At 70.8% G+C, this 229,451-nt stretch carries 208 protein-coding genes, 2 tRNA genes and 4 pseudogenes (2 of these 214 cut by a window edge); 106 read left to right on the top strand and 108 right to left on the bottom strand.

Annotation, left to right across the window (positions count from 1 at the left end):
- The 4 genes from ACGFNV_RS23990 to ACGFNV_RS23975 form a co-directional block, all read left to right on the top strand.
- Positions 1-177, top strand: the final stretch of a protein-coding gene (locus tag ACGFNV_RS23990; protein ID WP_393625017.1) for a PIN domain-containing protein. 234 nt of this gene lie to the left of the window's left edge; the window shows 177 of its 411 coding nt (coding positions 235-411); its start codon lies beyond the left edge, outside the window; it ends in the stop codon at positions 175-177.
- Between the two features lie 471 nt (positions 178-648).
- Entirely contained in the window at positions 649-1,293 is a 645-nt protein-coding gene (locus ACGFNV_RS23985; protein ID WP_123990613.1) for an RNA polymerase sigma factor, read from the top strand.
- Positions 1,290-2,369: a CU044_5270 family protein gene (locus ACGFNV_RS23980; protein ID WP_393625016.1), complete on the top strand. Its 1,080-nt coding sequence runs from the start codon at positions 1,290-1,292 to the stop codon at positions 2,367-2,369. The genes ACGFNV_RS23985 and ACGFNV_RS23980 overlap by 4 nt, the downstream gene beginning before the upstream one ends.
- Positions 2,370-5,759, top strand: coding sequence for a S8 family peptidase (locus ACGFNV_RS23975; RefSeq protein ID WP_393625015.1), 3,390 nt, complete (start codon positions 2,370-2,372; stop codon positions 5,757-5,759).
- 762 nt (positions 5,760-6,521) lie between these two features.
- On the opposite strand, the gene ACGFNV_RS23970 is transcribed toward ACGFNV_RS23975, so the two are convergent.
- Positions 6,522-6,592: transfer RNA gene (locus ACGFNV_RS23970), tRNA-Gly, on the bottom strand.
- Between the two features lie 532 nt (positions 6,593-7,124).
- Here ACGFNV_RS23970 and dcd point away from each other — a divergent pair.
- The 3 genes from dcd (at position 7,125) to ACGFNV_RS23955 (ending at position 9,842) form a co-directional block, all read left to right on the top strand.
- Positions 7,125-7,700 (top strand): dCTP deaminase, encoded by a 576-nt coding sequence (gene dcd / locus ACGFNV_RS23965; RefSeq protein ID WP_393625014.1) that lies wholly within the window; start codon positions 7,125-7,127, stop codon positions 7,698-7,700.
- Positions 7,701-7,702: 2 nt separating this feature from the next.
- On the top strand, positions 7,703-8,212 hold the full coding sequence (locus ACGFNV_RS23960) for a phosphoribosyltransferase (RefSeq protein ID WP_393625189.1): 510 nt from the start codon (positions 7,703-7,705) through the stop codon (positions 8,210-8,212).
- Between the two features lie 139 nt (positions 8,213-8,351).
- On the top strand, positions 8,352-9,842 hold the full coding sequence (locus ACGFNV_RS23955; RefSeq protein ID WP_393625013.1) for a helix-turn-helix domain-containing protein: 1,491 nt from the start codon (positions 8,352-8,354) through the stop codon (positions 9,840-9,842).
- A gap of 52 nt (positions 9,843-9,894) precedes the next feature.
- Here ACGFNV_RS23955 and ACGFNV_RS23950 read toward each other — a convergent pair whose 3' ends face one another.
- The 4 genes from ACGFNV_RS23950 to ACGFNV_RS23935 all read right to left on the bottom strand — a co-directional run bounded on the left by ACGFNV_RS23950 (position 9,895) and on the right by ACGFNV_RS23935 (position 14,673).
- Entirely contained in the window at positions 9,895-10,272 is a 378-nt protein-coding gene (locus tag ACGFNV_RS23950) for a hypothetical protein (protein ID WP_393625012.1), read from the bottom strand.
- Between the two features lie 68 nt (positions 10,273-10,340).
- Positions 10,341-10,892 (bottom strand): DUF4232 domain-containing protein, encoded by a 552-nt coding sequence (locus tag ACGFNV_RS23945; protein ID WP_393625011.1) that lies wholly within the window; start codon positions 10,890-10,892, stop codon positions 10,341-10,343.
- 314 nt (positions 10,893-11,206) lie between these two features.
- Positions 11,207-12,196, bottom strand: a complete 990-nt coding sequence (locus ACGFNV_RS23940) for a Yip1 family protein (RefSeq protein WP_393625010.1) — start codon at positions 12,194-12,196, stop codon at positions 11,207-11,209.
- A 179-nt stretch (positions 12,197-12,375) separates the two neighbouring features.
- On the bottom strand, positions 12,376-14,673 hold the full coding sequence (locus ACGFNV_RS23935; protein ID WP_393625009.1) for a (Fe-S)-binding protein: 2,298 nt from the start codon (positions 14,671-14,673) through the stop codon (positions 12,376-12,378).
- Between the two features lie 216 nt (positions 14,674-14,889).
- Between ACGFNV_RS23935 and ACGFNV_RS23930 the strand changes: the two genes are divergently transcribed.
- The 5 genes from ACGFNV_RS23930 (at position 14,890) to ACGFNV_RS23910 (ending at position 20,328) form a co-directional block, all read left to right on the top strand.
- Positions 14,890-16,032 carry an MraY family glycosyltransferase gene (locus tag ACGFNV_RS23930; protein ID WP_393625008.1) on the top strand — a complete coding sequence of 381 codons (1,143 nt, stop codon included), beginning with the start codon at positions 14,890-14,892 and terminating at the stop codon, positions 16,030-16,032.
- Positions 16,033-16,127: 95 nt separating this feature from the next.
- Positions 16,128-17,990: a molecular chaperone DnaK gene (dnaK, locus tag ACGFNV_RS23925; RefSeq protein WP_393625007.1), complete on the top strand. Its 1,863-nt coding sequence runs from the start codon at positions 16,128-16,130 to the stop codon at positions 17,988-17,990.
- A complete protein-coding gene (gene grpE / locus ACGFNV_RS23920) occupies positions 17,987-18,643 on the top strand; it encodes a nucleotide exchange factor GrpE (protein ID WP_393625006.1) in 657 nt (218 codons plus the stop codon). The genes dnaK and grpE overlap by 4 nt, the downstream gene beginning before the upstream one ends.
- A gap of 45 nt (positions 18,644-18,688) precedes the next feature.
- Positions 18,689-19,873: a molecular chaperone DnaJ gene (gene dnaJ / locus ACGFNV_RS23915; RefSeq protein WP_393625005.1), complete on the top strand. Its 1,185-nt coding sequence runs from the start codon at positions 18,689-18,691 to the stop codon at positions 19,871-19,873.
- A gap of 5 nt (positions 19,874-19,878) precedes the next feature.
- On the top strand, positions 19,879-20,328 hold the full coding sequence (locus ACGFNV_RS23910; RefSeq protein ID WP_393625004.1) for a heat shock protein transcriptional repressor HspR: 450 nt from the start codon (positions 19,879-19,881) through the stop codon (positions 20,326-20,328).
- A 73-nt stretch (positions 20,329-20,401) separates the two neighbouring features.
- Here ACGFNV_RS23910 and ACGFNV_RS23905 read toward each other — a convergent pair whose 3' ends face one another.
- From ACGFNV_RS23905 to ACGFNV_RS23895, 3 genes are read right to left on the bottom strand one after another with little or no spacing between them, the layout of a single operon-like run.
- Positions 20,402-22,126, bottom strand: a complete 1,725-nt coding sequence (locus tag ACGFNV_RS23905) for a fibronectin type III domain-containing protein (RefSeq protein ID WP_393625003.1) — start codon at positions 22,124-22,126, stop codon at positions 20,402-20,404.
- A gap of 48 nt (positions 22,127-22,174) precedes the next feature.
- Complete coding sequence (locus tag ACGFNV_RS23900; RefSeq protein ID WP_393625002.1) at positions 22,175-22,387, bottom strand: DUF397 domain-containing protein; 213 nt, start codon at positions 22,385-22,387, stop codon at positions 22,175-22,177.
- 10 nt (positions 22,388-22,397) lie between these two features.
- The gene (locus ACGFNV_RS23895) at positions 22,398-23,279 is read right to left on the bottom strand and encodes a helix-turn-helix domain-containing protein (protein ID WP_393625001.1); all 882 of its coding nucleotides are present in this window, start codon (positions 23,277-23,279) and stop codon (positions 22,398-22,400) included.
- A gap of 217 nt (positions 23,280-23,496) precedes the next feature.
- Here ACGFNV_RS23895 and ACGFNV_RS23890 point away from each other — a divergent pair, with 217 nt between their 5' ends.
- Positions 23,497-23,937 carry an ATP-binding protein gene (locus tag ACGFNV_RS23890; protein ID WP_393625000.1) on the top strand — a complete coding sequence of 147 codons (441 nt, stop codon included), beginning with the start codon at positions 23,497-23,499 and terminating at the stop codon, positions 23,935-23,937.
- Between the two features lie 103 nt (positions 23,938-24,040).
- Positions 24,041-24,688 carry a Uma2 family endonuclease gene (locus ACGFNV_RS23885; protein ID WP_393624999.1) on the top strand — a complete coding sequence of 216 codons (648 nt, stop codon included), beginning with the start codon at positions 24,041-24,043 and terminating at the stop codon, positions 24,686-24,688.
- A 12-nt stretch (positions 24,689-24,700) separates the two neighbouring features.
- On the opposite strand, the gene ACGFNV_RS23880 is transcribed toward ACGFNV_RS23885, so the two are convergent.
- From ACGFNV_RS23880 to ACGFNV_RS23825, 12 genes are all read right to left on the bottom strand, one after another.
- A complete protein-coding gene (locus ACGFNV_RS23880; protein ID WP_393624998.1) occupies positions 24,701-24,967 on the bottom strand; it encodes a hypothetical protein in 267 nt (88 codons plus the stop codon).
- Between the two features lie 16 nt (positions 24,968-24,983).
- Positions 24,984-26,399, bottom strand: a complete 1,416-nt coding sequence (locus ACGFNV_RS23875) for a WhiB family transcriptional regulator (protein ID WP_393624997.1) — start codon at positions 26,397-26,399, stop codon at positions 24,984-24,986.
- A 127-nt stretch (positions 26,400-26,526) separates the two neighbouring features.
- Positions 26,527-27,183, bottom strand: a complete 657-nt coding sequence (locus ACGFNV_RS23870; RefSeq protein ID WP_393624996.1) for a hypothetical protein — start codon at positions 27,181-27,183, stop codon at positions 26,527-26,529.
- A 7-nt stretch (positions 27,184-27,190) separates the two neighbouring features.
- On the bottom strand, positions 27,191-28,387 hold the full coding sequence (locus ACGFNV_RS23865; RefSeq protein WP_393624995.1) for a hypothetical protein: 1,197 nt from the start codon (positions 28,385-28,387) through the stop codon (positions 27,191-27,193).
- On the bottom strand, positions 28,384-28,995 hold the full coding sequence (locus tag ACGFNV_RS23860) for a hypothetical protein (RefSeq protein ID WP_393624994.1): 612 nt from the start codon (positions 28,993-28,995) through the stop codon (positions 28,384-28,386). Before ACGFNV_RS23860 ends, ACGFNV_RS23865 begins: the two co-directional genes overlap by 4 nt.
- Positions 28,996-29,029: 34 nt before the next feature.
- Complete coding sequence (locus ACGFNV_RS23855) at positions 29,030-29,653, bottom strand: hypothetical protein (protein WP_393624993.1); 624 nt, start codon at positions 29,651-29,653, stop codon at positions 29,030-29,032.
- Positions 29,654-29,692: 39 nt separating this feature from the next.
- Positions 29,693-31,855: a hypothetical protein gene (locus ACGFNV_RS23850; protein WP_393624992.1), complete on the bottom strand. Its 2,163-nt coding sequence runs from the start codon at positions 31,853-31,855 to the stop codon at positions 29,693-29,695.
- A gap of 18 nt (positions 31,856-31,873) precedes the next feature.
- Complete coding sequence (locus tag ACGFNV_RS23845; RefSeq protein ID WP_393624991.1) at positions 31,874-32,512, bottom strand: hypothetical protein; 639 nt, start codon at positions 32,510-32,512, stop codon at positions 31,874-31,876.
- The gene (locus tag ACGFNV_RS23840) at positions 32,509-35,487 is read right to left on the bottom strand and encodes an ATP-binding protein (RefSeq protein ID WP_393624990.1); all 2,979 of its coding nucleotides are present in this window, start codon (positions 35,485-35,487) and stop codon (positions 32,509-32,511) included. Before ACGFNV_RS23840 ends, ACGFNV_RS23845 begins: the two co-directional genes overlap by 4 nt.
- A 60-nt stretch (positions 35,488-35,547) precedes the next feature.
- The gene (locus ACGFNV_RS23835) at positions 35,548-36,030 is read right to left on the bottom strand and encodes a hypothetical protein (RefSeq protein ID WP_393624989.1); all 483 of its coding nucleotides are present in this window, start codon (positions 36,028-36,030) and stop codon (positions 35,548-35,550) included.
- Between the two features lie 53 nt (positions 36,031-36,083).
- Positions 36,084-36,347 (bottom strand): hypothetical protein, encoded by a 264-nt coding sequence (locus ACGFNV_RS23830; protein WP_133928284.1) that lies wholly within the window; start codon positions 36,345-36,347, stop codon positions 36,084-36,086.
- A 69-nt stretch (positions 36,348-36,416) separates the two neighbouring features.
- Positions 36,417-38,045 (bottom strand): conjugal transfer protein, encoded by a 1,629-nt coding sequence (locus ACGFNV_RS23825; RefSeq protein WP_393624988.1) that lies wholly within the window; start codon positions 38,043-38,045, stop codon positions 36,417-36,419.
- Between the two features lie 324 nt (positions 38,046-38,369).
- Between ACGFNV_RS23825 and ACGFNV_RS23820 the strand changes: the two genes are divergently transcribed.
- The 9 genes from ACGFNV_RS23820 to ACGFNV_RS23780 all read left to right on the top strand — a co-directional run bounded on the left by ACGFNV_RS23820 (position 38,370) and on the right by ACGFNV_RS23780 (position 48,540).
- On the top strand, positions 38,370-38,873 hold the full coding sequence (locus ACGFNV_RS23820) for a hypothetical protein (protein ID WP_393624987.1): 504 nt from the start codon (positions 38,370-38,372) through the stop codon (positions 38,871-38,873).
- 10 nt (positions 38,874-38,883) lie between these two features.
- Positions 38,884-39,249 (top strand): DUF4913 domain-containing protein, encoded by a 366-nt coding sequence (locus ACGFNV_RS23815; RefSeq protein WP_393624986.1) that lies wholly within the window; start codon positions 38,884-38,886, stop codon positions 39,247-39,249.
- 37 nt (positions 39,250-39,286) lie between these two features.
- Positions 39,287-39,589: a hypothetical protein gene (locus tag ACGFNV_RS23810; protein ID WP_393624985.1), complete on the top strand. Its 303-nt coding sequence runs from the start codon at positions 39,287-39,289 to the stop codon at positions 39,587-39,589.
- 178 nt (positions 39,590-39,767) lie between these two features.
- Positions 39,768-40,451 (top strand): hypothetical protein, encoded by a 684-nt coding sequence (locus ACGFNV_RS23805; RefSeq protein WP_393624984.1) that lies wholly within the window; start codon positions 39,768-39,770, stop codon positions 40,449-40,451.
- Between the two features lie 6 nt (positions 40,452-40,457).
- Entirely contained in the window at positions 40,458-42,596 is a 2,139-nt protein-coding gene (locus ACGFNV_RS23800) for a peptidoglycan DD-metalloendopeptidase family protein (protein WP_393624983.1), read from the top strand.
- Positions 42,597-42,652: 56 nt separating this feature from the next.
- On the top strand, positions 42,653-44,053 hold the full coding sequence (locus tag ACGFNV_RS23795) for a PQQ-binding-like beta-propeller repeat protein (RefSeq protein WP_393624982.1): 1,401 nt from the start codon (positions 42,653-42,655) through the stop codon (positions 44,051-44,053).
- 29 nt (positions 44,054-44,082) lie between these two features.
- A complete protein-coding gene (locus ACGFNV_RS23790) occupies positions 44,083-45,813 on the top strand; it encodes a type IV secretory system conjugative DNA transfer family protein (protein WP_393624981.1) in 1,731 nt (576 codons plus the stop codon).
- Positions 45,814-46,093: 280 nt separating this feature from the next.
- Complete coding sequence (locus ACGFNV_RS23785) at positions 46,094-47,197, top strand: sugar ABC transporter substrate-binding protein (protein ID WP_393624980.1); 1,104 nt, start codon at positions 46,094-46,096, stop codon at positions 47,195-47,197.
- Between the two features lie 317 nt (positions 47,198-47,514).
- The gene (locus tag ACGFNV_RS23780; RefSeq protein ID WP_393624979.1) at positions 47,515-48,540 is read left to right on the top strand and encodes a LuxR C-terminal-related transcriptional regulator; all 1,026 of its coding nucleotides are present in this window, start codon (positions 47,515-47,517) and stop codon (positions 48,538-48,540) included.
- On the opposite strand, the gene ACGFNV_RS23775 is transcribed toward ACGFNV_RS23780, so the two are convergent.
- Both ACGFNV_RS23775 and ACGFNV_RS23770 read right to left on the bottom strand, forming a co-directional pair.
- Positions 48,503-49,471 (bottom strand): LuxR C-terminal-related transcriptional regulator, encoded by a 969-nt coding sequence (locus ACGFNV_RS23775; protein WP_393625188.1) that lies wholly within the window; start codon positions 49,469-49,471, stop codon positions 48,503-48,505. The two genes, ACGFNV_RS23780 and ACGFNV_RS23775, sit on opposite strands and share 38 nt — an antisense overlap.
- 67 nt (positions 49,472-49,538) lie before the next feature.
- On the bottom strand, positions 49,539-50,522 hold the full coding sequence (locus ACGFNV_RS23770) for a helix-turn-helix transcriptional regulator (RefSeq protein WP_393624978.1): 984 nt from the start codon (positions 50,520-50,522) through the stop codon (positions 49,539-49,541).
- 112 nt (positions 50,523-50,634) lie between these two features.
- On the opposite strand from ACGFNV_RS23770, the gene ACGFNV_RS23765 reads away from it, so the two are divergent.
- Both ACGFNV_RS23765 and ACGFNV_RS23760 read left to right on the top strand, forming a co-directional pair.
- Positions 50,635-50,865 (top strand): hypothetical protein, encoded by a 231-nt coding sequence (locus ACGFNV_RS23765; protein WP_393624977.1) that lies wholly within the window; start codon positions 50,635-50,637, stop codon positions 50,863-50,865.
- Complete coding sequence (locus ACGFNV_RS23760) at positions 50,862-51,200, top strand: hypothetical protein (RefSeq protein ID WP_393624976.1); 339 nt, start codon at positions 50,862-50,864, stop codon at positions 51,198-51,200. Before ACGFNV_RS23765 ends, ACGFNV_RS23760 begins: the two co-directional genes overlap by 4 nt.
- A 164-nt stretch (positions 51,201-51,364) precedes the next feature.
- Here ACGFNV_RS23760 and ACGFNV_RS23755 read toward each other — a convergent pair whose 3' ends face one another.
- Entirely contained in the window at positions 51,365-51,778 is a 414-nt protein-coding gene (locus ACGFNV_RS23755) for a pyridoxamine 5'-phosphate oxidase family protein (RefSeq protein ID WP_393624975.1), read from the bottom strand.
- Between the two features lie 154 nt (positions 51,779-51,932).
- Here ACGFNV_RS23755 and clpB point away from each other — a divergent pair, with 154 nt between their 5' ends.
- The gene (gene clpB / locus ACGFNV_RS23750) at positions 51,933-54,530 is read left to right on the top strand and encodes an ATP-dependent chaperone ClpB (RefSeq protein ID WP_393624974.1); all 2,598 of its coding nucleotides are present in this window, start codon (positions 51,933-51,935) and stop codon (positions 54,528-54,530) included.
- Positions 54,531-54,667: 137 nt separating this feature from the next.
- Complete coding sequence (locus tag ACGFNV_RS23745; RefSeq protein WP_393624973.1) at positions 54,668-55,198, top strand: YbjN domain-containing protein; 531 nt, start codon at positions 54,668-54,670, stop codon at positions 55,196-55,198.
- A 42-nt stretch (positions 55,199-55,240) separates the two neighbouring features.
- Here ACGFNV_RS23745 and ACGFNV_RS23740 read toward each other — a convergent pair whose 3' ends face one another.
- The 5 genes from ACGFNV_RS23740 to ACGFNV_RS23720 all read right to left on the bottom strand — a co-directional run bounded on the left by ACGFNV_RS23740 (position 55,241) and on the right by ACGFNV_RS23720 (position 60,202).
- Positions 55,241-56,413: a hypothetical protein gene (locus tag ACGFNV_RS23740; RefSeq protein WP_393624972.1), complete on the bottom strand. Its 1,173-nt coding sequence runs from the start codon at positions 56,411-56,413 to the stop codon at positions 55,241-55,243.
- Between the two features lie 214 nt (positions 56,414-56,627).
- A complete protein-coding gene (locus ACGFNV_RS23735) occupies positions 56,628-58,160 on the bottom strand; it encodes a polyamine aminopropyltransferase (protein ID WP_393624971.1) in 1,533 nt (510 codons plus the stop codon).
- 122 nt (positions 58,161-58,282) lie between these two features.
- On the bottom strand, positions 58,283-58,819 hold the full coding sequence (locus ACGFNV_RS23730; protein WP_393624970.1) for a DUF2617 family protein: 537 nt from the start codon (positions 58,817-58,819) through the stop codon (positions 58,283-58,285).
- 368 nt (positions 58,820-59,187) lie between these two features.
- Positions 59,188-59,511 (bottom strand): hypothetical protein, encoded by a 324-nt coding sequence (locus ACGFNV_RS23725; RefSeq protein ID WP_393624969.1) that lies wholly within the window; start codon positions 59,509-59,511, stop codon positions 59,188-59,190.
- Between the two features lie 181 nt (positions 59,512-59,692).
- Positions 59,693-60,202 (bottom strand): hypothetical protein, encoded by a 510-nt coding sequence (locus tag ACGFNV_RS23720; protein ID WP_393624968.1) that lies wholly within the window; start codon positions 60,200-60,202, stop codon positions 59,693-59,695.
- 244 nt (positions 60,203-60,446) lie between these two features.
- Here ACGFNV_RS23720 and ACGFNV_RS23715 point away from each other — a divergent pair, with 244 nt between their 5' ends.
- Positions 60,447-61,097 carry a TetR family transcriptional regulator gene (locus tag ACGFNV_RS23715; RefSeq protein ID WP_393624967.1) on the top strand — a complete coding sequence of 217 codons (651 nt, stop codon included), beginning with the start codon at positions 60,447-60,449 and terminating at the stop codon, positions 61,095-61,097.
- 131 nt (positions 61,098-61,228) lie between these two features.
- Complete coding sequence (locus ACGFNV_RS23710; protein WP_393624966.1) at positions 61,229-62,419, top strand: pyridoxal phosphate-dependent aminotransferase; 1,191 nt, start codon at positions 61,229-61,231, stop codon at positions 62,417-62,419.
- Positions 62,420-62,501: 82 nt separating this feature from the next.
- On the opposite strand, the gene ACGFNV_RS23705 is transcribed toward ACGFNV_RS23710, so the two are convergent.
- From ACGFNV_RS23705 to ACGFNV_RS23680, 6 genes are all read right to left on the bottom strand, one after another.
- Positions 62,502-63,848: a UDP-glucose dehydrogenase family protein gene (locus ACGFNV_RS23705; RefSeq protein WP_393624965.1), complete on the bottom strand. Its 1,347-nt coding sequence runs from the start codon at positions 63,846-63,848 to the stop codon at positions 62,502-62,504.
- 82 nt (positions 63,849-63,930) lie between these two features.
- Positions 63,931-65,121 (bottom strand): hypothetical protein, encoded by a 1,191-nt coding sequence (locus ACGFNV_RS23700; protein WP_393624964.1) that lies wholly within the window; start codon positions 65,119-65,121, stop codon positions 63,931-63,933.
- 33 nt (positions 65,122-65,154) lie between these two features.
- Positions 65,155-67,041 carry a right-handed parallel beta-helix repeat-containing protein gene (locus tag ACGFNV_RS23695; RefSeq protein WP_393624963.1) on the bottom strand — a complete coding sequence of 629 codons (1,887 nt, stop codon included), beginning with the start codon at positions 67,039-67,041 and terminating at the stop codon, positions 65,155-65,157.
- Positions 67,042-67,088: 47 nt separating this feature from the next.
- Positions 67,089-68,339, bottom strand: a complete 1,251-nt coding sequence (locus ACGFNV_RS23690) for a glycosyltransferase family 2 protein (RefSeq protein WP_393624962.1) — start codon at positions 68,337-68,339, stop codon at positions 67,089-67,091.
- A 544-nt stretch (positions 68,340-68,883) separates the two neighbouring features.
- Positions 68,884-69,756: a universal stress protein gene (locus ACGFNV_RS23685; RefSeq protein WP_393624961.1), complete on the bottom strand. Its 873-nt coding sequence runs from the start codon at positions 69,754-69,756 to the stop codon at positions 68,884-68,886.
- A 174-nt stretch (positions 69,757-69,930) separates the two neighbouring features.
- Positions 69,931-70,809, bottom strand: a complete 879-nt coding sequence (locus tag ACGFNV_RS23680; protein ID WP_393624960.1) for an NAD(P)H-binding protein — start codon at positions 70,807-70,809, stop codon at positions 69,931-69,933.
- 113 nt (positions 70,810-70,922) lie between these two features.
- Here ACGFNV_RS23680 and ACGFNV_RS23675 point away from each other — a divergent pair, with 113 nt between their 5' ends.
- Positions 70,923-71,645: a TetR/AcrR family transcriptional regulator gene (locus ACGFNV_RS23675; protein ID WP_393624959.1), complete on the top strand. Its 723-nt coding sequence runs from the start codon at positions 70,923-70,925 to the stop codon at positions 71,643-71,645.
- Between the two features lie 96 nt (positions 71,646-71,741).
- Here the strand turns inward: ACGFNV_RS23675 and ACGFNV_RS23670 are convergent, their stop codons facing one another.
- The 5 genes from ACGFNV_RS23670 to ACGFNV_RS23650 form a co-directional block, all read right to left on the bottom strand.
- Entirely contained in the window at positions 71,742-72,131 is a 390-nt protein-coding gene (locus tag ACGFNV_RS23670; protein WP_393624958.1) for a toxin-antitoxin system, toxin component, PIN family protein, read from the bottom strand.
- A complete protein-coding gene (locus ACGFNV_RS23665; RefSeq protein WP_393624957.1) occupies positions 72,121-72,777 on the bottom strand; it encodes a DUF433 domain-containing protein in 657 nt (218 codons plus the stop codon). The genes ACGFNV_RS23670 and ACGFNV_RS23665 overlap by 11 nt, the downstream gene beginning before the upstream one ends.
- Positions 72,778-72,874: 97 nt before the next feature.
- Positions 72,875-73,732, bottom strand: coding sequence for a hypothetical protein (locus ACGFNV_RS23660; RefSeq protein WP_393624956.1), 858 nt, complete (start codon positions 73,730-73,732; stop codon positions 72,875-72,877).
- Between the two features lie 276 nt (positions 73,733-74,008).
- Complete coding sequence (locus tag ACGFNV_RS23655; protein ID WP_393625187.1) at positions 74,009-74,125, bottom strand: DUF397 domain-containing protein; 117 nt, start codon at positions 74,123-74,125, stop codon at positions 74,009-74,011.
- The gene (locus ACGFNV_RS23650; protein WP_393625186.1) at positions 74,088-75,002 is read right to left on the bottom strand and encodes a Scr1 family TA system antitoxin-like transcriptional regulator; all 915 of its coding nucleotides are present in this window, start codon (positions 75,000-75,002) and stop codon (positions 74,088-74,090) included. Before ACGFNV_RS23650 ends, ACGFNV_RS23655 begins: the two co-directional genes overlap by 38 nt.
- 160 nt (positions 75,003-75,162) lie before the next feature.
- Here ACGFNV_RS23650 and ACGFNV_RS23645 point away from each other — a divergent pair, with 160 nt between their 5' ends.
- The 6 genes from ACGFNV_RS23645 to ACGFNV_RS23620 all read left to right on the top strand — a co-directional run bounded on the left by ACGFNV_RS23645 (position 75,163) and on the right by ACGFNV_RS23620 (position 80,634).
- Positions 75,163-75,615, top strand: coding sequence for an ATP-binding protein (locus tag ACGFNV_RS23645; protein ID WP_393624955.1), 453 nt, complete (start codon positions 75,163-75,165; stop codon positions 75,613-75,615).
- Between the two features lie 64 nt (positions 75,616-75,679).
- Positions 75,680-76,522 (top strand): SRPBCC family protein, encoded by an 843-nt coding sequence (locus tag ACGFNV_RS23640; RefSeq protein WP_393624954.1) that lies wholly within the window; start codon positions 75,680-75,682, stop codon positions 76,520-76,522.
- A gap of 55 nt (positions 76,523-76,577) precedes the next feature.
- Positions 76,578-77,366, top strand: a complete 789-nt coding sequence (locus ACGFNV_RS23635; RefSeq protein WP_393624953.1) for an aldose 1-epimerase — start codon at positions 76,578-76,580, stop codon at positions 77,364-77,366.
- Between the two features lie 10 nt (positions 77,367-77,376).
- The gene (gene pyrE / locus ACGFNV_RS23630) at positions 77,377-77,925 is read left to right on the top strand and encodes an orotate phosphoribosyltransferase (protein ID WP_393624952.1); all 549 of its coding nucleotides are present in this window, start codon (positions 77,377-77,379) and stop codon (positions 77,923-77,925) included.
- Positions 77,926-78,058: 133 nt separating this feature from the next.
- The gene (gene fbaA, locus ACGFNV_RS23625) at positions 78,059-79,090 is read left to right on the top strand and encodes a class II fructose-bisphosphate aldolase (RefSeq protein ID WP_393624951.1); all 1,032 of its coding nucleotides are present in this window, start codon (positions 78,059-78,061) and stop codon (positions 79,088-79,090) included.
- A 77-nt stretch (positions 79,091-79,167) separates the two neighbouring features.
- Entirely contained in the window at positions 79,168-80,634 is a 1,467-nt protein-coding gene (locus ACGFNV_RS23620; protein ID WP_393624950.1) for an MFS transporter, read from the top strand.
- A 153-nt stretch (positions 80,635-80,787) separates the two neighbouring features.
- Here ACGFNV_RS23620 and ACGFNV_RS23615 read toward each other — a convergent pair whose 3' ends face one another.
- Genes ACGFNV_RS23615 through ACGFNV_RS23585 form a run of 7 tightly spaced genes read right to left on the bottom strand, consistent with a single transcriptional unit; the run spans position 80,788 to position 88,250 of the window.
- On the bottom strand, positions 80,788-81,207 hold the full coding sequence (locus ACGFNV_RS23615; protein ID WP_393624949.1) for a DUF3151 domain-containing protein: 420 nt from the start codon (positions 81,205-81,207) through the stop codon (positions 80,788-80,790).
- Positions 81,204-82,436, bottom strand: coding sequence for an MFS transporter (locus tag ACGFNV_RS23610; protein ID WP_393624948.1), 1,233 nt, complete (start codon positions 82,434-82,436; stop codon positions 81,204-81,206). Before ACGFNV_RS23610 ends, ACGFNV_RS23615 begins: the two co-directional genes overlap by 4 nt.
- Positions 82,433-83,662 carry an ATP-grasp domain-containing protein gene (locus tag ACGFNV_RS23605; RefSeq protein ID WP_393624947.1) on the bottom strand — a complete coding sequence of 410 codons (1,230 nt, stop codon included), beginning with the start codon at positions 83,660-83,662 and terminating at the stop codon, positions 82,433-82,435. The genes ACGFNV_RS23610 and ACGFNV_RS23605 overlap by 4 nt, the downstream gene beginning before the upstream one ends.
- 25 nt (positions 83,663-83,687) lie before the next feature.
- Positions 83,688-84,782: a peptidogalycan biosysnthesis protein gene (locus ACGFNV_RS23600; protein WP_393624946.1), complete on the bottom strand. Its 1,095-nt coding sequence runs from the start codon at positions 84,780-84,782 to the stop codon at positions 83,688-83,690.
- Positions 84,779-86,602 carry a B12-binding domain-containing radical SAM protein gene (locus ACGFNV_RS23595; protein ID WP_393624945.1) on the bottom strand — a complete coding sequence of 608 codons (1,824 nt, stop codon included), beginning with the start codon at positions 86,600-86,602 and terminating at the stop codon, positions 84,779-84,781. The genes ACGFNV_RS23600 and ACGFNV_RS23595 overlap by 4 nt, the downstream gene beginning before the upstream one ends.
- Positions 86,599-87,495, bottom strand: a complete 897-nt coding sequence (locus ACGFNV_RS23590) for a homocysteine S-methyltransferase family protein (RefSeq protein WP_393624944.1) — start codon at positions 87,493-87,495, stop codon at positions 86,599-86,601. Before ACGFNV_RS23590 ends, ACGFNV_RS23595 begins: the two co-directional genes overlap by 4 nt.
- Positions 87,492-88,250, bottom strand: coding sequence for a hypothetical protein (locus ACGFNV_RS23585; protein ID WP_393624943.1), 759 nt, complete (start codon positions 88,248-88,250; stop codon positions 87,492-87,494). The genes ACGFNV_RS23590 and ACGFNV_RS23585 overlap by 4 nt, the downstream gene beginning before the upstream one ends.
- Before the next feature lie 129 nt (positions 88,251-88,379).
- Here ACGFNV_RS23585 and ACGFNV_RS23580 point away from each other — a divergent pair, with 129 nt between their 5' ends.
- Together ACGFNV_RS23580 and ACGFNV_RS23575 are read left to right on the top strand one after the other, a co-directional pair.
- Entirely contained in the window at positions 88,380-88,892 is a 513-nt protein-coding gene (locus ACGFNV_RS23580) for a response regulator transcription factor (protein ID WP_393624942.1), read from the top strand.
- Positions 88,893-89,029: 137 nt separating this feature from the next.
- Positions 89,030-92,107 (top strand): BTAD domain-containing putative transcriptional regulator, encoded by a 3,078-nt coding sequence (locus ACGFNV_RS23575; RefSeq protein WP_393624941.1) that lies wholly within the window; start codon positions 89,030-89,032, stop codon positions 92,105-92,107.
- Here ACGFNV_RS23575 and ACGFNV_RS23570 read toward each other — a convergent pair.
- The 12 genes from ACGFNV_RS23570 to ACGFNV_RS23515 form a co-directional block, all read right to left on the bottom strand.
- Positions 92,097-92,249 carry a hypothetical protein gene (locus tag ACGFNV_RS23570; protein ID WP_393624940.1) on the bottom strand — a complete coding sequence of 51 codons (153 nt, stop codon included), beginning with the start codon at positions 92,247-92,249 and terminating at the stop codon, positions 92,097-92,099. The two genes, ACGFNV_RS23575 and ACGFNV_RS23570, sit on opposite strands and share 11 nt — an antisense overlap.
- 78 nt (positions 92,250-92,327) lie before the next feature.
- Positions 92,328-93,506, bottom strand: coding sequence for an acetyl-CoA carboxylase biotin carboxylase subunit family protein (locus tag ACGFNV_RS23565; RefSeq protein ID WP_393624939.1), 1,179 nt, complete (start codon positions 93,504-93,506; stop codon positions 92,328-92,330).
- Positions 93,507-93,514: 8 nt separating this feature from the next.
- A complete protein-coding gene (locus ACGFNV_RS23560; protein ID WP_393624938.1) occupies positions 93,515-94,000 on the bottom strand; it encodes an SAM-dependent methyltransferase in 486 nt (161 codons plus the stop codon).
- A gap of 30 nt (positions 94,001-94,030) precedes the next feature.
- Entirely contained in the window at positions 94,031-95,317 is a 1,287-nt protein-coding gene (locus tag ACGFNV_RS23555) for an acetyl-CoA carboxylase biotin carboxylase subunit family protein (protein WP_393624937.1), read from the bottom strand.
- 233 nt (positions 95,318-95,550) lie between these two features.
- Entirely contained in the window at positions 95,551-96,300 is a 750-nt protein-coding gene (locus ACGFNV_RS23550) for a class I SAM-dependent methyltransferase (RefSeq protein ID WP_393624936.1), read from the bottom strand.
- A gap of 4 nt (positions 96,301-96,304) precedes the next feature.
- A complete protein-coding gene (locus tag ACGFNV_RS23545) occupies positions 96,305-97,342 on the bottom strand; it encodes an OsmC family protein (protein WP_393624935.1) in 1,038 nt (345 codons plus the stop codon).
- Positions 97,336-98,412: a PLP-dependent transferase gene (locus ACGFNV_RS23540; protein ID WP_393624934.1), complete on the bottom strand. Its 1,077-nt coding sequence runs from the start codon at positions 98,410-98,412 to the stop codon at positions 97,336-97,338. The genes ACGFNV_RS23545 and ACGFNV_RS23540 overlap by 7 nt, the downstream gene beginning before the upstream one ends.
- Complete coding sequence (locus ACGFNV_RS23535) at positions 98,409-99,881, bottom strand: radical SAM protein (protein WP_393624933.1); 1,473 nt, start codon at positions 99,879-99,881, stop codon at positions 98,409-98,411. Before ACGFNV_RS23535 ends, ACGFNV_RS23540 begins: the two co-directional genes overlap by 4 nt.
- A gap of 74 nt (positions 99,882-99,955) precedes the next feature.
- Positions 99,956-100,450 (bottom strand): SAM-dependent methyltransferase, encoded by a 495-nt coding sequence (locus ACGFNV_RS23530; protein WP_393624932.1) that lies wholly within the window; start codon positions 100,448-100,450, stop codon positions 99,956-99,958.
- Positions 100,447-101,526 carry a thioesterase domain-containing protein gene (locus ACGFNV_RS23525; RefSeq protein ID WP_393624931.1) on the bottom strand — a complete coding sequence of 360 codons (1,080 nt, stop codon included), beginning with the start codon at positions 101,524-101,526 and terminating at the stop codon, positions 100,447-100,449. The genes ACGFNV_RS23530 and ACGFNV_RS23525 overlap by 4 nt, the downstream gene beginning before the upstream one ends.
- A 64-nt stretch (positions 101,527-101,590) precedes the next feature.
- Positions 101,591-102,829 carry an MFS transporter gene (locus tag ACGFNV_RS23520; protein ID WP_393624930.1) on the bottom strand — a complete coding sequence of 413 codons (1,239 nt, stop codon included), beginning with the start codon at positions 102,827-102,829 and terminating at the stop codon, positions 101,591-101,593.
- Positions 102,826-103,581 (bottom strand): alpha/beta fold hydrolase, encoded by a 756-nt coding sequence (locus ACGFNV_RS23515; RefSeq protein WP_393624929.1) that lies wholly within the window; start codon positions 103,579-103,581, stop codon positions 102,826-102,828. Before ACGFNV_RS23515 ends, ACGFNV_RS23520 begins: the two co-directional genes overlap by 4 nt.
- A gap of 208 nt (positions 103,582-103,789) precedes the next feature.
- Here ACGFNV_RS23515 and ACGFNV_RS23510 point away from each other — a divergent pair, with 208 nt between their 5' ends.
- From ACGFNV_RS23510 to ACGFNV_RS23455, 12 genes are all read left to right on the top strand, one after another.
- The gene (locus tag ACGFNV_RS23510; protein WP_393624928.1) at positions 103,790-105,304 is read left to right on the top strand and encodes an amino acid adenylation domain-containing protein; all 1,515 of its coding nucleotides are present in this window, start codon (positions 103,790-103,792) and stop codon (positions 105,302-105,304) included.
- Positions 105,305-105,355: 51 nt separating this feature from the next.
- Positions 105,356-105,721, top strand: coding sequence for a hypothetical protein (locus ACGFNV_RS23505; protein WP_393624927.1), 366 nt, complete (start codon positions 105,356-105,358; stop codon positions 105,719-105,721).
- Positions 105,722-105,776: 55 nt separating this feature from the next.
- On the top strand, positions 105,777-106,991 hold the full coding sequence (gene metK, locus ACGFNV_RS23500; RefSeq protein WP_393624926.1) for a methionine adenosyltransferase: 1,215 nt from the start codon (positions 105,777-105,779) through the stop codon (positions 106,989-106,991).
- Positions 106,992-107,143: 152 nt separating this feature from the next.
- Positions 107,144-107,983, top strand: a complete 840-nt coding sequence (locus ACGFNV_RS23495) for a tryptophan 2,3-dioxygenase family protein (protein WP_393624925.1) — start codon at positions 107,144-107,146, stop codon at positions 107,981-107,983.
- Entirely contained in the window at positions 107,976-109,163 is a 1,188-nt protein-coding gene (gene kynU / locus ACGFNV_RS23490) for a kynureninase (protein ID WP_393624924.1), read from the top strand. The genes ACGFNV_RS23495 and kynU overlap by 8 nt, the downstream gene beginning before the upstream one ends.
- A gap of 281 nt (positions 109,164-109,444) precedes the next feature.
- Entirely contained in the window at positions 109,445-110,326 is an 882-nt protein-coding gene (locus tag ACGFNV_RS23485) for an alpha/beta hydrolase (RefSeq protein ID WP_393624923.1), read from the top strand.
- 286 nt (positions 110,327-110,612) lie between these two features.
- Complete coding sequence (locus tag ACGFNV_RS23480) at positions 110,613-111,698, top strand: alpha/beta hydrolase (protein WP_393624922.1); 1,086 nt, start codon at positions 110,613-110,615, stop codon at positions 111,696-111,698.
- Entirely contained in the window at positions 111,691-112,902 is a 1,212-nt protein-coding gene (locus ACGFNV_RS23475; RefSeq protein WP_393624921.1) for an acyltransferase, read from the top strand. Before ACGFNV_RS23480 ends, ACGFNV_RS23475 begins: the two co-directional genes overlap by 8 nt.
- 20 nt (positions 112,903-112,922) lie before the next feature.
- Complete coding sequence (locus ACGFNV_RS23470) at positions 112,923-114,311, top strand: sensor histidine kinase (protein ID WP_393625185.1); 1,389 nt, start codon at positions 112,923-112,925, stop codon at positions 114,309-114,311.
- Entirely contained in the window at positions 114,308-114,982 is a 675-nt protein-coding gene (locus tag ACGFNV_RS23465; protein WP_393624920.1) for a response regulator, read from the top strand. The genes ACGFNV_RS23470 and ACGFNV_RS23465 overlap by 4 nt, the downstream gene beginning before the upstream one ends.
- 116 nt (positions 114,983-115,098) lie before the next feature.
- Complete coding sequence (locus tag ACGFNV_RS23460; protein WP_393624919.1) at positions 115,099-116,457, top strand: sensor histidine kinase; 1,359 nt, start codon at positions 115,099-115,101, stop codon at positions 116,455-116,457.
- Positions 116,454-117,119 carry a response regulator gene (locus ACGFNV_RS23455; RefSeq protein ID WP_393624918.1) on the top strand — a complete coding sequence of 222 codons (666 nt, stop codon included), beginning with the start codon at positions 116,454-116,456 and terminating at the stop codon, positions 117,117-117,119. Before ACGFNV_RS23460 ends, ACGFNV_RS23455 begins: the two co-directional genes overlap by 4 nt.
- A gap of 26 nt (positions 117,120-117,145) precedes the next feature.
- On the opposite strand, the gene ACGFNV_RS23450 is transcribed toward ACGFNV_RS23455, so the two are convergent.
- Positions 117,146-117,625 (bottom strand): DUF6194 family protein, encoded by a 480-nt coding sequence (locus tag ACGFNV_RS23450; RefSeq protein ID WP_393624917.1) that lies wholly within the window; start codon positions 117,623-117,625, stop codon positions 117,146-117,148.
- 47 nt (positions 117,626-117,672) lie between these two features.
- Here ACGFNV_RS23450 and ACGFNV_RS23445 point away from each other — a divergent pair, with 47 nt between their 5' ends.
- Positions 117,673-118,437: a MerR family transcriptional regulator gene (locus ACGFNV_RS23445; protein ID WP_393624916.1), complete on the top strand. Its 765-nt coding sequence runs from the start codon at positions 117,673-117,675 to the stop codon at positions 118,435-118,437.
- A gap of 19 nt (positions 118,438-118,456) precedes the next feature.
- Positions 118,457-119,659 carry a cytochrome P450 gene (locus tag ACGFNV_RS23440; RefSeq protein ID WP_393624915.1) on the top strand — a complete coding sequence of 401 codons (1,203 nt, stop codon included), beginning with the start codon at positions 118,457-118,459 and terminating at the stop codon, positions 119,657-119,659.
- Between the two features lie 90 nt (positions 119,660-119,749).
- Here the strand turns inward: ACGFNV_RS23440 and ACGFNV_RS23435 are convergent, their stop codons facing one another.
- Together ACGFNV_RS23435 and ACGFNV_RS23430 are read right to left on the bottom strand one after the other, a co-directional pair.
- Positions 119,750-121,330 carry an ABC transporter permease gene (locus ACGFNV_RS23435; protein WP_393624914.1) on the bottom strand — a complete coding sequence of 527 codons (1,581 nt, stop codon included), beginning with the start codon at positions 121,328-121,330 and terminating at the stop codon, positions 119,750-119,752.
- Positions 121,327-122,223, bottom strand: coding sequence for an ATP-binding cassette domain-containing protein (locus ACGFNV_RS23430; RefSeq protein ID WP_393624913.1), 897 nt, complete (start codon positions 122,221-122,223; stop codon positions 121,327-121,329). The genes ACGFNV_RS23435 and ACGFNV_RS23430 overlap by 4 nt, the downstream gene beginning before the upstream one ends.
- A gap of 74 nt (positions 122,224-122,297) precedes the next feature.
- Between ACGFNV_RS23430 and ACGFNV_RS23425 the strand changes: the two genes are divergently transcribed.
- A complete protein-coding gene (locus ACGFNV_RS23425; protein WP_393624912.1) occupies positions 122,298-122,798 on the top strand; it encodes a GbsR/MarR family transcriptional regulator in 501 nt (166 codons plus the stop codon).
- A gap of 115 nt (positions 122,799-122,913) precedes the next feature.
- A complete protein-coding gene (locus ACGFNV_RS23420; RefSeq protein ID WP_393624911.1) occupies positions 122,914-123,723 on the top strand; it encodes a PRC and DUF2382 domain-containing protein in 810 nt (269 codons plus the stop codon).
- 156 nt (positions 123,724-123,879) lie between these two features.
- On the opposite strand, the gene ACGFNV_RS23415 is transcribed toward ACGFNV_RS23420, so the two are convergent.
- Positions 123,880-124,770, bottom strand: a complete 891-nt coding sequence (locus ACGFNV_RS23415; protein WP_393624910.1) for a diacylglycerol kinase — start codon at positions 124,768-124,770, stop codon at positions 123,880-123,882.
- Between the two features lie 186 nt (positions 124,771-124,956).
- Here ACGFNV_RS23415 and ACGFNV_RS23410 point away from each other — a divergent pair, with 186 nt between their 5' ends.
- Complete coding sequence (locus ACGFNV_RS23410) at positions 124,957-126,240, top strand: adenylosuccinate synthase (RefSeq protein ID WP_393624909.1); 1,284 nt, start codon at positions 124,957-124,959, stop codon at positions 126,238-126,240.
- A gap of 77 nt (positions 126,241-126,317) precedes the next feature.
- Here the strand turns inward: ACGFNV_RS23410 and ACGFNV_RS23405 are convergent, their stop codons facing one another.
- The 5 genes from ACGFNV_RS23405 to ACGFNV_RS23385 all read right to left on the bottom strand — a co-directional run bounded on the left by ACGFNV_RS23405 (position 126,318) and on the right by ACGFNV_RS23385 (position 133,164).
- Complete coding sequence (locus ACGFNV_RS23405; RefSeq protein ID WP_393624908.1) at positions 126,318-128,057, bottom strand: RICIN domain-containing protein; 1,740 nt, start codon at positions 128,055-128,057, stop codon at positions 126,318-126,320.
- 52 nt (positions 128,058-128,109) lie between these two features.
- Positions 128,110-128,931, bottom strand: a complete 822-nt coding sequence (locus ACGFNV_RS23400; RefSeq protein ID WP_393624907.1) for a carbohydrate ABC transporter permease — start codon at positions 128,929-128,931, stop codon at positions 128,110-128,112.
- Positions 128,928-129,896: a carbohydrate ABC transporter permease gene (locus ACGFNV_RS23395; protein WP_393624906.1), complete on the bottom strand. Its 969-nt coding sequence runs from the start codon at positions 129,894-129,896 to the stop codon at positions 128,928-128,930. The genes ACGFNV_RS23400 and ACGFNV_RS23395 overlap by 4 nt, the downstream gene beginning before the upstream one ends.
- An 11-nt stretch (positions 129,897-129,907) precedes the next feature.
- Complete coding sequence (locus ACGFNV_RS23390) at positions 129,908-131,152, bottom strand: extracellular solute-binding protein (RefSeq protein WP_393624905.1); 1,245 nt, start codon at positions 131,150-131,152, stop codon at positions 129,908-129,910.
- 86 nt (positions 131,153-131,238) lie between these two features.
- Entirely contained in the window at positions 131,239-133,164 is a 1,926-nt protein-coding gene (locus ACGFNV_RS23385) for a glycoside hydrolase family 127 protein (RefSeq protein ID WP_393624904.1), read from the bottom strand.
- A 182-nt stretch (positions 133,165-133,346) separates the two neighbouring features.
- On the opposite strand from ACGFNV_RS23385, the gene ACGFNV_RS23380 reads away from it, so the two are divergent.
- On the top strand, positions 133,347-134,387 hold the full coding sequence (locus tag ACGFNV_RS23380) for a LacI family DNA-binding transcriptional regulator (RefSeq protein WP_393624903.1): 1,041 nt from the start codon (positions 133,347-133,349) through the stop codon (positions 134,385-134,387).
- A gap of 3 nt (positions 134,388-134,390) precedes the next feature.
- Here ACGFNV_RS23380 and ACGFNV_RS23375 read toward each other — a convergent pair whose 3' ends face one another.
- The 3 genes and pseudogenes from ACGFNV_RS23375 to ACGFNV_RS23365 all read right to left on the bottom strand — a co-directional run.
- A complete protein-coding gene (locus ACGFNV_RS23375) occupies positions 134,391-134,981 on the bottom strand; it encodes a Uma2 family endonuclease (protein ID WP_393624902.1) in 591 nt (196 codons plus the stop codon).
- Positions 134,982-136,126: 1,145 nt separating this feature from the next.
- Positions 136,127-136,318 (bottom strand): DUF397 domain-containing protein, encoded by a 192-nt coding sequence (locus ACGFNV_RS23370; RefSeq protein WP_393624901.1) that lies wholly within the window; start codon positions 136,316-136,318, stop codon positions 136,127-136,129.
- Positions 136,315-136,623: pseudogene (locus tag ACGFNV_RS23365) on the bottom strand (Scr1 family TA system antitoxin-like transcriptional regulator); the annotation flags it as partial. The gene ACGFNV_RS23370 and the pseudogene ACGFNV_RS23365, both read right to left, overlap by 4 nt.
- Here ACGFNV_RS23365 and ACGFNV_RS23360 point away from each other — a divergent pair.
- The 3 genes from ACGFNV_RS23360 to ACGFNV_RS23350 all read left to right on the top strand — a co-directional run bounded on the left by ACGFNV_RS23360 (position 136,616) and on the right by ACGFNV_RS23350 (position 137,592).
- On the top strand, positions 136,616-136,738 hold the full coding sequence (locus ACGFNV_RS23360; protein ID WP_393625198.1) for a hypothetical protein: 123 nt from the start codon (positions 136,616-136,618) through the stop codon (positions 136,736-136,738). The pseudogene ACGFNV_RS23365 and the gene ACGFNV_RS23360 overlap by 8 nt on opposite strands.
- Complete coding sequence (locus ACGFNV_RS23355; RefSeq protein ID WP_393624900.1) at positions 136,735-137,148, top strand: hypothetical protein; 414 nt, start codon at positions 136,735-136,737, stop codon at positions 137,146-137,148. Before ACGFNV_RS23360 ends, ACGFNV_RS23355 begins: the two co-directional genes overlap by 4 nt.
- Before the next feature lie 153 nt (positions 137,149-137,301).
- Complete coding sequence (locus tag ACGFNV_RS23350; RefSeq protein ID WP_393624899.1) at positions 137,302-137,592, top strand: DUF3303 family protein; 291 nt, start codon at positions 137,302-137,304, stop codon at positions 137,590-137,592.
- A gap of 14 nt (positions 137,593-137,606) precedes the next feature.
- On the opposite strand, the gene ACGFNV_RS23345 is transcribed toward ACGFNV_RS23350, so the two are convergent.
- The 4 genes from ACGFNV_RS23345 to ACGFNV_RS23330 form a co-directional block, all read right to left on the bottom strand.
- On the bottom strand, positions 137,607-138,257 hold the full coding sequence (locus ACGFNV_RS23345) for a hypothetical protein (RefSeq protein ID WP_393624898.1): 651 nt from the start codon (positions 138,255-138,257) through the stop codon (positions 137,607-137,609).
- Positions 138,258-138,330: 73 nt separating this feature from the next.
- The gene (locus tag ACGFNV_RS23340; protein ID WP_393624897.1) at positions 138,331-140,724 is read right to left on the bottom strand and encodes a dolichyl-phosphate beta-glucosyltransferase; all 2,394 of its coding nucleotides are present in this window, start codon (positions 140,722-140,724) and stop codon (positions 138,331-138,333) included.
- 299 nt (positions 140,725-141,023) lie between these two features.
- Entirely contained in the window at positions 141,024-141,725 is a 702-nt protein-coding gene (locus ACGFNV_RS23335) for a GntR family transcriptional regulator (RefSeq protein ID WP_393625184.1), read from the bottom strand.
- Between the two features lie 93 nt (positions 141,726-141,818).
- Positions 141,819-143,174, bottom strand: a complete 1,356-nt coding sequence (locus ACGFNV_RS23330; protein WP_393624896.1) for an aspartate aminotransferase family protein — start codon at positions 143,172-143,174, stop codon at positions 141,819-141,821.
- Between the two features lie 167 nt (positions 143,175-143,341).
- On the opposite strand from ACGFNV_RS23330, the gene ACGFNV_RS23325 reads away from it, so the two are divergent.
- From ACGFNV_RS23325 to ACGFNV_RS23315, 3 genes are all read left to right on the top strand, one after another.
- Positions 143,342-143,947, top strand: coding sequence for a type 1 glutamine amidotransferase family protein (locus tag ACGFNV_RS23325; RefSeq protein ID WP_393624895.1), 606 nt, complete (start codon positions 143,342-143,344; stop codon positions 143,945-143,947).
- Positions 143,944-144,474, top strand: coding sequence for a MarR family winged helix-turn-helix transcriptional regulator (locus ACGFNV_RS23320; protein WP_393624894.1), 531 nt, complete (start codon positions 143,944-143,946; stop codon positions 144,472-144,474). The genes ACGFNV_RS23325 and ACGFNV_RS23320 overlap by 4 nt, the downstream gene beginning before the upstream one ends.
- 95 nt (positions 144,475-144,569) lie before the next feature.
- Positions 144,570-146,408: a protein kinase gene (locus tag ACGFNV_RS23315; RefSeq protein ID WP_393625183.1), complete on the top strand. Its 1,839-nt coding sequence runs from the start codon at positions 144,570-144,572 to the stop codon at positions 146,406-146,408.
- Between the two features lie 50 nt (positions 146,409-146,458).
- Here ACGFNV_RS23315 and ACGFNV_RS23310 read toward each other — a convergent pair whose 3' ends face one another.
- Entirely contained in the window at positions 146,459-147,208 is a 750-nt protein-coding gene (locus ACGFNV_RS23310) for an SLATT domain-containing protein (protein ID WP_393624893.1), read from the bottom strand.
- 303 nt (positions 147,209-147,511) lie between these two features.
- On the opposite strand from ACGFNV_RS23310, the gene ACGFNV_RS23305 reads away from it, so the two are divergent.
- Genes ACGFNV_RS23305 through ACGFNV_RS23290 form a run of 4 tightly spaced genes read left to right on the top strand, consistent with a single transcriptional unit; the run spans position 147,512 to position 149,668 of the window.
- On the top strand, positions 147,512-147,850 hold the full coding sequence (locus ACGFNV_RS23305) for a YbaB/EbfC family nucleoid-associated protein (RefSeq protein ID WP_133928355.1): 339 nt from the start codon (positions 147,512-147,514) through the stop codon (positions 147,848-147,850).
- Between the two features lie 59 nt (positions 147,851-147,909).
- Positions 147,910-148,509, top strand: coding sequence for a recombination mediator RecR (gene recR / locus ACGFNV_RS23300; protein WP_099930378.1), 600 nt, complete (start codon positions 147,910-147,912; stop codon positions 148,507-148,509).
- Entirely contained in the window at positions 148,502-149,155 is a 654-nt protein-coding gene (locus ACGFNV_RS23295) for a DUF5063 domain-containing protein (RefSeq protein ID WP_393624892.1), read from the top strand. Before recR ends, ACGFNV_RS23295 begins: the two co-directional genes overlap by 8 nt.
- A gap of 18 nt (positions 149,156-149,173) precedes the next feature.
- Positions 149,174-149,668, top strand: a complete 495-nt coding sequence (locus ACGFNV_RS23290) for a RidA family protein (protein WP_393624891.1) — start codon at positions 149,174-149,176, stop codon at positions 149,666-149,668.
- Between the two features lie 186 nt (positions 149,669-149,854).
- On the opposite strand, the gene ACGFNV_RS23285 is transcribed toward ACGFNV_RS23290, so the two are convergent.
- The 8 genes and pseudogenes from ACGFNV_RS23285 to ACGFNV_RS23250 form a co-directional block, all read right to left on the bottom strand.
- A complete protein-coding gene (locus ACGFNV_RS23285; protein WP_393624890.1) occupies positions 149,855-150,691 on the bottom strand; it encodes a PhzF family phenazine biosynthesis protein in 837 nt (278 codons plus the stop codon).
- Between the two features lie 29 nt (positions 150,692-150,720).
- Positions 150,721-151,548, bottom strand: a complete 828-nt coding sequence (locus ACGFNV_RS23280) for a proline hydroxylase (protein ID WP_393624889.1) — start codon at positions 151,546-151,548, stop codon at positions 150,721-150,723.
- A 46-nt stretch (positions 151,549-151,594) separates the two neighbouring features.
- Positions 151,595-151,804 carry a hypothetical protein gene (locus tag ACGFNV_RS23275; protein ID WP_393624888.1) on the bottom strand — a complete coding sequence of 70 codons (210 nt, stop codon included), beginning with the start codon at positions 151,802-151,804 and terminating at the stop codon, positions 151,595-151,597.
- A 261-nt stretch (positions 151,805-152,065) separates the two neighbouring features.
- The gene (locus tag ACGFNV_RS23270) at positions 152,066-152,506 is read right to left on the bottom strand and encodes a pyridoxamine 5'-phosphate oxidase family protein (protein ID WP_393624887.1); all 441 of its coding nucleotides are present in this window, start codon (positions 152,504-152,506) and stop codon (positions 152,066-152,068) included.
- Between the two features lie 50 nt (positions 152,507-152,556).
- On the bottom strand, positions 152,557-154,041 hold the full coding sequence (locus ACGFNV_RS23265; protein ID WP_393624886.1) for a DHA2 family efflux MFS transporter permease subunit: 1,485 nt from the start codon (positions 154,039-154,041) through the stop codon (positions 152,557-152,559).
- Positions 154,042-154,157: 116 nt separating this feature from the next.
- Positions 154,158-154,643, bottom strand: coding sequence for a MarR family winged helix-turn-helix transcriptional regulator (locus ACGFNV_RS23260; RefSeq protein ID WP_393624885.1), 486 nt, complete (start codon positions 154,641-154,643; stop codon positions 154,158-154,160).
- Between the two features lie 85 nt (positions 154,644-154,728).
- On the bottom strand, positions 154,729-157,671 hold the full coding sequence (locus tag ACGFNV_RS23255; RefSeq protein WP_393624884.1) for an alpha/beta fold hydrolase: 2,943 nt from the start codon (positions 157,669-157,671) through the stop codon (positions 154,729-154,731).
- Between the two features lie 178 nt (positions 157,672-157,849).
- Positions 157,850-157,966, bottom strand: a pseudogene (locus ACGFNV_RS23250) (sulfite exporter TauE/SafE family protein); the annotation flags it as partial.
- Positions 157,967-158,094: 128 nt separating this feature from the next.
- On the opposite strand from ACGFNV_RS23250, the gene ACGFNV_RS23245 reads away from it, so the two are divergent.
- Complete coding sequence (locus ACGFNV_RS23245) at positions 158,095-158,271, top strand: hypothetical protein (RefSeq protein WP_393624883.1); 177 nt, start codon at positions 158,095-158,097, stop codon at positions 158,269-158,271.
- 129 nt (positions 158,272-158,400) lie between these two features.
- Positions 158,401-158,913: an SgcJ/EcaC family oxidoreductase gene (locus ACGFNV_RS23240; protein ID WP_393624882.1), complete on the top strand. Its 513-nt coding sequence runs from the start codon at positions 158,401-158,403 to the stop codon at positions 158,911-158,913.
- A 3-nt stretch (positions 158,914-158,916) separates the two neighbouring features.
- On the opposite strand, the gene ACGFNV_RS23235 is transcribed toward ACGFNV_RS23240, so the two are convergent.
- Both ACGFNV_RS23235 and ACGFNV_RS23230 read right to left on the bottom strand, forming a co-directional pair.
- A complete protein-coding gene (locus ACGFNV_RS23235) occupies positions 158,917-160,281 on the bottom strand; it encodes an ATP-binding protein (protein ID WP_393624881.1) in 1,365 nt (454 codons plus the stop codon).
- On the bottom strand, positions 160,278-161,012 hold the full coding sequence (locus tag ACGFNV_RS23230; RefSeq protein ID WP_393624880.1) for a response regulator transcription factor: 735 nt from the start codon (positions 161,010-161,012) through the stop codon (positions 160,278-160,280). The genes ACGFNV_RS23235 and ACGFNV_RS23230 overlap by 4 nt, the downstream gene beginning before the upstream one ends.
- 266 nt (positions 161,013-161,278) lie before the next feature.
- On the opposite strand from ACGFNV_RS23230, the gene ACGFNV_RS23225 reads away from it, so the two are divergent.
- From ACGFNV_RS23225 to ACGFNV_RS23210, 4 genes are all read left to right on the top strand, one after another.
- Positions 161,279-162,556 carry an aspartate kinase gene (locus tag ACGFNV_RS23225; protein ID WP_393624879.1) on the top strand — a complete coding sequence of 426 codons (1,278 nt, stop codon included), beginning with the start codon at positions 161,279-161,281 and terminating at the stop codon, positions 162,554-162,556.
- Entirely contained in the window at positions 162,556-163,614 is a 1,059-nt protein-coding gene (locus ACGFNV_RS23220) for an aspartate-semialdehyde dehydrogenase (protein WP_393624878.1), read from the top strand. The genes ACGFNV_RS23225 and ACGFNV_RS23220 overlap by 1 nt, the downstream gene beginning before the upstream one ends.
- Positions 163,615-164,057: 443 nt before the next feature.
- Positions 164,058-164,744: a SigE family RNA polymerase sigma factor gene (locus tag ACGFNV_RS23215; RefSeq protein ID WP_393624877.1), complete on the top strand. Its 687-nt coding sequence runs from the start codon at positions 164,058-164,060 to the stop codon at positions 164,742-164,744.
- Between the two features lie 146 nt (positions 164,745-164,890).
- The gene (locus ACGFNV_RS23210) at positions 164,891-165,937 is read left to right on the top strand and encodes a hypothetical protein (RefSeq protein ID WP_393624876.1); all 1,047 of its coding nucleotides are present in this window, start codon (positions 164,891-164,893) and stop codon (positions 165,935-165,937) included.
- 80 nt (positions 165,938-166,017) lie between these two features.
- On the opposite strand, the gene ACGFNV_RS23205 is transcribed toward ACGFNV_RS23210, so the two are convergent.
- Positions 166,018-166,839: an SURF1 family protein gene (locus ACGFNV_RS23205; RefSeq protein WP_393625182.1), complete on the bottom strand. Its 822-nt coding sequence runs from the start codon at positions 166,837-166,839 to the stop codon at positions 166,018-166,020.
- A 130-nt stretch (positions 166,840-166,969) separates the two neighbouring features.
- Here ACGFNV_RS23205 and ACGFNV_RS23200 point away from each other — a divergent pair, with 130 nt between their 5' ends.
- A complete protein-coding gene (locus tag ACGFNV_RS23200; protein WP_393624875.1) occupies positions 166,970-168,799 on the top strand; it encodes a prolyl oligopeptidase family serine peptidase in 1,830 nt (609 codons plus the stop codon).
- Positions 168,800-168,870: 71 nt separating this feature from the next.
- Here the strand turns inward: ACGFNV_RS23200 and ACGFNV_RS23195 are convergent, their stop codons facing one another.
- Positions 168,871-170,790, bottom strand: coding sequence for an NAD-binding protein (locus ACGFNV_RS23195; RefSeq protein WP_393625181.1), 1,920 nt, complete (start codon positions 170,788-170,790; stop codon positions 168,871-168,873).
- A 218-nt stretch (positions 170,791-171,008) separates the two neighbouring features.
- Between ACGFNV_RS23195 and ACGFNV_RS23190 the strand changes: the two genes are divergently transcribed.
- From ACGFNV_RS23190 to ACGFNV_RS23170, 5 genes are all read left to right on the top strand, one after another.
- Positions 171,009-172,043, top strand: a complete 1,035-nt coding sequence (locus ACGFNV_RS23190; RefSeq protein WP_393624874.1) for a permease — start codon at positions 171,009-171,011, stop codon at positions 172,041-172,043.
- On the top strand, positions 172,040-172,795 hold the full coding sequence (locus ACGFNV_RS23185; RefSeq protein ID WP_393624873.1) for a TIGR03943 family putative permease subunit: 756 nt from the start codon (positions 172,040-172,042) through the stop codon (positions 172,793-172,795). Before ACGFNV_RS23190 ends, ACGFNV_RS23185 begins: the two co-directional genes overlap by 4 nt.
- A 40-nt stretch (positions 172,796-172,835) precedes the next feature.
- A complete protein-coding gene (locus ACGFNV_RS23180) occupies positions 172,836-173,903 on the top strand; it encodes a trypsin-like peptidase domain-containing protein (protein WP_393624872.1) in 1,068 nt (355 codons plus the stop codon).
- 127 nt (positions 173,904-174,030) lie between these two features.
- A complete protein-coding gene (locus tag ACGFNV_RS23175) occupies positions 174,031-174,195 on the top strand; it encodes a hypothetical protein (protein WP_393624871.1) in 165 nt (54 codons plus the stop codon).
- Between the two features lie 38 nt (positions 174,196-174,233).
- Complete coding sequence (locus ACGFNV_RS23170) at positions 174,234-176,099, top strand: HEXXH motif domain-containing protein (RefSeq protein ID WP_393624870.1); 1,866 nt, start codon at positions 174,234-174,236, stop codon at positions 176,097-176,099.
- Between the two features lie 49 nt (positions 176,100-176,148).
- Here the strand turns inward: ACGFNV_RS23170 and fxsT are convergent, their stop codons facing one another.
- The 3 genes from fxsT to ACGFNV_RS23155 form a co-directional block, all read right to left on the bottom strand.
- Positions 176,149-180,189, bottom strand: coding sequence for an FxSxx-COOH system tetratricopeptide repeat protein (fxsT, locus tag ACGFNV_RS23165; RefSeq protein ID WP_393624869.1), 4,041 nt, complete (start codon positions 180,187-180,189; stop codon positions 176,149-176,151).
- Between the two features lie 273 nt (positions 180,190-180,462).
- Complete coding sequence (locus ACGFNV_RS23160) at positions 180,463-181,980, bottom strand: hypothetical protein (protein ID WP_393624868.1); 1,518 nt, start codon at positions 181,978-181,980, stop codon at positions 180,463-180,465.
- 96 nt (positions 181,981-182,076) lie between these two features.
- Positions 182,077-182,385, bottom strand: coding sequence for a trypco2 family protein (locus tag ACGFNV_RS23155; protein WP_393624867.1), 309 nt, complete (start codon positions 182,383-182,385; stop codon positions 182,077-182,079).
- A gap of 601 nt (positions 182,386-182,986) precedes the next feature.
- Between ACGFNV_RS23155 and ACGFNV_RS23150 the strand changes: the two genes are divergently transcribed.
- On the top strand, positions 182,987-184,615 hold the full coding sequence (locus ACGFNV_RS23150) for an IS200/IS605 family accessory protein TnpB-related protein (RefSeq protein WP_393624866.1): 1,629 nt from the start codon (positions 182,987-182,989) through the stop codon (positions 184,613-184,615).
- 4 nt (positions 184,616-184,619) lie between these two features.
- Here ACGFNV_RS23150 and ACGFNV_RS23145 read toward each other — a convergent pair.
- The 4 genes and pseudogenes from ACGFNV_RS23145 to ACGFNV_RS23130 all read right to left on the bottom strand — a co-directional run.
- A pseudogene (locus ACGFNV_RS23145) lies at positions 184,620-184,712 on the bottom strand (NAD(P)-binding domain-containing protein); the annotation flags it as partial.
- Positions 184,713-185,054: 342 nt separating this feature from the next.
- Entirely contained in the window at positions 185,055-186,413 is a 1,359-nt protein-coding gene (locus tag ACGFNV_RS23140) for a sugar ABC transporter permease (protein WP_393624865.1), read from the bottom strand.
- Positions 186,404-187,180, bottom strand: coding sequence for an ATP-binding cassette domain-containing protein (locus tag ACGFNV_RS23135; RefSeq protein ID WP_393624864.1), 777 nt, complete (start codon positions 187,178-187,180; stop codon positions 186,404-186,406). Before ACGFNV_RS23135 ends, ACGFNV_RS23140 begins: the two co-directional genes overlap by 10 nt.
- A gap of 34 nt (positions 187,181-187,214) precedes the next feature.
- Positions 187,215-188,342: a sugar ABC transporter substrate-binding protein gene (locus tag ACGFNV_RS23130; RefSeq protein WP_393624863.1), complete on the bottom strand. Its 1,128-nt coding sequence runs from the start codon at positions 188,340-188,342 to the stop codon at positions 187,215-187,217.
- 125 nt (positions 188,343-188,467) lie between these two features.
- Between ACGFNV_RS23130 and ACGFNV_RS23125 the strand changes: the two genes are divergently transcribed.
- The gene (locus ACGFNV_RS23125; RefSeq protein ID WP_393624862.1) at positions 188,468-189,640 is read left to right on the top strand and encodes a hypothetical protein; all 1,173 of its coding nucleotides are present in this window, start codon (positions 188,468-188,470) and stop codon (positions 189,638-189,640) included.
- A 69-nt stretch (positions 189,641-189,709) separates the two neighbouring features.
- Here ACGFNV_RS23125 and ACGFNV_RS23120 read toward each other — a convergent pair whose 3' ends face one another.
- From ACGFNV_RS23120 to modA, 3 genes are read right to left on the bottom strand one after another with little or no spacing between them, the layout of a single operon-like run.
- A complete protein-coding gene (locus ACGFNV_RS23120; protein ID WP_393624861.1) occupies positions 189,710-190,798 on the bottom strand; it encodes an ABC transporter ATP-binding protein in 1,089 nt (362 codons plus the stop codon).
- Positions 190,795-191,643 carry a molybdate ABC transporter permease subunit gene (gene modB, locus ACGFNV_RS23115; protein WP_393624860.1) on the bottom strand — a complete coding sequence of 283 codons (849 nt, stop codon included), beginning with the start codon at positions 191,641-191,643 and terminating at the stop codon, positions 190,795-190,797. The genes ACGFNV_RS23120 and modB overlap by 4 nt, the downstream gene beginning before the upstream one ends.
- Positions 191,640-192,467, bottom strand: coding sequence for a molybdate ABC transporter substrate-binding protein (gene modA, locus ACGFNV_RS23110; RefSeq protein ID WP_393624859.1), 828 nt, complete (start codon positions 192,465-192,467; stop codon positions 191,640-191,642). Before modA ends, modB begins: the two co-directional genes overlap by 4 nt.
- 168 nt (positions 192,468-192,635) lie before the next feature.
- Between modA and ACGFNV_RS23105 the strand changes: the two genes are divergently transcribed.
- Together ACGFNV_RS23105 and ACGFNV_RS23100 are read left to right on the top strand one after the other, a co-directional pair.
- The gene (locus ACGFNV_RS23105; protein ID WP_393624858.1) at positions 192,636-193,607 is read left to right on the top strand and encodes an ATP-binding cassette domain-containing protein; all 972 of its coding nucleotides are present in this window, start codon (positions 192,636-192,638) and stop codon (positions 193,605-193,607) included.
- Positions 193,604-194,401 (top strand): ABC transporter permease, encoded by a 798-nt coding sequence (locus tag ACGFNV_RS23100; protein ID WP_393624857.1) that lies wholly within the window; start codon positions 193,604-193,606, stop codon positions 194,399-194,401. The genes ACGFNV_RS23105 and ACGFNV_RS23100 overlap by 4 nt, the downstream gene beginning before the upstream one ends.
- Here ACGFNV_RS23100 and ACGFNV_RS23095 read toward each other — a convergent pair.
- Both ACGFNV_RS23095 and ACGFNV_RS23090 read right to left on the bottom strand, forming a co-directional pair.
- Complete coding sequence (locus ACGFNV_RS23095; RefSeq protein ID WP_393624856.1) at positions 194,379-197,534, bottom strand: ATP-binding protein; 3,156 nt, start codon at positions 197,532-197,534, stop codon at positions 194,379-194,381. The genes ACGFNV_RS23100 and ACGFNV_RS23095 overlap by 23 nt on opposite strands.
- A 193-nt stretch (positions 197,535-197,727) precedes the next feature.
- Positions 197,728-197,894 (bottom strand): annotated as a pseudogene (locus ACGFNV_RS23090) (NAD-dependent epimerase/dehydratase family protein); the annotation flags it as partial.
- A gap of 122 nt (positions 197,895-198,016) precedes the next feature.
- Between ACGFNV_RS23090 and ACGFNV_RS23085 the strand changes: the two are divergent.
- The 5 genes from ACGFNV_RS23085 (at position 198,017) to ACGFNV_RS23065 (ending at position 202,848) form a co-directional block, all read left to right on the top strand.
- Positions 198,017-198,748 carry a flavodoxin family protein gene (locus tag ACGFNV_RS23085; protein WP_393624855.1) on the top strand — a complete coding sequence of 244 codons (732 nt, stop codon included), beginning with the start codon at positions 198,017-198,019 and terminating at the stop codon, positions 198,746-198,748.
- Positions 198,749-198,870: 122 nt separating this feature from the next.
- Complete coding sequence (locus ACGFNV_RS23080) at positions 198,871-200,103, top strand: PP2C family protein-serine/threonine phosphatase (protein ID WP_393624854.1); 1,233 nt, start codon at positions 198,871-198,873, stop codon at positions 200,101-200,103.
- Between the two features lie 135 nt (positions 200,104-200,238).
- On the top strand, positions 200,239-200,820 hold the full coding sequence (locus ACGFNV_RS23075; RefSeq protein WP_393624853.1) for a hypothetical protein: 582 nt from the start codon (positions 200,239-200,241) through the stop codon (positions 200,818-200,820).
- A 365-nt stretch (positions 200,821-201,185) separates the two neighbouring features.
- A complete protein-coding gene (locus ACGFNV_RS23070) occupies positions 201,186-201,827 on the top strand; it encodes a restriction endonuclease (protein WP_393624852.1) in 642 nt (213 codons plus the stop codon).
- 451 nt (positions 201,828-202,278) lie between these two features.
- Positions 202,279-202,848: a DUF4232 domain-containing protein gene (locus tag ACGFNV_RS23065; RefSeq protein WP_393624851.1), complete on the top strand. Its 570-nt coding sequence runs from the start codon at positions 202,279-202,281 to the stop codon at positions 202,846-202,848.
- Between the two features lie 70 nt (positions 202,849-202,918).
- On the opposite strand, the gene ACGFNV_RS23060 is transcribed toward ACGFNV_RS23065, so the two are convergent.
- Entirely contained in the window at positions 202,919-203,293 is a 375-nt protein-coding gene (locus ACGFNV_RS23060; protein WP_393624850.1) for a transposase, read from the bottom strand.
- 131 nt (positions 203,294-203,424) lie between these two features.
- Here ACGFNV_RS23060 and ACGFNV_RS23055 point away from each other — a divergent pair, with 131 nt between their 5' ends.
- The 4 genes from ACGFNV_RS23055 (at position 203,425) to ACGFNV_RS23040 (ending at position 207,296) form a co-directional block, all read left to right on the top strand.
- Positions 203,425-203,988 carry a hypothetical protein gene (locus ACGFNV_RS23055; protein WP_393624849.1) on the top strand — a complete coding sequence of 188 codons (564 nt, stop codon included), beginning with the start codon at positions 203,425-203,427 and terminating at the stop codon, positions 203,986-203,988.
- A 468-nt stretch (positions 203,989-204,456) separates the two neighbouring features.
- Positions 204,457-206,154, top strand: coding sequence for a pentapeptide repeat-containing protein (locus tag ACGFNV_RS23050; protein ID WP_393624848.1), 1,698 nt, complete (start codon positions 204,457-204,459; stop codon positions 206,152-206,154).
- A 112-nt stretch (positions 206,155-206,266) separates the two neighbouring features.
- Positions 206,267-206,728, top strand: a complete 462-nt coding sequence (locus ACGFNV_RS23045) for a GntR family transcriptional regulator (protein ID WP_393624847.1) — start codon at positions 206,267-206,269, stop codon at positions 206,726-206,728.
- A gap of 1 nt (position 206,729) precedes the next feature.
- Entirely contained in the window at positions 206,730-207,296 is a 567-nt protein-coding gene (locus tag ACGFNV_RS23040) for an HD domain-containing protein (protein ID WP_393624846.1), read from the top strand.
- Here ACGFNV_RS23040 and ACGFNV_RS23035 read toward each other — a convergent pair.
- Complete coding sequence (locus tag ACGFNV_RS23035; protein ID WP_393624845.1) at positions 207,284-207,757, bottom strand: NUDIX domain-containing protein; 474 nt, start codon at positions 207,755-207,757, stop codon at positions 207,284-207,286. The genes ACGFNV_RS23040 and ACGFNV_RS23035 overlap by 13 nt on opposite strands.
- A gap of 3 nt (positions 207,758-207,760) precedes the next feature.
- Entirely contained in the window at positions 207,761-208,486 is a 726-nt protein-coding gene (locus ACGFNV_RS23030; protein WP_393624844.1) for an XRE family transcriptional regulator, read from the bottom strand.
- A gap of 754 nt (positions 208,487-209,240) precedes the next feature.
- Between ACGFNV_RS23030 and ACGFNV_RS23025 the strand changes: the two genes are divergently transcribed.
- The 13 genes from ACGFNV_RS23025 to ACGFNV_RS22965 all read left to right on the top strand — a co-directional run bounded on the left by ACGFNV_RS23025 (position 209,241) and on the right by ACGFNV_RS22965 (position 221,493).
- The gene (locus tag ACGFNV_RS23025; protein ID WP_393624843.1) at positions 209,241-209,498 is read left to right on the top strand and encodes a DUF6284 family protein; all 258 of its coding nucleotides are present in this window, start codon (positions 209,241-209,243) and stop codon (positions 209,496-209,498) included.
- A complete protein-coding gene (locus ACGFNV_RS23020) occupies positions 209,495-210,013 on the top strand; it encodes a hypothetical protein (protein ID WP_393624842.1) in 519 nt (172 codons plus the stop codon). The genes ACGFNV_RS23025 and ACGFNV_RS23020 overlap by 4 nt, the downstream gene beginning before the upstream one ends.
- Complete coding sequence (locus ACGFNV_RS23015; protein ID WP_393624841.1) at positions 210,013-210,300, top strand: DUF6303 family protein; 288 nt, start codon at positions 210,013-210,015, stop codon at positions 210,298-210,300. Before ACGFNV_RS23020 ends, ACGFNV_RS23015 begins: the two co-directional genes overlap by 1 nt.
- The gene (locus tag ACGFNV_RS23010) at positions 210,297-211,304 is read left to right on the top strand and encodes a DUF2637 domain-containing protein (protein ID WP_393624840.1); all 1,008 of its coding nucleotides are present in this window, start codon (positions 210,297-210,299) and stop codon (positions 211,302-211,304) included. Before ACGFNV_RS23015 ends, ACGFNV_RS23010 begins: the two co-directional genes overlap by 4 nt.
- Entirely contained in the window at positions 211,304-211,642 is a 339-nt protein-coding gene (locus tag ACGFNV_RS23005) for an RRQRL motif-containing zinc-binding protein (RefSeq protein ID WP_393624839.1), read from the top strand. Before ACGFNV_RS23010 ends, ACGFNV_RS23005 begins: the two co-directional genes overlap by 1 nt.
- Positions 211,643-211,820: 178 nt before the next feature.
- Positions 211,821-213,314 (top strand): hypothetical protein, encoded by a 1,494-nt coding sequence (locus tag ACGFNV_RS23000; RefSeq protein WP_393624838.1) that lies wholly within the window; start codon positions 211,821-211,823, stop codon positions 213,312-213,314.
- A 1-nt stretch (position 213,315) separates the two neighbouring features.
- Positions 213,316-215,445 (top strand): hypothetical protein, encoded by a 2,130-nt coding sequence (locus ACGFNV_RS22995; RefSeq protein WP_393624837.1) that lies wholly within the window; start codon positions 213,316-213,318, stop codon positions 215,443-215,445.
- 232 nt (positions 215,446-215,677) lie between these two features.
- Positions 215,678-215,989 (top strand): hypothetical protein, encoded by a 312-nt coding sequence (locus ACGFNV_RS22990; RefSeq protein WP_393624836.1) that lies wholly within the window; start codon positions 215,678-215,680, stop codon positions 215,987-215,989.
- A gap of 92 nt (positions 215,990-216,081) precedes the next feature.
- A complete protein-coding gene (locus tag ACGFNV_RS22985) occupies positions 216,082-216,828 on the top strand; it encodes a DNA methylase (RefSeq protein ID WP_393624835.1) in 747 nt (248 codons plus the stop codon).
- A complete protein-coding gene (locus tag ACGFNV_RS22980) occupies positions 216,825-217,664 on the top strand; it encodes a DNA primase (RefSeq protein ID WP_393624834.1) in 840 nt (279 codons plus the stop codon). Before ACGFNV_RS22985 ends, ACGFNV_RS22980 begins: the two co-directional genes overlap by 4 nt.
- A gap of 2 nt (positions 217,665-217,666) precedes the next feature.
- The gene (locus ACGFNV_RS22975; protein ID WP_393624833.1) at positions 217,667-219,142 is read left to right on the top strand and encodes an ATP-binding protein; all 1,476 of its coding nucleotides are present in this window, start codon (positions 217,667-217,669) and stop codon (positions 219,140-219,142) included.
- Between the two features lie 448 nt (positions 219,143-219,590).
- Positions 219,591-219,926: a helix-turn-helix domain-containing protein gene (locus tag ACGFNV_RS22970; RefSeq protein ID WP_393624832.1), complete on the top strand. Its 336-nt coding sequence runs from the start codon at positions 219,591-219,593 to the stop codon at positions 219,924-219,926.
- Between the two features lie 58 nt (positions 219,927-219,984).
- Positions 219,985-221,493 (top strand): LacI family DNA-binding transcriptional regulator, encoded by a 1,509-nt coding sequence (locus ACGFNV_RS22965; protein ID WP_393624831.1) that lies wholly within the window; start codon positions 219,985-219,987, stop codon positions 221,491-221,493.
- A gap of 119 nt (positions 221,494-221,612) precedes the next feature.
- On the opposite strand, the gene ACGFNV_RS22960 is transcribed toward ACGFNV_RS22965, so the two are convergent.
- The 3 genes from ACGFNV_RS22960 to ACGFNV_RS22950 form a co-directional block, all read right to left on the bottom strand.
- A tRNA-Pro gene (locus ACGFNV_RS22960) sits at positions 221,613-221,686 on the bottom strand.
- Positions 221,687-221,728: 42 nt separating this feature from the next.
- Positions 221,729-222,520, bottom strand: a complete 792-nt coding sequence (locus ACGFNV_RS22955) for a Pr6Pr family membrane protein (RefSeq protein ID WP_393624830.1) — start codon at positions 222,518-222,520, stop codon at positions 221,729-221,731.
- 77 nt (positions 222,521-222,597) lie between these two features.
- Complete coding sequence (locus tag ACGFNV_RS22950) at positions 222,598-223,542, bottom strand: metallophosphoesterase (protein ID WP_393624829.1); 945 nt, start codon at positions 223,540-223,542, stop codon at positions 222,598-222,600.
- Between the two features lie 211 nt (positions 223,543-223,753).
- Between ACGFNV_RS22950 and ACGFNV_RS22945 the strand changes: the two genes are divergently transcribed.
- Positions 223,754-224,218, top strand: coding sequence for a GatB/YqeY domain-containing protein (locus ACGFNV_RS22945; protein ID WP_393624828.1), 465 nt, complete (start codon positions 223,754-223,756; stop codon positions 224,216-224,218).
- A gap of 100 nt (positions 224,219-224,318) precedes the next feature.
- Here the strand turns inward: ACGFNV_RS22945 and ACGFNV_RS22940 are convergent, their stop codons facing one another.
- Positions 224,319-226,595, bottom strand: coding sequence for a transglycosylase domain-containing protein (locus ACGFNV_RS22940; RefSeq protein ID WP_393624827.1), 2,277 nt, complete (start codon positions 226,593-226,595; stop codon positions 224,319-224,321).
- 408 nt (positions 226,596-227,003) lie between these two features.
- Here ACGFNV_RS22940 and wblA point away from each other — a divergent pair, with 408 nt between their 5' ends.
- Positions 227,004-227,342, top strand: coding sequence for a transcriptional regulator WblA (wblA, locus tag ACGFNV_RS22935; protein ID WP_037676918.1), 339 nt, complete (start codon positions 227,004-227,006; stop codon positions 227,340-227,342).
- A 164-nt stretch (positions 227,343-227,506) separates the two neighbouring features.
- On the opposite strand, the gene ACGFNV_RS22930 is transcribed toward wblA, so the two are convergent.
- Together ACGFNV_RS22930 and ACGFNV_RS22925 are read right to left on the bottom strand one after the other, a co-directional pair.
- Positions 227,507-228,874, bottom strand: a complete 1,368-nt coding sequence (locus tag ACGFNV_RS22930; RefSeq protein WP_393624826.1) for an ArsA family ATPase — start codon at positions 228,872-228,874, stop codon at positions 227,507-227,509.
- On the bottom strand, positions 228,871-229,451 hold the 3' portion of the coding sequence (locus ACGFNV_RS22925) for an ArsA-related P-loop ATPase (protein WP_393624825.1). 397 nt of this gene lie beyond the right edge of the window; 581 of the gene's 978 nt are visible here — the last part of the coding sequence; its start codon lies beyond the right edge, outside the window — the gene reads right to left on this strand; it ends in the stop codon at positions 228,871-228,873. The genes ACGFNV_RS22930 and ACGFNV_RS22925 overlap by 4 nt, the downstream gene beginning before the upstream one ends.

Raw genomic sequence — 229,451 nt, 5'->3', positions numbered from 1 at the left:
GTGCAGCACCGTATGGCCCAGGCGGGGGAGCATCGCAGCGCCTCGGCGGTGGACCTCGTCATCGCCGCCACCGCAGCCCACCACGGCCTCGCTGTCCTCCACGACGATGCCGACTACCGGGCCATTGCCCGGCACGCATCCGACCTGCTCGAGCACAACGTCCACGACATCGCCTGAGGTGCTGTTCCCCACAGGTTGTGGAGGGGAACTCGCGTAGGCCGCCCACAGGGACCCCTGAAGTGTCACTTGACGTGCATGGCGCGCCTGGCAATGGCCTGCCGTCATCGGTACGCCGGAGTTCGTCCGCGTAGACGCCGCTGATGACGGTGCCCCTGTCCATGACGTCCAAGCCCTTGGACCGGACGCGGACCTCGTCACCCGGACCTTCCGACGCGACGACGTTTGTCGTGTGATGAGCTCGCGCGTGCCCGTCCGGCAGCTCAGGACGGAGACGATCGCGTCCAGCTCTACGACCGGACCGAAGCCGAAGGCACTTCCGTCCCGTACCGCGTCCTCGGTGAGCACCTCACCCGAGGCGGCCCAGCTCGCGCGAGTCCGCGTCTTCTCCCGGTCGCCGCCCCGGTGACCTGTGCGACGGCTGTGACGTGTCTCACCGGAACTCGCCCGCACCGACCGTCAGTTCAAGACGTGACCACAGATATGCGAACCCGGGTGCGAAACGGAGATCCGGACGCCTTCGCGGAACTCTTCGACGCGTGCGCCCGCGCGGTGTACAACCACGCCTTCCGGCTGACCGCCGACTGGTCGCTGGCCGAGGACGTGATGTCGACGACCTTCATGGAGGCGTGGCGGCGCCGGGCCTCGGTCGAGGCCGAAGGTGGCTCGCTGCGGCCGTGGCTGCTGGGCATCGCCACCAACGTCGCCCGCTCCCACCACCGCAGCAACCGCCGCTACCGCAACGCGGCGAGCGCCGCGGCCGCCGCGCACGCCGCCGAGGAACGGGTCGAGGACCACGCCGAGGAGACCGCCGGACGCCTGGACGACCGGCGCCGTATCAACGCCACGCTCGCCGCCCTCAGCCTGCTCAAGCGCCCCGAGCGCGAGGTTCTGACGCTGTGTCTGTGGGAGGGGATGGAGTACGCCGAGGCGGCTCGTGCCCTGGGTATCCCGGTCGGCACCGTCCGCTCCCGCCTCTCCCGCGCCCGCGCCAAGCTGCGCAAGCTCGCCGACGCGCAACTGCTCGGAGAAAAACGGGAACCCACCCGCACGAACCGGCAGATAACAGGTGATCGCGGATACGCGGTCCGGTCCGCACAGGAAGGAAACCGATGAACGCCAGCCCCTCCCACCGGCCCCACCCGGCCGAGTGGACGGAGACGCAGAGTCTGCTGCCCTCCGCCGAGCGGGATCTGCCGGCGGGCCGCCACCAGTTCCACAAGGAGCAGATGATGGCCCGGATCCACGAAGACCTCCGCACCCCCTCCCGCACGTCCGGTACTTCTCCGGTCGCGCCCGTGAAGCGCTCCAACCCGTTCCTGCGCCGTACGATCCTCCTGCCCGCCGCGGCCTTCGCCCTGGCCGGCGCGGTCGTGGGCGGCCTCGCCCTCACCGGCGGCGGAACCGACGGCGGCAAGACCGCCCTGGCCACCGGCCCCGCACTGACCACCAGCATCGGCGTCGCCGACCCCAAGGGCGCCCCCCAGCTCCTCGAACGCATCTCCCTGGCCGCCGCCGACACCTCCGCCCCCACCCCGCACAAGGGCCAGTACATCTACATCGCCTCGAAGGTGGCCGGCACCCACATCAAGACCGTCGGCGACAAGAGCGAGGTGGTCAGCGACGAGCTGCACTCCCGCCAGGTCTGGAACTCCCTCGACGGCAAGGACGGCTGGCTGATCGAGGCCGGTGAGACCAGCGACAAGGGCATCACCCTGAAGAGCGACGTCCCGTTCAGCGGCGCCTACAACGCCCTGGCCGCGCTGCCGACCGACCCCGACGCGCTGCTGCAGCGGATCTACCGTGCCTCGGACGCCAACCGGGATCCCGAAGTCCCGCGCGACCAGGCCGCCTTCGTCGCGATCGGCGATCTGCTGTTCGAGAGCTACCCGCCTGCCGAGGTCGGCGCCGCCCTCTACAAGGCCGCGGCCAAGATCCCCGGAGTCGTCTCGGTGGACGACGCGGTCGACGCCACGGGTCGGCACGGGGTCGCGATCGCGCGGGAGAACGACGGCGAGCGCACCGAGTGGATCTTCGACAAGAAGACGCTGCGGTTCCTCGGTGAGCGCATCGTGGTGGTCAAGGCCAGGGCGGGCGATCCCCTCAAGGTCGGTACCGTCACGGGCACCAGCGCGATCACCGAGCGCGCGGTCGTCGACGCCGCCAAGCAGGTCCCCGGGCAGGTGAGCTGAATGCGCGACAGAACCACGAGCGCCTCGCTGGCCGCCCTGCTGGTGGCGGGGCTGATGACGGGAGTCTCCGTGGCGGCCACGGGCTCCGGCCTCGGCTTACGGACGCAGGACACCGCCACCGCCGCGGCGCCCGGCGGCTCCGCCCTCGGCGCGCGGACCGCCGGCTCCGCCTCCGCGACCGGCCGGTACGCCACCCTCCTCACCGGCGACCGGGTCCTGCTGGACGCCCGGGGCCGGGTTACGGGCGTACGGCGGGCACCGGGCCGTGAGCACGTCCCGGTGTCCGTGCGCGGCGTCGGGGGCGATCAGTACGTCGTTCCCGCCGACGCCGCCGCCCTGATCGGCCAAGGCGTCCTGGACATGCGGCTGTTCGACGTCAGCGGCCTGATACGCGCCGGCTACGACGACACCCGGCGCGGCACGCTCCCGCTGATCGTGTCGTACGAGGGCAAGTCCGCCCAGCGCAGGAGCACACAGAAGTCGCTGGTCGCGGACGCGGACGCCACCGTGCGCCGGGAGCTGCGCAGCGTCGCGGGCGCCGCGATCACCGTGCCCAAGGCCGGGGCCGACGACATGTGGCAGGCCCTCACCGAGGAGCAGGGAGTCGCGCGGGTCTGGCTGGACGGCCGGTTCAAGGCGCCGGCGGACGAAGACGGCGCGAAGGCCGGGGAGGCGGGCGGCGGCGTCGCGCAGATCGGCGCCCCGGCCGCCTGGGCGGCCGGATACGACGGCAAGGGCGTCAAGGTCGCCGTCCTGGACACCGGCGTCGACACCACACACCCGGACCTCGCCTCGGCGGTGAAGGCCTCGAAGAACTTCACCGGCACCGGCAGCACTGACGACATGGCGGGCCACGGCACCCATGTGGCCGCGACGCTGGCGGGCTCCGGCGCACGGTCCGGCGGCCGGTACAAGGGCGTCGCGCCCGGTGCCGGGATCCTCAACGCCAAGGTGCTGGACGACAGCGGCGAGGGCAGCGACTCCAGCGTCATCGCCGGCCTGGAGTGGGCCGCCGGGCAGGGTGCCAAGGTGGCCAACCTCAGCCTGGGCCAGGACGACACCCCGGGGGAGGACCCGGTCGAGGCGGCGGTGAACGCCCTCTCGAAGAGCACCGGCATGCTCACCGTCGCCGCGGCCGGCAACGAGGGCCCCGACGCGGGAACCGTCGGCTCCCCGGGGTCCGCGGAGTCGGCGCTCACCGTGGGCGCCGTCGACGGCGAGGACCGGCTGGCCGACTTCTCCAGCACCGGCCCGACCGCCGACAGCGCGCTGAAACCGGACCTCACGGCGCCGGGCGTGGACATCGTCTCGGCGAGGGCGGCGCACGGCCACATGGGCGACCCGGCCGCCGACGGCTATGTCTCCATGTCCGGTACGTCGATGGCGACGCCGCATGTCGCGGGGGCGGCCGCGATCCTCGCCCAGCGGCACCCCGACTGGACCGGCGCACGGATCAAGCAGGCGCTCACCGCGTCCACCACCCCGACCACCGGCGCGACCGGCTACCAGCAGGGGACGGGCCGGCTCGACGTGTCCCGGGCACTGGAGGGGGCGGTGGCGAGCGAACAGACGTCCGTGTCCTTCGGCAAGCAGCGGTGGCCCCACACCGACGATCGGCCGGTCACCCAGCACATCACCTACCGCAACGACGGCGACCACCCCGTCACCCTGGACCTGACGGCCACGGCGACCGGCCCAGGAGGCAGCGCGTCCCCCGAGGGCATGTTCACGCTGAGCACCACTCAGCTCACCGTCCCGGCGGGCGGCACCGCCGACGTCGATCTCACCGCGGACACCCGCGTCGAGGCGGCGGACGGCGCCTACTCGGGCACGCTGGTCGCCACCGCGCGGAACGGCGCCGACCCCGCGGCCGCCGACCCCGCTGCCGTACGGACCGCCTTCGGCGTCGTACGCGAGGCCGAGGCATACGACCTCACCCTGAAGTTCCTCGACCGCGGCGGCAAGCCCGTGAGCGCTCCGCTGACCGAGATCCTCGGGTACTCGGGCACGTACTGGACCACGAACCTCGCGGACTACGAGCAGACCTCCAAGGGCGTGTACCGGGTGCGGGTCCCGCGCGGCGACTACGTCGTGGACACCGTGTTGGACGACGCCGGGGGCACCTCCGCGCTGGTCCGGCCGCGGCTCTCGCTGATCGGGGACACCACGGTCGTCTTCGACGCGCGCAAGGCGAAGCCGGTCCGGATCACCGCGCCGCAGGGCGCGAAGATGTCCGACGGCCAGCTCAACCTCGCCGTGGGCACCGGAGACACCGGGAGCGAACCGCACAACAGCACCCTGTTCTGGGGAACGTTCAAGAACCTGCGCACCGCGACCCTGGGACCGACCGCCCCTCCCGGGAGGCTCAGCACGCAGCTCGGCGGCCTGTGGCAGAAGGGCAGCACCACCTACCACCTGCTCCACAACCTGCCCGACCGCTTCCCCACCGGCTATCGGCACACCACGCGCATGAACGAACTGGCCCTGCTGAAGCGGAACTTCGGCTCGTCCGTCGCGCACCGCAAGGGCATCGTCAACGTCCTGTGGAGCGGCCCCACCCTGTCGCTGGGCACGGTGAGCGACCCCTTCCCGCTGCCGACGACCGCGAAGATCTACGTCACCACGCCCAAGGGCTTCAAGTGGACGGCCAACCTGGGCCAGCGAAACGCCTCCGGAGACGACGAGGACGTCTTCTACGGCACGGAGGGCGCGAAGTCGTACCGGGCGGGCCGGACCTACACGGACACGTACAACGTCGGCGTCTTCAGTCCGACGACCGGCGGCCGGTACGGCGCGCGGCGCGACGGCGACACCCTCGACCTGTGCGTCCCCGATCTCGCCGACGGGGCTGGGCATCCCGCCTCCTCCGTCGCCGAACGGCACACGACGGTCACCGCGGACGGCAGCACCCTGCTCGACAACGACGGCGACCTCTGCCAGACCGTGGAGAAGCTCCCGTCCGCCCCTGCCCGCTACACGATCCGAACGAACCTGACCCGCCCGACGAGCGTGGCCACGACCACGAGCCGCCTGACGGCGGCCTGGACCCTCACGTCCGGACCGTCCGACTCCGGCTCCCTCCCCCTCTCCACGGTCCGCTTCCACCCGAAGCTGACCCCGGCCGGCACGGCCCCCGCAGGCCGCCGTACCACGATCCCGCTCTCCCTCCAGGGCCCGGCGGCCACCCACCTGAAGTCCCTGACGGTGAAGGTCTCTTACGACGCCGGCAAGACCTGGTCCCCCACCCGGGTGACCACCGCCAACGGCACGAGGACCCTCACCCTGACCCACCCGGCAAACGCCCGCTCGGTCTCCCTCGAATCCACCTTGACCGACACGACCGGCAGCACATACGCGGTGACGATTCTGAAGGCATACCTCCTGAGCTGACGCGGGGTGGCCGAGGCGTTGCGGAGTGCGCGGCGCGCGCCTGAGGGGGCTCCGCCGCCCGGTGGGGAAGTTTTCCGAACAGGTAGCCGGATGTTCCCGCGCGATGTGACCCAGCTCGGCCGCCAACGGCACCGGCCCCAGCCACTTGCTTGCGGGGGGCGGCGGACAGTGGTGGCGGCCTGGAGAGCCGCTGTCCCGTCTGCGTACGACAAACGCCCCCGTCAGCGCCGCGATGTACACGAGGCCGAACGCTGAATTGGCGGCGCCCGGTGGACGCGATCGTACTGCTGTGGACCGGGGTTTCCCGGCCTGCAGCGCGCACTGTGAGGACCCCGCCAGGCTGGAACGGCTGGGGCTGGGGGCACCCCTTGATCACCGAAGCTCGGGCGCCATGGGCCGCCGGCCGTGGTGCGGGGGGACCAGGCGGGGTGGCCACTGCGGCTCCGTTCATCACCAAGGCGCACTGGGACACCAGGCGCGACGGGCTTTGGGAGGATTTCGCAAGGGGCTTGTGCACCGCTCACGACGAAGCCGCGCAGGACGGGCATCCACCGTCGTCAAGGAACAGCGGGCTGAGGGCTCGCCTCCGGCTCGTCTACGTGAAAGTGCAGGTCAGCGTCATGCTGCGATGCGATGGAGGCGCCTTCGAAAGGCGCGCGTGCCCTCTGCGTGCCCCATCTCGGGGTGCAGGAGCACGCGCAAACGCAGCAACGGCTCCCCAACGAAACAAGCCCCAGGCCGCTGACCTGGGGCTTCGATAAGAGCGGGTGACGAGAATCGAACTCGCGCTCTCAGCTTGGGAAGCTGATGTTCTACCATTAAACTACACCCGCGTAAGACGCTGGCCGGAGCCGGTGCCTGATCGCTCGGTCACTGTACCTCATGGCAGACCCCCGGTGCTGGAACCCGTGGGGTCTGAGTGCGTTTGAGGGGTGGGATCCGGGTACACGGGGCCGGAGTTGGGGCGTACCGTGGAGGCGCTGGGGAGGGTCCGGAGTGGACGGAGTGCCGCCTGGAGGGTCGTCCTGATCGTCCCGTAATGTGGCGCTTCGTCGTCAGGGCATCCCAGCCAGACGCGGCTCTTTGGGGAAGGGACTCTAGGACTTGATGGAGCGCACCGTCGTCCGCTGTGCCGATGGGCACGTGTTCAGCACCGCTTCGTTCCCGATGCAGCAGGCCGAGCGACTCGGTCCCGGACGGCTCGTCCGGTGTCCTCGCTGTGCCCGGCTTCGCAGTGCGGTGCCGGTGACCCTGCAGAAGCGGTAGGAATACCCGCAGGAGCGGTAGGAATACGCAGAGAAACGGCCTGGCGCGCGAAGTCGTCCTGATTGTGGCGGCTCCGCGCGCCTTGCGTATCCTCGGGGCGTGCTTCTCTCAGACAAGGACATCCGGGCCGAGATCGACTCCGGGCGGGTACGGATCGATCCCTACGACGAATCGATGGTGCAGCCGTCGAGCATCGATGTGCGGCTCGACCGCTACTTCCGGGTGTTCGAGAATCACCGCTACCCCCACATCGACCCCTCCGTCGAGCAGGTCGATCTGACGCGGCTCGTGGAGCCCGAGGGCGATGAGCCGTTCATTCTCCATCCCGGGGAGTTCGTCCTCGCCTCCACCTACGAGGTCATCACCCTCCCCGACGACCTCGCCTCGCGGCTCGAGGGCAAGTCCTCCCTCGGCCGGCTCGGGCTCGTCACCCACTCCACCGCCGGGTTCATCGACCCGGGGTTCTCGGGGCACGTCACCCTCGAGCTGTCCAATCTCGCGACGCTCCCCATCAAGCTCTGGCCGGGGATGAAGATCGGCCAGCTGTGCATGTTCCGCCTGAGCTCGCCGGCCGAGCACCCCTACGGCAGTGAGCGCTACGGCTCCCGCTACCAGGGCCAGCGCGGGCCGACCGCCTCCCGTTCCTACCTGAACTTCCACCGGACCCAGGTGTGAGCGTGGGCCCGGGCCGGGAGAACCTCAGCTACGAGCAGTTCGGCACCGCCGTGCGGGAGCTCGCGCAGACCATCGCCGACGACGGGTACGAGCCCGACGTCGTGCTCAGCATCGCCCGCGGCGGCGTCTTCGTCGCGGGCGGTCTGGCGTACGCCCTGGACTGCAAGAACATCCATCTCGTGAACGTGCAGTTCTACACCGGCGTCGGTACGACCCTCGAGATGCCCGTCATGCTTGCGCCGGTCCCCGACGTCATCGACTTCTCCGACAAGAAGGTCCTGATCACCGACGACGTCGCCGACACCGGCAAGACGCTCAAGCTGGTGCGCGACTTCTGCCTCGACACGGTCGCCGAGGTGCGCAGCGCGGTCATCTATGAGAAGTCCCACTCGCTCGTGAAGTGCGAGTACGTCTGGAAGCGCACCGACGAGTGGATCAACTTCCCGTGGAGCGTCCTGCCCGTGGTACGGAAGTCGGGGGAGCCGATCACGCCGTCCGGCGAGGCACTCTGACCGCCGGCCTCACGCGCTCGTCCTGAGCGGGTGGAACCATCCCAGCCGTATTGACGTGCAGGTATGGGGAGTCCCCGGGATGCCGTCCCGAAACGGGACGGGCCGCACAGGCCGACGGATGGATGCGGGTACGGACCACATGGCTGCAATGCACGATGACGTGGCGGAGTTCGCGTTACTGCTGACGCGTCTGAAGGAGCGCACAGACCGCAGCTACGCGGCGCTGGGCCGCCGTCTGAGCATGAATGCCTCCACGCTGCACCGCTACTGCGCCGGTGACGCGGTTCCCCTGAACTTCACCGACATCGAGCGGTTCGCCGCGCTCTGCGGAGCCTCCCCCGAGGACCGCGTGGAGCTGCACCGCCGATGGGTCCTGGCAGTCGCGGCACGGCAACGATCACGCCCCTCCCCTGCCCGGCGGGCACCGACGCCCCACGGCAGGACGAGCACCGCGGCACCGACCGCAGCCGCGAGCCACAGCAGTTCTTCGGACGGGGCATCCAAGAGCCCTTCGGACGAGGCACCCGAGAGCCCGTCGGACGCACCTGAGCCGACCTCGCCGACCGACCCGCGTCCGGCGCAGACTTCGCCGACCGACCCGCGTCCGGCGCTGCCCTCGCTGCCCTCGCCGGCCGACCGGCGTCCCCACGCCACGCGCCCCCGAAGACGGCCCCTGAGATGGACAGCGCTGGCCGCCTCGCTCGCCGTAGCGCTCGCCGGTCTCACCGCGTCCGCTGCCGGACGCCAGTCCGGTGGTGTCGAGTCGTCGGCCTCCCCCCGCACCACTCCGAAAACCTCAGCGCCGGCCACGCACAGCGGCGGCAGCCCGCGATCCGCTGCCGGGCCCCGGTCCGGTGGCGGTGAGACCTCGGACTCCGCCCGCCCCACACCGACACCCTCAGCGCCGGCCCCACACAGCGGGGACAGCCCGCTCCGGAAGGACCGGTCGGATGCCGGCACGGCCCCGCCGTCGTCCCCGCTCACCTGGACGGCCGACTCCCAGCTCTGGCAGAGCGAATGCGCTCATGACTACGTCATAGCCAAGCCGCCGGAGCAGGTCCCGCCGCCCCCGACCCCGGCGGACGCCGCGGTGTGGGCCGCGTCGCAGCAGGCGGTGCACGGGGGCACCACCGACCTGCGGATCTCGGTGCAGGGACGCGGCTCGGCCGCCGTCGTTCTGCAGGCACTGCATGTGCGCCTGGTCAACCGCACCACGCCCGCGGTCCGCCGGGGCATCGCGTACTCCATGTACGAAGGCTGCGGCGCCATCCTCGTCCCCCGCCACTTCTCCGTGAACCTCGACGCGCGCCGGCCCCTGGCCCGTTCGAAGCCCGGCGACGACGCGGGCAAACCGATCGCCGCGGTCGACTTCCCCTACCAGGTGTCCCTGCGGGAGCCGGAGGTCCTGCTGGTCACCGCGCACACCGAGTCCTGCACCTGCGACTGGTACCTCGACCTCGACTGGTCCTCGGAGGGCCGGAGCGGAACGGTCCGCGTCGACGATCACGGTCGCCCGTTCCGCACCACCAGCATCAAGGGGCTACCGCACTACTGGTACCGCCACCCCGCCGGCTGGGTCCCCATGACCACCGTCTACGACGAGGAAGGAACCGAGCAAGGAACCGAGTAAGAAAGCGGCGAAACCGGCGGCTGACGAGGCAACAGGCCGCAGGCGCAGCGGTTCAGCACTTGGAACTGCTGGAGATCCTGATTCCGTTGACCTTGTAGGAGTTGGCGAACACGGTCTGGGTGTTCGGTCCGAGGCAGATCGAACCCCCGCCCTGGAGCCGCAGGTACACCACGTCGTCGTTCCGGGTGTTCAGGACCCCGTAGTGCGGCCGGGGCGTGACCGCCTGATAGTCGCTGGTGACGTCCCGGTACTTCGAGAGCGGAGTGCCCGCGATCAAGGCGTCGCCGTCCACGTAGAAGCAGACGTAGGGGTAGGGGCAGCCTTGCGTGGGGGCCTCCGCGTGAGCCGCGGATGCGCCGGTCATGGACATGGCCGCAACGGCCACGCCCACCCCCGCGAAGCGTGCGGCCTTCTGGATGACGGACTTCATCGAATCTCCCATGGTTGGTCAGGTGTTGTGGTGGTCGGCCGCCGGGGAGCGGCCTCGCCCGGAGTCCGTCACTTGGACATGATGAAGTCCAGGGCCAAACCGGAGGCAGTCGTCCAGTAGGTGACGAGCTGACCGTCGTCCGCGTACAACGTGTCGGCCGGCATGGGGACATCGATCGGCTTGCCCGCGGTGCTGCCGGGCTTTCGACCCTGCAGGCCGAGGGTGATGCTCTTCGCCTCGTACTCGTCCCGGGCGCCGCCGCTGACGAGCAGAGCGGCGTATGCCTCCCTGCCCGGTGCGAGGGTGACGGGCACCCCCGGGTCCGGGTCGCTCTCCTTGATCACGGGGACCGTGGTCCGGGCGTCGGCACCGAGCCGCACGAGGGGGTAGCGGTAGAGGATGCACGCCTTTTCGCCGGCGTTCTGGACGGTGAGGAGAAGGTGCCTGGCGTCCCTGCTGTTCACGGGCTCCTTCACGGCGGACACCTCGAGGACCTTCTGGGAGCAGGCCTCCGTCTTCGGCACGGTGGCGGAGGCCTGCACCGACACCCCGCACCCGAGAGCCAGGACGAGACCCGCGGCCACGGCCACACGGCGGCCCGCGAGGGACTTCATCTTCATCTGCGTGTTTCCTTCTCTGATCGTTGAGCGCCCGCACCCACATGGCGCACCCACATGGCCCGCACACTTGGCGTTGCCGGTAGTCCGCACCCGCCGACTGCTCCGGCCGGTGCGACAGCCACAGCTTTGGATGCCTCGTGGGCCTGGGACAACAGCCGCCGCCCAACCTGCGACGGTGGAACGTCCCACCCCTGACGACCTGCGGAAACAAGGAAGCCTGAGATGCCTGTCGGGATGACGGAAGGGCTCCCGGTTCGCACCGGGAGCCCTTCTCGTCGTACTCGGCGATCAGTCGGAGATCAGTCGGCGACGCGCTAGAACGTCCCCAGCTTCACGATCGACAGCAGTGCGATCAGCTGGATCGCCGACGCGCCCAGGGCCTTCGGCCAGGGGAGGTCGTGGGAGCGGGTGATCATGATGGTGAGGAGGGTGCCGGCGGCCACCCAGGTGGCCCAGCCGAGGGCCTGGACGAAGGTCGCGTCGCCGCCGAAGAACATGGCGAAGACGAGGCGGGGCGCGTCCGTCAGGGACATGATCAGCATGGAGAGGCCGACCGTCGGCTGCCAGGCGCCGTCGCCGCCGAGCTGACGGGCCAGGGTGTGGGTCACCACGCCCAGGACGAACGCCGAGACGACCATGGCCACGGCCGTCGTCAGAACGATCGGGACCGCGTTGGAGAGCGTGGCGTTGATCGCGTCCGCGCGGGCGCCGTCGAAGCCGAAGACCGCGAGCAGGCCGTAGAGGAACGTCACGATCAGGGCCGGGCCCCACATCGTGTAGTCGCGCATCTGGAGGAACGTCTGGTTGGGGGCCGTGACGATGCCCCTCAGCAGGTCCTTCCAGTGCAGGCGCGGGCCGACCGGGCCCGACGGAGCCGCCGCCGCGCCCGCCTGGTACGTCCCGCCCTGGCTGTAGCCCTGCGGGTCCGCGTACTGGGCGTGGTCGTCGACCGAGAACGCCTGGGTGTGGCCCGGGTTGTTGGCCGCGTACGGGTCCGGGGCGCCGGGGCCGGGGCCGTACGGGTCGTCGCCGCCGAAGTACTCCGGCTCGCCGCCCTGACCGCCGTAACCGCCGCCCTGCGCCTGCGGCGCCTGGGGCCACGGAGTGCCGCCGCCTCCACCGCCGTACGGCGGCTGCTGGCCGCCCTGGTGGGGCCGCTGACGGCCGTACGACGGCTGCGGCGGCGCCGGCGGGTAGCCGTACGACGGGCCCTGGGGCGCCTGCTGTCCGTACGGAGGTTGTTGGGGTCGCGTCTGCGGGGCACGGCCGTCCCGGCCGCCGCGTCCGATCCTGAATCCAGCCACGCTTCGAACGTACCTGGTCCCGCCAAGTGACGTGGGGGACGCACCCTCCTGGCGGGGGGTTTGCGGCCGAGCTGTGACATCCCCTAAGGGACGTCACGGAGTTGCCCCGGATGCGTACCAACAGCACGGCGCCCCCCGCCCATAGGGGCAGGGGGCGACGCGACGCCGTGGGCGCGCCGTCACTTCACCGGCGTCGGCTCCGGCTCGCTCTCCGACTCCGACGAACCCGCCGGGGGCTCGTCCTCGTCCACGACCGGCGTCTTCACGGACTCCAGCAGCAGCTGGGCCACGTCGACGACCTGGATGGACTCCTTGGCCTTGCCGTCGTTCTTCTTGCCGTTCACGGAGTCCGTGAGCATCACGAGGCAGAAGGGGCAGGCCGTCGAGACGATGTCGGGGTTCAACGAAAGAGCCTCGTCGACGCGCTCGTTGTTGATGCGCTTGCCGATCCGCTCCTCCATCCACATCCGGGCGCCACCGGCGCCACAGCAGAAGCCGCGCTCCTTGTGGCGGTGCATCTCCTCGTTGCGGATGCCCGGGACGCTGGCGATGATCTCGCGCGGGGGCGTGTAGATCTTGTTGTGGCGGCCCAGGTAGCAGGGGTCGTGGTACGTGATGATGCCCTCGACCGGCGTGACCGGGATCAGCTTGCCCTCGTCCACCAGGTGCTGGAGCAGCTGGGTGTGGTGGATGACCTCGTATTCGCCGCCGAGCTGGGGGTACTCGTTGCCGATCGTGTTGAGGCAGTGCGGGCAGGTCGCGACGATCTTCTTCGCCGACTTGGGCTTCTTCGACTCGGGCGTGACCTTGCCCTCGTCGTCCATCTCCTCGCCGAACGCCATGTTCAGCGCCATGACGTTCTCCATGCCGAGCTCCTGGAACAGGGGCTCGTTGCCGAGCCTCCGCGCCGAGTCGCCCGTGCACTTCTCGTCGCCGCCCATGATCGCGAACTTGACGCCCGCGATGTGCAGCAGCTCGGCGAAGGCCTTGGTGGTCTTCTTGGCGCGGTCCTCCAGGGCGCCGGCGCAGCCGACCCAGTACAGGTACTCGACCTCGGACAGGTCCTCGATGTCCCGGCCGACGACCGGGATCTCGAAGTCGACCTCCTTGGTCCACTCCAGGCGCTGCTTCTTGGCCAGGCCCCAGGGGTTGCCCTTCTTCTCCAGGTTCTTGAGCATCGTGCCCGCCTCGGACGGGAAGGAGCTCTCGATCATGACCTGGTAGCGGCGCATGTCGACGATGTGGTCGACGTGCTCGATGTCGACCGGGCACTGCTCGACGCAGGCGCCGCAGGTGGTGCAGGACCACAGGACGTCCGGGTCGATGACGCCGTTCTCCTCGGCCGTGCCGATCAGCGGGCGCTCGGCCTCGGCGAGAGCCGCCGCGGGGACGTCCTTCAGGGCCTCCTCGGACGCCTTCTCCTCGCCCTCCATCGTCTTGCCGCCGCCGGCCAGCAGGTACGGCGCCTTGGCGTGCGCGTGGTCGCGCAGCGACATGATCAGGAGCTTGGGGGAGAGGGGCTTGCCCGTGTTCCAGGCCGGGCACTGCGACTGGCAGCGGCCGCACTCGGTGCAGGTGGAGAAGTCGAGCAGGCCCTTCCAGGAGAACTGCTCGACCTGGGAGACGCCGAAGACGTCGTCGTCGCCCGGGTCGGTGAAGTCGATCGGCTTGCCGCCGGACGTCATCGGCTGGAGGCCGCCGAGGGCGGTCCCGCCGGTCGCCTCGCGCTTGAACCAGATGTTCGGGAAGGCCAGGAAGCGGTGCCAGGCCACGCCCATGTTGGTGTTGAGCGAGACCACGATCATCCAGATGAACGAGGTGCCGATCTTGATCGTCGCGACCAGGTAGACCAGGTTCTGCAGCGTGGAGACGCTCAGTCCCTTGAAGGCCAGGACCAGCGGGTACGAGGCGAAGTACCCGGCCTCGTAGTGCTCCACGTGGTGGAGCGCGCCCTCGAGGCCGCGCAGCACGTAGATGGCGAGGCCGATGGTGAGGATGACGTACTCGACGAAGTACGCCTGACCGGCCTTGGAGCCCGCGAAGCGGGACTTGCGGCCGGCGCGCGAGGGCAGGCTGAGCAGCCGGATCGCCATGAGCACGGCGATGCCCAGGACCGTCATCACGCCGATGAACTCGATGTACAGCTCGAACGGCAGGAAGTCACCGATCAGCGGCAGCGTCCAGTCGGCCTGGAAGAGCTGGCCGAACGCCTGAGCCAGGGTCGGCGGCAGCGTCAGGAAGCCGATCGCGACGAACCAGTGGGCGACACCGACGATGCCCCAGCGGTTCATCCGCGTGTGGCCGAGGAACTCCCGCACCAGCGTCACGCTGCGCTGGTAGGGGTTGTCGGTGCGGGTGCCGGCGGGGACGGGCTGGCCGAGCTTGAAATACCTGACGAACTGGCCGATGGCGCGTGCGAGCAGCGCGACGCCGACCACGGTCAGGACCAGCGACACGATGATCGCGGCGAGTTGCATTTAGGGGCTCCTCGGGCCTGCGAGGCGTTCTACGAGCGAGATTACTAAGCGGTAACTTATGCAGTCCCTTGAGACTACCCACATTCTGCGCCGCACTGTAGTCAGCGGCGCGGTGATCTGTGCTACTGAGGCAGCCCTCACCGGCGGCGGGACGCGGCGCGCCGAGTCGGTCGTGTTATTCACCGCATATCGTTACATCCGTCTTAATTTGGTGACGTGCTCTACGGGATCGCTGCCGCCACCACCGCCCTCCTTCTCGCCGCGGTGCTCGCCGCGCTGTTCCGCGTCCCGGCCCTGCGTCTCGGGCTGGTGGACCGGCGCCGGCAGCGCCCGGTGCCGCTGTCCGGGGGAGTGGCCGTCGTGCTCGTCACCTGTCTGGTCGTGTTCGCCGGGGACTGGCTGGACACTGCCCCGCTCGACGACGAGGTCCGGGACCTGCTGATCGCGGGTGCCGCGATCGCCGTACTCGGGCTGGCCGCGGACGTGTGGCGGCTGAAGGCGCGCTTCCTTGTCGTCTGTACGGCGGTGGCGGCGGCCTGGGTGGTGCCGTACGCCGATCTCGGTGTACCGGGCGGGGTGCTGGCCGCCGGCTGGGTCACCTTCGTGGCCCTCGCCTTCCGGTCCCTGGACCACGCCGACGGGCTCGCGGGCACCGTGGGGGTCCTCACCGCGTTCGGGGTGGCGGCCTGTGCCGCCGCCGAGGTGATGGACGGGCTCGCGGGGCTGCTCAGTGTGCTGGCCGCCGCCCTCACCGGGTTCCTGCTGCACAACTGGCCTCCCGCGCGGGTGGCGTTCGGGGGCTGCGGGTCGCTCTTCGCGGGGTTCCTGCTCGCGGTGGTGGCGGTGACCGTCCGCGCGGGGCACGGGCTGGGTGTGAACCTCGGGGTGCTGTTCGCGCTCACCGCCGTCGCCGGGGCCGACGTCGCCCTGGTCGTGCTGTCCCGGCGGCTGGCCGGGCGGCCGCTGCCGCGCCGGGCGCCGGACCATCTCGCGCACCGGCTGCGGCGGCTCGGGCTCAGCGGGCAGGGGGCGGCGGTGTTGCTCGGGATGCTGGCCTTCGCGGGGGTACTCGTCGGGGTCCTCGTGCATCTGGGGTGGTGGGGCGCGCAGGCGCTGTGGTGGGTGGCGGGCGTGACCCCGGCGGTCGTCCTGGGGTTGACGAGGGTGCCGGTGGGGCACGCGCGTGTGCGGCGGCCGGTCGGGCCGAAGCAGATGTCGACGCGGATGTCTGCGCAGGCGTCGGCGCAGGCGTCGAGGCAGGCGTCGGTGCAGACGTCGACGCGGATGCCGGTGCGGATTTCCTCGCAGGCACAGGCGTCGCCGCAGGTCAGGCCGCAGTTGCGTGTAAGGAACGGATAAGACTTGAGTCGGTACGACTCAGGTCTGTTGACCGCACGGGGACGGTCATGCACACTTGAGTCCGTTCCACTCAAGTCAGCTGGAGGAAGATCACCATGGCACGTGCGGTCGGCATCGACCTGGGCACGACTAACTCCGTCGTCAGCGTTCTGGAGGGCGGCGAGCCCACCGTCATCACCAACGCCGAGGGTGCCAGGACCACGCCGTCCGTCGTCGCCTTCGCCAAGAACGGCGAGGTGCTGGTCGGCGAGGTGGCCAAGCGCCAGGCGGTCACCAACGTGGACCGGACCATCCGCTCCGTGAAGCGCCACATGGGCACCGACTGGAAGATCGAGCTCGACGGGAAGCCCTTCAACCCGCAGCAGATCTCCGCCTTCATCCTGCAGAAGCTGAAGCGGGACGCCGAGTCCTACCTGGGCGAGAAGGTGACCGACGCGGTCATCACCGTCCCGGCGTACTTCAACGACTCCGAGCGTCAGGCGACGAAGGAAGCCGGTGAGATCGCCGGTCTCAACGTCCTGCGCATCGTCAACGAGCCCACCGCGGCCGCGCTCGCGTACGGCCTCGACAAGGACGACCAGACGATCCTCGTCTTCGACCTCGGTGGCGGCACCTTCGACGTGTCCCTCCTGGAGATCGGCGACGGCGTCGTCGAGGTGAAGGCCACCAACGGCGACAACCACCTCGGTGGTGACGACTGGGACCAGCGTGTCGTCGACTACCTGGTCAAGCAGTTCGCCAGCGGCCACGGCGTGGACCTCGGCAAGGACAAGATGGCCCTCCAGCGCCTCCGTGAGGCCGCCGAGAAGGCCAAGATCGAGCTGTCCTCCTCCACCGAGACCTCGATCAACCTGCCGTACATCACCGCGTCCGCCGAGGGCCCGCTGCACCTGGACGAGAAGCTCACGCGCGCCCAGTTCCAGCAGCTGACGGCCGACCTGCTGGAGCGCTGCAAGACGCCGTTCCACAACGTCATCAAGGACGCCGGCATCTCCATCAACGAGATCGACCACGTCGTCCTCGTCGGTGGCTCCACCCGTATGCCCGCCGTCGCCGAGCTCGTCAAGGAGCTGACCGGCGGCAAGGAGGCCAACAAGGGTGTGAACCCGGACGAGGTCGTCGCCATCGGCGCCTCGCTCCAGGCCGGTGTCCTCAAGGGTGAGGTCAAGGACGTCCTGCTGCTCGACGTCACCCCGCTGTCCCTCGGCATCGAGACCAAGGGCGGCATCATGACCAAGCTGATCGAGCGCAACACCACGATCCCGACGAAGCGCTCCGAGATCTTCACCACGGCCGAGGACAACCAGCCGTCCGTGCAGATCCAGGTCTACCAGGGCGAGCGCGAGATCGCGGCCTACAACAAGAAGCTCGGCATGTTCGAGCTGACCGGTCTGCCGCCGGCGCCCCGTGGCGTCCCGCAGATCGAGGTGTCCTTCGACATCGACGCCAACGGCATCATGCACGTCACGGCGAAGGACCTCGGCACCGGCAAGGAGCAGAAGATGACCGTCACCGGCGGCTCCTCGCTGCCGAAGGACGAGGTCAACCGGATGCGCGAAGAGGCCGAGAAGTACGCGGAGGAGGACCACGCCCGCCGCGAGGCCGCCGAGGCGCGCAACCAGGGCGAGCAGCTCGTCTACCAGACCGAGAAGTTCCTCAAGGACAACGAGGACAAGGTCCCGGCCGACATCAAGACCGAGGTCGAGGAGGCCGTCGCCGAGCTGAAGGAGAAGCTCAAGGGCGAGTCCGCCGAGGGCGACAACACAGCTGAGATCCGCACCGCCACGGAGAAGGTCGCGGCCGTCTCCCAGAAGCTGGGCCAGGCCATGTACGCCGACGCCCAGGCCTCGCAGGCCGCGGGTGGTCCGGAAGGCGCCACCGCCGGTGGTGCCAAGGCCGACGACGACGTCGTCGACGCCGAGATCGTGGACGACGAGCGCAAGGACGGTGCCGCGTGACGGAGGAGACCCCGGGCTTCGAGGAGAAGCCCGACGTCCCCTCCGGCGCCACCCCTGAAGACGCCGAGCCGAAGGCCGCCGCTTCCGACGAGGGGGCGGCCCCGGCCGGGGACGCGAACCAGACAGCCGGGCTGGTGGCCCAGCTGGACCAGGTGCGCACCGCGCTCGGTGAGCGCACCGCGGACCTCCAGCGCCTCCAGGCCGAGTACCAGAACTACCGCCGCCGGGTCGAGCGCGACCGGATCGCGGTCAAGGAGATCGCCATCGCGAACCTCCTGACCGAGCTCCTGCCCGTGCTCGACGACATCGGCCGCGCGCGGGAGCACGGCGAACTCGTCGGCGGCTTCAAGTCCGTCGGTGAGTCGCTCGAGACCGTCGCGGCGAAGCTGGGCCTGCAGCAGTTCGGCAAGGAGGGCGAGCCCTTCGACCCGACGATCCACGAGGCGCTGATGCACAGCTACGCGCCGGACGTCACCGAGACGACGTGCGTGGCGATTCTGCAGCCCGGGTATCGGATCGGCGAGCGCACCATCCGCCCCGCGCGGGTGGCCGTGGCCGAGCCGCAGCCGGGGGCGCAGACGGTCAAGGCCGAGGGGTCCGACGAGAAGGCGGACGGCGACGACAAGGAGAACGGTGGCCCGGACGAGGGCTGACGTTGAACTGACGAGACACTCGATCAGGAAGGAGGGGCGTCGAGGATGAGCACCAAGGACTTCATCGAGAAGGACTACTACAAGGTCCTCGGCGTCCCCAAGGACGCCACCGAGGCCGAGATCAAGAAGGCGTACCGCAAGCTCGCCCGCGAGTACCACCCGGACGCCAACAAGGGAAACGTCAAAGCTGAGGAGCGCTTCAAGGAGATCTCCGAGGCGAACGACATCCTCGGTGACCCCAAGAAGCGCAAGGAGTACGACGAGGCGCGCGCCCTCTTCGGCAACGGCGGGTTCCGCCCGGGGCCGGGCGCGGGCGGCGGCTCCTTCAACTTCGACCTGGGCGACCTCTTCGGAGGCGGCGCCCAGGGCGGCGGGGGTTCCGGAGGCTTCGGCGGCGGAATCGGTGACGTCTTCGGGGGCCTGTTCAACCGTGGCGGCACCACGGGCACCGGCACGCGGACCCAGCCGCGGCGCGGCCAGGACATCGAGTCCGAGGTCACCCTCAGCTTCACCGAGGCGATCGAGGGCGCGACGGTCCCGCTGCGGATGTCCTCGCAGTCACCGTGCAAGGCCTGTTCGGGCACCGGCGACAAGAACGGCACACCGCGCGTGTGCCCGACCTGCGTCGGCACCGGTCAGGTGGCGCGCGGCAGCGGCGGTGGCTTCTCGCTCACCGACCCGTGCCCCGACTGCAAGGGCCGCGGCCTGATCGCCGAGCACCCCTGCCCCGACTGCAAGGGCAGCGGCCGCGCCAAGTCGTCCCGCACGATGCAGGTCCGCATCCCCGCGGGCGTCACGGACGGCCAGCGCATCCGCCTGCGCGGCAAGGGCGCACCGGGCGAGCGCGGCGGCCCGGCCGGCGACCTGTACGTCGTCGTCCACGTCAGTGCCCACCCGGTGTTCGGCCGCCGGGACGACAACCTCACGGTGACCGTCCCGGTGACGTTCACGGAGGCGGCGCTGGGCGGCGAGGTCCGTGTCCCCACCCTGGGCGGGCCTCCGGTCACCCTGAAGCTGCCGCCGGGCACGCCCAACGGCCGCACCATGCGCGCCCGGGGCAAGGGCGCGGTCCGCAAGGACGGCACCCGCGGCGACCTCCTGGTCACCGTCGAGGTGAGTGTCCCGAAGGACCTGGCGGGGAAGGCTCGTGACGCACTCGAGGCGTATCGCGAGGCGACCGCGGACGAGGATCCGCGGGCGGAGTTGTTCGAGGCCGCGAAGGGAGCTTGATGGAGATGGACGGTCGTCGACGCAACCCGTATGAACTGACCGAGGAGACCCCGGTCTACGTCATCTCGGTGGCGGCCCAGCTCTCCGGCCTGCACCCGCAGACCCTGCGCCAGTACGACCGCCTGGGCCTGGTCTCCCCGGACCGCACCCCGGGCCGGGGCCGCCGCTACTCGGCCCGCGACATCGAACTGCTGCGTACTGTCCAGCAGTTGTCGCAGGACGAGGGCATCAACTTGGCCGGCATCAAGCGCATCATCGAACTGGAGAACCAGGTCGCGGCGCTGCAGTCCCGCGTCGCGGAGATGCAGGCCGCCCTGGACGGCGCCGCCGCGGCAATGCAGCAGCGGGAGGCGGCGGTGCACGCGTCCTACCGCCGGGACCTGGTGCCGTACCAGGAGGTCCAGCAGACCAGTGCGCTGGTGGTCTGGCGGCCCAAGCGGCAGCAGGCCGACTGACCGCTGTACCGGTCAGCGATGTGAGGGGCCCGGAGGTTCGGTCGAACCTCCGGGCCCCTCTTTCGCGTGCGCGTCAGTCGGAGGGCGCCGTTGCCGCCCAGCCGTCCGCCGGCAGGGACTCGGTGCCGTCCCCGGCCACGGCCGTCACCCAGTAGTAGGAGGTCGTGCCGCGCTTCGCGCCGGTGTCGTAGTACTCGAAGGCCCCGCTGCCGCGTTCGGCGATCTTCTCGTAGGTGGCGGTGGCGGGGTTCCAGCGGTAGACGCGGTAGCCGCCCGCCTGCTCGGGCGCGTCCTCGGCGAGCCCGCTCCACGAGAGGTGGTTGCCCTCGTCGCCCTCCGCCTCCAGCACGCTGAGGTGCAGCGGCGACCCCTCGGGCGTCCGCACGCTCGGTGTCGTGTCGAGCTCGGTCGCGGTGACGGTGCGCGCGGTGCCGGTCCACTTGAAGGAGGAGTTTCCGGCGGCGTCGACGGCGTCGACGAAGAAGCAGACCTCGTCGCCGTCGGGGTGGGTGGTGTACGCGTACGAGGTGGTGTCGGCGAACAGGTACTTCGTCGCGCTGCCGGCGCAGACCTGTTCGTCGCCCTCGTCGCCCCAGAGTTCGCCCTTGTAGACGACGTACCTGCTGAGGTCGGCCGCCGGGTTGGCGTCCCAGTTCAGTTTGAAGCCGTACTGGGTCGGGGTGACGGTCAGGCCCGTGACGGCGGGCGGCGGGGTGAGGTCCCTGCGCGTGCCGCTGACGGCGACGGACCGGGCGGACTCGTTGCCCGCCGCGTCGACAGCCGTCACGCGGTAGTAGTAGGTCGTGGCCCCCGCGGCCGAGGTGTCGAGGTACGAGAGTCGGCTGGTGCTGCCGACCCTGGTGTACGTGCCGTCCGCGCTCGCCGCCCGGTAGACGCGGTACGTCGCCGCGCCCGTGCTCCCGCTCCAGGTGATCCGCAGGCCGTCCGCCTCGGAGGTGGTGGTCGGACCCGCGGGCGTGGCGGGCGGTGTCCTGTCGACGGTGGTGACGAGTTGGTCGGCGGTGCCGCCGGACTCGTTGCCCGCCTTGTCGTAGGCGCGGACCTCGTAGTAGTACGTCTCTCCCGTCCGCGGCAGGGCCGTGTCGGTGTACGACGTGGCGGCGGTCCTGGCGAGGGGAGTGCCGTCGAAGGAGGCGCCCTTGAGCCGCCGGTAGATCCGGTACCCCGCGAGGTCCATCTCCTGGTTCTTGGCCCAGGTGAGTCCGGCCCTGCCGCTGGTGGCGTCGTACGTCACGGCGGTGCCCGTGGGGACGAGCGGCTTGATCTTGTCGACGGTCGCCGTAGTGCGGGGCGTGTAGGCGAACTTGACGTTCGCGTTGCCCGTCCAGTTGACGTAGTCGACGCGGAGGGTGTGCTTGCCCTTGGGGATGGTGAGGTTGACGGTCTTCGACGTCGTGGTGGAGGTGTTCTTCCAGACGTCGATCTTGCGCACGCCGTCGAGGTACACGCGGATGCCGTCCTGCGCCGACACCGCCCACGCGAACGGCCCGCCGGAGCCGAAGTCCCGCTCCACGGTCCAGCGGACGCCGAAGTTGTTCGTCGGAAGACCGGAGGCGGGGGCCCTCGCGCCCCAGTCCTCACTGACGGCGCTGTCGCAGTCCGTTTTCCTCGGGGTCCCCGAGAAGCTGGTGTTCGCGTAGAACTGCCGCTTGAAAGTGGGGGACGTGCAGTTCGGGGCCGCGCTCGCCGCGGTGGCCGTGGCGGTCAGCAGGCCACCCGCGATGGTCAGTACGACGGCGCCGGCGGTCGCGGTGGTCTTGGGTCTGGCGGGGGTCATGGGCTCCTGGTCCTGATCAGCGACGGCCCGGGGAAGGGCCGTTGACGATCAGGACCTGTGGAGGGGCTGGTTGGTTGTACGGGCGTGCGTCTTGAGGTGGTGCAGGAGGGCGGCGAGGCCGTCGCGGGCGGTGGTCAGGATGACGTCCGGGGCGTCGCTCTCGCGGAGGCGGATCGTTCCGTCGGGGGTGGGGGCGAGGTAGAGGCAGTTGCCTTCGGGGGCGCCGCTGTACGACGACTTCTGCCAGTGCAGTTCGGGCATCCGGGCCTCCTCAGAGCGTGTAGAGCAGGTGCTGGATCAGGGCCAACGAGTCCTTCACCGAGCGTGCTTCGGGGGCCAACGATACGTCGATTGGGGCGAGGGCGTATTTCGCGATGCGCGCGAAGAGGGAGTCGTATTCCGCGAGTTGCTGCCGGTGCACCAAGTAGTGGGATCCCAGGATCTGTTCGACCACCACAGTGCCCAGCTTCGGGTTGGCGGGGACGATGTGAGCGAAGTTACCGGTGAGCGCGGCCTGGGCCTGGGCGCTGAATGGGTATACCTGGATGGTCACGTTGGGCAGGCGTGCAAGCTCGATCAGACGCAGCAACTGCTCCCGCATGACATCGTCCCCACCGAACCGCATGTGCAGTGCCGACTCGTGGATGACGGCATGCACGGCCGGCGGGTTGTCGCGCGTCAGGATGTGCTGCCGCTCCATGCGGAACCTCAGCCCCGCCTCAGCGTTGGCGAAGCCCAGCTCCGGGCTGGTGAAGATGGCGCGCGTGTAGTCGGCGGTTTGGAACAGGCCAGGAACGAGCAGGGGCTCGTGGGTCCTGATGGTCACGGCCTCTGATTCGAGTTCCGCCAGATTCAGGGCGTCCGGCCCCATGTGCTTGCGGTACGTGCGCCACCAACCTCTGCCGGTCGACTCGGACAAGGCAACCAGGGATTCAATGTACGCCTTATCTGTACAACCGTAGAGGTCGCAGAGTTCACGCAGCCGCGGTGTCAGGATGCTCGTCTTGGCGGTCTCGATCTGGCTCAGCTGAACCCGGCCCATACGGATCCGTTCGGCCGCCTCACCAGCCGTCAATCCAGCCTGCTCGCGCAGGTGTTTGAGTTCGAAGCCGAGCCGCCGCTGACGCTCGCTGATGGTCGTGCGCAGTCCCACGTGTCTCTCCTTGTCGGCGTGCCTGAAGTCTGCCCGGTTTGGGGGCGGTTGGTCCATCAATAGGGGTGGATGGGTTGTTCATGAAAGCCCTATTGCTCTACTGTGAGTGCGGGGTCGGTCACGCACCGAAACCGTTTCACCTCCCCTGCCCATAAGCCGACAGAGCACCCACGCCCCGTGGGCGACGCCATCGCCGGGCATACGCAGGAGCCACCCCATGAACCCCGCCCGCCTCGCCGCCCACCGCCCCACTCAATTCATTCACGAGTACAGCCTGTTCGCCCCGGCCGACATCACCTCGCCCCGGGTCTGCCGGGACTTCGTACGCGCCGTCCTCCTCACCCACGACCGGGAGCCCTTCGTCATGCCCGCAGCCCTCTGCACCTCGGAACTCGTCACCAACGTGCACCTGCACACCAAGGGCACCGCGATGCTCCGCATCCGGCTCACCCCGGCCGGCCTCCGGGTCAGCGTCTTCGACGAGAGTCCCGATCCGCCGGTCGTCGCGTACCCCGCCGCGGGGGCAGTGGCCTGCTGGGGGAGGGGGCTCGCGCTGGTCGAGGAGATGGCGGACGGGTGGGGGGTGGCCGATGAGAGGGCGGGGCGGTATGCGAAGGGTGTGTGGTTCGAGCTGTTGCGCTCTCGCTCGAACGGGTGAACTGGAGGGGTTTCCCCTGGTCAGCCCAATTGCCGTACCTACCGTGATCGCGTTGCTTGTGCCTTGCGCACACCCAGCCCACACTTGAGGAGGAGGTGCCACCTTGACCGCTCTCGCACACGAGAGGCCCGAGACCATGTCCGAGGCGCAGGCTGACTTCTTGAACGTTTCCGACCCGGACGAGGGCCTGTGGCAGGTATGGAAGGCCATGGAACTCCCCGAGGGCTACCGCGCTGAGCTCATTGAGGGAGCCATCGAGGTGTCGCCCACCGGCCGCTTTGCACATGCCCAGGTCGTCAACCGCTTCCGGGACGCTCTGGCGATCTTTTTGAAGGACAGCGAGTGCGGTGCCTGGAACGACACGAACGTGATCCACGCACGTAGGGCATGGATTCCGGACATGCTCGTGGCTGCTCGGGACGCGGAGCTTATCGAGGAAGAGGATGGGCTCGGGATCAAGGCTTCCGCTGTCTCAACAGTCGTCGAAGTCGTCTCCCCCGGCAAGAGCAACCAGGACCGCGACCGCATCCGCAAGCGTCGCGAATACGCCCGTGCCGGTATCCCCGTCTACATCCTCATCGACGACTACGACGGCCAGGGCGCCGTGACCCTCTTCACTGGGCCCCGCCCCGAGAAGGCCGACTGGGAGGACATCCACCGTGTCCCCTACGGCACAGAGGTGACCATTCCCGAAGGCCCCGCCAAGGGATTCGTCATCGGTGAGGCGATCACCGGGCCCAAGCGGAGCTGAACCGCCCAGGCCTCAGTCCAGCTGTTCCGTCCTGCCGTCCGGGTGGATCAGGAGGCGGATCGCGCCGCCGTAGCGGTTGTCGTTGATCGTCGCGGGGGTGGGGCCACCGAGTTGCTGGGCGCGCTGCTGGAGGATCGAGAGGATGACGTCCTGGATGTCCCCGTACGGCGGGGCGGTGACCGGGACGCCGTCGATGAGGCCGGCGTTGGGGGAGAAGACGTGGACCTGGGCGTCGAGTTCGGCGCCGGGTGCCGTGGGGGACGGGGTCGCTTCGGTCATCGGGGTTCCTTCCGGCTCAGGCGCTCTTCGCGTGGTCGGGGGCGTCGACGGTGCGGGCGTACGTTCCGCGGGCCAGGCGTTGCAGGCGGCCCGACTTGACCAGAGTGGACAGGACGTTGCTGATCGTCTTCGAGGGGTCGCCGTAGACGCCGGGCGGGAGTGCCCGTAGGACGTCTCGGGCGGAGAAGGGGCCGGGGAAGGTCGCCACGGCCGCCTCCACGGCGGCGCGGATGCTGGGCGCGGTGGCGGGACGGCGGGCGGGGGCGGCGGCTGAGCCGGTGGCGGTGGTCGTCCTGCCGGCGGGCGCCGGGTGCGGCAGGTGGGCGCGGATGCCGTGCAGGGCGGTGCGGATGGCCTCCAGGTGGGCCTCGTCGTTGTCGCAGGACGTCGCGGCCAGCATGGTCGCCACCTTCTCGATGTTGCCGAGGGACGCGGCCAGTTCGCGCAGCAGGGGCTCCACGAAGTCGCGGCGCAGTGCGGTGACCGGGTCGGTGGTGGCGAGTTCGAGGGAGACGGAGCCGGTGAGGGTACGCGAGGAGGGCTCGGCTTCCTCAGGGCTCACCGTGCCCTCCGGGAGCAGTGACTCCACGGCCGTGCGCACCGCGTGCACCTCGTGCACCGTGTCGGGGGTGACCTCGCCGCCGGGCACGCTCATCAGCATCGTGACGAGCTGTTCCAGGCTGGTGAGCGCGGGCAGCGCGGAGCGGACCAGTGGGCCGAGCAGGGCCTGTCGTACGGCCTGGGCGGGATCCTCGTAGGAGAAGGCGATCCGTTGCCCGGACTCGGCCGCTGCCATGTCCTCGCTCCTGCTTTCCGTCGGCCCGTGGGTGGGGGACTGTCTGTGGGTCGGCTGTGTGCCGGTGTGCTCGTGCAACTGCTCCGGTGTGTCGGGCTGTGTTTGCTGCAACGCCCTGTGCTGCTGGGCGAGTTGGTCCTGGCGCAGATCGAACGCGTCGAGGATCCGGTCCAGTTCGGGCAGGCCCTGTTCGCCCGGGTGGCGCAGGACCGTTTCTCCGGTGCGTGAGCGCAGGCGGGTCAGTCGGCGGGAGGTGGAGCCGAAACCGTCAGCCGTGCGGGTGGGCAGGCCGCCGTCGGCGTCGCCGATGCCGAGGGTGCGGCGGATCCAGCGCCGGTCCTCCCGCGTGGTCGCGGCCGCGTAGCCCGAGGGATCCGCGTGGGTCACGGCGTCCTGGAGGCACTCCGCCCAGAACGGGCAGGAAGCGCACAGGTCGCGGGCGGTGCGTTGCAGCACCAGGTGTTGACGGCGATTTTCGGGTGAGGTGAGCGTCGTGGTGTCCGCGCTCTCCAGCAGCGGGTGCTGGAAGACGTCCGGTCGGCGCCGGCAGGGCAGGGCGGCGTCGGGTATGTGCGCCCCCCGTACCGGCCCGCGCGACGAGCGCGCGAGCAGCGCCGTATGGCTTGCCATACGCATGTGTGATGTCCCCCGTGGTGATCCTTGATCGCGGGGGACTTTAAAGCAATTCGTCAACCCCGTGCAACGCATCTGCAAAGGGCGTGCAGTTCTGACACAGTGACGCGACCAAACATTCACATCGGCCTCAGCTGTCCACCGGGCCCGGGCTCTTGCGTCGGATCAGGCGACTGAGGGGCGTCGAAATCCGGCCGGCCATGGCCTTCACGGCTCCGCCGCGCACCGCCAACACCCCGATCACTCCCACGAATCCGACCGGCACACCCGCCTCCGGGACGAACATCCCCACGGCGGAGGCAATGACGAGGATCACATCCGCGAGGACGACGGTGACGCCGCGCCGGCCCGGGTGGTCCTTCACCATCCAAGCGCCGAGGAGGGCCATGCCGACGAGGGCCCAGTAGCCGAAGGCGGCCGTGCCGCTCACCGCCGCGCCCGTGTTCCAGCGGGCCGCGTCACCCACCGCCGAGAAGTAGCCGGCGAACGCGGCGGCGAGGATGCTCGACCCGAGGGCCAGCAGCAGCTGGACCCTGCGCCGCAGCAGCCAGACGACTGCGCCGAGGACGAGCAGGGCGCAGACGGTCAGGAAGGACGAGCCGCTCTGGGAGGCGAGGGTGACGAGCGTGTAGGCGGCGGCGAGACCGAAGACGACGCGGGGGAGGAGACGGACGGCCCAGGGGTCGTCCTCGTCCTGGTGGATGAGGCGGAGGAGGCGGCGCAGAGGGGTGCCGGCGGGGGGCCGCGAGTCCTGGCCGGGTGAGGTGGTGCGACGGGTGCGGCTCATGGGCAGGTCACACTCCCAGGCCTGCGTCGTTGGACTTCTCGGGGGCCGGTGGGGCCTGCGTGGGGGCCGCCGGAGCGTTCTCGGGGCTCGGCGTCACGACGCTCTTCGCCTCGACCTTGACGCCGGGCAGATAGACACCGTGGGTGCTGATCGCGCTGGCCGCGGTCTTCACCGGGGACTCGGCCTGCCGCGACTCCGCCCCGGTGTTGACGGTGACGCCGGGCAGGAAGACGCCGTGCGTGCTGACAGGGGGAGCGGTGATCTCGGACGGCTGCCGCTCCTCGGCGCCCGGCGCGGCGACCTCCTGCTCCGAGCCCATGGCCACGCCCGCTTCAGCCTGCCGCTGTGCCTCGGCTTCGGCCTCGGTCTGCTGGGTGTCCAGCAGGGCCACCCGCTCGCACGCCTCGAGGATGGCGGCGCGCTGGGCCTCGGGGGTGGGGAGGGAGCGCAGCTGCTCCAAGTCCAGGTAGCCGGCCTCCCAGTACTTCTGGGTCGGCGGATTGTCCGGATCGGGAGCCTTGAAGTGCACGTGCGACCGTACGGCCCCCTCGGACAGCAACTCCCGGCTCTCGGGCGGGAGCCCCTTCAATACGGACTCGGGCAGGTCGTACATGAAGTGGATGTTCTCGGGCCCGGTGCCCCGGCGAAGCTGGGGCATCTCCGTCTCGTAGGCGACGCTCCACGGGACGAGTTCGCCGCCGAAGACGATCGCCTCACCGTCGGTGGCCTTGGCGTAGTTCTCCGACAGGGCGCTCCAGGCCTCGCGGGCCAGGGCGTTGCCCTGCTGCTCGTTGAGACCGAGCGCCTTGTAGACGTCGGGGTTCCACAAGTGAAGCTGGTCCAGAACCTGCCCGCCCGGTGTGCCCTCCAGATAGCGCGCGCTGTCCGGGTCGTTCTCGTTCTCCACGTCGGTCCAGACGGCGGCGAGGAACTGGCTGCTCAGCACCTTGTCCGCCGGCAGGTCGGGGTGGGGTATCCCGTACGACCAGAAGGCCGACTTCATGCCCTCGCGGGGAGCGGCGACATCGAGTCCCTTGGCGTACTCGACGACGTACTCCTCGACCGTCTTCCCTGCCGCCGTGGCCGCGTCGATGATCTCGTAGGCGATGCGCTCGCCTTCGCCCTCCTCGAGAGCGGCACCGTGCGCGGTCTGGAGGGCGAGGGCCCGTTGTACGGGTGTCTGGACGAGGGTGGCCTCGGTCACTCGGTCTCCTGCGGGTAGCAGTTCACGTTGATGGTGACGCCCCGCAGGCCGGCTCCCGAGGGGGTGACTCCTCCGCTGAACACTTCGAGCGCGATCACCGGTTCTTCGGCACTCGCGCCCCGCCAGACGGCGAGCCGGTAAGGGTTGCGGTTGCGCAGGCGCCGCTCGCGGGAGGGCAGCCAGTGGCCGCGGCCGTGGGGTTCGGGGAAGTCGGGGGAGTCCCAGGAGCCGGAAAACTCCGGTGTGCCGAGGACCTCCCGGGCGGCCGCCTCGTACCGGGGCCAGGCCTCGGCGGCCGTCTGCAGCACCTGGTCGTTCTCGTCGGAGCTGTCGGCCCGCAGGTGCCAGGTGGTCCACCCGAGCGACCTGACCGGGCTCCAGCCGCCCTCGACGACGGGGGTGAGGGTCAGCCGGCCGTCCGTCGAGGTGCGCACGCTCAGAACACGGTCCTCGGCGATCGGCTTCCAGCCGAACAGCGCGCACCAGTCGTCGAGGGCCTGGCCTGGGTTGGGCGGCCCGGCCCAGATCGCGGGCCAGTCCACGTACTCGAGGCCGGCCAGTTCCCTGCCCAGCTTCTGCGGTGACTCGTCGATCGCGAATGTCGGCATGTGCGCTCCCGCTACTGTCTTCTGTACGTCGGTGTCAGTCGGCCGGCCCGTTGCTCCCCGGGGTCCCCGGGCCGTGGCAACTGAGTGCGATCCTTGCATCGGCGGGCGCCGGCTCCGCCTCGGAACCCGCCCCGAGCGTCATCTGCAACTCGATCACGGGCGCCTCGGGCGTACGGAACGACCACACGGCGACCCGGTACGGATCCCGGTGCCGAAGGCGCCACTCGGGGCTGTACCAGGGGCCGCGGCCGGGCAGTTCCGGGAAGTCCGGCGCGTCCCACGTGCCGTCCCACTGAGGCGCGCCCATGAAGCCCCGCAGCGCGTCCAGGTACGCCGTCCAGCGGGCCTGCGCCAGTTCGGTGACCCGCTGGTTCTCGTCCGTGCCCCGAGCCCGGGCCGACCACGCCGTGTGCTCGATCCGGGTGACGGGGCGACCGGGGGCGGCCGAGGCGAGGAGCAGGCGGGCGCCCTGGGGCGTACGGACCCGTAGTCCGCCCTCGAACCACAGCGGGCGCCAGCCGAAGCCCGCGCACCAGTACGTGCGCTTGCCCTCGTCCTCCGGGACCCCGGCCCACACCGTGGGCCAGTCCACGCCGATGAGCCGCTCGAGTTCCGCGACCAGTTGGTCGGGGGTGCGGTCGGCGGTCAGGGCTGGCATGGGGTGGCTCCTCGGGGTTGCAGGGGTCGGGGGACGGGGTCAGACGCGGCCGTTGGGGTTGCGCGGGTCCCGTGGGGGTGGGGGTGTCGTGGGCGCCGGCTGCTGGGGCGCCGGCGCCGGGCGGGGGACGGACGGCTGCTGCACCGGTGGCTGGGCCGCCTGGGGGGCCTGCGGCCGGGGCTGGGGGGCCGCCGGCCTTGCCTGGGGCTGCGGATGCGGCTGGGGCTGCTGGCCGGGCTGGGGGGCCGCCGACGGGTCGGCGCCCGTCTTCGGCGTGGCCGAGCTGACCCGGCCGGTGCGCCGAGCGCGCCTGTCCTCGTCCGCCTGCTCACGCTCCTGCTGGTTGTCCGCGACCATCTTCCGGTAGTTCTTGTGCGCGCCCCGGGTGTTCTCGTAGGCGGCCTGCCGCTGTTCGCGCTGGCCCACCGGGAGGAGTCCGGAACGCTGGAACTTCGCCCGCAGCAGTCGCCGGTCGATGTTGCGGGCCGCAGTGCCGGCCACACGTCCGGCGACCCGGCCCATCGTGCCGTCCTTGGGCTTGATCACACCGGCTGTCTTGTCGGCCAGGTTGCCGCTGGCCGCGCCGGCCGCGTCGGCGACACCGAGGGCGTCGTCGGCGCCCGCGACCTGCGGGGAGAACTTCCCGGACAGCAGGTTCTTCAGCAGCATGATCACGGCGATGGTGACCAGCAGGAGCATCAGCAGCTGCATGCCCAGCGGGATCTGGAGCGGCAGGATCATCTGGTAGAAGAGCAGCAGGATCGTGAGGATCACACCGAAGCCTGCGCGTAGCACGAAGCTGTGGACGAAGGTCTGCCACCAGCCTCTGAGCAGCTTCTGCTGCGTGGGGTGGATCGAGATGATCGCCACCAGGGGCAGCAGGATCACCATGATGAGCGTGACCGCGTGCCACAGCAGGGTCAGCGCGCTGAGCACGATCACCATGATGCCGACGATCAGCGAGGCGACCAGGGCGTAGATCGCGATGCTGATGCGGGTGGCCGGCTTGCGGCCGCTCCACTGCTCGTAGAAGCGGGAACTCTCGTTCTCGGCGATGTACTTGCGCAGCTCGCCGTACTTGTTCTCCTTGGACTTGATGATGTCCTTGTCGCCGTTGTAGTAGTCGAAGTTCGTCACCGACTGCACGACGACCTGCTTGACCCGCAGGTCGGTGCAGCGGTCGCCCTTGCCGAAGTCGCAGTCCTCGGTCTTCTTGTACTCGATCCGCTGCTTGCCGACGTCGCCGAACTGGCCGATGGACCAGGGGCGGAAGGCGAGCGTGTCGTACATGGCGCAGCTGGAGATCCGCATGCCGCGCTGCGGCTCGTTGTCGTCCAGGTCGCAGGGCGGGGCGACGCCGTCGACCGCGCTGTCGAGCACGGCCTCGGTGAGGGCCGCGTTGCCCTGGGCGATACCGGAGTCGGCCGTCTGGACCACGGCCACGTAGTTGCCGTTGACCAGGAACGCCGAGACGGCGACGACCACGAACGCGGCCCAGCCGACGCCGGCCCAGACCTCGCGCATGTCGCCCTTGCGCCACTTGCCGAACACCCACAGGCCGGTGAGCAGGATCATGGTGGGTACGGCGAGCTTGAACACACCGTTGTTCAGGCGGTCGACGACGCTGTCGTCACCCTCGACGGTGCCTTCGTAGAGCGCGGCGAGCGGGCTCGGGTTGGAGGAGATCTCCTTGATGCTGATCGCGGCGCGGCTGAGGATCTTGCTGAGGTCGAACACCATCTGGGCGATGGTGTTGTTGATCTCGTTCTGGATGCTGCAGTCGTCGTCGTCCGCGGAGTCGCCGTCCTTGGCCTGGCCCTGACTCACCTGGGTGGACGCCCAGTTGAGGCCGCGCATGGCGTCGATCTCGTAGAGCGTGTAGTCGCCCGCGCTGCCCGGCATCTTCACCGCGCCGGAGACGAGCTGGCGCTTGCCGTCCCACTGCTGCACGGACGGGAAGATGTTCTCCGCGTTGGCGCCGGGCATGTCGGCCATCTGGTTGATGCTCTGCGACGTCCAGTCACAGGTGTCGAAGAGGGCCTTGGCGGACTGCGGGGTGGACAGCGAGAGCGCGATCACCCCGAACACCACGAACAGGGCGGCGCGGGCGGCGACGCCCGTGCTGATCAGTTTCTCGCGGAGGGAGCGCCTCGTCCGGGGCGCCGCCGGACGGTCGGCGCGTGGCCGGCTGCGGGTCAGCATGGGGAGTCCTTCGGCGGATCAGTAGTCGGACGGGAAGTAGTCGCTCAGCACGCACCCGTCGACCTCCGCGGCCTGCTTCTCGAAGCCGCTGGGGATCTCGGCGTCCGGATCGCACGTCAGGTACTTCAGGCCGGACGCCTTCAGCTCCTCGATCGTGCGGTCGTCGACCGGGACGACCGCGAAGTCCTTGCCGACCAGGAAGCTCGCGTGACCGTCCTTCTTGGCGGCCGTCTGGAGCTTCTTCATGTCCGGGACGGTGAGCAGGGCGATGGCGTCGCTGTACTTGTCCGTGCAGACGGCCCGCTCGGTGATGCCCCAGGAAGGGTCCTCGGCCTCGGTGTCACCCCAGGCGGGGTTCTTGTCGGCGTCCTCGGAGTCGTCGTACTCGGCGCCCGGCGTCAGGTCCAGGCAGGAGGCGTACTTGTTGAGGTAGTAGGCGATGGACGCCATGTCCTTGGCCTCGGGCAGACCGGAGGCGGCCGGCTGCGAGCTGCCTCCGCTCTTCCCGTCGCCGTCGCTGCCGCTGTTCCTGCTCTCGTCGTCCCCGCTCCCGCACGCCGCCACCGACGTCGACATGACGAGGAGGGCGCAGGTGGCGAGTGCTCGCTTGAATCGCATGGTGTCCTTGCCTTGCTGGGCGGTTTCCGTGGGGGTCATGCGGCGGCCGTCGCCGTGGCCGGCGACGCCGTGCGGGCCGGGTCCTCCTCGGCCTCCTGGAGGAAGGTCCAGTCCCAGACGCTGACCGGCGGGTCGATGCCCTGGCGGGCGGGGCGGGTGGTGCCGTTGGTGTCGGTGGCGGCGAGGATCTCCTGGAAGACGAGGTCGACGGCGACCGTGCCGACGCGCTTGTCGGCGTCGCGCTGGAGGCAGACACCGGTGCGGAGTTCCTGGAGGGCGGCGATGACCTTCGGGTCGTTCTCGGGGCGGCCGAGCAACGGTGCGACCAGGGACGCCTCCTGGGCCGACTTCTGCTTGAAGGCGAAGACCGTGTGGATCTGGTTGGCGCCGCCGCTGCGGGCCTCGGAGTCCTCGATCTGGACGAGGTCGATGGCCTGCTGGGTGATCAGTACCGTGACGGCGAGGTAGGAGCGGCCCTGCTTGAGGGCGCGGCGCATCAGGTCGCGGCCGGACTCGGTCGCGGTGACCACGTACGCCTCGTCGACGAAGAGCGCCTTCGGGCGCAGGCCGACCTCACCGGTCACCGGGTTCTTCTCGTAGCCGACGTCGAGCATCTGGCTGCCCAGCTCCACGACCGCCATCAGCGCCGTCGCCGCGAGGCGTTCCGCCGGGTTCCAGTTGCGCGGGTCGGAGGCCGCGGGGGACTGGAAGCCGCGCAGGGTGATGACCGTACGGCGCTTGCGCATGCTGGACAGCGGCTGCGGGCGCTCCGCGAAGGACAGGCGGGCGTACGGGAGCGTGCGCAGCTCCGTGAGGAGCATCTGGGCGAGCTTGAGGTCCTTCTGCGCCTCGCGGTCGCCGGACGCGACCGCGTGGTCGTACGCCGCCACGACCTCGTCGACCACCTGCCACAACGTCGGCCGGGGAACGGTGAGTTCGGCGTCGCGGGCCGTCAGGCCCTGCTCGACCGCCTGGCGGATCGCGGAGTTGTAGCGTCCGATGACCGTGGCCATCCCCTCGATGACGGGGAGGCGCACGCGCTGGTAGTCCTCGTCGCCGAGGAAGCCTCGCAGCATCGACTCGGCGAGGAGTCGGCCGGCCGGGACGTCGCGAGCGATGACCCAGGGGTCCAGGACGCCCGCCTGGCCCTTGAGGAGGTCGACGACCTCCGTCTCCGCCCAGAACTCCGGGTTCACCGGCTGGAATCGGCTCGCCGGGGTGCCGAGGATGCCCGACTCCGCGTCGGACGCGAAGGCCGGGTCGTTCACCTGGGAGCCGAAGGCGAGGTAGTAGCAGAGCTGGGCGAAGTCGGTCTTGGGGTCGATGACCAGGCAGCGCACGCCCGACTCCGACTCCTCGTAGAACTTCTGCAGGGCGAGGGAGGACTTGCCACCGCCGGACGCGCCGACGATCGCCAGGCCACCGCCGTCGTTGCGGGCCGGGCCCACGTGCAGCGAGTAGTGGACCGGCATCTTGCCCGCCCAGCCGACCAGGTTGCCGACCCAGCCCAGGCGCTTGCCGGAGCGCTGCTCGGGGTTGTCGCCCAGCTCGGTGCCCGCGGTGGGCAGCCCTGCGCCGAGCTGCTCGACCTCCTGGAGGCGCAGGTAGGGCGCGATGGGCAGCTTCGGGGCGTCTCCCGGGAGCTGGGACTGGAGCAGGCGCCACTGCTGACGGGTCGGGCGCAGCAGGGTGACCTTCAGGTCCTGCTTGAACTGCATCTCCAGGATCCGGCGGCGGCGCTCCAGCTCCTTCACGTCCGGCGCGGAGATCGTGAAGCGGATCTGCGCCTCCATGCCCGGCATCTTGTGCTCCTCGATGTCGTCGACGAGCTCCTGGGCACGGGTGACCTGGCTGCCAAGTTTGGTGTCGGGGGTGCGGCCGGAGTTGGCCATGTCGTTCATCTCGTCGACGAGGTTGCCGCGGATCTTGTCGGCACGGTCCTTGAACCTCAGGTACGGGATGAGCGTGAACCGCATGTCGATCTCGACGGGGAATTCCACGTGCTGGGCGGCGTAGCGCGCCCACGCGGTCGACTGGCGGAAGCGGGTCTCGGCGGGCCAGTTGGCGGCGACCAGGGTGGTGGTGTAGCTGGTCTGCTGCTCGCCCGTGACCTCGTCGTACTGGTGCAGCACGATGTGGGTCTTGCGGTTCTCGCCGGAGAAGTCGACGACCAGGTCGAACTGGTTGGGGCCCCAGGCGCGCGAGCCGAGCACCGGCTCCGGCGGTACCGGGAGGTCGCCGTGCAGCGGCTTGCGGATCAGCCAGACCAGTTCCTCGCGGGTGAGCGGGGCGCCCTTGAGGCCCTCCAGGCTCTCGTGGACCTCGCTGGCGACCTGCGCCCACTCCGCGATGACGTGCGGGGACAGGTGCTCGTCGGCGACACCGGTCGCGGTGGCGGCGGCCTGGTCGGCGGCGCCGCGCACGCCCTGGAGCAGGCCGGGCTCGTCGTAGGGCTCGTCGTCCTGGGAGACCACGCCGGTCCCGCCGCTGGTGCGCTTCAGCGAACCCAGCTTCACCAGCAGGATGTTGCGCTCCCGCTTGGCGCCGATGCGCTCCTGGTAGTCCGCCTTGCGCAGGTTGTACGCCTTGTAGTTCTCGGTGGGGTCCCAGGCGACCGCGTTCAGCTCCTCCGCCCAGGTCAGCGCGGTGATCGGCTGGTACACCTTGCGGTAGTGGCACTCGACGTTGCGGTCACCGCGCGCGAGGTTGAGCAGGCCGCGGGCCGGGCCCTCGGCCATCGCCTGGAGCTCGCCGGCGTTCAGGTACTCGTCGATCGCGTTGGGCAGCACCAGGCCCGTCCACACCGAGTCGCCGTGCACGAAGATCATGTCGTCGGCGTAGCGGTAGGGGAGGCGCAGGTCCTCGCGGCGGGCGGAGGAGTTCGACGACTTGGCACGCGACGAGGACGACTGCTTCTGGCCGCCCTGGCCCTGCTTCTTGCTCGACGAGGCGGCCATGATCATGGCGACCACGAAGAAGGCGGCCGCCCCGCCCAGAAGGATCAGCATGAACATGGAGGAGTCACCCTGCGGTAATCGAGAACGGTTTGCGGTGGGTCAGCGGAGGCGGTGTTTTCAGCGGGAGGCGGCGAACGCGCTGCCGCGCTCGGCGGCCGCCCGGCGCGCGGCCTCGTAACGCGCCTGCCAGCGCGGGGAGCCGGGCGTGAAGAGGATGACCTGCCAGTGCAGTTCCTCGGGCTCCTGGTCGGCGGCGAGACCCTGCAGCCGCTTGGGCTGGAACCACCAGTCGGTCCACACCACCAGCTGCTGGCTCAGCGTGAGCGCGGAGGGCAGGGGCCGGCCCCAGACGAAGTAGACGGCGAACGGCGGTCCGAAGTAGAGGACCGACGTCCACATCGACATGCCGAGGAAGGGGAGGAACGCCGACAGTGAGAACAGCGCGATCAGCCAGAGCAGCCCGAAGCCGAAGGCCGCGCCCAGCGCGGGCAGCAGCAGACCGGGCAGCGGGATGTTGCCCCAGTTCCAGATCCGCTTCGGCCTGTTGACCAGGTCGGTGTGGTCGTACGCGACCAACGGCTCCGGAGCGTCAGCACTCATGTCGGCGAACTCCCCCCTTATGGATGGTCAGGACGGTCGGTCTGAACGGCCGGTCAGCCGTTGCCGCCGCCGATCTGGCCGCCGAGGTCGATGAGCACACCGGCGAGGCCGGTGGCGCCGCCGATGATCAGGGCGGCGAGCGCGATCATGCCGAAGCCCTGGAAGGCCTCGCGCATGCCGTCACCGCGCTTCATCGACAGGAGCATGCGGATGCCGAGGATGAGGAGGGCGATGACGGCGACCATCGTGCCGGCGTTGCGGAGGATCGTCTCGATCTCTCCGAACATGTCCTCCATGGTGGTGGCTGCCAGGTACACGGTGATTCCTCTCGGGTGGTGAATGAAGAAGCGGTGGGGGGCGGCGCCCATCGGCGGGCGCCGGCCCGGTCAGGACTTGCCGGGCTTCCGGCCCTTGGACGACTGGGTGGTCGTGGAGGCGGAAGCGGACGGGGAGGCAGGGCCCGAGGCGTTCGGGTCGGCCGGGTCGGTCGGGGCGCTCGACGGGGCGCCGGTGCCCGTGCCGGGCGCGGTGTCCGTGTCGTCGCTGTCGGCCCGGCCGCCGTCCGGGTCGAGCACACCGCCGCGGATGTCCTTGATGAACCAGCCCTGGGCCGTGTTCACCACCGTCATCCGGTACGAGCGGCGCACGGTCTCGCCCTTCGGGTCGCCCCAGTCGACGATCACGCGCACCTGGACGGACTGGCCCTCCTTGTAGGCGTACGGGTCGGTGTCCTTGACGCTCGCCGGGACGAGCGCGACCACGTCGTTGACGGTGGGTTCGGACAGTCGGCCCGCCAGGCCCGACGTGGCCGCCTGGGACGCGTCGGTGGTGGTGAAGCGGGACATGGCGGTCGCGTCGGAGGCGCCCCAGGCCGTGAAGTAGCCGGGCAGCACCTTCTCCTGGAGCTGCTGCGACAGGGCGTCGTCCACGACGTCGTTGTCCTGGTCGACCTCCGGCACGTCCGCACGGGCCGGCATGGGCATCTGCCCGACGTCACCGGCGACGCGCATGCCCTCGCCGGTCTTGAGGTCCTTCACGTACACGGGGACGGTGAGCGTGGTGAGCGCGCCGTCGGTGGTGCGGACCTGCACTCCGATGTAGCGGCCGTTGTCGCCGTACTCGGGAAGCTTCTCGGCGGTGCCGTCCCAGGTGGCGGAGAGGGCGGTGCTCTTGCCCTCGCCGCTCCAGCCGCACTCCGGGTCGACGCCCGCGGAGGCGTAGCGGGCGAGGTTCTCGCGGCGCGTGGACGCCCTCTCGGGGGAGTACGTCATGCACAGCAGCGCGTACTGCTCCGCGAACGACGCCGCCTGCTGCGTCGGGAAGTCCGTGAGCCGGTACCTGGCGGCGTCGGCCGCGTCCAGGCCGGCGGTCGAGGGGCCGGAGGACTTGCCGACCATCAGGCCCATCACACCGCACGAGCCCAGCGCGAAGACGCAGGTGGTGATGAGGAGGGTGGCGCGGAGGGCGACGTGGGTACGGCGGCCTCCGGGGGCGATGCGGCCACCGGGCTTGGGGACGTCGAAGTCGCGGGAGGGACGGGCCGGGGGCGCGGTGGTGGCAGGGGACGCGGTGCCGGAGGGAGCGGAGGCGGCCGATGCGGAGGAGGTGGCAGCGGCCGTCGGGGCGGGCGCCGTCGCCGTGCCGCCCTTCTTGCGCTGCTCCTTCGCCGCCTTCTTCCGCTCGTACGCCGCCTTGCGCGCCGCGCGTTCCCGCTCGCGCTTCTCCTTCTTCGACTCGCCCTGCGGACGCGCCGTCTCACGCGGCGGCAGCGTCGGTACGGCGGCCTGGCCGGGCGCGTTGCGCACCCAGGCGGCGGCGACCTGCGCGCGGGCCGCGTCCGAGGGGAGCTGCTGGGGCTGGGCGTAGGACGGCTGCGGGGTGGCGGGCTGCTGCTGCGCCTGGGCCTGCTGGGCCTGCTGTCCCCCCTGCCCCTGTGCCTGCCACGCCTGCTGCTGCGGCTGTTGCGGCTGCTGGGGAGGACCGAAGGACCCGGGCTGCCCGTTGTGGTCTGTCATCGAGTCGGCTACTCCAGCGAGTCGGTTCCCCGTCCGCCTGGGCGGGTCCGAACCGCACCGCACGACGGGCCCTGGCTCGGCCAGGTGCGCTGGCAGTGTGACAAAGACCGGTCACGGGACCGGGGTCGCTTTTCCCGGCGGGAGTCGGGGGATTCCCGGCGGGGTCGTCCAGGGGAATCCGGCCGGGAAAAGTGGCGGGGACATGGCGGGACAGGGGGAAGGTGCGCGGAACGGGCCTCGGCCCACAATGCGCGGGGCACGTCTGTCCGACGTACCCGTAGTTGGAGACCCGACGGACCCGACGGACCCTGCGAAGGACGAGAGTTGAGCGACGAGAACGGGCATCCGCAGCAGCCCGACCCGCGCACCTGGGGGGTACCCCAGCAGGCGCCGCCTGCGGTCCAGCGGGTACCCCAAGCCCCCCAGGCGCCCCAGGTCTTCCAGGCCGAGCACGCCTGGGTCGACGGCTACGAGCCCGGCAACCCCTGGCAGGCCCGCTTGTGCGTGCAGACGCCGTACGGGACGTACGCCTATCCCCTCACGCCGAACACGATTCCCGAACTCCTAGAGCAGATGGTGCTGGTGGCGCAGGAGCAGCAGGGGCTGCCGGTCGGCTTGGACGCCGAACCCGAGCCGTCCGGGCCCGGCGCCGAGGAGCAGGACGAGGACGAGCAGGGCGTCGGCAACCGTCTCCAGGGCGGGCGTGCGGCGCGGATGACGGGGTGGGCCGTCGTCCATGACCTGTGGGAGCGCGAGGATCCGACGGCGCGGATCGTGATGGGCGCGGTGGTGGTGGGGCTCCTGCTGCTCGGTGTCTTCCTGACCTAGGAGCGGAACGATGAGCGCCACCACCGAAACCGCCGCGGAGGAGCCGGAGTTCTACTTCGCCGACGTGTACGTCTTCGTCTCCGACTACCTCGCCCAGATGATCCGCCGCCGCGTCAACGGCACGTCGGCCACTTGGTGCCCCAAGTGGTGGGAGCACCCCGAGGCCGGTGCCCGCCTCTCCGCGCTCTGGCTGGCCTGGGAACACCTGCGGCACGACCCCGCCCTCGGCATGTCGACGTGGTGGCTGCACCACGCCGACCCGCACCTGCGCCTCCTGATGGACGCGGACACGGGCCCCTTCGCGGCCTGCTCCCCGCGTGACGGCCACACGGCGTACCCGTTCGACCCGCTGCCGGTGGACGCACGGCCGGAGTGACCGGTGCGGGGCACGGGGCGTGGGAGACGATGGGGCGGTGAGCCGTGAACAGAGGAAACGCGAGAAGCAGGTCCAGGACGCCTTCGACCGCAGCACCGGTTTCTACACCGCGACCGTCGACGCGCCCCCCTACCCCCACACCGTTCTCGGCGTGGTGGTGGGACAGGAGCGGTCGAGTCCGGTCGAGGCGCTGGTGAGCATGCAGGAGGGGGCGCGGGCTCTCGGCGCCGACGGCGTCCTGGGCACCGTGATCACCGGTGCGCCCCCGACGAGCGTTCCCAACAACCCCCGTTACTTCGCCTACGGCACCGCCGTGCGGTGGGCCGCGACGGAGGACTGATCCCGGGCGCCGGCTGACCTCACCCGCGAAGCGCCCGCGCTTTCCTCCCTTTTCCCGCCCCCGCCCGGCCCTTTCCCCGCCGGGAATTCCCGCAGCTCCGGCCACCCCGCCTCCCCCTACCGTGTCCCGGTCACCCCCGTAACGCCGGACCGGCTCAGCACAAGGGAGGCGCGGGAACGTGGAGTTGCCTGCCGAGAACAAGCGCACGGCACTGCTGGCGCTGGCGGTGCTCGGTGCCCTCTTGATCGCCGTACTCACCGTCTTCACCGTGTTCAACGGCGACGACGGGAGCGAGAAGAGCGACGAAGGCGGCGCCTCCGCGGCGCCCACAGCCACCGCCGGGAAGGGCGGCTCGGGCGCCGAGGACGACCAGGACACCGGCGCCGACGACGCGAAGGGCGGCGCGGCCCAGCCGATCGTCTCCTCCGCCGAGGCCGCCGAGGCCCACGAGGTCATGGCGCGGTACATGGCGGGTCTCACCACGTACGACCACACGAGCAGGCCCGCGGCCTGGACCGCCCCCCTTCTCCGGCTCACCACGAACGACCCGCGGATGAAGCAGGTCACCGCCCTGCCCACGGGCAAGGAGTGGGCGACCTGCCAGGTCGACCGGTGCTCCTCCAAGGGTGCCGCCGTCGTCGTACGCGACGCCCTGGTCTCCGACGACCTGGTGCGCGACAGCGGCCGTTCGATGTCCAGCCTGGTCAAGGTGACCGCCCAGCACACCGCGGGCGGCGAGAGCACCACCGAGTCCAACCAGTGGCTGGTGACCGTCAAGGAGGAGGACGGCCAGTGGCTCGTCTCCGGGTTCGACGTCTTCGGCCTCGGTGACGTGGGCGCCTCCGACGACTCGGGGGTGTGAGCCCGCATGGTTGCTCCGGCGGTACTGGCCGCCGCCAGCAAGGCGGCGAAGGTCGCCAAGGCGGCCAAGGCGGCGAAGCAGGCGGCCCAGCGCGGTGGCGGCGACGGCAAGGACGGCGGCAAGAAGAAGAACCGCAAGTGGATGTGGATCGCCGGCGGCGCCGGCTTCCTGCCCCTCGCCGGCATCGGCACCCTCCTCCTGGTCCTCCTGGGTTCCCTCCTCGGCGGCATGGGCGCCGGTATGGCACAGGCCGCCTGTGACGACTACGCCGACAACGCCAACGCGGGCAACACCGGTGACGCGGCGGCGACCAACCCGGTCATGCCGGCCGGCAAGATGTACATGCCGAGCGAGACGGCCCGCAACGAGATCCCGCCGAAGATGATCCTCGCCGCGATGCGCGCCGCCGCCCGCTACGAAGGCCTCGACTGGACGCTCATCGTCGGGCAGATGTACCAGGAGACCAAGTACGGCCAGGACAAGTCGGCCGCACCCGGTGGCAAGAACTCCCTCGGCTACATGGGCATCCTGCAGTTCGGCACCCCGGCCTGGACGGACTACGGCGCCGACGGCAACGGCGACGGCAAGAAGGACCTGTACAACATCGACGACGCCGCCTGGGCGGCCGCGAACTTCCTGCACGCCAAGAAGGCCGAGACCAACGCCTGGCAGGCGCTGCTGACCTACTCCGGCTCCACGGCCTCCAACACGATCTACCCGCGGGTGGTCCTCACCCAGGCCGCCCGCTACCGCGGTGTCCTCACCGGTGACCAGGAGCTCATCAAGCGCTGGTACGCCCATCTGAAGGCCACCATCGAGAAGAACCCGGACTTCCCCACCCTCGGGCAGCAGTCGGACATCCCGGAGCCGGTCGGCAACAACGCGCAGCCCGGCTCGGCGCTGAGCATCGCCGCGACCGCGCCCCGCTCCTGGTCGACGCCGGCGCTGGACGACGGCGGGAACGGCACCACCACCGCCATGGCCCCGGCCGCGTACACGACCGGCCTCACCGGCACGGGGAGCACCGCCGGCACGGGGAGCACCACCGGCACCACTCTCGCGGCTCCCGCCGCCTTCCCGCGCGCTCCCAAGGAGCCCGCCGCCGGTGGCAGGAACTGGCAGTGGCCGATGAAGCAGGGCACCTACACCATCGGCACCAAGTACCACCAGACCGGCAACATGTGGAGCCTCGGCTACCACACCGGCCTCGACCTGGTCGCGCCCTCCGGCACCCCGATCTACGCCCCCGCCGACGGCAAGATCGTCCACGCGGGCCCGGGCGGCTCGTACGGCAACATGACCGAGATCCAGCACGCGGACGGCACCATCACGCTCTACGCCCACCAGACCTCGATCAAGGTGTCCGTCGGTCAGCAGGTCAAGCGTGGTCAGCAGATCGGCACCGTCGGCGCGACCGGCAACGTCACCGGCCCGCACCTGCACTGGGAGGTCCGCGTCCCCGGCGTCGACAACCCGTTCGTCGCCGGCCAGGACCAGGGCCCGGGCATGGTCGACCCCGAGGACTGGATGAAGGGCCGGATCACCGCCAACCCCGACTACGGCACGACTCCGGGCTCCGACTCGGGCGGCCGGGACGCGCAGTACGCCGAGTGCGCCGAGGACAACGGCGGCGCGAACGTGGCCCCCGACGGCGCGGGTGCCTCCGGTGTGATCCCCGACGCCGACGACCCGGTCATCCGGGCGGTGCTCGGCTGGGCCCAGCGCGGCATCGGCGTCCCGTACGTGTTCGGCGCGCCGCGTCTTCAGGGCGAGAACCCGACCAGCTTCGACTGCTCCAGCTTCACGCAGTGGGCGTACTACATGGCCAGCGGCGGGAAGATCGACATCGGGTCGACGACGTACACGCAGGAGCCGTACCTCAAGGCGCACGAGGTGCCGTTGTCGCAGGCCCAGCCCGGAGACGTGATCTTCTTCCGGCCGGAGGGCAGCGGCCGCTCCGGTCACGTCGGCCTGGTCTGGGACCCCAAGGGCCACAAGATCATCCATGCCCCGCGTCCCGGCAAGACGGTCTCCTTCAGCACCTGGGACGTCCAGGACGAGATCACCGGCGTCTACCGCGTCCCGATCCCCCAGGGCACCAACGCCGTCGAGGGCGACGGCAAGTCCGGCGCGAAGGGCGCCTGAAGGGCTGCCGCCGGTCAGTCTCGGCGGCACCACAACCATCCGATGGAGCAAGGAAGTTGAAGAAGACACGCACCGCCCTGATCACCGGCACCGTCCTGACGCTGGGGCTCGTCGCCGGCTGCGGCGGGGGCGAGGACCAGGAGCCCGCGCACGGGGACGGGAAGAGCGACCCGTCGGCCACGGCGTCCGCAGGGGCGGGCGGCCCCGTCTACGGCGGTGAGCGCGTCCCCGGACTCGCCGCGAAGCCCGCGTGGAGCATGGCGCAGGACGGCGACGCCCCGTACAACTGCGGTGGCGACGCCGCCGTCGCGCACGATCAGCAGGACGAGCAAGGCGTCTGCGTGGTGGGCGACGCCTTCCTGCTGGTCCAGGACCTGTCCGCGCCGGTCGCGGAGGGGGAGACCGAGCCGCAGACGGCGCGCTTCGTCGCCCACCTCTACGACGCGGCGACCGGCAAGGAGCGCACCTCCTTCACCGTGAAGTGCGGTTACGACCCCACCGGCGACTACACGCCCGCGCGTGACACCCAGGTCCAGGTGGGCGAGTGGAAGGACGGCAGCCCGGCCGTACTGATCCGCGACTGCCGGAACACCGAGGCGGGCGGCCTGAAGAAGGCCACCGTCAAGACCGCCTACACCATGTACGCGCCCAGCGGAGCGAAGCTCGGCAGCTCGGCCTACACCGGCGAGGAGAACGCCGAACTCCCGGTCGTCCGGGGGCATGTACTGCTGCCGGAGGCGTCGTCGTACACCGACACCCGGACCTTCGCCCCGATCGGAGGCGGCAAGAACCTGGAACTGCCCGCGGAGACCGTGGAGACCGCGCCCGTCGGCACCGGCCAGGGCTACGCGGTCGACGCCGAAGTGGCGACCGGGTCCCTGGCGGTGATCGACCGGAGCACGGGCAGGACTGCCTGGAGCAGCGCGGACGCCACCCCGCCCGCCGACGTCGCACGGCAGTTGAAGGGCGGTGACGAGGCGGACGCCAGTCTGTACCCCCTCGCCGGGGACCGGGCGATCGTCATCTGGTCGGCCAGTGGCTCGGACGAGGGGGTCGTCACCACGGCCGACTTGGCGACCGGACGGATCCTCGCCACCGGACCGCATGTCACGCTCGACATGCTCCCGCAGCAGAGCCCGCCCGTTGTCTCGCCCGACGGGAAGACGGCCGTCCTCCAGTACGCCGGGGGAGCGGTGGCGTGGGACCCGCAGACCGGTGACGAACTCTGGCGGCAGAAGGCCGACGAGAAGGACATCGAGCCTCGGTCCATCACACCCGGCGGGATCCTGTACGCCGCTCTCGACGGCACGGAGAACGCCGTCCTGGACGCGCGGACGAAGAAGCTGCTGTCGACCGGGTCCGCGGCGGCGGACGTCCCGGGCGAGTTCACCTCCGACGGCCACACCCTCGTCCACGCCGACAACGGCCTCTTCGCCTTCGCGGCGCAGAAGGCCTGACGCGCATTCCAGAAAGGACGGACCCGCGGGTGACCGCAGACCAGAAGAAGAAGCCCCGCGCCGAGGACGACTGGACCTTCGAGATCGCCATCGCCGTCGCGGTCGTCCTGCTGTGCGGGGCCGGTGCCTGGCTGGCGGCGAAGGTGGGGGCCTCCTTCGCGGACGTGCCCGCGCCGCCGTCGAACCCGCTGTCGTTCCTCGTGGCCGTGGTGAAGGGGGACTACAGCTGGCCCGGTTCAGCGGCCAGTGCCGTGGCCGCGGGGGAGGCCCTGGTGCTCGGGATTCTCGGGCTCGCCGTCTACCGCGTACGGCAGCGGATCCGGAACAAGCCCAAGGTGGACGGGGCGGCCCAGCACCTCGCCAAGGGTGAGGAGCTCGGGAAGCTCACCATGAAGGGCGCGGCGGCCACCGCCGAGCGGCTCGGGGTGCGGGCGCGGACGCCCGGTGTGTTCATCGGACGGTCCGTCAAGGGCAGGCAGCCGCTGTTCGGGTCGTACGAGGACATGCACGTCGACATCTGGGGGCCGCGGACGGGCAAGACCACCCGGCGGGCGATACCCGCCATCCTCGACGGGCCCGGGGCCGTCCTCGTCACCTCCAACAAGCGGGACATCGTCGACGCCACGCGCGGGCCGCGGTCGGCGCGCGGGCCCGTGTGGGTGTTCGACCCGCAGCAGGTCGCCGCCGAGGCGCCCACCTGGTGGTGGAACCCGTTGTCGTACGTCACGGACGTGGCCAAGGCCCGCAAGATGGCCGACCACTTCGCGTCCGGCTCGCGGGACGCGAACGCCTCCACCGACGCCTTCTTCGACCCGGCCGGACAGGACCTGCTGGCCAACCTGCTGCTCGCCGCGGCCTGCGCGAAGGCGCCGATCACCCAGATCTACTCCTGGCTGTCCAACCCCAAGGACGACACCCCGGAGCGGATCCTGCGCGGCGCCGGGCACACCATGGCCGCCGACGGTCTCGCCGGTGTCATCAACGCGCCGGAGAAGCAGCGCAGCGGCATCTACGGCGTGGCCCAGCAGATGGCGTCCTGCCTGATCAACCCCGAGGTCAACCGCTGGGTGACGCCGCCCGCCGACCCGCACGCCCCCGAGTTCGACCCGCACGCGTTCGTGCGGACGGGCGGCACGCTGTACTCGCTGTCGCGGGAAGGCCGGGACAGCGCGGGTCCGCTGGTCACCGCGCTCACCGTCGCCGTCGTGGAGGCGGCGGAGGAGTACGCCACCACCCAGCGCGGCGGGCGGCTCCCGCTGCCCCTCGTCGGAGTCCTCGACGAGGCCGCCAACGTCTGCCGCTGGCGCTCCCTGCCCGACCTGTACTCCCACTACGGGTCGCGCGGCATCATCCTGATGACGATCCTCCAGTCCTGGGCGCAGGGCATCGAGGTGTGGGGCGAGCGCGGCATGGAGAAGCTGTGGTCGGCCGCGAACGTCCGCGTCTACGGCGGTGGCGTCTCCGACACCCGCTTCCTCGGCGATCTGAGCGAGCTGGCGGGCGAGTTCGAGCTCCGCGAGTTCCAGACGAGCCGCGAGTCGGAGTTCGGCGGCTGGTCCGGCGCCCGCACGGTGAGTGAGTCCACGCGCCGCGAGCGCGTGCTCCAGGTGTCCGACCTCGGCGCGATGCCCCCGGGCCGGGCCCTGGTCCTGGCCTCCGGCACCAAGCCGGTGCTGGTCGAGACGATCCCGTGGTGGGAGGGGCCGTACGCCGGTGAGGTGCAGGCGTCACTGAAGAAGTACGACCCCGGGGCGCGCTGAGCGGGGTTGTCGGGAACGTGAGTGGGGCCGGGGGTGATCCCCGGCCCCACTCACGTCGAACGGCCGGTGTACGGCTCCTCCCCGATGTCTCCCCGACTTCTCCTCGGCTCTTTTTCTCCACAAGCGGAGGGTGATGTTGTCATCTCGTTAAGTGGGACAGCTTGACTCCGACGGTCACCGCCGCGTTGTCTTTTCAGACACTGGGTCAACATGCCGCACCCGATCTCCACAACATGCACCTGAACACGCACCTGAACACGCACCTGATAGTGAGCCCCGCATGCGTCGTATCGCCATATCCGTGGCAGCGTCCACGTTGACTCTCTCGCTTGCCGGCTGCGGCATGCTCAACGCGACGGGGGACAGCGCCGCGGCCAGCCCGACCAGGGGCAACGACATCACGGTGGGCGTGCTGATGCCGGAGAAGACGAACACGCGGTACGAGGAGTTCGACTACCCGATCATCCAGAAGAAGGTCGCCGCCCTCACCAGGAACCAGGGCAAGACGGTCTACGCGAACGCCGCCGCCAAGGCGTCGACGCAGGTGAAGCAGATGCAGAAGATGATCGACGACAAGGTCGACGTCATCCTGCTGGACGCCGTCGACGCGCACACCATCGCGGACATGGTCAAGAAGGCCAAGGACGCGGGCATCCCCGTCATCGCCTACGACCGGCTGGCCGAGGGCCCGATCGACGCGTACGTCTCCTTCGACAACGAGCTCGTCGGCGAGGTGCAGGGCCGCTCCCTGATCGAGGCGCTCGGTACCGCCGACGCCTCCGACAAGGTCGTCATGGTGAACGGCTCGCCCACCGACCCGAACGCGGGGCAGTTCAAGCAGGGCGCGATGTCCGAGCTCAACGGCAAGGTGACGATCGCCGAGTCGTTCGACACCGCGGACTGGAGCCCGGAGATCGCCCAGGCCAACATGACCAAGGCGATCGACAAGCTCGGCAAGGACAACATCGCCGCCGTCTACTCCGCCAACGACGCCATGGCCGGCGGCATCATCAAGGCCTTCGAGAAGGCGGGCGTGAGCGAGCTGCCCCCGATCACCGGGCAGGACGCGGAACTGTCGGCGGTGCAGCGGATCGTCAGCGGCGAGCAGTACATGAGCGTCTACAAGCCCTACCCCGGTGAGGCCGAGGCCGCCGCGGAGATGGCCGTCGCCAAGATCCAGGGCAAGGACATCCAGTTCGACGCCCTCACCCGCAAGAAGGTCGACAGCCCCACCGAGAAGGACATCCCGGCGCAGCTGGTTCCCGTGGTCTCGCTGACGAAGAGCAACATCAAGTCCACGGTGGTCGCGGACGGCATCTACAAGGTGTCCGACATCTGCACCTCGAAGTACAAGTCCGCCTGCGCGGCGATCGGCCTGAAGTAGGCAAGCCCGCGGCAGCGCGATGAAGTAGGCAGGCCCGCAGCAGCGCGAAGAGGGGTTCACCCCGGTTCCACGTCCGACACGTGGGGCCCGGGGTGGACCCTTCTTCCGTCGGGGGGAAGGCGCCGGTTCCGGGGGCCTCCCGGCGGGTACGGTCCCCCTCCATCAGCTTGTTGCAACGTGCCGGACGGAGGCCGGGAGGAAGCGGGACGTACGGGTGGTTTTCTCCGCTCGTCGGGACGGGAGCCGTGTTGCGGAGCAGGTCCGGGCCGCGCATAGTGGCGCTGCGGAAGAGGCGGAAACCGGGGGTGGGACGGTCGATGGCCGGGCACGGCACGGGGGGTCATCCCCACGGTGCTGACCGACTGTGCGAGGCCGGGGAGCGCGTGTACTCCCGGGCGGTACGGCGGGGCAGGGTGCCGCGGGGCGACGCCGTAGCGGTGCCGTGTCTGCTGGAACTCGCGATGCTCCACCCGGACCCGGACGACATGGACTGGCTGGTGCCGACGTCCCCGCAGGAGGTCATGACCCGGCTGCTGCGCGCGGTGCACGACGAGGTCAGCGCGAGTCAGCGGCGGGTGGGGTCTGCGGTGGAGGCCGTGGAGCGGTACGCCGGTCTGGGCGTCCGGCCCCCGGCGGCCGGTGTCTGGGAGGGCACGGCGATCCGGGTCCTGGACGGGCTGACCCGCATCCAGGCGGCGATGGACGAGGCGACCCAGGCGTGCACCACCGAGGTGCTGACGGTGCAGCCGGGCGGGATCCGCCGTGAGCACGAACTCTCCGAGGGGCTGCACCGGGCGCTGGCGCTGCGCGGCCGGGGCGTGCGGATGCGCGACCTGTACAACCACGTGGCCCGGCACGGGCAGGGCCTGCTCAACTACCTGGAGCTGATGGGGGACGCGGTCGAGGCCCGCACCCTCGACGAGGTCATCGACCGCCTCATCCTCTTCGACCGCACGGTCGCCTTCGTCCCCGCCAACACCGAGCACACCGTGGCGTTGGAGCTGCGCCACCCGGCCCTGATCGCCTACCTGGTGACCGTCTTCGAACGCCTCTGGCGGCTCGCCGTCCCCCTGACGGCACCACTCCCCGCCACCGGCATCGACGGCATCTCCCACCGCGAGCAGTCCATCGCCGCGCTCCTCGCCGAGGGCCACCAGGACGCGGTCATCGCCGAACGCCTCGGCATCAGCGTCCGTACCTGCCGCGCCCACATCGCCCGCCTCTCCGAGACCCTCGGCGCCGCCAGCCGCACCCAACTCGGCGTGCGCATAGCCCAGGCCGGCCTGGACGGCCCGCCCCGAACGTTCATCCCTCAGGTTCCAGAATCCCCGAGCGCCCGATGAGGTACCCGAGCTGGGCCCGGCTCTCGCTGCCCAGCGTTGCCGCCAGTTTGGCGATGTGGACGCGGGCGGTGCGGACGTTCATGCCGAGGCGTTCGGCGATGACCGTGTCGGTGTGACCCTCGACGAGGAGGGCGGCGATGGCCCGTTGGCGGGGGGTGACGCCGTTCAGGGTGGGCTGCCGGACGGCCTCGGGGTACATGGGGGTGGCGAGCCGCCACAGCCGCTCGAAGGTGGTGACGAAGTAGTCGACGAGGGCGGGGTGGCGGACCTCCAGCGCGAGGCTGCGGTCCTTGTTCGCGGGGATGAACGCCACGGTCCGGTCGATGACCAGCAGCCGCTCGGTGACCTCGTCGAGGCCGCGCGCCTCCACGTCCCCGCGCAGCCACTCGTAGCGCGCCAGCACGGTGGGCGCGTACCGCATCGTGTGCTGGTAGAGCGTACGGATACGGCCGCCCCGGTCGAGCAGGTCCTGGTCGCGGGCCATGGCGTCGGTGAGGACCACGGCGGGCCTGCCGGCGTGGCTGATGTGGGGCTGGATGGCGAGGAGTTCGTGGGAGGCGTCCGCCATCGCCTCGGTGATGGCCAGGTTGATCGGACCCCGGCCGCTGAGGAGGCTGATCGCGGGCGTGCCCCCGGCCGGGGTGCGGTCGCCGCCGAGCCGCATCAGCGGTTCGAACACGTCGACGAGCTGCGCCTCGCGCCGCCGTTCCCGCGCGATCCGGTCCTCCGAGGTCCGCAGATGGCGGTGGAGGGCCACGGCGGGCGCGAGGGGCTCCAGCCGGTCCGGGTCGTCCACGGCGGGGTGCAGCAGGCCGAAGGTGACCACACAGGGCGCCTCCTGGGCGTCCGCGGCGGGGATCCGGCCCTCGCGCAGGGCCCGTTCGTACAAGCGGCTCCCGGCGGCGCACAGCTCCTCCACGCCGTGCTCCACGTGCGCCGCGCCCCCCGGCCCGCCCTCTCCCGCGGGTTTCTCCCCGTTCCGGTGTTCGGCGGTCACGTCAGTGGTCCCGGTCCAGCATCCCCGACTGCGCGATGAGGAAGCCCAGTTGGGCCCGGCTGCCGCTGCCCAGGGCCGACGCCAGCTTGGCTATGTGGGCGCGGCAGGTGCGTACGTTCATGCCCAGCCGCCGCGCGATGGCCTCGTCCACATGACCCTCGATCAGCAGCTTCGCTATCGACTTCTGCACACCGGTGATGCCCTCGGGCGTGGACTCGTAGGGGACCTCCTCCAGGAGCGGGGTGGCCCGCTGCCAGAGCTGCTCGAAGACCCTGATGAGGTACTGGACGAGCCCGGGGTGCCGTAGCTCCAGCGCCACTTGCCGGTCGTCCTGCGCGGGGATGAAGGCGACCGTCGTGTCACAGATGATGAGCCGCTCGATCAGCTCCTCCAGGGTCCGTATCTCGACCTTGGCGCCCGCCATGCCGTCCACGTAGGCGAAGGTGCTCTGACTGTGGCGGACCGTGTGCTGGTAGAGGGTGCGCACGGAGATGCCGCGCTCGATGAGGGGTTTGCTGCGCGTCAGGGCCTGGCTCAGGATGTGTTCCGGTCGGCTGCCGCCGGGCTGCACGGTGAGGACCTCGCTGCGCGCCTCGGCGATCGCCACGTCCAGCGCGGCGTGGATGCGGTCGATACCCTCCAGCACGGTGATCGCGTGCGTGGTGGCCGGTTTCTGGGCACTGATGGCCAGGAAGGGTTCGAAGGTGTCCGTGAGATCCACGCTGAGCCGGCGGCGGTCCTGGATCTCCCGTTCCAAGGGCTGCAATTGCTGGGCGAGCGCGATGGAGGGCGGAACCGGACGCAGCCAGTTCGCATCATCCGGGTCGGGGTGGAGCAGTGCGAACTCCAGCAGACAGGGAGCGGGCTCGACCTCGTCGCGGGAGATGCGTCCGGAGCCGAGCGCACTCGCGTAGAGACGCGTTCCCTCGGCACACAACTCGGTGATGCTGTGAGGATGTGTCGGCTTTGTGTGATTTGTTGGCAAATCTCCACCCCCCAGGGTCCTGAACGTGCAGGAACATGATGCATCTCCTGTGTGGCATTGACGTGCCTGAATGAGCCATCGTCTTGTTTCGCGGGGGAGAGGAAGCCATCAAGTGAGGACGAAGCCGACCATGAATAAGAGAATGCTTCGCTCGGTGCTTGCCACTGCCGTCGTTGCTCTGGCGCTGGCCTTCGGTGGGGCCGGTTCTCTCGACGTTGGCTGGCTGACCCCTTCCGACGCGGCGAGCACGTCGGCGAACACCAACGGCACGCAGGACGACGTCGGCTGGGTGATCAAGGCTCAGGACGTCGGCTGGTCGACGCCGGCGGGCAAGAGCGCATGACCACCCCACCCGACGACCGCTCGTTCCGACGCGAGATGGCGACCGCCTATCGCTCCGGCTGGCACTTCATCGACCTGGTCACCGCCATCCCCCACAGTGGTGACTCGTTGATGGTGACCGTGTTCGGAGAGCCGGTGGTCGTCACCCGCGACGAGGACGGTGACCTTCGGGCGTACCGGTGCCTGCGACGGCCTCGGGGGGCGCCGCAGCCAGTGCGGTGCGCCATCCGGTACGGAATGATCTTCGTGAACCTCGACCAGCGCGACCACCAGCTCGCGGAGTCGGCCCCCCAAGCCGCCCCCAGCACCATCTCAGCCACCCCCCGCAGTGCCTGACGCGATTCCCCCGTCGTAACAGATCGCTCAGGCGCTTCCCCCCGCAGCGGCGTCACCGTGACCTGAACACGGTGACGCCGCTGCAGTTTTCGGGGGATTCATGCTGTTCTCGACGTGTTTCCGCCACGTTCTCAACTGGCCGGAAACCGTCTTGGCCGGACGGGTCAGCCCCGCCCCATCGCCCGCGTCAGCTCGATCTCGATCACCACACGGGCCGGGTTCGGAGCGGGCGTGCGCCCGTAGCGCTCCGCGTAGCGCCGCTCCGCCTCCGCGACCCGCTCCGGCTCGGTGCGGACGAAGGCCCGGCCCTCCAGCGTGGCCCAGCGGCGCCCCTCCACCTGGCATACGGCGACCCTGGCGCCCTCCGTGCCCGCCGCCCGCACGAAGCCCGCCTTCGCGCTCGCCTTGTTCGTGATCACCCGCGCGAGCCGGGCCTCGGGGTCGTAGGTCACCCCCACCGGGACGACATGCGGGCTGCCGTCCGGGCGCAGGGTCGTCAGCGTGCAGAGGTGGCGTTCACGCCAGAAGGCGAGATACGGCGCGTCGGGTGCGCCGGGATCCTGAGGGTATGCGGACATGGCCCGGAATTTAGCCGACCCCGGGATCTCCGGGCGTTCCCGGATACCCGCTCCCCACTTGGATCCCTACCTTGGATCCCTACCTTGAGTGGAATAGACTCAACTTTACGTATGTTGATTGAGTCACGGCTGACGCAAGGAGGAGACAGGCAACGTGGACGCCGAGCTGACCAACCGGAGCCGGGACGCGATCAACGCGGCCAGCAACCGCGCCGTGTCCGAGGGACACGCCGACCTCACCCCCGCCCACCTGCTGCTCGCGCTGCTGGAGGGCAAGGACAACGAGAACATCATCGACCTGCTGGTCGCGGTCGACGCGGACCAGGCATCCGTACGGGCGGGCGCCGACCGTGCCCTCGCCGCGCTGCCCAGCGTGACCGGGTCGACGGTCGCGCCGCCGCAGCCCAACCGCGAGCTGCTCACCGTCATCGCGGACGCGCAGGCCAGGGCGAAGGACCTCGGGGACGAGTACCTCTCCACCGAGCACCTGCTCATCGGGATCGCCGCCAAGGGGGGCGCCGCCGGTGAGGTGCTCTCCCGGCAGGGCGCGACCGCGAAGAAGCTGCTGGAGGCGTTCCAGAAGTCGCGCGGCGGGCGCCGGGTCACCAGCGCCGACCCCGAGGGCCAGTACAAGGCCCTGGAGAAGTTCGGCACCGACTTCACCGCCGCCGCCCGCGAGGGCAAGCTCGACCCGGTCATCGGCCGGGACCAGGAGATCCGCCGCGTCGTGCAGGTCCTGTCCCGCCGTACGAAGAACAACCCCGTCCTCATCGGCGAGCCCGGCGTCGGCAAGACCGCCGTCGTCGAGGGGCTCGCCCAGCGGATCATCAAGGGCGACGTGCCCGAGTCCCTGAAGGACAAGCGGCTGGTCGCCCTCGACCTGGGCGCGATGGTCGCCGGGGCGAAGTATCGCGGCGAGTTCGAGGAGCGCCTGAAGACCGTGCTCGCGGAGATCAGGGACTCCGAGGGGCAGATCATCACCTTCATCGACGAGCTGCACACGGTCGTCGGCGCGGGCGCCGGCGGCGACTCCGCCATGGACGCCGGCAACATGCTGAAGCCGATGCTGGCCCGCGGCGAGCTGCGCATGGTCGGCGCGACCACCCTCGACGAGTACCGCGAGCGGATCGAGAAGGACCCGGCGCTGGAGCGGCGCTTCCAGCAGGTGCTGGTCTCCGAGCCGACCGTCGAGGACACCATCGCCATCCTGCGTGGCCTCAAGGGCCGCTACGAGGCCCACCACAAGGTCCAGATCGCCGACGCCGCGCTGGTCGCCGCGTCCACCCTCTCCGACCGGTACATCACCTCCCGTTTCCTGCCCGACAAGGCCATCGACCTCGTCGACGAGGCGGCCTCCCGGCTCCGTATGGAGATCGACTCCTCGCCCGTCGAGATCGACGAACTCCAGCGCGCCGTGGACCGGTTGAAGATGGAGGAGCTGGCCCTCGACAAGGAGACCGATCCGGCCTCCCGCGAACGCCTGGAGAAGCTGCGCCGCGACCTCGCCGACAAGGAGGAGGAGCTGCGCGGCCTGACCGCCCGCTGGGAGAAGGAGAAGCAGTCCCTCAACCGCGTCGGCGAGCTGAAGGAACGCCTCGACGACCTGCGCGGACAGGCCGAACGTGCCCAGCGAGACGGCGACTTCGACACCGCGTCCAAGCTGCTGTACGGCGAGATCCCGGCCCTGGAACGCGACCTGGAGGCCGCCTCCGAGGCCGAGGAGGAGGCCTCCAAGGACACCATGGTCAAGGAGGAGGTCGGCTCCGACGACATCGCCGACGTCGTCGCCTCCTGGACCGGCATCCCCGCGGGCCGCCTCCTGGAGGGCGAGACGCAGAAGCTGCTGCGCATGGAGGACGAGCTCGGCAAGCGGCTCATCGGCCAGAGCGAGGCCGTACGGGCCGTCAGCGACGCCGTACGGCGCTCCCGCGCCGGTATCGCCGACCCCGACCGCCCCACCGGCTCGTTCCTCTTCCTAGGCCCGACCGGTGTCGGCAAGACCGAACTCGCCAAGGCGCTCGCGGACTTCCTCTTCGACGACGAGCGGGCCATGGTCCGCATCGACATGTCGGAGTACAGCGAGAAGCACAGCGTGGCCCGGCTGGTCGGCGCGCCCCCCGGGTACGTCGGCTACGAGGAGGGCGGCCAGCTCACGGAGGCGGTGCGCAGGCGGCCGTACAGCGTGGTGCTGCTCGACGAGGTGGAGAAGGCGCACCCCGAGGTCTTCGACATCCTCCTCCAGGTGCTCGACGACGGGCGGCTGACCGACGGTCAGGGCCGCACGGTCGACTTCCGCAACACGATCCTGGTCCTCACCTCCAACCTGGGCAGCCAGTACCTGGTCGACCCGGTGTCGACCGAGGCGGAGAAGAAGGAGCAGGTGCTGGAGGTCGTACGGGCCTCGTTCAAGCCGGAGTTCCTCAACCGGCTCGACGACCTGGTGGTCTTCTCGGCACTGAACAAGGACGAGCTGAGCCGGATCGCCCGGCTCCAGATCGACCGGCTGGCCAAGCGTCTCGCCGACCGCCGCCTCACCCTGGAGATCACCGACGCGGCCCTGGCCTGGCTCGCCGACGAGGGGATGGACCCGGCGTACGGTGCCCGTCCGCTGCGCCGTCTCGTCCAGACCGCCATCGGCGACCGCCTCGCCAAGGAGATCCTCTCCGGCGAGGTCAAGGACGGCGACATGGTCCGCGTCGACGCCTTCGGTGACGGGCTGATCGTGGGCCCGGCCACGGGCAAGGCGCTGTGACCCCGATCCGGCCTGCTGCCCCACGGTGTGCGGCAGGCCGGATCATGTCAGCCCTGGGCTGACACGTCCCGTCGGGGTTGCCACCCCCCTCCCCGGATGGGGGAGGATGGCAGGATCCGTACGAAGGGAAAATCACGGTGACCATCGACCCGTCCTCGATTCCGAATTTCGGGGGCCAGCCCGAGCCGCAGCCCCAAGGACCGGCGGGCCCCGTCGTCCCGGATCAGGACCTCGTGAAGCAGCTCCTCGACCAGATGGAGCTGAAGTACGTCGTCGACGAGGAGGGCGACCTCGCGGCGCCCTGGGAACAGTTCCGTACGTACTTCATGTTCCGTGGCGAGGAGGACCAGGCGGTCTTCTCGGTTCGGACCTTCTACGACCGCCCCCACAAGATCGACGAGAAGCCGCAGCTGCTGGAGTCGATCGACGACTGGAACCGCCGCACCCTGTGGCCCAAGGTCTACACCCACACCCACGACGACGGCACCGTCCGCCTCATCGGCGAGGCGCAGATGCTGATCGGCGCCGGTGTCAACATCGAGTTCTTCGTCTCCTCGACGGTCAGCTGGGTACGCGCCGCCATCGAGTTCGACAAGTGGCTCGTCGAGCAGCTCGGCCTCGAGCAGGAGGTCAACGACGCGGAGAAGCCCGAGGACGACGAGGAGTAGTCCTCGGGACCCGGACGGGCCGTATCCACCGGTCCGCCGGAGCTACAGCGGCGTGTTCGCCAGGACGACCAGGTACGCGCCGTAAGCGAACGAGAGCCCGGCCAGGGCGGCGACCACCACGGTCGCGTGCCAGGGCCGGGCTCTCGCCGTCCGCACCAGCGCCCGCGCCAGCGGCAGCAACAGCGGGAACGCGGGCAGCAGGAACCGCGGCTTGGACTCGAAGAAGCCGGAGCCGCCGAGCGTGATCAGCAGCAGGACCCCGCTGTAGACGACCAGCGGCAGCGGCGCGCGGTCCACGAGCAGCAGCGCGTACAGCAGCACGGCCGCCGCGACGATCACCAGCGTCATGGGGAAGACCAGCCGGTGCGCGTGCAGCAGCAGATGGCGGACGAAGTGCAGCGAGCCGTGGCCGAGGTCGAAGCGCGAGCCCCACAGCCGCTGCACGGCGAAGTACCCGCCGAGCAGGTCGTCCCTGCGGTGACCGACCCACAGGACGTACGCGGTCCAGCCGAGCGGCGCGAGTGCCGCGCCCGTCCACAGCCTGTGGGAAACCCGGCCGCGCGCCCGCCACACCTCCTGCCCCGCCGCCACCAGCACCGCAGCCGCCACCGCGACCCCGTTGGGCCGCGCGAGCCCCGCCAGCGCGGCCAGGGTGCCCGCCCACAGCCAGTTCCGGTTCAGCACCGCGTACAACGACCAGGCGGCGAACGCGGTGAGCACCGGCTCCGTGTACGCCATCGACAGCACCACGGAGTGCGGCAGCAGCGCCCAGAGCAGGACGAGCGCGGTGGCGACGGCCCGGCCGTGCAGAGCGGCGCCGAGGGCGTGGATCCCCCAGGCGGCCACCGCGGCCGCCGTCCACGACACGAGGAGTCCCGCGGTGCCCCCCTTCAGCGGGCCGAGCTCGGCCACCGCGCGGACCAGTGCGGGGTAGAGCGGGAAGAACGCCAGATCGCTGTGGACGATGCCAGGGCCGAAGGTGAGGGTGTGGCCGTAGCCGTGGGCGGCGATTCCCAGGTACCACAGGGAGTCCCAGGACCGGCCGAGCAGTGCCAGGGGCTGCCTGCCCGTGGCCCAGGCGGTCAGCGCGAGGACGGCCGCGCCGGTGAGGCGGGCGGCGGCGAAGAGGCCCAGGGCGGTGGGTGCCGCCGCGAGGGGGCGCCGCCGGGACAGGGCGACGGTGGGGCGGGGGGTGAGGGTGCTGGCGTGGCTCACACTCCCGCACCTTGCAGGTCCACGGCGTGGGGCGCGAGCCGGGGGAGCCGTTTAGGTGGGGCTGGGCTGTTCGGGCGCGATGCGCTGGTGCCGGGCCTGCGGGGAGCTGCCGCTCTCGAGCCCCCGCTTCGGCCCTGAACGGGCCTCGTCCTCAAGCGCCGGACGGGCTGGGATGCCTGGACCGGCGCTGATCAGTGTCACCACCTCCGTCGTGTCAGTACCGCGGATGCACCAGCGTCGACGACGGCAGCCCCCCGAACTCCTCGTCCCTCTGCTCTCTCATGTCCGCCGTGTCCAGCCGTGGCCGGGTGTCCGGCGACGCCAGGACGAAGCCGGCGTCGTGGCCGGTGGCGGCGTAGGGGACGGTGTGGAGGCCCGCGGAGCGGATCGTGGTCTCGACGGTCCAGAAGACGCGGGGGCGGGCGGTGAGGGGGCCGGCGTGGACGGTGAGGCGGCCGTCGGGGGCCAGGGCGCGGCGGGTGAGGCCGTAGAACTCCTGGGAGTAGAGCTTGGTGCCGGCCGTCGTCGTGGGGTCGGGGAGGTCGGCGATGACGACGTCGTAGGACGCCGCCGGAACCTCGCGCAGACGGCTGAAGGCGTCCCCGGTGGTGATGTGGACGCGGGGATCGTCGTAGGCGTGGGCGTTGAGGGCGGACAGGGCCGGGTCGGTGCGGGCCAGGTCGACCACGGCCGGGTCGAGCTCGACGACGTCGACCCGGCGGACCCCGGGGTTCCGCAGCACCTCGCGGACGGCCAGTCCGTCGCCGCCGCCGAGGACGAGCACATGGGCGTGGGGGCCGTGCATCGCGGGGCGGACGAGTGCCTCGTGATAGGGGCGCTCGTCGTGGCCGTCGACGCTCAGTCGGCCGTCCAGGTAGAGGTCGAGGTTGCGGCCGTCCGTGCCGCCGGTGACGACGACCTCCTGGACGTCGGTGTGCACGGCCACGCGCACGTCGTCGCCGTACACCGCGTGCCGGGCGGCCCGCTCGAAGTCGTCGGCGAGGACGGCGGCCGTCGCGAGGACGGCGAGCACGGCGATGTTGGTGACCACGAGGAGACGGCGGGCCCGGCCGGTCAGGTCGCGGCGGAACAGGCCGAGGACGAGGGCGCCGCCCGCGATGATGTTCACCGCGCCGGTGAGCAGCGAACTCGTCAACTGGCCCAGGAACGGCAGGAGCAGGAAGGGGAAGGCGAGGCCGCCGACGAGCGCGCCGACGTAGTCCGCCGCGAACAGGTCGGCGACGGCGCCGCCCGCGTCCTGGCGGCGGATGCGCTGGATCAGCTCCATCAGCAGGGGGACCTCGGCGCCGATGAGCAGGCCGATGGCGAGGGAGAAGACGACCAGGAGGCAGCGCGGGCCGTCCAGCCACAGGCCGCCCCAGTCGCCGGTCCAGGCGAACACCGCGTACAGCGCGGGCGCGCTGCACCCGCCGACGAGCGCGAGCGTCGCCTCGATCGAGCCGAACGCGGCCGCGGCGAGCCGGCGCAGCCGCTTGGCGACGAGGGAACCGACGCCCATCGCGAAGACCATGACGGACAGCACGACGGACGTCTGGGTGACCGAGTCGCCGATCAAGTACGAGGCGAGGGCGACGAGTTCGAGTTCGTACACCAGTCCGCAGGCCGCGCACACGAACACGCCCGCGAGCACCAGGAACCGTCCGGTGTCCGGCCGGACGGGGAGCCGCGCGGGGCCGCGCCAGGGCGGTGGGGTACCCGGCGGGGCCGGCGCGTGCGGTTCGATCACGACTGCGACGTTACGTCACGGGTGCGGCACGCTTCGTCACCCACATGAGTGGAACTCGGGGTCGATGGGAGCACCATGCGTTTGTGCGGGCGTCTTCGGGGCAGCCGCAGACGCCCGTCGAGTCAGGCACAGGACGGGCTCAACCGCTGCACCGGTACCCGCGTCCCCACACGGGTCCTGGTCGCCACCAACTGCCCGTCCTGCGGGTACGCGTGCCAGGTCCGCCAGTGCACATGCCCGTCGTGGCGCTGGGCGAGCAGCGCGGTGAAGGCGTGCGGGCTGCCGGGGAAGACGCCGGCGAGTCCGTGCGGGTGGTCGGCGACGAGGGCGAGCAACTCCTGGGCGCGGGCCGCGAAGGAGCCCGGCGAGAGGATCTCGACATGGGCCGCGAACTCGTACTCCCAGTCGCCCACCCGCTTGGCGACGCCCAGCGGGAGCGGGGTGCTGCTGCCCGGAATGCACGCCACCGTCTCCGAACAACGGCCGCGCTCCTCCTCGAGGAGCACTTGGTGGGACGCGCCGAGCAGTCTCAACTGAAGTCTCGTGTCGGCCATTTCGAGATCCAGGCTGGCCAGGGCGGGGAGCGGCTCGCGCCCCAGGGCCCAGGCGAGGTCGGCCGCGCGCGTGTCGGTGTACGCGGTGTTCAGGGTCGTGAGCATGCATCGGCTCCACAAGCACACAAAGATGAGGATGGGGAGGGGGTGTGGGTCCCGCGCACCCCGGTCGTCTCCGGGAGATCGGCCCCGCTCAGCCCGGTCGGAAGGGCGTCCCGCTGTCCCGCTGGACGTCCGAGGGCTGCGTTGGTGATGGAGAGGGAATCATGAACGGTGGCGCCGTCACAGCGCTTTTACCCAACTTATCGGGATTTCCACCCCTCAGTGGGCTCCCCAGCTCAACTGTTCAACCATGGCGTACGCCGGGGCGCACCAGGCATACGCGCAGGGCATACGCGAAGCGGGGCCCGTGGTCGATACGGGCCCCGCGTTGCGGATGCGTTCCCCCCTTGCCGGAGCTCGGCTGCCCCGTGTCAGCTGCCTCCGCCGCATCCGCCGCCCCCGCCGCAGGAAGAACCGCCGCCTCCGCAGGAGGAGGAGCCGCCTCCACAGGACGAGGAGCCTCCGCCGCAGGAGTGGTGGCCGCCCGAGGACGAGCCGCACGACGAGGCGGCGGCGCCTCCCCCGGCGACCCACCAGCTGCTGCCGCTGTCGCTGCTGGAGCTGGAACTGCTTCCCCCGCTGTAGGACCGCCGGGAGCCGCGGTACCGCTTGGCCCGCCGGTCCTTGCGCGCCGCGGTGATCACCGCCGCCAGGACGAACAGCACGAACACCGCAAGGATGATGCCGAAACCCATGGCGTCACCCTCCTTCCGTTTCCCCCGAAGCGGCCCCCCGTGGGCGCCTCGCTTGTTGCGTGAACGGGGGATGCCCGGCCGCGATCGCGGCCAAAGCAGAGTTGAGGAAGTCCTGAGGAACCAAAAATGGGATGACGCCTGGAGGTCAGGACATGGGGGTGAAGCCTGAAGGGCAGGTGGGTCAGACGCTGGGGGAGCCGGTGAACCCGTAGTTCCGGTAGTCCTTGCCGTCGTTGTCCCAGTTGAGCCGGAGGGTGGTGTCGGCGTAGACGCGCTTGCTGGTCTTGAACTTGATCGTCGGCGTCGTCCAGGAGCCGTTCCCGGAGGAGTTGGAGTGCTCCAGCTTGTACTCGATGTCGTACGCGGCGGTCTTCACCGTGGCGCCGCTGTCGGGCCGGACGAGAACGAGGCGAAGCTGCGCGGCGTCGAAGGTGGTGGTGACTCCGGAATAGGACGGCGGGGCGTCCCAGCTGATGGTCGCCTTGCCGTAGCCGTAGCCGCCGGATCGCGCGGCGCAGACCTTGATCTTGAAGTCCCAGTTGTCCGGCCAGGGGCCGCTGTAGCCGGCGTCGTCGATCGACTTGCTGCTCGTCTTGCAGCTCCAGGACAGCGCTGATGCTGGTGTGGCCAGCGCGACGGTCGCGCCGAGGACGGACACCGCCACGGCGGAGGCGGCCAGGGTCTTGCGCATGCTCACGTGGATTCCGATCTGTGCGTTCGTGCTGGTGACAGGTGACCCGGGCCCATGAATATGAGGTGCGCATGACAGCTCTCGGTCGGGCCGCTGAGGACGACCTCGTGATTTTGAGCCTATCAGTTCCAGACACGGTGTCTGGAAGAGCTTTTGTGGGGGTCTTGCGTACGATTTACCTGCTGCGACCCTCGGAGCGTGGACCGGGCGGCATGCCCGGCGGACAACAGGAGGCATAAGGGTGGTGCTGCGGCAACCGGTCCAGCAGCGCGGCAAGGACACAAGGGACAAGATCCTCGACGTCGCGGCGCGCCTCTTCGCGGAGAACGGTTACGGACTCACCGATGTCATGGACATCGTGAAGGCGGGGGAGGTGAGCCGGGGCGCCATCTACCACTACTTCAAGGGCGGCAAGCAGGACGTGGCCCATGCCGTGGCCACCGAGTCGTTCGTCATGGACGACCTCCCGTCGACCGACGGGCCTCGTGTGCAGAACGTGGTCGATGCCGCGATCCTGCTCGCGGTGGCCGCACCGCGGGTGACCGTGGTCCGGGCGGCGATGCGGATCGCCCTGGAGCAGGGGCATCCGCTCTACGGTTTCCTGTGGGACACGTACATTCCGCTGGTGGAGGGGTGGTTGACGGAGGCCCGTGACCGGGGCGAGCTCATGCCGGGGGTGGTCCCGCACCAGGCGGCCACCGGTTGGGTCGACGGGTACACCGGCCGCGACGCGCGGTACCGGCACCGGTACGACGAGCTGCCGGAGGCAGTCGCTCAGCTGAACATGCTGATGGTCCGGGCGATCGCCACGCCGGAGACGATGATGCGACTGGATCTCTCCGTCGAGCACGGGCGCCGGCTCTTCACGCACTCCCGGTGGGCCTCGCAGGCCTAGTGGGCGTTTTGTCATTCCCGCACAGCATTCACGGCGGTAATCACCGATCTGTACCCGGCCAAAAACAAACACGACGCATGGTTTGATTGAGCTCGTGGTGTCGGTTGAGGAGTCCGTGGCTTCGGCGCAGGATGACCGGCATGACCTCCAGCGCGCGCCCGATCCTCAATCGCCGTCTCGCCGAGTTCGGGACGACGATCTTCGCCGAGATGTCCGCCCTCGCCCTGACGACCGGGTCCATCAACCTCGGGCAGGGTTTCCCCGACACGGACGGCCCCGAGGAGATCCGCGAGGCCGCCGTGCGCGCCCTGCGCGACGGCCGGGGCAACCAGTACCCGCCGGGCCCGGGCGTCCCCGAGCTGCGCACCGCGATCGCCGAGCACCAGCGCCGCCGCTACGACCTGTCGTACGACCCCGACACGGAGGTGCTGGTCACGGCCGGTGCGACGGAGGCGATCGCGGCCGCGCTGCTGGCCCTGGTGGAGCCCGGTGACGAGGTCGTCGCCCTGGAGCCGTACTACGACTCGTACGCGGCCTGCATCGCGATGGCGGGCGGGAGGCGGGTGCCGGTGACGCTGCGGCCGAACGAGAGCAGCTTCCGGCTGGACCTGGACGAGCTGCGGGACGCGGTGACCGACCGCACCCGGCTGCTGCTGATCAACACCCCGCACAACCCGACCGGTACGGTCCTCACCCGCGCGGAGCTGACCGCGATCGCCGAGCTGGCCGTCGAGCGGGACCTGCTCGTGGTGACGGACGAGGTGTACGAGCACCTGGTCTTCGACGGGGCGGAGCACGTGCCGCTGGCGACGTTCCCCGGCATGCGCGACCGCACGGTGACCATCGGCTCGGCCGGCAAGACGTTCTCGTTCACCGGCTGGAAGGTCGGGTGGGTCACGGCGGCGCCGGAGCTGGTGACGGCGGTGCGGTCGGCGAAGCAGTACCTGACGTACGTCGCCTCCGGCCCGTTCCAGCACGCCGTCGCCGAGGCGCTCGCCCTTCCCGACAGCTACTTCTCCGCCTTCCGCGAGGACATGCGGGCGAAGCGGGACCTGCTGGCCACGGGGTTGGCGGAGGCCGGCTTCGGGGTCTTCCGCCCCGCCGGCACGTACTTCATCACCACCGACATCCGCCCCCTCGGCCACACCGACGGCTTCGCCTTCTGCCGGTCCCTGCCGGAGCGCGCGGGCGTCGTCGCCATCCCCAACGCGGTCTTCTACGACCACCGGGAGGAGGGCGCGCCGTTCGTGCGGTTCGCGTTCTGCAAGCAGGTGAGCGTGCTGGAGGAAGCGGTGACACGGCTGAAGGCGCTGGCGGGCTGAAACACGCCGGGTGCTGCTCAGCCTCCGGCTGCGCCCGCGATTCAGCGCGACAACGACTGTGCAGCGCGCGCCGGATGTGCGATCAGGGCCGGCCCAGCGCGCGGTAGTCCCACCCTGCGGCGCGCCACTGTGCGGGGTCGAGGGCGTGTCGCCCGTCGACGATCCGGCGCTGGGCCACGACCGTGCCCATGGCATGCGGGTCGATCTCCCGGAACTCGCTCCATTCCGTGAGCAGCACCACCACGTCGGCCCCGGCGGCCGCGGTGAGGGCGTCCGTGCCGTAGTGCAGGTCCGGGTAGGCGCGGCGGGCGTTCTCGGTGGCCGCGGGGTCGATGACGGTCACCTGGGCTCCGGCTTGGTGCAGGGTTCTGGCCACGTCCAGGGCGGGAGCGTCACGGATGTCGTCGGAGTTGGGCTTGAACGCTGCCCCCAGTGCGGTCACCCGGGCGCCGGCCAGTTCTCCGCCGGCCAGTTCGCGGACCAGGTCCACCGTGCGGGCCCGGCGCCGCTGGTTGATGGCGTCGACCTCGCGCAGGAAGGAGACGGCCTGGCCGACGCCCAGTTCCTCGGCGCGGTGGCTGAAGGCCCTGATGTCCTTGGGCAGGCAGCCGCCGCCGAAACCGAGACCGGGCTTGAGGAACCGGCCGCCGATCCGGTCGTCGTAGGCCAGCGCCTGGGCGAGACCGGTGACGTCGGCGCCGGTCGCCTCGCAGACCTCCGCCATGGCGTTGATGTAGGAGATCTTGGTGGCGAGGAAGGAGTTGGCGGCGACCTTGACCAGTTCGGCGGTGGGCAGGTCGGTGACGACCACGGGGGTGCCCTGGGCGATCACAGGTGCGAACGCGGCGCGCAGCTGTTCCTCGGCCCAGTCCGACGCGGTGCCGAAGACCAGGCGGTCGGGCCGCAGGGTGTCGTCCACGGCGTAGCCCTCGCGCAGGAACTCCGGGTTCCAGGCGAGTTCGACGTCCGCCCCGGCGGGTGCCGTCCGCTGGACGATGTCCGTCAGCCGGGCAGCGGTGCCCACCGGGACGGTGGACTTGCCGACCACCAGGGTGCGCCTGCGCAGGTGCTGGGCGAGTTCTCCCACCGCGCTGTCGACGTAGCGCAGGTCCGCCGCGTACGAGCCCCGCTGTTGGGGCGTCCCCACGCAGACGAAGTGAATGTCACCGAACTCGCCGGCCTCGGCGAAGCTCGTGGTGAACCGCAGCCGGCCGCTGTCGAGGGCCTTCGCGAGCAGTTCGGGAAGGCCGGGCTCGAAGAAGGGCACCTCGCCCGAGTCCAGCCGCGCGATCTTGACCGGGTCGACGTCCACGCCCAGGACGTCGTAGCCCAGGACGGCCATGCAGATGGCGTGGGTGGCGCCGAGGTAGCCGGTGCCTATGACGGTGAGGCGGGGCGCGCTTCTGTCGGTGTCGTCCGAAGAGGTCATGGTGGTCTCCAGGGGTGTGTCGGGGCATGTCGGCCCGCCGCACGAGCCGGCGGTGGCCTGCGGAACCAATGGGGACGGGGTGTCAGGAGGTGCAGTCGACGTTGGCGAGGCCCTCGGCCGCGCCGGTTGCCTTGTTGTCGCAGGTGACTTCGTTGCCGTCGGACGTGAGGTGGAAGCCGTATCCGGGTCCGTCCACGTTCGCGGTGTTGTCCTTGAACGTGTTGCCGGTACCCCAGCCGCTGACGAGCTGGTGGGTCTGGAAGCCGTCCTCGGGGGAGTGGCTCCCGGTGTTGCCCTGGAGCAGCCAGCCGTTGCCCTTCACGTCGACCCAGGAGTCGTTGTTGTGGGAGCCGCTCAGCTTCGATCCGTCGAATGTGTTGTCGATGACCTTGCCGTCGCTGGTGCCTTCCTTGATGTCGATGGACTCGGCGGTCGTGCCGCTGATGTGGTTGCCGAGCACCACGTTGCGGTCGCTGGTGTCCGTCTTGCAGTCGCTGACCGTGCACCAGTTGGACTTGGCGGTGCCGATGTAGATGCCTTCGCCGTACTTTTCGCTGCGCAGCCCGGTGTTGCGGACGGTGTTGTCCCGGACCATGTTGTCCGAGCTGAAGTTGCGCAGGTGGATGGCCTCGTCACCGATCTGCTCGACGGTGAGACCCTGGATGACGGTGCCCACCACGCCGTCCGCCATGACACCCTTCTGAGCGTCTCGGACGGTGAACCCCATGAGCCGCCAGTAGCTGACGCGGTCCAGGTGGAAGGCATAGCCGTCCGCCGTGTCGCCCCCGTCGATGACCGCTCCGGCACCACCGCACAGGAAGATCGGCTTCGCTGCGGTACCGGAGATCTCGGCGGTGAAGTTGCCCGCGTAGGTGCCGTCGGCCAGGGAGATGCTGTCTCCGGGTTGCGCCTGGGCGAGGGCCTGTTCGAGCGTGGCGGTGTCGCTCACCTTGACGGACGCGGCCGGGCAGGTGACCGCGGAGTCGGGCACCGAGCCGCTGGTCGCCTGTGCGGTCGGGGCCGCTTCGGTGACCGACCGGCTCGGCAGGGGCGACGGGGGCTCTGTGGTCGGTGACAACGCGGATGTTCTGGGCCCGGCGGTGGTGGCCCCGGCCGTCACCTTCGGTTCCGATCCCCCGCCGCCCGCGACCGCCACGACGAGCGCCGTCAGAGCGAGCAGGAACGCACCCGCGGCCAGCCAGACGGTCGGCTGCCGGAAGGAACCGCGCCGAGGGGTGGGCGGTGGGGACGACTTGGTCTGTGCGGAAGACATGGGCGGCAACTCCGGTTCGGCGGCAACGCGTCGTCATCGGGGCGGAAGGGCGGCTGGGGAGGACTGGGGAGCGAGGACGCGCAGGCTGGCGGTCTCCTGGTCGTCCGCGGCGAACCAATCGCGCTCGGGCGCCTGACGGACGGGGACCTCGATCACGGACGCGCTGTTGGCCAGCGGCTTCTTGTCCTCGTACGGGTGTGTGCCCGGGCGTCGTCCGCCACGACGGCGACCCTTGCGGTACTGGCGTCGGCCCAGAGCGGCCGAGAACAGGATGAGCAGCAGCATGAACGCCCAGAGCAGCGTCATCGGGCTGGCGTAGTGCCGGAACTTGATCCAGAAGGAGCTGGTGTCGCGCCAGGCGAACGTCTGGTTCTGCCTGACGGTGATGTCGCCGTGGGCGCGGGTGGTGTCCACGGCGCTCGGGCCGACCCCGGAGATGACGTTGTAGGTGATGACCGACTTGGCGACTCCGCCGACGAGGGAGATCCCGTGGTTGGTGCCGTCCTGGATGGTGTTGCCGCGGATTTCGCCCACAGAGTCCCGTACGTAGATGCCGGTTTCGGTGCTCTCGACGATGTTGCCGGTGATCGTCGCGGCGGTCACTCCGTCGCGCACCGAGATGCCCTGCCGCGACTGGCCGCTGAGCCGGTTTCCGGTGATGGCGACCTTGGTGGCGTCCTTGCGGGCCACGATGCCCATGTCGCCGCCCTCGACCCGGTTGTTCTGCACGCCGACGTCCGTGCCACCGAAGATCTCGATGCCGTAGTGGCCGTTGTCCGTGGCGACGCTGTCGGACACGGAGTTGGAGCCGTAACTGCTGATGGACTCGCCGGACGCCGAGGGGCCGTCGGCGAGCGGCCGGCCACTGAGTGTGAACCCGTTGCCGCCGTTGCCCTCGGCGGTGGAACCGCTGACCCGGACCTGCTCGGTGGCACGGGCCAGCACGAAGCCGTCTCCGCCGTTGTCCCTGGAGACGGTCCGCTCGACCACGGCGTTGGTGACGAACCGGTGCAGCACCACACCGTGTTCCAGGCTCCCCTGCACCGTGCTGTCGCTGATGCTGACGCCGTTGGCGCCGGAGAGGAACAGCCCGTAGGCGTTGCCCGTGAGGGTGGAGTGTCCGATCTCCGCCGAGACGTACGAGAGGCTGGGCACCGAGAACCGGGTGTCGGGCGTGGCCAGCGAGCCGGAGGGCTGGGCCACCACGCCGCCACTGCCGCCCTTCGCGCCCGGCGACACCGTCGAGTCCTCGATGTTGCCGGTGTCGGGGCGGTCGGTTCCGGTGAGGCTCAGACCGCCCGTGCGGCCGCTCCAGAACCCGAGATCGTTGACCTTGGCGTACGTCATGGCGTACTGGCCGCCGATGGCGCGTATGTAGGCCCGGCCGTCCCGCACGTCCGTATCCGGTCTGTTCTTCTTGTTGTCCCAGCTGGTGATGCGCAGGGGCGCCTGCGGGGTGCCCTCCAGGGTGAGCCGGCCGCCGAAGGAGACGATGCTGACGAAGCCCTTGTTGCTGCTGGCCATCCGCAGCGTCAGTCCGCCCGGGTTGGACAGCTTCAGCTTGGCCCCCGCGTTGAGATAGATGTTCTCGGTCAGCAGGTAGGCGCCGTCGTGCTGGCGGACGAACGTCTGCGGAGCCAGTTCGAGCAGGTCCGACACGGTGTAGGCGTTACTGCGCTGAGTGAGGACCAGCGTGTAGCCACTCCCGGTGTCCAGTCGGTACGGCGCCTTCCACTCCCCGCCCTTCAGGGGAGCGACGGCGGCGACCGCGCGGACCTGGTCCAGACGATGGTCCTCAGCGGCCACCAGCGCGGTCTCGTTCTCCGCATCAGTGGCATTGACCTGCTGCTTGTCGTCTCCGTCGGCGGCCGGGGCGGTGGCCGCGGAAGCGAAGAGCAGGCCGGCGGCAAGTGGCAGCACGACTGCGCCCCGGAGTGTCCGCCGGACGGACGAAAGGTGATGACGCGTCATGACTGCTGCACCTCCGGCCACGAGGCCGCGGCGACCCGCGTCGCGCCCCCCAGGGAGGAGGAGTCCTGTCCCTCTCCACCGATGCGGTTGCTGGTGCGGGTCAGCCAGCCCTGCTTGTTCATGGTGACGAAGGCGAACAGCTTGATCGGCAGCGAGATCATGATGACGACGAGGGCGAGCAGCGGCAGCAGCAACACCTCCTGCGGATGCCTGCGCAGATGGGAGTACCCGCGGATGCCGCGTCCCACGAGCAGCCAGATCAGCACGAGGACCACGCCCCGGCCGGTCAGTTCCAGGCGGCTGAACACCAGATACCCGAGCGCCATGCCCATCGTCACCGGCGTCAGCAGGATCTGCAGCACAGTGATCTTGGTGACCAGGGGCACCCGCCAGAGCCAGCCCTTGTACAGGGCGGTCAGATAGCAGCGGTAGGAGTTCCTGCTCCAGCGCACCCGCTGCTTGACGAAGGCGCGGAACGAGGACGGGAACATCGACATCGCCCGCGCGGAGGACTGGTGCACGGTCTTGTATCCGGAGGCCAGCACCAGCCAGGTCAGCCGTCCGTCGTCGCCGGCGACGCAGCGCCGGCCCAGGAAGAACTCGTTCTCCAGGTTCTCCAGCACGGGCTCGATCGCGGCCCTGCGATAGGCCGCCGTACGACCGGACAGGCAGGCCACGGCGCCCGCGCGGCCCATGGCCGGGACGTAGTCGTAGTAGCGAAGGTTGACCAGCCAGTCGGCGATGCGCCGCCAGACGCTGGTGCGCCGCTGGTAGACGTTCTGCTGGGTGCCGACACCGCCGACCGTGGGATCGACGAAGGGCATCTGGACGGCGGCCAGCAGCCCCGGCTCCCAGCGGGTGTCCGAGTCCACCAACACGACGAGTTCGCTCGTCGCGGCGCGGATGCCCACGCCGAGCGCCGACCGCTTGCCCCGGTGCTCGAACGCCAGCACCCGAACCCGGGAGTCCTGTACCTGTGCCAGTCGGCGCAGGACCTCGGTGTCCTCCACGTCCGGGACGATGATGACCTCGGTGGGATCCTGCGCCAGCCATGTGTCCAGGCAGTCCAGCAGGATGCTCGCGTCCTCCCGGTATGCCGGGACCACCACGGAGACCGTGGTCCGGAAGTCGTTCACCACGGGCTTGGCGAACCGGGAGAGCACTGCCCGATAGAGCCACAGGCCCCAGACGAAGGCGCCGGCGATGCCCAGCGGCATCAGCTCGCGCCATGACGTCTCGGCGGTCACCGTGACTATCCATGACCAGAAATCGTCGAAGAAATCCGACACGAACCCAGACCCCCCAGCCGGAGCGCTACCCATGAACATGGGCGAAATGTGCGGCGTGCGCCGTCTACTCGGGGAAATCTAGGGCCGAATCAAGCCTCTTCGGCACATCGGCAACGCAGAATTCACCTGGAACGTTCACGAAATCTCCACTGTCACCATCACTTTCCAGCGAAGAGCGCACCCCCCGGAGCGTGCATGTTCAGCCATTGAGTGGTTGATCTGATGTCACGTCACATGTGGTTTGTGAAAGACAGTTGGACTCACGCGGAGTGCGGGGCGACTCTCGGCGGCACCTGGCACGCCCGAGCCCTCCGAGTTCTTCGCTTGGGCAAAGTGGATGTGACGCAGGTCACCATCACGTGGGGTCGCCTTGGTGAACGCGTGTTACACACGGCTCACCAGACCGTTACCCCCGGAGGCCAAGAACTCCATCCTTGGCGCCCGCCGGTCCTGCCGAGCAGACCCACAAGTAGTTCCAGGGCATGAGGCGTTCGTGGCTGGATCAGTCATGGGGGACGACGGCTACGGGGCAGCGTCCGTGGTGGAGGGCGGCGTGGGCGACGTGGCTCAGCAGCGGCCCCGTGTGCCCGTGCCGGTGCACGCGCCGGCCGACGACCAGCAGCCCGGCGTCCGCGGTGGCCTCCACGACGGCCTTGGCGGGGCTCGTGAGACGGACACTGTCGGACACGTCCACCCCCGGGTACTTCTCCTGCCAGGGGCGGAGCGCCTTGCCCAGTTCCTTCTGGCCGTTCCTCGTCATCTCCTCGGTGGCGTCGTGGTCCACACCCCAGGGGGTGCGCGCGTGGAGCGGCACGCTGCGGCCGAGGACGGCCAGCAGGGGAGCGCCCCGCGCAGCGGCGGTGTGGAAGGCGAAGTCGAGCAACTCGTCGCTGGACCCGCGCGGTTCCACCGCCACGACCACGCGGCTCCCGGTTGCCGGAGGCGGGTGCTCCTTTCCCGGGGCCGTGCGGACTACGACGACGGGCCGGTCGGCGCGTGCCACGACCGGGAGGCTGACGTCGCCCAGGAAGTAACTGGAGAAGGTCTCCAGCCTCCGGGAGCCGAGCACGAGCATCTCGGAATCCGATGCCGCCCGCAGCAGGGCATCCCGGGCGTCCTCGGCGACCAGGCTGCCCACGACCGTCAGGCCCGGATGGCGTGTCTGCAGCTCCGACTGCGCGGTGTGGACCAGACGCTTCGCCCAGTAGTTCTGGTCGACTTCCAAGGGCCCGCGGGCCGGTTCCGGCACCAGCATCGGCCACGCGTGCAGCAGCCGAAGGGTGAGCTTGCGCATCTCGGCCTCGTCGGCGGCCCAGCGGGCGGCGGTGAGACTCTCTGGTGAGCCGTCGAGGCCCACGGTGACGATTGGCTGCATGGCGGCGGCCTCCGTCTCGTACGAGGCTGGACATGACGGTGAACGAGTCCGGGGCGAGCCGTCCGGACGCCGCCGGCGGGCCGAGCGTGGTGCGTTTCCCTCCCTTCGAGAAGTACACCAATCCCCTGCGGCGCGCATGTGGACCTAGGGAGGACAGGACACGACGGGAGACCGCTAACAGCGCAGGACAGCGGGCTTGAGCACCTCCTGGCACCACTGGCGGAAGCCGGTGGGGGCGGCCGATGTCAGGGCCTGCTGTTCGGCGTCGTAGATGCCGTCGTTCTGGGCGGCGGCCATGTCGACGAGGCCCTGCGCCCAGGCGTCACTCATGCCGTACCGCGTCGTCGTCGTCTTGTACGCCTGTTCGTCGACCTGCTGGAAGCGGATCGGGTGCTCCAGCACCTCGGACAGGACCTGCGCCATGTCATGGGGGGACAACGTGTCGCCGATCAGCCGGACGGTGTCCTGTCCGCTCCAGGCGCTGTCGGTCAGTAGGGCGGCAGCGGTCGCGGCTATGTCGCGGGTGGCGACGGTCGCCAGTGGGCGGTCGGCGGTGTTGGCCAGGAAGAACGCCCTCCGGGTCTTGATCGACTCGACCTGGTTGAGGAGGTTCTCCATGAAGAACGGCATGGCCAGGGCTCGGTAGTTCACCCCGGCTCGCTCGATCATGTCGTCCATGGCGAACGCGGGCGACAGCAGTCCAGCGTGCTTGCCGTGGGCGCGGCCCAGGCTGGTGACGCCGACGACGCGCTGGACGCCCTGGGTCTTGAAGGCTTCGCAGGCCGGGCGGGTGAAGCCGAGGTAGTGCTCCTGGATGTCGTCGGCGCGGGGGTTCGGGGGAACCAGCCACAGGACGCCGGTGGCGCCCTCGAACGCTTCAGCGAGGGCCACGGGGTCACGGTGCGAGCCCTGCACGACCTCGGCGTGCTCGCGCGTCCGCGGAGCCAGCCGGGAGGGGTCCCGGGCGATCACCCGGACTGGCTGACCGCTGTCGAGCAGGGCGTTGAGTACCTGGTGGCCGATCTGGCCGGTGGGAGCGGTGACGACGATCACGGAAGCCTCCTGAGGTGGTGCGTTTGCATTGCCCGCTGTTTCCGTTGCTAACTGCCGTACGTTTCCGATGATAACCAAAGAGTGCTAACAGTGAGTCGTTATCATCGGAAACCATGGACGTCGACCGCTCCGCCCCGCCGGAGAGCAATCGTGAACGGATCATCACCGCCGCCCTCCGGCTTCTCGCGGAAGGCGGACGCGAAGCGGTGTCCACCCGCGCGGTCAGCGCCGCGGCAGGCGTTCAGGCGCCGACCATCTACCGGCTCTTCGGCGACAAACAGGGCTTGCTCGACGCGGTCGCCGCGCACGGCTTCGCGGCACATCTCGGCGCGAAGGCCGACCTCGAGCCGACGGATGATCCGGTCGAGGACCTGCGCACCGGCTGGAACCTCAACCGGGAATTCGGTCTGGCCAACCCGGCCCTGTACACCCTCATGTACGCGGAGCCCCGCTCCGGCGCCATGTCACCCGCCGCCTTGGCCGCGCTGGAAGTCCTCGGCGCCCATATCCATCGGATCGCCGAGGCCGGCCGACTGCGGGTCGACGAAGCACGCGCCACCCAGCTGGTCCACGCCGTCGGCGGCGGCACCACCCTCGCTCTCATCGCCACCCCCGAGGACCGCCGGGACCTCACGGTGTCCCATCTGGCGAGGGAAGCGGTCATCGCCGCGATCACCACCGACGCTCCCGCCCCGGCGCCCCCCGGCCCCGCCGGTGCGGCACTCACCCTGCGCGCTCTCCTCCCGCAGACCAGCACGCTGACACCGGGCGAGCACGCCCTCCTCGCCGAGTTGCTCGACCGCATCGCCCGAAGCGGTACAACGCCAGAGCGGTGACATGCGTCGGCTACCAGTCCGGCACTTGGACGAGTCGCGTGGCCTTGTGATCCTGACGGCCCTGACGGCCCTGACGGAACTCGGGCCGTCTGCCGGTCATGGCGGCCAGGTGCGCTCGATGCGGTCGCGTCGTACCGCATAAGCTGCGGGACCGCCTTTTACCACCGCCCGGTGGATCGCTTCGCGGTGTGCGTCGAGCCGTTCGACCATCTCGACACTGCGTAGCTGCTGGTTGTCGAGGTAGAACAGCACCGCCTCGCGTTCAAGGACCGGCCGGATCTCCAGGTCCCGGCTCTTGATTCGGCCGTCTTTTGAGAGCGGAACCCATGACTGGTCGAGACCGTGCGCGATCCACTCCGCGTCGGCCACGTCCTGTCCGTCGTCGGGAAAGACGTCCCCGATCCGGTGAACGGTCCAGCCGCACGCCCTCAGCCCTTCCGCGACTCGGCGCCCGAGGTTGCGGTCGAGGAAGAACTCAGGCGGCAAGGCGCACCACTGCCCGGCACAACGCGTCGACCTGCTCGGGCGTCATGTCGAAGTCGTACGCGATGTCCTCGACGCTCTCCCCGGCTTCCCACAGGTCGGTGATGGCGTTGACCGCGACGCGATTGGCGGCCACGATCGGCCTGCCGTGCCCGAATCTCGGGTCGATCACAACGGGGACGGAGTCCGGGTACTGCCTGAGCCGCAGGCTGGAGGGGAAGTCGTCGTCGGACTCCCAGTTCAGGTAGCGGAGGTAGCCGGAGACCACCTCGTGGATGGGAGCCTGACCGTCCCGGGCTCTGCGGAGATCTCCGAGACCGTGCTCGACGAAGATGTCCACCCCGTCCGTCGCGATCCGCCTCGACACAAGGCCGTAGGGCGTGGCGAAGGCGTCCCGTACCGCGGCGGCTGCCTCCCTGATCTCGCTCATACGGAGCCCCAGGGCGCGCAGGGAACGAAGGACGTGCGCCTCGGCCACCGCGATGAACGGCACCGAGGGCTGCCCCTTACGCAGCGGATCCACCTGGTGGACCAGAGGCGCCCCGGCGGCCCTGCCCTTCAGCCACGAGGTGAGCGTCGACTGCGGAATCTCCAGGTAGGAGGCTGTTTCTGTGGGAGTCAGTAGTCCGTCCTTGAACCTGTCGACCATGCCCCACCTCCTCCTGCTGACGTGCCCGGTACCGGGTTCCGCATCGTCGCACATCCAGACTCCCACCCGAGGTCCGCCCGCACACCCGCCCACCGGTTCAGCCGGCCGCGCAGAGTCGGTCCTGGGAGCGGCAGTCGCGGCAACGGCCGGGGTGTGCCGCGCGGAAGCCCCGGTCGCAGCCGTCGCAGTTGCGCATGGGGGCGACTGCCGGACGGGCTGGGGGTTCTGTGCTTCTGGTCGGTGTGGGGAGGGGCGTCTCCTTGAGCCGGTAAGCGAGGACGGCTGCGGGGCGGGCGAGGAACTGGGCGGGGAGCCGGGCGGTCAAGTACTCGGTGATCTGATGGGCCCCGACGCCCGCCGCGAGCCACTCGGTGACGGCTGGTGCCAGCCGGGCGGCCTCCTGGCCGGAGAGGATCAGCCGCGGATCCACCCTGCGCAGCGCTGTGAGTACGGCGATCGCTTGGGGGTCGGCTTTTGAGAGGGGAGCCGGGGTCTGCGCCCCCGCCTTCGCCTGGGTCTCCGCCTGCGTGGGTACCGTGGCGGCGCGCTGCTTCCGGGGGCGGCGTGGCTTTGGTGGGCCCGCAGGGCCGTCCGGGTTCGGGGCGCCGCCGGGGACGTTGTAGAAGTACGTCCGGGTGCGGACCTGCCCGGTGGGCGTCCGCTCGCGGCGGCGTTCCAGGTATCCGGCGACTTCGAGTTCCCTGAGTGCTCGCGAGATCAGGATCTCGCCCTCGCTGAAGTGCTCGCACAGGGCGGTGATCGTGACGGGGGAGCCGTCCGGCAGGGAGGAGATGTACGCCGCGACACCGACCGTGACCGCGCTGCCGCGTCGCTGGGCGAGGGCGTTGGAGAGCACGGTGAAGTCGGCCGTGAGGCGGGTGCGTACGTGGATCACGCCGGAGGTCGGAGCTCCGGCGTCGGCGCGCAGGCGCGCGTTAGACTGCGGGTCAGCCATCGGGAAGGGTTCGCTTCCTGATCGGTCAGGCCCTCGTTCGGGATTGCCGTCCCGGCCGGGGGCCGTATCTGTTTGCGCTTGTCGCGGCGAACGTAACCGCCCGTATCCCTCACCTGCAAGCCGGTCACTCGGACGGGTGACGCAGGCCTCGCGGCCGGGGAGGGTGGGTGGGCGGGTAGTTCTTTCCCTCGGTTCTTTAGGGAGGTCAGCGGCCCGCCGGGCCCTCGCGGGCAAGGGCCCGGTGAGCCCGGAAGACCTGGGAACCGGGGGGTGGCGTCAGGCCTTCAACCCGCCTATGAAGGCGGCCCAGGAGGCGGCCTCGAAGCACAGCGCAGGACCGTGCGGGGCCTTGCTGTCACGGACGGGGACGACGGCCCGGAACCCGTCGGCCACCTCCACGCAGTCGCCCCCCTCCTGATTGCTGTAGCTGCTCTTGCGCCAGGCGACGCCGGTCAGATCGGGACGGGACGTTCGCTCCACGGTGGTTGTCCTCCATCACGGATCGGATCATGTCGAGTGACATGAGCGGGGGCAGAGCTGCCGCCCTCAGCCGATCGTAGGTCAGCGCGAAACTCCTGACCTCGTCCGGATCCTCGATGAGTTGGCCGTGGTGCGCGCCCTCCGTGTAGGCGATCTCCGAGCCGTCCGGCATGGTCAGAACCGTGAGCGAGCCGCCCATGACATCGTGCTCGCCCTGGTCGAACGGCATTACCTGCACGGTGATGTGAGGTTCCGTCGTGGTCCCGAGCAGACGAGCCAGCTGCTCGCGCATCACCGAGTGACCTCCCACGGGGCGCCTGAGCACCGACTCGTCGAGGACCACCCACAACTCGGGCCGATTGGGCGTGCCGAGACGCTCCTGTCGTCCCATACGAAGGGCGACCCGCTCCTCCAACTGCTCCTTGCTGCCGAGCGTTCGACCGACTCGCAGCACCGCCCGCGCGTAGTCCTCCGTCTGCAACAGACCCGGCACCACGTGAGCCGCGTACTGCCTGATGGCCACCGCCCGCTCCGAGTACTCCATGAACCTCCGTGACCAGTCAGGAAACGCCTCCCGGTACACGTACGGCCACAGCTCCACCAGCAGGTTGTCCGCCCCCAGCACCGCGTCCAGCGCACGCGCCAGCTCCAGCGTCGGCTTCGCTCCGGACGCCCGCTCGATCTGCGTGATCCGTGTGCTCACCACGTGTGTTCTGGCGCCGAGTTCGGCCTGGGTCAGTCCGGCGGCCGTACGGAGCCTGCGTACCCGGGAGCCGAACAGCGCCGCCATCGACGTGCTGGGGTCAATTCCGTTGGCCAAAGCGTCACTTCCGTTCCTTACCGACCGATATGTAAGGCTGTTGCACCTGTCGAGCGTAGGGCGACCGGACGATGCTTGAGCACGGAACGTGACGATTCGTGTGCGTACAGAAGGCAAGGACGGACAAGCCGTGCTGACAGGAACGACCACCCCGGGAGACGAACTCCACTCCTTCGCGGAGCAGTTCGTCTCCTCACCCCGAGGTGCGCGGCTCGCCCGGCGGCTCGCCGTCCGGCGCATGGAGGAGTGGGGCCACCCACCGGCGTCGGACGCCTCGTGCGCCGTCGCGCTGGTCGTCGGCGAACTCGCCGCGAACGCCGTACAGCACGGCCGGGTGGCCGGACGCGAGTTCGGTCTCCGGCTCGCGCTCGATGCGGCCGTGGGCCTGGTGCGGATCGAGGTCGCGGACGCCGCCACCGCGAAGCGGCCGCCGACGGCCCCGCCCTCGTCGTACCCCGAGGGCGAGTCGGGTCGCGGGCTGCTCCTGGTGGACGCCCTCGCCGTGCGCTGGGGGGCGGCGCCCCGGCGCCCCGTGGGCAAGACGGTGTGGGCGGAGGTGTCCGTCAACGCGCCGTCGGGGTGAGAGCGGGGGTCCGGGCGTCCGATGGGAGGGTATTCGCGCCGCCCCCTGGGTAGGCTCCGCTGACATGGAGCATGAGGTGTTCGTTCCGGTTGCGGCCGAGCGGTTGCGGGTGGCGCTCGCCGACCCCGCGCAGGTGGCCCGGGCGCTCCCCGGGCTCCAGCAGGATGCCGGGAGCGAGCCTGTCGCCGGGCGACTGAAGCTGCGTGTCGGCGGCCACACCATCACCTACCGCGGCGCGGTCCGCGTCTCCGCGCGGGACGACGACACGTACGCCGTCGAGGCCGAGGGCACGGAGGTCCGGGGCCATGGCACGGTGAAGCTCACGCTGACCCTGCGCCTGGCGGAAGCGGAAGACGGTTCCACCCTCACCTTCACCGGTACGGCCTCCGCGGACGGGCGTATCACCGAGCAGTCGGCTGACGCGGTCGACTCGGCGGTCACTCGTCTGCTGAGCCGCTTCGCGGAGAACCTGGGGGCGGGGCAGGACCCGGGCCCGGAGCCCGAGGCGGACGGGACCGCCCAGGCGGAGCAGGAAACCGCCCAGGCCGCCGGTTCCGAGGCCGTCGAGGGTCAGGCCGGCGAGGATTTCGAGCCCGCCGCCACCGGTGACGTCGAGGCCGCGCCGGACGCGGAGGACGCCGCTGTTCCCGAGCCCACCGAGGCCGAGCCCGCCGACGACCTCGAGGAAGTCGGTGAACCGCCGGCCGAGGCGGCGCACGCGCGGCGGACGATGATCGGGCGGAGCGCGGAGGAAGTGGATCACGCGCCGCCGCGGGGGCGGTACGCACCGGTGCCCGCGCCGCAGACCGTCTCCCCGAGCCCGGTGCTCCGCTGGGCGGTACCCGCGGCCGCGTTCGCCGTGGCGTCGGCGATCGTCGTGGGCCGGGCCCTGCGCAAGCGCCGCTGACCTCTTGGTGCCGGTGCCCCCTTGATCGGTTGATCGGGCCAGTAGGGTCGCTCTCGTGAGTAGTGAAGACATCACGCTGACCGCGGGTGACGCGGAGGTGACCGTGGCGCCGGGCAACGGCGGGCGGGTCGGTGGAGTGCGGGTCGGTGGGGTCGAACTGCTGCGGCAGGGGGAGCGGTTCGGGTGCTTCCCGATGGTTCCCTGGTGCGGGCGGACCAGGGAGGGGCGGTTCCGGGACGGAGCCGTCGTGCACCAGATGCCGCTGAACTCGCCGCCGCACGCCATCCACGGCACGGTCCGCGACGGCGCCTGGAAGGTCGCCCGCGTCACGGCCGACGAGGCGGTCCTCACGTACGACCTGGTGGAGCCCTGGCCCTACGCGGGACGGGTCACGCAGGTGGTGGCCCTCACCGGGGACGCGCTGACGCTCACCATGTCCGTGGAGACGTACGACTCCTCCTTCCCGGCGCAGATCGGCTGGCATCCGTGGTTCCGGCGGAATGTGGGGGGCGACGACGTGCGCGTCGATTTCCAACCGGCCTGGCAGGAGGAGCGCGGGGACGATCATCTGCCGACGGGACACCGGATCGAGCCGAAGCCGGGGCCGTGGGACGACTGCTTCGGGATGCCGGGCGGCGTCGACGTCACCCTCACCTGGCCGGGGCAGCTGGAGCTGAAGGTGACCAGCCCCGAGGAGTGGGTCGTCGTGTACGACGAGCAGGAGGCCGCGGTGTGCGTGGAACCGCAGACCGGTCCGCCCAACGGGCTCAACACCCTCCCTCGCCTGGTCACACCGCTCGAACCGCTGGAGGCCAGCACCACCTGGAGCTGGCGCCGCCTCTAAGCTGTTCGGCATGACGGACGCACGTAGCGCGCTGCTGCAGCAGATCAAGGACAAGGCCGTGGTGCACGGCAAGGTGACCCTGTCGTCGGGTCTCGAGGCCGACTACTACGTCGACCTGCGGCGCATCACCCTCGACGGCGAGGCCGCCCCGCTCGTCGGGCAGGTGCTCCTGGACCTGACCGCCGACCTCGACTTCGACGCGGTGGGCGGTCTGACCATGGGCGCCGACCCGGTCGCCGCCGCCATGCTGCACGCGGCCGCCGCGCGCGGGCGGAAGCTGGACGCCTTCGTCGTACGCAAGGCGGCCAAGGCGCACGGCCTGCAGCGGCGGGTGGAGGGGCCGGAGATCGCCGGCCGCCGGGTCCTCGTCGTCGAGGACACCTCCACCACCGGCGGCTCCCCGCTCACCGCCGTCGAGGCCGTGCGCGAGGCGGGCGCCGAGGTCGTCGGCGTCGCCACGATCGTCGACCGGGCGACCGGGGCCGCCGAGAAGATCGAGGCGGGGGCCGGGGTGCCGTACCTGTACGCGTACTCCAAGGACGAGCTGGGACTCGACTGACCACTGGCTGAGCGGCGCATTGATCGTCGCCCCATGTCTGGAAAGATGGGGACGACGATGACGTCGCCCCCAAGGTCTAGGTCAGGGCCGTAAAAACGCACAACGCCAACCCGCACACTCAAGGAGCGGACGTATGCCCATCGCAACCCCCGAGGTCTACAACGAGATGCTCGACCGGGCGAAGGCAGGCAAGTTCGCCTACCCGGCCATCAACGTCACCTCGACCCAGACCCTGCACGCGGCTCTGCGCGGCTTCGCGGAGGCGGAGAGCGACGGCATCGTCCAGATCTCCACGGGCGGCGCCGAGTTCCTGGGCGGCCAGTACAGCAAGGACATGGTGACCGGCTCCGTCGCCCTGGCGGAGTTCGCGCACATCGTCGCCGAGAAGTACCCGGTCAACATCGCCCTGCACACGGACCACTGCCCCAAGGACAAGCTCGACGGGTACGTACGTCCGCTGCTCGCGGTCTCCGAGGAGCGCGTCAAGGCCGGCCGCAACCCGCTGTTCCAGTCCCACATGTGGGACGGCTCCGCGGAGACCCTCGCGGACAACCTGTCCATCGCGCAGGAGCTCCTGGAGCGCGCCCGCGCCGCGAAGATCATCCTCGAGGTCGAGATCACCCCGACCGGTGGCGAGGAGGACGGTGTCTCCCACGAGATCAACGACTCCCTCTACACCACGGCCGACGACGCGATCCGTACGGCCGAGGCGCTCGGCCTCGGTGACAAGGGCCGCTACCTGCTGGCCGCGTCCTTCGGCAACGTGCACGGTGTGTACAAGCCGGGCAACGTCGTCCTGCGCCCCGACCTGCTGAAGGAGCTGAACGACGGCGTCGCCGCCAAGTTCGGCCTGCCGGCCGGCAGCCAGCCGTTCGACTTCGTCTTCCACGGCGGCTCCGGCTCCACGGAGGAGGAGATCCGCACCGCGCTGGAGAACGGCGTCGTGAAGATGAACATCGACACGGACACGCAGTACGCCTTCACGCGTCCCGTCGCCGACCACATGTTCCGCAACTACGACGGCGTCCTGAAGGTCGACGGCGAGGTCGGCTCCAAGAAGACCTACGACCCGCGCACCTGGGGCAAGCTGGCCGAGGGCTCGATGGCCGCCCGGGTCGTCGAGGCCACGCAGAACCTGCGCTCGGCGGGCACGAAGATCAAGTAATTACTCGGGGAACCCTTTCGGGAAACTCGTGAGCCCGGCGCCTGCCCTTGGCGCCGGGCTCGCTGTATACCTGGGGGATGCCCGATGTCAGGCTGGCCTCGCCCCAGGGCAAGTGGATCCTGTTCACCACGATCCTCGGCTCCAGCATGGCCCTGCTGGACTCGACCGTCGTCAACGTCGCCCTGCCCCGGATGGGCCGCGACCTCGGCGCCGACCTCGCTTCCCTCCAGTGGACCGTCAACGCCTACATGGTCACGCTGGCAGGGCTGATCCTCCTCGGCGGCTCCCTCGGCGACCGGTACGGCCGGCGCCGGGTCTTCGTCATCGGGGTGGTGTGGTTCGCCGTCGCCTCCCTGCTGTGCGGACTCGCCCCGAACGCCGGGGTGCTCATCGCGGCCCGGGCCCTGCAAGGAGTCGGGGGCGCGCTGCTCACACCGGGCTCCCTCGCCCTCATCCAGGCCACCTTCCACGCCGACGACCGGGGGCGCGCCGTCGGCCTGTGGTCCGGGTTCGGCGGGGTCGGGGCGGCCGTCGGACCGTTCCTGGGCGGCTGGCTGGTGGACGGGCCGGGCTGGCGCTGGGTGTTCCTGATCAACGTGCCGCTGGCGCTGGTGTGCGCCCCGGTCGCCGTACGCCATGTGCCCGAGTCCCGGGACGAGCGGGCGCACGGGCACTTCGACGTGCTCGGGGCCGCGCTGGGCGCGCTGGCCCTCGCGCTTCTCACGTACGCCCTGATCGAGGCCCGCGGGGGCACGGTCGTCGTGGCCGTCAGCGCCGTTCTGGGGCTGGCCGCCGCCGTCGCCTTCGTGGTGGTCGAGCGGCGCAGCCCCGATCCGATGATGCCGCTCGGCATCTTCGCGTCCCGGCAGTTCAGCGCGGTCAACCTGGTCACGCTGTGCGTGTACGCGGCGTTCGGGGGCTTCTTCTTCCTCGCCGCGCTGCAGCTCCAGGTCGTGGCCGGTTACTCGGCGCTGGGTGCCGGTACCGCGCTGCTGCCGATCACCGTGCTGATGCTGCTGCTCTCCGCCCGCTCCGGGGCGCTCGGCGAGCGGATCGGGCCGCGGGTGCAGCTCACGGTGGGGCCACTGGTGTGCGCGGTGGGGGTGCTGCTGATGCTGCGGGTCGGGCCCGGTGCCTCGTACGTCACCGATGTGCTGCCCGCGCTGCTGGTCCTCGGCCTCGGCATGGTCACGCTGGTCGCGCCGCTGACCGCGACGGTGCTGGCGTCCGTGGACGTCTCCCGGGCCGGGCTGGCGAGCGGGATCAACAACGCGGCGGCGCGGGCGGCGGGGCTGGTCGCCGTGGCGGCGCTGCCGTTGCTGGCGGGGATGGGGGAGGAGGCGTACCGGTCGCCGGGGGCGTTCGACGATGCGTTCGGGCGGGCGATGGTGTGGTGTGCGGGGGTGCTGGTGGTGGGGTCGGGGGTCGCCTTCGCGACGGTACAGCGGCCTCCGGCGGGTTGTCGGCGGCCTGAGTGTCGGACCCATGGCTCTGTGACGGCGCCGCCGCTGGAGGGGCGGGCCACTCGGGGGCGCCTTGAGTGAGCGGTGGGCGCGTTGTCGGCTGCCTGGCTGGTGAGCGTCGGCGGCTGCGGGCTTGTCGGTGGCTGTTCGCGCAGTTCCCCGCGCCCCCAGGGGGTTGCACTTGCCCTGCGCCGAGCGCGCGGCCGGGGCGGGCCCGGCCGCGCGGGATGGGTGCTACTGCTTCAGCTCCGTGTAGGCCTCCGCGCTGCTGTCCTGGAGGAACTGCCAGCAGCGGTCGGCCTCGGGCTTTTCGTTGATGGTGTCGGCGGCGCGGGCGAGGGCGGCGAGGCAGCGGAGGAAGCCTCGGTTGGGGCGGTGGTCCCAGGGGATGGGGCCGTGGCCCTTCCAGCCGGCGCGGCGGAGCTGGTCGAGGCCGCGGTGGTAGCCGGTGCGGGCGTAGGCGTACGACTCGACCACGCGCCCCGCCTCGAAGGCGTCGTCGGCGAGCATCGCCCAGGCGAGGGAGAACTCGGGGTGGTCCGCCGCGACCTGGGCCGGGGGCAGGGACTCCTCGCCCAGCTGCCGATAGGCGTCCTCGTTCTCCGGCAGGTGCGTCGGGTCGGGGCCGCCGAGCAGGTTCTTGTGCGTCGTCATGAGTGCAGTCTGCCACTCTCCTCCACCCGGTCACGGCCGAGCGCGGCGCTGAGCAGCGCGCCCAGGACGGCCACCGCGGCGAAGACGGTCCAGAGGGCGGAAGGCGACGCGAGCAGCAACCCGGCCCCCGCGACCGGCACGGCCACCGAGGCGATGGACCAGGACGCCTGGTACACCGCCATGCAGGGGGCCTCCATGCCGGGTGCGGCGAGTTCGGCGGCGTAGGCGTCGCTGGTCGGGGCGATCACGATCTCGCCGAGGGTGTAGACGGTCATCGCGACGAGCGACACGGCGACGGCGACCGCCGGGAGCTCCCGCAGGGGGGAGATCAGCGCGAATCCCAGCCCGGCGGACGCGTACAGCGCGCCGCCCGCGGCCAGCATCCGCGGGGCGGAACGATCCGCCGTGCGTCTCACCAGCGACTGCTGGAACAGCACGACCAGCGCGCCGTTCAGGGCCAGTACGGTGCCGGCGGCCCAGCCGGGCAGCCGGGCGTCGTCCACCAGGTAGAGACCGGTGAACGTGGACACGACGGTGGCGCAGACCGTGAAGCACGTCTTGGCGGCGGTGAGCAGCGCGAAGCCGGGCAGGCGCAGCACCTGCCACGTACCGGCCGAGTCGGACTCCCGTGCCCCGGAGGTCCCGGCGGAGGCCTCCGGGGCCGCCTGCCCCCGCAGCCGTAGCAGGACGACCGTGGTGACGGCGAAGCTCGCCGCGTTGACCAGCGCGATCGTCCGCAGGCCCGCCGAGCTGTGCGCCGAGGCCAGCACGCCGCCGACGAGCGAGCCGAGGCACAGGCCGACGTTGCGGGCCCAGCCCACGGTGCTGAACGCGCGCCGGGAGGCGGGCCCGCGGGCCAGGCGGGCGATGGTGGCGCCGAGCGACACCCACACCACCTTGTCGAGTACGGCGGACAGGACCAGCGCGCCCACGGCCAGGGGAGCGGGCAGCGTCACCGCGTACAGCACGAACAGCGGGGCGCGTACGGCGTTGCCGATGATGAGGGAACGCAGGTGGCCCACGGACTGCACGAGACGTCCGAGGGCCGCGCTCGACACGATCAGCGCCAGGTTCACCACGGTGAGCGTGGTGCCGACGGACGCGACGCCGAGGTCCTGCACCCGCACGAAGTACAGCAGCGCGAAGGGCATGAACATCCCCGAGCCGACCGCGTCGACGATCATCGCCGACACGAACAGCCGGGGCAGCGGCCCGTCCGTCCGGCTCACGCGTCGGGAACCCTGGTCAGTCCCAGGAGGTCGAGCAGCCGGGCGTTGGCCTCGCCCAGCTGGGCCAGGGTCTCGGCGCGGTCCGGGCCGCTGCCCAGGACGTAGCCGGCCCGCCACCAGTTGGCGTCCACGCTCGCGAGGGTCGAGCCGGGCGGCAGCAGGCGCTCGGCGTGCGAGACGAGTGGCAGGCCCTCGCGGACCCCGGCCATCGTGGGGGCGTCGGCGACGGTTCCGGTGCCCGCGACGAACTCCACCGCCGCGACGTGCGGGGTGACGTCGGGCCGGGTGCGGGCGGGGTCCTCGTCGCCGAGCGCGACGGAGAGCGCGGCGTCGTACAGGTCGAGTCCGGTGGCGCGCAGCAGGACGTCGCTGATGAGTCCGCCGGCGGGGCGGAAGGCGATCTCGATGAGGTGCCAGCGGTCGCCGTCGCGCTTGGCCTCCAGGTGGAGCACCGCGCTGTCGATGCCGAGCGCCTCGACCACGCTGTCGACGAAGCGGGTGGCCGACGGGCCCAGCTCGCGCTGCACCGCGGGGTCGATCACGTGCCGGGTCTCCACGAAGGAGGGCGGCGCGGTGCAGGTCTTCTCGGTGACCCCGACGAACAGGGTGCGCCCGGCCCTGACCACGGCCTCCAGGGACAGCTCGGGCCCCGGCACGAAGTGCTCGACCAGCGCCCGCGGCTGGCCGGTGGTGGACATCACGGCCGACAGGGCGCCCGGCAGGTCGGCGGGGTCGGACACGCGCCGGATGCCGAGGCTCGCCGCGCCGTCGACGGGCTTGACGATGACCTCGCCGGACGGTGCCGAGCGCAGGAGCGCCTCGGCCTCGGCCGGGTCGGAGGTGAGGACGAAGGGCAGGTCGGCACCGGTACCGGCGAGCCGGCGCCGTACGTCGGCCTTGTGGGAGAGATCGTCGGCGACGGCCGCTCCGGCGCCGGGCAGGCCCCACTCCTTCGCGAGGCGGGCCGCGATACGGGTGCCCCAGTCGTTGAAGGCGAGGATGCCGTCGACCTTGCCCTCGAAGGCCTTGAGGCGGTCCAGGTCGGGGCCCGGGTCCTGGTGGTCCGTCAGCCGCCAGGCGTGGTTCTCGGTGGCCAGCCGGTCGTAGCGGGAGTACGCGGTCTCGTCGACGAGGATCGTGTCGACACCTCTGCGCTCCGCCGCCGCGAAGAAGCGTTCACGCAGGGGGCCGATGCCGATGATCAGGACGGTGGGGCGTGCGGTCATCGCACTCTGCTCCTTCATGGGTGGTTCAGGCGGTGAGCGCGGCGAACGCCGCGTCCGTGCGGCGCAGCAGCGCGGTGTGGGCGGGCGCGCCGGGCGGTACGGCGCTCAGCAGCGGCCGTGCCGTGGCGCCCCTGCGCAGCTTGGGTGTCGCGGTTCCGGTGCTCAGCAGCACCCTGCGGGCCCCGGTGTCGCGGGCCAGACGTACCGGCTGGTGGTAGGCGACGTGGAAGTACGCGCCGATCTCCTCGCTTCCTGGGCCCAGCCCGACCATGCGCAGCAGCACGTCACGGGTGCCGAGGACCGAGGTGGAGCTGGCGACGGCCGTCCCGTGCCGGTCCCGGACGAGCGTGACGCGGTAGCGCGCGCCGAAGGCGAGCCGCAGGCGCTCGTTCACGCGCAGCAGCCGGGCCGGGTCGCCGGGGATGCCGTGCTTCTCGTCGGAGCACGCCTCCAGCCGGGCGACCTCCCGCTGGATCTCCTCGGTCACCTCGTCGCCCCGGTGGATCTCGGCGCTCGCACCGGCCTCGTCCAGCGACGCCAGCTCCCGGCGCAGCCTGCGCCTCCGGTGCGCCGACAGACCCGCGAGGTAGGCGTCCTGGTCCTCGCCGACGTCGGCGATGCGGAAGTAGTGGTCGGTGACGCCCACGCTCCAGCCGCGGTCCCGCAGGCACGGCAGCACGGGGTCGTCCTCGTCGAGGTGCAGGAAGGTGAGCAGCCGCCCCTGGGTGCGGGCGTACTCCTCCAGCGCGGTCACCAGTGCGTCCGCGTCGAACTCCGCGCCGGCCGCGGGGAAGACGGACTGTCCGTAGCCGAGGGCGCAGACGTTCAGCTGGCGCCGCCCCTCCGCCCTGGCCTCCTCGAGGTCGCCCTCGGGCTGGGCCACGTCACGGCCCGCGCCCGCGGTCACCTCGGTGCAGTTCATCCGGGGGAAGCCGGAGTGGTCGTCCTGGGCGCGCACCGCGCAGGCGGCCCCGGCGCCGGGTATCTCAAGGAACCGGACGCCGTCCTCGGGCCAGCGGTTCGCGGTGAGCCAGGCCCGCGAGGACCTGGGGTCCGGCGGGTCGGCGTTCCAGTACTCGCCGGGCAGGCCCTCCGCCGTCGCGTACTCCGTGACCGTCACATCGTCACCGCTTCCACTCCGTTGCGCACCTGCCCCCACCGCACCCTCGACTCCCGGTGGATCCGCCAGATGTTGTCCTCCGTCAGCAGACGGGAGACGACACCGGGATACGCCTCCTCGAAGAAGGAGTACGGAGGGGGCACCTCGATTCCCTCGGAACCGTAGTCGAGCCGGTCCTCCATGCCGTGCCGTCGGGTGATCTCCGTACCGGGGTGGTACGTAAGGATGTTGGGGCTGGCGAGCATGAGGTAGCCGTCGTCGATGAGGCGGCCCACCTCCTCGATGGTCTCGGCGATGCTGTCGTCGTCCTCGCCGTCGAGCCCGAAGAGGACCGAACTGCCCACCCGTATCCCGGCCTCGCGCAACAGGCCCAGCGCCAGGCGCACCCGCTCCTTCCAGGGGGTTCCGCGCCGGACGTTCTTGTGGACGTGCCGCATCACCTGCTCGGACATGCTCTCGATGCCCACGTAGACGTAGGTGCAGCCCGCCTCCCGCATCGCGGCCAGGCCCGCGCGCACGAGTTCGGGCTTCGGGCCGGTGAGCACGTCGACGGTGAGCTGGGCGCCCCAGCGCAGGACGGCCAGGCCGCGGTCGATCTGCCGTGCCTCGGCCAGCTCGGCGCAGAACTGCCGGATGCGGGGCCAGGATCCGGACCAGAAGATCGAGTCGTCGAAGAAGGCGGCCTCGGCGCCGTACTCGACGTACTCCCGCAGCCGCTCCACCATCATCGTGGTGTCGCCGGGCGTCGGGCGCCGCACCTGGCCCAGCAGGGCCGACTCCGAGCAGAACGTGCACCGCATCGGGCAGGTGCCCGAGACGAGGACATGCGCGCACCGGGCCACCGTGCCGTCGTCCCGGGTGAAGATCGGGAACCGGGAACGGATCAGGAACGGGGCGTACGGCGACGGGGACTGCTCCTCCGGGACGGGCGGGCCCTCCACACGGAACGCGGTCCAGCCGGCGCCGGTGCCGTCGCGGACGAGGATGCTGCCGCGCCCGTACTCCTGGCCCCCCTCGCCCGCCATCCGCTCCAGCTCGGCGGCGACCGCCCCGGCGGTGGCCCTGCGCGTCGACAGGTCCATGGCGCGGGCGACGGCCCGCAGGGTGAGGTCGAGGAGGGGGCCGCCGTCGCCGCTCACCAGGACGTCGACGGGACGCGCGGCCGCCGTGGCGGTGGAGCTGGGCGCGAGATACACCTCGGCCGCCTGCTCGTGGCGCACCGTCTCGTCCGCGTGCCGCCCGCCCATCACCACCAGGGCGCCGGGGCACTCCTCCTTGACCAGCGCGGCGATCTCCAGGGCGTAGCGGTGTGCCGGCGAGACCGCGCTGATCAGGACGACGGAGGGGGCGCGCCGGCGCAGCAGGCCGACGAGGTCGGCGCGGGTGCGCGGGGTCCACGTCCGGGGGTCGAAGATCGTGTCGTCGGTGGTCCGCACCTCCGTCTCCAGGCGGCGCGAGACGTCCGGCCGTTCCTTCTTGCCGGGCAGGCGCGGCCAGAGCGGGCACAGGTCGTTGTACACGTCGGTGGGCCCGAAGGGGTCGGTGAACGAGGCCGTCGCCCGGGACATGGGGTAACTGAGCGCCGAGTAGAGGGCCATGGGGTCGCCCGGGTAGGCGACGTCGTTGTCCTCGTCGGTGATCACCGGTGCGAGGATCCCCAGCACGCCGAACGCGCGCACCGTGCCCACGGCTTCGAATCCGGCCGCGTCCAACTCCGCCCGCAGCCGCCCGCGTCGGGTCCGTAGGGCCGGGTCGGTGTCGCGGCCGCCGATGTGCAGGAGGGCGGACCCGAACGTGGCCCGTACCTGAAGCTTCGTCACGATGCCGCCTCTTCCTTCCACTGGTCCGCCAGGGCGCCGATGTGCGCGGGAGTCGTGCCGCAGCAGCCGCCGACGAAGGCCGGTCCGAACGCGGCGGCCCATCCGTGCGCCAGGTCGGCGAACGCCGACGGCGACAGGGCCGGGGGGAGCGTGTGCGCGCTGTGCTCCCACTGGTCGAGCGCCGTACGGTCCTCGAGGTTCGGGTAGACCCCGACGGGCACCCCGAGGCCGGTCAGCCGCTCCAGCGCGCGCGGTACGGCGGCCAGGGGCAGGCAGTTGACGGCCACCGCGGCCGCGCCGGCGTCGACGCAGGCCCGGGCCGCCTCGTCGAGCGCGTCACCGTCGGGCAGTGTGGCCTCGTCCGTGACGACGAAGCTCACCCAGGCGCGCAGCCCGTGCCGCACCGCCGCCTGCACCGCGATCACCGCCTCCCGGCGCGTGCACTGTGTCTCCACGAGGACGAGGTCGGGCGCCGCGTCCCCGAGGACACCGGCCATCCAGGCGTGCTCGCGGCGCAGCGTGTCGTCGTCCGGGGTGAGCGCCGGGGTGTAGCAGTCCTCGACGGGGGCGACCGAGGCCGCCACCAGGGCGTGCGGTGTTCCGGCGGCCGTACGGGCGCGCTCGGCGCACGTCACGGCCCGGCGCACATAGGCGGCCCGCTCCGCCTCGGGGACGCCCATACGGGTCAGGGCCCGGGCGTTGGCGCGGAAGGTGTTGGCGGTGACGATGTCGCTGCCGCTCTCCAGGAACTCCGCGTGCACCTTCACCAGCGCGTCCGTCCCGGCCGCGTCCCGCAGCGGCGCGCTGGTGAGCCACGGTTCGAGCATGGGGATCCCGGCCGCCTGGAGACCGGTGGCGGTGCCGCCGTCGAGGATCCGGGGACGGCGGCTCATACGGCTTCCCCGCTGCCCCACGCCAGGAACTCCTCGACCCACGCGGCGGGCATCAGGTTGATCTTCTGGTCGGCGAAGGGCCGTTGCTCGGGGGCGATCCAGTCGTCGTCGCCGCGCAGGGGGACCGAGCCGTCGGGTCTGACGATGTGCGGGCCGTAGTAGAACCAGGCGATCTGCCCGACGAACTCGTTCAGTACCGCCCGGTGGATGCCGGGCGAGAACATCCGCAGATGCGCGTACGCCACGGACAGTTCACCGAGGAGGTCGAAGGGGGCGCGCATGAGGTAGTGCCCGAAGTAGTCGTGCGTGGCACGCAGTACGTCGTTGTGGAGGGCCGGCGCCCCGTCGATGTCGATGCCCGACGGCGACAGGAGCGGGTTGTCCGGGTCCTCGTAGCCCTCCGGCCCGTGTCCGTGCTCCGTGGGGAACACATACAGGTCCTCGCCCGCGTCCATGGCCCGGCACAGCTCGCGGGAGGCGGTGTAGGGCTGCCCGGAACCGCGGAAGAAGCGCACCTTCAGGCCCATGTCGGTCATGCAGGCGAGCTGGTCCTGTGCCTCCAGGGCCATGCGCAGGTACTGGCCGCGGGCGTCGGGATCGTTGGGAAGGTGCTGTTGCTCGTGAAAACGCCGGGCGATCTTCCGCACCAGGCGTTCCGGAACGGCGGACGCCCGGAAGGGAGAACGGAGCCAGTCCTCTTCCGGATCGGCGCGGCGAAGATACAGCCGAGAGACCTCGCGTACATCAACGACCATGGCGTCCATGGTTGTTGGGGCCGGGCGCGAGGGCATGCCGCAGGATCCGGTGACACCGTTTCCGGGGACGTGACGGGGGCGGGAGCGCACCGGTATCGATTCGGGAAGGCCAGGGTGGATGGTCCCTGCATGCGAACAGCGATATGCGAGCGGCGGCCGTTGGTGCTCATGGGCCTGGCACACCTGCTGAGCACCCAGTCGTCCCACGAGGTGGTGTTCACGTCGACCGACGCGCTCCCCGAGCCGGGGGACCACGTGGACGTCCTGGTCATGGGGGAGAGCCTCGCGGGCGAGGTTCCGGGGTCCTGGAGACGGCCCGGTGACGCGGGCGAGGGGCCGTGCACGGTGGTCGTACGGGCGGACGCGACGGCCGAGGAGGTGTTGCGGTCCGTGAACGAGGCCGTGGCGCACCCCTCGGCCGCCTCCGGGACGGAGCGCTCGGTGGCCGCCGCCGCGCTCTCCCCGCGCGAACAGGAGGTGCTGCGTTTCATCGCGCTGGGTATGACCCACGGGCAGGTGGCACGCCGGATCGGCATCAGCCACCACACCGTCGACACCTACGTCAAGCGGGTCCGGTCGAAGTTCAGCGTGGGCAACAAGGCGGAGCTGACACGTATCGCACTGGGCTTGATGCCCATGTGAACGACCCGCACAACCCTGTGAATTTCGCCGTACCGTTTGCCCCGCAAACCTCCTATGATCGCGAGGCGAGGCCCCTACCCGGGCCTTCTGCAAGGCCCCTACCTGGGCCTTCTGAATGACGGGGGGACAGGGCATCCATGTCCGAACAGGGAGACGGAGCACTACGGTTCAACATCCTCGGGCCGCTCGAAGGCTGGTCCGGGTCGACGCGACTGCGCCTGGGCGGAGCGATCCAGGAACGGGTTCTGACGACCCTGCTGCTCGAACCGGGCAGGGTGGTGCCGGTGGCGCGCCTGGTGCAGGCGGCATGGGACGACGATCCCCCGGCCACCGCGACGCACCAGGTCCGCAAGGCCGTCGCCGACCTGCGACGGCGGATCCCGGGCGGCGGCGGAGTGATCCTGACCGACGGGCCGGGCTACCGGGCGGTGGTGGCCGCCCGCGAACTGGACCTGACGGAGTTCGCCGACCACATCCGTGACGCGGGCCGGGCCGTGTCCGACAACGCACCCCGCGAGGCGGTGCGGGCACTGCACCGGGCGCTCGCGCTGTGGCGCGGGCCCGTCATGGCGGACACCGGGACCGCCGTGATCCAGGCCGCCGGCACCGCGCTCGACGAACGCCGGCTCGCGGCCGCCGAGCAGCTCTTCGAGCTGCGCCTCGGTCTCGGCGAGGCCGGTGAACTCATCGGCGACCTGCGCGACCTCATCGCCCAGAAACCCCTGCGCGAGACCCTGCGCGGCCACCTCATGCTGGCGCTGTACCGCACGGGCCGCCAGGCGGAGGCCCTGGAGGAGTACCAGAAGGTGCGCGGGCTGCTCCTGGAGGAGCTCGGCATCGACCCCGGCCCCCGGCTGGGCGAGCTGTACGCCGCGATCCTGCGCGAGGCCCCCGAACTGGCCGCCCCCAAGCTCCGGTTGCCGGCCCTCCCCGAGCCGGCCCCATCGCCCGCCCCGCGGGCCCCGGCTCCGGCCGCCGACCGGGACGGGCCGCCCTGCACCCTGCCGTACGACCTCTCCGACTTCACCGGCCGCAAGAGGGAGCTGGACGCGCTCGTCGAGTGCATCAGAGGCGGGGGCGGGCCGGGGCAGCGGCACAGCAGGATCGTGGCGATCGACGGGATGGGAGGCAGCGGCAAGACCTCGCTCGCCGTCCGCGCGGCCCACCAGGTGGCCGCGGACTTCCCCGACGGCCAACTCCAGCTCGACCTGCGCGGCTTCACCCCCGGGGAGTCGCCGGTCTCCCCGGCCACCGCACTCGACGCCCTGCTCAGGGCGCTCGGCACCCCGGGCGACCGCATCCCCGACGACATCCAGGGCCGTACCGCGCTGTGGCGCTCCACCCTGGCGCACCGCCGGCTGCTGCTGCTGATCGACAACGCCATGGACGTCGGCCAGGTCCTGCCGCTGCTGCCCGCCTCGCAGGGCTGTCTGGTGCTGATCACCAGCCGGGCGCGGCTCGTCGACCTCGACGGGGCCGAATGGTTCTCGATCGGGCCGATGTCCCACGAGGACAGCATGCTGCTGATCGAGGAGGTGCTGGGCTCTACGCGCGTGGCGTCGGAGCCCGCGGCGACGGCCGAACTGGTCCACCTGTGCGGCCGGCTGCCCCTCGCGCTGCGCATCGTGGCCGCCAGGCTGCGCAACCGGCCGCGCTGGACCGTGGAGTACCTGGTCGACCGGTTGCGGGACGAGACCCGCCGGCTCGAGGAGCTCAGCGCGGGGGAACGCAGCGTCGCCGCGTCGCTGCGGCTGTCGTACCAGATCATGGACGAGGAACACCGGGTCGCCTTCCGTATCCTGGGCCTGCACCCCGGTGCCGAGATCGACGTGTACGCGGCGGCCGCCCTCCTCGGCACCGACCGGCACGACGCGGAGCAGATCCTGGAACGGCTGCTGGACGTGCACCTGTTGCAGCAGCCCGCCATCGGCCTGTACCGGTTCCACGACCTGGTGCGCAACTTCGCGCAGAGCCAGTGCGGACCCGACACCGCCGCGGACGACGCCGAGGCCGTACGACGCCTGCTGGACTACTACGTCACCACCACCGAGGCGGCCTGCGAGCTGCTCTTCCGCGGACGCAAACGCCGTTCCACGGGGCTGCCCGCCTACCGGGGGGAGCAGCCGGTGTTCGTGGACGCGGCGCGCACCGCGCACTGGTTCGACCGGGAGCACAGCAACCTGGTCGCCGCCATCTCGCTCGCCTACCGCAGCGGCCTGGACCGGCACACGGTGTGCCTCACCCGCAACATCGTCTTCCGGCTCAACGCCCGCGGCCAGTTCAAGGAGTTCAGGGACGTCGGCCGGATCGCCGTCGAGGCCGCGCGGCGGCTCCAGGACGTGGAGCTGCTGGGCGTCAGCCTGTCCAACCTGGGCGTCGCCTGCTGGAAGCTCGGGCACTTCGACGAGGGCCTCGCGGTGGCCACGGAGGCACGTGACGTCGCCGTCCGCCTGCGCGACCAGCACACCGAGGCACACGGCGAGTCCACGATCGGGCTGCTGCTGACCGTCCTCGGGCGGCACACGGAGGCGCTGCTGCATCTGGAGCGCGCGATCAGCCTGGAGCGGGAGCTGAACATCCCGCGCGCCGAGGCCGAGACGCTCACCAACCTCAGCACGCTGTACGCGCAGTGGGGCCGCTGCGAGGAGGCCGCCACGGCGGCGCGGCAGGCCCTGGAACTGCACCGCAGCTTCGACTACCGCGACAACCACGTGATGGCGCTGACCGATCTGGCCTTCGCGCACATCGGCCTCGGCCAGTACGAGGACGCCCACCAGGCTCTGGAGGAGGCCCGTGCCATGTGCGACTCCTCCAGCCCGCCGGGCGACGTGGCGCTGGCGCTGGCCCTGTCCGCCGAGGTCGCCGAGTGTCTGGGCCGGCGGTCGGAGGCGGCGGGCTTCGCCGTTCGGGCGCTGGAACTCGCGCGGGTCAGCGGCAGCCCGACGCGGCAGGCGAAGGTCGAGAACCTCGTCGGCGAGTTCTGCCGGCGAAGGAACGAGCACGAGCGGGCGCTGTCGCTCCACGCGCACGCCCATGAGCTGGCCACCGCGATCGAGTACCGCGCGGAGAAGGCGCGGGCCCTGAGCGGGATGGCCTACGCGGCGGAGGCGCTCGGGGACACCGACCTGGCCGTCGAGCACCGCGCTCAGGCGACGGCGCTGCTCGACTCCATGGGCTGTCCCGTCCCTCTGGTCGACGGCCGCCTCAATGTGTGACGACGGTCGGGCCCTGGTTGTCGGCGACGACGTGACGGGCGCTGTGCGTGTGGCCGCCGGACGAGCCGGCCGTGGCGCCCACGCCGAGGACCAGGGCCGTCGTACAGAGCGCGCCGATGAGGGTGGCCAGCATGCTGCGCATGTCTCTCCTTGGTGACCGGTGCTGCCTGGGGTGTGACGCCATACTGGGCGTGGCGCTTCCCGTACCGGTCCCGTCTCGTTACCGCGTCCCCGGTCCCGATCCCGCGCCGTGCGGAGAACGGCCCTCCCAGCGGCGCCGTACGGCGGCCAGTCCCTCGTCGACCTCCTGGTGGGAGCCGCCGTGGACGATGACCTCGACGTGCTCGGGCACGGCGGCGTCGGCGTCCACCACCCGGATCTCGTCGACGTGACGCATCCCGCCGATGTCGTTCAGGACCGCCGCCAGGTCCCCTCCGGCGCGGCGCAGCGTCAGCCGGGCGAGGGCCGCCGAGCGCCCGGGCACCGGACGGCACCGCGGGGACCCGGCCAGCGCCGACAGGACGTCCTCCTCCGGGGCCCGGCCGGTCGCCGCCCGCGCCAGGCGCCGGATCGGCCGCGCCCCCAGCCGTGCCCTGGAGGCGGCGATGCGGGGGCCGTTCGCGGTGACGACCACCTCGGTGTGGGCGGGTCCGGACTGGAGGCCCGCCAGATCCAGCAGCGCCCGTACCGCCGCGCGGATCTCGACGCGGTCCGCCTCGGCCAGGGCTCCCGGGTGCAGCAGCACGGCGTCGGTGGCGCGCCGTGTGGTCATGCCGGTGACCTCGTGCATGCCGTCGCAGGTGAGCGTGTCCACGCTGACCCGGGGTCCGGTCAGGAACTCCTCGACCAGATGGGGCCCGGCGGGGGCGTCGGCGAGCCATCGGTCGAGGTCGCCCCTGCTGCGGATGACGGTGGTCCCGGAGGCGCGCCCGGCCTTGACGGCCACGGGCAGGGAGAAGTCCTCGACCAGCTCGCGGACGGCCTCGGCGGTCGTGGCGGGCCGGGCCCTGACCTCGGACACCCGGCCCTGGTTGAGGATCCGCCGCATGAGCGCGGGATCGCGCAGCCTGCGCAGCGGCTCGGCCCGCCGCGGCGCCAGTTCCCGCAGGGCCCGTTCCGCGGCGAGGTGCAGCGCCTCCGCCTCACCGAGGTACACGATGTGCGGGATCCCGTGCGTACGGGCGGTCCCCACCAGGGTGGTGTGCAGGGCGCCCGGGTCGGCGAGGTCCACGGCCACCCGCCGTGCGGTGGAGCGCCCGGTGTCCGCGGGGCCCTCGACCGACCAGGTGTCGAACCCCGCGGCCGTCGCCGCCTCCCGTGCGACAGCGTCCGGACACAGCAGGAGGACCCGGTGGGGGTTCTCGCTCACCGGCTCCGGAGTGCACTGCCGACGGGACACGGGTCTCCTCAGTAGTAGTGGCGCATGATTTCGGTGGCCCAGCCCGGCTGGGTGGTGTCGCCGCCCTGGGGGCCGAACTCGCTCATGTACGGCTTGATGTCGAGGACGGGCGTGCCGTCGACGGCGTCGAGGCCCTGGACGTGGAGGTCGAGCCCGTCGGTGCGCAGGAGGCGGCAGCGGGAGACGCCGATGCGGTTGGGGCGGTTCTTGCCGCGCTGGGCGAAGATGCCGACCAACGGCCAGTCGGTGTTGCCGCGCGGGTGGCGGGCACCGGTCTCGATCTTCGCCACGGGGACGCGGTCGAAGTGGTAGACGATCTCCAGGTGGGAGAAGGAGTCCAGGCCGGCCAGCGCGTCCGCGTCGAACTGGTCGGCGTCCAGGCGGATCACGGCCTCGACCTTGCCCCAGTCGTCGTCCTTGACCTCCTCGCGTCCGCCGACCACCCGGCCCACCGGAATCGAGACCACCTCGGCCGAGGCGCTGTTGTCAGACATCTGCCGTGCCTTTCGTCAAAAGATCAATTGTCACGCGGCGCCCGAGCGTACTTCAGGGGCGGCCGTGGCGCCGTACCAGAAGAATTCCATGCGTTCCTGCAACAACCGCAGGATTTCCTGTAGTTGGGCGTGGTCCGCGGCGCTCCCGTACACCACGCCGAGCTGACCGAGGGTGCCCCTGCGCCAGTCGCCGGCCCGGTCGTCGGGCGCGGAGACGTCGACCAGATCGACCCCCGGGATCTCCTCCAGCGTCTCCAGGAGCGAGAGCGGGCCCGGGGACAGCGGGCCGGCGGGCGGGATCGGCATGTACTGGAAGACCACCGTGTCCGGCCCACGGCCCGGCATCGACGGCTCCGGCACGGTGACCGGCAGCCCCAGCGCCATGCGCAGCGCCGCCGCCACCATGTCGTAGCCCGTACGGCGTTGCACGATCTCGGCGACGAACCCGCCGAGCCGCCCGTTGACCTCGATGATCCGCGGCCCGTCGGCGGTGAGCTTGATCTCGGTGTGGGTGACGCCGTGGCGGATGCCGAGGGCGCGCAGCGCCGCCTGTTCGAGGCGTACGACGTCCGCGGCGAGGCCGGCCGGGACCGGCGCGGGCAGGATGTGCCCGGTCTCCCGGAACGGCGGGACGAGCGGCGGCTTCCCGGTGACGGCGACGGTGTGGGGCTCACCCTCGACGACCAGGGACTCCACGGACACGTAGTCGCCCCACCCCGAGCCGGCGAGCCCGGGGTCGCCCCGCAGGTACTCCTCCAGCACGAAGTCCCTGGGCACCGCCCCCTCCGTGAACTCCGCCAGCCGGTCCCGGCACTCCTCGACGGAACCGACCAGGCACGTGTCGACACTGCCCGCGCCGTGGCGCGGCTTGAGCACCGCGGGTGTGCCGGTGACGGCGAGCGCGGCGGCGCATTCGTCGGGGTGCCGCAGCAGGACGCACCTGGTGTCCTGCACGGCGGAAAGCGCCTGTCGCTGGCGGAACTTGTCGGTCAGGGTGTCCACCACCTCGGGGGAGTGGAACCGCAGTCCGCACCGGGCGGCCACCGCCGCGGTGAGCCGCAGCCGGTGCTCGCTGAAGGTGACGACACCGGCCGGGGACAGCCCTGCCGCCAGCCGGCCCACCTCCTCGGCATCGAGCCCCGTGATGTCCACGACCTCGGCGTGCCCCGCGACCTGGCGCAACTCGGCCGCCACCGAAGGGTGTTCCGGCTCGCAGAGGAACACGACCCGGCACAGCCCCCTGGCCGACGACAGGATGCGCAGGGGGCCCGCGGAACCCTGGTCGTGCAGGACCAGGAGCGTGGGAAGCGTGGCCATGGCTGCTGGGGCCTTTCGTTTGGATCAGGTCGCAGGGCAGCGACGGTGCTGTTCGACGCCGGTGAGCGGGGTCTGGTGCGTGCCTCTGCAAGGCGGAGGAGGGAGTCGACGCGATGGGGGTCCGGTCCCTCCCGCGCGAGCGAAGCCGAGCGTGGGGGAGTCGGCGACTGACGACAACGCGGCAGCGGTGCGTGCCAGGCCCCGCGTCTACGGCGTGATCCAGACGACAGGCCCTAGGCGCGTCGGGCGGTGATGTTCAGTCGGACGTAGTCGACGACCGGCTCGGGCAGGCGGGCGGCGACCGAGTGGACGAAGTCCTCGTGGTCGGCCTCCGGGAGGCGGTCCAGGTGGGAGCCGAGGACCACGGTGGCGAGGTAGCTCCACAGCTGCTCACCGGGCTCCAGGCGGGCCGGGTCGGGCAGCAGGTTGACCTCGATGTCGGTGAACCCGGCGTTCCGCAGCCGCTCGGTGGTCTCCTCGACGCCGGCGAAGTACCAGACCTTCTTCTTCTCGTCGGTGGCGCCCAGCACCTCCTCCACGGCCGCGTTGATCAGCGCCACGTTGCCCTGGCCACCGCACTCGGCGACGAACTGGCCGCCCGGCCGCAGGTACTGGGCCAGGTTGTCGAAGAGGGCGGCGTGGTCGGTGATCCAGTGGAACGTGGCCACGCTGGTGATGGCGTCGACCTGGCCGGTGATCGGCAGCGGCTTGGTGAGGTCGGCGTTCACCACCTCGACCCGGTCGAGACGGTCGGCCAGCTTCACCCGGAGCTGGTCGAGCATCCGGCTGGACCCGTCGATCCCGATGACCCGCCCGTCCGGCACCAGGTCCAGCAGCGCGGCCGTGTCACGCCCCGTGCCGCAGCCGGCGTCGAGGACGGTCTCACCGCCCTTGAGGTTCAGCCGGCCGAGGGTGCGCTTGCCCCACTGCTGGTGCGGCAGGGGAAGCGAGTCGTACGTCTTGGCGTCCCATTCACGGGGCATGGTGTTACTCCTTGCTGTCGCTGAGGTCGTTCATGCGTTCACCGTCGAGCACCAGGGTGACGTCGATGCTGTGGGCGTCCCTGACCAGCCGCAGGGCGTCGCCCTCGGCGAGCCACCGGCGCATCGCCGCCACGGGGTCGGCCGCTCCCTCGCCGCCGACCGCCGACGGATCCGCGGGCAGCAGCTGGACCAGGATGTTGCGCAGTCCGGCCGGGGCGTCCTGCGCGGAGTAGGGCCCGCGCAGATCCATGCGCCCCGAGCTGTGCACGGAGACGGGCGGACCGTCCGGGGTGGGCGCGGCCGCGGCCGCGGCCGTGTACCCGAGGGCCTCCGCCGCCAGCGCGGCCAGTACGTACTCCTGGGCGCTGGGCGCGAGATCGGCGCCGAAGAGCTGCTTGGGCTGGTCGGACTCGGCGTGCACCCCGTCCACCTCGGCGAGCACATGGGTGCCCACCTCCCACATCACCCGGGCCGCCCGCCGCCGGTCCGCGGTGAACGGCTCCGTGCCGGCCGGCACGGGACTCCCGGTGAGGTGGACGTCCCGCGCGGTCTGCACGACGGCCCTGATCTCGTTGGGCTCGGCGAGCGTGCGATGGGCGCTGCCCCGCTCACCCGCCGCCGCGACCGCCCGCCGGGCCTGCTCGACGGACACGTCCCCCTCGACACGCACCTCGTACGACAGCCGGGCCGGGCCGCCCGCCGCGAACTCCACGCACGGCTCCACCTCGACCAGGGCCGGGCCGCACCCCTCGCCGGTCAGCCGGGTGACGACGCTGTCCGCGACGGACGCGCCGAGCGCCACCAGCAGGGAGCCGACCGGGTCGAGGCAGTCGTCGCCGGCCGACGAAGTGCAGCGCTGCTCGATGCCGAAGGCCCGCGCGACCCGGGTGGACCCCAGCCGCATCGGCTCGGTGCGCACCCGGCACCGGTCGGGCGAGGTGGGCTGCGCCGCCACGCCGATGTTGAGCTGCGCCTCCCACGAGTCCTCACGGATCTGCTCGGCCAGGGCCTGTCTGGCGCGCAGATCGACGCCGTTCAGCATCGCGCTCCTCCGTTACGGTCGTTCTCCGCGAGGCCGTTCTCCGCGAGGCACGCGTCCAGGGCGCGCCTCAGCCCGCGCAGCAGCGCGTCACAGTCCTCCACGCCCACCGCGAGCCGCACCAACCGCCGTGACACGCCCGCCTCCCGGCGCACCCGTTCGCTCAGGTGGGCGTGGGTGGTGCGGGCGGGCAGCCGGGCCGCCGTGGCGAGGGGTGTGCCGTCGCCGCGGCAGGCGTCCAGCACCGCCGACAGGTCGCGGATCTCGGGCCCGACCTCGAAGGACAGCAGTCCGCCGAAGCCCTCGTGGGTCTCCAGGGCCCAGGGGGACTCGTCGAACGACGGCCGGTGCACGGCCGACACGGCGGGGTGGGCGCGCAGTGCCTCGGCGACGCGTTCGGCGCCGGCGCGCTGCGCTGCGAGGCGCAGGTGCAGGGTGGACAGGGAGCGTTCCAGCAGGTGGGCCGCCCAGCTGTCGACCTCGCCGCCGAAGCGCGCGCACTGCTCCTGGATCCGCGGCAGATACCGGCCGAGGCCCGTCACCAGGGCGGCCCCGACCTCGCCCCAGCCGTCCAGGTAGGGCGAGGTGTCCTCGACGACGACCACGGCACCGGCCTCCAGCGGCCGCAGCTGGGCCGGCGACAGGTTGGTGTTGTCGACGACCAGGAGCAGGTCGTTCATCTGGGCGTGGATGGCGATGTCGTTGAGCGGATACAGCCGCATCAGCGGATCGCTCAGGGACTGGGTGTACACGACCTGCGTCGCGGGCTCCACGGCCGCCGTCACGGCGTCCATGTCGGCGCAGTCGACGAAGGTGACCGTGCGGCCGAGGCCGGTGAGCTCCTCGGTCAGGACGGCACGCAGCGGGTCGCAGGTCTGGTCGGAGGCGACGATGTGGCCGCCCGGGTTGGTCAGGGCGAGCAGGACGGCCGTGGTGGCGGCCACGGGGCCGGGCACCAGCAGCGCCGCCTCGGCCCCGTGCAGGGCCGCGAACGTGTCCTCGACCCTGCGCGCGGCTCCACCGGTGGGGGAGTCGGTGGTGGTCGTCGATGTCGTCGTCTGTCGCACGGTCACCGCCGGCACACGGGCGCGTCGGACAGGCCGATGCGCTGGTGGAAGTAGTGGAAGATGATCTCCTCGTGCAGCGCCTCGCCGTCCAGGGTCGGCTTCAGCGCGGCTCCGTCGTCGACCTTCTCGACCAGTCCGCGCTCCAGCAGCTCGGCGAAGGCGGACGCGAAGGGCTCCATGGTGAGCAGGTCGGCGCCGAAGCGCTGCTTGTAGCGGTCGAGGACGATCGGCTGGTTGGCCTTGAAGTTGAAGCCGAGCGCGGTGCCGATGGCCTTGTGCCCGGACAGGCGCCGGCCGAAGTTGAGCGGCAGTCCCTCGTCGCTCTGCATGAAGGAGACGTACTTGCTGATGTCGGTGATGTTGTGCGTCTGGAGGAACTCCTCCTGGTCGCCGGTCAGCCAGCCGTAGGCGCCGGGACCGTACGCGATCATCGTGTTGTAGTGCTCCCACTTGTTCTTCGACGTCTGCGGGATGTTCCCGCCCTCGTACGTGTCGGGGCGGCTCCACCAGCCGCACGGGCTCGGGTAGTAGCCCTGCTCGAGGAGGACCTCCACGGCCTCCTGGCGCATCGCGTACGTCGAATCCAGGTCGGGGAAGCGGCCCTCGTTGATGAGGCGCTGGCGCACGGCCGGGTTGTTCCAGACCGCCCGGTTGCCGATGCCCATCTCCTCGCGGTCGGCGTTGCGCAGCCGGTAGATGGTGATCGTCGGGACGCCGAGGCCGGTGAGGATCTCCATGTCGCGGCGCACCGACTCGGGGGTCTGGTACGGCAGGCCGAACATCATGTCGACGTTGAACGGGCAGCCGGTCGCGAGGAGGTTCTTCACGGCCTCCAGGGACTGCGCCGAGGAGTGGCGGCGCTTGGTGAAGTCGTTCACCTCGTCCTGCAGCGACTGCACACCGAGGCTGAACCGGTTGAAGCCCAACTCCCGTGCGGTCTCCAGGTGGTGGTGCTGGAAGTTCTCCGGGTTGCCCTCGATGTTGAACTCGATGTTCTCCGACAGCTCGTAGTTCTCCCGCACGTGCCGCACCAGCGGCTCGATGAACTCGGGGCTGTTGAGCAGCAGGGCCGCGGTGCCGCCGCCTATGTAGAACGACTCGATGCGGGCCCGCGGTATCCAGTCGAAGCGGTCGAGGTAGCGGCGGGACTCCTCGATCAGCAGGTCGGACCACAGGCGCAGCGCGGAGTCCTCCTTGCCGCGCGGCACCAGCCGTTTCACGTAGTTGCAGAAGTGACAGATGTAGTTGCACAGCGGGAGGTGGAAGTACAGGTGCGCCGGGTGGCCCGCGCCCGGGAAGGAGCCGTACTCGGCGGCGAGTTCGTCGCTGCTGAGCCGGTCGCCCTCGTTCGACGTGACGTTGATGTTGTACTCGTCGCGCGGGATCTGGAGCTGGGGGTTGCGGTCGAGGAGGCGGCCGAGGTTGAGCTCGAGGTCGACCGGGGTGGCGCCGTTGCCGGTGGTGAGGATGGACATGGTGGGTCTCCTTGGCTGTGGACGGTGCCCCCGTGCCGGCTTGTGGCCGGATGGCGGGGAGGAGGTCGGAAGCGTCAGAAGTAGTAGGCGGACATCGCCTCGTGGAGCCATCCCGGCTCGCGTACGGTCTCCGGGTCCGGCTGGAAGAGCCGCTGGTACGGCTTGACGTCGAGGACCGGGGTGCCCTCCAGCGCGTCGAGGGCACGCACGTGCAGCGTGAGCCCGTCGACGCGGACCAGTTCGCAGCGGGAGACGCCCAGCCGGTTGGGGCGCTCCTTGAGCCGCTGGGCGAGGATGCCCAGGCTCGGGAGGTCGGTGCGGCCCCGGGGGTGGACGGCGCCGGTGACCGTGTCGGACTCGGGGACGAGATGGAAGTGGAAGACCACTTCGAGGTGCGAGAACTCCTCCAGACCGGTCACGGCCTCGGGCTCCAGCACGGCGGGGTCCAGCTCGATGAGCGAGGTGACCTGTCCCCAGTGGTCGTGCTGGGGGACGGTGCGCGGGGAGCGTACGACCCCGATCGGCCGGAAGCCGTAGGTGGCGGGGGTGTTCGCGTCGCCCGTGCTCACGAGGCCACGCTGTTCACCAGGTCGAGCTGCTCCCGCAGCCGACGGCCCAGGACCTCGACCTGGCCGGGCTCGACCATCGTGAAGTGGTCGCCCGGTACGTCGCAGACCACCGCGCGGGCGGCGACCTCGCCCCAGCCCAGGTCCTCGGGGAGCGTGCCGTCCTCCATGGAGCGGTCCATCACCCGGAAGACGGTGACCGTGCCGTCGTAGGGCTTGATCCGGTACGCGGCGAGGGCGTCGAGGTTGAACCCGTACATGTCGATCATGCGGCGCAGCCGGTCGGCGTCGAAGTCGGCCGGCATCGTGCCCGCGGCGACGGCGCGCCGCACCAACTCCGCCGCCCGGGTCTCCGGGTCGAGGCCGCGCAGCCAGTCGATGTCCACCTCCAGCTTGAGTCCTCGCCACAGCAGGGCCCGCAGGGCGAAGTCCGGGTCGCCGCTGGGCTCGACGGTGATGCGGGTGTCGAGCAGCCCGACCAGTCCGACGCGCTCACCGCGTTCCCTGAGCCGGCGGGCGGTCTCGTAGGCGAGGAGGCCGCCCATGGAGTAGCCGATCAGGTTCCACTCGGCGCCCTCCGGGTGGACCGCGGTCATCTGCTCGATGAAGGCCTCGGAGATCTCCTCGATCGAGGCGAGCGGCTCCTCGCCCGGCAGCAGCCCGACCGACTGCACGGCCCAGAACGGCTGGTCGAGGCCCATGGCACGGGCGATGGGCGGGTACAGCAGCACCGTGCCGGACACCGGCGGCAGCGCGTAGACCGGGCTGCCGCCCGAGCCGGCCTGGATCCGCACCAACTGGCCCGAACGGTCTGCCGTCCCGCGGCGGACGATCTCGGCGAGCTCCGCGACGGTCGCCGCGGACAGCAGGTCGGCGGCGGTGAGATCGACCTGGAAGAGCCTGCGCACCTCCACGGTCAGCTTGATGGCGAGCAGCGAGTGACCGCCCAGCGAGAAGAAGTCGTCGTGAATGCCGACGTCACTGCGGTTGAGCAACTTGCGCCACACATCGCACAGTTGGAGTTCCACCCCGTCGCGGCCGACGCCGCTCGACGGCACGGTGGATTCCCGGTTGACCATCGTCTTCCCCCATCAGGTGGTGTCGTACGGACCCTGGTGTCGGTCCGGGATCGTCGAACCGCCCTCAGCCGGCGGTGAGCGGGGCCGGATCGGCCTCGGCCACGCCTGCCTGCCGGCTCCGCGCCCAGCGCACGGCCGGTGCCATCGCCAGCCCGCCCGCGAGGAACACCGCGCCGAGCACCAGCCAGCCGGGCGTGCCCCAGTCGATGAGCAGCAGGGTCAGCGAGACCGGTCCGAACATCTGGACCGCGGCGATCCCGGTGTTGAACAGGCCCTGGTACTGGCCCTGTTTGTCGGCGGGCGCGAGTTCGTAGCCGATCAGCCAGGAGCCCGCCGACTGCACCATCTCGCCGTAGACGTGCAGCGCCGCGGCCACCACCAGCACCGCCGTCGCCGTCACCGCGCCGCGGCCGGCCGACAGGGCGAAGGCCGCGCAGGAGGCCAGCAGGACCACGCCCGCCACCCGGAAGGCACGGACGGCCGGTTCCAGGGCGTCGATCTTCTTGGTGACCGGCACCTGCAACGCGACGACCGCGAGGGTGTTGAACAGCAGCAGCGCGGCGGTCAGCGAGTGCGGGGCGTCGGTGTGCAGCGAGATCCAGAGCGGGAGGATCACCTCCAGGATCGGGATGTGCAGCAGCATCACCATGTTGATCAGGGCGAGGACCGCGTACGGGGTGTCGCGCAGCACCGCGAGCCGCGGCTCACCCGGAGCACGGTCCGGCGACGGCGGCACGGCGGGCAGCCGCAGGAACAGCAGGCCGCACACCACGAAGCTCAACGCGTTTCCGGCGAACGTCAGTTGATAGGCCGTCCTGGAGTCCCACAGCAGGGCCAGACCGCCCAGCGCGGCTCCCGCCGACACACCCACGTTGGTGACCACGCGGATCTTGGCCCGGACCCGCACCAGGCTCTCCCCGCTCAGCACGGCCGGGATCAGCGCCTGCCGCGCCGCGTGCGCGCCCCGCTCGAACAGCGCGTACAGGAAGGCGATGACGACGAACAGGGCGTACGAGTCGGTCGTGAGGTACGCGGCGGTGGCGAGGCCGGCCAGCGCCAGCAGCGCCGCCGAGGTGCCGCGCGGGCCCTTGCGGTCGGCGAGGTGACCGAGGGGGACTCCGGCGAAGAGGCCCGCGATTCCGGCGATGCTGAGGCCGAGGCCGAGCTGGGCCGGTGAGAAACCCACGATCCGGACGAAGTAGAGCGCGGAACACGTCAGGAAGACGCCGTTTCCGAGGGCGTTGGCGAGCTGCCCCAGCACGAGGGTGCGCGCCGGCCCCTGCTCGATGAAGGAGGCTTTCATGAGGTTTCTTTCTCCTCGCGGACCGTGTCCCGATAGAAATCGCGCATCGCTGAAGTGATCTCGTCGGTATTGCCGAGGCAGTCGGCGTGGGAGCCCTTGATGAATTCCATGCGGAAGGACGCGCTGTTTCTGCGTGAGAGGCGTTCCCGTTCGTCGGCCAGGATGTTCCGGCTGTCGGCCGCCGCCAGGACCAGGACGGGAATTCCCAGCCGCTCCAGCAGATCGGGAAGGTGTCCGAAGTCGTAGGTCCAGCGCAGCAGACTCCCCTCGGCCCACTCGTCCGCCACGTGCAGGTCGGGATGCGCGTCGAAGGACTGGTCGATCACCACCAGGCTGCGTACCCGGGAGGCGGCCCAGGTGACCGCCGAGACGGCCGCCACCAGCCCGCCGTACGAGTAGCCGACCAGGTGCAGGTCGCCGGGCAGCGCGTCGCCGAAGCGGTGCAGGTCGGCGGCGAAGTCCAGCACCGAATAGCCCCAGTCGGGCTTGTGGCTGTCGCCGTGGGCGCGCAGGGAGGGGTGGACGGCCACCGAGCCCTCGGGGCACAGCGCGTCGCCGACCGGCCGCAACTGCCCCTTGTCGCCGCCGAAGCCGTGCAGCAGCAGCATGCTTCCCGGCGCCCCGCCGGCGCCGGGCAGGCCGGGGACGACGTCGTGGTCCAGCAGTTCGATGCTGCTGTCGTGTCCCTCGAGAAGTGGTCGGGGAAGAAGTGGTCCGGGAAGAATTCTTGCTTCCTGTGGGAAGGCCCTCATCGGAAAACCCCTTCGAGATACGGCGACCGCGGCCCCAGTAAGATTCACGACCGATTGGCCGGAAAGTCAACGTCGGCCCCCGTCCCCGGAACCGGGTACGTGACACCACGTATGAGGGGCCCGTATATCTGGGTTGAGGGCTGCCGCGCTTTCCGTCGCCCGGTCTTCTTCCGCACCTTCTTCCACCGGCAGAACTGGAGGGCCTTCCATGGGGGACGAGCTCATACACCAGGCCGTCGCGCACCGGGCCCGTACGGCGCCCGACGCGCTCGCGGTGGTGGACGGCGACCTCCGCCTCGACTACGCCACGCTCGACGCCACGGCGGACGACTGGGCCCGCCTGCTAGCGGCGTCCGGCGCCGGACCGGGCACGCTGATCCCCGTCCTCCTGCCGCGATCCGCCCGCCTGTACGTCGCGCTGCTCGCGGTGCTCAAGTGCGGCGCCGGTTACGCGGCCCTCGACCCCAGGTGGCCGCGGGAGCGGATCGACGGCGTGCTGGAGCAGTTGGACGCTCCCGTGCTGGTGACGGACGGGGAAGAGCCGCTCTGGGGGCAGCCGTTGTGGCGGCCCCCGGCGGACCTCACACCGCGAAGCGACCCGGGCGACGAGGACGACGAGGAGTTCGGGGCGTACGAGGGCCCGGCGGACGCGCCCGCCGCGGTCTTCTTCACCTCCGGCACCAGCGGCACCCCCAAGGGCGTGGTGTCACCGCACGCGGCCACCACCCGCCTGTTCACCCCGGACGGGCCCCTCGCCTTCGGCCCGGGCACCGTCATGCTCCAGGCCGCACCCGCCGCCTGGGACGCCTTCTCCCTCGAACTGTGGGGCATGCTCACCACCGGCGGCACCTGCGTCACCGCCCGGGAGGACTACCTCCTCCCCGACACCCTGCGCCACCTGATCGACGCCCACGGGGTGAACACCGCCTGGCTGACCGCCTCCCTCTTCAACCTGTTCACCGAGATCGACCCGGACTGCTTCCAGGGCCTGCGCCGCCTCTGCATCGGCGGCGAGAAACTCTCGACCACGCACGTCGGCGAGTTCCTCGGCCGCCACCCCGGCATCCGGCTGCTCAACGGGTACGGGCCGGTGGAGAGCTGCGTGTTCGCCACGGTCCATCCCATCACCGCCCGGGACTGCGAGGGGCGGTACGGCGTACCCATCGGCCGCGAGGTCCCCGGCACGGAGGTGCACGTCCTGGACGACGACGGCCGGACCTGCCCACCGGGCGTGGTGGGCGAGCTGTGCGTCAGCGGGGCCGGTCTGGCACGGGGATACCTCGGCGACCCGGCGCTGACGGCCGCCCGCTTCCCGGAGGGCGTGTCCGGGGGACCGGGCGTGCGCCTCTACCGGACCGGCGACCGCGGCCTCCGCGACACCGACGGCGTCCTCCACTTCACCGGACGCACCGACCGCCAGGTGAAGATCCGCGGCTACCGCATCGAGCCCGAGGAGATCGAGGCCCACGCGACGGGCCTGCCCGGGATCACCCACTGCGTGGCCGTCCCCGTGCCCGGAGAACTCGGCAACTACGACCGGCTCGCGCTGTTCTACACCTCCGCCGACGACGACACCGAGGACCCCTCGGTGCTGCGCCGCTCCCTCGGCCGGCTGCTGCCCGCCCACGCCGTGCCGGACGTCGTCCGACGGGTGGACCGGCTCCCGGTCACCGCCAACGGCAAGGTCGACCGCGCCGAGCTGCTGGCGCTGCTCCCGGCCTGAACCCTTTCGCGTCGGTCGGCAAGAACCCGTACCCCAGAGAGGCGCTGCCCCATGCCCGTCATCACCCTCATGTCGCCCGACCCGAGCCCCGGCGCCCCCGTACTGGCCCAGCTCGCCAAGGCGGTCACCGGACTGCTCGGCATCCAGCCCGAGCACTGCTGGGTGACCTGGCAGCGGCTCGACCCCGACGCGGCGCACCGCGCCGAGTGGCGGCGCCCGTCCGGCCCGTACGCCCCGATCGGCTTCGTCACCTGCAAGGAGAGCTATCCGCGGGAGACCGTGGGCAGCCTGCTGCGGCTGCTGCGCGACGAGCTGAGCGCCCTGCTGAACGTGCCGGCCGCGGAGGTCTACCTCGCGGTGCGGCGGGCGGTGGCGGGCGAGCTGCTGGTGCGGGGAGACGTCTGGGCGGGGGACTGACAGAGGCCGTACAGAGGCCGTACATCATTTCGCGCCGCTACCACTGAGGAGATTCGTGTCCCGTCGCCTGTTCACTTCGGAGTCCGTGACCGAAGGCCACCCCGACAAGATCGCCGACCAGATCAGCGACACCATTCTCGACGCCCTGCTCAAGGAGGACCCGTCGTCCCGGGTCGCCGTGGAGACCCTCGTCACCACCGGTCTGGTGCACGTCGCGGGCGAGGTGACGACGACCGCGTACGCCCCCATCGCCGCCCTGGTGCGCGGCAAGATCCTCGAGATCGGCTACGACAGCTCCCTCAAGGGCTTCGACGGCACCTCGTGCGGGGTCTCCGTGTCCATCGGCGCGCAGTCGCCGGACATCGCACAGGGTGTGGACAGCGCGTACGAGGCACGGACGGCTCAGGCCGCCGACGGGCAGGCGGAGACCGACGAGCTGGACCGGCAGGGCGCCGGCGACCAGGGGCTGATGTTCGGCTACGCCTGCGACGAGACACCCGAGCTGATGCCGCTGCCGATCACCCTGGCCCACCGGCTGGCCCGCCGGCTCGCCGAGGTGCGCAGGGACGGCACGCTTCCCTACCTGCGGCCCGACGGGAAGACGCAGGTCACCATCGAGTACGACGGCGACCGCCCGGTCCGCCTGGACACCGTCGTCGTCTCCACCCAGCACGCCGCCGACACCGACACCGACTCGACCCTCGTACCGGACATCCACGAGTGCGTGGTGGAGCCCGAACTGGCCCACCTCGACATCGACACCGAGGGCTACCGGCTGCTCGTCAACCCCACCGGACGCTTCGAGATCGGCGGCCCGATGGGCGACGCGGGCCTGACCGGCCGGAAGATCATCATCGACACGTACGGCGGCATGGCCCGCCACGGCGGCGGCGCCTTCTCCGGCAAGGACCCGTCCAAGGTGGACCGCAGCGCCGCGTACGCCATGCGCTGGGTCGCGAAGAACATCGTCGCGGCCGGGCTCGCCCGCCGCGCCGAGGTCCAGGTCGCCTACGCCATCGGCAAGGCCGAGCCGGTCGGCCTCTTCGTCGAGACCTTCGGCACGGAGACCGTGCCCGTCGCGCGCATCCAGGACGCGGTGACCAAGGTCTTCGACCTCCGCCCGGCCGCCATCATCCGCGACCTGGACCTGCTGCGCCCGATCTACGCCCAGACCGCCGCGTACGGCCACTTCGGACGTGAGCTGCCCGACTTCACCTGGGAGCGCACGGACCGCGCGGAACTGCTGCGGGCGGCGGCCGGAGCCGCCTGAGGACCTTCGCGCTGGGGGCCCGTCTGCTGATCGGAGCAGACGGGCCTTGCGCTGAGGGGGCCCGATGCGCAAGATGCGGGTGGGGACCGGGGCCCCCGTGTCGGTAACGGCAGGGGCGGACCGCTACCCGGAGTACACAACAGGAGACAGCGATGTCCCACGAGGCTCAGCACACCCAGGAGCCCGAGACCCCGCATCTCGACTTCCAAGGCACCACGCCGTACGAGGACTACGTCAAGGCGGACGTGCTCACCCACCTCCAGCACACCCTCTCCGACGACCCCGGAGAGATGGTCTTCCTGGTCACGACCCAGGTGATGGAGCTGTGGTTCACGGTCATCGTCCACGAGTGGGAGACCGCGGCGAGCGCCCTGCGCTCCGACGACGTGCCGGTCGCGATCGACGCGCTGAAGCGTTCCGTACGGGAGCTGGAGGCCCTCAACGCCTCCTGGAAGCCGCTCGGCCAGCTCACCCCCGCCCAGTTCAACGCGTACCGCAACGCGCTGGGGGAGGGCTCCGGCTTCCAGTCGGCGATGTACCGCCGCATGGAGTTCCTCCTCGGCGACAAGTCCGCGTCCATGCTCGTCCCGCACCGGGGCGCCCCCCGCGTCCACGCGGAACTGGAGAAGGCGCTGCACGAGCCGAGCCTGTACGACGAGGTGCTGCGGTTCCTCGCCCGGCGCGGGCACGCCGTCCCGGCCTCGGCCCTGGAGCGCGACCTCTCACAGCGCTACGAGCCCTCCGCCGAGGTCGAGGCGGTGTGGACGCAGATCTACTCGGGCGACGGCGCCGACGAGGTCGCCCGCCTCGGCGAGGCGTTGACCGATGTCGCCGAGCTGGTGTGGCGCTGGCGCAACGACCACCTTGTCGCCACCCGCCGCGCGATGGGCGCGAAGCCCGGCACGGGTGGCTCGGCCGGGGTGGCCTGGCTGGAGCGGCGCGCCCAGAAGAACGTGTTCCCCGAGCTGTGGACGGCGCGGTCCTATGTCTGAACTCGCGTCGACAGCAGAGAAGTTGGACGCGGCGGACGAGCTCGCCGCCAAGCGCGCCGAGTTCGTCCTCGACGACGTGGTCTACCTCGACGGCAACTCGCTGGGCGCCCTGCCCGCGAGTGTGCCGGGGCGGATGGCGGACGTCGTCCACCGCCAGTGGGGCGGGCTGCGCATCCGCTCCTGGGACGAGAGCGGCTGGTGGACCGCGCCCGAGCGGATCGGCGACCGCATCGCGCCGCTGGTCGGCGCGGCGGCAGGCCAGATCGTGGTGGGCGACTCGACCAGTGTGAACGTGTTCAAGGCACTTGTGGCGGCCGTACGGCTGGCCGGGGACGACCGGGACGAAATCCTGGTCGACGCGACGACCTTCCCCACGGACGGGTACATGGCCGAGTCGGCGGCCCGGATGACGGGCCGCACACTGCGCCCGGTGACGCCGGGGGAGGTGCCGGGCGCCCTCTCGTCGCGTACGGCCGCGGTACTCCTCAACCACGTGGACTACCGCACCGGCCGCCTGCACGACCTGCCGTCCCTCACGGCCGCGATGCACGAGGCGGGCGCCGTCGCGGTCTGGGACCTGTGCCACAGCGCGGGCGCGCTGCCGGTCGGGCTCGACGAACACGGGGTGGACCTGGCGGTCGGCTGCACCTACAAGTACCTCAACGGAGGCCCCGGTTCACCGGCGTACCTCTACGTCCGACAGGACCTCCAGGACCGCTTCGACTCCCCCCTGCCGGGCTGGACCTCCCACGCCGAGCCCTTCGGCATGCGCCCCGCCTACGAGCCGGCTTCCGGTGCGTCGCGTGGCCGCGTCGGCACGCCCGACATCCTCTCCATGCTCGCCCTGGAAGCGGCCCTGGAGGTGTGGGACGACGTCACGATCGAGTCGGTCCGCACGAAGTCCCTCGCCCTGACGGACTTCTTCCTCCGCGCCGTGACGGAGTACGCCCCCACGGGCCGCGTCGAGTCACTGACTCCGGTGCGTCACGAGGAGCGGGGCAGCCAGGTCGCCCTGCGCTGCGACGACGCGGGCGACGTCATGAAGCGGCTCATCGAGCGGGGAGTGGTGGGGGACTTCCGCCACCCGGATGTACTGCGGTTCGGCTTCACGCCGCTGTACGTGGGGTTCACGGATGTGGAAAGGGCGGCGAGGGTGCTGGGGGAGGTGCTGGGCTCCTAGCCTGCGGGCAGTCGAGCCGCAGGGCGATGGGGGTCCCCCCGCTCGAGCGAAGCCGAGAGTGGGGGAGGGTGGGCGCAGGCGGCACCCCGCGAGCGCGGGCAAGCGCCCCGCCGCCTGTGCCGCCCAGCCGTGCCGCTCCACGTGCCGCCCTCACCGAGCGTCACATCCGAGTGCCCGCGCACGTCACCCGCCTGGTACCGTCCCCGCCAACGGCCGAATCCCCTCCCTCGTCCGCCACACCCGTACCATCGAAGTCCGTTTCACCGCTGAGAGGTTGGAGCATGCCGGACGACGTCGCAGCTGCCAGGGCCGCCGCCGAAGAGGAGTCGGCCTTCTCGCACCCGGCGGTCGACCCCGACACCACCGCCCCTTACGGCGACCACCCCGACCAGGTGATCGACTTCTACGCCCCCCGCACCGAGGCCGGTCCGGGCGGCCCCGCCCCCCTGGTCGTCGTCCTGCACGGCGGCGCCTGGCGGGCCCCGTACGACCGCCGCCACATCACCCCGTTCGCGGACTTCCTGGCCCGCCACGGCTTCGCCGTGGCCAACGTGGAGTACCGGCGCGGGGGCGATTCAGCGGGGGCGTCGGAGCCGGTCGCCGGTCGCTGGCCGGACACCTTCGACGACGTGGCGGCCGCCCTGGACGCGCTGCCCGGCCTCGTCCGGCAGGCTCTCCCGCAGGCCGACCCGCGCCGCACCGTCCTCACCGGCCACTCGGCCGGCGGCCACCTCGCCCTGTGGGCCGCGGCCCGCCATGTCCTGCCCGCCGACGCCCCCTGGCGCACCGGGGGTCCGGCCCTGCTGCGGGGCGTGGTCGCACTCGCCCCGATCGCCGACCTCGCGGTCGCCGACAAGCTGGACGTCTGCGGAGGGGCGGCCCGCCAGTTGCTGGGCGGCGACGAGACCGTGTTCGCGGAGCGCCGCGCGTACGCCGACCCGGCGCTGCTGCTGCCGACCGGCATCGCGACGACCCTGGTCCAGGGCCGCGCGGACGTGGACGTACCGTTCGCCGTCGCCGACGCGTACGCGGAGGCGGCGGCGAAGGCCGGCGAAGTGGTGGGCCTGACGCTGCTGGAGGACGTCGGCCACTTCCCCCTGATCGACCCGGCGGCCGACGCGTGCGCGGTGGTGGTGGAGGAGATCGCACAGCTGGCCTGGTGAGACGCGACCTCGTCATCGCCCCCCGGTCGTACCCGTAGTACCTGAGAGCTACTTCGCAGTTGAGTTCCCTGGCGTGACGCGGACGACACCCACGTCTCCGTAACTTCCCCTCCAGACGCACCCGATGAACGGGCGGACGGATGGGGAGGGCGGGGCTGTGGGGGTTGGGAAAGGTAACAACTGGTTTAGCCGCGGGCAGTCGTGCCGCTGGGGCGATGGGGGTCCCCCCGCTCGAGCGAAGCCGAGAGTGGGGGAGGGTGGGCGCAGCGGCACTCGGCAAGCGCCGGTGAGCGACACCCCCACGAACCGCCACCGCAAGTGGCGCCGAGCCACCCTCGCCGCCCTCATCACCGCCGCCCTGGTACTCCCCCTCTCCGCCGCCGCGCACCCAGAGATCCCCGCCCCGCCCCCCGCCGACCTCGCTCCGCCGACGGCGGCCACGCTCGAAGAGGCGTACGCGGCCAACCGGGCCAACGCCGCCGAGGCGTCCCGTATGGCGGCCGCCCACGGCGACCACGACCGTGCCGAGGCGGACCGGGCCATGGCGGCCCCCTCCCGCGACTTCCTCACCTTCGACGGCCGAGGCCCCGGCCTGGCCACGGAGGTGCTGGGCGACCTCGTCCACGCCGACCGGGTGGCCGTCCTCGTCCCCGGCTCCGACACCTCGCTCGACACCTACGGCCGCTTCCGCGCGACGGCGACCGCCCTGCGCGCGCGACTGACCCGACAGGCCCCCGCGGGCACCGGCATCGCGGTCGTCGCCTGGCTCGGCTACCGGACACCGGGCACGATCAGCGCGACGGTCACGACCACCGACCGGGCCGAACAAGCCGCCCCACACCTGCGGGAGTTCATCCACACCCTGCGCGGCATCGTCGGCGACAAGGCGAGCATCTCCCTCCTCTGCCACTCCTACGGCTCGGTCGTCTGCGGCAGAGCAGCCGAGGACGCCGGAGTCGCCGAAGCCACCCAAGCCGCCAGAGCCACCCAAGCCGCCGGAGACGCCAAAGCCGCCGGAGACGCCCAAGCCGCCGAAGCGGCGGAAGCCCCCGAGAACCTCGACGTCGACGACATCGCCCTCATCGGCAGCCCCGGCACCGGCGCCGACTCCGCCGCGGCCCTGCGCACCCGCGCCCGCGTCTGGGCGGCCCGCGGCGCCGACGACTGGGTGCGGGAGGTCCCGCATGTGAAGGCCGACCTGTTCGGCACGACCGTCGGCTTCGGCACCGACCCGGTCTCCCCGGCGTTCGGCGCCCGCGTCTTCGCCGCCGGCGACGGCGGCCACAGCGACTACTTCAGACCGGGCTCGGTCTCCCTGGCCAACCTCGCCCGGATCGTCCTCGGCGACACCTCGGAGGTGACCCGTGCCTGAGACCACCCTGCGCCGCTTCCACACCGGCATACGACAGGGCGCCGACCGGGTCGCCACCGCCACCCCCGCCGACCGGGACCGCGCGGTCGACGCCCTGCGCGCCTTCGCGATCCTCGGTGTCGTCCTCGGCCACTGGCTGGTGACCGCCCTGGTCGCGGACGGCGGCACGCTGCACACCGCGAGCCCGCTGCGGCACATGCCCTGGCTGGCCCCGATCTCCTGGGTCTTCCAGACGCTCGCCGTGTTCTTCCTGGTGGGCGGTCATGTGGCCACCAAGGGCTACACCTCGGCCCGCGCCCGCGGCACGACGTACGGCGTGTGGCTGACCGCCCGCCTGTCCCGGCTGTTCAGACCGGTGGCGGCCGTCCTCACCCTGTGGACGGTGGCCGCGCTCGCACTCCTCGTCGACGGCGTCGAGTTCGAAACGGTCCGCGCCCTGGTCAAGTTGGCGCTGTCGCCCCTGTGGTTCCTGCTGGTCTTCGCCGCGCTGACGGCCGCGACCCCGCTGCTGACCAAGCTCAACCCGCTCTGGCCGCTGGCCGTCGTCGTCCACGTGGACCTGCTGCGTTTCGGCCTCGGCGGCCCGTCCTGGCTCGGCTGGGTGAACCTGGCCGCGGGCTGGCTGGTGCCCTACACCCTGGGCGCCGCCTGGACACGGGGCGAACTGGACCGCCGTCGCGCCGCCTGGCTGCTGCTCGCAGGCGGTACGGCGATGACGACGGCGCTCGTCGTAGGCGCGGGCTACCCCGCGTCTATGGTCGGGGTCCCGGGCGCCGGGACCTCCAACCTCAACCCGCCGACGCTGGCCGCCGTCACGTTCGGCCTGGCCCAGTGCGGCCTCGCCCTGCTGCTGCGCGACCGACTGGGCCGAGCCCTGCGCCGACCGGTGGCCTGGGCGGCGGTGGCACTCGTCAACCTCTCGGCGATGACCGTCTTCCTCTGGCACCAGACCGCCCTCATGGCCACCACGGCCACGGGACTCCTCGCCGGCCGGCTCCCCGGTCTGCACACCGTCCCCGACAACCTGGCCTGGGTGTGGGCCCGCCTCGCGTGGCTGCCGGTCTTCGCCCTGGTCCTCGCGGTGTGCTGGGCGGCGTTCCGCCATCACGAGCAGGGCGGGCGCGGGCGCACCGAGCGTCCACGCCGCTCGCGGGTGGTCCGTGTGCACCGGACGTCGGAACGGGCGGGCGCGCGACATGTGTGAGGAGTTCTAAGGTGAGCCGTGTGACGGAATCGGGGGTGGCGCGGGTGCTCCGGCGGTACGTGCTGCGCTGGTCGCGGGTGCTGCGCGACGATCTGCTCACGTTCAGGGCGGACCCGCTGCCGCCCTTCGTGTGGCTGCGCTGGCTGCCGCACGGCCTGCTGTGCGTCGTCGGGTTCGGGGTCACGTTCGGAGCCGTGGGGCAGCTCGGGAGCGACGGAGGGGTGAACCCACAGATCGCGTTCCTGATCGGGCTCGCGCAGGGCGGCGCGGTGGTGGTCGCGCTGTGGCGTCCCGTCCCCGCCTGGTCGCTCGGGACGGTGGCCATGCTGGTGGGCGCCGTCGAGGTGCGCCGCCAACTGATGGCCGGGGGCGCCCACGACTTCACCTGGCCTTGGACGGCGGCCGGGATCATCGGGCAGATGGCCGTCCTGCTGCTGCTCGCCCTGCGGGTGCCCACCCGTGTCGCCGCCGAGGCGTTCGCCGTGACCGCGCTGCTGACGTGGCTCGTCGAGGGGCAGTGGGGCGCGGCGGACCACACCCCCACCGGGATCACCGCCGTCACCCTGTTCCTGGTCGTCGTGGTGCTCGGCACCGCCCTGCGCGGTCGGCGCGAGGCCCGCGCCCAACTGGTCGAGCAGACCACGCTCACCGCCGAGGAGCGCGCCCGCCGCACCCTGCTGGAGGAGCGCAGCCGGATAGCGCGCGAGCTGCACGACGTGGTGGCCCACCACATGTCGGTCATCTCCATCCAGGCCCAGGTCGCCCCCCACCTCGTCGAGGACCCGTCCGAGGAGCTGAAGGAGAACCTCGCCGGCATCCGGCAGAACGCGCTGGAGGCGCTGACCGAACTGCGCCGTGTCCTGGGCGTCCTGCGCTCGGAGCAGCTCGACGTGCCGAGGGCGCCGGCCGCGGCCGGGTCCGAGGACGACGCGACCCCGCACGCCCCGCAGCCCACCCTCGACCGACTGGACGCGCTCGTGGAGAACACCCGCGGCGCTGGCCTCAGAGTGACCCTCGAAGTGACCGGTGACCGGCGGCCGTTGCCGCCCGGAGTGGAGCTGTCGGCGTACCGGATCGTGCAGGAGGCGCTGAGCAACGTCCTGCGGCACGCGCCCGGCGCGACCGCCCGCGTCATGGTCGAGCACCACACCTTCGGGTTGAGCATGATGGTCGTCAACTCACGCCCGACCAGCCCCGCGCCCCCGTCGGCGGGCGCCGGGCACGGACTGCTGGGCATGCGGGAACGGGCCGCGATGCTCGGCGGCGGCCTGTGGGCGGGCCCGGAACCGGACGGCGGCTACCAGGTGTCCGCCTTCCTCCCGGCGCAGGTCCCCACCGACGGCCTCGACCATGTGTTTGCGGCGCCCGCGGCCGCCCCGGCCTCCCACCCGAAGGACTCCACCGCATGACGAGCAGCCCCATCCGCGTCCTCATCGCCGACGACCAGCAGATGGTCCGGCAGGGCTTCACCGTGCTGCTCAACACCCAGCCCGACATCGAGGTGGTCGGGCAGGCGGTCCACGGCCTCGACGCCGTCGCCAAGGTGGCCGAACTCGCCCCGGACGTCGTCCTCATGGACATCCGCATGCCCGAGCTCGGCGGTATCGAGGCCACCCGTCGCATCACCGGCGAGCGCCCCGACATCAAGGTGATGGTGCTGACCACCTTCGACCTCGACGAGTACGTGTACGAAGCGCTGCGCGCCGGCGCGTCCGGGTTCCTGCTGAAGGACGCCTCCGCCGACCAACTCGCCGAGGCGGTACGGGTGGTGGCCGCCGGGGACGCCCTGCTCGCGCCCGGTGTCACCCGACGGCTGATCGCCGAGTTCTCCCGCCTGGACCACCGCCCCCGCGCCCCGCTCAAGGAACGCGTCGGCGGTCTGACCGAGCGGGAGACGGAGGTGCTCGCCCTGATCGCGCAGGGCCTGTCGAACGCGGAGATCGCCGAGCGCCTCGTCGTCGCCGAACAGACCGTGAAGACCCACGTGGGCCGCATCCTGGTCAAGCTGGGCCTCAGGGACCGCACCCAGGCGGCGGTCTTCGCGTACGAGTCGGGACTGGTGAGACCGTCCGGGTACTGACGGGGAACGGGGACCTCCGGGCCCCCTTTTCCACCCCGTAGTACCTGAGACGGACCCGGGAGGACCCCCCTCACTGGTGACGACCGCGACGCCGGTCGCGGCCTACCGTTCTGTACGTGACCGAGACGACACAGACGCACCTCAGCTCCCCGGACGGCGGGAGCAGGCCGCGCAGCCCGGAGTTCCGGGTGGCGGTGGAAGCCCTGCGCGGCCTGCGACAGGACCTGTTCCACGACCCCTTCGCCTACGACCCGTTCCCGCGTATGCGGGCCGACGGCCCCCTGATCAGGCTGCTGTCCCCGCGCCTTCGGCAGTACGCGGTGTGGACGCCGCACGCCGTCGTCGTGTGCATGGGCCTCATGGCGATGATGATCGGCGCCTCGTCGACGGGCTACGGAGGCTACGGGGGTGACTACGACACGCTGCTGATCGGTTTCCTCTCGCTGGCCCCGGTGCTGCTGACGCTGGTGCGACCGGTCGGCGCCTTCTGGTTCTCCCTTTCGGCCGCCCCGGTCACCGCCGTGCTCGGCGACAGCTGGGACAACTGGCCGTGGCAGGCGGGCAGCTTCGCCTGCCACCTCGCGGTGCTGGCGGTGGTGGCGCTGCGGACCAGACCCCGCGCCGCCGCGTGGATGTGGGCCCTGACCGCGACGTACAGCATCGTCGTGGAGATGGTCCTCGGCGCCGGCCACTACGCGTCGAACACCGCCCCCCTGCTGGTCATATCCGCACTCGTGCTGCTCGGCGTCACCGTCTGGCACACCCATCGGCAGGCCCGGCGGGAGGTGACCGCCCAGCAGACGGTGACCGCGCACGAGCGGTCCCGGCGCACGCTGCTGGAGGAGCGCACCACGATCGCCCGCGAGCTGCACGACGTGGTCGCCCACCACATGTCGGTCGTCGCCATCCAGGCGGAGGCCGCGCCCTACCGGGTGGAGAACCCGCCGCCGGAGCTGGAGCGCGCCTTCCTCACCATCCGGGAGAACGCGGTGGCCGCCCTGACCGAACTGCGCCGCGTCCTCGGTGTGGTCCGCGCCGAGGACTACGAGGCCCCGGACGCCCCGCAGCCCACCCTCGCCGACCTGGAGGCACTCCTCGACAACGTCCGCGACGCCGGCCTGAGCGTCGACAAGGTGGTCACCGGCGCGGTCCGCGAACTCCCGCAGGGCGTCGAACTGTCGGCGTACCGCATCGTCCAGGAGGCGCTCAGCAACACCCTGCGGCACGCCCCCGGCGCGAGCGCCCGCGTGGAGATCGGCTACGTCCTCGGCGGCCTCGGCCTGCGCGTCGTCAACGGTGCGCCCCCCGAGCTCTCCCTGCTCAAGCCGTCGCCCGGCGCGGGACACGGCATCACCGGCATGCGGGAGCGGGTGTCGATGCTGAACGGCGAGATGACGGCGGGCCGCACGGACGACGGGGGGTACGAGGTGACGGTGTTCCTGCCCGTCGCCATGGTGAGCGAGGACGCGGCATGACCATCCGTGTACTGATCGCCGACGATCAGATGATGGTCCGCGAGGGCTTCTCCGTCCTCCTGAACGCGATGCCGGACATCGAGGTCGTGGGCGAGGCGGTCAACGGCCGTGAGGCGGTCGACCGGGTCCGCGAGCTCGCCCCCGACGTCGTCCTGATGGACATCCGCATGCCGGAGCTGAACGGCATCGAGGCGACCCGCGAGATAGTCGCCGCCGACGGCACGGCGAAGGTCCTGGTCCTGACCACCTTCGACCTCGACGAATACGTCTACCAGGCGCTGCGCGCCGGCGCCTCCGGCTTCCTCCTGAAGGACGCCTCGGCCCGCCAACTCGCGGACGGCGTAAGGGTGGTGGCCGCCGGCGAGGCACTCCTGGCCCCCTCCGTCACCAGACGCCTGATCACGGAGTTCTCCAAACTCTCCGACACCCCCCGCCTCCCCGCCGCCGCCCACGCGGCCTACGGCGACCTCACCGAACGCGAGACGGAAGTCCTCGTCCTCATCGCCCAAGGCCTCTCCAACGCCGAGATAGCCGAACGCCTGGTAGTGGCCGAGTCCACCATCAAAACCCACGTGAGCCGCGTCCTGGTCAAGCTCGGCCTGAGGGACCGCACCCAGGCAGCGGTCTTCGCCTATGAGGCCCGCCTGGTGACGCCGGGGTAGAGGAGCCTGGCCGCCAGGACGGCGCGTCAGTCGTTCTCCGGTGGCTGTCCCGGTTCGTATCGCCGCGCGAACCGGACGCCGGCGGCGTCGTGGGCGCCGCGCAGGAGCCGCACAACCGTCTCCGTCGTCCTCTCGCCGGGATTGACGACCGCGACCCAGCCGAGCGATCCGTAGACCGGATGCGGCATCACGTGGTCAGCGGCCGCGTAGTCGTGGGGGAGGCCGACGTCGCGAGGCTCCCTCCCGGTGAGTTTCCGGAACGTCGCACGGTCGACATGGATGTTGACACGCCAGCGGTCCGGAGGATCGAGGTCGGAAGCGGCGTCGTCGGGGTAGTTCTTGGTCACGATCGTTCCGTACGGCTGGACGTTGTGAGGCATCCGGCCGTCGGGGGCGTAGTAGAAGAACGCGTCCCCCCACGCGAGCTCCGGGAATTCGCTTCCCGGTTCCGTGACGACCACGAGTGCGCCGTCGAAGCCTCGCACGGTCGCGATGATCTGTTCCATACTCATGGTTCAAGCATCACCTTCAAGTGCTGATGTGGGGTTGGCCGATGGGCGAGCCGGTGAGTGGTGCGCGAGGAGTGCCGCTGAGAACCGTCGATGTGGCCAGGGAGTCCGGGTACTCGGTGCAACAGGTCCGCGACCTCGAGCGGCTGGGCGTCATTCCCCCGGCGGCTCGCTCGAGCAACGGCTACCGCGCCTACACCCGGGTTCATGTGCACGCTCTTCGCGCCTATCGCGGGCTCGCGGGCGCCGTCGGTCCGGTGGCGGCCCGGCACATGCTCGCCGAGCTGCGAACGGAGACCATCGAGGCGGCAGCCGCCGCGATCAACGCGGTGCACGTTCGGCTCGCACGGGAACGGGACGAGGCTCTGCGTGCCCAACAGGCGCTGCGCGCGATCCAGGCGGAAACGAACACACCCGGGTTCGAGCAGGAGAGTGACGCGATGACGATCACGGAGCTCGCCGGAGCACTCGACGTACGTTCCTCCACCCTGCGGTTCTGGGAACAGGAAGGGCTCGTCCTCCCCGAGCGAGTGACGTCACTGCGAGCACGCCGCTACGGGCTTTCAGCGATCAGAGCGGCCCGCATCGTCGCGGCCCTCCGCGGCACCGGTTACGGCATTCCCGCCGTGCGCGAGATCATGGGCTCCCTCCACCGGCTCGACGGCCTGGGGGAGACCCAGCGCATCCTGCGACGACGCCTCGACCAGATCGCCGCGCGGACTGTGGCGCTGCTCCGGGCGGGCGCGGACCTGGCAGCCGTCGTCATGGCCACCCAGGAAGCTCGACATCCCCTGGTCAGCGAGGGCTGACCCGGGCTAGCGTCCGTTCATGGCAGCCTTCGATCCCTGGGACCCGGCGTTTCTCGCCGACCCGTACCCCGCTTATGCCGAGCTGCGTGCCCGAGGGCGCGTGATCCGTTTCGAGCCGACCGACCAGTGGCTCGTGCCGCGCCACGCGGACGTGTCGGCGTTGCTGCGGGACAGGCGGCTGGGGCGGACGTATCAGCACCGGTTCACGCACGAGGACTTCGGGCGGACGGCGCCGCCGGCGGAGCACGAGCCGTTCCACACGCTGAACGACCACGGGATGCTCGACCTGGAGCCGCCGGACCACACCCGCATCCGGCGCCTGGTGTCGAAGGCGTTCACCCCGCGCACGGTGGAGCGGCTCAAGCCGTATGTGCACGGGCTGGCGAACGAACTGGTGGGCGCCCTCGTCGAGGCGGGCGGGGGTGACCTGCTCACCGACGTGGCGGAGCCCCTGCCCGTCGCGGTGATCGCCGAGATGCTGGGCATCCCCGAAGCCGACCGCGCGCCCCTGCGCCCCTGGTCCGCGGACATCTGCGGGATGTACGAGCTGAACCCGTCGGAGGAGACCGCGGCGAAGGCGGTCCGGGCGTCCGTGGAGTTCTCGGAGTACCTCACCGAACTGATCGCCGTCCGCCGCAAGGAGCCCGGCGACGACCTCATCTCCGGGCTGATCGAGGCGCACGACGAGGGCGACCGGCTCACCGAACAGGAGATGATCTCCACCGCCGTCCTGCTCCTGAACGCCGGCCACGAGGCCACCGTCAACGCCACGGTGAACGGCTGGTGGGCCCTGTTCCGCAACCCCGACCAGCTCGCCGCCCTCCGCGCCGACCACACCCTCGTCCCCTCCGCCGTCGAGGAGCTGATGCGCTACGACACCCCGCTCCAGCTCTTCGAGCGCTGGGTCCTGGACGACATCGAGATCGACGGCACGGTCATCCCCCGTGGCGCGGAGATCGCCATGCTCTTCGGCTCCGCCAACCACGACCCCGAGGTCTTCGCCCACCCGGAGCGCCTGGACCTCTCCCGTACGGACAACCCCCACATCTCCTTCAGCGCCGGCATCCACTACTGCATCGGCGCACCCCTGGCCCGTATCGAGCTGGCCGCCTCCATGACGGCGCTGCTGGAGAAGGCCCCGACCCTGAGCCTGGCGGCGGAGCCCCAACGGAAGCCGAACTTCGTGATCCGAGGCTTGGAGGGGCTCAGCGTCACGCTCTGACGACGGCCGGGACGACGGCCGGGACGAGGGTCAGGGCCGGGTCCGGCCCGGGCCCGGACGCATGCCCGGACGTCGGCCCGGGCCGCCCGCTCACGTCGTCATGTCCCGCCGCCGCAACCCGGCCATCCCCGCCGCCACCAGCACCACGGCCACCCCCGCCAGCCCCAGCACCGGCCCCCAGGCCATCTCCCCACCCGGCAGTTTCGGCAGATGCCCGAACGGTGACAGATCCAGCACCGCCTGCGGAGCGTCCAGCGCGGGCCCGACCCAGCCGATCAGGAGGACCGCGCCCGCCACGCCCCACGCCGCCATCGCCGCCCGAGGGGCCGCCCCGTACAGCAGTACCGCCAGCCCCCCGACCACCCAGATCGCCGGCAGCTGCACCAGACACGCGCCCAGGATCGGCCCGGCCTTCTCGCCGTAGCCGACCGCGAAGCCGAGGCCGGCGAGGAGCATGATCAGAGCGGCGCCGGCGAAGGCGATCACCAGATGGCCGGCCGCCCAGCGCAGTCGGCCCACCGCGTTCGCCAGTACCGGTTCCGCCCGGCCGGAGGTCTCCTCGCCGTGCAGGCGCAGCACGGACGCCACCACGTACAGCGAGGCGACCAGCCCGAGCATCCCGATCATTGAGGCGAGGAACGCGTCCGTGAGGGCGCCCTGGCCGCCCATGCGGGCGAAGATCTCCCGGGCCCGCTCGTTGTCGCCGACCAGGTCGGCCGCGCCGTCTGTCATCCCGCCGTAGACGACCCCGGCGAGGAGGAAGCCGAGGCTCCAGCCGAGCACGCCGCCCCGCTGAAGCCGCCAGGCCAGCGCGCCCGCCGAGCCGAGGCGGCCCGTCGCGGGGCCGGGCCGGGTGGGCAGGAAGCTCATGCCGACGTCCCGGCGCCCGGCCAGCGCATAGGCCACGGCCGCCTGGGTCGCCACCGCCGCGGCGAACAGCGCCAGCACCCCCCAGCGTTCGCCCGCGTACGGCCGCAGGTTCTCCAGCCAGCCGAGCGGCGACAGCCACGTCAGTAGGGACGAGCCGTCGTCCGTAGCCGAGTCGCCCGCCGCGCGCAGGACGAAGGCCGCGCCCAGGACCGCCGAGGTGAGGCCCCGGGCGAGACGCGCGCTCTCGGTCAGCTGCGCGGCGATCGCCGCCATCGTGGCGAAGAGCATCCCGACGGCCGCGAGCCCGAGCCCGAGGGCCAGGGCGCCGGCGGCACCCTGCCCGGCCAGCCCCGCCGTGACCAGCACCGCGATCAGGGCGTTGGCGACGCCCGCCGCCAGCAGGGCCGACGTGAGGGAGGCCCGGCGGCCCACCATGCCGGAGGCGATGAGCTCCTGTCGGCCGCTCTCCTCCTCGTCGCGGGTGTGTCGTACGACGATCAGGAGGCTCGTCACCGCCGCGAGCGTGCCCGCGTAGACGCCGATGCGCCAGGCGGTGAGGGCGCCGAGGGAGTCGTCGAAGACCGGGCCGACCAGGGCGCGCAGGGAGGAGTTGGTGGCCATCTGCGCCCGGAGGTCGGCGCGTTCGGCGGCCGTGCCGTACAGGCCCTTCAGCGTGTTCGGCATGGAGAGGACCATCAGGGCGTTCACCCCGACCCAGACCGGGATCATCACCCGGTCGCGGCGCAGAGCGAAACGCAACAGTGGTCCGGTACCGGTGAGTTGAGGGGCGAGTGTGGTCATCGCGCTCCCACCTCGTCCTGGTAGTGCCGCAGGAACAACTCCTCCAGCGTGGGCGGCGTCGAGGTCAGCGACCGTACGCCCGACTCGCTCAACGACCGCAGTACACCGTTCAGTTGGTCCGTGTCGACCTGGAGCCGGACGCGTCGTCCCTGGACGTCGACGTCGTGCACCCCCGGCATCCCGGCCAACCCGTTCGGCGGGCCGGCGAGTTCCGCCGTCACGCTGGTACGTGTCAGATGGCGCAGGTCGGCGAGCGAGCCGCTCTCCACCGTCCGGCCCTTGCGGATGATGCTGACCCGGTCGCAGAGCTCCTCGACCTCGCTCAGGATGTGCGAGGACAGCAGGACGGTCCGCCCGCGCTCCCGCTCCTCACGCACGCAGCGCTGGAAGACCTCCTCCATCAGCGGGTCCAGGCCCGAGGTCGGCTCGTCCAGGATGAGCAGGTCCACGTCCGAGGCGAACGCGGCGACGAGGGCGACCTTCTGCCGGTTGCCCTTCGAGTAGGTGCGGCCCTTCTTCGTGGGGTCCAGCTCGAAGCGTTCGACCAGCTCGGCACGGCGCCGTGCGTCCAGACCTCCACGCAGTCTGCCGTACAGGTCGATGACCTCACCGCCGGAGAGGTTGCGCCACAGCGTCACGTCGCCGGGGACGTACGCGATCCTGCGGTGGACCTCCACCGCGTCCTTCCACGGATCGCGGCCGAGGATCTGTGCGGCGCCCGAGTCGGCGCGCAGCAGGCCGAGCAGGACGCGGATGGCGGTGGACTTGCCGGCGCCGTTGGGGCCGAGGAAGCCGTGCACCTCGCCCGTGTCGACCTCCAGGTCGAGCCCGTCGAGTGCGTGCGTACGGCCGAAGGACTTGTGCAGCCCGGACACCGTGATGGCCTTGGTCATGCTTCAGAACGTACGCTTCGTTCAGAAATTTGTGAAGTTAAGGAACTCAGTGAACCGACGTTAGGATGGACGTCATGAGCGAGGGCATGAGCGAGCGCGGGCGGGATCCAGAGGCCGTGTCGAAGTTCGTCGAGTCCTTCGCGGCGCAGCTCGTCGAAGCCGGGATGCAGCGCATGCCCGCCCGGGTCTTCGCCGCGCTCCTCTCCTCCGACGAGGGCGCCCTGACCTCCGCCGAGCTCGGCGAACAGCTTCGCATCAGCCCCGCCGCGGTCTCCGGCGCGGTCCGCTACCTCGCCCAGCAGCACATGGTCTCCCGCGAGCGCGAGCCCGGTTCACGGCGCGAGCGCTACCGCGTGCACAGCAACCAGTGGTACGAGGCCCTGACCAACCGCGAGGGCGTCCTCAAGCGCTGGGAGGTCGCCCTGCGCGAGGGCGTCACCAGCCTCGGCGACGACACCCCCGCGGGCCGCCGCATGGCCGAGACCCTCGCCTTCTTCGAGTTCGTCGAGGGTGAGATCGCGGCCATGATGGAGCGCTGGCGGATCCATCGTGAGCAGGTCTTCGGCACCCGCTGACGCCACCCAGCTTTCACGAAAATTTCTGTTATATCCGATTTGTTCGATTACCTTCCCCTTTCGGTGGTTAGACAGGTGGCTCATACGCTCAAAACCGAAGGCTAAGGAGGGTGACGTGATCACCCGCGAGCAGATACCCACCGTCCTCGACCATCCCGTCTACGACGACCACGGCAACAAGATCGGCGAAGCCAAGCACGTCTTCCTGGACGACACCACCGGCCAACCTGAGTGGATCAGCGTCAGGACCGGCCTGTTCGGTACCAAGGAGTCGTTCGTCCCGATGCACGACGCCACCATGGCGGGGGATCACCTCGAGGTGCCGTACGCCAAGGACCGTGTGAAGGACGCCCCGAACGTCGACATCGAAGCCGGTAATCACCTCTCGGAGGACGAGGAGCACCGTCTTTACGAGCACTACGGCGTCGACTGGGACGCCGCCTGGCAGCAGCAGGCACCCGCCGAGGGCCGCCGACCCGACCTCGGCGCCGACACGGCCATGCAGACCGGGACCGCCGGCGGCGACGACGCGATGACCCGTTCCGAGGAGCGGATGCACGTCGGAGTCGAGCGACAGGCCACCGGCCGGGCCAGGCTGCGCAAGTACGTGGTCACCGAGGAGGTCCAGCAGACCGTCCCCGTTCGCCACGAGGAGGTGGTGGTCGAGCGTGAGCCGATCACCGAGGCCAACGTGGACGCGGCGCTGTCCGGGCCGGAGATCACCGAGGCGGAGCACGAGGTGATCCTGCACGAGGAGCGCCCCGTGACGCGGACCGAGACCGTCCCCGTCGAACGGGTCCGGCTGGGTACCGAGGAGCACGTCGAGGAAGAGACGGTCGAGGGCGAGATCCGCAAGGAGCGCATCGAGACCAGCATCACCGACGAGACCGAGGAGACCGGCGGAACCGGCGAACGGGACCGTTGACCGGCCCTGGGCCGTGCTCGAACGCCCATCACCTCGTTCTGCAGGACCTGCTGCAGAACACGGAGACCGTGCACTACGACGTAGGCCGCCGGACCCTGATGTTCGGCGTCACCTCCGTCGGCAGCTGAAGGTGACCGGACGCGCGCGAGCGCGTGATCACGGCTGACGGTGTCCACGCCCGCCCGGCGTCGGCACCGTCAGCCCCCAAGCCCCCTCCCACACCGTCCACGTCCGCCTGCGCACCGGCCCCGACACCACCGCGTCCGCCCGGTACCGGAAGTCCGCCCCCGACACGGTGATGGTCCGGCCCGCCGCCCGCAGCGGCGACGCCTCCGCGCCCACGGACGCCGGCCGCACCTCGACGGCGGCTGCCCCGGCGCCCTCCGCGGACACCGAGACGGCCGCGACCGGCTGGTCCAGGTCGACCAGCATCACCCCGTCGACCTCCACCCGCAGCCGGGACGGCCCGGGCACGGGTACGGAGGGCTCCCGCGCGGGACGCGCCGGGACCAGCGACCGTACGAGGAACTGGCACGTACGCAGCCAGGGACGCCCCGGCGCCCCGTGCTCCTCCTCCGCCACCGCCGCGTGCACGGGCGGTATCCGCAACACGTCCAGCACCACCCCGTCGCTGTCGTCGACGAGCAGGTCCATCCGCCGCTCGACCCCGTCGAGCACCGCCCGCGCCGCCGCCACCGTCCCCGTCGGCACACCCAGCGCCCCCGCCAGCGACAGCCCGCCGCCCATCGGCACTCCCACCGGCACCATCGACAGCACACATCCGGCCAGCTCCCGGCGCCGGTGCAAGAGCGACACCGCGCGCAGCAGCGCCCGGTCGTCGCCGACGACCACCGGCCGCCGCGAGCCGCGCCGCACCAGCGCCCGGGCGAATTCCTCCGGGCCCTCCGGGAGGCAGACCTTCGTGGTCGCACCCGCGCTGAGCACGTCTTTCGCGATCCGTACGGCCTCCGCGTCCGCCCTGCGGGCGGTCGGATCGATGACCAGCAGCAGCTGATCGGAAGTCGCGGAAGTCGCCACCTCGGCCATGCCTCGCTTCCTCGGGTAGCATCTTTGTGCAAGAGCCCCTTGCGCTATTGCGCCAGGGGCTTCGTCTATTCCGGGGCATCCGGTCCGACGGGTTGCGGCCAACGAAGGTCGCCGGTGTACCAGGCATGTTCGTGCCATGTCCACCTCTGACCTTGGACATGCCCCGCCCGGAAGGGGTGTACGCGCGTGCCCGCACTTGTGCTGCTCGGTGCTCAGTGGGGTGACGAAGGCAAGGGAAAGGCGACCGACCTGCTCGGTGGCTCGGTGGACTATGTAGTGCGGTACCAGGGCGGCAACAACGCCGGCCACACGGTCGTCGTTGGCGACCAGAAGTACGCTCTCCACCTCCTCCCTTCCGGAATCCTGTCCCCCGGCTGCACGCCGGTCATCGGCAACGGTGTCGTCGTCGACCCGTCGGTACTGCTCTCCGAGCTGAGCGGACTGAACGACCGCGGCGTCGACACGTCCAAGCTCCTGATCAGCGGTAACGCTCACATCATCACGCCGTACAACGTCACCGTCGACAAGGTGACGGAACGCTTCCTCGGCAAGCGGAAGATCGGGACCACCGGACGCGGCATCGGGCCGACGTACGCGGACAAGATCAACCGTGTGGGCATCCGCGTGCAGGACCTCTACGACGAGTCGATCCTGACGCAGAAGGTCGAGGCGGCCCTAGACGCCAAGAACCAGATCCTCACCAAGCTCTACAACCGGCGCGCGATCGCCGTCGACCAGGTGGTCGAGGAGCTGCTGACCTACGCCGACAAGCTCGCGCCGTACGTCGCCGACACCGTCCTGGTCCTCAACCAGGCGCTCGAGGACGACAAGGTCGTCCTGTTCGAGGGCGGCCAGGGCACGCTCCTCGACATCGACCACGGCACGTACCCCTTCGTCACCTCGTCGAACCCGACCGCGGGCGGCGCCTGCACCGGCGCCGGCGTCGGCCCGACGAAGATCAGCCGGGTCATCGGCATCCTCAAGGCGTACACGACCCGCGTCGGCGCCGGCCCGTTCCCGACCGAGCTCTTCGACGAGGACGGCGAGGCGCTGCGCCGCATCGGCGGCGAGAAGGGCGTGACCACCGGCCGTGACCGCCGCTGCGGCTGGTTCGACGCGGTGATCGCCCGCTACGCCACCCGCGTGAACGGCCTGACGGACTTCTTCCTCACCAAGCTGGACGTCCTGACCGGCTGGGAGCAGATCCCCGTCTGCGTCGCCTACGAGATCGACGGCAAGCGCGTCGAGGAGCTCCCCTACTCCCAGACCGACTTCCACCACGCGAAGCCCGTCTACGAGTCCCTCCCCGGCTGGTCCGAGGACATCACCAAGGCCAAGTCCTTCTCCGACCTCCCGAAGAACGCCCAGAACTACGTCAAGGCGCTGGAGGACATGTCCGGCGCCCCGATCTCCGCGATCGGCGTGGGCCCGGGCCGGGACGAGACGATCGAGATCAACTCGTTCATCTAGGCCCGGGACGTAGTCTCGGTGCATGCCTGTGCCCCTGGCGGCCGACATCCGCCAGGGGCACAGGTGCCTTTACGGGATCAGCGCGCCGTCAGCTTCCACAGGTGGTCGGCGGTGCCGTTGTCCGTCCACTGGAGGACCTGGGCGCCGGAGGCGGTGCTCATCTGGTCCACGCCGAGCAGCTTTCCGCTGTTGTAGTTGGCGATCTTGTAGAAGCCGTCGCGGGCCGGGATGACCTGCCAGAGGTGGTCGGCGGTGCCGTTGTCGCCCCAGATGAGGGCGGTGCCGCCGTCGGCGGTGCTCATGTTGTTGATGCCGAGCAGCAGGCCGCTCTTCTGGTTGACGATCTTGTAGAGGCCGGAGCCGGCCGCGACCAGCGTCCAGTTCTGATCCGTGCCCGTGGTGGGCGTGGCCTGGACGACCGAGGTGCCCTGGGCGGTGCCCGCGTTGAGGGTGTCGAGGGCGAGGCCGCTGTTCTTGTTGGTGATCTGGTAGCGCCCGGCCAGCGAGGTGTTGGTGCCGCTGGGGGTCACGACCAGGTGGTAGCCGTCGCTGGCGTTCATTGTCACCGGGACGGTGATCGAGCCGTTCGAGACGGTGTAGTCGGCGTCGGAGATGGTGATCGGGCCGGGGGAGGCGGTCGTACGACCGGTGTCCGGGCTGTACTCCAGCTTCACGTGGACCGTGGAGCCGAAGGCCGACAGGGACGACAGGCCGTTCACCGTCACCGCGCAGGAGCCGGAGCAGCCACCCGCGACGACGCTGATCTGGTTGCCGGAGCCGTTGAGGGAGGCGAGACCGTCGATGCCGGTCTGGGCGGGAGGCGTGGTGACGAGCATGTTGCCGGACATGTCGCCGTACCACTTGTACGTCCAGTAGGAACCGTTCGGCGAGGCGCCGGTGTCGGTCAGGGTGTCGCCGAGGGTGCCGTAGTGGTTCCAGAAGGCGAGTTCCGCGTCCCGGATGCCCGCCCGCTCGAACTTGGCGGCGTAACCGATGAGGGCACCGGAGTTGCCCATCTCGGAGGGCGTGCCGTACTCCTCGATGTCGATCGGGCGGGGGCTGATGCCGAGGCTCGACTCCAGCGCGCGGTACGCGGAGACGTGCGCGGCGATGTCCTTGCTGCCCTGGAGCTCGTGCCAGGCGATGACGTCCGGCACCGTGCCGGAGGCCTTCGCGTCGGTGAGGAAGGTGCTCATCCAGGACTGGTTCCAGACCGAGTAGCTCGGGCCCTGGATCGGGGTGGTGGCGTCCTTGGAGCGGACCTCCTTGAAGGTGCGCGCCCACCCCGCGTCGAAGGCGCCCGCGTTGGTGGTGTCCCACGTCCAGTCGGGCTCGTTCCACAGCGCGTACGCGCTGATGTTGGTGGCACCGGAGGACTTCACCGAGGCGACCTGCTTGTCGACCGCCGACAGCCAGTCGCTCCAGCTGACCCACTTGTAGGGGAAGTTCGGGTACCAGTCCGGCATCCGTACGACCACCTTGGCACCGGCGCGGGCCGCCTTCGGCGCCACGACGAGCGCGTCACCGGCGGGGGCGGGCTCACCGTTGGGCAGCTGGGATCCGCCCGGGGCCATCTGTATGAAGGTGTTCGGCTTCAGCGGCGTGACCAGGCTGTCGGCGGGCGTGCTGTTGTCGGCGAGGCCGTAGAGGCTGCCCGTACCGACATGGGTGACCGAGCGCAGGGTCTGGTTGGCGTTGACGACCAGGGTGGTGGAGGAGGTGGGCACCGCCTCGGCCGGGGCTCCGGCGGCGAGGGCGGCGGTGGCGGCCAGGGCGACGACGCCCAGGACGGCGGTCGACGATCTTGTGCGGCTCATGACAGGGAGTTCTCCTCGGAGGGAGGCAATGGAGAGGGGAGGGGCGGGGCTGTCAGTCCTTGACCGCGCCCGCGGTCACACCCGCGGCCACGTAACGCTGGGCGAGGACCAGCAGGACTGCCGCCGGGACGGAGGCGACGACGGCGGTGGCCATGATCGCGTTCCACTCCTGGTTGTTGTTGCCGATGTACTTGTAGATGCCGAGGGTGATCGGCCTCAGGTCGCCGCCGCCGTCCAGGGTGTTGGCGAAGACGAAGTCGGACCAGGCCCACAGGAAACTGAAGAGCGAGACGGTCACCAGCGCGTTGCGGCTCACCGGCAGGACGACCGACCAGAAGGTGCGGAACGTGCCCGCGCCGTCGATGCGGGAGGCGGCGATCAGCTCGCCGGGGATGCCCGACATGAACGCCGTGAAGATCATGACGCCGAACGGCACGGCGATCGTGGAGTCGGCGACGATCAGGCCCCACCAGGAGTTCAGCAGGCCCAGGTCGAGGAAGATGCCGTAGAACCCCATCGCCATGACGATGCCGGGGATCATCTGGGCGATCAGCAGCACCAGGCCGAGGGCACCGCCGCCGCGCGGGCGCAGCTTCGCCAGCGAATAGCCGGCGGGGGCGGCGAGCAGCAGGGTGAGCGCGACCGTGCCTAGACCGATGAGCAGACTCGTCCCCAGATAGGGCAGCTGGTCGTCCAGGACGGCCCGGTAGCCCTCGAAGGTCGGGTGCAGCGGCAGCAGGTCGGGCGGGTTCTTGCGCATGTCCTGCTGCGGGGTGAGGGACACGTTGATCATCCAGTACACCGGGAACAGCATCAGCGCGGTGAGGAGGAGACCGATGACGGTGTAGCGGCGGGAACCGGTGGGCGACTTCACGCTTCCTGCCTCCTCTGGACGCGGATGTACAGCAGGCCGAAGACGAGGGCGATGAGGATGAGCAGATTGCCGACGGCGGCGCCCGGGCCGAACTTCGGCAGCAGCGTGCCGAACCCGAGCTGGTACGACCAGGTCGCCAGGGTCGAGGAGGCGTCCCCCGGCCCGCCCTTGGTCATGATCCAGATCAGGTCGAACACCTTGAGCGTGTAGACGAGCCCGAGCAGCAGCGTGATCGCCGACACCGGCCGCAGCAACGGGAAGGTGATCCGCCGGAATACCTGCCAGGCGCTCGCCCCGTCCAGGGACGCCGCCTCGTACAGCTCCGCCGGGATGTTCTGCAGCCCGCTGTAGAGGATGACCAGGTTGAACGGGATCCCGATCCAGATGTTGGCCACGATCACCGAGGTCAGCGCCCAGTCCGGCGAGGTGAGCCAGCCGACCGCGTCCACCCCGAAGAAGTGCAGGAAGTAGTTCACCACCCCCGACTCGCTGTTGAACATCCACGACCACGTCGACGCCGACACGATCAGCGGCAACAGCCACGGGATCAGGAACAGCGCCCGCAGCGTCGGGGCGAGCCGGAAGTGCCGGTTGAAGAAGACCGCGAGGGCGAGACCGATGACGTACTGGAAGGCGATCGACACGAAGGTGAAGACCATCGTGTGGCGAAGCGCCGGACCGAACGTCGGGTCGTCGAGGACCTTCTGGAAGTTGTCCCAGCCGGAGAAGGGCGCGTCCCCCGCCACGAAGGAGCGGACGGTGTAGTCGCGCAGGCTCAGGTCGAGGTTGCGGTAGAGGGGATAGAGGTAGAAGGCGGCGAGGTAGGCGATCAGCGGGGCGACGAAGGCGAGCGCGGTCAGCCGGCTCCGACGCCGCTGCCTGCGGTGCGGCGACAGGGCGTCGGGGCCACTCGCCTTCGCCACCGCGTGCGCCCTCCGCGGACGGTCGACGCGGGCGATGGTCATCTGTGTCGGCCTCAGTTCTTCTGCGCGCTCGCCTGCGCCGTGTCCATCGCGGCCTGCGGGCTCTTGCTGCCGGAGAGCGCCGCCTGCACGGCCGTCCACATCGGCTGGGAGATCGTCGGGTACTTGGTGCCGAGCCCGCCGCTGGTACGGCCACGGGCCGCGGCCACCGCGTCCACCCACGGCTTCAGCTTCGGGTTCTGCTTGACCTGCTCGGCCTGGACGGCGGCGGTGGGCGCGACGTACGTCAGCGTGGTGTCGCTGGCCAGGAGGTTGGCGTCGTTGGTCAGACAGGTCACGATCTTCTTGCTGACGTCGTAGCGCGCGGTGTCCTTCTGCACGGGCACGGTGACGAACTCGCCGCCCGTCGGCACCGGCGCCGAACCGCCGTTCTGTCCCGGGACGTTGATGATGCCGTAGTCGAAGCCGGTCTTGTCGGCGTTGCCGAGCTGCCAGGTGCCGTTCTCGCCGAACGCGTAGTCGCCGGTGGCGAACTCCTGCCAGCTGGTGGTCTGCGTGTTCTGCAGGACGTCCTTGGGCGCCAGCCCCTCGTCGACCCACCCCTTCCACAGCGACAGCGCGGCCACGCCCTTGGCGGAGTTCAGCTTGGTGAGGTCACCGCCCGCGCCCCAGAACCAGGGCAGGAACTGGAAGCTGCCCTCCTCCGTGTTGATCGCGGAGAAGGTGATGCCCTTCTTCCCGGCCGCCTTGACCTTCTTCAGCGCCGCCGTGAGCGAGTTCCAGTCCTTGATGGACGCCGGGTCGACGCCCGCCGCCGACAGCACCTTCTTGTTGTAGTAGAGGGCGAGCGTGTTGGCGCCGATCGGCACCCCGTACGCGGAGCCGTCGATCTCGCCCGCGCCGATGATGTTCTTCTGGATCGACTTCGTGTCCAGGCCCAGGTCGCTCGTCTTGTTGAGGATCCCCGCCTCCACCAGCGTCGAGACGACCGGGTTGTCGACCATCATCACGTCGGGCGCGTTGCCCTGCTGGGCGGCCAGCAGCGCCTTGTTGCCCAGGTCGGTGGTGTCGTAGGCGGTGCGCTTGACCGTCACCCCGGCCTTCGTCCCGCACTCGGCGACACGCTTGCCCCACGGGGAGGAGGCGTCGAACTGCGGATACGGGTCCCAGAAGGTGTACGTCCCTCCGGACGCGTCGGTGGATCCCGAGGAGTCGGAGCCGCCTCCACAGGCGGTGAGGGAGGTGAGCGCGCCGACGACGGTGAGCGCGGCGATGACTGTGCGGCGGGTGGGTATCACGGGGCTGACCTCGATGTTCGTAGGGCGAGGGTGTGAGGAGGGTCAGGAGTGAGGGGCAGGAGGGTCAGGAGGGAGGGTCAGGAGGGTCAGGACGTGGGCAGCCAGACGCGCATGCTGCCGTCTTCGCGGTTGGCCCAGGCGTAGTAGGGGATGGCGGTCAACTCGACGGGCTCGCCGTGTTGTTGGACCGAGGTGCCGGAAGAGCTCTCGGAGGAGGGGCCGACGGGGCTGTACGGCCACCACCCGCGGTCCGGGATGTGACGCCGGCGGCCGGCGGCCACGACGGTGGTCACACCACCGAGCAGGTCGGGCCGGTGCTTCACGGCGAGCGGGCGCGTGGTGTCGACGACGATGTCGTCCAGGCCGCCACCCGGGTGGTCGACCTGCTCAAGGCAGTACACGAGCGGCCCGCGCTCGATCGCCACGCAACCGCGTACGGCGTCCACGCGCGGGTCGGCGGCGGTCAGGCGCGGCTCCATCCCGAGCTCCAGGACGACCCGGTCACCGGGCGTCCAGGTCCGCTCCAGCCGCAGCCAGCCGTCCTCCACGGGACCGTCGTACGACTCCTCCCCGCACCGCACCCGCACGTCCCGGCACCACTGCGGGACGCGCAGGGAGAGGGTCCAGGGCTGCTCGGCCGGGGTCTCCTCGACGGTGAGGGCGATGGTGCCGTGCCAGGGGTAGTCGGTCTCGCAGCGGACGGTCACCCCCGGGGCGCCGGTGTAGCGGGCGTTGACGTACTGGTGGATCTGGAGGCCGCCGTCGGCGTCGGTGCTCGCCAGGTAGTGCTCCAGCGAGGCCAGCAGCCGCATGACGTTGGGCGGGCAGCAGGCGCAGCGGAACCAGCGGGTGCGGCGGGCCGACTGGTCGCCGCCGGGGTCGGTGTGGCCGTCGCGGACCTGGAGCGGGTTGACGTACAGCCAGCGCTCGCCGTCGAGGGAGACGCCGGCGAGGAAGCCGTTGTACAGGGTCCGCTCGATCAGGTCGGAGTAGCGGGCCTCGCCGGAGAGCAGGGCCATGCGCCAGCTCCACTGGACGGAGGCGATGGCGGCGCAGGTCTCGCAGTACGCGCGCTCGTTGGGCAGCTCGTACGGATCCCCGAAGTCCTCCTCGTCGTGATGGGCGCCGAGGCCGCCGGTGAGGTGGGTCTTGGTGGTGGTCATGGCGTGCCACAACCGCTCGGAGGCGGTGCGGAGTTCTTCCTCCCCGGTCTCGGTGGCGAGGTCGGCGGCAGCGGCCAGCAGGTACAACTGCCGTACGGCGTGCCCCTCCACGTCGGTCGCCTCGCGCACCGGGACGCGGTCCTGGCAGTAGGCCTCGCCGCCGAGCAGGCCGTGGCCGTGCCGGTCGACGAAGTAGGCGGCGAGGTCGAGGTAGCGGCGCTCGCCGGTCTCCCGGTAGAGCTCGACCAGGGCGGTCTCGACCTCCGGGTGGCCGTCGATGCCGTCGAGGGGCTTGCCGCTGCCGGGGAGACCGAAGACGGAGTCGACCTGGTCGGCGAACTTGCGGGCCACGTCGAGGAGTTCGTCCCGCCCGGTGGCCCGGTGGTGCGCGACGGCGGCCTGGATCAGATGCCCCGCGCAGTACAACTCGTGCCCCCAGCGCAGGTCCTGGTACTGCTCACCGCCCTTGACCAGCTGGAACCAGGTGTTGAGGTAGCCGTCGGGCTGCTGGGCGCCGGCGACGAGGCCGATGATCCGGTCGACGTGGGCTTCGAGGTCCGGGTCGGCCTCCTGCGCGAGCTGCCAGGCCGCGGCCTCCAGCCACTTGTAGACGTCCGTGTCCACGAAGGGGTACGCGCCCTGGAACTCACCCTCAGTCGTGCCCGCGGCGAGCCGCAGGTTGTGCAAGTTGCCCGCGGACTCCAGCAGTTCGGGGCCCTGGGGGATGGAGGTGCGGGCGTTGACCTCACGCCGGTCGAGCCAGAAGCCCGCGTCGATACCGACGACGGCGGGACGCAGGGCGGCGCGGGCGCCGGGGCCGAGGCGGACGGGGCCGATGGTGTGGGACATGGTTCTCCGAGGGAGGGGAGCGTGTTTGAGCAACCGTTTTCCTGAGCGAGAAGTAGAGGGCAGCGGCGCATTGCGGTCAAGAGTCGCGGCAAGGAATTTTTCGACTTTCCCAGGGACTGGCGCACCGTTGCGGTGCCTGTCACGATGAGCCGCACCATTGCCGAAGAGGAAAAGGTTTGCTCGTGACCCCTGCCGCAGGTGCTCCAGGCTCTCCCCCCACCGGCCGGGCCAAGCTCGCCGACGTCGCCGCGCTCGCGGGCGTCAGTGTGGGCACGGCCTCGAAGGCGCTGAGCGGCGCCGGCCGGATGCGCCCGGAAACCCGGCAGCGAGTGCTGGACGCGGTGGCCACCCTCGGCTTCCGCCCCAACCAGCACGCCCAGAGCCTGCACACCGGCCGCAGTTGGACGGTCGGCTTGATGACCACCGACGGCATCGGCCGCTTCAGCACCCCGGTCCTCCTCGGCGCCGAGGACGCGCTCGGCGCCGGCAAGATCTCGGTCCTGCTGTGCGACACCCGCGGCGACGCCATCCGCGAACAGCACCACCTGCGCAACCTCATGGACCGGCGCGTCGACGGCATCATCGTCACCGGCCGCCGCACGGACGCCCGCCCGCCACTGACCGGCATCACGGGCCTTGAATCCATCCCGGTCGTCTACGCGCTGTCCCCGTCGACCGACCCCACCGACACCTCGGTCGTCTCCGACGACAGGGGCGGCGCCCAACTCGCCATGGACCACCTCCTGTCCACCGGCCGCACCCGCATCGCCCACGTCACCGGCCCCGAACACCACGCCGCCGCCCGCGACCGCGCCCGCCACGCGGTGGACCACCTGAAGGCGTCCGGCCTCGGCCTGTCCACCGGCCGCGTCCACTACGGCGAGTGGAGCGAGGCATGGGGCCGCCGCGCCGCCGACGCTGTCCTGCGCACGGCCCCCGACACCGACGCGTTCTTCTGCGGCAACGACCAGATAGCCCGCGGGGTCGCCGACGTGTTGCGCGAACGCGGCGTGGGCGTACCCGGTGACATCGCGATCGTCGGCTACGACAACTGGGACACGATGGCACTGGCGAGCCGGCCTCCGCTCACCACGATCGACATGAACCTCGCGGAGATCGGCCGCATCGCGGCACTGCGCCTGCTGGAGGCGATAGAGGACGTCGACGCGACCCCTGGGGTGCGGTCGGTGCCGTGCCGGTTGGTGGTGCGGGAGTCGACCTGAGGGTCAGCTTTTGGCGGGGGCCTGGAAGCCGGTGGTGTCGAGGGTGCAGCTGAAGGGGGCGGGCATGTCGAGTTTCTCGCCGAAGGGCTTGCTGCAGCGGGCCTTGTACCCCTCGGCGGACGGCTCCCAGAGCACCGTGGCCTTCTCCTCCTGCATGTCGAGGATCAGGTAGACGGGGACGCCGGCCTTGGCGTAGGTCTCGACCTTGTCGCTGAGGTCCTCGTCGCGAGTGGCGGAGGAGGTCAGCTCGGCGACGAAGGTGAGGGCTTCGCCGTCCAGGCGGTTGCTTGTGGTCCGGCTGGCTTGTCGGTCCACGACCTGGATGTCAGGGCCATAAGCGCGCTCTGCACCTGGGAAGACGTAGAAGCACGGACCATAGGTGATCCGTTGCCCCTCGGGCAGATGGGGTCGCAACTGATCGCAGACCAGATCCATGACGTCGAGGTAGTACCCCTGCGACCACGGCGATATGACGATGTTCCCCCTGATGATCTCGGCCTTGTAGCCGTCCAGCACGTCCAGCCTGTCGAGGTCGTTCAGCAGGTCCTCGAAGCTGGGGGGTTCGGTGCTGCTCATCGTCGGTCGCTGAGCCATCAACGTCATGATGCGCCCTCTCCCCCAAGGCTGGCCAGTCGCCACTCAGCGTATCCGCGCGCTCACGGCAGGTCAGGCCCTGTTGATGTTCTAAGGGCGCCGCGCCGGGGTGATGGCCCACTGGTGAGGTGGCCGTGGGGACCGCCCGCTTCTCTGCCAGTGTCGTGCTTCCACGCCCCGCCTCAAGGGCGCTTCGCGTCGGCTGTCGCCGATCGGCCTCCGGCCGCCCCTTGACCCGGGCCGCTCCAGCACGGGTGAGAAGCGAGCGAGCGGCCCGGAAAGACGGGTGGCCGAGCGGCGCCGTCCCCTTGAGTTGGTTGGGTCGCGGACCGGGACTGGGGAGCGCGCTCGCGCCTCGCCTGCACGCCGGGTCGGCTCAGCGGCGAGCGGTGGGTGGGTGGTGCGCACTCGCGCAGTCTGGACGCCGAGTGGGTTTTGCGTCTGCGGCTGGCGGGAGTGAGGCGCACCGTGCGAGTGGCGGCACGCCGGGTCCGGCTCAGCGGCTCACGCTCAGCGGGCGGTGCGGGCCGGCAGGGTGGCAGCACACCGGCCGACTCGGCGGCTCCCGGCAACGTGCTTTGGCACAAACCCTCCGACGCCGACCACTTGAGGCGTCCCACCGCCCCAACACGCCTGTCCGGCTCACCGATTGGCAGACCTGTGCCACCCTAGGCAGGCAAACCCGCTAGCCCCCGGCCCCGGCCCCACACCAGCGCCCGCTGGCGGCGCACCGCTGAACTCACCCGGCGCCTCACCACCCGCCCGTGCGTACGACCCCCACGGGCCGAAAGCCGCTGAGCCGACCCGGCGTCCATGCGAGGTGCGAGCGCGCTCCCCTGTTCCGGCCCACAACCCAACCGACCCAGGGGGGCGGCACCGCTGGACCACCCGTTTTTCCGGGCCGCTCGCTCGCTTCTCACCCGTGCTGGAGCGGCCCGGGTCAAGGGTGGCCCGGAGGGCCATCGGCGACAGCCGACGCGTAGCGCCCTTGAGGCGGGGCGTGGAAGCACGACACTTGCAGAGAAGCGGGCGGCCCCCACGGTCACTGGGAAGCGTAGGGGAGTGGAGACACCGCCCATACGGCCACTCTTCGGGGACGGGACATCGGCACCCTGAACATCGGCATGTAGGCGCGGGCCGGGAACTCAACAGCGCGTAGACCCAGACCCGCTGAGAAACGCGGACCAGGCTTCGCCGGAGACGGTGAGGGTGGGACCGTCGGGGGTTTTGGAGTCGCGGAGGTGGATGGTGTCGGTGGTGTCGTGGGCGGCTTCCAGGCATTCGCCGCCGGCGCTGCTGCTGTAGCTGGACTTGAACCAGCGCAGGTTGCTGTTCACTGGTGTCCTCCTGCCAACTGTTCAATAAGGCCCAGCGATTCGCGCGGGCCAAGGGCCTGTGAGCGGATCTGCGCATACCGCTGTGCGTATGTCGTCACCTTTGCGGGGTCCCCCACCAGCATGCTCTCGTCCTGGGCTTCCAGATGGACGAGGCGTTCATGTTCTGGGGTTTCCACCAGTGCCATGTCGCCACGGTCCCCGAAGTGCACCCCGCTCAGCCCGCAGTCCAAGGGCAGTACCTGAAGGGTGACGTTGCGGCGCCGTGCGCACTCGGCGAGGTGCAGCAACTGCTGACGCATGATCTCGACGAAGGCGTACTGCGAGACGCACTTCGGGGTGACGCTCACGGACGAGGATCACGACCGGGTGGAGAAGGTCTGGCAGGACCTTGAGGCCGGTCGGCCCGTGGACAGCCTGTGAGCGCCGGGAAGGCCGGCTCGACCGGTGTCGTCTTCGACGAGTCGGCGCTGCTGGCGCTGGGCTCGGGCAACTCGCTCGCCTCGCAGTTCGTCGCGAACACCGAGCACGGGCCGACCCGGCACGTGTACGTCCCCGCGCTCTGCCTGGCCGCAGCCGACGGCATGCGCAAGGGGCTCACGGAGCATGTCGGCGCCCTGCCGGCCGTTGAGATCGTCGAGCTGGACTTCGCCGGTGCGTCCACCGTGGGTGCGCTGCTGCGGGGCGGGGTGGAGTGGCGGCTCGGCCATGCGGTCCACCTGTCCCGTCCGACCGTCGACTGGCCGGACGGGCGGCATGTGGTGACCGTCGACCCCGAGCTGTACGCCGACATGCCTCTCGTGCGCACGATCAGGCTGCCGCACCAGCGCTGAACCGAAGGAGGTGAGGGGCGCCCGGCCGGCGAGCGCCCCTCACCTTCCCCTCACGGGGATAATCGCGACAAACAGGCATATTCTGAAGCCCTAGAAGGCCATGGCCCTGCCCTGCCATGAGCCTGCCGCCTCGGTTCGAGGAGGGTGGATGCGATGCGCGTGATGATGAAGGCCGAGCTCGACACGGAGAAGACGAACGACCTGATCCGCAATGGGAAGATGCCGCAGATCGTCCAGGAGGCGATGGAGCACATCCATCCGGAGTCTTCCTACTTCACCGTCGACGAGGGACAGCGCACGATGTTCTTCGTCTTCGACATGCAGGACACCTCCACCATGCCGGCGATCGCCGAGCCCTTCTTCATGCAGATGGGGGCGAAGATCGACTACACGCCGGTCATGAACCTCGACGACCTCCAGAGGGGACTCGCCGAACTCCGCTGACCGGACGGCAGCCCTCAGCTGAAGATGATCATCGACCCCTGCGCCAGACTCCGCGTCGCCGCCGCGTGCAGTCCCAGCCACACGTGGCGTTCGCGGGCGAAGGGGCTGGGGTCGTACGGGGCGGGGACGGCCGGCTCCTCCAACTCCGTGGGGGCCGACGGGGGGTTCGGAGGGGCCGGGGGGTTCGCGGGGTCGATGCCGATCGACTGGGCCACGTACTCCAGTTCCCGGAGCAGGGCCTGGGACGAGCCCAGTGGGCCGCCGCCCGCGAGGAGTTCGTCGTTGGAGAGGGGCTGCGGGAAGTCGACGGGGACGTACGCGCCCGCGTGGTCGTAGTGCCAGACCAGGTGGGACTGCTGGGCCGTCGACTCGAACATCTCCAGGAGCTGTTCGTAGTCCCCGCCCAGCTCGTCCACCGGCGTCACCGGCAGCCCGCACACCTGGAGCAGATAGGCGCGGCGCAGGAAGTGCAGGGCGTCGTAGTCGAAGCCGGCCACCGGGGCGACGTCGCCGGAGAGGCCCGGCATGTACTGGTACACCGGCACGGGCGGGAGTCCCGCCTCGGCCAGCACCTTGTTGTACTGCGCGAGTTCCTCGGCGAACGGGTTGTCCGGGGTGTGGCACAACACGTCGACGAGCGGTACCAGCCACAGGTCACAGGCCAAAAGAGGCTCCTCACTCAGCGCGCGGCACGGTCCTGGAAACGGGTGGAAAGAGCCTAGTCGGTGCGGCCCGGGATCAGCTCCCCTCGTGCAGATCCCATACCCACACACCGTCCACCCATTTACCTGGACGGCCCACCAGCTTTCGTACGACTTCCCGCAGGGGCCCGTCGTTGGGCTGCGGGGCCAGCACCAGCACGCCCGCCTTCCAGTGCGCGAGGTCACGGGCCGCCTCCTCCCGCGCGCTCGCGGTGATCGCCGGGACGTCGCCCGTGTAGCGCACGGTCCGCAGCAGGTCGGCGGTGTAGCGCAGGGGCGCGCCGTAGACGCCGGTGCGGTCGTCGCCGAAGGGGCCGTTGAAGTAGCCGCCGGGCATACGGAAGCCGAGGCCGGCCGCCGTCTGCCAGTGCAGGGCCTCCGCGGCGCCCGGATCGGGCAGCGGCACCGGCACGAGCGCCTCGCCCTCCCGGACGTACCCCTTCCAGGTCCCCTCGGCGTAGAAGGCGGGCACCTCGGCGCGGTCCACGGCCTTGAGCGGGGCGGGGACCAGGGGGAGCAGGGCGAGACAGACGGCCAGCAGACCGATGTACTGCGTGCTCAGCTTCCGGGTCGCCGCCAGCCGGCCGACCGCGACGGCGAGCAGCATGCCCAGCACGGGCGCGCAGATCATCGCGACCCGGCTCTCGATGACCGACTCGAACAGGGGGCGGTCGGCGAGCAGGGCCCAGGGGCCCGGCAGCACGGTGTCCGTGAGGGGGACCGGGATCCGGGGGCCGAGCGACAGGACCGCCGCGCCGACCGCCGTGAACGCCAGCGCCCTCACCAGGGTGCGCTCCCACAGTCGTACGGTGATAGCGAAGGCGAGGAGGGCCAGCGGCCAGCCGTAGAAGGCGTTCTGCTCGGTGGGGTTGATGGAGAGGGCGTCCGCTCGGTGCGCGTCGCCCGCGAGCAACGAGCGTTCGGCGAAGGAGAGCAGGGCCATCGGGCTGTTGGCCGCGTTGTCGCCGTGCAGGATCGCGTCGTAGCTCTGCGGGCCGCGGAACTGCCACAGGAGGGGGTAGCAGATCAGGGGGAGGCAGACCGCCGCCGCGACGGTCAGGCCGCGTAGCAGGGGGCGCCATGTCGCTCGTACCACTTCGGGGCGTACGACCGCGTAGGCGACGGCGAAGAGGAGCATCCCCAGCGCCGCCAGCAGCAGGGTCTCCTCGCCCAGGAACACCTGGTAGGCCGCCATCAGGCCGAGGATCACCGCGTCCCGGGTCACCCGGGTGCCCTCGCACAGGCGCAGGGCGCGGTCGATGATCAGCGGGACCATGAAGAGGATCACGAAGTTGGGGTGCGCGTTGGCGTGGCTGACCATCGGCGGGGCGAAGGTGGCCAGCGTGGCGCCGAGGAAGGCGGCGGCGCGCTGTCGTACGACCCGTCTCACGATCAGCCAGTACCAGGCGGCCGCGGTGGCGGCGAGGCCCAGCGTCATGCAGAGGCTCAGTGACACCGCCGGGCCGAAGAGCTGCGTGATCGGGGTGAACGGCACGGACAGGCCCAGCATGACCGTGTTGGCCATGAGGTTCACGCCCTCCGGGAAGCCCTGGAGGTCGGTGAAGAAGGGGTTGCGCAGGTGGGCGACGTTGTCGGCCGTCACCGCGAAGAACCACTCCCACTGGTTCTGGTCCTGGAGGGAGTCGGGCAGGTAGCGGTGGTCCGGGTCGAGGACGCGGCCGGAGTACAGCGCCACGGACATCAGCAGGAAGAGCACGGCGGCGACGAGGTCCGCCGGGCCGAGGGGGCGGATGCGGATGCGGGCGAGGTCGGCGAGGACGCGGAGGTAGTCCCAGGGGCGCACCTTGGAGCCGGGCTGGTGGGACCAGTGCACCGGGACCTCGGCGACCGGCCAGTCGGCGCGGTGGAAGTGGTGCAGCACCTCGACGTCTATGCCCCAGCGGTTGAGGCGGGAGGCGGCGAACGCCTCGCGGGCCTTGTCGCCGTCGAACAGCTTGAAGCCGCACTGGGTGTCGCGTAACCCGGGGACCACCGTCCGGCGTATCAGGAGGTTGCCGGCCCGGCCGAGCAGCTCGCGCATCCGGTGCTGACGGTTGTCCTGGGTCGCGCCCGGCATCGCGCGGGAGCCGATCGCCGCCGCGTGCCCGTCGGCGAGCGTCCGGTCGAGCTGGTCCAACTCCTCGATGGGGGCGGCCAGATCGGCGTCCGTGACCAGCAGGAGGCGGCCCCGCGTCACGGCGGCGCCCCGGCGCAGGGCGCTGCCCTTGCCCCGGTTGCGGGGGCTCACGACCAGCTGGACGCGGGGGTCGCGGCGGGCCACGACGACCTCGCGGGTGGCGTCGGTGGAGCCGTCGTCGGCGACGACGATCTCCCAGGTGGACCAGCGGTCCGCGTGGTCGTTCAGGTACGCGGTGACCGCGTCGAGGGTGCGGACGAGCCGCTGCTCCTCGTTGTAGGCGGGGATGAGCACGGAGAGGTCGACGGCGGGCCGCCCACCGGAGAGGTTCGGCCACGAATCGCGGGACCGACTCGTCCGAAGCGCGTCGGACGGGCGCGGGCGCGGGAGCGGCGCGCCGGACGCGCTCGTCCGCGATGTGCCGGACCCGTTCGTCTGCGTCGTGCCGCATCCGTTCGTCTGCGTCGTGCCGGATCCGTTCGCCTGTGTCGTGCCGGACCCGCTCCTCCGCGATACGCCGGACACGCTCACGCTCGGTGTCCCGGGCATGTTCCTCCCGCCGGCCGCCTTCTCGGCCGGCGACTGCGTCCCGCTCACTCCGCCGCCAGCCGCTCGATCAGCGCCAGCGATTCCGCGCTGTACGCGGAGATGATCGCGCGGGCGGCGGGGATGTCGCGGCCCGCCAGGGCGTCGACCAGTTCGGTGTGGCCGGACCACAGGTGGCCGCGCAGATCGGTCAGGCGGCACAGGTGCTGCACCGCGCAGGCCCAGCACTGCAGGCGCAGCCGGTGCAGGAAGTCGGCGAGGTAGGGGTTGCCGAAGAGGGCGGCGAGCTCGCGCCAGAACCGCAGGTCGTAGCCGATGAGGACGGTCAGGTCGCCGGCCGCCGCGGCCCGCTGGGCCTCGTCGCCGCGTCGGCGCACGCCCGCGACGGCGGCGGCGATCCGGGGGTCGTCCGGGTCCCGGAACCGCTCGGGCCCCGCCGCCAGGGCGTGGAACATGCCCTCGATGATCAGGTCGCGGGCCTCCAGCATGCCTTGGTAGTCCTCGACCGAGTACTCGTGCACGTGGAAGCCGCGGTGCTGGTCGGCCTCCAGGAGGCCCTGGGCGGAGAGATCCACCAGGGCCTCGCGGACGGGGGTCGCGGAGACGCCGTACTGCTCGGCGATCTCCTTCACCGTGAACTCCTGGCCCGGCTTCAGTCGCCCCGCCAGCACCTCGTCACGGAGCGCGTCGGCGATCTGCTGCCGCAGGGTGCTGCGGGTCACGGCGCCGTTGCCGCTGGAGCCGGGCATGGTCGGGGCGTCTCCCGTCGCGTAGGGGGTGGCGTACATCCATATGTACGAGCACGCCACCTTACGCGTTCGACTGCGCCCCGAACCCGCCAACTACACCGTGTGCTCGTCGGCCACCGACAACGCCGTGTCGAGCGCCGCGAGGCCCTCCTTCAGCTCCGCCTCGCTCACGTTGAGCGGCGGTACGACGTGGGTGCGGTTCATGTTCACGAACGGCCAGATGCCGTGCTTCTTGGCGGCGGCGCCGAAGGCGGCCATCGGTGCGTTCGCCTCACCGGCCGCGTTGTACGGCACCAGCGGCTCGCGTGTCTCCCGGTTCCGCACCAGGTCGAGCGCCCAGAACATGCCGACCCCGCGCACCTCGCCCACGCTCGGGTGCCGCTCCGCCAGCGCCCGCAGCGCGGGCTCGACGACGGACGCGCCGAGCCTCGCCGCGTTCTCGACGATGCCCTCCTCGGCCATCACATTGATCGTCGCCACGGCCGCCGCGCAGGCCAGCGGATGCCCGGAGTACGTCAGCCCGCCGGGGTACGGCCGCGTGGCGAAGGTCTCGGCGATCGCCGCGGAGATGGCGACACCGCCGAGCGGCACGTAGCCGGAGTTCACGCCCTTCGCGAAGGTCATCAGGTCCGGTACGACGTCGAACAGGTCGGCCGCGAACCACTCACCGGTCCGCCCGAAGCCGGCCATGACCTCGTCAAGGATGAAGACGATGCCGTACTTGTCGCAGATCTCGCGGACCCCGGCGAGATAGCCCGGCGGCGGCACCATGATCCCGGCCGTGCCCGGGATGGTCTCCAGGATGATCGCTGCGATCGTGCCCGGCCCCTCGAAGGCGATCGTCGTCTCCAGGTGCTCGAGCGCCCGCGCGCACTCCTGCTCCTCGGTCTCCGCGTAGAAGCGGGAGCGGTAGAGGAAGGGCGCCCAGAAGTGCACGACACCGGCGGAGGCGCTGTCGGAGGCCCAGCGGCGCGGGTCGCCGGTCATGTTCACGGCCTGCTGCGTACCGCCGTGGTAGGAGCGGTACGTCGAGAGCACCTTGGCCCGCCCGGTGTGCAGCCGCGCCATGCGCACGGCGTGCTCCACGGCGTCGGCGCCGCCGTTGGTGAAGAAGATCTTGTCGAGGTCGCCGGGTGTCCGCTCGGCGATCAGCCGGGCCGCCTCGGAGCGCGCCTCGATGGCGAAGGCGGGCGCGAACGTCGTCATCGTCGCGGCCTGTTCCTGGATCGCGGCGACGACCTTCGGGTGCTGGTAGCCGATGTTCGTGTAGACGAGCCCGCTGCTGAAGTCGAGGTAGCGCTTGCCGTCGTAGTCCCAGAAGTACGACCCCTCGGCGCCGGCGACGGCGAGCGGGTCGATGAGCTCCTGGGCGGACCAGGAGTGGAAGACGTGCGCACGGTCCGCGGCCTTCACGGCGGCGCCGGCCTGGGGATTGGGCTGAGGGGTCATGCGGGTGAGCGTAAATGTCCGCGATGCGGAAACGGAATCGGCGTCCTGTCTGTGGGTGGGGGGTTTCCGCGACAGGTTGTCGAAGAAGCTGTGCCATTGACAGCTTACTGTCGAAATGACAGCGTGTTGTCATAATGGAAGAGGGTTGAAGGTTCGAGGAGGCAGTCATGATCCGCAAGCCCGTCCATCACGCCGTCTACGACACCTACGCCGACTGGGAGACCGGCCACGCCACCGCCCACCTCGCCCGCGCCGGGTACGAGGTGCGCACCGTCGGCCCGTCCACCGAGCCCGTCCGCAGCATCGGCGGCCTGCGCGTCCAGCCCGACCTCGCCCTGGACGCCGTACGACCGCAGGACAGCGCACTGCTGATCCTGCCGGGCGCCGATCTGTGGGACGCGGGGCAGGAGTTGGCGCCCTTCGCGCGCACGGCGCGGGAGTTCCTCGACGCCGGTGTCCCGGTCGCCGCGATCTGCGGGGCCACCGCCGGGCTCGCCCGCGAGGGCCTGCTCGACGACCGGGACCACACCAGCGCGGTCTCCTTCTACCTGGCCGCGAACGGCTACGGCGGCGGCGAGCGGTACGTCGACGCGGACGCCGTGAGCGACCGGGGCCTGATCACCGCCGGGCCCACCGAGCCCGTCGCGTTCGCCCGGGAGATCCTGCACCTCCTCGGGGTGTACGACGGTGAGGTCCTGGACGCCTGGTACCGGCTGTTCCACGACTCCGACGCGGAGGCCTGCGCCGTACTGGAAAAGGTGGCCGGGCGGTGAGCCGTGAGCGTCAGGACCTGTTCAGCCGTAGCGCGCTCGGTGTCTTCCGACTGAACGGCCAGTTCCTCGCCGTCGCCGAGGAACTGGCCCGGCCGGCCGGGCTCACCGCCGCGTGGTGGCAGGTGCTCGGCGCGGTGCTGCGCGAGCCGCTGTCCGTTGCCGGGATCGCGCGGGTCATGGGCATCACCCGGCAGAGCGTGCAGCGCATCGCCGATCTGCTCGTGGACCGCGGCCTGGCCGAGTACCGCCCCAACCCCGCCCACCGCCGCGCCAAGCTGCTCGCGCCGACCGAGGAGGGCCGGGCCGCCGTCGCCCGCATCGGCCCCGGGCACGCGGCCTTCGCCGACCGGCTCGCGGAGGCGTACGGGAAGGCGTGCGGGGAGAAGTCGGGGGAGGAGGGCGGGGACGAGTCCGACAAGGCGGCCTGGAATGCGCTCGGCGACGCCGAGCTCGCGGCGGCGGTGCGGGTGCTGGAGCGGCTGTCGGCGGTGCTGGAGGAGCTCGGGCCCCCCGTTACCGAACCGTAGGAAGACCGGCGTCCACCTGCGAGGATCCCCGCATTATTCTCGGTCCGTCCAGGCCCGGGAGGGCGGGGGGAGAGGGCGGGGCGATGGGGATGGCCATGGGGGCGCTGGGGCCGGGGGACCCGCAGCGCGTCGGGGCGTACCGGCTGCTCGCGCGGCTCGGGGCGGGCGGGATGGGGCAGGTGTACCTCGCCCGGTCGGAGCGGGGCCGGACCGTCGCCGTGAAGCTGGTGCGCCCGGAACTGGCCGAGCGGGAGGAGTTCCGGGCCAGGTTCCGCCGGGAGGTGCGGGCCGCCCGACGGGTCGGCGGGCACTGGACGGCGCCGGTGCTGGACGCGGACACCGAGGCCGTCGTGCCGTGGGTCGTCACCGGGTACGTCGCCGGGCCCAGCCTCCAGCAGGTCGTCGGCCAGGACCACGGCCCGCTGCCCGAGCGGACGGTACGGATCCTCGCCACCGGACTCGCCCACGCGCTCACCGACATCCACGCCGCCGGGATCGTCCACCGCGACCTCAAGCCGTCCAACGTGCTGATGACCATTGACGGGCCGCGCGTCATCGACTTCGGCATCGTGCGGGCGCTGGAGACGGTGACGGACGGGGTCGTGGAGACCCTGATGGACGGCGGCCTCACGCACACCGGCGCCATGATCGGCTCGCCCGGCTTCATGGCGCCCGAGCAGGTGCGCGGGGAGCCCCTCACACCCGCGTGCGACGTCTTCTGCCTCGGCTCGGTCCTCGCGTACGCCGCCACCGGCAGGCTTCCCTTCGGCTCCCCCGACAGCGGGGCCCACGCCCTGATGTTCGGCATCGTGCAGAAGGAACCCGACCTGACCGGTGTGCCCGAGGGCATCGCCGACCTCGTCCGCGCCTGCCTGCGCAAGGATCCCGCCGCCCGCCCCTCGCTCGCCCGCGTCCTGGACGTCACCGGCGCCCAGGACACGGCCACCGACGGCCGCTTCCGTGAGCCGTGGCTGCCGAGCGCGCTGGTCGCCCAACTGGGGCGGCACGCGGTGCGGTTGCTGGAGACGGAGGGGCCGGAGGGGCCGGAGCGGCGGGAGGGGGTGGAGGAGGCGGTGCGGGCGCGGGGAGAGTCGGGCGCCGCCGTGCAGGGCGCGGGGCACGATCCGGCCCCCGAGGCCACCCCGGAACACGCCCCCGCCTCCGACGACATCACCATCCCCGGCCGCGCGAGCGCCCCGGGTGAGCCGAGTGGCAACGGCCACCCCCAGCAACCCGCCATCGGGTCCTGGAACGACCAGCCCGGCCCGGCCGACGCCTGGAACCCGCCGCCGTATCCGCCGTACGTCCTGACCACCCCCTACCCCGCCACGGACTACGGCCCCGCGGAAACCCTGGAACCCCAGCGCCGCAGCGGCCGTTCCACCGCGTTCCTCGTGACCGCCGCCGTGATCGTCGCGCTCGCCGCCGGCGGCTCGGTGTACGCGCTGATGGACGGCGACGCCACCCACGCGCCGGGCCCGAGCGCGCCCCGCACGGCCACCGCTCCCACGCCGCACACGGACCCGTCCGCCTCAACCGGCCCCACGACCTCCGAACCGGCCCCCACGCCCACACCCACCGATGTCACGATCCCCGCCGCCTACCTCGGCACCTGGACCGCGACCTTCGACAACGGCGGCGGCAGCAACACCCGCCAACTGACCATCAGGCAGGGGAAGGTGGGCGAGACCGTCCTCACCCTGGTGGCCGACGGCTCGGCCGAAAGCGGCGCCTACCACTGCGAGTTCACGGCCACTCTGGCCGAACAACCGTCCGCCGACGGCCCGTTGTTCATCGGCGCGTCCACCGTCACCTCCGGCCACCCCCGCTCCTCCTGCAACCCGGGCGCCCCCACCGAAATCACCCTGCTGCCCGACGGCAGGCTCCAGCGCGCCAACCCCGGCACCGGGAAGCTGACGTACACCAGGCGGTGAACGCACGGGGAACTTCGGGCGGGTCGCCCGGGCCCCGGCTCGGGCGTCGCTCAGCGCGGCTCCGGCGGTCGCTGCCGGGGCATGTTCGGCCGGGCCCCGTTGGCCGGTGGAATGGAGAACCGTCCGTGTCCGCCCGCGGTGTCCTGCCGTACGCCGGAGGACAGCGCGCCCTGGATGCCCATGGGCGCGCACCCCGTGCGGAACTCCACCATCCAGTCGGCGGTCTCCACCCGCACCAGCTCCGTCACGTCCTCGGAGAACCGGCGCAACACCCCGAGACACCGCTCCGTCGCCTCGCTGGCGGTGCCCTCCGCCGGTCCCAGCACCTCCCGCACGCTCTCCGACGCCCAGTCGAACTGGAGGACCTGAAGCCGCCGCTGCACGGCCTGCGCCGTGGCGACGTCCCTTATCCATCCGGACGTGACCCCGAAGAACCGGTCGACGGCCATGCAGGCGACGGCGGTCATCAGCGCGAGGTACCCCCAGGGCGCGACCCCGCCCACCACCCCGGTCAAATCCAGCAACGGCAGTGACGCCCCCGCCACCGCGCCCGCCGCGGCCCCGCCCCGCAGGACCCGCGCCCCCCGCCGCTTCCACACCCGGTCGGCGAGGTACCAGGCCGCGGTCTCCAGCGCTCCGCGCTCCACCCACCGGTACAACTCGTCCAGCCGTTCCGCTGGCTCCGCCCAGTCGCCGAGCGGAAACACCCGCCCGGTCAGATCGCCCGGCCGCAGCCCGGCCGCACCCTCACCCCGCCCGTCCTGAGGTGGACCCTCGGGCTGCATCTCCGGCTGACCCACCCGGCACTCCCTACCTGATCCGACCGATCACGCTGCGTGACAACGTGAAACAGCGTGACACCGTGACACCGTGCACATGGTGAACCGTCACACGGTGACGCCTGATGCTGATGCGCCGCACCCTTCCTACCGCCCAATGGGTGGCGAAGGAGTAGCTTTCATCGCTTTTCCGCCCGGAAGGGGGCCTTGGTCGGGTATACGTCCTGATGCTCGACTCACTCGAAAGAGTGCCGGGGCGACGGCTCCGTCGAACACGTAGGCTCGTGCTGAACGGGAAAACCCGTACAGACGGAGGAGCTGATCGTGATCCCCGGTGGTGGCCAGCCCAACATGCAGCAGCTGCTGCAGCAGGCTCAGAAGATGCAGCAGGACCTGGCGAACGCGCAGGAGGAACTCGCGCGGACCGAGGTCGAGGGACAGGCCGGCGGCGGCCTGGTGAAGGCGACCGTCACCGGTTCCGGAGAGCTGCGTTCCCTGCAGATCGACCCGAAGGCGGTGGACCCCGAGGACACCGAGACCCTCGCGGACCTGGTCGTCGCGGCCGTCCAGGCGGCGAACGAGAACGCGCAGACGCTCCAGCAGCAGAAGCTGGGCCCGCTCGCCCAGGGGCTGGGTGGCGGCATCCCCGGTCTGCCTTTCTAAGAGGGCCGTCGGCCAACTACGGTACGCACTGAAGGAACCTCAGGAAGGACGGCAGTCCGTTGTACGAAGGCGTGGTCCAGGACCTCATCGACGAGTTGGGGCGGCTGCCCGGCGTCGGTCCCAAGAGCGCCCAGCGGATCGCCTTCCACATCCTGCAGGCGGAACCGACGGACGTACGGCGCCTCGCGCAGGCCCTGATGGAGGTCAAGGCGAAGGTCCGCTTCTGCGCGACCTGCGGCAACGTGGCACAGGAGGAGCTGTGCAACATCTGCCGTGACAGCCGCCGCGACCCCTCGGTCATCTGTGTCGTGGAGGAGCCGAAGGACGTGGTGGCGATCGAGCGCACGCGGGAGTTCCGCGGCCGCTACCACGTCCTGGGCGGCGCGATCAGCCCGATCGAGGGTGTAGGACCAGATGATCTGCGCATTAGAGAACTGTTGGCCCGCCTGGCCGACGGAACGGTCACCGAACTGATTCTGGCCACGGACCCGAATCTGGAGGGGGAGGCGACGGCGACGTACCTCGCCCGCATGATCAAGCCCATGGGCCTCAAGGTCACCCGCCTGGCCAGCGGCCTCCCGGTGGGTGGCGACCTGGAATACGCGGACGAGGTGACTCTCGGCCGCGCCTTCGAGGGGAGACGACTCCTAGATGTCTGACGCCACGCTGCACGCGACCGAGCGGAACCCGGACGACTTCGCGGTCCAGATCGCGGATCAGGTCGAAAGCTTCCTGGTAGCGGTCACCGAGATCGCGAAGGGCGACGAGCCGGATTCGGCGGTGCCCTTCCTTCTCCTGGAGGTCTCCCAACTCCTCCTGGCCGGCGGCCGTCTCGGCGCCCACGAGGACATCGTCCCCGACGAGCGCTACGAGCCCGACCCGGGCCCGGAGGCGGACGTGGACGAGCTCCGCGAGAACCTCGCCCGCCTGCTGGAACCGATCGACGTCTACTCCGAGGTCTTCGACCCGTACGAGCCCCGCAAGGCCCCCGTACCGGCCCGCATCTCCGACGACCTCACCGACGTCATCTCCGACCTCCGCCACGGCATGGCCCACTACCGCGCCGGCCGCACCTCCGAGGCCCTGTGGTGGTGGCAGTTCTCCTACTTCTCCAACTGGGGCACCACCGCCTCGGCCACTCTGCGCGCCCTCCACTCCGTCCTCGCCCACGTCCGCCTCAACCAGCCCCTCGAGGAACTCGACGGCCTCGACACCGACCAGGGCATCGGCGACGACACGCTGGAGTTCGAGGCGGGCAGGGTGATGGCGGAGGAGATCGGCGGGAGGCTGGGGCAGGCGAAGTAGGCCGGGCGGAGCGCGGCGATGAGCGCCGGACGTCCCGCTCTGTCCGCTCTGACCGTTCGCTTGGCGGAGCTGGGCCTCGTCCTGCCGGATGTCAGCGCGCCCAAGGGCGTCTACGCCCCTGCGGTGCGCAGCGGCCTCCATGTCATGGTCTCCGGTCAGGTGCCGCTCGCGAACGGCACGCTCGTGGCCACCGGCCGGGTCGGGGACGGTGTGACCCTCGCGGAGGCGTACGCGCTCAGTCGGCGGTGCGCGCTGGCCGCCCTGGCCGCGGCGGACTCCGTGGCGGGCCGGGCGGCCGTGGTGGGCGTGGTGAAGGTGGTCGGATACGTGGCGTCAGCCGACGGCTTCATCCAGCTCCCCGGCGTCGTGGACGGGGCCAGCGAGCTCTTCCTCTCGGTCTTCGGGGAGGCCGGACGGCACGCCCGCAGCGCGGTCGGCGTCGCCCGGCTGCCGCTGGACTCGCCCGTCGAGATCGACGTCCTCTTCGAGGTGGCCGAGCGGGACGCCGACTGAGCGCTAGGGCCTGTTGCGAAAGTGGCGTCGTCGCCCGAAGGGCGGCCGCGCGGCGTCCGGTGCGTGCTCTCGGCGTGCCGCCCGGAAGCCCTCGTACTGGGCGTACTCGGGCTTTCGGGCGGTGCGGCGAGAGTGCGTGCCGGGCGTCGCGCGGTAGGCGCCACTTTCGCAACAGGCCCTAGGGCCTCAGATCCGTACGGCCGCGCCCGTGATGCCGATGCCGCTGTCCCGATCCCCGGGCACCGACACCGTGATGACGCTCGGGCGGCCCATGTCGTCCCCCTGATGGATCGTCAGGGTTGTCGGTACGCCGACCAGTTCGAGATCCCTCAGGTAGCCGCCGAAGGCCGCTGCCGCCGCGCCCGTGGCCGGGTCCTCGACGACCCCGCCGGGCGGGAAGGGATTGCGGGCGTGGAAGACGGTGGGTGACTCCCGCCAGACCAGGTCGACGGTGGTCCAGTCCCGGCGGCGCATGAGGTCGCTCAGCGCAGGCATGTCGTAGTCCAGGTCGGCCAGTCGGCTCCGGTCGGCCGCGGCCAGGACGGGGTGCCAGGCGCCGGCGTAGGCCACCCGGGGCGGCAGCGCCGGGTCCAGTTCGTCGGCGGACCAGCGCAGGGCCGACAGCAGTTCGGCCTGGTCGGCCTCCGCGAGGGGGGTCGTGCGTGGCGCGACACTCACCAGTGTGGCCACCGTCGTCCCCTCGTCGGCCACCGAGGTGGTGACGGGGACCGGGCCGGCGTTGGTCCGCAGGTGCAGCGGCCCGGCACCGTGCCGGTCGGCGTGGGCGACGGCCAGGGCGATCGTGGCGTGACCGCAGAACGGCACCTCGGCCAGCGGGCTGAAGTACCGAACGCCCAGAACACCGTCGTCGGACGACACCACGAACGCCGTCTCCGAGTAGCCGACCTCGGCCGCCGTCGCCAGCATGGTCGCGTCGTCGAGTCCGGTGGCGTCGAGCACGACGCCCGCGGGGTTGCCGCCCGCGGGGTCGGTCGCGAACGCCACGTAGCGCAGGATTTCCATTCGGAGACCGTAGCTCACGTGATGGATCGTCACCCCCAGGTCAAAAGATCTCCGTTGATACTCAGCCCCATGGAGAAGCCGAGCGCGATGCGGCGGGCTCCGGTGCTGGGGCGTACGGCGTGGAAGTTGCGCGGGTCGAGGAGCAGGGCCTCGCCGACGGCCGGCCTGACCTCGACCGACTCGGCGTCCGCCACCACCGACTCGGCGTATCCGTAGGACTGCGGCAGCCGGTGGGTCTCGTCGGCCGGATGCCAGCGGTGCCGCCAGATGACCGTCTCACCGCCCGTGTCCGGCACGCTGAGGTACAGGTTGAACGCGAACTGGGCGACCAGCGGCGCGTCCAGCAGGTCCTCGTGGAACTCGCGCAGCGCCTCGTCGAAGTGGACCTGGAAGCCGTGGTTGGGTTCGCGGGCGACGCCCGGCGCCAGTTCCCGCCCGCCGCTGCGCCCGACCGACACCCCGCCGGGCCAGTCGGTGCCCAGCGCCTCCCGGCACAGTGCGAACGGGTCGTACGGCAGTCCGAGTCCGCGCCATGCCGCCCGGCTCGCCTCCGCCGCGGGCCAGTAGCTGTCGGCGATGGCGCCGCTGAGGCGGTGGTCGCTGACTCCGACGCCGAACCGCATCACGGGCGGCTGGACGCGCTGCCTCCCGTACGACTCGAACGGTGAGCTCTGCAGTGCGCCGAGGATCTCCGCGCAGGTGGCGGCGGGCAGGAAGTCCGGCACCTTGATGGCCGCACAGCGGCCGACCGCGAGATCGGCGATGCGGTCGCGGGTGAAGGCGGGGACGGAGACTACGCGGAAGTGCGGGTCGCGCGGTACGGCTTGAGGATGAGCTGACAAGTCGGCAAGTTGCATGACAACATCCCGTCTCTCGTTGGCTCCGCTACGGCCGGTGGTTCACTCACGCCGGTCGGGCACAGCTGAAGTCCCGGAAGGCCGTGGCCGCGCTGATCTCCAGCACATGGCGGTCGGCTCGCAGGGCTTCGAGAGCGATCTGTCGCGCGATCTCGCGGCGGGACGACTCGCTCGGGTGGTCCCCGTCATCCCGTTCCACGTCCCCGGGTAAGACCTCGTCGACCTCTGGTGTGTCACTGGCGTCGTAGGAATTCACACAGGCCCCCCTGATGCTTCCTGGTGCATGGTGCGTCGCGGTCCGGTTACGGTCCGCACTCAGAGAGTGCGGGCTGACGATGCTAGGGCGCAAGCCCCCATACGGGCAGTGTTTTTGCCAACTCTGAGCATTAACACACCACAGGCACATGGAAGTTGGGGCGTGATGAGTGGTCTTTGACGGGTTCTTGCACCAGGACCCTTCGGAAGAACGAGCGGGCGCCGCCCGGTCGGCCGACGCCCTGCTGCGCGCACTGAATTCTCAGTCGTGAGACGGGATGTCCAGGGCGGTCCCGTACAGGCGGGACACCTGGATCAGGATCACCACGCGCCGGTCGGGCAGCGGCTGCGAGCCGGGGGCCGCCCCGTCGATCGGGTCCACTATCTCCGCCTCGCCCTCCGCCACGGCGAACGACCAGACGTCCGGACCGCTGACATGCAGTGAGGCGTGCGGATCGCGGCGCAGCTGGCGGACCTTGAGGCGGTCGGCGGTGGAGGAGATTCTCAGTACGCGCTCCTCGGCGTTCCAGTCGTAGAGGACGGTCGACAGGTGCGGGTGGCCGGTGCTCCTGACGCTCGCGAGTACGCCGAACTGCTGCTGCCGCAGCAGCTGGGAGAGCTCCTGGTCGGTGAGCACCCGGGGGGCCGGGCCGTCGTTCTTGGTCGTGCCGGAAGGGGTTTCGGTGGAGGTGTTCTCGCTCATGCGGATCGGCCTTTCAGCGGTCGGGGTGGAGGTGGGGTGAGGAGATCGGGTCAGACGGCTGCGGCGTGGGCGGGAGACTGCGTGTCGGCGGTCGGCTCCTCGGCGGCCTGGCGCTCGGGGCTGCGCAGCATGGTGAAGGCGATGGCGAAGGCGATGACGAGGAGCCCCGCGCCCACTGCGAAGGCGAGCCGGTAGCCGCCGGTGAGCGCCTCGGCCGCTGTCCGGCCGCCCGCCGCGAGGCTCTCGGTGCGGGAGGCGGCCAGGGTGGACAGAACCGCGACGCCCAGGGCCATGCCGATCTGCTGGGTGGTGTTGAACAGGCCGGACGCGAGACCGGCGTCCTGCTCGTTCGCGCCGGACATGCCGAGTGCGGTCAGCGCCGGCAGCGCGAGGCCGAAGCCCGCAGCGAGCAGCATGACCGGGAGGAGGTCGACGGGGTAACTGGCCTGCACGGGGACGCGGGTGAGGAGACCGAGGACGCCGATGAGGAGCACGATGCCCGCCAGCAGGACGTTGCGCTCACCGAAGCGGGCATTGAGACGGGCGGAGAATCCCAGGGAGACGGCACCGATGACGGCGGCTGCCGGGAGCATCGCGAAGCCGGTCTCGGCGGCGCCGTATCCGAGCACCTTCTGGAGGTACAGGGCGACGAGGATCTGGAAGGAGAAGAGCGCGGCGACCATCAGGATCTGGACCAGGTTGGCGGCGGAGACGCTGCGCGAGCGGAAGATGCGCAGCGGCATCAAGGGGTTCTTCGCGGTCGCCTGACGGACGAGGAACGCGGCGATCAGTACGGCGGCGAGGGCACCGAAGCCCAGGGTGCGGCCCGAGGCCCAGCCGTACTCCTCGACCTTGACGACGGTGTAGATGCCGAGCATCAGACCGGCGGTGACCAGAGCCGTGCCGAACGCGTCCACGCCCGCTTTGAGGCCCGAGCCGACGTCATGGGGCAGGACGCGCACGGCGACCGCGAGGACCGCGACGCCGATCGGCAGGTTGATGAAGAAAATCCAGTGCCAGTCGAGCGCGTCGGTGAGTACGCCGCCCAGGACCTGGCCGATCGATGCGCCGGCCGCGCCGGTGAAGCTGAAGACGGCGATGGCCCTGGCGCGCTCCCTGGGCTCGGTGAACAGCGTCACGAGGATGCCCAGGCTGACGGCGGAGGCCATCGCGCTGCCGATGCCTTGGAGGAAACGGGCGGCGATCAGCACTGCGGACGAGGTGGCCACGCCGGCCAGCAGCGAGGCGGCGGTGAAAACGACGGTGCCGGCCAGGAACATGCGCCTGCGGCCGATCAGGTCGCCGAGCCGGCCGGCCAGCAGGAGCAGGCTGCCGAACGCGATGAGGTAGGCGTTCACGACCCAGCTGAGGCCGGCGGGGGTGAACCCCAAGTCGCCCTGGATGGCCGGCATCGCCACGGTGACGATGGAGCCGTCGAGGATGATCATCAGCATCCCGGTGGCGACGACTCCGAGGGCGAGCCGGCGTGCGTGCGGGGCGGCGGGCGATGGCGCGGAGCGGGACGTGGCAAACATGCGGTCTCTCCTGTCAGTTGGGCGACAGGAGAGACCGTAGCAGATGGTTTTGTTGCAGACTATTTTTTTCGGTCTTACTTTCGGGTCTCGCTTCTCTCGCTTCTCGGCTTCCTTGCCTACCTGGCCTGACGTGCCCGGCGGGCGGTGCGCGGGGCCTCGACAGGGTTCGCCAGACCGTCGCCGGCCAGGCGCTTCAGGGTCCGCAGGAGGGCCTCCCTGTCCTCGCCGGGAAGCGTGGCCAGGGCGTCGCGATGCACGCGGTCGACGATCTTCTGGCTCTGCTCGGCGACGCGGGCTCCCTCGGCGGTGACGGCGATGATCCGGGCCCGCCGGTCCGTACTGGAAGGGCGGCGCTCGGCCAGACCCGCCTCCTCCAGGGCGTCCACCGTCACCACCATCGTGGTCTTGTCCATGTCGCCGATCTCGGCGAGCTGGACCTGGGTCCGCTCCTCCTCCAGGGCGTGGACGAGCACGCAGTGCATCCGGGCGGTCAGGCCGATCTCGGCGAGGGCGGCGGACATCTTGCTCCGCAGGACGTGACTGGTGTGGTCGAGGAGGAACGACAGGTCCGGTTCGGTGCGCGCGGGCGTCATGGCGGTCATGCCTGCCAGTCTAGGATGATTCGATCCGAGACGGATTATCCAGAAGAGACCTTCATGGTGATCCGGCGCGGCCCGAGCGTCACCCTCAGGGCGCCTCGTCCGTCCTGCCGAGCAGGTCCTGGGTCTTGGCGAGCAGGTCCTGGGTCAGTCGGGCCTCGGGGTGTGAGTCGCCCAGCACCCGGCGTTGGTCGGCCAGGAGCGAGGACAGGGCGATGTCGGCGTCCTCGACCCGGCCCTGGAGCAGCAGGGCTTCGGCGGCGCAGTAGCGCAGCCGCATCACCGGGTGGGAGTCCTCGGGCTGCAGGGCGTCCCGTCGTGCCGCGTCGATGACGGCGACCGCCTCCTCGACCTTCTCCTGCAGCAGCAGGGTGCGGGCCAGGGTGTCCCGTGCGTGCAGGGTCTCGGGGGTGCCCGGTGCCCAGTTGCGCAGCCGGATCGCCAGGATCGCGCGCATGTGGGCCTCCGCCTCGGCGGCCCGGCCCTGGGCCAGCAGGGCGCGACCGAGGGTGTGCCGGACGACCATGGTGTCGGCGTGCTCCTCGCCCCTTACGCTCCGCTCCTCGCGGACGACCTTGCGCAGGATGTCCTCCGCCTCGCGGGCGCGGCGCGGCTGTTCCAGGATGGCCCTGGCCAGCTTGTGCAGGCTGGCCAGGGTGTCGTGGTGGAGATCGCCGAAGATGTCCCGACGCCTGGTGGCCACCTCACGCAGCTCGGCCTCGGCGGCCGGGAGCTCGCCCGACTCGAGGAAGATGCGGCCCTTTTCGTGACGCAGCCCGAGGATCTCCCGGTCGTTCACGTCGCACTGGAAGGAGCGGCAGGAGTCGATGATGGGGAACAGCAGGTCGCGAGCGACTTCGAGGTGGCCACTGACCAGGAGGAAACGGCTCGTCAGGCGGGCCAGTTCCAGCGTGGAGTCGAGCATGCTCCGGTTGCCGACCGGGCCGTCGACCCGCAGTACGGAGCGGGTCACCTCGATCGCGTGCGGCGTCACCGTGGCCCAGACCGGCCAGGCCTCGGGGTAGTCGGGGTCCTGGTCGCGCACCGCGTCGAGCAGCATGCGTACGGCGAGGTCGTAGTAGTCGGCGCTGCGCCGGTGGACGTCGGGGTCGTCGCGCAGGATCGCGTGGACGACCGGGTGCAGGGAGATGAAGTCGGGACTGAGTCGGTCCGGCTCGATCAGCCCGAGGTCCTGCAGTCCGGTGATCGCCTCGTTCCGCTGGTCGACCGTGAACTCGCTCCACAGGGCGGACCGGGTGACCGCACTCCCGCTGAGCAGCCTGCGGTACGGGATCGGCGCGATGTTCAGGCAGGCGAACGCCTTCAGCAGGTGCCCCGCGTGGGGGAGGCTGCGCTCCAGCAGCCGCAGGGAGATGCCGCACACCGCGTCGGCGATCTTGTCCAGGCCCAGCGAGGTCCCGCCGTCCTTGAGGCCGGCGGGGGAGCCGAACCGCTTGGTCCAGGCCTTGCCGTAACTTTCGAAGTCCCGGATGTCCCCGGCGCCGATGGGGACCTTGTTCTCGCGGACGGACTGGATGTACTTCGCCGCCGTGCGCAGCGCCAGCGGGAGTCCGCCGAGTTGCCGGGAGAGGTGGCGGGCCTGCTCCCGGGTGCCTGCCTCCGGGCCCGCGCACTCGATGAGGAGGGTGGCGCCGTCGCCCTCGTCCAGGCAGGGGACCTCGTGCACCTTGGTCCAGGTCGTCCCCCAGATCTCCGGATTGTGGACCCGGCTGGTCACCACCACCAGGCCGTTCTTGCTCTGCGGAAGCCGCAGCCACCCGGTTCCGTCCTTGACGGCGCCACCGCTCGGGCCGAGGCGCCGCGGCTGGTCGGCGTTGTCGAAGACGATCAGCCAGGGTTCGGGGGAGTCGTTGAGGAAGCGCCAGACGAGGTCCGCCTGGTTGCGGCGCTTCCATGCCACGTCCGCCTGGCTGTCGGGGATGTCGAGCTCCCTGGCCAGGGCGCGCATGCACGCGCTGAGCTGATTGACCCGGATCCACCACACCCGGCGTTCCCGCTGTGCGGCCTGAGTGGCGATCTCGAGGGCCAGCCGGCTCTTGCCGCTGCCGCCCGGGCCGGCCAGGACGTGCACCCCCGAGTCGGACGAGACGACCGAGGCGGTGATGTGTCTGCGTTCCTCCCCGTACAGCTTGCCGTCCACGAGGGGCAGCGCGATCGAGAACGGTGCCTGGTCATCGGCCGGCGGGTCGGCGTGCGGGGCGGACTCGGCGTCGAGGTCGGGGTCCTCGGTATCGCGGTCGGGTTCCGGGTCGGGGTCGGGGTCGGGTTCGGTGCCGGCGGGGCTTTCCGCGGCGAGATCCAGAAGCACGGTCCGCAGGACGGAGTAGGACTCGGCGTTCTTGTCCTTGGGGCGGACAATCGAGAAGTGGTCGCCCTCGATGACACCGCCACCGACGCCGTTGCCTGTAAAGGGAGTTGTGGCTGTGACGGCTGGTACGACGTTGTCGGTTTCCCCGCCGTACGCCGATATGGGAATCGGGCGCTCCGTATCGGATATCTTCTCCGCCCGTACGACTTTTTCCTGCACTGTGCGCAGTGATTCCAGCACCGCGCGGTCGCTGAGCGGTCGCAGCGCGCGCTCCTGCGAATGGTTCCAGAACTTCAGGGCCTTCCGCAGGTACAGGAAGAAACCTGAGCCACTGTTGGGACAGGCGTACATCACGATGTGCCTGAGGGGCGCGAGTTCGCGTCCGCGGCCATGCCAGAGCCGCCGGGCGAGGAGGCGCTGCACGACGAGTCCGCCCTGGCTGTGGGTGACCAGCACGACCGGTGCTCCGTCGGTGCAGTGGGTCTGCAGCCAGGTGCCCAGGCGCTCGGCGATGTCGTCGAGGTCGGCGATGCGACGGTCCGGCCTTAATCGGATGCGCGGCGACTTGTAGGGGAAGCAGCGGACGTTGATATGGTCCCGCAATTCCTCGTCCAGGGCGAGGAGTTCGGTGAACGACTTCCACGCCTTGGCCGAAGAGAAAAGGCCGTGCACGAAGATCACGTGGATGCGGACAGGCGTCACCAATGAATCCTCCGCGGCCGGGCGGCCGGTCGTCATCGGACGGCCACTCGAATGAAGGCCGGGTCAATGATGCACGAGCGGTGACACCTAGGCCAAGGACATGGTCGACGCACACGTCATACCGGTTGGACGGTCATGAAATTCGAAAAGCAACCAACCGACCAAGCCTGAAGATGCAGGCGGCGGAGTTCATGAAGCGGCCGAGGGCGCCGGCCGTGACCGCGCCCCCGGTGCCGCGCAGGGCGGGGACGCGGGCGCCGCGCAGGACGAGGAGGACGGCCGTCGTCGCCAGGCCCCATGGTGTAGCCCGCTACACCCCCGGTTCGGGAGACGGCTCCCTCGTTTGCGCAGGTCGGGGGCGGGAGGGTTGATCTCGTCAGCCCACGCGGGCACCGAGACCGCCCCAGCGCAAAGGAAACCGTGATGAAGGCCCTGCTCTCCTCCCGTCCCGTCCTGTGGTTTCTGTTCCTCTTCAACGCGGTGGTCGCCGCGGTGGCGCCCTTCGTCGTGGACGGGGCGCAGGGGGTGATGACCGCTGTCGGGATGGGGGTCGTGTCCCTCGGGGCGGGGGTCAGCCTGCTGCGGCGGGCGTCCGTCTGAGAATTGGGTCCGCCCTGGACGTGCGCTGTACGACGCCTGCACGGGCCCTAACCGGCGGAAAGCGAGTCTGGAGTCACTCCCGCAGCACAGGAAACGCGGGAGACCGCACCGCACCGTTCAGGAGTAGCGATGACCCGTCGTCCCGCAGGCACGTCCATACGCAAGCGCGCAGCCCTCGTCGCCACCGCCGCGCTGGTGGCCACCGGCACCGTCGCCGCCGGTGTGAGCGTGGCCGGTCCGGAGCGGCCCGCCAAGCCCTCGAAGAAGCAGGTCACCGCTCTGTTCGACAAGTGGAACGCCACCCTGCAGACCGGCGACCCGGAGAAGGTGGCCGACCTCTACGCCGACGACGCGGTCCTCCTGCCCACCCTCTCCAACAAGATCCGCACCGATCACGCGGGCATCGTCGACTACTTCGAGCACTTCCTGCAGAAGAAGCCGGTCGGCAAGAAGGTCCAGACGGTTGTCAACGTCCTCGACGGCAACTCCGCCATCGACACCGGTGTCTACGAGTTCACCTTCACCGACCCGAAGACCGGCAAGAAGAGCGTCACCAAGGCCCGCTACACCTACGAGTACGAGAAGCGGCACGGCGAGTGGAAGATCGTCAACCACCACTCGTCGGCGATGCCCGAGGGCTGATCCTCACCCGGTGCGCTGCGCCGCCCGCAGGGCGACCCGTACGCACAGCCCGCCCCCGGGAGCGTCCCGCAGCGTCACGGTTCCGCCGTCGTCGGTCACCAACTGCTTGACGACGGCGAGGCCGAGACCCGAGCCGGAGCGGCCGGTCAGGCCCTGACCCCGCCAGAAGCGGTCGAAGGCGCGGGACTTCTCCGCGTCCGACATGCCCGGCCCCTCGTCGAGGACCGACAGCAGCACCTCGTCGGCGCTCGACTCCACCCGGACGGTGATGGTGCCGCCGTCCGGTGACACCTCCAGGGCGTTCGAGAGCACGTTGTCCAGGACCTGGTCCAGATGACCGGGGCTGGCCAACACGAGCGGCCGGTCGTCGACAACACTCCCCCTGAGCGCGATGGTGACTCCGCGCTCGTCGGCGGCCGGTCTCCACACGGCCAGGCGTTCGGCCACGATGTCCGTCAACGGCAGCGGTTCGGCCACGGACACCTTGGCCTCCGCCCGCGCCAGCACCAGCAGCCCGTTGACCAGGCGGCTCATCCGGACCACCTCGGCGGTCGCCTGCTCCACGTCCTCCCGTACGAAGTCGTCGTCCACGCCGTCCGAGATGTTGTCCAGCGACAGCCTCAGCGCGGTCAGCGGGGTACGGAGCTGGTGGGAGGCGTCGGCGACGAAGACGCTCTGGGAGGCCACCAGGGTCTCCAGGCGTTCCGCGCCCTGGTTCAGGGTGCGCGCCAGTGTCTGTGTCTCCTGGGGGCCCGTCACGGGGGAACGGGCCGTCAGGTCGCCGTCGCTGAACCTGCTCGCCATGTCGTTGAGTTGACGCAGCGGGCGGGTGAGGCGGCGGGCCACCACGGCGCCGATCAGCGCGGCCACGCCGAGTACTGCCACGGCGAGGCCCGCCCGGAAGCCCCAGATGGTCCACAGGCGGTGGGTGAGTTCACCCGTGGAGTAGACGATCCGGACCGCGCCGACGACCCGGCCCCCGTCGCTCGCGGGCACGGTGACCACCAGGTGCCGGCCCCAGATGAAGTCCGACCCCCAGTCGACGCGGGTGCTGCCGCCGTCCACGGCCCTGGCCAGGTCGGCGTCCCTCGCCGGGCGGGGCAGGTCGGCCGCGCACTCGTCGGTGGCGGTGACCTCGACCCGGTCGTGCGTCTTCTCGGCGTACGCCTTGGCCATCTCCTCCAGCGCCTGGCACGACGCCCGGTCACCGTTGCCGAGCAGCAGCGCCATGGTCGTCGCCTCGCGCTTGACGGACAGCTCGGTGTCCCCGCGCAGCTGGGAGGTGAGGGTGAAGGCGACCGGCACGGTGAACAGGAAGATGGCGACGGCGACCAGCAGCACGTAGCTGCGGATGAGCTGACGGATCATGACGCGCTGCCGTTCCCGCCGTCCGCGCTGCCGCCTTCGTGGCCTCCGCCTTCGTCGCTCCCGCCTTCGTTCACCACGAGCCGGAACCCCACCCCGCGCACCGCCTCGATGGTGATCGCGCCCGCCAGCTTCCGCCGCAGCGCCGCCACATGCACGTCGAGCGTCTTCGTCGGCCCGAACCAGTTGGCGTCCCAGACGGCCTCCATGATCTGCTCGCGTGTCATCAGCGCGCCCGGCTCCTCGGTGAGGAAGGCCAGCAGGTCGTACTCCTTGGGCGCGAGGGACACCTCGGCGCTGTCCAGGTGGACGCGGGCGGCCTTGCGGTCGACGGTCAGACGGGGACCGTAGCGGTCGGGGCCCGCCGCCTCGGCCGTACGGGGCTGGACGCGCCGCATGACGGCCCGTATCCGCGCGATGACCTCGCGGACCCCGAACGGCTTGGAGACGTAGTCGTCGGCGCCCAGCTCGAGGCCGACCACGCGGTCCGTCTCGTCGCTGCGGGCGCTGATCACGATGATCGGTACGTCGCCGCGGTCGCGCAGCGCCTTGCAGACGTCGAGGCCGTCGGTGTCGGGCAGGCCGAGATCGAGGAGGACGACGTCGTAGGGGCCGGTGTGGGCCAGGGCGGCCGCGCCCGTGGTGACCCATTCGACCTCGAAGCCGTAGCGCTTGAGGCCGCGCCGGAGCGATTCGGCGACCGGTTCATCGTCTTCGACCAGGAGTACGCGCACAGGTCGCACCCTAATGCTTGAAACTTAATTCACACTGGTCACACGTCTTCACGTCGTCACACGTCTTCACGCGAACGTCGATTTGTGACGCCGGGCACTTTCCGAGTGGTCTCTCTCGGCCGGGGGCAGGTGCACCCCTGGAACCTGAGCGGCCGGGATCTCACCATGCGATACCGCGGAGGCGGATTTCGGGCGCTCGATAGACTGAGCCGACCGCAGTGCATATGCGTATCTGCGGAAAGAGACGGATTGAGCGAGGAGCGCACGTGGGCCTTGTCGTGCAGAAGTACGGAGGCTCCTCCGTAGCCGATGCCGAGGGCATCAAGCGCGTCGCCAAGCGGATCGTGGAAGCGAAGAAGAACGGCCACCAGGTGGTCGTCGTCGTTTCCGCGATGGGCGACACGACGGACGAGCTGATCGATCTCGCCGAGCAGGTATCCCCGATGCCGGCCGGCCGTGAGTTCGACATGCTGCTGACCGCGGGAGAGCGTATCTCCATGGCCCTGCTGGCCATGGCGATCAAAAACCTGGGCCACGAGGCCCAGTCCTTCACCGGCAGCCAGGCAGGCGTCATCACCGACTCGGTCCACAACAAAGCCCGGATCATCGACGTCACGCCGGGCCGGATCCAGGACTCGGTGGACGAGGGCAACATCGCCATCGTCGCCGGGTTCCAGGGCGTCAGCCAGGACAAGAAGGACATCACCACGCTCGGCCGCGGCGGCTCCGACACCACGGCAGTCGCCCTCGCCGCCGCGCTCGACGCCGAGGTCTGCGAGATCTACACCGACGTCGACGGCGTGTTCACCGCCGACCCGCGGGTGGTGAAGAAGGCGAAGAAGATCGACTGGATCTCCTTCGAGGACATGCTGGAGCTCGCGGCCTCCGGCTCCAAGGTGCTGCTCCACCGCTGTGTGGAGTACGCCCGCCGCTACAACATCCCGATCCACGTCCGGTCCAGCTTCAGCGGACTCCAGGGCACGTGGGTCAGCAGTGAGCCGATCGAGCAAGGGGACAAGAAGGTGGAGCAGGCCATCATCTCCGGTGTCGCGCACGACACCTCGGAGGCCAAGGTCACGGTCGTCGGCGTCCCCGACAAGCCGGGCGAGGCCGCCGCCATCTTCCGCGCCATCGCCGATGCCGAGATCAACATCGACATGGTCGTGCAGAACGTGTCCGCCGCCTCCACCGGCCTGACGGACATCTCCTTCACGCTGCCGAAGACCGAGGGCCGCAAGGCCATCGACGCCCTGGAGCGCAACAAGGCCGGCATCGGCTTCGAGTCGCTGCGCTACGACGACCAGATCGGCAAGATCTCCCTGGTCGGCGCGGGCATGAAGACCAACCCGGGCGTCACCGCCGCGTTCTTCGAGGCGCTGTCCGGCGCGAGTGTGAACATCGAGCTGATCTCGACCTCCGAGATCCGCATCTCGGTCGTCACCCGTGCCGACGACGTGCCCGAGGCCGTGCGCGCCGTGCACACCGCGTTCGGACTCGACTCCGACAGCGACGAGGCCGTCGTCTACGGAGGCACTGGCCGCTGATGGAGCGGTCCGGGCGACCGACGCTCGCCGTCGTGGGGGCAACCGGTGCCGTCGGCACCGTGATGCTCAGGATCCTCTCCCAGCGCGCGGACATCTGGGGCGAGATCCGACTCATCGCCTCGCCGCGCTCGGCCGGCCGCAAGCTGGCCGTGCGCGGGGAGGAGGTCGAGGTGCTGGCCCTGTCTGAGGACGCCTTCGACGGGGTCGACGTCGCCATGTTCGACGTACCCGACGAGGTGTCCGCGAAATGGGCGCCGGTCGCCGCGGCCAGGGGCGCGGTGGTGGTCGACAACTCCGGCGCCTTCCGGCTGGACGCCGAGGTGCCGCTCGTGGTGCCCGAGGTCAATCCGCACGCGGTGCGCAACCGGCCGCGCGGGATCATCGCCAACCCCAACTGCACGACCCTCTCCATGATCGTGGCGCTGGGCGCGCTGCACGCCGAGTTCGGCCTGCGCGAGCTGGTGGTGTCGTCGTACCAGGCGGTCAGCGGGGCGGGCCGGGCCGGGGTGGAGACCCTGCGGCGCCAGCTGAACCTGGTGGCCGGTACGGAGCTGGGGACGAACCCCGGTGACGTACGGCGGGCCGTCGGGGACGACACCGGACCGTTCCCGGAGCCGCTGGCGCTGAACGTCGTGCCGTGGGCCGGGTCGCTGCGCGAGGACGGCTGGTCGTCGGAGGAGATGAAGGTGCGGGACGAGTCCCGCAAGATCCTCGGACTGCCCAAGCTGCCCGTCGCCGTGACCTGTGTACGGGTGCCGGTGATCACCACGCACTCGCTGACCGTCCACGCCCGCTTCCAGGGCGAGGTCACCGTCGACGGCGCCCGCGAGATCCTCGCCACGGCTCCCGGGGTCGTCCTGTGCGACGACCCGGCCGCCGGGGAGTTCCCCACCCCCGTCGACGTGGTCGGCACCGACCCGACCTGGGTCGGGCGGGTGCGCCGGGCGCTCGACGACCCCACCGCGCTGGAGCTCTTCGTGTGCGGCGACAACCTCCGCAAGGGTGCCGCGCTGAACACCACGCAGATCGCGGAGCTGGTGGCCGCCGAGTTCCGGTGAGCCGGGCATGACGCTCGCATGACCCACTCATGAGCAAGCCGTGTGCCGGAAACATCATGGCCGGAGAGGCAAACATTTGTAGGATTTGCGCCGAGCGTGTGTGAGCCGACCGATGGTCCGGACCACTTGTATCGGACCCGGTCGGCATCCGAAGATTTTCTCCCCGCCCTCCGCAACCGTGCGGAGGGCGGGGAGCGTCTTTGCGGTAGCCCTATCGGGGGCGTGAGGACGCATGATCCCGGCGCATGGGGGCGCTGTGATCCGGGCGTGGGGACGCCCGTTCATATGGGACATAGGGGAAGAACGGGACGCATGAGGGCATGTGAGACGCCGTCGGTTGTGCTGCCTGGCGCGAGAACGTTGTCGGCCAGATGGACTGACGCGAAAGTGACGCTCGGCACGTACAACCCTGACGGGGGTGAGCGTGTCCAACAGGCGTGGCAGTGGCAGAGGTACTCGACTTCAGTGCGGCGACGCGCGGTGCGGCGGTACGACCGGTCCGTCGGCCGGCCGTACGACCCCGCTCGGCCGGGACGCCCGGTGGCATGCCGGTGATCGCGCCCATGCCCGCAGCGCGGCCCGCCCGCATACCCGGCCAGCGTGACGGACTCGAACACACCGAGGACGTCGCGGCCGCCGGCACCACCGTCGACCATCTCACCGAGACCTACCGGGCCCACTACCGCTCGCTGCTCGGTCTCGCCGCCCTCCTCCTCGACGACACCGCCTCCTGCGAGGACGTCGTCCAGGAGGCCTTCATCCGGGTCCACTCGGCGCGCAAACGCGTCCGGGAACCGGAGAAGACCCTCGCGTACCTGCGCCAGACGGTCGTCAACCTCTCCCGCTCGGCCCTGCGCCGCCGCATCCTCGGACTGAAACTGCTGTCCAAGCCGATGCCGGACATGGCGAGCGCCGAGGAGGGGGCCTACGACCAGCTGGAGCGGGACTCCCTGATCAAGGCGATGAAGGGCCTCCAGCGCCGCCAGCGCGAGGTCCTCGTCCTGCGCTACTTCGCCGACATGACCGAGGCCCAGGTCGCCGAGACCCTCGGCATCTCGCTGGGCTCGGTCAAGGCCTACGGCTCCCGCGGCATCGCCGCACTGCGCACCGCCATGGAGACACCGGCGTGAGCGGGGAGGCCGACGGACGGGACACCGGGGGACCGGACACCGGGGGACGGGACTCCCGCGAGCGGCACGAGCCATACGAGTGGCACGAGCCGACGGGGCTGCCGCACACACAAGAGCCGAAGCAATCGCACGCTGGGAACGGAACCGTGAACCACCACCTCGACGAACAGAGCCAGGGCGGGCTCGACTCGGACGAGCTGGCGCTGCGCCGCATGCTGCACCACGCGGTCGACGAGATGGAGCCGCGCGACGGTGCCCTGGAGCACCTCAGGCGTGCGGTGCCCGCCCGGCGGGCCCGCAAGCGGCAGGCCGTCGTCGGCATGGCCGCCGCGGCCCTCTTCGTCGGCACCGCCATCCCCGCCCTGGTGCACGTCTCCAACTCCACCGGCCCCGAGGTCAACCCCTCCGTCGCGGGGCTCGGCTCCGAGGCGCAGGGCGGGGCGAGCCAGGGCAACCACCCGGACGGCGGGGAGAGCACCGCCGGAAGCAGCACCGGCAAGACCCAGGACAAGGACAAGGGCGAGAAGAAGGACGACGAGAAGGGCAAGGGACCCGGCGCCACCGCCGGCGCCACCAGCGGGGCCGACCCGACGGTGTCCAGCCCCGCGACCGTCCCCGCCTGCACCACCGCCCAGCTCGGCGCCGCCACCGCGAACGTCGACGTCCCCGACTCGGCCGGCGTCGTCTACGGCACCTTCCGCGTCACCAACGTCTCCGGCACCGCCTGTACCGTCGCCGGGCAGGGCACCGTCACCCCGACCCCGCAGGGTGCCGCCGACGGCACGAAGATCACCGTGGTGCAGCACGCCTCCGGGGACGCGGCGGCCGCGCTGCCCGACCCTGCCCTCTACGTCTCCCAGCTGACCCTCGCGCCCGGCTCGGCCTACGACGTGAAGTTCGCCTGGGTGCCCTCCGAGACCTGCCCCACCGACAACGGCGGCGGCACGGACGGCGGCAGCACCGGCGAGCCCACGCCCAGCCCGACGCCCAGCCAGGACAGCTCCGCCACCGAGGGCTCCTCCACCGGCGGCGACACTGGCACGACGACCCAGCTGATGCGGGAGGACGGCACGGTCGACGGCAGCGTCGTCGTCTCGCACACCGCGGCGACGGGCTCACCGACGGTCTCGGCGACGGTGTCCAACGCCTGCGCGGGGACCATCTACCGGACAGGCCTGCTCGCGGGGTCCTGAGCCGACGACCGGACGGGGCTGCTCGCGCGTGCACCTGAGCCGACGCGACCGGACAGGTCTGCTCGCGCGGGCTCCTGGGACTACCGGACGGCGCTGCCGGCGGGGTCCTGGGCCGAGGAGCTCGCCTCGTCCGTGATGGGTTCCTCCGGCAGGATGCCCAGTTCCGCGTCCCGGGCGATCTCGACCTCCCGGCGCAGCAGCCGGAACCACATGAAGACGACGAAGCCGGCGAAGACGAACCACTCACCGGTGTAGCCGAGGTTCTGGAACGCCTTCAGGTCGAGTCCGGTGTCGGCCGGCGCGCTCGCCGGCACCGCCTTCATCCCGGAGTCGCCCCGGTCGAGCGTGATCCACGCGTCGTACACGTCGTACGGCACGAGGTTCACCAGCGACGCCGAGCTGATCGCCCCGGTCTGCCCGGCCGGAAGCCCGCCCTGCGCGCTCACCCCGTTGTCGCCGGGCGTCTCGGACGCCTGCAGCGCACCGGTGACGGTGACCTCGCCGGAGGGCGGCGCCGGGGCCTTCGCCGCGTCCGGGGTGCCGGGCAGCCAGCCCCGGACGACGGGCAGCGCCTTGCCGCCGTCGATCCGCAGCAGGGTCAGCACGTAGTACCCGCTCCGGCCGTCCAGCTCCCGGTCGGGCACGAGGAGCTGCTTGTCGTACCGGCCGGTCGCCGTGGCCTGCTTGCCGGAGGTCGCCTTGTCCACAGGCAGCAGCCGGGCCAGCGGCCGGGGCGGTTCCTTCTCGTCGGTGGTGACCTGTTCCTGCGCGTCGCGGTGAGCGTCGACGCGCGTCTCGAACCGCCCGAGCTGCCAGGACCCCATGAACACACAGAAGGGGATGGCCAACAGTACGAAGACGTTGATCCCCCACCAGCGGGGCGTCAGCAGGAACCGGTACACACCCCAACGGTACGGTGCCGTGTCGCGACGCGGGCCCGCGGGGTCGGCGCCGTGGACGGTCGCGTGGAGGTTGTCCACAGGTTGGGGACCTGGCCAGCGCATCGTCGTCGCGGGCGGGCACTATGGGGTCATGACTGAGAGCAACGGGTCCGACTCCCGGGAACAGCAGGCGTCTGGCGCGGACACGCCGGACTGGGAGAAGCGCTTCCGGGCGCCCCGGGTGTGGCTGCCCGACTGGGCGGAGGACGCGCCGGAGCGCTCCCTGTTCGTGTCCAACGCGACGGGGACGTACGAGCTGTACGCCTGGGACCGGTCGACCGGCGAGCAGCGCCAGGCGACGGACCGGCCGAACGGGACGACGGACGGCGTGCTCTCCCCGGACGGCGCGTGGATCTGGTGGTTCGACGACAAGGACGGCGACGAGTTCGGCGTCTGGCGCCGCCAGCGCTTCGAGGGCGGCGAGAACGAGATCGCGACCCCCGGCCTCGACCCGTCCTACCCGGCCGGACTGGCCCTGGGACGGGACGGCCGCACGGCGGTCGTCGGCCGCTCCACGGACGAGGACGGTACGACGATCCACCTCGCGCGCGTGGGCGAGGCCCCCGTGGAGGTCTACCGCCACCGCGAGTCGGCGGGCGTCGGCGACCTCTCCCACGACGGCTCGCTGATCGCGATCGAGCACACCGAGCACGGCGACGCGATGCACTCGGCGCTGCGCGTGCTGCGCCCGGACGGTACGACCGTCGCCGAGCTCGACGACACCCGGGGCGGCACCGAGGAGCTCGGCCTGGAGGTGCTGGGCTTCGCCCCGGTCGACGGTGACACCCGCCTCCTCATCGGCCACCAGAGGCGCGGCCGCTGGGAGCCGCTGGTGTGGGACGTCGCCACGGGCGAGGAGAGCGACCTCGCCCTGGACCTGCCCGGTGACGTGAGCGCCGAGTGGTACCCGGACGGCTCGGGCCTGCTGATCGTGCACAGCTTCGAGGCCCGCAGCGAGCTGTTCCGCTACGACCTGGCGACCCGCGAGCTCGTGAAGGTCCCGGTCCCCGCGGGCACCGTCTCCGGCGCGACCGCCCGACCCGACGGCAGCGTGGAGTACCTGTGGTCGTCGTCCGCCGAGCCGTCGGCGGTCCGCTCGACCACCGGCGGGGTCGTCCTGGACCCGCCCGGGATGAAGTCGCCGGGCTCGGTCCCGGTGCAGGACGTGTGGGTGGAGGGCCCCGGCGGCCGTATCCACGCGCTCGTCCAGAAGCCGGCGGGCGCAACCGGCCCCCTCCCCACCGTCTTCGACATCCACGGCGGCCCCACCTGGCACGACAGCGACTCCTTCGCGGCGGGCCCGGCGGCCTGGGTGGACCACGGCTACGCGGTCGTCCGCGTCAACTACCGCGGCTCCACGGGCTACGGCCGCGCCTGGACGGACGCGCTGAAGCACCGCGTGGGCCTGATCGAGCTGGAGGACATCGCCGCGGTCCGGGAATGGGCGATCAGCTCCGGCCTCGCCGACCCCGCCCGCCTGATCCTCACCGGCGGCTCCTGGGGCGGCTACCTCACCCTCCTCGGCCTCGGCGTCCAGCCCGACGCGTGGACCCTGGGCATCGCGGCGGTCCCCGTCGCCGACTACGTCACGGCCTACCACGACGAGATGGAGGCCCTGAAGGCGATGGACCGCACCCTCCTGGGCGGCACCCCGGAAGAGGTCCCCGACCGCTTCGAGGCCTCCTCCCCCCTCACCTACGTCGACCAGGTCAAGGCCCCCGTCTACATCTCCGCCGGCGTCAACGACCCCCGCTGCCCCATCCGCCAGATCGAGAACTACGTCAAGCGCCTGGAGGCCCGCGGCGCCGTCCACGAGGTCTACCGCTACGACGCGGGCCACGGTTCACTGGTGGTGGACGAACGGATCAAGCAGGTGAGGCTGGAACTGGAGTTCGCGGAGAGGCATTTGTCCGGGGCCTGAGCCTTTCTTCCGACCGAGTCGGGTGGTGGGTGGGCACAGGCCGGGGGGCCAGGGGGCGGAGCCCCCTGGGGTCACGTGCCCGCCCGCTCCCGCGGCCGCCGCCCCAGCAGCTCCGCCAACCCCCTCCGCGTGGCGGCGAGAATCACCCGGTCCGAGCCCTGCAACACGTAGGACTCGGGCAGGTCCCACACCAGCCCCGAAGCCCGGACCTCGTCCTCCGCGTCCTGCCCCGTCCCGCCCTCCTCCCGGAGGGACCCCCGGTCCAGCGCCAACACCCGCCACGCCCCCGCCCGGAACGCCTCCGCCACCGTCCGCCCCTCCAACTGCGCGTGCCCGCCCACCTGGAGCGCGGCGAACAACAACACCCGCCGCTCCACCGGAATCGCCCCCAGGATCTGCCGCCCGAGCATCGCCCCGGCGAACGCGGGCGCCGCCAGATGGGACACGCTCCGACTCCGGGTGAGCGCATGCGGATGCGCGGCCCGCAGGGTGCGGTACACCGCCGTCGCGAAGTCGTCGTCGTACAGCCGCAGCACCACCCGCAGATCCGGCCGCAACGTCCGCGCGTACAACGCGGCCTCCAGATTCGTCGTGTCCGAACTGGTCACCGCCAGCAACGCGTGCGCCCGGTGGATCTTGGCGGCCTCCAGCACCCCCTCCTGCGTGACATCCCCCAGCACCACCGGCACCCTGAGCCGCCGAGCCGTGGCCAGCCCCCGCGCCTCGGGCCCCGCCTCGACGCACACCACGGGAATGTCCAACTCCCGCAGCCGGGTCAGCACCCGCGTCCCGATCTTCCCCAGCCCCAGCAGCACCACATGCCCACCCAGCCCCCGAGGCGGCTTCCGCAACGCGCCCGCGGTCCGGAAGGTCCCCAGCGCCTCCAGCACAGCCGCCAGCAGCACGGGAAGCAGCAGCAACCCCACGAGCCCGGACAGCAGCTGAAGCACCTGCCGCTCGGTGGACGCCCCGATCGCCGGATCGTTGATGGAGAACAGATCCAGCAGCGTCAGATACAGCGCCCCCAACGGATGCACCCCGGTGGCCAGCCACAACGCGACCGCGAGCGCCAGCACACACACCACGAGCCCGGCGAGCGACCACCGCAGTCGCCGCGAGAACAGCGAGGCGAACGGCACGACCACCCCGACCCCGCGCCCCGCCGACAACGCGGGCCCGGCGGAGTACGACACCTGCTCCAGGACCACGGTCCCGCGCCCGGTCGCCTCCCGTACCGCCGCCGCGTCGGGCAGCAGCCGCGGCCCGTGCTCCCCACTGCTCTCCGAACCGTCCGCACCGGCCGGATCGTTGCTCGTCGTGGACAGCAGCGCCAGCGTGGCCAGCCCGTGGTCGGCGACCTGGCCCGGCCCGGGCGGCGGCCGGTCCACCGCGCGCAGCAACAGCCCGTCCGTGTGGACGACCTTGGTGGTGCCGGCGACGGCGGTCGCCGCCAGGGCGGGTGCCGCGGTGTCGGCGTCGGAGAGGACGGTGGTGGAGGCGTCGCCCGCCGCGGGGTCCTCGGCGCCCGTCGCCAACGCGGCCGCCTGGTCGAGAAGTTCCTCGATGTGCTGTCCCAGCCGCCGGTTGTACAGCCGCAGCACGAGCCGCAGACGGGGGTTGAGCCGGCGTGCGGTGAGCGCGGCACGGATGTTGGTCTCGTCGTCGTCGTACACGAGCGCCAGCGCCGCCGCCCGCTCCACACCCGCCTCGGCGAGCACGGTCTCGGTGGGCTCGCCGGCCTCCAGCACCCGCTCGTTGCCCGGGGGTTCACCGGTGGCGGCCGCGTTGTTCCCGTTGCCCGCCGCCCGGTTGACCGCCGCGCTCACCACCCGGTCGAGCAGCGCCGCCGACACCGCCCGGGCACGCCCGACCACGGGTGGTCGTACCGTGCGCTCGTTGGGCGGTACGACCAGCGTGACCTGTTCGCCGTAGACACCGCGCAGCTCGGCGGCCAGCCGGTGCGCGAGCCCGTCGTCGCCGCACACCACCATGTGCGCGCCGACGTCGGTCGGCAGACCTTGATTCGGAACGCTTGCCACGAGGGAGAAGACTGCCTTACCGGGACGGGGCGTTCCAGATGGGGTGTGGAACGGCGCTCCGCACCGGAGCCCGGAGCCCGGGGCTCGGGGCTCGGGGCCGACTGAACGCCCGGCTTCCCGGTCCCGTATGAAAGGGGAGGCAGAGCACGGCAATGCGGAGGGACCCGACCGTGGCCATCACCGACGACGCCCCGCCGCGGGCGGACCAGGACCACAGCGGCGGGCCGCCCGGACCGAGCGCACAGCGGCAGGAGAACCGGCGCCTGACCTCCCCGCTGGTCCTGACGATGGTGATGCTGCTGATGGTGGTGGCCCAGTCACCGATCCGCCGCGCCCTGTCCGCGCCGGTGATGCAGAGCTGGATGACGGTGTTCGTGGCGGTGGTCGTGCAGGCCCTGCCGTTCCTGGTGCTCGGAGTCCTGCTGTCGGCGGCGATCGCCGTGTTCGTACCGGCGTCGTTCTTCGCCCGCGCCCTGCCCAAACGGCCCGCGCTGGCCGTCCCGGTGGCCGGTGTGGCGGGCGCGGTGCTGCCGGGCTGCGAGTGCGCGTCGGTTCCGGTGGCCGGGGCGCTGGTCCGGCGCGGGGTGACCCCCGCGGCCGCGCTCGCCTTCCTGCTCTCCGCCCCCGCCATCAACCCGATCGTGCTGACCGCGACCGCCGTCGCCTTCCCCCGTGACCCCGAGATGGTCCTGGCCCGGTTCGCCGCCAGCCTGCTGGTGGCGTGCACGATGGGCTGGCTGTGGCAGCGGCTCGGCCGCACGGACTGGCTGCGCCCGCCGTCGCACTCCTCCTACGAGGGGCAGGGCCGGGGCGCGGCGTTCTGGGGCTCGGTCCGGCACGATGTGATGCACGCGGGCGGTTTCCTGGTCGTCGGCGCCATGGCCGCCGCCACCCTCAAGGCGGTCACGCCCGAGAGCTGGCTGCGGACGGCGGCCGGCAACCCCCTCTTCTCCGTCCTCGCGCTCGCGATCCTCGCGGTGGTGCTGTCGATCTGCTCGGAGGCGGACGCGTTCGTCGCCGCCTCCCTGACCCAGTTCTCCCTCACCGCCCGGCTCGCCTTCCTGGTCGTGGGCCCGATGATCGACCTGAAACTGTTCGCGATGCAGGCGGGGACCTTCGGCCGCGGTTTCGCCGTGCGCTTCGCCCCGGCCACGTTCGTGCTCGCCGTCACCGTCTCGGTGCTGACCGGGGCGGTGCTCCTGTGAACCGCCAGGCACAGGCGGCGGTCCTGTTCCTCCTCGGCGCGGCCCTGCTGCACGCGGGCTTCACCGACCTCTACCTGCGCTACGTCAAGGCGGGCCTGCAACCCCTGCTCCTGGCGTCCGGCGCGGTACTGATCGCGGCGGCGCTGGCGACGGCGTGGTACGAGTGGCGCCGGACCAGGGCGGGCGAAGGGGAGACCGAGCACGGCCACGACGAGCACGCTCATGGTGACGCGGAGGGCCACCGCGAACCCCGCGTCTCCTGGCTCCTCGTCCTCCCCCTCTTCGCCCTCATCCTCGTCGCCCCGCCCGCCCTCGGCTCCTACAGCGCGACCCGCACGGGCACGGCCCTGCAAGAGCCCCTCGCCTACCCCTCCCTCCCGGCGTCCACGGGGCCCCTGCGCCTCGCCGTGGCCGACTACGCGGGCCGCGCGGCCTACGACCACGGCCGCTCCCTCGCCGGTCGCAGCATCGAGATCACCGGCTTCGTCGCCCTGGACCGCGCCGGCACCCCCTACCTGGTGCGCATGGCCCTCAACTGCTGCGCCGCGGACGCCCAGCCGGTCAAGGTCGGCCTGACCGGCCGCATCCCCCCGGTGCTGCAACCCGACACCTGGCTGACGGTGACCGGCACCTACACCGCCCGGCGGACCAGGGACCCGGTCAACGGCGGCCGTATCCCGTTCATCGAGGTCACCGCGGCCAAGCCGGTACCGGTGCCGCACGACCCGTACGACGAGACCTGGAACAACTGACACCGGCGTACCCGTGTGGGGCAACGGGTAAGGGGGCTCCATGGGGGAAACGGGGCAGGGACTGGAGCCGGGGCGGGTCGCCGAGGTGCTGGTGCGAAGGCCGGACGGGGCGCCCGGAGCGCGCGGTTCCGGTTACCGGGTGGGCGAGACGTCCGTGCTGACGGCCGCTCATGTCGTGGGCGGCCCGGTGCGGTCGGTACAGGTCCGCTTCGACGCCGACCTGCCGGGGGAGTGGAGCGCCGACGCCCGGGTGGTCCTGCTGTCCGAGGCCGCGGACGTGGCCCTGCTGGAGCTGTCCTACGTACCCGCCGCCCGGCGTGACCAGGCCCCGCCGCCCCGCTACGCCGCGGTCCCCGACGCCGACGTGGTGCTGCCGTTCACGGCGGTCGGCTTCCCCCGCTTCAAGCTGCGCAAGGACACGCCGAGGCCGTTCCCCGACGACGCGTCACCGGGCCAGTACCGCGACTCCTGCCACCTCTCCGGGACCGTCTCCGTGCTGTCCAACCGCCGCGAGGGCACACTCGAACTGGCCGTCGTCGCCCCGCCCGCCGAGGTCGAACCGGAACGCTCCCCCTGGTCGGGGATGTCGGGGGCCGTGGTGTGGAGCGAGGGTGCCGTGATCGGTGTGGTGAGCGCCCACCACCGTGCCGACGGCCTGGGGCGGCTGGCGGCCCGCCGGGTGGAACGCTGGTACGACACCCTGTCGCCCATCGAACTCGACCTGCTGACCCGCCACGCCGGCCTGCCCCCGCGCGACTCCCTCGGCGCCCCCGGCCAGACCCACCAGGTCAGCTCCCTCGCGCGCCTCCCCACCGACCTGTCCCTACGCGAACTGACGCCCCTCGTCGACGCCCTGACCGCCCTGCCGACCCTGCGCGGCCCCGGCGGCGTGTCCCTCGTCCTGGACAGCATCAGCTCCCAGGTCGCCGCCAACAGCCCACGCGACCCCCGGCTGCGCCTCGACGTCTTCGGCATCGTACGCACCTGCCTGAGCTACCCCGGAACCCTGGACCAGCTCCTGGAAGCCGTACGACTCCTGGAGGGCCCGTCGACGGAAGTGGAACGAGTGAACACCGCCGCGGACCAACTGTCCCGGCACCACAGCTGACTTGATCTCGCGGGCGCGGCGTGGATATGGGGTTTCGCGGGGTGGCCCGCTGGGTCATGATGGTTGAGGCACCGGCAGCGCTGACACATCGTTAACGGGAGGGGACTTGGCAGCCGTGGAGGAACCGATGTCTGCCGTCGAGTCCGCTGTCGTGGATCTCTCGGGAGTCTCTCTCGCAGCGTTGCGCTCCATGGACGACACGGCCGTCGCCGAGTCGCTGGAGCAGCTGCTGCACCACATCGACGGCCCGCAGGCCATCACGGTCTCGTACAACCCGTCCCGCTTCGACTGACTCGACCGAGGGGATCGGCACGGTGCTGTGGAGGACGCGTGGCCGCTGACGCCACGACAACGGGGGATCACCTGACGTTCCACCGGCTCTCGGCGCCCGCCGCCCTGGCCCTCGCGCGCGGTGAGGGCGACGAGGCGGTGACGGACGAGCTGCTGAACGCCGAACGCAGCCGACGGCTGTTGTTGCTACGCGCGTTGGACAGGGAACTCGCCTCGCTCACGCGGGACGAGGGCCCTGCACTGCCGTACGCCGAGGCGTGGGCGCTGCTGGAGCGCGTGCAGCAGAAGGTGCCCGAGGTGTTCGAGGACGTGCTGATGTCCCCGGGGACCGGCATGTGGGTGTCGCTGGCGCTGCGTCGGCTCAGGGGCCGCTCCTACGAGGACGCGCCGACCTGGGTGGTCCTGGGCCATCTGACGGCGCTGGCCGCGGCCGCCGGAGCGCGGGCCGGGCTGGACTTCGAGATCACCGTGCCGGTGCGGCGTGGCCTCGTCCCCCTGCCGACGCTGGGCTGCGCCCGGCTGCCGGTCCCGGAGGACTGGGGCACGGCGCGGGTCGTGGCGCGCGAGGGGTGGCTGCGGATCAGCGCGGGGGGCGGGGACGTCGAGGTCGCCCCGGACGGTGGCGGCGGCCCCGGGTGGCTTGCGGTGCGCCGGTTGTCGCTGGGGTCCGGGGAGCGGGCGAAGACGATGGTGCTGGAGGAGCTGGACCCGTACCGCACGTTCCCCCGGCCGAGTGAGCCACGGCTGCTGTCCGAGGACGAAGCGGAATCCTGGGAGACGCTGCTGGCGGGCGCCTGGGAAGTGCTGCTGCGCGACGAACCGGAGAGTGCCGGGGCGATGCGCCGAGGACTGAAGTCGCTCGCGCCGACCCCGGGGAGAGAAAGGTTTCGGCCGTACAGCGGCACCGCCGGGGACGCGTTCGGCGGGGTCACCGCGTCCCGTCCCGACGACGTGGCCCAGCTGGCCGCGACCCTCCTCCACGAGTTCCAGCACACCAAGCTCGGCGGCCTGATGCACCTGGGCCGGCTGAGCGTGCCCGCCGACCCGCAGACGCCCGAGCAGCTCTTCTACGCCCCTTGGCGCGACGACCCCCGCCCCCTCGGCGGCCTCCTCCAGGGCATCTACGCCTTCCACGGCGTGACCCGCTTCTGGCGCACCCACCGACACGCCGCCGAGCCGGGATACGCGCCCCTGGCCCACTTCGAGTTCGCGCTGTGGCGTGCCCAGGTGTGGCCGACGCTGAACGCGGTGCGCGGGCACGCCCGGCTGACACCGCTGGGCCGCGATGTCCTGGACCGTCTGGGGGAGCGGCTGGCGGAGTGGATGACGGACGAGGTGCCGGAGAGGGAGCTGCGCCTCGCCCTGGAGTGTGCCGCCGACCACCGGGCCCGCTGGCGCGCCCATCACCTGCGGCCGCCCGCCGAGGCCGTCGACGAGGCGGTACGGGCCTGGCGGCGCGGTGACGCGCTGCCGCCCGCCGCCCTGGCCGCCGCGCCCGCGGTCGTTGCCGACACCGAGATGCGGTTCCTGGACGGCGCGGCCGTCCTCGCCCGGCACTGGCTCGCCGATCCCGACGGCGACTGGCGCGACCACGCCGCTTCCCGTGACGGCGACTCCGGGGGCGTCGACGGCGCCGACGCGGCCGACGTCCTGCTGGCCTGCGGCGACCACACCGCCGCCCGCGCCGCCTTCACCGCACGCCTCGCCACGAAGGGCGCCCCGGTGGCCGCGTGGGTGGGTCTGGGACGCACACTCCCCGCCGACACCCCCGCCGCCCGCCTCCTCCGCGACTTCCCGGAGCGGGCCCGCGCCGTCCAGGACGCCCTCCGGGCGACCACGGACGCCGGCGCGGACCCGGTGGCGCTCGCGACATGGCTGGCTGCCGGGGAGCCGACGGCGAAGTAGACGTGGGCGAGGGGGCCGGTTGGTGGAGGCCCCCTCGCCTCGTCTCACCTCACAGCGGCAGCGGGTCGATGTCGCAGTTGGCGCGTTCGCCCGCCCGGAACTGGACCGTCGCCGGATGCGGTGTGCCCGACTCGACCTGGAGGCGGGGAGCGTCGAGCACGCGCTCCATGCGCTCCAGGGTGTCCTCGCGCAGGGCCCTCGCCTGGGCCTCCGCGCCCGTGGCGACGAGGTCCAACGCCAGGTTCCCGGCGCACGCCAGCGTCGTCGGGTGGTCCTCCCCGAACGTCAACCGGCACAGCGCCAGCGTGTCCTCGCCCCGGCGCCGCGCCTCCTCGCGCTGCCCGAGCGCGGCCAGGTCGCTGGCGAGGTTGATGGCGCAGACGAGAGCGAGGGGATGTCCCGCGCCGAGCCGGTCGGTGAGGGAGCCGAGCGCCGTCTCGTCGAGCCGCCGCGCCTCCTCCGCCTGGCCGAGCAGCCGCAGGGTCACGGCGAGGTCGATGTCGGCGGACAGCACATGCGGGTGGTGCGGGTCGTAGATCTGCCGGTACCCCTCGGCCGCCTTGATGCCCCGCGTCCGGGCCGCCTGAAGGTCACCGTTCTGACGCAGCGCCACCGATAGCGTCAGCGCCGCGGACAGGGAGCGCGGGTGGGTCTCGCCGTAGCGCCGGATGAACTGGGCGTGCGCCTCGGTGGCCAGCTCCAGGGAGCGCGCGTGGTCGCCCTCCTTGCGGCAGGACTCGCTCAGCTGGCGCATCGCTTCGACCGTGGCGGGGTTGCCGACGCCGAACACGTCCCGGTACGCCCCTTGCACGGCCTCGTGCAGGGATCGCGCACCCACGTAGTCGCCGGTCTCGCGTACGTCGATGGCCATGGCGTACTCGGTGATCAGCGTCCGCCGGTCGTCCCGTCCGAACAGCCGCAGCTTCAGGCCCAGCGTGCGCCGGTCCAACTCCAGGGCCTGCTGGAAGTCACCGGCGAGGCGCAGGCTCACGCCGAGGTTGTGGGTGATGTTGAGGGTGGTCGGGTCGTCCTCGCCGAACGCCCTGCGCGCCCGTTCGTAGGCGATCTTGTCCAGCTCGGCGCCGGTGGCGAACCTGCCCTCGACCCGTCGTACGGCGGCCTCCAGCTGGATCGCGTCGAGCGCGTCCTCCCGGACGTCGTCGCCGTCGGGCGGGGCTGTGCGCTCGTAGACCTCGCGGAGGTGGGAGACCAGCCGGGCGGCGTCGTCGAAGCGGCCCACCACCCAGTACATGAAGCACAGCCACTGCCCCATCAGCAGCGTCTGCTGGTCCTCCTCACCGAAGATGGTCAGCCAGGACTCCCAGGCCTGCTCGGAGAAGTCGAGCGACACGTCGTGGTCGCCCCAGAAGTACAGGTACTCGGCGACGTTGCGGACCAGTTGGCGCACCCAGGGCTGGTCCGACTTGATCGCGTCGGAGGCGATGACGTGGCTGTACAGCTCCGCGTACCGGGGCCAGCTCCCGGGATTCGAGGGAGTCTTCGGGTCGGCGGCGGCCAGCAGGGTGTGAGCGCCATGACGCATACGGGACTGCTCCTGGGGAGACATGCGGTTGTTCAGGACGAGCTGCACCAACCGATGCATCTCGATCGAGTTCGTACGATGATCGATCCGCGCCAGCGAATACCGGTTCACCTCCCTTATCGCACGCGCAAGCCGGATCGGATCGTTCAGCGCCGCGTCCAGCTCGGGGAAGATGCTGCTGTTCCCGAGCCCCGAGAAGATGGAGCGGGAGATCGGGTCGGGCGCGAAGTAGGAGCACAGCTGCAACAGCCGCAGCGCCGCGGGGCTGCGGGTCTCCAGGTGGTCGAGGGAGACGTTCCAGGCGGCGGCGACGGGGAGTTGGTAGTCCGGCGGAGGGGCGACCTCGAGGAGTTCCATGCGCTTGGACTCGAAGAGGCGGAGGTACTCCGACGCGGGCATGCCGGTCTCCGCGCGCCACGCCGCCGCCTGTTCCAGCGCCAGCGGCAGATCGCCGAGCGCCTCGGCCAGCCGGTCGGCCTCCTCCTCCTGGAGGGGCGGGCCGGAGCGGCGCAGCAGTTCCTTGCTCTCCTCGCGGGTGAAGACGTCCACCTCGAGGGAGCCGCCGACCTGTCCCCAGCGCCGGTTGCGGGAGGTGACGAGGATCGTGCCGTTGCCGCCCTGGGGGAAATAGTGGCGGACCTGTTCGGGGTTGTCCGCGTTGTCGAAGATCAGCAGCCAGCGCGAGTACGGCCGTCCCTCCCGCAGCGCCTCCCGGACCGCGGGGCCCGCGATGTTCGCCTCGGGGGAGGTCTCCAGGCCCAGCCGCTGCGCCAACTCCACCAGCGCCTGGCCGATCTGGCCGGGCCGCTCGGCGGGGATCCACCACACGACGTCGAAGTCACTCTGGTGGCGGTAGGCGTACTCGATGGCGAGCTGTGTCTTGCCGACGCCGCCCATGCCGTGGATGGCCTCCGGCAGTACCGTCGTCGTGCCCTCCCGCAGCCGCTGGTCGAGCAGCTCCAGCAGGGCGGAGCGCCCGGTGAAGTTCGGATTGCGGGGCGGCAGATTCCCCCAGACACGCGGTTGTGCCGTGCGGTCCCCCTCCACGGTCCGCTGGGGTGTTGTCGACATCTGAGGGGCTCCTTCGGAAGCGGTCCGGGACGCGCGCGCCGCTTCGGGGCCGACCGCCGCCGAGGTCGGGCCCGACGGCGCTGGTCCCGTCGGAATGCGTGATGGTTTCTCCAGGCTGACTGCGTATCGCCGATCGTGCCAGCTCAGCACCTTCGCCAACATGGCGGCACGCTGGGCGTACCTGCCCGACAGGGCTCGTAGAGCGGTCAGCTCCACGCGGAGGAAAGCGATGTTGCGGCGGTTGACGCGGGGCATCGCCAGGGTGTCCAGCGGTTCTTGTGGAGAGGGCAACAACGCGCCGCTCGACCGGTGTTCGGCGAACAGCGCGCGTACGTCGTGAAGTACCCGTGCGGTGGCGCTGCGGCGGCCCAGCGCCAGCAGTTCCTCCCGGGTGTTCGGGGCGAACGTGAAGGTCACGTCCGCCGGGCCCTCGCCCTCCGTACGGGTGGGCCGGACCAGTCCGCTCATCAGCAGCTCGGAGACATGGACGGGGCCCGCTTCCGGGGTGGTGTCGACGACCCTGCGGATGGCGGGCAGGCTCAGTGGCGCGGCGGCCAGCCGGGTGGCGAGCGCGAACGCCGTGGGGCTGGCGGCGGCGCGGAAGTCGGAGACCCGTTCGGCGGCGGGCACCGTGCTGTGCGGGTCGGGCACGTCCTCGGCCCAGGGCAGGCCGCGTGCCGCATCGGGCCTGCGCTTCCACTCCCTGGCCTGGATGGCGGCCAGGTCCAGCCACTCGGGCTCCCGCCCGGACACCAGCCGGGTCAGGGCCTCGGCCCAGCGGTTGGTGAGGGCGAGGACGGGGACGACGACCGGGGCGGACGCGGCCTCGGAGGAGTCGTCCGGAGCGTCGGTCCCGGCGCCGGCCCCCGCCTCCACGCCGGCTCCGGCCTCGGCCTCCGTGTCGGCCCCCGCCTCCGGGGCGGGTGTCTCGGGCGCGTCCCGTAACCCGGCCGGAACCTCCCGCTCCGCCCAGTCCCAGGCGCTGTTGGCCGACCATGGGCGGGCTGCGCGGATGCGGACCCGGTACACGTCGAGTCCGGTGCGGAACCACAGGTGCTGGGGGAGCAGATGCACCACGGCGACGGGGCAGGCGCGCCCCCACTCGCGCAGCAGCGGCTGCACGGCGCCGAGCCGCCACCCGAGTGCCAGCGCGTCGGTCAGCACCAGGACCACCCGGCGCACGTCGGCCGGCGGGGCACCGAGGGGTTCCTCCGGGGCCACCCGGGCCGGGTCGGTCTCGTCGGTGCCCAGGAGTCGTAACACCCGCACCCGGGTGAAGTCCCCCGCCTGGCGGAGCTCTTCGGCCAGGTCGTCGACGGCCCGGTCCCACACCCGCATCGTCGGATGGGCGTCGATGACGAGGACCGCCTCGGCGGGCTCGGGCCCGTCCGGCTGCGCGAGCCTGCTCAGGACGTGGGCGGCCTCCCGTCGCGCCCGCGCCGCCTGCGCCGGTCGCCGACCGTCGTCATCGTGCATGGGAGCTCTCAAGGCGTCGCGGGGACGGCGAGAGTGACGCGGAGTCGCGCAGACCCCGGGCATGCGTGACATCCACGGGCAAAGCCTTGCAGTGCGTCCACCTCCGAGGCAAGTACGTACGGGGGCTCATGCACAGGGTGCGCACAAGCACGCCGGAGGCAGGAAGACCGGCGCGGCACCGACACCTGCCGGTGGATGCACATGGGGTCATTGCGGGGCACGTCCTCTCGCCGTCGGGCCACGGTCCGCGCCCCCGTGACCCGGCCGACCGGTTCACCGCTGCACCGGCGCATGGTCGGTGCCCGGCGGGCCGGGTCTGCGCTCCGGGTCGTCGAGCAGGATCGCGAGGTGGCGTCCCACGTGGTTGTCCCATCCCTCGGGGCCGACCGCCAGCGCCTCTCTGCGCCATCTTTCGGTCCGTTCCAGCAGGCTGCCCAGTCCACGGTCCTGCACGATGTCCGCGACGGCCTCCCGGAACGCGGGATCGGAGCAGTCGCCGCGGTGCCAGATCATGGCCGGGATCCCGGCCCGCAGACCCGCCTCGAACTCCTGGCGGCTGGTGGGGGAGTCCCCGCCCGGCGGCTCGCTGAGCACCAGGCAGACGGCCTGCTCGTCCTCCTTCAGCTCCCGCTCCAGGTGGAAGTGCGAGCTGCCCGGACGGTTGCGGTAGGCACTGCTGTTCGCGGGCTGCTCCTTGAGCCGGCGCCACTTGTTGTGCCAGGGCCGGTGCCAGGACGCCTTGCGCAGGCGTTCGAAGCTGCGGAGCAGGACGGTGTAGTCCAGCACCAGGGGCGTCGGGGACGTGGAGTCCGACTCCTTGTTCCACCACTCGACCGGCTCACCGAGCAACTCCCACGGCAGGATGAACTCCAGGACGACCGGTTGACGCAGGTCCGACCAGCGCTCCTCGGTCTGCTCGACCAGCCGCTCGACCTCGGAGGGCAGCTCGTCGCGGTGCAGGTGCACCGGCTCACCGGGGACGGGGTGCCAGCCCTCCGCGTCCGACTGCCGCCAGTGGGAGAGGAAGTAGCGGTCGGTGTCCACGCCGTCCGGCTCGAACTGGATCATCAGATACGCCGGTACCAGTGACGGCGGCGGCAGGGCCACACCGGTGTGCTGCCACTCGGCCATCCGGTCCTCCAGACCCCGGGCGAGGGCCTGCTTCCGGTTCCAGCGCCGCAGCTCCTCCGCGGCCTCGGCCTTGCCGTCCTCCATGAGCTGGTCGGCGGCCAGCGACAGGAACGCCATGCTCACGGGCAGTTCGTTCGCCGCCGCGTTGTCACCGGCCAGGCGGAGGAACACCGCCCAGGCCGTGTCGCACCACACCGGCAGCTCCTGGGTGCGTGACCGGCTCGCCCGGCGCGCCATCGCCATCAGGGCGGCCCTCGACCGCATCTCCAGCAGGGCGGGCCGCAGCGGGTGCAGGTCGGCCCCTTCGTAGAAGTCCACCGCCTCCCACTCGTCCACCAGGCGCCGCAGCGCCGTGACGGCCGCCGACTGCTGCTCCACGTATGTCAGGCACCGCACCAGGACGCTCAGCCCGTCCGGGAACCCCGCGCAGCGCTCGACGAGTTGGAGCAGCTCCGTCCGCAGCATCCCGCTGCGTTCGAGCTCCACCGGAGCGCCCAGCTCCTCGCCGAGCATGCGCAGCACCAGGTCGGAGCCGGCCGTGTTGCGCATCGCGTTCGACTGCTGGAGCACGTCGACGACCTCGGCCACCAGCTCGTTGCGAACCCGCGCAGGGCTGCGCCCCTCCACCCCCGTGACCTCCCGATCGCCCGCGACCGTCATCGAACCGGTCCTGACCGCGCGGACCAGCGTACGGCCCGACGTACCCCCACGTCAGGAGGGCGTAACGCCGGTGCGGGTGCCCGGACTGCTCGTCGGTCAGCGCTCATCGTCGGCCTCGTCCCCGGAGATCAGCACGGTGTGGTGGACGCCGTCGGGGGCGACCAGCCTCGGTTGCAGGGTGAGGCTGACGCGATGGGTGCGCAGGGTTCCCGTCGAGCCGTCGGCGCCCGCCTCGACCACGTAGAACCGCACCTTGCCGGCCGCCCCGCCCTTGCGGTCGACCGCGACGGTCGCCTCGATCTCGACGGGCCCGAGCTCGAACCGCACCGGGCCGCCCGCCCCGTCCGCCATCGCCGCGTTCAGCTCATGCCTCAACTGCCGGATCATCTCCGCGAGTTCGATCACACTGCCCTCCCCAGAGGATGCACGAGGATGCACCTCCCTCAGTTCTACAGGTGTCGGCTGAGGCACGCCCGGGCTTGGCTCAACAGGCCCCACACCGGTGACGGGCGGACGTCGGCCGAAAGGCCGACCCGCGCGGCCCCGGGCCGGAGAACGGTGGCCGATCGGCCGAGGTGACGACCGTGTCCGTGCCGCGAGATTGGTGCTCCCCTCCTCCAGGAGTACGCCGATGCCGACCCCAGAGCCGGTGCGGGGTGAGGGTTGTCAGCAGCGCCTGCAGCATCGCGAACACCGCGCATCCCAGCCAGTACAGCGCGTCCCAGCGGACGGCGGCGGTGCGCGAAGGAGCGTCGCGCCCCAGCACGCGGGCCGGGCCGAGGACGGTCACCGCGGGTTCCTCGGCTACGAGAGGGGTTGTGAACTGCTGGCGATTGACTGCACACAGGCGTGTTTTGGCACGCATGAGTGAGTTTCCGGGCTGTGGCACGCGCGACCCCATGGGAGGTGAACGAAAGTTCCTTGGTCGAATGCGTGACCTTTGCCGGTGGTGGTCGTTGGGTGTGGTGAGGGGTTTTTCGGCCGGTGTGGGACTGGGGTGAAGGGTATGGGCGGGCTGCGGGAGATGGCGGCACCGTTCGTCGCTCTCGGCCCGTTGGGGGTCGCGGTCCGCGACCGGCTCAAGCACCTGACTGCCCAGGACGAGAAGGTTCTGCGTCTGGTCGGCGACCATCTCGGCTCGCTCGTCTCCCGGGATCTGAAAGCACGGTGCACGGCCCGGCTGGACCATGACACCGGCCAGTGGGCCGAGCGAAAGCGCGCCCTGACCGAGGAGTCCTCCTCCCGATGGGCCGGGTCGATTACCAAGGCCACCCATGATCAGTGGGCACTGGCCCGGCGCGGGCAACTCGCCCACATCCAGAGCCTGGACGCGGGTGTGCGCACGATCGCGCACCGGCTGTCCCTGCCGCTCGGGGAGAAAGGCGGCAAGCGCGCTCCGGGCGGCTACGCAAGCAGGCAGGAATGGCATGCCAAGACCCGCCGCCTGCACGTGCTCGAAGACCGGCTTCAGGCGGCGCGCGCGGACTGGGAAGCCGGCGTCGTACGGGTGGTGCGCGGCGGGAAGCGGCTGCTGAACACCCGCCACCACCTGGATGCCGCCGGGCTCACCGAGGAGCGGTGGCGCACGCGGTGGCAGGCCGGGCGCCGGTTCCTTCAGGCCGATGGCGAGTCCGGTAAGCGGTTCGGCAACGAGACCATCCGCGTCACCCCCGGCGGCGAGGTCTCCCTCAAACTCCCCGCCCCGCTCGCGCATCTGGCCAACGCCCCGCACGGCCGCTACGTCCTCGCCTCCCGGGTGGCGTTCGCACACCGGGGCGGGCAGTGGGCCGATCGGGTCGCCGCGAACCGGGCCGTCGCCTACCGCATCCACGAAGACACCGCACGCGGGCGCTGGTACCTCACCGCATCCTGGACCATCCCTGCGGTCCGGACCGTGCCCCTGACCGTGGCCCGCACAGGCGGCCTGGTCGGTGTCGACACCAACGCCGACCACCTGGCCGCCTGGCGCCTCGACACCCACGGCAACCCCGTCGGCCAGCCGCACCGCTTCGGCTACGACCTGTCCGGCACCGCCACCCACCGCGACGCCCAAATCCGGCACGCCCTGATCCGCCTGCTGCACTGGGCCAGGCGCCACCACCTCGCGATCGCGATCGAAGACCTCGACTTCCAGGCGGAGAAGACCCGCGAGAAACACGGCCGCCGAAGGAAGTTCCGCAACCTGATCTCCGGCATGCCCGTAGCCGGGCTGCGGGCCCGCCTGGTGTCGATGGCGGCCGAACTCGGTATCACCATCGTCGCCGTCGACCCCGCCTACACCAGCCGCTGGGGCGCCCAGCACTGGCACAAACCCCTTACCAGCAAGATGAGGAAGCCCACGCGCCACGATGCTGCGGCCGTGGCGATCGGCAGGCGCGCCCTGGGGCACCCGATCCGGCGACGGACGGCACCGCCCCCTGCTCACCGGCGTGATGAGCAGGGGCATCGGACCGTCCAGGCCCGACCGAGCACCCCGGGGCGTGAGGAACCCCGCCCCCGCATCCCCGGACCACGGACACGATTCGTGCGCGCTGGACGCGGAGCGAACGCGGGAGACCAGGACGCCCAACACCGTTCGGGGCGTCCGGCTGAGCATGAGTCCTGGCAACAGGACTCACTACCACTCAGTCTTTAGGAACGGTGCGGTTCCAGACGACGAGGGCACCGGCGCGGGCGAGGTTGAGCGCCATGGGCTGCCCCGTGACACCGAGGCCGACGAAACCGACGTACACGCTGCACCGCCGTCCACTCGTGGTCCTGGGCTATGGCGGCGGTCATAGTAGCCGCTGCTATGACAGCGGTGACCAGCAGCGACTGAACGCTGCCGCCCCGCCTCAAGGGCGCAGGCCGGGCCCGCCGCCCGGTGCCCGGCCGCGGTGGACGGTGTCTTCGCCGTCGACGTCCGCGGGGGGCGAAGCCGCTGCCGGGAGGCCGCGCCGGGCGGGCGGGTCCGACCCGTCGGCGTGGAGGTGGCGGACATGTCGTACGGCGACGCGTCCGGCCGTGGAGGTCAGAGGGGCCGGCCGGGCTCGACCTCCGGTCGGAGCAGCGCAGGCCCGCCGCCCGGCGGTCGTTCAGGTCAGGCGGCGTGATTCCGCTGTGCGGCGGGCCAGGGAGTCGAAGACGACCGCGGTGAAGAGGACGCCGCCGGTGATCATGGACTGGACCGGGGGCTCGACTCCCAGCAGGGCCATGCCCGAGCCGATCGACTGGATGATGAGGACACCGACCAGCGCGGACCAGGTGGAGCCGCGGCCTCCGAAGAGGCTGGTGCCGCCGATGATGGCGGCGGCGATGGCGCTGATCAGCAGCATGCCGGAGCCGGGTCCCTGGCTCGCCGAGGTGAGCCGGGACGCGATGAACAGGCCGCCGACCGCGGCCAGCGTCCCCGACACCATGAACACCGAGACCCGCACGCGCGCCACATCGACGCCGGCCCGCCGGGCCGCCTCCGCGCCGCCGCCCAGGGCGAAGACCTGACGGCCGTAGGGCGTGCGGCGCAGACACAGGTCCGAGACGACGACGACTCCGAGGAAGATCAGCAGCGCCAGCGGCAGGCCCTCGAACCGGCCCAGGACGGAGACGGTGGTGAACGCGACCACCGCGAGGAGGACCGTACGCGCCCAGATCTCGCCCACCGGCCGGTACGGCATCCCGGCGCCGCCGCGGCGCCTGCGGTCGTGGAAGGAGACGAAGAGGTACGCGGCCGTGCCGAGCGCGGCCAGGCCGTAGGTGACGACGGGGGCGCCGAAGTAGCGGCTGGTCAGGTCGGCGACCAGCCCGTCCTCGCTGAAGTTGATGGAGCTGTCCGCCCCCAGCAGGTAGAGCATCAGGCCGTTCCAGGCCAGCAGGCCCGCCAGCGTGACGACGAACGCGGGGACACCGATCTTGGCGAACGAGAACCCCTGGACGGCCCCGGCGACCGCACCGCCGGCCACCGCGATGATCACGGCGAGCCATTCCGGCATGCCCAGGTTCACGTTCAGCGACGCGAACAAGGCGCCCGCCAGACCGGCGAGCGAGCCCACCGACAGGTCGATCTCACCGATCAGCAGCACGAAGACGATGCCGACGGCGACCATGCCCGTCCCGACGATGTCCACGCTGAGGAGGGACAGGTTGCGCGGCGAGAGGAAGTTGTCATTGAGGCTCTGGAAGACGATCCAGGTCACGGCGAGCGCGAGCAGGGCGGGGGCCGGGCCCAGTTGCCCCTCGTGCAGTCTGCGCAGCACCGCGTCGGCGTAGGGCTTGAGGCGTCCGGCGTATGTCCTGCGGCGCCCTGTGGACGGCTCGGGGCGCCCGTCGGAGGCGGGCGCAGTGTCGGCGGTGGGTGCGGCGCCCTCGGTGGGTGCGGCGCCCGTGGTGGGTGCGGCGCCCGTGGTGGGTGCGGCGCCCGTGGTGTGTGCCCGGGCCCGCCTCCCCCTCACGGCCATGCCTCCTCCGGGCGGGTCGGGCGGTGGCCGGTGGCGTTGTCCGCCGCGCCGGTGATGGAGGAGATGATCTGTTCCTGGGAGGTGGTGTTCACGTCGAAGAGGCCGTTGTTACGGCCGAGGCGCAGCACGGCGACCCGGTCCGCGACCGCCTTGATGTCGCCCATGCTGTGGCTGATGAGGAGCACTCCGAGGCCCCGGTCGCGCAGTTCCTCGATGAGGTCGAGCAGCTGACTGGTCTGCTCCAGGCCCAGGGAGGTGGTGGGCTCGTCGAGCAGGAGCAGCCGGGGCGCGCCGAGGAAAGCACGGGTGATCGCGACGATCTGCCGCTGGCCGCCCGACAGGTTGGCGAGCGGCACCCGCACACCGGGGATGCGCATGGACAGGGTGCGCAGCAGCTCGCGGGTGCGGCGCTCCATCTCGACCTCGTCGAGGATGCCGAACCGGTGGATCTCGCGGCCGAGGAAGAGATTGGCGACCACGTCGAGGTTTCCGCACATCGCGAGGTCCTGGTAGACGGTCGCGATCCCGAGGACCTGGGCGTCCTGGGGACGCCTGATCTGCACGGCGTCGCCCTCCCACTCGATGACCCCCCGGTCGGCGGGCCCGACCCCCGAGATCACCTTGACCAGGGTGGACTTGCCGGCCGCGTTGTCGCCCACCAGGGCGACCACCTCCCCGGCCCTGATCTCCAGCTCGACGTCCACCAGCGCCTGGACCGCGGCGAACCGCTTGGAGACACCGCGCAACGCCAGCAGGGGCTGAACCACGGGGCCACCTCCTCGGGCCGTCGGGGAAACGTCCTCAGATGAGTCCGGCCTTCTCGCAGGCGGACCCGAGATTGGGGGCGCAGATCTCGTCGACGGTGTACACACCGTCCTTGACCAGGGTGTTCTTGATGTTGCCCGCGGTCACCGAGACCGACGGGAGCAGGACCGCCGGGATGTTCTTGGTGGTCGGGCTGTCGACGGTGTCGGTGGCGATGGAGTCGACCGACTGGCCGCGCCCCAGGGCGACGGCCATCGTGACGGCGGCGTCGGCCTCGGACTTGAAGGGCTTGTACACGGTCATGTACTGGTCGCCGCGGACGATGCGCCGCGCGGCCACGAGGTCCGCGTCCTGGCCGGTGACCGGGGGCAGCGGTCTGACCTGGCGGGCGTTCAGGGCGGAGATCACGGCGCCGGCGAGGCTGTCGTTGGCGGCCAGGACGCCGTCGATGTCGCCCCCGCCCAGCGCGGCGATGGCGCCGGTCATGTTGACGTAGGCGTTCTCCGGCCGCCATCCGACGGTGTCGTACGACTTGCCGATCTTCACCTTGCCATTGAGGACGGAGAGCGCTCCCTCCTTGTACCAGCCGGCGTTCGGGTCGATCGTGGCGCCGTTCATCATGACGATCTGACCGCCCCGCGCCTTGGTGCCCATGGCCTTCAGGAGCCCCTCGCCCTGGAGCCTGCCGACGACCGCGCCGTCGAAGGTGACGTAACCGGAGATCGGGCCTTCCGCGAGCCGGTCATAGGCGACGACCGGGATACCGGCCCGGTGCGCGGCCTCGACGGACGGGCGCAGCGCCGTGGCGTCGATGGCGGCGATGATCAGGACGTCCACGCCCCGGGTGATCATGGCCTCGAGCTGCTGCCGCTGGACCCCCGGGTCGGGTGTGGCGGCGACGCTCGCCGCCGGACAGTCCGGGCACAGCTCCTTCAGCTTCTTCTCGATCAGGGGCTTGTCGAACTGCCCGAAGCGAGAGGCCCCGCCCCCCGGAAGCAGCACCCCGACGGTGGGACTGCCGTCACCGCCCCCGCCCCCGCCCCCGCCTCCGTCGTTCCCGCCGCAGGCCCCGGACAGAGCGATACCGGCGGCAACCATGATCGCCACAGACACATGGCCGAGGGACCTGCGCTTCACGACCCGGAGGCCGGCACCGAGATCCATCTTCGGTTCCTTCGATCTGACCGACTTCATCCCGTAAAGGGAGCTTAGTCCCTATCTTGTCCGGGCCGTCGTCGCCCCAACCGTTCCCGCCCGAGGAGGGGTCGCCACCTGCCAAGCTCGGGTACGTGACGTACGTAGTGACCGTGGACACCTGCATCCCGGAGGACACCCCGGAGATGGACCCCCTGCAACGAGCGGGCGCCGTGGCGCTCATCGAGGAGGGATTCGAATCCGTCAGGTCCGTCGAGGGGCCGGACGGCGTGGAAGTAGATCTCCTCGACAGCATGGTGGCCGTCCACCCCGGCGGCGCCCTGCTGAAGGTCGTCGTGGACGCCCCGACGCTGGAGGCCGCCGAGGAGGCGGTGCACGCGCTGGCCGACGAGCTGCTGGAACGCTCCGAACTGCTGGCGGACTGGAAGATCGAACGGTGCGAGGTCGAGCTCCACCAGGACCTGGCCAAGGTGAGCCTCGACGCGGCCGACGGCCCCGACGCCCCGCCCGACGACCCGGCCGCCCGCAAGGCCCGGCACACCGCGAGCGTGACCTCCGTGAGCGCCGACGAGGGCCACGAGGCCGAGCTGAAGGCCACGGCCGTCCGCAACCGGATGCTGGAGTCGGCGGCCCAACTCCGCTCGTTCTCCCCCGCGATGTTCGGCGTACTCGACGGCCTCGGTGACGAGGACGCGCGCGCGGGGAAGGCCGTCTCGCCGGAAGCCGCCGCACTCGCCGCCGGCGCCCTGGTCCACGCGACCGACAACCTGGTGGAGGAGCTGTTCGAAGACGTGCAGGTGCTGACCCAGGAGGACACCAACGTCGCCGAATGCGAGGGCCCCCTGTGGCACTTGGAACGCCTGCCCGACCGGTACGCCCTGCGCTACGACGCCCCCTTCGCCCGCCGCTTCCTGGTGACCGTGATCGCCATGACGACCCGCCTCACCGACGGAAGCTTCCAACGGCTCAGCTGCGTGGCCGAGGAGCTCGCCCTGAGGTTCCTGCTGGGCGCGGCGACCACGGCCCTCGAGCTGCACAACCTTCTCGACGACGAGGTGTCCGCCGCCCTCGACGCGTTCGCCGCCCACGTGTACGAGGACATGGACCACGAGTGGCTCTACGACGACTCGTTGGACGGCATCGAGAACGGCATCGAGAACGGCGTCGGGGACGGCACCGAGGACGGAGTCACCGGCACGGCTCCCGACGTGGTGCTGATAGCGCTCGGGTCGTGGTTCACGCCGTTCGACGAAGGCAGGTACGTCCACCCGTCCGCGGCGGACGAACCCGAAGCGGCGCAGCAGTGAGGTGGCGGAACGTTCATGCGGCGCGTCCGTGAACGCACCGGGCTCAGCGCCCTCAGACTTCCCGCGCCCTCAGACGGGATACGCGTGCGTCTGCGCCGCCTTCACCGTCGCCCAGACCTCCGCACCGGGGTGCAGGTCGAGTTCGGCGGCGGCGACGGTGGTGAGGTCGGCGGCGAGGGGGAGTTCGCCGGTGAGGTCGGCGCGGATCTGGTCGCCGTGGGTCTCCAGGCCGGCCACCTCGCAGCGCCAGAGGTTACGGGCGCTGGAGCCGGTCGGGCGGTCGCGGTGGAGGGTGACCGCGCTCGGCGGGAACGCCACGAACACCGGGCCGGACAGCACCTCCGTGGTCGTGAGGGGCGGCCCGGAGTCGAGCCGGACGGTGTGGCCGTCGGCCCTGCCCCGGTAGAGGTTCAGACCGACCAGCTGGGCGATGTAGTCCGTGCGCGGGTGCCGGGCGATGTCGGAGGGGCCGCCCTCCTGGACGACCCGCCCGTGCTCGACGACGACCAGACGGTCGGCCAGCACCATGGCGTCCAGGGGGTCATGGGTGACGAGTACGGCGACCGCCTCGAACTCGGCCAGATGGCGGCGGAGCTGGGCGCGCACCTCCAGGCGGGTACGGGCGTCCAGCGCCGCCAGCGGCTCGTCGAGGAGCAGCAGGCGGGGGCGGGTGGCCAGGGCGCGGGCGAGGGCGACGCGCTGGGCCTGGCCGCCGGAGAGCCTGCGGGGCTTGGCGCCGGCGTGGTCGGCGAGGCCCATCCGCTCCAGCCACTCGGCGGCCCGCGCCCGCGCCTCCGCCTTGGTCGCGCCCTGGCAGCGCGGCCCGAAGGCCACGTTGTCGAGCGCGGTGAGGTGGGGGAAGAGCAGGTAGTCCTGGAAGACGACGCCGACCGGGCGGGCCTCGGGCGGCGTACGGTCCAGCTCCCTGCCGTCCAGCCGCAGCCGGCCACCGGTGAGCGGGGTCAGCCCGGCCAGGGCGCGCAGGGCGGTGGTCTTGCCGGCGCCGTTCGGGCCGAGCAGGGCGACCACCTCGCCGGGTGCGACGGTCAGCGCCACGTCGAGCCGGAAGGCACCGCGGTCCACCACGAGGCGGGCGTCGAGCCCGTCCGCAAGGGGGCCGGGACGGACGTCGTGGGCGGCGTCGTGCAGCCCGGTCATCCCGCCGCCATCCAACGGTCGCGCAACCCGGCCAGCACCGCGATCGACACCGCCAGCAGCACCAGGCTGAGGGCGATCGCGGCCTCCGGGTCGCTCTGCAGGGCCAGGTAGACGGCCAGCGGCATGGTCTGGGTCCGGCCGGGGAAGTTGCCGGCGAAGGTGATCGTCGCGCCGAACTCACCGAGCGCGCGGGCCCAGGCGAGTACCGCGCCGGCCGCGATGCCGGGGGCGATCAGCGGCAGCGTGACCCGGCGGAACGCGGTGAAGCGGGAGGCGCCGAGGGTGGTGGCCGCCTCCTCGTAGCGCGGATCGGCGGCACGCAGGGTGCCCTCGACGCTGATGACGAGGAACGGCATGGCCACGAACGCCTCCGCGACCACGACCCCCGCCGTGGTGAACGGCAGCGTGATCCCGAACCACGAGTCCAGCCACTGCCCGACGACGCCGTTGCGGCCCAGCGCCATCAGCAGCGCCACACCGCCGACGACCGGCGGCAGCACGAGCGGCAGGGTCACGAGGGCCCGTACGACACCACGGCCGGGGAACTCGACCCGGGCCAGCAGCCAGGCCAGCGGCACACCGAGCACCAGGCTCACCGCGGTCGCCGCGGTGGCGCACACCAGGGACAACTGGAGCGCCTGCCACACCTCGGCGCTGGTCAGCTGCTCGGGCAGGCCGCGCCAGGGGGCCCGTACGAGCAGGGCGATCAGCGGCACGATCAGGAACGCCAGGCCGATCAGCGCGGGGACCAGCAGCGGCAGGGGTACGCCCGCCCGGACGCGCCGACGCCGCGGCCCGCCCCGAAGGGTGTCGGTCGCGGCGTCGGCCTTGCCGGGTGAGGTCACGGCTTGAGGAACCCGGCCCCGCTCAGGACCTTCTGGCCCTGCGCGGACCGCACCAGCGCGATGAACGCCTGGGCGGTGCCGGCGTTCTTCGTGTCCTTGAGCTGGACGATCGGGTAGTCGTTGATGGCGTCGGCGGACTCGGGGAACTCCACGCCCTCCACCTTGCCACCCGCCGCGTGCACGTCGGTCTTGTACACCACCGCCGCGTCGGCCTCCTTCAGCTCCACCTTCGTCAGGGCCGCCTTGACGTCCTGCTCGTAGGAGACGGGGGTGAGCTTGAGCCCGGCGGCGTCGAGGGCCTTCTGCGCGGCGGCGCCACAGGGCACCTCCTTGGCGCAGAGCACGACCTTCAGGTCCGACTTGGTGAGGTCCTTCAGGGAGGAGACCTTGTCCGGGTTGCCGGGCAGGGTGGCGATCTCCAGCTGGTTGCGGACGAACGTGGCGGGCGTGCCCGAGGCGTCCCCCGCGTCCGTGACGATCTTCATCGTCTTGGGGCTGGCCGAGGCGAACACGTCCGCCGGGGCGCCCCCGGTGATGCTCGCGGCGAGGGAGTCGCTGCCACCGAAGCTGAAGGTGACCTTCGTACCGGGGTGCTCCTTCTCGAACTGCCGGCCCAGCGCCGTGAAGCTCTCCTTCAGCGAGGCGGCGGCGAACACGGTCACCGTGCCGGAGACCTTCGACGACGAGGAGGAGCCCGAGGAGCCGGAGGAGCCGGACTTCGCGGAGGAGTCCGAGCAGGCGCTCAGAGCAAGCACGGCGACGGCGCCCGCACCGGTCACCTGCAGGGTTCGGCGGTGCCGACGCGCGGTACGGGTGGTATGCATGCGCCGATGATAAGCGCCGCAGATGCCAGGTGAAATAGCGGTATGGGTCTGCATCAGCGATAACTGTGATGGGTGGGGTTGGCATGTGCGTTTGCGTGAAACCTGCGCCCGGGTCGCTGAAACCGCGCTGAAGCCACCCTGAACCGCGTCGGCCGCAAGCTCTGCGGCATGACGACGACAGGCGAAGAACACGCGATCGCGGCCACCGGGCTGCGCAAGGCCTACGGGGACAGGACGGTCCTCGACGGCATCGACATCGAGGTGCCGACGGGCACGATCTTCTCCCTGCTCGGGCCGAACGGCGCGGGCAAGACCACGGTGGTCAACATCCTGTCCACCCTGATCGCCGCCGACGGCGGACAGGCACGGATCGCCGGGCACGACCTCACCGCCCAGGCCCAGGCGGTACGGGCCGCGATCGGGGTCACCGGGCAGTTCTCCGCCGTGGACGGCCTGATCACCGGCGAGGAGAACATGCTGCTCATGGCGGACCTGCACCACCTCTCCAAGCAGGAGGGACGACGGGTCACCACCGAGCTGCTGGAGCGCTTCGACCTCACCGAGGCCGCGAAGAAGCCCGCCTCCACCTACTCCGGCGGCATGAAGCGCCGCCTCGACATCGCCATGACCCTGGTCGGAAGCCCGCGGATCATCTTCCTCGACGAGCCCACCACCGGCCTCGACCCGCGCTCCCGCCACACCATGTGGCAGATCATCCGCGAACTGGTCTCCGACGGCGTCACCGTCTTCCTCACCACCCAGTACCTGGAGGAGGCCGACGAACTCGCCGACCGCATCGCCGTGCTCAACGGCGGCAGACTCGTCGCCCAGGGCACCGCCGAGGAGCTGAAGCGGCTCATCCCCGGCGGACACGTACGGCTGCGGTTCTCCGACCCGGTGGCGTACGAGCGGGCGGCCACCGCACTGCGCGAGACCACCCGGGACGACCAGGCACTGGCTCTGCAGATCGCCAGCGACGGAACCCAGCGCGAGCTGCGCGCCATCCTCGACTGGCTCGACACGGCCGGAATCGAGGCCGACGAACTGTCCGTGCACACCCCGGACCTGGACGACGTGTTCTTCGCCCTGACCGGCAGTTCCGTACCCACTCAGCCCGCCGACAAGGAGACCGTCCGATGAGCGCCGCCGCCCCCCACGCCTTCCGCGACAACCTCACCATGCTGCGGCGCAACCTCCTGCACGCCCGCCGCTACCCCTCCCTCACCCTCAACCTGCTGCTCACCCCGGTCATCCTGCTGCTGCTCTTCGTGTACGTCTTCGGCGACGTGATGAGCGCCGGCATCACCGGCGGTCCGGCGGACCGCGCCGACTACGTCGCCTACCTGGTCCCCGGCATCCTGCTGCTGACCGTGGCCATGACCTCGCTCGGCACCGCGGTGTCCGTGGCCACCGACATGACCGAGGGCATCATCGCCCGGTTCCGCACCATGGCGATCTCCCGCGCCTCCGTGCTGATCGGCCATGTGATCGGCAGCGTCATCCAGACGCTGATGGCGCTGGTCGTGCTGCTGGCCATCGCGCTGGCCATCGGGTTCCGGCCCGACGCGACACCGGTGGAGTGGATCGCGGCGGCCGCGCTGCTGGCCTCGGTCAGCCTCGCGCTGACCTGGATCGCGGTCGGCATCGGTCTGATCAGCCCCAACGCGGAGGGTGCCAGCAACATCGGACAGCCGCTGGTGATGCTGCCGTTCCTGTCCAGCGCGTTCGTACCGGTGGACGCCATGCCGCGCTGGTTCGGCTGGTTCGCCGAGTACCAGCCGTTCTCGCCCGCCATCGAGACCCTGCGCGGTCTGCTGCTGGGCAGCGGGATCGGCACCAAGAACGCGGTGCTCACCGTCGCCTGGTGCGTGGGGCTGACCCTGCTGGGCTACCTGTGGTCCAAGGCGCGGTTCAACCGCGAGCCGCGCCGCTGAGCTCGCGCAGTGCCGCGGCCCGCAACTCCTCCCGCCCCAGTGCGGCGTACTCCGACCTCGCGGCGGCGTACGCCGCGCTGTCGGCGTTCTCGGCCGCCTGCCGGGACCGGACCGAGGACATGGTGGGGAACTCCCGGACCACCGGCATCCGCTCCGCCAGCGCCACCAGCCGCACGGCCGCCGTGTCGCCCCGGGCCAGCCCGGCCAGGCCGAGCGCCAGCAGAACCGTGCCGTACACCGGCAGTTCCACCGGCGTCCCGTCACCCGAGGAGCCGGACAGCATCCCGAGCAGCCGCTCCCGCAACTGCCCGGCCAGCCCGGCCACCGGCTCCAGCCGGCCGTACCGCGCGTGCGCGACCAGCGCGGCCGACTGCACCCCCAGTGACCACGACCCCATGAACGGATCCCCGGCGTGCAGCGGACCGTCCTCCCGTACCCGCTCCACCGCCTGACGCCACAGCCCGAGCCCGACCTCGGTCAGCCCCCGGGCCAGCGCGATCTCCGCCCGGGCCAGCAGATCGGGGGCGTAGATCTGGGCGGTCTCCGGCTGCTGTTCCAGAGCCGCGAGCCCGAGCCAGTACTCCGCCTCGTCGACCTCCCCGCGCTGCAGACACGCCAGCACCAGTCCCCAGCGGACGCCGATCGAGTCCGACAGGGCGCCGAACTCACCGAGCGCGTCGAGCGCCTCGAGCGCGGCCCGCAGATGGTCGTACGCCTCCGCGCCCCGCTCGGACTTGAGGCACAGGTCGCCCATCCGCGCATGGCTGAGCAGCCGCATGGCCGGATGGCCGAGCGGCCCCAGCGCGTCGAGCATCCGGCGGGCGCACTCCAGTGCGCGCTCCCGCTCCTGCTCGGATTCCCACACGTAGCTGGCGACGGCCGCCGCGACGGCCGCCAGCAGGGGCTCGTCGGCGTCGCAGAGCTCCTGGAGCCGCGCGTACCGGGGCGGGTGCATGTCCGGGACGGCACACAGCACGACGGCCAGCGCCCGCACCACGGTGTCCGGCGGGGCGGGCGGAAGCCGGCGCAGTGTGACCAGCTGGCGTACGGCGTGCGGGCCGAGGCCCATGAAGAGGCTGGCCGTGCACGCCGTCGCGGCGCTGCGGGCGGTCTCCACGTCCTCGGGGCTGTCCGGGCCGGGGCGGAACCGGGACAGCGGCCCGCCGGTCTCGGCGGCGAGGGCGACGAGCCGGGTGTAGTTGGTGTCCGTGGCCCACAGGGAGGCCAGTACGGCGGTGACGGCCGCGGTGGTGGGCCCGTCGGTGCGGGCCAGCGCGGACCGCAGCGCCAGGACGAGGTTGTCCTGCTCGTCCCGGATCCGGGCCCAGGAGGACAGCGGTTCACCGCTGAACAGCACATCGTGGTGGGCGCGGCCGAAGTCCCGCGCCCAGGACAGGAACCGGTCGGTGACCGTCTCCTCCTCACCGGCCTCGACGCGCCGGGCCGCACTGAACTCCCGGAGCGTCTCCAGCATGTGGAAGCGCACCCCGGAAGGGCTGTCGCCCACCTTGATCAGGGACTGGTCCGCCAGTTGTTCCAGCAGGGCCAGCGTGTCCCCGGGCTCGTCGAGGACGCACTGCGCCGCGTCCTCGGTGAAGCCGCCGGGGAACACCGACAACGCCCGCAGCGCCGCCCGGCCGTCGGGCTCCAGCAGGTTCCAGCTCCACTCGACCACGGCCCGCAGCGTGCGATGCCGTTCGGGCGTGTCGCGGGCGCCGCCGCGCAGCAGCGCGAAGCGGTCCCGGAGCCGGCGCGAGATGTCGGCCACGGACAGCACCCGCACCCGCGCCGCGGCCAGCTCCACGGCGAGCGGCAGCCCGTCGAGGTGGCGGCAGATCTCGGCCACCGTGCCGGCGGGGAGTTCCACGCCCGGCCGGGCCGCCCGCGCCCGCTGCCCGAACAGCTCGACCGAGGTCGCCAGGGACAGTTCCGGCAGGGCGTACACGGACTCCGAGGTCAGCCCGAGCGGAGCCCGGCTGGTGGCCATCACCCGCAGCTCCTTGGACCGCGACACCAGCTCCTGTACGAGAGCGGCGGCGCCCGCGATCACATGCTCGCAGTTGTCCAGCACCAGCAGCGCGGGGCCGCTGCCCAGCGTGGCGACGATCCCGGCCACCGCGTCCCCGCCGCCGGCGAACTGCAGGCCTTCCCCCGCGCCGACGGCGGAGGCCACCTCACCGGCCACGTCGTCGTCGGCGGTGACACCGGCCAGGGGTACGAAGTGCACAGCGGGCTGCTCGGCCGCGCGGCTCACCGCGTGGGAGAGACGGGTCTTGCCCAGACCGCCGGGCCCCATGACCGTGACCACGCGGGCCTCGCGCAGCAGCCCGGCCACGGCGGTGATGTCGGTGTCCCGCCCGAGCAGCGCGTTGGGCTCGTGCGGCACCCCCTGGCGCACCCGGGGCGCGTCCGCGCTCAGCAACTCCTGGTACACGGATCTCAGCTGGGGACCCGGATCCGTACCCAGTGCGTCACGCAGCCCGCGGCGGTAGGTGTCGTACCGGGTCAGCGCCGCGGCCCGGCCCGCCGTGGCGGCCTCGCAGCGCAGCAGCTCCGCCAGCACCTCCTCGTCCCGCGGCAGCTCCCCGGCCAGCTCGGCGAGCGGCCCCGCCGCCTCGTCCCGTCGCCCCAGCCGGGCGAGGGCGAGCGCCCGGGTCCGGACCAGCGAACGACGGGTCCGCACCCGACCGGCGCGAAGCGCCACCACGGGATCGCGCAGGTCCTCTCCCGCCCCCGCCCCCACACTCCCGTCCCAGAGCGCCAGGCCCGCCTCGGCCCGCGCCAGGGCGCCTTCGTGATCCCCCGCCCGCGCGCGCTCGGCGCCGGCCGCCTCGTGCAGCAGCAACGCGGTGCTGTCGACCTGCGTCCCGTCCAGCGCCAGCCGGTACCCCGTCGCCGTGCTCACGATCAGCTCGGCACCCACCTGCGCCCTGAGCCGCGACACCAGGATCTGCACCGCCTTGCCGGGCCGCTCGGGCAACTCCTCCGCCCACAGTCCCTCCACCAGCCGCCCCGTACTGCACCCGGCCCGCAGATCCTCCGCGAGCAACGCGAGCAGCCCGCGCAGCCGCGGCGCGGTGATCTCCCTCCCGCGACACGCGACCCGGGACAGCAGAGCCAACTCGGTGGTCACGCCTGAAGGTTAGCCAACCATCGGTGTCTCACCGGCGTCGCTGCCTCTCCTGGGCGGCAGACTCGCGGCGAAGGCACGGCCCTCGTCGCCCCATGCGTCGAGCGTGTCGTCCTGCGCGACCGCGGGGCCGTCGACCACGAGCCAGCCGCACGTCGGGCGGCCGGTCATGTCGAAGACGCGTCCCCGTCGTCGTCACGGCGTCCACACCGGTCGACGCGCGGCCGAGGGCCGTGGGGTGCCGCACGTCGGCGCCGGGATCCTGCCGCACGTCGAACACGACCGGCTCGTGCCCGCGCTTTCGGAGCGCGGTGACGACATGGACCCGATGAATCCGGCACCGCCGGTGACCAGTACACGCACGCATTCCTTGGGGCCGCATCGGCTCCGCGCCACGGGACATCGCCCGTGCGTCATGACTCCGCAAGGCATGGGCGGGTGCGTCGAACCGGGACAAATCGGGTCCCGCGCGAGACGCTGCCCTCATGACAACCTCACCCTCCACCGATGGCGCCTACCGCTTCGACGACCTGACCGCCCTCTACGTCAACTGCACCCTCAAGCCGTCCCCGCAGCTCAGCCACACCCAGGGCCTCATCGACAAGAGCCGGGCCCTCATGGACGTCGTCGGCGTGACCACGGACCAGATCCGCGCCGTGGACCACGACATCGCACCCGGCGTCTATCCGGACATGACCGAGCACGGCTTCGCCACGGACGCCTGGCCGGCGCTGTACGAGAAGGTGATGGCGGCGGACATCCTGGTCCTGGCCGGCCCGATCTGGCTGGGCGACAACAGCTCCGTCACCAAACAGGTCATCGAGCGCCTCTACGCCTGCTCGTCGCTGCTCAACTCCGAGGGCCAGTACGCCTACTACGGCCGCGTCGGCGGCTGCCTGATCACCGGCAACGAGGACGGTGTGAAGCACTGCGCGATGAACGTCCTCTACAGCCTCCAGCACCTCGGCTACACGATCCCGCCCCAGGCGGACGCCGGATGGATCGGCGCGGCCGGCCCCGGGCCGTCGTACCTCGATCCCGGCTCGGGCGGCCCGGACAACGACTTCACCAACCGCAACACCGCCTTCATGACCTGGAACCTGATGCACCTCGCCGCCCTGCTGAAGCGCACCGGAGGCATCCCGGCCCACGGCAACCAACGCTCAGAGTGGGACGCCGGCTGCCGCCCGGGCGCGGACAACCCCGAGCACCGCTGACCGGTCGCCGATGAATCACCGCGCACCTGTGCGTGTCCTCGCCGCGCTGCTACGGGCCCGTCAGCGCGTTCGCTCCTATCGTGGAGCAGCACAGTGACGGTCGGCGCCGAGGCAGGCAGCACATGACGGAACCGCAGATCGACTACGAGGCGGTCTTCCGCGCCCTTCCCGGCATGGTGGCCCTGCTCACCCCGGACCTGGTGTACGTCGACGTCAACGAGGACTTCGTCCGGATGACCGGGCGCAGCCGCGAGCAACTGCTGGGCCGCTACATCTTCGACGTCTTCCCCGAGAACCCCAACGACCCCGCCGCGGCCGGCATGCGGGAGACCGAGGCGTCGATGCTGCGCGTGGTGACCACCGGCGAGCGCGACACCATGGCGCTGCTGCGCTACGACATCGAGGACCCCGAGCGGCCCGGCCACTGGGCGGAACACTTCTGGAGCCCGGTCAACGCACCCGTGCTGGACCCGGACGGGCGAGTCGTGCTGATCGCGCACCGGGTGGAGGAGGTCACCGAACTCATCCGCGCCCGCGGCGGCACGGGCAGCGACAGCAGCCGGGCCCGCGTGCTGGAGGCCGAGCTCTACACCCGCTCCCGCGAACTGCAGGACGTCAACGAACGCCTGCGCCGGGCCCACGCGCGCGACCGCGAGGTCGCGCTGGCCCTGCAGGCGGCGATGCTGCCCGCGCCCACACCGGTCGGGCACCACAGGGCAGCCGTCCGCTACCGGCCCGCCGTCGGCACGCTCAACGTGTGCGGCGACTGGTACGACCTGGTCGACCTGCCCGGCGACCGGATCGCGGTCGCCGTCGGCGACGTCGTCGGCCACGGCCTGGAAGCGGCCGGCGTCATGGGACAGCTCCGGAGCGCCCTGAGCGCGGCCGCCCGTGTCGCCGACGGCCCGGCCCGGGCGCTGGAGGCCCTCGGCCTGTACGCCCGCCATGTCGACGGCGCGGAGTCGACCACGGTGGTGAATGCCTACATCGACTGGGACACCCACACCCTCACCTACAGCAGCGCGGGCCACCCGCCACCCGCCCTGCTCCACCCCGACGGCACCGTCACCTTCCTCGACCAGGCCACCGACCCACCCCTGGGCGCGCGCCCCGAACACGTCCCCCGACCGGAAGCCGGCATCGCCTTCACCGAGGGTGCCACCCTGGTCCTCTACACCGACGGCCTGATCGAACGCCGCCACGAGGACATCGACACCGGCCTGTCCCGCCTCGCCGCCTCCCTGACCCGCCACGGCCGAGCCGCCCCCGAGATCCTGGCCGACGCCCTCCTGACCGACCTCCTCCCACCCACCGGCAACACCGACGACACGGCCCTGGTCATCATCCGTCTCTGACCGGCTCGGCCGGCCGCGCGGAAGGCACGCTCTCAACCGTCGCGGGTGCCTGACGTGACTGCAGAGTCAACCGCGTGACTGTTCTTGTCGTCTAAAGGGGCGCCGAACTACAACCAAGTGCCCTTTGGAGGACTCATGCGCAAGGCATCACGCGGAGCAGCGTTACTCGCCGCCACCGCAGTCGCGGGCCTGTCCCTGGCCGTGGCTCCGGCCGCGTCCGCCGCGGACAGCGCCGGCACGACCGCAGCCGCCTGCCCGACGGGCTGGGGCAGCCAGCAGAAGACGGCTGAGGGCCACGCCAGCGCACCGGCATACCTGACGAACATCAGGACGGGCAGCCACGACTGCTACGACCGCATCGTCTTCGACATCCCGGCCGGGAGCACCGGACAGCTCGGCTACTACGTCCAGTACGTCGACACCTTCGCGCAGGACGGCAGCGGGGACCCCATCCCGGTGTCCGGCGGCGCGATCCTGGAGATCCGCGCCGGCGCCGCCTCGTACGACCTGGAGAACCACAAGCAGACCTACCCCGGCAAGGCCAAGCAGCCGCTGCCGGGCGTTGACCTGACGGGTTACAAGACCTTCCGGGACACCAAGTTCGGCGCCAGCTTCGAGGGCTACACCCAGGTCGGCCTGGGCCTGCGCGCCCGCCTGCCGTTCAAGGTGACGCAACTGTCCGACAAGCTCGTGGTGGACGTCGCCCACTCCTGGTAAGCGGCGCCTTCCCCCTGGGGCCCGACCCGCAACGCGGATCAGGCCCCACTCAGCTTCGAGCCTTCGCCTGTGTGCCGATCACCCACGAGGTGACCCAATGGAGGAGGACGACCGGGTCACCTTCGCCGGCCAGGCGATCGACCGAACGCGCCGCGCCGAACTCAACGGCCGATGGCCGACGAGCCGTTACCCTCACCCAGTCGGTCTGGGCGTCGGATCCGGACATGGCCGACTCGCGCCCTTTTCGGACCACCTCGGGCTGCTCAGACTGCCGTATTACGGACCAGTGGGGGAGGGCTTCGATCGTGGCTGGGCGTAAGCGGGGTGCTGCTGCACGCAGGCGGCGGGCAGCGCGACTGAAGGCGGTGGCAGCCGGCGGTGGCCTGGTGCTGGTCCTGCTGGTGGTGTTCTGGTCGATCGTGTGGCCGTACCTCATGGGCGCATTGATCCTCAGCGGCTTGGGAGCGGCAGCCTGGTGGCTGTGGCGTACGGACCGCGTAGTGCGCGGTCGGGACCAACTGTGGCGGCAAGAAGAGTCGGTGAAGGCAGGTCACCGGACACTCGCCGAGGTGGACACGATGACCGGCACCGAGTTCGAGGGCCTGGTCGCTGGTCTCTGCCGACGGGACGGATGGACCGATGTCCGACGGGTGGGCGGCGCGAACGACAATGGTGCCGACGTCGTCGGCAGCCTCCCGGACGGCCGGAGCGTCGTAATCCAGTGCAAGCGCTACACGCCGAGCAGCACGATCGCGAGCCGGGAACTGCGTGATCTGCTGGGCGCCAAGGTGCACTTCGGGGCCGACCTGGCGGTGTTCGTCACGACCACGCGGTTCAGCCGTCCTTCGGAGAAGTTTGCCCTACAGCACGGGATCCTCGCTGTGCACCGGGATCACCTCGGGCTGTGGAACAGCGGGGCGTCTCTGCTGTCCCTTGCTGAGGTGAACGGCAGGGGGCAGGGCGACTCCCGGCACCGAGCACGCTGGAAGCGGGCGTACGGCAGGTAACAGGCCTCACGGGAATGCGGGGCCGGATCGTGCAGGACGTGCGCAGCGCGATCTCAGGTTGCGTTCGGGGTGGCGGGATTTGAACCCACGACGAGTAGCCGTACCCAACGACGGCTGCGACGGCGGTTCTTGAGGGGCCGTGGGCCATGCGTGGGCCAGAACCTTCGTAGAGCGCTTAGCGGAGGCTTATCGTGCAGGTCAGCGACTCAACGCACCTTCGGTGCGCGCCGGGGGCGTGGTAAAACCCGTGGCGCGCTGGAGGTGCTTCTGTCTGCCCTGACGGCCATCTGCACGGGTGCAGCCTGTCGTCACCGTTCCGTCACAAGTAGTCGCCGCACGGAACCCGCCGCTCTCCCGCCCTGTCTGCACTCACGTACCACGACCACGCGTACCGCGGGGCAACAACCGACGACCGAAACCCGCGGACGAGACGACTCAGGGGGACGACAGCATGCGGCACAGCAACGGCATTCGCAGGGCGGCTCTGGCGACGACGGCGGTCACGGCCGTCGCGGCGGCGGTGACCGGCATCCTGCCCGGCACCGCCATGGCGGCGAGCACCACCACCTCCACCCCGCCGCCCGCCTGCCCGGCCTCCGCCCTCCAGGTCAGCGCCCGGCAGGCCGTCCACCGGCCCGTCGGGACCGGGACCGGGGCGGCGGTCGTGCAGTTCACCAACGTCTCCCGGAGGACGTGCGTCCTGAAGGGCTATCCGACGGTCGCGGGCGCCGGCAACGGCTCCCCCGCCCACAACACCCCGCTCAAGGTCACCCGCACCGGCAGAGAGGCCACCGTGACGGTCCGGCCGCACGGCAAGGCGTGGGTGAAGCTGACCTTCGTCCAGGTCCAGGGGGAGGCCGACGGCTACTGCGTGTCGGGCACAGACCCGGTGACGTATCCGACGATGGTCATCGGGCTGCCGCACTCCGGGAAGCACCAGGTCGCCCTGAACGACGGGGTGTGGGCCGAGTGCGACAACAAGGTGACCGTCACCCCGGTCTCGCCGGTCAAGCCTTCCTGACCCCACCGTCCCCACAAATCGAGCAGCCTGCACGACGGTCGCAACGCTCTGACGCGCAAATAGGTGCAGGTCAGGTCAGTGATGGGCGGGTCTGGGTGCCCGGTGGCCGTGGTGGTCGCCGGGTGTCTGGCCCTGTCGGTTCAGGCTGCGTCCTCGATCGGGTTGAGGATGACGGTGTAGCCGAGCCGGTTGAGCTGGTTGATGGCCCGGCGGGTGGCGCGTTCGGGATCGTGTTGAGTGAAGTAGGTGCCGCCGAGGGACAGGCCCCGGCCCAGGAGGCGAGGTGACGGGCCGAGGGGAATCGGCTCATGTCCCCTCCGGTCTCAGCGATGATCACTTCAGCGACCGCCCGGTTGATCCCGGGGATGGTGTCGAGCAGGTCCAGGGCGCCTCGAAAGGGAGCCGTCGCCTTCTCGATCGTCTCGTCCAGTTGGCGTCCGATCATGGCGGTGAGCTGGTCGTACTGGTCCAGATGCAGGCGGGCCAGGAACGAGTGGTGGGCATCTGCCTGATCGCCCTCCGGCTCCGCCAGAAGAAACAGCAGACGGCGAGCGCGCCGGCGTCCGCCGCATCCGCGTGCACGACACCCGCCACACCTGCGCCTCGCTCCTGGCGGCGCTCGACGTCCACCCGCGGATCGCGATGCAGATCCTTCGCCACTCCGAGATCGCGGTCACGATGGAGGTCTACACCCACGTACCGTCCGCCGATACCCGCCGGGCCCTCCGCAAGCTCGGCAAGGCGCTGGGCGGCGGCAAGCAGAAGAAGGAAAAGAAGGGCAAGCGCAAGCAGCGAGAGCGAGAGGAAGAGCCGCCGGACAAGACGGCCAGCAAGAGTCATAGCGGTTGCTGTACTCCGCTGCTGTACGCACGACAGAGGCCCATTCACGATCACGTGAATGGGCCTCTGACCTGTGTCGGGGTGGCGGGATTTGAACCCACGACCTCTTCGTCCCGAATTAGGCTCTGGAAGATCGCCAACCTGGGATTCATGCCAAAGATACAGGTCAGAGCGTCGGGATGTGTCGGTCTCCGGTGGTACCACAGGGCAGTTATCGCAAGATCATCTCCAGGTTTTCTCCATGGAGGTATGGGACGGCTGCCTGGGTTTGCTCTGTCTGTCCACCCTCGTTGTGGTTGACAGCCAGCGGGCGAACCAAGACTGAGACCCACGCATTACGAGTTGTCCGACCTGGTCGCACGCACGTCCATGTCAACCCGTGCAACCGGTATCACCCCGGTCATCGCCGCTTCAAGACCGCGCCGGACCAACACGGACAGGGCGCCGAACGAGCCCGCAACTGAGACCGGATCCCGGGCGGCGGGGTCAGAACGACAGATTGCCGCAGCGGGCCAGCCTCCGGGGGACCACCTCACACCAAGCCATGAGTGTCACGGGGCCCGGACGTTCGGGACGCGTGTGAGTCTCCCGGGTGAAACTGCCGGGCCGTGATCGGACGTCTTTGAGGCTATGTCGCTGTCAAGAACGTTCTCGCCGACGCTGCCGCCGGCAGACTGGCCGCAGTGTGGTTACGGCACCAACCCCGCTACTGGGGCTGGTGGCTGTCGCGGCATCCAAGTTCCCTCCCAAACAGCCTGTCTGGCCCATTTGAACGACGCCGAGCGCGCTGCCTACCTTGCGGGATTGGGACCAGGCGCGGACATCGATCACCGGGGAACGTCCTTCACCGTAGAGCTATTCAACGAGCTACTCACCGCCCTCAAGGAACCATCCACAGGCATCCCTCACTTCGGTCACGCACAATTTGAGCAAGCAACATTTGCCGGGACGGTTCGATTTGGCGGAGCACACTTCGGCAACGGTGCGTGTTTCGATTGGACGCGATTTCTTGGGGGTGCCATTTTTCGCAATGTCATTATTAACGGAGACGCCCGATTCGCGAGAACGAGGATCAGGGGTGATGCCTCGTTCAGAGATGCAGAGATACGCGGTGAGGCTTGGTTCCACCGCGCAAGGTTCGACGGAAACGCGGATTTTTACAAGGCAAGGGTTGACCGTCTGGCCCGTTTCGCCGACGCTCGCTTCAATCGTGAATCTAGCTTCATTGGGGCCACCTTCAGTGGCGGAGCCTGGTTCCCCGGCGTCCTGTTTAGCGGGAAGTCAAATTTCACCGGAGCAGTTTTTAAAGACTCAGCTCGATTCATTAGAACTCAATTCACCGACGATGCCGTGTTTGCGATGGCAGAGTTCGAGCGTAATGCGAAGATAGGACCCCTCGCCTGCGCAAAAACACTGTACCTATCGGAAGCGGTGTTTAGAACCGCTGTGACGATTGAGGCCGCAGCGTCGACTGTCCTCTGCCGACGCACACAGTGGGATGCAACCGCTGCACTACGGCTGCGATACGCCTCCATCGATCTGACCGACGCCGTCTGGGAGTACCCAGTGAGTGTTGCGGCACGCTCGCGGCCATTCACGTGGGGGTCAGACGCTGTTGCCGAGCCTGGCCTAACGGATCCCCGTGTCCGAGTCCTGTCCCTGCAGGGAGTAGACGCTGCGCACTTGGTCCTCACTGGCGTCGACCTCTCCGATTGCCGATTCGCTGGAACCCTCCGACTGGACCAACTACGACTGGAAGGACGGTATACGTTTGCTGCCGCTCCGTCTGGGCTGCACTGGCACGGCATAACACCAGTTCGCTGGACACGGCGTCGGACTCTTGCCGAAGAACATCACTGGCGCGCCTCGCGTTTCGCAGACAGCGGCTGGGAGCCTGCGCCAGAAGGGGGCGATGCACTGGAGCCCGCCGAGCTGGCACCGGTCTACCGACAGCTCCGCAAAAGCTTCGAAGACAGTAAGCACGAGCCTGGCGCCGCCGACTTCTACTATGGCGAAATGGAAATGCGCCGCCACGCCGACGACATACCTTGGGCGGAACGAGCCCTGTTGGTCACCTATTGGGCGCTATCCGGTTACGGCTTGCGAGCTTCGCGCGCCTTAGGCTGGCTTCTCGCAGCAATGATCGCCACCTTACTAACGATGATGCTATGGGGCTTGCCTGCGGACGATCCGAAGTCGATTGGCACTGGGATCATAGCGGGGCGCGACATTAGAATGACCGTGGATACACCCGACCCGGTAAACCCAAGCCAGCCGTGGCAGGAGCGCCTGTCGACTGATCGCTTCGAAGGCTCGATGCGGGTGGTGATCAATTCCGTAATCTTTCGCACTTCGGGCCAAAATCTAACCACAACTGGCACTTACATTGAAATGGCCTCGCGCATTTCTGAGCCGGTTCTCCTCGGTCTGGCAGTGCTGGCCATCCGCGGGCGGGTCAAACGATGAAGGCATGACAGGATCCCCCGTGACGGTGATGCCGCACCCACCACCCCCGCTACACGCCCCGCCGGTAGTGGGAGGCTTGGTTGAGGAGATGCGGCGGAAGAGGGGAGAGGGCGTGTCTCAGGAGGCCAGTCCACGAGGAACCTTCCTGAAGGTTGCCGACTCGGTAAGGGCTCTGATCGAAGGCAACCCCAAGATGACTGAGCTGCCGTCCCTGCCTGAGGTGATGCGCGAACACGGGGTTTCCCGTGGTGTCGCCATCCGCGCGTACAACGTGCTGCGGCAGGAGGGCCTAGCCGAACCTGCACCAGGTGCGCGCTGGCGCGTCGTTCGATCCGGTGGGCAAGTCGATCGACGCCCTCTTCACGAGCGGATTGCCGAGGTCATCGCGAGTGACGGGCTCCAAGCCGGGGAAGCGTTCCCGAGTGCTTCCGCACTGGCCGAGCGGTTCGACGTCTCACGCCCCACGGTGACTAAGGCGTTGGAGAAGCTGGAAGCTGCCGGAGTGTTGGCGGGCGGTGGACAGGGCAAGGTGCGGACGGTCCGCGCCGTGCCGGTTCGAGAGGAGCGTTCGTAGCTTGCCGAAGTTGACCGAGTGGGCTTATCCCCTGGCTGAGTCCCTGCTTGCCGAACCGCTGCCGCGGCGGTGGAAACACTGCCTCGGGGTCGCCGAGAGAGCGCGCACGATCGCCCTCGTTCTCGACCAGGACGCGGACCTGTTGGAGGCAGCGGCGGTGCTGCACGACATCGGCTACGCGCCGGACCTGGCCAAGACGGGCTTTCACCCGCTGGACGGTGCGCGCTACCTCCGGGACGTGGCCGGCGCCGACGCAAGGGTCATCAACCTGGTGGCTCACCACTCCTGCGCCTGGATGGAGGCGGAGGCGCGGGGCATGCGCGAAGAGTTGGAGGGCGAGTTCCCCCGCGAGAGTGCGCATTTGAACGATGCGCTCTGCTACTGCGACATGAACACCACGCCGGACGGTACGCCCACGAACCCGATCGACCGGATCAACGAGATCGCTGGACGGTACGGGCCCGACAGCCTGATCGGAACGTTCATCCGCCGCGCCGAACCCGAAATCCACGCCTGCACGGCTCGAGTCCTTGAACGCGTCGCCGCTGCCAAGCGTCAGCCTATGTAGGGAGCCGTTCGCGCCCGATCCATGGCGTGCTCGATACGGAGCCGCATCGTGGGGTGCACATCCAGCGCCACCAGGTCCGCCGGGTCGACCCAACGGACCTGTGTCGTCTCGCTGCTCGTACGGAGTTCGCCGCCTACCGGCCGCGCGCGAAAGCAGATGCTGAACTGCTGGCGTACCTCGCCGTCGTCGTACTGCATCACGTGTCCGGGGTCCGTATAGAGCCCGGACACGTCGACCACTTCAGCCTTGATCCCGGTTTCTTCCCACACTTCCCGCACGACGGTGTCACTGATCGACTCCCCCACGTCGTGCCCCCCGCCGGGCAGTGCCCAGCGCCCGTTGTCGGACCGCTGGATCATCAGCACCTGTCCTGAGTCGTTCTGCACGAACGCGACGACGGAGGGCACCACCGAGTTGGCCGGCGGGGCGTCGGGGTCGTGAAGGTAGTCGATGCGTCCCATGACTCAGGCTCCCGTGATGCTCTCTATGTCCTGCTCTGCGATCGGTCGGGCGTGTTCCCAGGTGTAATCGATGCTATGCGCGTACGTCTCGAAGAGCCCGCCGCCTGGCAAGCGGCGTAGATGCAGAACGGGCGCCATGTAGGCCCCGAAGCCGTAGACGTGGGGGTTTACCAGCATCTCGTCATCGGCCCGGTAGATGGAGTTGTAGAGGGTCGAGTCGTGCAGCCGGAAGCCTATGTCCGGGTGACTCCGCATGAGGGGGCGGTAGAGCATCAAGGCGTTGCGGATCTTCCCGTCCATGATCTGGTGCCCCTCGTCGATGCCCCGCTGCCGGACAGCAGCGCAGCCAGGGTCCCCGAGCAGAATGCGGACTTGGGCCCCTGCTTCCACCTTCGCCCGCACAAGATCGTGGAACAGCGGATCTTCGGAGAGGAACAGCCCGGAGTAGACAAGTACGTCTAGGTTCCGCTCAGCGCGACTGTAGAGCTCGCGCCACAGCCCCGATGGGACCGTGTGCCGGTGCGGGTAGACAGCCGCTATCTCGGCTTTGGTCAGGTCCGCCGCGCTGTCGACGTTGCGTTCGTCGTCCCACAGAGTCGTCACATCGACCCTGAGGGCCGCCGCCGTCGCGTATTGGTGACGCCGGTACGGCACCTTGCCCTGTGTGATCCAGCGTTCGACCGTCTTGGGGTTGACCTTGATCTCTTCGGCGAGGCTCTGCACCGTCATGCCCCGGGCCAAGAGAGCGGACCTTAAACGCTCGTTCGACATCTACACCCCCGCTGGGACGTCTAGGGACTTCTCGACCGTAACGAGAAGTCCCTTAGCTGTCTACGTGCGAGGTGCCCAACTCCCCTGACCTGCGGCGATTCTGAATGTGCGCCAAGAAATCCCGGCGCAAGACCAAGAGGTTCCGGCGTCATACTTGACGGATCCTCATGCAGTACCTGTAAAACAGGTACTGCAACGACCGAACGCATCACCTCGGTCGGGAGGCGGCTTCATGCCGCATGCGCAGAAGGCGGGGACGCTGCAATCCCGCTAAAGGCCAGGCAGAACAGGGTTTCGGCCCGTACTGGCGAGGTGGCCCGGTGACCGCGAGCAACGGCCGGAGAGTGGGGACGAGGTCCCCCTTGCAGTGCAACACCCCTTGTTGATCACCAAGTGATGGGAGCACCAGTGCTTCGAAGACAGTGTTGGGCGCCGCCGCGTTGGACCGGCCGGCGGCGCCGGTGAGACGTCCCCGGTTCGTGAGCGGAACTCGCGCTCGCGGCCAATCCGGTCCGCCCTCTACCTGCCATCGCAGCGGCTAGCGCTGCGGCCGGTTGCCTCCCTCGCCCGTCCGGACCGTCTTGTTGGCGGTGCCGTACGGGCGGGGCTGAGGGGAGCCGGAACTTCCGACTTCAACGGCGCGCGGCCCCCGGTGCTGGAACACCGGGAGCCGCTGTCTGGGCCGTTCACCCTTGGAGAGGAACACGACCCAATGAAGAACATCGTGACTGTTCAGGACGCTGTTACCGCGTTCGCGGACTGGAAGGAGCCCACCGACGCGGAGCTGGACGCGATCGAGCGGGAGATGCCGCTGATCCTCGCCGACATCGACACGCTTGACGTTCAGATCGCACTGCTGGAGCGGACGCCGGGCGAGCTGGAGTCGCGGCGTGCGCGCCGGGCCCGTCACCGGGTGCTGGCTGAGCGGGCGGCGCTCGCCAACCGTGCGGGCGCGGGGGAGGCGGCGTGATCCGCATCGTTACCGCCGGCCGTCTGCGTCGGCTGACCGAGGACGCCGAGCGGGCCCGGGATCGGGCGCGGGAGGTGCAGGGTCAGGCGGATGCCGCTTGGGCCCGGCACGTCCGTGAGGTGTGGGAGCTGACCGCCCGCGCCGAGTCGGAACAGACGGACGCGGCGATCCTTCGGGAGGACTGCTTCCGGCTGCACGACGCCCTCACGGCCATGGAGAGCGACTTGGGCGAGCGTGAGGAGCGGATTCGCCTGCTGGGCGCAGAGCTGGAGGCGGCCCGGTTGGAGGGGCGGTCGCTGGTGCTGCTGCTCCACTGGGGCGAGCCGCACAGCATCCACCGCAGCCACGACGACGCCTACGCCTACGCCGCCCAGCACGGTGCTCCCCTCGGCACGTGGGGGCCGGTGAGGGAGCGCCCCTTCACGCATGTGCGATGGGTGTCGGTGCCGTTCGTGCGCGAGCAGGCGGTCAAGGGGTTCCGCTCGGTGGTGGCCCGGGCGCCGGAGGTGGCCTGATGGCGGGGGAGTTCACGGCGCAGATGTCGATGCGGGCGGGCCGGTGGCGGCTGTATGTGGTGCTGCTGAACACGACCGAGCGGTGGCCTGAGCACAGCTTCGACCGCACTCATCCGGTGCCGACGTTCACGGAACGCGCGGAAGCGCTCAGCGTCCTCGGGTTCGAGCCGGTGCCCGGTGCGAGCTGGGAGTGGACCGAGGACCGCGAGAACCTCGACGACCCCGCCTCGCCGGTGATCCTGATCGCCGCCGTCCGGGTGCGTTCATGGACGGGGGTGGGCGCGTGAACGATGTTCAGATCCGTTCAGCCGAACGCGCGCTCTCGGTCGGCACGTGGCTAATCGTGTCGGGAGCCATGTTGTTCTCGGTCCTCACCGTCACCCCGCTGATGTCCGCCCACACCCCGGCCAAATGGGAGTGGACGGCGCCGATCCTGCCGCTGGTCGTGGATGCCGCGGTGGTGATCGTGGTCCGTCTCGACTCCGTGCTGGCCCGGCTGGGCGGGCACGGCGGGCGCTGGCCGATCGCGCTGCGGTGGATGACCGGCGCCATGACCCTGGCACTGAACATCGCCGACTCCGCGCTGGCGAAAGACCTGGTCGGCGTCGCGGTGCATGCGGTGGCGCCGCTGCTGTTGATCGTCACCGCTGAGACCGGTCTCGCCTACCGCCGCGCCATCACCGACGCGGTGGCGACGCTGGAGGCACGGAAACAGGCCGAGCGCGAGCGGCGCGAGCAGGCCGCCCGTGAACGTGCTGAGGCCGCCCGCCGCGAGGCCCGGGAGGCGCGCGAGCACGCCGCCGCCCTGGCGCGTGAACAGCGTGAACACGAAGCCCGCCTGGTGCGGGAGGCCGCCGAGCGCGAGGAGCGCCGACGGCACCAGGAGCGCGAGGAGCGGGCCGCCCGGGAGGCTGCGGAGCGGGCCGAGCGTGAACGCCGTGAACGCGAGCGTGAACAGCGTGAGCAAGAGCGTGAACGCCTCGCCCGGGAGGCCGCCGAGCGGGCCGAGCGCGAGCGCCGCGAGCAGGAGATGGCGCGGGCACGTGAACAGCGTGAGCGTGAGGAGCGGGCCGCGCGTGAACGCGCCGCGCTGCTTCAGCGCGGTCCGGCCGCGGGCAAGCTGAGCGAGGACGAAGCCCGCCAGACTGTGGCGGCTGCGTTCGAAGCGGAGTTGCCGGTGCGGGCCGCGGCGGAGTTGTGCGGCTGGTCGGTGGGGTGGGTGTCCGCCCGCTACGCCGAGCACCGCGACCCCGGCACGGGCGGTGCGGAGTTGGCGATCGCGAGCCACTGATGGCCGCCCTCCCCGTCTATCCCTGGCGCCTGGCACCGGACGGTTTGGCCACGCGCCGCCAGCTGCGCGCGAGCGGGCTGCGGCCGGGCGGTCAGGACGTGGCCGCCCAGGTCGAACGTCCGCGGCGCCGCCGCGGGCCGCTGGTGGCCTACCTCTACCGCATCGACGCCGCCAAGCCCGTGCGGCCCATGACCCCCGCGAAGTGGGCGGCGCTGGCCAAGGCGAACCAGGCGCGCCGTACCTGCCCGCAGTGCCGCACCGATGCGGGCTACGTCATCCCCGCCGCACTCGGCACCTGTGTGCCCTGCGCCTACCCCGACGGCCAGCGCGCCGCCTGACCCCAACTGGCAGGCCCGGCCGGCAACTTTCCACGGCCCCGGCCGGGCCCTACTCCCACAAAGGAGTACGTGCAGCATGACCGAAGTCAGCACCGAACCGGTAGCCGTTGAGGCTGCCCCAACCACACCGCCCCCGCCCCCGAGCCCTCCCCCTGCACCGGTACCAGCGGTGGCGGAGGTGGACCACACCCCCGGCGGCTGGCCCGTCGTGCCGCTGGCCTTGTCGGGGACGAACACGACCGTGGGCATGGTCGCCGCCGCCTCCCTGGCCGGCGGTCCCATCGCCGCGGCGGTCGCCGCCACCGGCATGGCCGTCCTCGGCGTAGCCGCCGCCACCCGCAGCCGCAACCCCAGCCCCCGCCGCGACGCACGCCGAGCCGCCGCCCGCACCGCAGGCCGCAACGCCGCCGCCCGCACCGCAGGCCGTAGTGCCGGGGGGCGCGCTGGGGGCGGGACCGCCGGCAGTCGCGGGGGCCGCTCGGGTGCCGGGTCGGGGCGGGTGCCTGGCCAGTCCCGCCGCAACACCGCCCCCCGCACCGGCACGGCCAGTAGCAAGACGGGCCGGAGCGCGGCCGGAGCGTCGAGGAACGCGACCAGCCCCCGTAACGCGGTGTCCGGGGCCGGGGCGAAGACTGCGGGCCGCGTGGGGCAGGTCCTGGCGCTGCGGGCCGCGCAGAAGGCCGGGGCCGGGTCGCGGGCGGAGCGGCGGGCGCAGACCACCGCCGCGCGCCGTGCAGTCGCCGACACCCGCCGCACCCCCAATGCCAGCTCTCGTCCCGGCTCCCGTCCTGGCAAGTCCGGTTCGGGCGCCGGTCGCGGTGTGGCCGGTCGGCTCATGAGCGGCGCGGCGGGGAAGGCGCGTGCCGCGCAGAAGTCGGCCATTGCCAAGCAGCGCGCGCGGCGGGACGGCAAGAACGCCGACCAGGTGGCCGCGCAGCGTGCCGCGGTGCGTAGGGCGCCTGCCCGGCGGGCGGCGCGGCGGGCACTGCGCCGTTCTGCAGCACGCTTCCACGCCCGCCGACTGCTGGCCGCGCTGCTCGCCCTGCCGCTCGGTCTGCTCGGCTTCCTGACCAGCCCGATCGGCCGCAAGTTCAACCTGCCCTGGCTCATCCACCCCGGCCGCCGCCTCCTCGCCCGCCTGTTCGCGGTCGCGGCCGCCGAGCGAGCCGACCGCGACGCCGACATCCGCGCCGAGCAGGCCGAGCGGGAGAAGGAAGCGGATGCGGAGGCCGCCAAGGACGGCACCGAGGGCATCGCCGATCACGTCAAGCGGCCCGAGGGCCGGGTTCCCACCAGTACGAACACCGATGTGAGTGAAGGAGAGCACGTGTCTGGTTTCCGGTTCGAAGAGGCCGCTGCGGAGATGGAGCAGGCCGCGAACGCCTACGAGCCCGACAACGCCATGGAGATCCTCGCCATGGTCGAGGGCCTGCCCGCCGCCCTCACGTCGGTGGCGAACGTGATGAAGATCCTCGCCGAGCGCTCCGACTCGGAGTTCCCGCTGGAAAAGGAGATCGCGGACGGCTTCAACGACATCTTCGGCGCGGTCATGAGCGCCGTGGCGGTCGCCGAGGACATGGGCCCGCTCTTCCGCGAGGTGCACGAGCAGGACATCGCCCGCCACGAGGACCCCCGCAACGGCACCGAGGCAGAGAAGGGTTGGAACGTCTGAGATGAGCAGCACCGCCACCGCCAACCAGAATGCGAGCAGTGGCCCGGTGCTGGACTGGGCGGCCGGTCACGGACCCGTGACCGGCGCCCTGTCCGCCACCACCGGAGCCTTCGCCGTCGCCACCACCGGCGCCGCCACCCACATGCCGCCCGGCTGGGCCCTGGCCGTGGGCGCGGCCGGCGCGCTCGGTCACACCGTCGCCGGTCTGCGCGTGCGCAACGCCGGCCGCACCCTCGCCACCCGCGCCGCCAGTTGGCTCATCGGCGCGGGCTGGACCACGTGGGCCATGACCCAAGGCCCGCTCACCTGGGCCGCGCTCGGCTCCCTCGCCGCCATCGGGGTTGGGATCGGCGCCGCCGCCCGCTCCACCGCCCTGTTCGAGGAAGCCCGCGAGGAGGAAGCGATCGCGGCCGAGGAGCGGCAGATCGCCGCCGAGCTGTCCGCGGAGCGGCGGGCGATCGCCGCGGAATGGGTGGACCGCATCCAGCGGGTCTGCTCGATCACCGTGCGGGTGGTCGGGGTCGAGATGTGGGAGACCGGCGCCGGGTTCTCCCTCGACGCCGAACTCCCCGCCGGCGGCGCCACCTATCAGAAGATCGCCGCCGAATCGGGCCGCCTGTCCGCCGATGCGCGCCTGCCGCACGGCTGCACCGTCGCCGCCTCGCCCGGCATCGACCAGGGGCGGGTCATCATCGACGTGACCACGGTCAACGTCCTGATGGAAGAGCGCACCTACCCCACGGACTACACGCCGCTGTCCCTGCTCACGGGCATCCCGTGGGGCTACCGCACGAACGCCGAGGACATCCTGGTCTACCTGCGCGAACAGTGCGCGCTGGTCGTCGGGCCGACCGGGTCGGGCAAGACCAACATGGTCCACACGATCCTGGCCGGGTTCGCCCGCACCGTGGACGTGCTCACGTGGGTGATCGACCTCAACGCCGGATCCGCCGGTCTGCCGTGGGTGCGCCCGGCACTCACCGGGCAGCTCAGCCGGGAGGACGGCAAGCCGGTGCGGCCGGGTGTGGACTGGCTTGCCGGGACCTACGACGAAGCCCTCACCATGCTCGACACCGCCGTGCGGGTCGCCAAGCACCGCAAGACCGCTTATCAGGACCTGCTCGCCAAGGCCAACACGGATCTTCTGCCGGTGAGCGCGCAGATTCCTCAGATCATGCTGGTCATCGACGAGGGTGCGGAAATCCTGGTCAGCACCGACCGGCAGATCCGCAAGCTCGCAGAGAAGATCCTCGAAGTCATCAGGATCGCCCGCGCCATGGGCGTGCGCACCGTCCTGACCGCGCTCGGGGCGACCGGGTCGGTGCTGGGCAACCTGATGATCCGCCGCGAGGCAAAGGTCCGGGTCGCCCTGACCGGGGGCGAGACCGAGGGCATGGACCTGTCCAAGATGTTCCCCGGCACCCGCGGGCTGCGCGTCGACCAGGCCCCCTACAAGGGCGCAGGGTTCATGGCCACCCCGGAATCACCGGCCGGACTGTTCAAGGCGTGGCGGATCCTGCCCAACCAGATCCGGGAGATCACCGCCGCCACCTCCGAACTGCACCCCACCCTCGACGCCGTGTCCGCCAAGGCCGCCGGGCCGGCCTACGCCCGCCGGTGGGACGCCGAGCGCACGGCATGGATGGGAGACCATCCCGAGAGCGACACCGGCGACGAGTCCGGCCCGGGGCCGGCCGGGGGCGGGCTGAACCTGTCCGCCCTGCGGAGCGAGCCGACCCGTTCGGGGTCGGAGGAAGACGAACTCGCCCGCCGCTTCCGAGAGCAGATCGACGCCGAATTCGGCACCGCATCCGATCCGCACACCCCCGACACTGCTCCGCCCGCCGCGGCTGCGGGCGGGCTGAACCTGTCGGCGCTGCGGGGCGAGCAGGAGCAGGACAGTCCCGCGCAGCGGGCCGCGCTCGCCGCCCTGCTCGCCGCCGGACCGGCTGGGACCGGGGCATCTGCGATCGCCCGCCTGCTCGCCGACGAGCACGGTACGACCCGTCAGACGGTCGTGGGATGGCTCAAGGAGTGGGTCAACGACGGCACCGCCGTGCGTGTCGGGGAGGGCACCAAAGCCCGCTACGTCCACCGATCCCACGTCCCCGAACCGCCCACGCAGGACTGACCACTTGTCGCTTGTCGCTTGTCGCTTGTCGCCCCAGCGGAACACATGTCGCCTTCGGCCCTTCCGGGGGTCGGAAACGGGCTTTGACCTGGGAGGCGACAAGCGACAAGACAAGCGACAAGACAAGCAAGGCGACAAGCCACACGACAAGCAACGCGACAAGCACCACCCACCCGCACGGGCCCGCGCCACCTCAAGGTGCGGGCCCGCGGCACACCCGAGGGGAGCACCGATGCACCAGCCCAACCCGCCCGGCCACATCGCCCCGCACATCCCCGCCGACCTCTACCACCGCGCACAGACCACCGGACAGCCCGTCGTCTACGTCATCCACGACACCACCCCGACCGGCGTCCCGTGGCGGCGCCTGCTCGTGCCGTTCGCCATCGCCGGGGCGACCGTTGCCGGCGGCTGGGGACTGGTCGCCGCCATCTGCTTCCTGCTCGACGCCGCCGCCCACACCTTCACCGTGATCGCGGGTGCCGCCGGGCCCATCGGCGTAGGCGGCATCACCCTCAAGCTCGCCCGCGGCAAGAACCACTAGCTACGCCAAGGGCGGCCCCTCACGTCTCGCCAAAGTCGCGGGGCCGCCCTTGCCCAACCAGTCCACGACAGACCTGTTGGAGGTCATCCAGCATGACGCAACCCACCACCATCGGGCGAGCCCTCGCCTTACTCTCTCGGATCGAACCCCTTCGGGTGCTGGACGCCTACTCGTGCATCGGGGGCGGCACCGAGGGCTACCGACGCGCGTTCAAGAACTGCCACATCACCGGCGTCGACATCCAGGCGCAGCCGGACTACCGGGGCGACGCCTTCCACCAGGGCGACGCCATCGAGTTCATCCGCGCCCACGGCCACGAGTTCGACTTCATCCACGCGTCCCCGCCGTGCCAGGGCGAAGGCGCACCGACCAAGGGCACCAACGCCGCCCGCAACAAGGCGATCGGCCGCACCTATCCCCACCTCATCGCCCCCACCCGCGCCGCGCTGGAGACCACCGGACGCCCGTACGTGATCGAGAACGTGCCCGGCTCCGCGGTCCGCAAGGACATCCGGCTGTGCGGGGAACAGTTCGGGCTCGGGGTCCTGATGCACCGCTACTTCGAGTTGGGCGGATGGACGGCCGTGCAGCCAGCCCACCCCCGTCACCGCGGCAGGGTGCGCGGCTACCGGCACGGGGAATGGCACGACGGCCCGTACGTCGCCGCCTACGGCAAGGGCGGAGGCAAAGCCACCGTCGCCGAGATCCGCGACGCCAAGGGCATCGACTGGTCCACCGACCACCTTCGGCTGCGCGAAGCCCTCCCACCCGCCTACACCGAATGGATCGGCCGTGCGTTCCTCGCCGCGCACGCCACTGTCTTGGAGGCAGCCGCATGAACGAGCACCTGCGCACCGCTCTCGAACTGGCCTCCTGTCAGATCCCGGTCCTGCCGCTGCGAGCGGGAAAGGTCCCCTTCGGCAACTGCCGCAGGTGCGCGGACAACGCGTGCGGCGGCCGGCCCAACATGAAGAACGCCGGACCGTGCGCCTGCCCCGGCCCCTGCCACGCCTGGGCTGCCGCGACCACCGACCCGGACGTCATCAACTCCGACGTCTGGCAGCGCGCATGGGTGCGCGCCAGCGCGGTCGCCTACCACCCCGGCGGAGCCTGGCTGACGGTCGTGGACCTGGACAACACCGACGCAGTGACGTGGGCACGCGAAAACCTCCCCGCCACACAGACCGTGTCCACCACCCGTGGTGAGCACTGGATCTACCTGGGGCAGATGCAATCCGCCAATGCGGTCCGGCCCGGCGTCGACATCAAGTCCACCATGGCCTACGCCCGCTACCTCGGCCCCGGCACCGGCCGCATGGCCGAGCTGCCGGACGTTGTCCGTGCGCTGGCCGTGAAGGAACCGCCTACGGCCCGGCTGGCGCCTCCTTCCGTCACCGCGCCCGCAGGGGTCGGGGGCGCGGAGTGCCGCCACCGCACCCCCGCCTACCTCGAACGCGGGATTGCCATGGCGGAGCAGCGCATCACCGAGACGTCCAGCGGCGTGCACAGGGCCGTGTACCGGACGTTCCTGGCCGTGCTCTCGACGCACGGCCGGTGCGGCTGCCTCACCGAGGACCACATCGCCCGCCTGTTCACCGCCGCTCAGGCCAAGGGCGAGACCGCCCGGCACTGCACGGACGCCTGGACCAACGCTCGCACCACGTTGGGGCTTTGAGCATGGACGACGACGACAAGAACCCGGCCCGGAAGGTCATCGCGGACTACGCGCAAGAGCGCTTCCGCTACTTCCGCACCGCGGACGGCACCGTCTACGCACAGCGCAAGGGCCACCCCGTGGCCCGCCCGATCCGCTCCCAGGGCACCACCGGAAGCCACCGCCAAGAACTCATGGTCGGCCTGTTCAAGGACGGGCTCGGCACGTTCAACGGCACCGCGATGAAGGAGGCACTCGACTTGATCGAAGCACTCGCCCTCACCGAGCAGGTCCAGCCCGTCCACATCCGCGTCGCCCCCGGCCTGGACGGAGCCACCTGGCTGGACCTGGGCCGCAACGACGGCCAGTCTGTCCGCATCCACCCCACCGGCTGGGACATCCGCACCCCCGACCCCAGCGAGGTGTGCTGGCGGCGCACCCAGCTCACCGGCGAACTGCCGCTGCCTGCCAAGGACACCAACGGCAAGGGCATCGACGCGCTGTTCAGGCTGTGCAACTTCGCCAACGCCGAAACCGAGTGCCTGGCCATGGCCTGGCTGGTCGGCTGCCTGGAACCCTCCGTGCCTGTCCCCGCCCCCTTCCTCACCGGCCCCCAGGGCGCGGGGAAGTCCACCGGCGGACGGATGCTCATCCGGCTCATCGAGGGCATGACCGGCGACCTGCGCCGCGCCCCGAAGGACGAGGACAACCTGATCGCGGCCGTGGCCGCGGGATGGGTCACGGCGCTGGACAACCTCTCCCACATGACCCCCGACCTGTCCGACGCCATGTGCTGCATCGTCACCGGAGCCGAGAGCGTCAAGCGGGCCCTGTTCACCGACGGGGATGTCTTCCGCGCCCGCTACCGCCGCCCCCTGCTCCTCACCGGCATCGACGTCGGCGTCATCCGCCCCGACCTCGCCGAACGCCTCCTCCCGCTCCGGCTCGAACGCCCGAAGGTGCGGCGCACCGAAGCGGAGCTGTGGGCGGAGTACGCCGAAGCCCTGCCCGTCATGCTCGGCTCCCTGCTGGACCTGACCGTCAAGGTCCGCGCCGCCACCGCGGAGACGCCGACCGACCTGCGGATGGCGGACTTCGCCCACCTGTGCGCGCAGCTCGACGAGGCGATGGGCCTCGGGGCGCTGGCGGCCTACCGGGCCGGGCTGGACGACCTCAACGACGACGTCATCGAGGGCGACCTGCTCGCGCAGACCGTGCTCCAGTACGCGGCCGGCATGCAACCCGGGGCACAGGAGCGGATGACGTCCGCGGAGTGGCTGCACCTCCTCACCCGGCTCTACAGCGGCGAGGACTGCCGCCCGCTGCCCAAGGGGTGGCCAACCACCGGCAAGGTCCTCTCCGACCGGCTCAAGCGCCTTCAGCCCACCCTCGCCGCCCGCGGCCTGGTCGTGGACTGGGGACGCACCCGCGAGGCCCGATACATCGAGCTCACCGAACCCGCGCCGGCACCCGGGCCGCAACAGGAGCCCGCGTTCTGAACGCGAGGTCACCGCACAACAGCAAGAAGAGCACCCGGGCCGACGCGGCGGCGGGTGCTCCTCTTGCTGTTCGGTGCGCAGCACCGCCCAAACGACGTGCCGCGCAGCGGCTCCTTCTTCGCGCTCTGAGCCGCGCACAACAACAGACACCACCCCCTTCTTTTCCTAAGTAGGGGAACGCTGCGTCACCTGCGTCACACGCGACGGAAAACGGCCCCTGACCAGCCGGAAGGAGCGTGACGCAGAGCCGATCCGTCTGCGTCATCGTGCGTCACCTGCGTCACGCCACCGTGACGCAGGTGACGCACGATGACGCACCCCCGCCGTGCTGTGTCACGGATTCCCCCAGGTCAGGACCCTGGATGACGCACGTGACGCTGTGACGCAGAAATCCGAACCTCGGACAGGTATAAGCGTCGGAACCCTCGAAGCGAGCCCAAGAGGAGACATGAAAGTGCGTCAGAAGATCACTGACTTGCCTCAGCTCTACTCCGCTGCGGATGTTGCCCAAGCTCTCCGTTGCTCCGAGTGGTGGGTGAAGGAACAGGCCCGCAGGGGACGCATTCCCTTCACCAAGCCCGGAGGCAGCTACCGGTTCACGGCTGAGCACGTGGCAGAGATAACGCGCATCTTCGAGAGCCGTCCCACCGGAAGCAGCAGCGCTGCCGTACCAGTCTCACAATCGGCGCGCCGCCGGGCGGCCACCGCGGTTTCCGTCACCTCGCTGAAGGCAAGGCCCCCGCGCAGGGCACGACACGGCCAATCGCAGTCCACCGCAGCCTGATTCCGTATGCCGCCCGGCCCTCCAGGCGGGCGGCAACCCCGCCGATAGGGAGAGCAAGTTGGGTTACGCCGAGAACCTCGGCAGCTACTGGCGCGGCCGGTACAAGCTCGCGCCCGGCAAGTACGCCACAGTGCGCGATGCCGATGGTGACGCCATCCGCTTCCGGACCAAGGCAGCGGCAAAGAAGGCGGCGGACGCCGAAGAAGCGAAGCTGCTGGCCGGAACGAAGAAGGCGCCTCCCGAGCGGATCACTTTCGGTGCCTACGTGAACCGCTGGTACGCCGCGCAGGACTTGGCGGCGTCCACCATGCAGAACTACCGGCGGCACATCGAAGAGCACTTGCTCCCCGCGTTCGAGGATTTCGCCATCGCCGACATCCTGAGCGCCGACATTGCCGCTTGGGAGAAGCGCGAACGCGCCGTTCCCTACGCGGCTACCAGCGTCAAGACATGGCGGGCGACCCTGCACCTGATCCTCGCCGACGCCGTTGACGAGGGGCTGCGCGATTCCAACCCGGCAACCAAGCGGCGCGGCCGAGGGAAGCGCGCCGGCCGCTCCCGCAACCGTGGCCCAGAGAAGGCGGTCACCACAGCACTCGGCATTCTGCTGCTCGCTGAAAGGATGGCGCTGCTGTCCGGCCGCGACGATGAGTTCGTTGGCGGCATCCTCAAGGGCTACACAGGCATGCGCTGGGGCGAGATCGTCGGCCTTGAGACCGAGTTCGTCCGGCCGAAGAGCATTCGAGTGGAGTGGCAGCTCTACGAGCTGGACTCCGGCGAACTGCACCGTTGCCCGCCCAAGGACGACTCCTACCGGGACATTGACACTCCGGATTTCCTCGCCTCACTGGTTGCGAGCCACATCGTCCGGACGAAGCCGAAGCCTTGTGAGTGCCACGGACTGGCCTACGTCTTCCGTGGCCACGGCGCTGCCAATGGCTCTGTGAGCCGTCCGGGAGCAAAGCTGGTCGACGTCGCTCGCCGCGCCGGCGTCTCGACAGGCACGGTGTCCAACGTCCTCAACCGCCCTGGCGCTGTGGCGGAGCCGACTCGCCTGAAGGTGCTGGATGCCATCACCGATCTCGGGTACGTCCGTAACGCGGGAGCGGGGGAGCTGGCCGCACACTGGCGACGCTCGGGCTTCGCCACCTGGCTCTTTCGACCTGCCGCCACGGGACGGTACCCCGGACGCGGCAATCAGGAAGAGCACCCCGTGCCGGTGGTCGCTGAGCCGTGGCCCGGGATTCCCGCACGCGGGCGAGGGGCCTCCAAGCGGGCTGAGGCGTGCTGGGTACCGATCGCCCCGGGGCTGACGCCGCACGGGCTGCGCCATACGCACAAGACCCTGATGAGAGAGGTGGGGACCCCGCCGAAGCTGATGGACGAACGCATGGGTCACGAGGACGGCTCGGTGCAGTCCCGCTATGACCACATCACGGCTGGCATGCGGCAGGCGCTGATGACCGCGCTCACCGGAATGTGGGAGGAGGCATTGGACGCCCGCCGGGCGATGAGCCCCGGTTCGCCCGTGGCTGCTCTGGATGCGCTGCTGAGGGCTCGCGGGTAGGGCGCTGGACGGGAGACGATTTCCAAGATCTTCTCCAGGATTTCTCCAGAGAGCCTCTGGAGAACAGTTCAGGGCCGGTGCTGATCTCTCAGCACCGGCCCTGAACTGGCGTTTCTCTGTCGGGGTGGCGGGATTTGAACCCACGACCTCTTCGTCCCGAACGAAGCGCGCTGCCAAGCTGCGCTACACCCCGATGTCGCTGCTGGTCCTGCTTGTCGCGGCGACGTCGTTTACTTTAGCCCACTGGTGGCTGGAGACGAAATCCGGTTTTGGGGCGGTGCTGGCGGGTCAGGTTGGGGCGGGTGTGGTCGAGGGCTACGAGGAGGAGGGCGAGGGCGTAGGAGGAGAGGCCGAGGAGGAGGGCGTTGGCGAGGGTGCTCTTGTAGCCGTGGAGGCCGACGTCCAGGAAGGGGTAGAGGTAGCGGCCGGGGGTGCCCGGGGCAAGGAACAGGTCGCCGCGGGCGAGGGTGAAGATCAGGTAGGCCAGGGGGTAGAGGAGCCAGGTCGCGGCCTGGCGGAGGTGGAGGCGGTCGGGGGCGGTGAGGAGCAGCCAGTCCAGGACGGCGGCCGCCGGGACCGCGGTGTGGATGAGGTGGCCGGCCAGCGCCTGCCAGACCGTGTGGGAGGCGGGCGCGCCCGTGAGGGAGAACGGGGGCGTCGTGTCCGCCAGGAGCAGGTGGTACACCAGCGCCGTGATCATGGCGTAGAGCAGCGCCGCGCCGGTCAGGGCTGACGGCAGCGGGCGGCGGGCCGTCCAGGCGCGGCGGGCCGAGACGGTCAGGACGAGGGCCAGCAGGATGCTGCTCTGGATCGCGAAGTGGCTCAGAACCAGGAGCGGGCTGCCGATGAGGAGGTCGATCGTCACCCCCGCCGCCGCCAGTGCGGCGGTCAGGAGGCGGAACACGGCCGTCAGGCGATGGCGGACGGGGGTCACCACGGCAGAGGCGGGGACCCGTGAGGGCAGCAGCGGAGACGTGCCCGGGATGGCGGGGAGGTCCGGGATGTCCCTGGGTATCGGGGCGGTCATGCCCTCAAGCTAGACATAACCGGCGAAAGGGGCGATGCGGGTGACCCGGGTGGGTTACCCGCCCGGGTCACCGAACCTCAGTACCGCCCGTCCTGCCCGTCCCGCCCCACCAACGTCAGCAGCGTCGCCTCCGGCGGGCAGGCGAACCGCACCGGGGTGTAGCGGCTCGTGCCGCAGCCTGCCGAGACGTGGAGGTAGGAGGTGCGACCCTCCGCCGTGTGCGTGGAGAGGCCCTTCACCCGGTCGGTGTCCAGGTCGCAGTTGGTGACCAGGGCGCCGTAGAAGGGGATGCAGAGCTGTCCGCCGTGCGTGTGGCCGGCGAGGATCAGGGGGTAGTCGTCCGCGGTGAAGGCGTCGAGGGTGCGCAGGTAGGGGGCGTGGACCACGCCGAGCGAGAAGTCCGCCGAGTCGGACGGGCCGCCGGCCACGCGTTCGTAGCGGTCGCGCTTGATGTGCGGGTCGTCCAGGCCCGTCAGCTCCACGGCCACGCCGTCGACCTTCAGCGTCCCGCGCGTGTTCGTCAGGTTCAGCCAGCCCGCCGCGTCGAAGCTGTCGCGGAGGTCTTCCCACGGGTTGTGGACCGCTCCTACGACAGGCGGGTTGCCGTTCAGGCCGTGGTGGCCCCGAGCCTTTTCCAGCAGGTAGCGGGCCGGGTTGCGGAGCGTGGGGCCGTAGTAGTCGTTGGAGCCGAAGACGTACGCGCCCGGGAAATCCATCAGAGGGCCCAGCGCGTCCAGGGCCTCGGGCACGCCCTCGGGGTCGGACAGGTTGTCACCGGTGTTGATCACGAAGTCGGGGCGCAGGCCCGCCAGCGAGCGCAGCCAGCGCTGCTTCTTGCGCTGGCCGCGGACCATGTGGATGTCGGAGACCTGGAGTACGCGCATCGGGCGCATCCCGGCGGGCAGGACGGGGACCGTCACCCGTCGCAGGCGGAAGGAGCGGGCTTCGAAACCCGCCGCGTACACCACACCGGCGGCACCGGCCGCGGCGATTCCCAGAGGTACTCCGTATCGAGCGCGCATACAACCATCGTGTCAGACCCCGAGCGGTGCCCGTGCCCGGCGGCCTGCCGTTCCGCCCTCGAACTGCCCTCCACGTGACCGCCCTCAAGTCATTCCCCTGGTCCCTCCCCGAGCACCTGGATCCCTCCCCATGTACGTCCCGAACCCGTCCCCTGCCCCCTCCCCGAATATGACGGGCGTTCCGGCCGCCGCACCTGCGACAATCAAGCCCATGACCACGCTCAAGTCGAAGCTGCAGGAAGACCTCAACGCCGCGATCAAGGGGCGTGACGAGCTGCGCTCCTCGACGCTCCGGATGACGCTCGCCGCGATCACCAACGAGGAGGTCGCGGGCAAGGAGAAGCGCGAGCTCTCCGACGACGAGGTTCTCAAGGTGATCACCAAGGAGGCGAAGAAGCGCCGCGAGGCCGCGGACGCCTTCGCGCAGGGTGGTCGTGCCGAGTCGGCCGAGAGGGAGAAGGCTGAGGGCGAGGTGCTCGCCGCGTACCTGCCCAAGCAGCTCAGCGACGAGGAGCTGAACGACATCGTCGCCCAGGCTGTCGCGGAGGCGAAGGCGGCCGGGGCCGAGGGGCCGCGGGCCATGGGCGCTGTCATGAAGATCGTGAACCCGAAGGTGGCCGGCCAGGCGGAGGGCGGCCGCGTCGCCGCCGCGGTGAAGAAGCTTCTGGCCGGCTGACAGCCGCGTAAGCCGGACGGCCCCTTCCTTTCCGATGTACCTCGGAAAGGAAGGGGCCGTTCCAGTGTCAGGCCGGCCGGTGGCTCAACGCCTCACTGCCTCAGCCCCGCCTCCCGCCGTTCCCGTTCCCCCCATTGCCCTGCCCCTGGAAGAGGTTCTCCGGGAACGAGAACGTGGGCGTCGGGAACGTCCCGCCGTCATTGCCGCCGATGAGCTGGTCGTTGCCGCCGTTGTCCCCGTTGTCACCACCGTTGCCGTTGCCACGGCCGTTCCCGTCGCCCTTGCCCTTGTCCTTCTCCTTCGGCTGCGGGTCGGGGATGTGGATCAGGTTGAACGGCAGGGCCTCCTTGCCGTCGAGCGCGCCGGTCATGGCGTCGCGCCAGATGGGGCCGGGGGTGTCGCCGCCGTAGACATGCTCGTGGTAGACGCCGCCGATGCGGATGTAGTTCATCTGGACCTTCTGGGTGGCGCTGCCGACCCAGACCGCGCCCGAGAGGTTCGGGGTGTAGCCGACGAACCAGGCGTTCTTGCGCTCGTCCGTCGTACCCGTCTTACCGGCGTTCTGGCGGCCCGACAGACCGGCCGTCTGGCCCGTACCGGAGTCGACCACGCCCACCAGCAGGGAGTTGATGGTGTCGGCCGTCTTCTCCGACATGGCACGGGAGCAGGTCGACTTGGGGACCTCCAGCGACTTCTGCTGGTTGCCGACCTTCTGGGTGATCGACTCGATGGCGATCGGGGTGCAGTACATGCCGCGCGAGGCGAAGGCTGCGTACGCCGTCGCCATGGTCAGCGGGGAGATGCCCTTGGAGCCGAGGGCGATGGCGGGCACCTCGGGGAGCTTGGTGTTGTTGCCCTGCACCACGTGCAGCGCGTTGGTCATCTTCACCACGGGGCACAGACCGATGTCGGAGATCAGCTGGACGAAGTAGGTGTTGACGGACTTCTCCATCGCCTTCTTCATCTGGTACGGGCCGACCTCGGACTCGTCCTCGTTCTCCACGGTCGCGCCGTCCGTGTTGACCCACGGCTTGCCGTCACAGGTCTGGACGGGGCTCGGGTACTCCATCTTGTACGGCGACGAGAACTCCTGCGTCGGCGGCCGGCCCTCCTCCAGTGCGGCCGCGGCGACGAACGGCTTGAACGTCGAACCGGTCGGGAAACCGAAGTTGGAGCCGCCCATGTCGTTGCCGACGGAGTAGTTGATCTCGGTCTCGTTCTTGCCGTAGCCGTACGGCTTCGACTGGCCCATCCCGAGGATCTTGCCGGTGCCGGGCTCGACCAGGGTGGCGGCCGCGGCGACCTTGTCGGACTTGTAGATGTGGTCCTTGAGCGAGGCCTGTACCGACCTCTGGGACTGCGGGTCCAGCGTGGTCCGGATGGTCAGGCCGCCCTGGTTCCAGATCTTCGCCCGGGCCTCCTTGGTCTTGCCGAAGACCGGGTTGCTCAGGAAGACACGCTCGACGTACTTGCAGAAGAAGCTGGCGCCCTTGACCGCCGTGATGCAGCCGTTCCTCGGCTTGCGGACCTTCAGGCCCAGCGGCTTCTCCTTGGCCGCGTCGGCTTCGGCCTGCGAGACGTCGCCGACCTCGGCCATCCGCTGCAGCACGGTGTTGCGCCGCTTGGTGGCCTCGGCCTCGTCGTTGATGGGGTCGTAACGGCTCGGCGACTGGACGATGCCCGCGAGCAGCGCCGCCTCCGGGAGCGTCAGGTTCTTGGCGTGCTTGGAGAAGTAGCGCTGGGAGGCGGCCTCGACGCCGTAGGCCTGCTGGCCGAAGAACGTGATGTTCAGGTAGTTCTCGAGGATCTTCTTCTTGCCGAGCTCCTCCTCCACCTGGATCGCGTACTTCAGCTCCTTGATCTTGCGGCCGATGGTCTGCTGGGTGGCCTGCGCGACCTTCGTCGGGTCGTCACCGGCCTCCTCGATGTTGACGTTCTTCACGTACTGCTGCGTGAGGGTGGACGCGCCCTCGGACACCCCGCCGCTCTGCGCGTTCTTGTTGAGCGCGCGCAGGATGCCCTTCAGGTCCACCGCGCCGTGCTCGTAGAAGCGCGAGTCCTCGATCGCGACGATCGCCTTCTGCATGTACGGCGAGACGTCCTTGAGGTCGACCACCGTGCGGTCGCGCGAGTAGACGGTGGCGATCTGGCCGCCCTCGGCGTCGAGGATGGTGGTGCGCTGACTCAGCGGGGGCGTCTTGAGGTTGGCCGGGAGTTCGTCGAAGCTCTCCACCGACCCCTTCGCGGCCAGGCCCAGCGCGCCGACGGCGGGCAGCGCGATGCCGGCCAGGACGGCTCCCGAGAGCACACTGACACCGAGGAACTTGGCGGCCTGCTGCGTCGCCGTCAGACCGCCGCCCGAGCGCTTCTTTGGCATGGGGGCAGCCTACGTTCTCATTCGCCGGACACGCGTATAGGCATTGGCCTAAGCTGCTCTCAACTGTCACAGCAGTAGGGCCACGTATCAATACGTCCGGCGACCCCGAATCGTTCCGGAGGTTCCCCAACTTTTTTGGTGGGGGTGTGCCCGAATCGGCCTTGTGTGTCAGTCGGTGTCCCTTGTGACCCAACAGAACTGTCCCGGTTTGCCGGGAAAGTCATGTATGTCGCAGGCTCACTCCCCCGGGTGATCTGCCGCTTACGCATAGTCCGTTCGGGCCATTCAAGATTGGGCCCGAAGGGGGTGTTGCGCTGTGCCCACCTTCCGTAACGTCCTCAACTGGTGGCGGTGAATATGCCGCTGCCGCCGTGGGGGAGCCTCGATTCGGGAGAGGACGGCGCCGGTATGGGCTGGGTAGTCGACTGGAGTGCGCAGGCGGCCTGCCGCACTACCGATCCGGATGAACTGTTCGTTCAGGGAGCAGCGCAGAACAGGGCCAAGGCGGTGTGCAGCGGATGCCCGGTGCGCACGGAGTGCCTCGCCGACGCGTTGGACAACCGCGTGGAGTTCGGCGTGTGGGGAGGAATGACAGAGCGGGAGCGCCGCGCACTGCTGCGCAGGCGGCCCACCGTGACCTCCTGGCGCCGACTGCTGGAGACCGCGCGGACGGAGTACGAGCGCGGGATGGGCATCGTGCCCCTCGACAGCGACGAGGTGTACGAGAACTACGCGGCGGTGAGCTGACGGGGGGCCTACCGGTCACCACACGACGGTCACCACGCCACGTTCACTACGTGACGTGCACTACGCCACGTTCACTACGTGACGGTCACTACGCGACGTGCACTACGCCACGGTCACCACACGACTGTCGCCATACGACGCTGAGTCGCGGGGGCATCCCCCGCTCAGCCGTCGGCAGTCCCGGGCAGCTCCGGCCGGTTGGCCGCGAGCCGGTCCCCGATGTCCCGCAGCCCCGCGAGGTCGTGTACGTCGCCGGGCAGCGCGGCCACTTCGGCCACCGCCACCTCGGGTAGCAGCGCGGTGAAACGGTCACGCGTGCGCTGCTCCCGGGAGAGCAGGTGCATACGTTCCGCGTGCAGCCTCAGCAGGCCCGCCGTGAGTCCGTCGACATCAGAGGCGTCCGAGGAAAGTTCATCGGCGCCCGGAACCACCTGATCCGCGCGGGGGGAGTCGGTCTCGGAAGCGGGTGGTTCTGCGTCGCCGGAAGCGGAAGGTTCTGAACTGCCGTACGTGTCGGGAGAGTTACGAAGTCCAGCTTTCCCGCCGTCCTGATCCACAATGCGGGCCTCTTCAAGATTTTCGGCGGCGGCGAGCGCCCGCTCGGCCGACAGCCGGTCGGCGCCGCTGCCGTGCACCCGGTTGAGCACCAGACCGGCGAGCGGCATGTCCTCGGCGGCCAGCCGCTGCACGAAGTAGGCCGCCTCCCGCAGCGCGTCCCGCTCCGGCGCCGCCACCACCAGGAACGCCGTCCCGGGCGCCTGGAGCAGCTTGTACGTGGCGTCCGCGCGGGTACGGAAGCCGCCGAAGGTGGTGTCCATCGCGGCCACGAACGTCTGGACGTCCTTCAGGAGCTGGCCGCCGAGCAGCTTGCCGAGGGTGCCGGTCATCATCGACATCCCGGCGTTCAGGAACTTCATCCCCGCGCGCCCGCCCAGCTTGGCGGGCGCGGTGAGCAGCCGGATCAGCCGCCCGTCCAGGAAGGACCCCAGCCGCTTGGGCGCGTCCAGGAAGTCGAGCGCCGAGCGGGACGGCGGCGTGTCGACGACGATCAGGTCCCACTCGTCCCGCGCCCGCAGTTGCCCCAGCTTCTCCATCGCCATGTACTCCTGCGTGCCCGCGAAGCCCGCCGAGAGCGACTGGTAGAAGGGGTTGTTCAGGATCGTCGACGCCCGCTCGGCGTCCGCGTGCGCCTCGACGATCTCGTCGAAGGTGCGCTTCATGTCGAGCATCATCGCGTGCAGCTCGCCGTCCCCCTCGACGCCCTTCACCCGGCGCGGGGTGTTGTCGAGCGAGTCGATGCCCATCGACTGGGCGAGCCGGCGCGCCGGGTCGATCGTCAGCACCACGACCTTGCGGCCCCGTTCGGCCGCCCGCAGGCCCAGGGCCGCCGCCGTGGTCGTCTTGCCGACCCCGCCCGAGCCGCAGCACACCACGATGCGGGTCTTCGGGTCGTCGATGAGCGGGTCGAGGTCGAGCACACGCGCGGGGGACAGATGGTGGTGCCCGTGGTCCTGGGCCGCGTCCGGACTCATGCGATCCCCTGCTTCCGCAGCTCGGTGGCCAGTTCGTACAGACCCGCCAGGTCCATGCCCTCGGCGAGCAGCGGCAGTTCGTGCGACGGCAGGCCCAGCTCGCCCAGGACGGCGCGCTGCTCCTGCTCCAGCGCGTACCGCTCGGCGTACTCCTCCGCCTGCGTGAGGAGCGGGTCCACCAGCCGCTCGGCGTGCCCGCCGCGGCGCGCCCCGCCCAGCCCGGCGGCCGACAGCGACCTGGCCACGGCGGTGCGCGGAACGCTCCGTACGAGGTCCAGGTCGGCCGCGTCCAGGACCTGGGGGCGCACCATGTTCACGATGACCCGCCCCACCGGCAGCCGCGCGGAGCGCAGTTCCGCGATCCCGTCCGCGGTCTCCTGGACGGGCATCTCCTCCAGCAGCGTCACCAGGTGCACGGCCGTCTCCGACGACTTCAGCACCCGCATCACGGCCTGCGCCTGATTGTGTATCGGCCCGATCTTGGCGAGCCCGGCGACCTCGTCGTTGACATTGAGGAAGCGGGTGATGCGTCCGGTGGGCGGCGCGTCCATCACCACGTAGTCGTAGACGAACCGCC

The sequence above is a fragment of the Streptomyces sp. NPDC048751 genome (assembly GCF_043198595.1).
GTDB lineage: Bacteria > Actinomycetota > Actinomycetes > Streptomycetales > Streptomycetaceae > Streptomyces.
The sequence above is the reverse complement of the archived record's forward strand: the minus strand, read 5'-3'. Positions and strand labels throughout refer to the sequence as shown.

Bases quoted from the DNA above. Each gene is read 5' to 3' on its own strand.
- ACGFNV_RS23575 (WP_393624941.1), top strand. From the start codon at position 89,030: ATGTCCGAACAGGGAGACGGAGCACTACGGTTCAACATCCTCGGGCCG.
- ACGFNV_RS23855 (WP_393624993.1), bottom strand. From the start codon at position 29,653: ATGCCAGCCCTGACCGCCGACCGCACCCCCGACCAACTGGTCGCGGAA.
- ACGFNV_RS23060 (WP_393624850.1), bottom strand. From the start codon at position 203,293: ATGATCGGACGCCAACTGGACGAGACGATCGAGAAGGCGACGGCTCCC.
- pyrE (WP_393624952.1), top strand. From the start codon at position 77,377: ATGACGGACGCACGTAGCGCGCTGCTGCAGCAGATCAAGGACAAGGCC.
- ACGFNV_RS23555 (WP_393624937.1), bottom strand. From the start codon at position 95,317: ATGGCCACGCTTCCCACGCTCCTGGTCCTGCACGACCAGGGTTCCGCG.
- modA (WP_393624859.1), bottom strand. From the start codon at position 192,467: ATGCATACCACCCGTACCGCGCGTCGGCACCGCCGAACCCTGCAGGTG.
- ACGFNV_RS23560 (WP_393624938.1), bottom strand. From the start codon at position 94,000: ATGTCTGACAACAGCGCCTCGGCCGAGGTGGTCTCGATTCCGGTGGGC.
- ACGFNV_RS23840 (WP_393624990.1), bottom strand. From the start codon at position 35,487: ATGTTCATGCTGATCCTTCTGGGCGGGGCGGCCGCCTTCTTCGTGGTC.
- ACGFNV_RS23520 (WP_393624930.1), bottom strand. From the start codon at position 102,829: ATGAAAGCCTCCTTCATCGAGCAGGGGCCGGCGCGCACCCTCGTGCTG.
- ACGFNV_RS23730 (WP_393624970.1), bottom strand. From the start codon at position 58,819: ATGCTCACGACCCTGAACACCGCGTACACCGACACGCGCGCGGCCGAC.
- ACGFNV_RS23465 (WP_393624920.1), top strand. From the start codon at position 114,308: ATGACGAGCAGCCCCATCCGCGTCCTCATCGCCGACGACCAGCAGATG.
- ACGFNV_RS23620 (WP_393624950.1), top strand. From the start codon at position 79,168: ATGCCCGATGTCAGGCTGGCCTCGCCCCAGGGCAAGTGGATCCTGTTC.
- dnaJ (WP_393625005.1), top strand. From the start codon at position 18,689: ATGAGCACCAAGGACTTCATCGAGAAGGACTACTACAAGGTCCTCGGC.
- ACGFNV_RS23200 (WP_393624875.1), top strand. From the start codon at position 166,970: ATGACTGAGAGCAACGGGTCCGACTCCCGGGAACAGCAGGCGTCTGGC.
- ACGFNV_RS23270 (WP_393624887.1), bottom strand. From the start codon at position 152,506: ATGAGCGAGAACACCTCCACCGAAACCCCTTCCGGCACGACCAAGAAC.
- ACGFNV_RS23755 (WP_393624975.1), bottom strand. From the start codon at position 51,778: ATGTCCGCATACCCTCAGGATCCCGGCGCACCCGACGCGCCGTATCTC.
- ACGFNV_RS23015 (WP_393624841.1), top strand. From the start codon at position 210,013: ATGGCGGGGGAGTTCACGGCGCAGATGTCGATGCGGGCGGGCCGGTGG.
- ACGFNV_RS23590 (WP_393624944.1), bottom strand. From the start codon at position 87,495: ATGAGCCGCCGTCCCCGGATCCTCGACGGCGGCACCGCCACCGGTCTC.
- ACGFNV_RS23140 (WP_393624865.1), bottom strand. From the start codon at position 186,413: ATGGCCGTGAGGGGGAGGCGGGCCCGGGCACACACCACGGGCGCCGCA.
- ACGFNV_RS23845 (WP_393624991.1), bottom strand. From the start codon at position 32,512: ATGACCCCCACGGAAACCGCCCAGCAAGGCAAGGACACCATGCGATTC.
- ACGFNV_RS23105 (WP_393624858.1), top strand. From the start codon at position 192,636: ATGACGACGACAGGCGAAGAACACGCGATCGCGGCCACCGGGCTGCGC.
- ACGFNV_RS23160 (WP_393624868.1), bottom strand. From the start codon at position 181,980: ATGACGGTCGCGGGCGATCGGGAGGTCACGGGGGTGGAGGGGCGCAGC.
- ACGFNV_RS23075 (WP_393624853.1), top strand. From the start codon at position 200,239: ATGCGCAAGGCATCACGCGGAGCAGCGTTACTCGCCGCCACCGCAGTC.
- ACGFNV_RS23710 (WP_393624966.1), top strand. From the start codon at position 61,229: ATGACCGGCATGACCTCCAGCGCGCGCCCGATCCTCAATCGCCGTCTC.
- ACGFNV_RS23315 (WP_393625183.1), top strand. From the start codon at position 144,570: ATGGGGGCGCTGGGGCCGGGGGACCCGCAGCGCGTCGGGGCGTACCGG.
- ACGFNV_RS23860 (WP_393624994.1), bottom strand. From the start codon at position 28,995: ATGCCGACATTCGCGATCGACGAGTCACCGCAGAAGCTGGGCAGGGAA.
- ACGFNV_RS23825 (WP_393624988.1), bottom strand. From the start codon at position 38,045: ATGACAGACCACAACGGGCAGCCCGGGTCCTTCGGTCCTCCCCAGCAG.
- ACGFNV_RS23065 (WP_393624851.1), top strand. From the start codon at position 202,279: ATGCGGCACAGCAACGGCATTCGCAGGGCGGCTCTGGCGACGACGGCG.
- ACGFNV_RS23455 (WP_393624918.1), top strand. From the start codon at position 116,454: ATGACCATCCGTGTACTGATCGCCGACGATCAGATGATGGTCCGCGAG.
- ACGFNV_RS23220 (WP_393624878.1), top strand. From the start codon at position 162,556: ATGGAGCGGTCCGGGCGACCGACGCTCGCCGTCGTGGGGGCAACCGGT.
- ACGFNV_RS22930 (WP_393624826.1), bottom strand. From the start codon at position 228,874: ATGAGTCCGGACGCGGCCCAGGACCACGGGCACCACCATCTGTCCCCC.
- ACGFNV_RS22970 (WP_393624832.1), top strand. From the start codon at position 219,591: ATGAAAGTGCGTCAGAAGATCACTGACTTGCCTCAGCTCTACTCCGCT.
- ACGFNV_RS23760 (WP_393624976.1), top strand. From the start codon at position 50,862: ATGACCACCCCACCCGACGACCGCTCGTTCCGACGCGAGATGGCGACC.
- ACGFNV_RS23485 (WP_393624923.1), top strand. From the start codon at position 109,445: ATGCCGGACGACGTCGCAGCTGCCAGGGCCGCCGCCGAAGAGGAGTCG.
- ACGFNV_RS23335 (WP_393625184.1), bottom strand. From the start codon at position 141,725: ATGCCCGGCTCCAGCGGCAACGGCGCCGTGACCCGCAGCACCCTGCGG.
- ACGFNV_RS23975 (WP_393625015.1), top strand. From the start codon at position 2,370: ATGCGCGACAGAACCACGAGCGCCTCGCTGGCCGCCCTGCTGGTGGCG.
- ACGFNV_RS23435 (WP_393624914.1), bottom strand. From the start codon at position 121,330: ATGACCACACTCGCCCCTCAACTCACCGGTACCGGACCACTGTTGCGT.
- ACGFNV_RS23720 (WP_393624968.1), bottom strand. From the start codon at position 60,202: ATGCGCAAGACCCTGGCCGCCTCCGCCGTGGCGGTGTCCGTCCTCGGC.
- ACGFNV_RS23450 (WP_393624917.1), bottom strand. From the start codon at position 117,625: ATGGAACAGATCATCGCGACCGTGCGAGGCTTCGACGGCGCACTCGTG.
- ACGFNV_RS23550 (WP_393624936.1), bottom strand. From the start codon at position 96,300: ATGCCCCGTGAATGGGACGCCAAGACGTACGACTCGCTTCCCCTGCCG.
- ACGFNV_RS23100 (WP_393624857.1), top strand. From the start codon at position 193,604: ATGAGCGCCGCCGCCCCCCACGCCTTCCGCGACAACCTCACCATGCTG.
- ACGFNV_RS22945 (WP_393624828.1), top strand. From the start codon at position 223,754: ATGACCACGCTCAAGTCGAAGCTGCAGGAAGACCTCAACGCCGCGATC.
- ACGFNV_RS23910 (WP_393625004.1), top strand. From the start codon at position 19,879: ATGGACGGTCGTCGACGCAACCCGTATGAACTGACCGAGGAGACCCCG.
- dnaK (WP_393625007.1), top strand. From the start codon at position 16,128: ATGGCACGTGCGGTCGGCATCGACCTGGGCACGACTAACTCCGTCGTC.
- ACGFNV_RS23290 (WP_393624891.1), top strand. From the start codon at position 149,174: ATGAGCGCCGGACGTCCCGCTCTGTCCGCTCTGACCGTTCGCTTGGCG.
- ACGFNV_RS23870 (WP_393624996.1), bottom strand. From the start codon at position 27,183: ATGAGCCGCACCCGTCGCACCACCTCACCCGGCCAGGACTCGCGGCCC.
- ACGFNV_RS23260 (WP_393624885.1), bottom strand. From the start codon at position 154,643: ATGACCGCCATGACGCCCGCGCGCACCGAACCGGACCTGTCGTTCCTC.
- ACGFNV_RS23955 (WP_393625013.1), top strand. From the start codon at position 8,352: ATGGCTGCAATGCACGATGACGTGGCGGAGTTCGCGTTACTGCTGACG.
- ACGFNV_RS23950 (WP_393625012.1), bottom strand. From the start codon at position 10,272: ATGAAGTCCGTCATCCAGAAGGCCGCACGCTTCGCGGGGGTGGGCGTG.
- kynU (WP_393624924.1), top strand. From the start codon at position 107,976: ATGTCTGAACTCGCGTCGACAGCAGAGAAGTTGGACGCGGCGGACGAG.
- ACGFNV_RS23005 (WP_393624839.1), top strand. From the start codon at position 211,304: ATGGCCGCCCTCCCCGTCTATCCCTGGCGCCTGGCACCGGACGGTTTG.
- ACGFNV_RS23280 (WP_393624889.1), bottom strand. From the start codon at position 151,548: ATGCAACTTGCCGACTTGTCAGCTCATCCTCAAGCCGTACCGCGCGAC.
- ACGFNV_RS23580 (WP_393624942.1), top strand. From the start codon at position 88,380: ATGCGAACAGCGATATGCGAGCGGCGGCCGTTGGTGCTCATGGGCCTG.
- ACGFNV_RS23085 (WP_393624855.1), top strand. From the start codon at position 198,017: ATGACAACCTCACCCTCCACCGATGGCGCCTACCGCTTCGACGACCTG.
- ACGFNV_RS23660 (WP_393624956.1), bottom strand. From the start codon at position 73,732: ATGGCTGACCCGCAGTCTAACGCGCGCCTGCGCGCCGACGCCGGAGCT.
- ACGFNV_RS23295 (WP_393624892.1), top strand. From the start codon at position 148,502: ATGTCTGACGCCACGCTGCACGCGACCGAGCGGAACCCGGACGACTTC.
- ACGFNV_RS23430 (WP_393624913.1), bottom strand. From the start codon at position 122,223: ATGACCAAGGCCATCACGGTGTCCGGGCTGCACAAGTCCTTCGGCCGT.
- ACGFNV_RS22975 (WP_393624833.1), top strand. From the start codon at position 217,667: ATGGACGACGACGACAAGAACCCGGCCCGGAAGGTCATCGCGGACTAC.
- ACGFNV_RS23245 (WP_393624883.1), top strand. From the start codon at position 158,095: ATGAAGGCCCTGCTCTCCTCCCGTCCCGTCCTGTGGTTTCTGTTCCTC.
- ACGFNV_RS23385 (WP_393624904.1), bottom strand. From the start codon at position 133,164: ATGTCCCACACCATCGGCCCCGTCCGCCTCGGCCCCGGCGCCCGCGCC.
- ACGFNV_RS23350 (WP_393624899.1), top strand. From the start codon at position 137,302: ATGCGCGTGATGATGAAGGCCGAGCTCGACACGGAGAAGACGAACGAC.
- ACGFNV_RS22955 (WP_393624830.1), bottom strand. From the start codon at position 222,520: ATGACCGCCCCGATACCCAGGGACATCCCGGACCTCCCCGCCATCCCG.
- ACGFNV_RS23120 (WP_393624861.1), bottom strand. From the start codon at position 190,798: ATGACCGGGCTGCACGACGCCGCCCACGACGTCCGTCCCGGCCCCCTT.
- ACGFNV_RS23240 (WP_393624882.1), top strand. From the start codon at position 158,401: ATGACCCGTCGTCCCGCAGGCACGTCCATACGCAAGCGCGCAGCCCTC.
- ACGFNV_RS22950 (WP_393624829.1), bottom strand. From the start codon at position 223,542: ATGCGCGCTCGATACGGAGTACCTCTGGGAATCGCCGCGGCCGGTGCC.
- ACGFNV_RS23705 (WP_393624965.1), bottom strand. From the start codon at position 63,848: ATGACCTCTTCGGACGACACCGACAGAAGCGCGCCCCGCCTCACCGTC.
- ACGFNV_RS23535 (WP_393624933.1), bottom strand. From the start codon at position 99,881: ATGTCCATCCTCACCACCGGCAACGGCGCCACCCCGGTCGACCTCGAG.
- ACGFNV_RS23935 (WP_393625009.1), bottom strand. From the start codon at position 14,673: ATGCAACTCGCCGCGATCATCGTGTCGCTGGTCCTGACCGTGGTCGGC.
- wblA (WP_037676918.1), top strand. From the start codon at position 227,004: ATGGGCTGGGTAGTCGACTGGAGTGCGCAGGCGGCCTGCCGCACTACC.
- ACGFNV_RS23945 (WP_393625011.1), bottom strand. From the start codon at position 10,892: ATGAAGATGAAGTCCCTCGCGGGCCGCCGTGTGGCCGTGGCCGCGGGT.
- ACGFNV_RS23545 (WP_393624935.1), bottom strand. From the start codon at position 97,342: ATGCTGAACGGCGTCGATCTGCGCGCCAGACAGGCCCTGGCCGAGCAG.
- ACGFNV_RS23150 (WP_393624866.1), top strand. From the start codon at position 182,987: ATGGGCGGGCTGCGGGAGATGGCGGCACCGTTCGTCGCTCTCGGCCCG.
- ACGFNV_RS23700 (WP_393624964.1), bottom strand. From the start codon at position 65,121: ATGTCTTCCGCACAGACCAAGTCGTCCCCACCGCCCACCCCTCGGCGC.
- ACGFNV_RS23195 (WP_393625181.1), bottom strand. From the start codon at position 170,790: ATGGTGGTGTGCGGCGACGACGGGCTCGCGCACCGGCTGGCCGCCGAG.
- ACGFNV_RS23025 (WP_393624843.1), top strand. From the start codon at position 209,241: ATGAAGAACATCGTGACTGTTCAGGACGCTGTTACCGCGTTCGCGGAC.
- ACGFNV_RS23265 (WP_393624886.1), bottom strand. From the start codon at position 154,041: ATGTTTGCCACGTCCCGCTCCGCGCCATCGCCCGCCGCCCCGCACGCA.
- ACGFNV_RS23685 (WP_393624961.1), bottom strand. From the start codon at position 69,756: ATGCAGCCAATCGTCACCGTGGGCCTCGACGGCTCACCAGAGAGTCTC.
- ACGFNV_RS23325 (WP_393624895.1), top strand. From the start codon at position 143,342: ATGATCCGCAAGCCCGTCCATCACGCCGTCTACGACACCTACGCCGAC.
- ACGFNV_RS23880 (WP_393624998.1), bottom strand. From the start codon at position 24,967: ATGACCGAAGCGACCCCGTCCCCCACGGCACCCGGCGCCGAACTCGAC.
- ACGFNV_RS23815 (WP_393624986.1), top strand. From the start codon at position 38,884: ATGAGCGCCACCACCGAAACCGCCGCGGAGGAGCCGGAGTTCTACTTC.
- ACGFNV_RS22985 (WP_393624835.1), top strand. From the start codon at position 216,082: ATGACGCAACCCACCACCATCGGGCGAGCCCTCGCCTTACTCTCTCGG.
- ACGFNV_RS23440 (WP_393624915.1), top strand. From the start codon at position 118,457: ATGGCAGCCTTCGATCCCTGGGACCCGGCGTTTCTCGCCGACCCGTAC.
- fbaA (WP_393624951.1), top strand. From the start codon at position 78,059: ATGCCCATCGCAACCCCCGAGGTCTACAACGAGATGCTCGACCGGGCG.
- ACGFNV_RS23395 (WP_393624906.1), bottom strand. From the start codon at position 129,896: ATGACCATCGCCCGCGTCGACCGTCCGCGGAGGGCGCACGCGGTGGCG.
- ACGFNV_RS23515 (WP_393624929.1), bottom strand. From the start codon at position 103,581: ATGAGGGCCTTCCCACAGGAAGCAAGAATTCTTCCCGGACCACTTCTT.
- ACGFNV_RS23675 (WP_393624959.1), top strand. From the start codon at position 70,923: ATGGACGTCGACCGCTCCGCCCCGCCGGAGAGCAATCGTGAACGGATC.
- ACGFNV_RS23510 (WP_393624928.1), top strand. From the start codon at position 103,790: ATGGGGGACGAGCTCATACACCAGGCCGTCGCGCACCGGGCCCGTACG.
- ACGFNV_RS23175 (WP_393624871.1), top strand. From the start codon at position 174,031: ATGTCTGCCGTCGAGTCCGCTGTCGTGGATCTCTCGGGAGTCTCTCTC.
- fxsT (WP_393624869.1), bottom strand. From the start codon at position 180,189: ATGCACGATGACGACGGTCGGCGACCGGCGCAGGCGGCGCGGGCGCGA.
- ACGFNV_RS23640 (WP_393624954.1), top strand. From the start codon at position 75,680: ATGGAGCATGAGGTGTTCGTTCCGGTTGCGGCCGAGCGGTTGCGGGTG.
- ACGFNV_RS23890 (WP_393625000.1), top strand. From the start codon at position 23,497: ATGAACCCCGCCCGCCTCGCCGCCCACCGCCCCACTCAATTCATTCAC.
- ACGFNV_RS23615 (WP_393624949.1), bottom strand. From the start codon at position 81,207: ATGACGACGCACAAGAACCTGCTCGGCGGCCCCGACCCGACGCACCTG.
- ACGFNV_RS23415 (WP_393624910.1), bottom strand. From the start codon at position 124,770: ATGGCCGAGGTGGCGACTTCCGCGACTTCCGATCAGCTGCTGCTGGTC.
- ACGFNV_RS23785 (WP_393624980.1), top strand. From the start codon at position 46,094: ATGCGTCGTATCGCCATATCCGTGGCAGCGTCCACGTTGACTCTCTCG.
- ACGFNV_RS23980 (WP_393625016.1), top strand. From the start codon at position 1,290: ATGAACGCCAGCCCCTCCCACCGGCCCCACCCGGCCGAGTGGACGGAG.
- ACGFNV_RS22940 (WP_393624827.1), bottom strand. From the start codon at position 226,595: ATGCCAAAGAAGCGCTCGGGCGGCGGTCTGACGGCGACGCAGCAGGCC.
- ACGFNV_RS23875 (WP_393624997.1), bottom strand. From the start codon at position 26,399: ATGCGTATGGCAAGCCATACGGCGCTGCTCGCGCGCTCGTCGCGCGGG.
- ACGFNV_RS23360 (WP_393625198.1), top strand. From the start codon at position 136,616: ATGATCTCGACGAAGGCGTACTGCGAGACGCACTTCGGGGTGACGCTC.
- ACGFNV_RS23495 (WP_393624925.1), top strand. From the start codon at position 107,144: ATGTCCCACGAGGCTCAGCACACCCAGGAGCCCGAGACCCCGCATCTC.
- ACGFNV_RS23080 (WP_393624854.1), top strand. From the start codon at position 198,871: ATGACGGAACCGCAGATCGACTACGAGGCGGTCTTCCGCGCCCTTCCC.
- ACGFNV_RS23725 (WP_393624969.1), bottom strand. From the start codon at position 59,511: ATGGGTTTCGGCATCATCCTTGCGGTGTTCGTGCTGTTCGTCCTGGCG.
- ACGFNV_RS23375 (WP_393624902.1), bottom strand. From the start codon at position 134,981: ATGGCTCAGCGACCGACGATGAGCAGCACCGAACCCCCCAGCTTCGAG.
- ACGFNV_RS23605 (WP_393624947.1), bottom strand. From the start codon at position 83,662: ATGACCGCACGCCCCACCGTCCTGATCATCGGCATCGGCCCCCTGCGT.
- ACGFNV_RS23900 (WP_393625002.1), bottom strand. From the start codon at position 22,387: ATGCCCGAACTGCACTGGCAGAAGTCGTCGTACAGCGGCGCCCCCGAA.
- ACGFNV_RS23425 (WP_393624912.1), top strand. From the start codon at position 122,298: ATGAGCGAGGGCATGAGCGAGCGCGGGCGGGATCCAGAGGCCGTGTCG.
- ACGFNV_RS23800 (WP_393624983.1), top strand. From the start codon at position 40,458: ATGGTTGCTCCGGCGGTACTGGCCGCCGCCAGCAAGGCGGCGAAGGTC.
- ACGFNV_RS22980 (WP_393624834.1), top strand. From the start codon at position 216,825: ATGAACGAGCACCTGCGCACCGCTCTCGAACTGGCCTCCTGTCAGATC.
- ACGFNV_RS23285 (WP_393624890.1), bottom strand. From the start codon at position 150,691: ATGGAAATCCTGCGCTACGTGGCGTTCGCGACCGACCCCGCGGGCGGC.
- ACGFNV_RS23130 (WP_393624863.1), bottom strand. From the start codon at position 188,342: ATGGATCTCGGTGCCGGCCTCCGGGTCGTGAAGCGCAGGTCCCTCGGC.
- ACGFNV_RS23570 (WP_393624940.1), bottom strand. From the start codon at position 92,249: ATGCGCAGCATGCTGGCCACCCTCATCGGCGCGCTCTGTACGACGGCC.
- ACGFNV_RS23330 (WP_393624896.1), bottom strand. From the start codon at position 143,174: ATGACCCCTCAGCCCAATCCCCAGGCCGGCGCCGCCGTGAAGGCCGCG.
- ACGFNV_RS23835 (WP_393624989.1), bottom strand. From the start codon at position 36,030: ATGAGTGCTGACGCTCCGGAGCCGTTGGTCGCGTACGACCACACCGAC.
- ACGFNV_RS23585 (WP_393624943.1), bottom strand. From the start codon at position 88,250: ATGGTCGTTGATGTACGCGAGGTCTCTCGGCTGTATCTTCGCCGCGCC.
- ACGFNV_RS23525 (WP_393624931.1), bottom strand. From the start codon at position 101,526: ATGGTCAACCGGGAATCCACCGTGCCGTCGAGCGGCGTCGGCCGCGAC.
- ACGFNV_RS23650 (WP_393625186.1), bottom strand. From the start codon at position 75,002: ATGGCGGCGCTGTTCGGCTCCCGGGTACGCAGGCTCCGTACGGCCGCC.
- ACGFNV_RS22990 (WP_393624836.1), top strand. From the start codon at position 215,678: ATGCACCAGCCCAACCCGCCCGGCCACATCGCCCCGCACATCCCCGCC.
- ACGFNV_RS22995 (WP_393624837.1), top strand. From the start codon at position 213,316: ATGAGCAGCACCGCCACCGCCAACCAGAATGCGAGCAGTGGCCCGGTG.
- ACGFNV_RS23405 (WP_393624908.1), bottom strand. From the start codon at position 128,057: ATGAGCCGCACAAGATCGTCGACCGCCGTCCTGGGCGTCGTCGCCCTG.
- ACGFNV_RS23030 (WP_393624844.1), bottom strand. From the start codon at position 208,486: ATGACGGTGCAGAGCCTCGCCGAAGAGATCAAGGTCAACCCCAAGACG.
- ACGFNV_RS23665 (WP_393624957.1), bottom strand. From the start codon at position 72,777: ATGGTCGACAGGTTCAAGGACGGACTACTGACTCCCACAGAAACAGCC.
- ACGFNV_RS23780 (WP_393624979.1), top strand. From the start codon at position 47,515: ATGGCCGGGCACGGCACGGGGGGTCATCCCCACGGTGCTGACCGACTG.
- ACGFNV_RS23180 (WP_393624872.1), top strand. From the start codon at position 172,836: ATGGGGGAAACGGGGCAGGGACTGGAGCCGGGGCGGGTCGCCGAGGTG.
- ACGFNV_RS23505 (WP_393624927.1), top strand. From the start codon at position 105,356: ATGCCCGTCATCACCCTCATGTCGCCCGACCCGAGCCCCGGCGCCCCC.
- ACGFNV_RS23850 (WP_393624992.1), bottom strand. From the start codon at position 31,855: ATGCTGACCCGCAGCCGGCCACGCGCCGACCGTCCGGCGGCGCCCCGG.
- ACGFNV_RS23445 (WP_393624916.1), top strand. From the start codon at position 117,673: ATGGGCGAGCCGGTGAGTGGTGCGCGAGGAGTGCCGCTGAGAACCGTC.
- ACGFNV_RS23235 (WP_393624881.1), bottom strand. From the start codon at position 160,281: ATGATCCGTCAGCTCATCCGCAGCTACGTGCTGCTGGTCGCCGTCGCC.
- ACGFNV_RS23035 (WP_393624845.1), bottom strand. From the start codon at position 207,757: ATGGGACGCATCGACTACCTTCACGACCCCGACGCCCCGCCGGCCAAC.
- ACGFNV_RS23905 (WP_393625003.1), bottom strand. From the start codon at position 22,126: ATGACCCCCGCCAGACCCAAGACCACCGCGACCGCCGGCGCCGTCGTA.